Origin of the sequence: Calothrix sp. NIES-2098 (assembly GCF_963875125.1) — a bacterium.
Lineage (GTDB): Bacteria > Cyanobacteriota > Cyanobacteriia > Cyanobacteriales > Nostocaceae > Aulosira.
In genome coordinates this window covers 1,105,343-1,336,028 of sequence record NZ_CAWNKJ010000001.1, presented here as the reverse complement: position 1 = coordinate 1,336,028, position 230,686 = coordinate 1,105,343, and the positions used below count along the sequence as shown (strand labels likewise).

The 230,686-nt window shown below is 40.7% G+C and carries 197 protein-coding genes, 2 tRNA genes and 1 pseudogene (2 of these 200 cut by a window edge); 110 read left to right on the top strand and 90 right to left on the bottom strand.

All coding sequences use genetic code 11. The features are described from left to right. From AACU33_RS05580 to AACU33_RS05570, 3 genes are all read left to right on the top strand, one after another. Positions 1-584 carry the 3' portion of a M48 family metalloprotease gene (locus AACU33_RS05580; RefSeq protein ID WP_096587419.1) on the top strand. Its footprint begins 1,108 nt before the window's first position, so only the last 584 of its 1,692 coding nucleotides appear in the window; the start codon falls outside the window, past its left edge; the stop codon is at positions 582-584. Positions 585-653: 69 nt separating this feature from the next. Then, positions 654-1,448 carry a COP23 domain-containing protein gene (locus tag AACU33_RS05575; RefSeq protein ID WP_096587418.1) on the top strand — a complete coding sequence of 265 codons (795 nt, stop codon included), beginning with the start codon at positions 654-656 and terminating at the stop codon, positions 1,446-1,448. Positions 1,449-2,040: 592 nt separating this feature from the next. After that, positions 2,041-4,299 (top strand): HAD family hydrolase, encoded by a 2,259-nt coding sequence (locus AACU33_RS05570; RefSeq protein ID WP_096587417.1) that lies wholly within the window; start codon positions 2,041-2,043, stop codon positions 4,297-4,299. A 14-nt stretch (positions 4,300-4,313) separates the two neighbouring features. Here the strand turns inward: AACU33_RS05570 and AACU33_RS05565 are convergent, their stop codons facing one another. Continuing rightward, complete coding sequence (locus tag AACU33_RS05565; protein ID WP_339375783.1) at positions 4,314-5,177, bottom strand: SWIM zinc finger family protein; 864 nt, start codon at positions 5,175-5,177, stop codon at positions 4,314-4,316. A gap of 192 nt (positions 5,178-5,369) precedes the next feature. Here AACU33_RS05565 and AACU33_RS05560 point away from each other — a divergent pair, with 192 nt between their 5' ends. The 11 genes from AACU33_RS05560 (at position 5,370) to AACU33_RS05510 (ending at position 24,798) form a co-directional block, all read left to right on the top strand. Then, a complete protein-coding gene (locus AACU33_RS05560) occupies positions 5,370-5,600 on the top strand; it encodes a DUF2281 domain-containing protein (protein WP_096587415.1) in 231 nt (76 codons plus the stop codon). Then, a complete protein-coding gene (locus tag AACU33_RS05555) occupies positions 5,597-5,986 on the top strand; it encodes a type II toxin-antitoxin system VapC family toxin (protein ID WP_096587414.1) in 390 nt (129 codons plus the stop codon). The genes AACU33_RS05560 and AACU33_RS05555 overlap by 4 nt, the downstream gene beginning before the upstream one ends. Before the next feature lie 75 nt (positions 5,987-6,061). Further along, positions 6,062-6,268, top strand: coding sequence for a hypothetical protein (locus AACU33_RS05550; protein ID WP_339375782.1), 207 nt, complete (start codon positions 6,062-6,064; stop codon positions 6,266-6,268). 419 nt (positions 6,269-6,687) lie between these two features. Continuing rightward, positions 6,688-12,150 (top strand): phytase, encoded by a 5,463-nt coding sequence (locus tag AACU33_RS05545; RefSeq protein WP_096587413.1) that lies wholly within the window; start codon positions 6,688-6,690, stop codon positions 12,148-12,150. A gap of 637 nt (positions 12,151-12,787) precedes the next feature. Then, positions 12,788-17,548, top strand: coding sequence for an esterase-like activity of phytase family protein (locus tag AACU33_RS05540; RefSeq protein WP_096587412.1), 4,761 nt, complete (start codon positions 12,788-12,790; stop codon positions 17,546-17,548). 740 nt (positions 17,549-18,288) lie between these two features. Further along, positions 18,289-19,494: an HlyD family efflux transporter periplasmic adaptor subunit gene (locus tag AACU33_RS05535; protein WP_096595150.1), complete on the top strand. Its 1,206-nt coding sequence runs from the start codon at positions 18,289-18,291 to the stop codon at positions 19,492-19,494. A gap of 176 nt (positions 19,495-19,670) precedes the next feature. Then, entirely contained in the window at positions 19,671-20,843 is a 1,173-nt protein-coding gene (devC, locus tag AACU33_RS05530; RefSeq protein WP_339376491.1) for an ABC transporter permease DevC, read from the top strand. A gap of 44 nt (positions 20,844-20,887) precedes the next feature. After that, positions 20,888-21,586, top strand: a complete 699-nt coding sequence (locus AACU33_RS05525; protein ID WP_096587411.1) for a DevA family ABC transporter ATP-binding protein — start codon at positions 20,888-20,890, stop codon at positions 21,584-21,586. 332 nt (positions 21,587-21,918) lie between these two features. Further along, complete coding sequence (locus tag AACU33_RS05520; protein ID WP_096587410.1) at positions 21,919-22,905, top strand: AEC family transporter; 987 nt, start codon at positions 21,919-21,921, stop codon at positions 22,903-22,905. A 293-nt stretch (positions 22,906-23,198) separates the two neighbouring features. After that, the gene (locus tag AACU33_RS05515; protein WP_096587409.1) at positions 23,199-24,134 is read left to right on the top strand and encodes a M23 family metallopeptidase; all 936 of its coding nucleotides are present in this window, start codon (positions 23,199-23,201) and stop codon (positions 24,132-24,134) included. A 121-nt stretch (positions 24,135-24,255) separates the two neighbouring features. Next, positions 24,256-24,798, top strand: a complete 543-nt coding sequence (locus AACU33_RS05510) for a late competence development ComFB family protein (protein WP_096595148.1) — start codon at positions 24,256-24,258, stop codon at positions 24,796-24,798. 80 nt (positions 24,799-24,878) lie between these two features. On the opposite strand, the gene AACU33_RS05505 is transcribed toward AACU33_RS05510, so the two are convergent. Further along, positions 24,879-25,691 carry a L,D-transpeptidase gene (locus tag AACU33_RS05505; RefSeq protein ID WP_339375781.1) on the bottom strand — a complete coding sequence of 271 codons (813 nt, stop codon included), beginning with the start codon at positions 25,689-25,691 and terminating at the stop codon, positions 24,879-24,881. A 237-nt stretch (positions 25,692-25,928) separates the two neighbouring features. Between AACU33_RS05505 and AACU33_RS05500 the strand changes: the two genes are divergently transcribed. The 3 genes from AACU33_RS05500 (at position 25,929) to AACU33_RS05490 (ending at position 27,954) form a co-directional block, all read left to right on the top strand. After that, on the top strand, positions 25,929-26,081 hold the full coding sequence (locus tag AACU33_RS05500) for a hypothetical protein (RefSeq protein WP_339375780.1): 153 nt from the start codon (positions 25,929-25,931) through the stop codon (positions 26,079-26,081). Positions 26,082-26,505: 424 nt separating this feature from the next. After that, complete coding sequence (locus AACU33_RS05495) at positions 26,506-27,162, top strand: sigma-70 family RNA polymerase sigma factor (protein WP_096587407.1); 657 nt, start codon at positions 26,506-26,508, stop codon at positions 27,160-27,162. A gap of 171 nt (positions 27,163-27,333) precedes the next feature. Next, positions 27,334-27,954 (top strand): anti-sigma factor family protein, encoded by a 621-nt coding sequence (locus AACU33_RS05490; protein WP_096587406.1) that lies wholly within the window; start codon positions 27,334-27,336, stop codon positions 27,952-27,954. A gap of 5 nt (positions 27,955-27,959) precedes the next feature. Here AACU33_RS05490 and AACU33_RS05485 read toward each other — a convergent pair whose 3' ends face one another. Continuing rightward, on the bottom strand, positions 27,960-28,415 hold the full coding sequence (locus tag AACU33_RS05485) for a gamma-glutamylcyclotransferase family protein (RefSeq protein WP_096587405.1): 456 nt from the start codon (positions 28,413-28,415) through the stop codon (positions 27,960-27,962). A gap of 44 nt (positions 28,416-28,459) precedes the next feature. Between AACU33_RS05485 and leuS the strand changes: the two genes are divergently transcribed. The 5 genes from leuS (at position 28,460) to AACU33_RS05460 (ending at position 37,309) form a co-directional block, all read left to right on the top strand. Beyond that, positions 28,460-31,132 (top strand): leucine--tRNA ligase, encoded by a 2,673-nt coding sequence (gene leuS / locus AACU33_RS05480; RefSeq protein ID WP_096587404.1) that lies wholly within the window; start codon positions 28,460-28,462, stop codon positions 31,130-31,132. 670 nt (positions 31,133-31,802) lie between these two features. Then, a complete protein-coding gene (locus AACU33_RS05475) occupies positions 31,803-32,114 on the top strand; it encodes a hypothetical protein (protein ID WP_096587403.1) in 312 nt (103 codons plus the stop codon). Positions 32,115-32,224: 110 nt separating this feature from the next. After that, complete coding sequence (locus AACU33_RS05470; RefSeq protein WP_096587402.1) at positions 32,225-32,536, top strand: hypothetical protein; 312 nt, start codon at positions 32,225-32,227, stop codon at positions 32,534-32,536. A gap of 217 nt (positions 32,537-32,753) precedes the next feature. After that, entirely contained in the window at positions 32,754-35,609 is a 2,856-nt protein-coding gene (locus AACU33_RS05465) for a tetratricopeptide repeat protein (protein ID WP_096587401.1), read from the top strand. A 125-nt stretch (positions 35,610-35,734) separates the two neighbouring features. Further along, on the top strand, positions 35,735-37,309 hold the full coding sequence (locus tag AACU33_RS05460; protein ID WP_096587400.1) for a tetratricopeptide repeat protein: 1,575 nt from the start codon (positions 35,735-35,737) through the stop codon (positions 37,307-37,309). A gap of 344 nt (positions 37,310-37,653) precedes the next feature. On the opposite strand, the gene AACU33_RS05455 is transcribed toward AACU33_RS05460, so the two are convergent. Further along, a complete protein-coding gene (locus AACU33_RS05455; protein ID WP_096587399.1) occupies positions 37,654-41,013 on the bottom strand; it encodes a beta strand repeat-containing protein in 3,360 nt (1,119 codons plus the stop codon). Positions 41,014-43,053: 2,040 nt separating this feature from the next. Here AACU33_RS05455 and AACU33_RS05450 point away from each other — a divergent pair. From AACU33_RS05450 to AACU33_RS05415, 8 genes are all read left to right on the top strand, one after another. Continuing rightward, complete coding sequence (locus AACU33_RS05450) at positions 43,054-44,082, top strand: NAD-dependent epimerase/dehydratase family protein (protein WP_096587398.1); 1,029 nt, start codon at positions 43,054-43,056, stop codon at positions 44,080-44,082. Between the two features lie 84 nt (positions 44,083-44,166). Then, positions 44,167-45,432 (top strand): class I SAM-dependent methyltransferase, encoded by a 1,266-nt coding sequence (locus AACU33_RS05445; RefSeq protein WP_096587397.1) that lies wholly within the window; start codon positions 44,167-44,169, stop codon positions 45,430-45,432. A 90-nt stretch (positions 45,433-45,522) separates the two neighbouring features. Next, the gene (locus tag AACU33_RS05440) at positions 45,523-46,320 is read left to right on the top strand and encodes a sugar phosphate nucleotidyltransferase (protein WP_096587396.1); all 798 of its coding nucleotides are present in this window, start codon (positions 45,523-45,525) and stop codon (positions 46,318-46,320) included. After that, complete coding sequence (locus AACU33_RS05435; RefSeq protein ID WP_096587395.1) at positions 46,317-46,970, top strand: PIG-L deacetylase family protein; 654 nt, start codon at positions 46,317-46,319, stop codon at positions 46,968-46,970. The genes AACU33_RS05440 and AACU33_RS05435 overlap by 4 nt, the downstream gene beginning before the upstream one ends. A 15-nt stretch (positions 46,971-46,985) precedes the next feature. Beyond that, positions 46,986-47,543: a dTDP-4-dehydrorhamnose 3,5-epimerase gene (gene rfbC / locus AACU33_RS05430; protein ID WP_096587394.1), complete on the top strand. Its 558-nt coding sequence runs from the start codon at positions 46,986-46,988 to the stop codon at positions 47,541-47,543. Between the two features lie 89 nt (positions 47,544-47,632). Then, the gene (locus AACU33_RS05425; protein WP_096587393.1) at positions 47,633-48,562 is read left to right on the top strand and encodes a hypothetical protein; all 930 of its coding nucleotides are present in this window, start codon (positions 47,633-47,635) and stop codon (positions 48,560-48,562) included. Positions 48,563-48,585: 23 nt separating this feature from the next. After that, the gene (locus AACU33_RS05420; RefSeq protein ID WP_096587392.1) at positions 48,586-49,926 is read left to right on the top strand and encodes a glutamate-1-semialdehyde 2,1-aminomutase; all 1,341 of its coding nucleotides are present in this window, start codon (positions 48,586-48,588) and stop codon (positions 49,924-49,926) included. Positions 49,927-49,945: 19 nt separating this feature from the next. After that, the gene (locus AACU33_RS05415; RefSeq protein ID WP_096587391.1) at positions 49,946-51,241 is read left to right on the top strand and encodes a DUF4910 domain-containing protein; all 1,296 of its coding nucleotides are present in this window, start codon (positions 49,946-49,948) and stop codon (positions 51,239-51,241) included. A 19-nt stretch (positions 51,242-51,260) separates the two neighbouring features. On the opposite strand, the gene AACU33_RS05410 is transcribed toward AACU33_RS05415, so the two are convergent. From AACU33_RS05410 to AACU33_RS05400, 3 genes are all read right to left on the bottom strand, one after another. After that, a complete protein-coding gene (locus tag AACU33_RS05410; RefSeq protein WP_096587390.1) occupies positions 51,261-52,454 on the bottom strand; it encodes a calcium-binding protein in 1,194 nt (397 codons plus the stop codon). A gap of 407 nt (positions 52,455-52,861) precedes the next feature. Continuing rightward, positions 52,862-54,052 (bottom strand): calcium-binding protein, encoded by a 1,191-nt coding sequence (locus AACU33_RS05405; protein WP_096587389.1) that lies wholly within the window; start codon positions 54,050-54,052, stop codon positions 52,862-52,864. Positions 54,053-54,584: 532 nt separating this feature from the next. Next, a complete protein-coding gene (locus tag AACU33_RS05400) occupies positions 54,585-55,604 on the bottom strand; it encodes a S66 peptidase family protein (protein WP_096587388.1) in 1,020 nt (339 codons plus the stop codon). A 328-nt stretch (positions 55,605-55,932) separates the two neighbouring features. Between AACU33_RS05400 and AACU33_RS05395 the strand changes: the two genes are divergently transcribed. Both AACU33_RS05395 and AACU33_RS05390 read left to right on the top strand, forming a co-directional pair. Further along, entirely contained in the window at positions 55,933-56,304 is a 372-nt protein-coding gene (locus tag AACU33_RS05395; protein ID WP_096595146.1) for a Lin0512 family protein, read from the top strand. A gap of 33 nt (positions 56,305-56,337) precedes the next feature. Then, positions 56,338-57,135, top strand: coding sequence for a DUF3598 family protein (locus AACU33_RS05390; protein WP_096587387.1), 798 nt, complete (start codon positions 56,338-56,340; stop codon positions 57,133-57,135). Between the two features lie 43 nt (positions 57,136-57,178). Here AACU33_RS05390 and AACU33_RS05385 read toward each other — a convergent pair whose 3' ends face one another. Continuing rightward, positions 57,179-58,171 carry a metal ABC transporter solute-binding protein, Zn/Mn family gene (locus tag AACU33_RS05385; protein ID WP_096587386.1) on the bottom strand — a complete coding sequence of 331 codons (993 nt, stop codon included), beginning with the start codon at positions 58,169-58,171 and terminating at the stop codon, positions 57,179-57,181. Between the two features lie 957 nt (positions 58,172-59,128). Between AACU33_RS05385 and AACU33_RS05380 the strand changes: the two genes are divergently transcribed. Both AACU33_RS05380 and AACU33_RS05375 read left to right on the top strand, forming a co-directional pair. Further along, complete coding sequence (locus AACU33_RS05380; protein ID WP_096587385.1) at positions 59,129-60,322, top strand: MFS transporter; 1,194 nt, start codon at positions 59,129-59,131, stop codon at positions 60,320-60,322. A 410-nt stretch (positions 60,323-60,732) separates the two neighbouring features. Continuing rightward, complete coding sequence (locus AACU33_RS05375; protein WP_339375779.1) at positions 60,733-60,993, top strand: hypothetical protein; 261 nt, start codon at positions 60,733-60,735, stop codon at positions 60,991-60,993. A gap of 317 nt (positions 60,994-61,310) precedes the next feature. Here the strand turns inward: AACU33_RS05375 and bchE are convergent, their stop codons facing one another. The 3 genes from bchE to AACU33_RS05360 form a co-directional block, all read right to left on the bottom strand. After that, positions 61,311-62,933, bottom strand: a complete 1,623-nt coding sequence (gene bchE / locus AACU33_RS05370; protein WP_096587384.1) for a magnesium-protoporphyrin IX monomethyl ester anaerobic oxidative cyclase — start codon at positions 62,931-62,933, stop codon at positions 61,311-61,313. Positions 62,934-63,040: 107 nt separating this feature from the next. Continuing rightward, complete coding sequence (gene hemN / locus AACU33_RS05365) at positions 63,041-64,438, bottom strand: oxygen-independent coproporphyrinogen III oxidase (protein WP_096587383.1); 1,398 nt, start codon at positions 64,436-64,438, stop codon at positions 63,041-63,043. Between the two features lie 272 nt (positions 64,439-64,710). Continuing rightward, positions 64,711-65,463: a biliverdin-producing heme oxygenase gene (locus AACU33_RS05360; RefSeq protein ID WP_096587382.1), complete on the bottom strand. Its 753-nt coding sequence runs from the start codon at positions 65,461-65,463 to the stop codon at positions 64,711-64,713. A 425-nt stretch (positions 65,464-65,888) separates the two neighbouring features. On the opposite strand from AACU33_RS05360, the gene AACU33_RS37540 reads away from it, so the two are divergent. From AACU33_RS37540 to AACU33_RS05350, 3 genes are all read left to right on the top strand, one after another. Continuing rightward, positions 65,889-66,143 (top strand): VOC family protein, encoded by a 255-nt coding sequence (locus tag AACU33_RS37540; protein ID WP_096587381.1) that lies wholly within the window; start codon positions 65,889-65,891, stop codon positions 66,141-66,143. A 138-nt stretch (positions 66,144-66,281) separates the two neighbouring features. Beyond that, positions 66,282-67,295, top strand: coding sequence for an IS701 family transposase (locus tag AACU33_RS05355; protein ID WP_096586986.1), 1,014 nt, complete (start codon positions 66,282-66,284; stop codon positions 67,293-67,295). Between the two features lie 49 nt (positions 67,296-67,344). Continuing rightward, the gene (locus AACU33_RS05350; RefSeq protein ID WP_339375778.1) at positions 67,345-67,524 is read left to right on the top strand and encodes a VOC family protein; all 180 of its coding nucleotides are present in this window, start codon (positions 67,345-67,347) and stop codon (positions 67,522-67,524) included. 33 nt (positions 67,525-67,557) lie between these two features. Here AACU33_RS05350 and hpsJ-A read toward each other — a convergent pair whose 3' ends face one another. Together hpsJ-A and AACU33_RS05340 are read right to left on the bottom strand one after the other, a co-directional pair. Then, positions 67,558-68,250 carry an HpsJ-like protein, cyanoexosortase A-associated gene (gene hpsJ-A, locus AACU33_RS05345; protein WP_096587380.1) on the bottom strand — a complete coding sequence of 231 codons (693 nt, stop codon included), beginning with the start codon at positions 68,248-68,250 and terminating at the stop codon, positions 67,558-67,560. A gap of 716 nt (positions 68,251-68,966) precedes the next feature. Beyond that, positions 68,967-69,362, bottom strand: coding sequence for a DUF6335 family protein (locus tag AACU33_RS05340; RefSeq protein ID WP_096587379.1), 396 nt, complete (start codon positions 69,360-69,362; stop codon positions 68,967-68,969). 357 nt (positions 69,363-69,719) lie between these two features. On the opposite strand from AACU33_RS05340, the gene AACU33_RS05335 reads away from it, so the two are divergent. The 10 genes from AACU33_RS05335 (at position 69,720) to AACU33_RS05290 (ending at position 81,043) form a co-directional block, all read left to right on the top strand. Next, entirely contained in the window at positions 69,720-70,121 is a 402-nt protein-coding gene (locus AACU33_RS05335; protein ID WP_096587378.1) for a DUF2267 domain-containing protein, read from the top strand. 118 nt (positions 70,122-70,239) lie between these two features. After that, positions 70,240-71,337 (top strand): DJ-1/PfpI/YhbO family deglycase/protease, encoded by a 1,098-nt coding sequence (locus tag AACU33_RS05330; RefSeq protein WP_096587377.1) that lies wholly within the window; start codon positions 70,240-70,242, stop codon positions 71,335-71,337. A 142-nt stretch (positions 71,338-71,479) separates the two neighbouring features. Beyond that, complete coding sequence (locus tag AACU33_RS05325; RefSeq protein ID WP_096587376.1) at positions 71,480-72,178, top strand: SRPBCC family protein; 699 nt, start codon at positions 71,480-71,482, stop codon at positions 72,176-72,178. A 95-nt stretch (positions 72,179-72,273) separates the two neighbouring features. After that, positions 72,274-73,443 (top strand): alcohol dehydrogenase catalytic domain-containing protein, encoded by a 1,170-nt coding sequence (locus tag AACU33_RS05320; RefSeq protein ID WP_096595144.1) that lies wholly within the window; start codon positions 72,274-72,276, stop codon positions 73,441-73,443. A gap of 54 nt (positions 73,444-73,497) precedes the next feature. After that, on the top strand, positions 73,498-74,043 hold the full coding sequence (locus tag AACU33_RS05315) for a hypothetical protein (protein WP_096587375.1): 546 nt from the start codon (positions 73,498-73,500) through the stop codon (positions 74,041-74,043). 158 nt (positions 74,044-74,201) lie between these two features. After that, a complete protein-coding gene (locus tag AACU33_RS05310) occupies positions 74,202-75,371 on the top strand; it encodes a zinc-dependent alcohol dehydrogenase (RefSeq protein WP_096587374.1) in 1,170 nt (389 codons plus the stop codon). Next, positions 75,368-75,709, top strand: coding sequence for a cupin domain-containing protein (locus tag AACU33_RS05305; RefSeq protein WP_096587373.1), 342 nt, complete (start codon positions 75,368-75,370; stop codon positions 75,707-75,709). The genes AACU33_RS05310 and AACU33_RS05305 overlap by 4 nt, the downstream gene beginning before the upstream one ends. Positions 75,710-76,929: 1,220 nt before the next feature. Continuing rightward, entirely contained in the window at positions 76,930-79,569 is a 2,640-nt protein-coding gene (locus AACU33_RS05300) for an EAL domain-containing protein (protein ID WP_096587372.1), read from the top strand. Between the two features lie 80 nt (positions 79,570-79,649). After that, positions 79,650-80,204, top strand: a complete 555-nt coding sequence (locus tag AACU33_RS05295; RefSeq protein ID WP_096587371.1) for a protein-tyrosine phosphatase family protein — start codon at positions 79,650-79,652, stop codon at positions 80,202-80,204. A gap of 158 nt (positions 80,205-80,362) precedes the next feature. Continuing rightward, on the top strand, positions 80,363-81,043 hold the full coding sequence (locus tag AACU33_RS05290; RefSeq protein ID WP_096587370.1) for an SAM-dependent methyltransferase: 681 nt from the start codon (positions 80,363-80,365) through the stop codon (positions 81,041-81,043). Positions 81,044-81,080: 37 nt separating this feature from the next. On the opposite strand, the gene AACU33_RS05285 is transcribed toward AACU33_RS05290, so the two are convergent. The 8 genes from AACU33_RS05285 to AACU33_RS05250 form a co-directional block, all read right to left on the bottom strand. Beyond that, positions 81,081-82,181 carry an AI-2E family transporter gene (locus tag AACU33_RS05285; RefSeq protein WP_096587369.1) on the bottom strand — a complete coding sequence of 367 codons (1,101 nt, stop codon included), beginning with the start codon at positions 82,179-82,181 and terminating at the stop codon, positions 81,081-81,083. A 140-nt stretch (positions 82,182-82,321) separates the two neighbouring features. Beyond that, entirely contained in the window at positions 82,322-83,755 is a 1,434-nt protein-coding gene (locus AACU33_RS05280; protein ID WP_096587368.1) for a bifunctional orotidine-5'-phosphate decarboxylase/orotate phosphoribosyltransferase, read from the bottom strand. Positions 83,756-83,897: 142 nt separating this feature from the next. Next, the gene (locus tag AACU33_RS05275) at positions 83,898-84,620 is read right to left on the bottom strand and encodes a molybdopterin-dependent oxidoreductase (RefSeq protein WP_096587367.1); all 723 of its coding nucleotides are present in this window, start codon (positions 84,618-84,620) and stop codon (positions 83,898-83,900) included. 41 nt (positions 84,621-84,661) lie between these two features. Beyond that, complete coding sequence (locus AACU33_RS05270; protein WP_096587366.1) at positions 84,662-85,261, bottom strand: cytochrome b/b6 domain-containing protein; 600 nt, start codon at positions 85,259-85,261, stop codon at positions 84,662-84,664. Positions 85,262-85,308: 47 nt separating this feature from the next. Beyond that, entirely contained in the window at positions 85,309-86,043 is a 735-nt protein-coding gene (locus AACU33_RS05265; protein ID WP_096587365.1) for an amino acid ABC transporter ATP-binding protein, read from the bottom strand. Continuing rightward, entirely contained in the window at positions 86,036-87,526 is a 1,491-nt protein-coding gene (locus AACU33_RS05260; protein WP_096587364.1) for an ABC transporter permease subunit, read from the bottom strand. The genes AACU33_RS05265 and AACU33_RS05260 overlap by 8 nt, the downstream gene beginning before the upstream one ends. Before the next feature lie 210 nt (positions 87,527-87,736). Continuing rightward, on the bottom strand, positions 87,737-88,324 hold the full coding sequence (locus AACU33_RS05255; protein ID WP_096595143.1) for a Crp/Fnr family transcriptional regulator: 588 nt from the start codon (positions 88,322-88,324) through the stop codon (positions 87,737-87,739). Between the two features lie 186 nt (positions 88,325-88,510). Then, positions 88,511-89,053 (bottom strand): adenylate kinase, encoded by a 543-nt coding sequence (locus tag AACU33_RS05250; RefSeq protein WP_096587363.1) that lies wholly within the window; start codon positions 89,051-89,053, stop codon positions 88,511-88,513. 441 nt (positions 89,054-89,494) lie between these two features. Between AACU33_RS05250 and AACU33_RS05245 the strand changes: the two genes are divergently transcribed. Further along, the gene (locus AACU33_RS05245) at positions 89,495-89,707 is read left to right on the top strand and encodes a hypothetical protein (RefSeq protein WP_096587362.1); all 213 of its coding nucleotides are present in this window, start codon (positions 89,495-89,497) and stop codon (positions 89,705-89,707) included. A 365-nt stretch (positions 89,708-90,072) separates the two neighbouring features. Continuing rightward, positions 90,073-94,026, top strand: a complete 3,954-nt coding sequence (locus AACU33_RS05240; protein ID WP_096587361.1) for a DUF2157 domain-containing protein — start codon at positions 90,073-90,075, stop codon at positions 94,024-94,026. A 256-nt stretch (positions 94,027-94,282) separates the two neighbouring features. Here the strand turns inward: AACU33_RS05240 and AACU33_RS05235 are convergent, their stop codons facing one another. Next, positions 94,283-95,437, bottom strand: a complete 1,155-nt coding sequence (locus tag AACU33_RS05235) for a cysteine desulfurase family protein (protein WP_096587360.1) — start codon at positions 95,435-95,437, stop codon at positions 94,283-94,285. A gap of 216 nt (positions 95,438-95,653) precedes the next feature. Between AACU33_RS05235 and AACU33_RS05230 the strand changes: the two genes are divergently transcribed. The 3 genes from AACU33_RS05230 to AACU33_RS05220 all read left to right on the top strand — a co-directional run bounded on the left by AACU33_RS05230 (position 95,654) and on the right by AACU33_RS05220 (position 98,538). Further along, positions 95,654-97,282, top strand: a complete 1,629-nt coding sequence (locus AACU33_RS05230; RefSeq protein WP_096587359.1) for a DUF655 domain-containing protein — start codon at positions 95,654-95,656, stop codon at positions 97,280-97,282. Positions 97,283-97,500: 218 nt separating this feature from the next. Then, positions 97,501-98,178 carry a DUF1345 domain-containing protein gene (locus AACU33_RS05225; RefSeq protein ID WP_339375777.1) on the top strand — a complete coding sequence of 226 codons (678 nt, stop codon included), beginning with the start codon at positions 97,501-97,503 and terminating at the stop codon, positions 98,176-98,178. Positions 98,179-98,292: 114 nt separating this feature from the next. Continuing rightward, complete coding sequence (locus AACU33_RS05220; RefSeq protein ID WP_096587358.1) at positions 98,293-98,538, top strand: ChaB family protein; 246 nt, start codon at positions 98,293-98,295, stop codon at positions 98,536-98,538. 281 nt (positions 98,539-98,819) lie between these two features. Here the strand turns inward: AACU33_RS05220 and AACU33_RS05215 are convergent, their stop codons facing one another. Then, positions 98,820-99,212 (bottom strand): response regulator, encoded by a 393-nt coding sequence (locus AACU33_RS05215; protein WP_096587357.1) that lies wholly within the window; start codon positions 99,210-99,212, stop codon positions 98,820-98,822. A gap of 303 nt (positions 99,213-99,515) precedes the next feature. Beyond that, positions 99,516-101,201, bottom strand: coding sequence for a GAF domain-containing sensor histidine kinase (locus tag AACU33_RS05210; RefSeq protein ID WP_096587356.1), 1,686 nt, complete (start codon positions 101,199-101,201; stop codon positions 99,516-99,518). A 275-nt stretch (positions 101,202-101,476) separates the two neighbouring features. On the opposite strand from AACU33_RS05210, the gene AACU33_RS05205 reads away from it, so the two are divergent. The 4 genes from AACU33_RS05205 to AACU33_RS05190 all read left to right on the top strand — a co-directional run bounded on the left by AACU33_RS05205 (position 101,477) and on the right by AACU33_RS05190 (position 104,988). After that, entirely contained in the window at positions 101,477-102,670 is a 1,194-nt protein-coding gene (locus tag AACU33_RS05205) for an NAD(P)/FAD-dependent oxidoreductase (protein ID WP_096587355.1), read from the top strand. A gap of 83 nt (positions 102,671-102,753) precedes the next feature. Continuing rightward, the gene (locus tag AACU33_RS05200) at positions 102,754-103,428 is read left to right on the top strand and encodes an HAD-IA family hydrolase (protein ID WP_096587354.1); all 675 of its coding nucleotides are present in this window, start codon (positions 102,754-102,756) and stop codon (positions 103,426-103,428) included. Positions 103,429-103,616: 188 nt separating this feature from the next. Further along, a complete protein-coding gene (locus AACU33_RS05195) occupies positions 103,617-104,378 on the top strand; it encodes an alpha/beta fold hydrolase (protein WP_339375776.1) in 762 nt (253 codons plus the stop codon). 346 nt (positions 104,379-104,724) lie between these two features. After that, positions 104,725-104,988, top strand: a complete 264-nt coding sequence (locus tag AACU33_RS05190; RefSeq protein ID WP_339376490.1) for a sensor histidine kinase — start codon at positions 104,725-104,727, stop codon at positions 104,986-104,988. Positions 104,989-105,011: 23 nt separating this feature from the next. Here the strand turns inward: AACU33_RS05190 and AACU33_RS05185 are convergent, their stop codons facing one another. After that, positions 105,012-106,250 (bottom strand): molybdopterin molybdotransferase MoeA, encoded by a 1,239-nt coding sequence (locus tag AACU33_RS05185; protein ID WP_096587353.1) that lies wholly within the window; start codon positions 106,248-106,250, stop codon positions 105,012-105,014. A gap of 28 nt (positions 106,251-106,278) precedes the next feature. Then, positions 106,279-106,524 carry a hypothetical protein gene (locus AACU33_RS05180; RefSeq protein WP_096587352.1) on the bottom strand — a complete coding sequence of 82 codons (246 nt, stop codon included), beginning with the start codon at positions 106,522-106,524 and terminating at the stop codon, positions 106,279-106,281. A gap of 932 nt (positions 106,525-107,456) precedes the next feature. On the opposite strand from AACU33_RS05180, the gene AACU33_RS05175 reads away from it, so the two are divergent. The 5 genes from AACU33_RS05175 (at position 107,457) to AACU33_RS05155 (ending at position 113,698) form a co-directional block, all read left to right on the top strand. Further along, on the top strand, positions 107,457-110,264 hold the full coding sequence (locus tag AACU33_RS05175) for a multicopper oxidase domain-containing protein (RefSeq protein WP_339375775.1): 2,808 nt from the start codon (positions 107,457-107,459) through the stop codon (positions 110,262-110,264). A gap of 149 nt (positions 110,265-110,413) precedes the next feature. Next, positions 110,414-110,971, top strand: coding sequence for an RDD family protein (locus tag AACU33_RS05170; protein WP_096587351.1), 558 nt, complete (start codon positions 110,414-110,416; stop codon positions 110,969-110,971). A 43-nt stretch (positions 110,972-111,014) separates the two neighbouring features. Further along, positions 111,015-111,209 carry a 50S ribosomal protein L33 gene (gene rpmG / locus AACU33_RS05165; RefSeq protein WP_086683484.1) on the top strand — a complete coding sequence of 65 codons (195 nt, stop codon included), beginning with the start codon at positions 111,015-111,017 and terminating at the stop codon, positions 111,207-111,209. 2 nt (positions 111,210-111,211) lie between these two features. Then, positions 111,212-111,427, top strand: coding sequence for a 30S ribosomal protein S18 (gene rpsR / locus AACU33_RS05160; RefSeq protein WP_045870620.1), 216 nt, complete (start codon positions 111,212-111,214; stop codon positions 111,425-111,427). Positions 111,428-111,646: 219 nt separating this feature from the next. Beyond that, positions 111,647-113,698, top strand: a complete 2,052-nt coding sequence (locus AACU33_RS05155; protein WP_096587350.1) for a ribonuclease catalytic domain-containing protein — start codon at positions 111,647-111,649, stop codon at positions 113,696-113,698. 127 nt (positions 113,699-113,825) lie between these two features. On the opposite strand, the gene AACU33_RS05150 is transcribed toward AACU33_RS05155, so the two are convergent. Continuing rightward, positions 113,826-115,718 carry a prolyl oligopeptidase family serine peptidase gene (locus tag AACU33_RS05150; protein ID WP_096595140.1) on the bottom strand — a complete coding sequence of 631 codons (1,893 nt, stop codon included), beginning with the start codon at positions 115,716-115,718 and terminating at the stop codon, positions 113,826-113,828. 171 nt (positions 115,719-115,889) lie between these two features. Beyond that, a complete protein-coding gene (locus tag AACU33_RS05145; protein ID WP_096587349.1) occupies positions 115,890-117,158 on the bottom strand; it encodes a tetratricopeptide repeat protein in 1,269 nt (422 codons plus the stop codon). Positions 117,159-117,383: 225 nt separating this feature from the next. Between AACU33_RS05145 and AACU33_RS05140 the strand changes: the two genes are divergently transcribed. Beyond that, positions 117,384-118,532 (top strand): DUF711 family protein, encoded by a 1,149-nt coding sequence (locus AACU33_RS05140; protein ID WP_096587348.1) that lies wholly within the window; start codon positions 117,384-117,386, stop codon positions 118,530-118,532. Between the two features lie 79 nt (positions 118,533-118,611). Here AACU33_RS05140 and AACU33_RS05135 read toward each other — a convergent pair whose 3' ends face one another. Beyond that, positions 118,612-119,280 (bottom strand): 2OG-Fe dioxygenase family protein, encoded by a 669-nt coding sequence (locus tag AACU33_RS05135; protein WP_096587347.1) that lies wholly within the window; start codon positions 119,278-119,280, stop codon positions 118,612-118,614. Positions 119,281-119,722: 442 nt separating this feature from the next. Continuing rightward, complete coding sequence (locus AACU33_RS05130) at positions 119,723-120,391, bottom strand: 2OG-Fe dioxygenase family protein (RefSeq protein WP_096587346.1); 669 nt, start codon at positions 120,389-120,391, stop codon at positions 119,723-119,725. Positions 120,392-120,636: 245 nt separating this feature from the next. On the opposite strand from AACU33_RS05130, the gene sfsA reads away from it, so the two are divergent. Continuing rightward, positions 120,637-121,362, top strand: coding sequence for a DNA/RNA nuclease SfsA (gene sfsA / locus AACU33_RS05125; protein ID WP_096595139.1), 726 nt, complete (start codon positions 120,637-120,639; stop codon positions 121,360-121,362). A 65-nt stretch (positions 121,363-121,427) separates the two neighbouring features. Here the strand turns inward: sfsA and AACU33_RS05120 are convergent, their stop codons facing one another. The 6 genes from AACU33_RS05120 to nifH form a co-directional block, all read right to left on the bottom strand. Continuing rightward, entirely contained in the window at positions 121,428-122,951 is a 1,524-nt protein-coding gene (locus AACU33_RS05120) for an SPFH domain-containing protein (RefSeq protein ID WP_096595138.1), read from the bottom strand. Positions 122,952-123,011: 60 nt separating this feature from the next. Continuing rightward, a complete protein-coding gene (locus tag AACU33_RS05115) occupies positions 123,012-123,593 on the bottom strand; it encodes a YdeI/OmpD-associated family protein (protein WP_096587345.1) in 582 nt (193 codons plus the stop codon). Positions 123,594-123,879: 286 nt separating this feature from the next. Continuing rightward, positions 123,880-125,844, bottom strand: a complete 1,965-nt coding sequence (locus tag AACU33_RS05110) for a sensor histidine kinase (RefSeq protein WP_096587344.1) — start codon at positions 125,842-125,844, stop codon at positions 123,880-123,882. A 678-nt stretch (positions 125,845-126,522) separates the two neighbouring features. Continuing rightward, a tRNA-Met gene (locus AACU33_RS05105) sits at positions 126,523-126,597 on the bottom strand. 2 nt (positions 126,598-126,599) lie between these two features. Next, a tRNA-Arg gene (locus AACU33_RS05100) sits at positions 126,600-126,669 on the bottom strand. A 342-nt stretch (positions 126,670-127,011) separates the two neighbouring features. Beyond that, positions 127,012-127,905, bottom strand: a complete 894-nt coding sequence (gene nifH, locus AACU33_RS05095; protein ID WP_096587343.1) for a nitrogenase iron protein — start codon at positions 127,903-127,905, stop codon at positions 127,012-127,014. Between the two features lie 1,541 nt (positions 127,906-129,446). On the opposite strand from nifH, the gene AACU33_RS05090 reads away from it, so the two are divergent. From AACU33_RS05090 to AACU33_RS05080, 3 genes are all read left to right on the top strand, one after another. Beyond that, positions 129,447-129,746, top strand: coding sequence for an RNA recognition motif domain-containing protein (locus AACU33_RS05090; protein WP_096587342.1), 300 nt, complete (start codon positions 129,447-129,449; stop codon positions 129,744-129,746). Positions 129,747-129,868: 122 nt separating this feature from the next. Continuing rightward, complete coding sequence (gene rpsU, locus AACU33_RS05085) at positions 129,869-130,057, top strand: 30S ribosomal protein S21 (RefSeq protein WP_096587341.1); 189 nt, start codon at positions 129,869-129,871, stop codon at positions 130,055-130,057. Positions 130,058-130,253: 196 nt separating this feature from the next. Then, entirely contained in the window at positions 130,254-130,670 is a 417-nt protein-coding gene (locus tag AACU33_RS05080) for a hypothetical protein (RefSeq protein ID WP_096587340.1), read from the top strand. 29 nt (positions 130,671-130,699) lie between these two features. Here AACU33_RS05080 and AACU33_RS05075 read toward each other — a convergent pair whose 3' ends face one another. From AACU33_RS05075 to AACU33_RS05050, 6 genes are all read right to left on the bottom strand, one after another. Further along, complete coding sequence (locus tag AACU33_RS05075; protein ID WP_096587339.1) at positions 130,700-131,209, bottom strand: hypothetical protein; 510 nt, start codon at positions 131,207-131,209, stop codon at positions 130,700-130,702. Between the two features lie 117 nt (positions 131,210-131,326). Continuing rightward, positions 131,327-131,659 (bottom strand): thioredoxin, encoded by a 333-nt coding sequence (trxA, locus tag AACU33_RS05070; protein ID WP_096587338.1) that lies wholly within the window; start codon positions 131,657-131,659, stop codon positions 131,327-131,329. 243 nt (positions 131,660-131,902) lie between these two features. Beyond that, positions 131,903-132,208: an RNA recognition motif domain-containing protein gene (locus AACU33_RS05065; RefSeq protein ID WP_096587337.1), complete on the bottom strand. Its 306-nt coding sequence runs from the start codon at positions 132,206-132,208 to the stop codon at positions 131,903-131,905. 528 nt (positions 132,209-132,736) lie between these two features. Continuing rightward, positions 132,737-132,991 carry an RNA recognition motif domain-containing protein gene (locus AACU33_RS05060; RefSeq protein WP_096587335.1) on the bottom strand — a complete coding sequence of 85 codons (255 nt, stop codon included), beginning with the start codon at positions 132,989-132,991 and terminating at the stop codon, positions 132,737-132,739. Positions 132,992-133,310: 319 nt separating this feature from the next. Then, positions 133,311-133,508, bottom strand: coding sequence for a hypothetical protein (locus AACU33_RS05055; RefSeq protein WP_096587334.1), 198 nt, complete (start codon positions 133,506-133,508; stop codon positions 133,311-133,313). A 453-nt stretch (positions 133,509-133,961) separates the two neighbouring features. After that, positions 133,962-134,858 (bottom strand): phosphotransferase enzyme family protein, encoded by an 897-nt coding sequence (locus AACU33_RS05050; RefSeq protein WP_096587333.1) that lies wholly within the window; start codon positions 134,856-134,858, stop codon positions 133,962-133,964. Between the two features lie 225 nt (positions 134,859-135,083). Between AACU33_RS05050 and psbA the strand changes: the two genes are divergently transcribed. The 4 genes from psbA (at position 135,084) to AACU33_RS05030 (ending at position 141,338) form a co-directional block, all read left to right on the top strand. Beyond that, entirely contained in the window at positions 135,084-136,166 is a 1,083-nt protein-coding gene (gene psbA, locus AACU33_RS05045) for a photosystem II q(b) protein (RefSeq protein WP_096587332.1), read from the top strand. 281 nt (positions 136,167-136,447) lie between these two features. After that, positions 136,448-138,280, top strand: coding sequence for an aspartate kinase (locus AACU33_RS05040; RefSeq protein WP_096587331.1), 1,833 nt, complete (start codon positions 136,448-136,450; stop codon positions 138,278-138,280). 238 nt (positions 138,281-138,518) lie between these two features. After that, positions 138,519-139,121, top strand: a complete 603-nt coding sequence (locus AACU33_RS05035) for a TetR/AcrR family transcriptional regulator (RefSeq protein WP_096587330.1) — start codon at positions 138,519-138,521, stop codon at positions 139,119-139,121. Between the two features lie 213 nt (positions 139,122-139,334). After that, positions 139,335-141,338: a serine/threonine-protein kinase gene (locus AACU33_RS05030; RefSeq protein ID WP_096587329.1), complete on the top strand. Its 2,004-nt coding sequence runs from the start codon at positions 139,335-139,337 to the stop codon at positions 141,336-141,338. A gap of 10 nt (positions 141,339-141,348) precedes the next feature. Here AACU33_RS05030 and AACU33_RS05025 read toward each other — a convergent pair whose 3' ends face one another. Next, entirely contained in the window at positions 141,349-141,993 is a 645-nt protein-coding gene (locus tag AACU33_RS05025; RefSeq protein ID WP_339375774.1) for a response regulator, read from the bottom strand. A 226-nt stretch (positions 141,994-142,219) separates the two neighbouring features. On the opposite strand from AACU33_RS05025, the gene AACU33_RS05020 reads away from it, so the two are divergent. Further along, positions 142,220-142,666, top strand: a complete 447-nt coding sequence (locus tag AACU33_RS05020; RefSeq protein WP_096587327.1) for a hypothetical protein — start codon at positions 142,220-142,222, stop codon at positions 142,664-142,666. A 7-nt stretch (positions 142,667-142,673) separates the two neighbouring features. On the opposite strand, the gene AACU33_RS05015 is transcribed toward AACU33_RS05020, so the two are convergent. After that, complete coding sequence (locus AACU33_RS05015) at positions 142,674-143,882, bottom strand: NupC/NupG family nucleoside CNT transporter (protein WP_096587326.1); 1,209 nt, start codon at positions 143,880-143,882, stop codon at positions 142,674-142,676. A gap of 113 nt (positions 143,883-143,995) precedes the next feature. On the opposite strand from AACU33_RS05015, the gene AACU33_RS05010 reads away from it, so the two are divergent. Beyond that, entirely contained in the window at positions 143,996-144,271 is a 276-nt protein-coding gene (locus AACU33_RS05010; RefSeq protein WP_096587325.1) for a peptidase, read from the top strand. 414 nt (positions 144,272-144,685) lie between these two features. Here AACU33_RS05010 and AACU33_RS05005 read toward each other — a convergent pair whose 3' ends face one another. Together AACU33_RS05005 and AACU33_RS05000 are read right to left on the bottom strand one after the other, a co-directional pair. Beyond that, positions 144,686-145,699, bottom strand: a complete 1,014-nt coding sequence (locus AACU33_RS05005) for an SDR family oxidoreductase (RefSeq protein WP_096587324.1) — start codon at positions 145,697-145,699, stop codon at positions 144,686-144,688. A gap of 153 nt (positions 145,700-145,852) precedes the next feature. Beyond that, on the bottom strand, positions 145,853-146,560 hold the full coding sequence (locus tag AACU33_RS05000; RefSeq protein ID WP_096587323.1) for an ROK family protein: 708 nt from the start codon (positions 146,558-146,560) through the stop codon (positions 145,853-145,855). Positions 146,561-147,286: 726 nt separating this feature from the next. Here AACU33_RS05000 and AACU33_RS04995 point away from each other — a divergent pair. Next, on the top strand, positions 147,287-147,544 hold the full coding sequence (locus AACU33_RS04995; protein WP_339376489.1) for an EF-hand domain-containing protein: 258 nt from the start codon (positions 147,287-147,289) through the stop codon (positions 147,542-147,544). A 117-nt stretch (positions 147,545-147,661) separates the two neighbouring features. Here the strand turns inward: AACU33_RS04995 and AACU33_RS04990 are convergent, their stop codons facing one another. Then, complete coding sequence (locus AACU33_RS04990; RefSeq protein WP_096587322.1) at positions 147,662-149,251, bottom strand: DHA2 family efflux MFS transporter permease subunit; 1,590 nt, start codon at positions 149,249-149,251, stop codon at positions 147,662-147,664. Then, positions 149,235-150,644 carry an HlyD family secretion protein gene (locus AACU33_RS04985; RefSeq protein ID WP_096587321.1) on the bottom strand — a complete coding sequence of 470 codons (1,410 nt, stop codon included), beginning with the start codon at positions 150,642-150,644 and terminating at the stop codon, positions 149,235-149,237. Before AACU33_RS04985 ends, AACU33_RS04990 begins: the two co-directional genes overlap by 17 nt. A gap of 207 nt (positions 150,645-150,851) precedes the next feature. Here AACU33_RS04985 and AACU33_RS04980 point away from each other — a divergent pair, with 207 nt between their 5' ends. Continuing rightward, positions 150,852-151,445, top strand: coding sequence for a TetR/AcrR family transcriptional regulator (locus AACU33_RS04980; RefSeq protein WP_096587320.1), 594 nt, complete (start codon positions 150,852-150,854; stop codon positions 151,443-151,445). 319 nt (positions 151,446-151,764) lie between these two features. Here AACU33_RS04980 and patD read toward each other — a convergent pair whose 3' ends face one another. After that, positions 151,765-152,124 carry a heterocyst frequency control protein PatD gene (gene patD, locus AACU33_RS04975; protein WP_096587319.1) on the bottom strand — a complete coding sequence of 120 codons (360 nt, stop codon included), beginning with the start codon at positions 152,122-152,124 and terminating at the stop codon, positions 151,765-151,767. A gap of 296 nt (positions 152,125-152,420) precedes the next feature. On the opposite strand from patD, the gene AACU33_RS04970 reads away from it, so the two are divergent. Further along, the gene (locus AACU33_RS04970; RefSeq protein WP_096587318.1) at positions 152,421-154,688 is read left to right on the top strand and encodes a RelA/SpoT family protein; all 2,268 of its coding nucleotides are present in this window, start codon (positions 152,421-152,423) and stop codon (positions 154,686-154,688) included. A gap of 73 nt (positions 154,689-154,761) precedes the next feature. Here the strand turns inward: AACU33_RS04970 and AACU33_RS04965 are convergent, their stop codons facing one another. After that, a complete protein-coding gene (locus tag AACU33_RS04965; protein WP_096587317.1) occupies positions 154,762-155,331 on the bottom strand; it encodes a hypothetical protein in 570 nt (189 codons plus the stop codon). A gap of 114 nt (positions 155,332-155,445) precedes the next feature. Between AACU33_RS04965 and AACU33_RS04960 the strand changes: the two genes are divergently transcribed. From AACU33_RS04960 to AACU33_RS04935, 7 genes are all read left to right on the top strand, one after another. Beyond that, on the top strand, positions 155,446-157,545 hold the full coding sequence (locus tag AACU33_RS04960) for a hydantoinase/oxoprolinase family protein (protein ID WP_096587316.1): 2,100 nt from the start codon (positions 155,446-155,448) through the stop codon (positions 157,543-157,545). A 129-nt stretch (positions 157,546-157,674) separates the two neighbouring features. Further along, positions 157,675-157,842: a DUF7689 domain-containing protein gene (locus AACU33_RS37535; RefSeq protein WP_445291780.1), complete on the top strand. Its 168-nt coding sequence runs from the start codon at positions 157,675-157,677 to the stop codon at positions 157,840-157,842. A gap of 196 nt (positions 157,843-158,038) precedes the next feature. Beyond that, a complete protein-coding gene (locus AACU33_RS04955; RefSeq protein WP_096587315.1) occupies positions 158,039-158,875 on the top strand; it encodes a TrmH family RNA methyltransferase in 837 nt (278 codons plus the stop codon). A gap of 76 nt (positions 158,876-158,951) precedes the next feature. After that, entirely contained in the window at positions 158,952-160,499 is a 1,548-nt protein-coding gene (locus AACU33_RS04950) for a hydantoinase B/oxoprolinase family protein (protein ID WP_096587314.1), read from the top strand. Between the two features lie 228 nt (positions 160,500-160,727). Next, positions 160,728-161,453, top strand: a complete 726-nt coding sequence (locus AACU33_RS04945) for a class I SAM-dependent methyltransferase (protein WP_096587313.1) — start codon at positions 160,728-160,730, stop codon at positions 161,451-161,453. Between the two features lie 368 nt (positions 161,454-161,821). After that, positions 161,822-162,904: a M4 family metallopeptidase gene (locus tag AACU33_RS04940; protein WP_096587312.1), complete on the top strand. Its 1,083-nt coding sequence runs from the start codon at positions 161,822-161,824 to the stop codon at positions 162,902-162,904. A gap of 157 nt (positions 162,905-163,061) precedes the next feature. Then, entirely contained in the window at positions 163,062-163,364 is a 303-nt protein-coding gene (locus AACU33_RS04935) for a protealysin inhibitor emfourin (RefSeq protein ID WP_096587311.1), read from the top strand. A gap of 77 nt (positions 163,365-163,441) precedes the next feature. On the opposite strand, the gene AACU33_RS04930 is transcribed toward AACU33_RS04935, so the two are convergent. After that, complete coding sequence (locus AACU33_RS04930; protein ID WP_096587310.1) at positions 163,442-164,401, bottom strand: cobalamin-binding protein; 960 nt, start codon at positions 164,399-164,401, stop codon at positions 163,442-163,444. Positions 164,402-164,591: 190 nt separating this feature from the next. After that, positions 164,592-164,816, bottom strand: coding sequence for a hypothetical protein (locus AACU33_RS04925; protein WP_339375773.1), 225 nt, complete (start codon positions 164,814-164,816; stop codon positions 164,592-164,594). Here AACU33_RS04925 and AACU33_RS04920 point away from each other — a divergent pair. The 4 genes from AACU33_RS04920 (at position 164,794) to AACU33_RS04905 (ending at position 171,667) form a co-directional block, all read left to right on the top strand. Continuing rightward, positions 164,794-167,361 carry a PAS domain S-box protein gene (locus AACU33_RS04920; RefSeq protein WP_339375772.1) on the top strand — a complete coding sequence of 856 codons (2,568 nt, stop codon included), beginning with the start codon at positions 164,794-164,796 and terminating at the stop codon, positions 167,359-167,361. The genes AACU33_RS04925 and AACU33_RS04920 overlap by 23 nt on opposite strands. A gap of 521 nt (positions 167,362-167,882) precedes the next feature. After that, the gene (locus AACU33_RS04915) at positions 167,883-168,917 is read left to right on the top strand and encodes a hypothetical protein (protein ID WP_339375771.1); all 1,035 of its coding nucleotides are present in this window, start codon (positions 167,883-167,885) and stop codon (positions 168,915-168,917) included. Positions 168,918-169,004: 87 nt separating this feature from the next. After that, complete coding sequence (locus AACU33_RS04910; RefSeq protein ID WP_096587307.1) at positions 169,005-170,231, top strand: TRAFAC clade GTPase domain-containing protein; 1,227 nt, start codon at positions 169,005-169,007, stop codon at positions 170,229-170,231. Further along, positions 170,228-171,667 (top strand): WD40 repeat domain-containing protein, encoded by a 1,440-nt coding sequence (locus tag AACU33_RS04905; protein WP_096587306.1) that lies wholly within the window; start codon positions 170,228-170,230, stop codon positions 171,665-171,667. Before AACU33_RS04910 ends, AACU33_RS04905 begins: the two co-directional genes overlap by 4 nt. Before the next feature lie 115 nt (positions 171,668-171,782). On the opposite strand, the gene AACU33_RS04900 is transcribed toward AACU33_RS04905, so the two are convergent. The 7 genes from AACU33_RS04900 to AACU33_RS04870 all read right to left on the bottom strand — a co-directional run bounded on the left by AACU33_RS04900 (position 171,783) and on the right by AACU33_RS04870 (position 178,325). Beyond that, complete coding sequence (locus tag AACU33_RS04900) at positions 171,783-172,223, bottom strand: GNAT family N-acetyltransferase (RefSeq protein WP_096587305.1); 441 nt, start codon at positions 172,221-172,223, stop codon at positions 171,783-171,785. A gap of 122 nt (positions 172,224-172,345) precedes the next feature. Continuing rightward, entirely contained in the window at positions 172,346-175,375 is a 3,030-nt protein-coding gene (gene pruA / locus AACU33_RS04895; protein ID WP_096587304.1) for an L-glutamate gamma-semialdehyde dehydrogenase, read from the bottom strand. Positions 175,376-175,672: 297 nt separating this feature from the next. Next, on the bottom strand, positions 175,673-176,002 hold the full coding sequence (locus AACU33_RS04890; protein WP_339375770.1) for a hypothetical protein: 330 nt from the start codon (positions 176,000-176,002) through the stop codon (positions 175,673-175,675). Beyond that, entirely contained in the window at positions 175,983-176,384 is a 402-nt protein-coding gene (locus tag AACU33_RS04885; protein ID WP_096587302.1) for a type II toxin-antitoxin system PemK/MazF family toxin, read from the bottom strand. Before AACU33_RS04885 ends, AACU33_RS04890 begins: the two co-directional genes overlap by 20 nt. Beyond that, positions 176,369-176,647 (bottom strand): hypothetical protein, encoded by a 279-nt coding sequence (locus AACU33_RS04880; RefSeq protein ID WP_096587301.1) that lies wholly within the window; start codon positions 176,645-176,647, stop codon positions 176,369-176,371. Before AACU33_RS04880 ends, AACU33_RS04885 begins: the two co-directional genes overlap by 16 nt. Positions 176,648-176,758: 111 nt before the next feature. Next, complete coding sequence (locus AACU33_RS04875) at positions 176,759-177,004, bottom strand: type II toxin-antitoxin system Phd/YefM family antitoxin (protein ID WP_339375769.1); 246 nt, start codon at positions 177,002-177,004, stop codon at positions 176,759-176,761. Between the two features lie 106 nt (positions 177,005-177,110). Next, entirely contained in the window at positions 177,111-178,325 is a 1,215-nt protein-coding gene (locus tag AACU33_RS04870; protein ID WP_096587299.1) for an HhoA/HhoB/HtrA family serine endopeptidase, read from the bottom strand. Between the two features lie 407 nt (positions 178,326-178,732). Here AACU33_RS04870 and AACU33_RS04865 point away from each other — a divergent pair, with 407 nt between their 5' ends. Both AACU33_RS04865 and menH read left to right on the top strand, forming a co-directional pair. Then, positions 178,733-179,131, top strand: coding sequence for a metal-sensing transcriptional repressor (locus tag AACU33_RS04865; RefSeq protein ID WP_096587298.1), 399 nt, complete (start codon positions 178,733-178,735; stop codon positions 179,129-179,131). 71 nt (positions 179,132-179,202) lie between these two features. Then, positions 179,203-180,012: a 2-succinyl-6-hydroxy-2,4-cyclohexadiene-1-carboxylate synthase gene (gene menH / locus AACU33_RS04860; protein ID WP_096587297.1), complete on the top strand. Its 810-nt coding sequence runs from the start codon at positions 179,203-179,205 to the stop codon at positions 180,010-180,012. 82 nt (positions 180,013-180,094) lie between these two features. Here the strand turns inward: menH and AACU33_RS04855 are convergent, their stop codons facing one another. The 4 genes from AACU33_RS04855 to AACU33_RS04840 all read right to left on the bottom strand — a co-directional run bounded on the left by AACU33_RS04855 (position 180,095) and on the right by AACU33_RS04840 (position 182,756). Next, positions 180,095-180,544, bottom strand: coding sequence for an SRPBCC family protein (locus AACU33_RS04855; protein ID WP_096587296.1), 450 nt, complete (start codon positions 180,542-180,544; stop codon positions 180,095-180,097). Between the two features lie 19 nt (positions 180,545-180,563). Then, a complete protein-coding gene (locus tag AACU33_RS04850) occupies positions 180,564-180,752 on the bottom strand; it encodes a CPXCG motif-containing cysteine-rich protein (RefSeq protein ID WP_096587295.1) in 189 nt (62 codons plus the stop codon). Between the two features lie 11 nt (positions 180,753-180,763). Then, positions 180,764-182,410, bottom strand: a complete 1,647-nt coding sequence (locus AACU33_RS04845; protein WP_096587294.1) for a B12-binding domain-containing radical SAM protein — start codon at positions 182,408-182,410, stop codon at positions 180,764-180,766. 91 nt (positions 182,411-182,501) lie between these two features. After that, positions 182,502-182,756 carry a SemiSWEET transporter gene (locus AACU33_RS04840; protein ID WP_096587293.1) on the bottom strand — a complete coding sequence of 85 codons (255 nt, stop codon included), beginning with the start codon at positions 182,754-182,756 and terminating at the stop codon, positions 182,502-182,504. Positions 182,757-183,039: 283 nt separating this feature from the next. Between AACU33_RS04840 and AACU33_RS04835 the strand changes: the two genes are divergently transcribed. Next, a complete protein-coding gene (locus AACU33_RS04835) occupies positions 183,040-183,792 on the top strand; it encodes a Swt1 family HEPN domain-containing protein (RefSeq protein WP_096587292.1) in 753 nt (250 codons plus the stop codon). Between the two features lie 57 nt (positions 183,793-183,849). On the opposite strand, the gene aroC is transcribed toward AACU33_RS04835, so the two are convergent. Continuing rightward, positions 183,850-184,938: a chorismate synthase gene (gene aroC, locus AACU33_RS04830; protein WP_096587291.1), complete on the bottom strand. Its 1,089-nt coding sequence runs from the start codon at positions 184,936-184,938 to the stop codon at positions 183,850-183,852. A gap of 501 nt (positions 184,939-185,439) precedes the next feature. Here aroC and AACU33_RS04825 point away from each other — a divergent pair. After that, positions 185,440-185,979, top strand: coding sequence for a GAF domain-containing protein (locus AACU33_RS04825; protein WP_096587290.1), 540 nt, complete (start codon positions 185,440-185,442; stop codon positions 185,977-185,979). 24 nt (positions 185,980-186,003) lie between these two features. Beyond that, positions 186,004-186,390, top strand: a complete 387-nt coding sequence (locus AACU33_RS04820) for a VOC family protein (RefSeq protein ID WP_096587289.1) — start codon at positions 186,004-186,006, stop codon at positions 186,388-186,390. A 23-nt stretch (positions 186,391-186,413) separates the two neighbouring features. On the opposite strand, the gene AACU33_RS04815 is transcribed toward AACU33_RS04820, so the two are convergent. Next, positions 186,414-186,836, bottom strand: a complete 423-nt coding sequence (locus AACU33_RS04815) for an EamA family transporter (protein WP_339375768.1) — start codon at positions 186,834-186,836, stop codon at positions 186,414-186,416. Positions 186,837-187,025: 189 nt separating this feature from the next. Here AACU33_RS04815 and AACU33_RS04810 point away from each other — a divergent pair, with 189 nt between their 5' ends. The 3 genes from AACU33_RS04810 to AACU33_RS04800 all read left to right on the top strand — a co-directional run bounded on the left by AACU33_RS04810 (position 187,026) and on the right by AACU33_RS04800 (position 190,288). Beyond that, the gene (locus AACU33_RS04810; RefSeq protein WP_096587288.1) at positions 187,026-188,249 is read left to right on the top strand and encodes a class I SAM-dependent methyltransferase; all 1,224 of its coding nucleotides are present in this window, start codon (positions 187,026-187,028) and stop codon (positions 188,247-188,249) included. Positions 188,250-188,594: 345 nt separating this feature from the next. Continuing rightward, positions 188,595-189,473, top strand: a complete 879-nt coding sequence (locus AACU33_RS04805) for an NAD(P)-dependent oxidoreductase (RefSeq protein ID WP_096587287.1) — start codon at positions 188,595-188,597, stop codon at positions 189,471-189,473. A gap of 95 nt (positions 189,474-189,568) precedes the next feature. Then, positions 189,569-190,288 (top strand): Uma2 family endonuclease, encoded by a 720-nt coding sequence (locus AACU33_RS04800; protein ID WP_096587286.1) that lies wholly within the window; start codon positions 189,569-189,571, stop codon positions 190,286-190,288. Between the two features lie 34 nt (positions 190,289-190,322). Here AACU33_RS04800 and AACU33_RS04795 read toward each other — a convergent pair whose 3' ends face one another. After that, a complete protein-coding gene (locus AACU33_RS04795; RefSeq protein WP_096587285.1) occupies positions 190,323-191,795 on the bottom strand; it encodes an NACHT domain-containing protein in 1,473 nt (490 codons plus the stop codon). A gap of 204 nt (positions 191,796-191,999) precedes the next feature. Here AACU33_RS04795 and AACU33_RS04790 point away from each other — a divergent pair, with 204 nt between their 5' ends. The 3 genes from AACU33_RS04790 to AACU33_RS04780 all read left to right on the top strand — a co-directional run bounded on the left by AACU33_RS04790 (position 192,000) and on the right by AACU33_RS04780 (position 194,747). Continuing rightward, positions 192,000-192,617 carry an antitoxin Xre/MbcA/ParS toxin-binding domain-containing protein gene (locus AACU33_RS04790; RefSeq protein ID WP_096587284.1) on the top strand — a complete coding sequence of 206 codons (618 nt, stop codon included), beginning with the start codon at positions 192,000-192,002 and terminating at the stop codon, positions 192,615-192,617. A 452-nt stretch (positions 192,618-193,069) separates the two neighbouring features. Further along, positions 193,070-193,732 carry an RES family NAD+ phosphorylase gene (locus AACU33_RS04785; RefSeq protein ID WP_096587283.1) on the top strand — a complete coding sequence of 221 codons (663 nt, stop codon included), beginning with the start codon at positions 193,070-193,072 and terminating at the stop codon, positions 193,730-193,732. Between the two features lie 97 nt (positions 193,733-193,829). Then, positions 193,830-194,747, top strand: coding sequence for a hypothetical protein (locus tag AACU33_RS04780; RefSeq protein ID WP_096587282.1), 918 nt, complete (start codon positions 193,830-193,832; stop codon positions 194,745-194,747). Between the two features lie 290 nt (positions 194,748-195,037). On the opposite strand, the gene AACU33_RS04775 is transcribed toward AACU33_RS04780, so the two are convergent. Next, on the bottom strand, positions 195,038-195,406 hold the full coding sequence (locus AACU33_RS04775) for a hypothetical protein (protein WP_096587281.1): 369 nt from the start codon (positions 195,404-195,406) through the stop codon (positions 195,038-195,040). Between the two features lie 90 nt (positions 195,407-195,496). Then, entirely contained in the window at positions 195,497-196,882 is a 1,386-nt protein-coding gene (locus AACU33_RS04770; protein WP_096587280.1) for a cytochrome P450, read from the bottom strand. A gap of 29 nt (positions 196,883-196,911) precedes the next feature. On the opposite strand from AACU33_RS04770, the gene AACU33_RS04765 reads away from it, so the two are divergent. From AACU33_RS04765 to AACU33_RS04750, 4 genes are all read left to right on the top strand, one after another. Then, entirely contained in the window at positions 196,912-197,034 is a 123-nt protein-coding gene (locus AACU33_RS04765; RefSeq protein ID WP_339375767.1) for a hypothetical protein, read from the top strand. A 138-nt stretch (positions 197,035-197,172) separates the two neighbouring features. Then, a complete protein-coding gene (locus AACU33_RS04760) occupies positions 197,173-198,483 on the top strand; it encodes an OmpP1/FadL family transporter (protein ID WP_096587279.1) in 1,311 nt (436 codons plus the stop codon). 88 nt (positions 198,484-198,571) lie between these two features. Next, on the top strand, positions 198,572-200,038 hold the full coding sequence (xylB, locus tag AACU33_RS04755; protein WP_096587278.1) for a xylulokinase: 1,467 nt from the start codon (positions 198,572-198,574) through the stop codon (positions 200,036-200,038). Between the two features lie 263 nt (positions 200,039-200,301). Continuing rightward, on the top strand, positions 200,302-200,976 hold the full coding sequence (locus AACU33_RS04750; RefSeq protein WP_096587277.1) for a helix-turn-helix domain-containing protein: 675 nt from the start codon (positions 200,302-200,304) through the stop codon (positions 200,974-200,976). A gap of 301 nt (positions 200,977-201,277) precedes the next feature. Here the strand turns inward: AACU33_RS04750 and AACU33_RS04745 are convergent, their stop codons facing one another. The 14 genes and pseudogenes from AACU33_RS04745 to AACU33_RS04680 all read right to left on the bottom strand — a co-directional run bounded on the left by AACU33_RS04745 (position 201,278) and on the right by AACU33_RS04680 (position 213,028). Then, a complete protein-coding gene (locus AACU33_RS04745; protein WP_096587276.1) occupies positions 201,278-201,820 on the bottom strand; it encodes an alpha-ketoglutarate-dependent dioxygenase AlkB in 543 nt (180 codons plus the stop codon). Positions 201,821-202,046: 226 nt separating this feature from the next. After that, positions 202,047-202,649: a hypothetical protein gene (locus tag AACU33_RS04740; protein WP_096587275.1), complete on the bottom strand. Its 603-nt coding sequence runs from the start codon at positions 202,647-202,649 to the stop codon at positions 202,047-202,049. Positions 202,650-202,809: 160 nt separating this feature from the next. Further along, positions 202,810-203,862, bottom strand: coding sequence for a glucokinase (locus AACU33_RS04735; RefSeq protein ID WP_096587274.1), 1,053 nt, complete (start codon positions 203,860-203,862; stop codon positions 202,810-202,812). A gap of 89 nt (positions 203,863-203,951) precedes the next feature. Further along, on the bottom strand, positions 203,952-204,599 hold the full coding sequence (locus AACU33_RS04730) for a histidine phosphatase family protein (protein WP_096587273.1): 648 nt from the start codon (positions 204,597-204,599) through the stop codon (positions 203,952-203,954). Positions 204,600-204,733: 134 nt separating this feature from the next. Next, complete coding sequence (locus tag AACU33_RS04725; protein WP_096587272.1) at positions 204,734-206,119, bottom strand: aromatic ring-hydroxylating dioxygenase subunit alpha; 1,386 nt, start codon at positions 206,117-206,119, stop codon at positions 204,734-204,736. 211 nt (positions 206,120-206,330) lie between these two features. Continuing rightward, the gene (locus AACU33_RS04720; protein WP_096587271.1) at positions 206,331-206,762 is read right to left on the bottom strand and encodes a DUF2262 domain-containing protein; all 432 of its coding nucleotides are present in this window, start codon (positions 206,760-206,762) and stop codon (positions 206,331-206,333) included. A 17-nt stretch (positions 206,763-206,779) separates the two neighbouring features. Further along, a pseudogene (locus tag AACU33_RS04715) lies at positions 206,780-207,343 on the bottom strand (Uma2 family endonuclease). A gap of 21 nt (positions 207,344-207,364) precedes the next feature. Then, complete coding sequence (locus AACU33_RS04710; RefSeq protein WP_096587270.1) at positions 207,365-207,700, bottom strand: hypothetical protein; 336 nt, start codon at positions 207,698-207,700, stop codon at positions 207,365-207,367. Positions 207,701-207,768: 68 nt separating this feature from the next. After that, the gene (locus AACU33_RS04705; protein ID WP_096587269.1) at positions 207,769-208,518 is read right to left on the bottom strand and encodes an ABC transporter ATP-binding protein; all 750 of its coding nucleotides are present in this window, start codon (positions 208,516-208,518) and stop codon (positions 207,769-207,771) included. Positions 208,519-208,533: 15 nt separating this feature from the next. Then, positions 208,534-209,319, bottom strand: a complete 786-nt coding sequence (locus AACU33_RS04700) for an ABC transporter ATP-binding protein (RefSeq protein WP_096587268.1) — start codon at positions 209,317-209,319, stop codon at positions 208,534-208,536. Between the two features lie 3 nt (positions 209,320-209,322). After that, a complete protein-coding gene (locus AACU33_RS04695; RefSeq protein ID WP_096587267.1) occupies positions 209,323-209,835 on the bottom strand; it encodes a hypothetical protein in 513 nt (170 codons plus the stop codon). Next, positions 209,832-210,764 carry a branched-chain amino acid ABC transporter permease gene (locus tag AACU33_RS04690; RefSeq protein WP_096587266.1) on the bottom strand — a complete coding sequence of 311 codons (933 nt, stop codon included), beginning with the start codon at positions 210,762-210,764 and terminating at the stop codon, positions 209,832-209,834. The genes AACU33_RS04695 and AACU33_RS04690 overlap by 4 nt, the downstream gene beginning before the upstream one ends. A gap of 82 nt (positions 210,765-210,846) precedes the next feature. Beyond that, on the bottom strand, positions 210,847-211,797 hold the full coding sequence (locus AACU33_RS04685; protein ID WP_096587265.1) for a branched-chain amino acid ABC transporter permease: 951 nt from the start codon (positions 211,795-211,797) through the stop codon (positions 210,847-210,849). A 7-nt stretch (positions 211,798-211,804) separates the two neighbouring features. After that, positions 211,805-213,028, bottom strand: a complete 1,224-nt coding sequence (locus tag AACU33_RS04680; RefSeq protein ID WP_096587264.1) for an ABC transporter substrate-binding protein — start codon at positions 213,026-213,028, stop codon at positions 211,805-211,807. 261 nt (positions 213,029-213,289) lie between these two features. Here AACU33_RS04680 and AACU33_RS04675 point away from each other — a divergent pair, with 261 nt between their 5' ends. Beyond that, complete coding sequence (locus AACU33_RS04675) at positions 213,290-213,469, top strand: hypothetical protein (RefSeq protein WP_339375766.1); 180 nt, start codon at positions 213,290-213,292, stop codon at positions 213,467-213,469. A 281-nt stretch (positions 213,470-213,750) separates the two neighbouring features. Here the strand turns inward: AACU33_RS04675 and AACU33_RS04670 are convergent, their stop codons facing one another. The 5 genes from AACU33_RS04670 to AACU33_RS04650 form a co-directional block, all read right to left on the bottom strand. Further along, positions 213,751-215,250, bottom strand: coding sequence for a mannitol dehydrogenase family protein (locus AACU33_RS04670; protein WP_096587262.1), 1,500 nt, complete (start codon positions 215,248-215,250; stop codon positions 213,751-213,753). Continuing rightward, entirely contained in the window at positions 215,207-216,364 is a 1,158-nt protein-coding gene (locus AACU33_RS04665; protein WP_096587261.1) for an ABC transporter ATP-binding protein, read from the bottom strand. The genes AACU33_RS04670 and AACU33_RS04665 overlap by 44 nt, the downstream gene beginning before the upstream one ends. Positions 216,365-216,464: 100 nt before the next feature. Then, complete coding sequence (locus AACU33_RS04660) at positions 216,465-217,286, bottom strand: carbohydrate ABC transporter permease (RefSeq protein WP_096587260.1); 822 nt, start codon at positions 217,284-217,286, stop codon at positions 216,465-216,467. A 1-nt stretch (position 217,287) separates the two neighbouring features. Beyond that, positions 217,288-218,211, bottom strand: a complete 924-nt coding sequence (locus AACU33_RS04655) for a carbohydrate ABC transporter permease (RefSeq protein WP_096587259.1) — start codon at positions 218,209-218,211, stop codon at positions 217,288-217,290. A gap of 145 nt (positions 218,212-218,356) precedes the next feature. Next, entirely contained in the window at positions 218,357-219,703 is a 1,347-nt protein-coding gene (locus AACU33_RS04650) for an ABC transporter substrate-binding protein (protein WP_096587258.1), read from the bottom strand. 148 nt (positions 219,704-219,851) lie between these two features. Between AACU33_RS04650 and AACU33_RS04645 the strand changes: the two genes are divergently transcribed. The 6 genes from AACU33_RS04645 to AACU33_RS04620 all read left to right on the top strand — a co-directional run bounded on the left by AACU33_RS04645 (position 219,852) and on the right by AACU33_RS04620 (position 225,061). Further along, the gene (locus AACU33_RS04645) at positions 219,852-220,655 is read left to right on the top strand and encodes an SDR family NAD(P)-dependent oxidoreductase (protein ID WP_096587257.1); all 804 of its coding nucleotides are present in this window, start codon (positions 219,852-219,854) and stop codon (positions 220,653-220,655) included. Between the two features lie 97 nt (positions 220,656-220,752). Continuing rightward, a complete protein-coding gene (locus AACU33_RS04640) occupies positions 220,753-221,724 on the top strand; it encodes a sugar-binding transcriptional regulator (protein ID WP_096587256.1) in 972 nt (323 codons plus the stop codon). Positions 221,725-221,895: 171 nt separating this feature from the next. Continuing rightward, positions 221,896-222,471, top strand: coding sequence for a globin domain-containing protein (locus AACU33_RS04635; RefSeq protein WP_096587255.1), 576 nt, complete (start codon positions 221,896-221,898; stop codon positions 222,469-222,471). Positions 222,472-222,773: 302 nt separating this feature from the next. Beyond that, entirely contained in the window at positions 222,774-223,592 is an 819-nt protein-coding gene (locus AACU33_RS04630) for a hypothetical protein (protein WP_096587254.1), read from the top strand. Positions 223,593-223,642: 50 nt separating this feature from the next. Then, entirely contained in the window at positions 223,643-224,527 is an 885-nt protein-coding gene (locus tag AACU33_RS04625; protein ID WP_339375765.1) for an alpha/beta fold hydrolase, read from the top strand. A gap of 69 nt (positions 224,528-224,596) precedes the next feature. Continuing rightward, entirely contained in the window at positions 224,597-225,061 is a 465-nt protein-coding gene (locus tag AACU33_RS04620; protein ID WP_096587252.1) for a hypothetical protein, read from the top strand. On the opposite strand, the gene AACU33_RS04615 is transcribed toward AACU33_RS04620, so the two are convergent. From AACU33_RS04615 to AACU33_RS04605, 3 genes are all read right to left on the bottom strand, one after another. Further along, a complete protein-coding gene (locus tag AACU33_RS04615; protein ID WP_096587251.1) occupies positions 225,058-225,453 on the bottom strand; it encodes a nuclear transport factor 2 family protein in 396 nt (131 codons plus the stop codon). The two genes, AACU33_RS04620 and AACU33_RS04615, sit on opposite strands and share 4 nt — an antisense overlap. A gap of 31 nt (positions 225,454-225,484) precedes the next feature. Then, positions 225,485-225,865, bottom strand: coding sequence for a hypothetical protein (locus tag AACU33_RS04610; protein WP_096587250.1), 381 nt, complete (start codon positions 225,863-225,865; stop codon positions 225,485-225,487). Positions 225,866-226,396: 531 nt separating this feature from the next. Next, positions 226,397-226,531, bottom strand: coding sequence for a hypothetical protein (locus AACU33_RS04605; RefSeq protein WP_339375764.1), 135 nt, complete (start codon positions 226,529-226,531; stop codon positions 226,397-226,399). Positions 226,532-227,000: 469 nt separating this feature from the next. Here AACU33_RS04605 and AACU33_RS04600 point away from each other — a divergent pair, with 469 nt between their 5' ends. Together AACU33_RS04600 and AACU33_RS04595 are read left to right on the top strand one after the other, a co-directional pair. Continuing rightward, positions 227,001-230,198: a glycoside hydrolase family 15 protein gene (locus tag AACU33_RS04600; RefSeq protein WP_445291748.1), complete on the top strand. Its 3,198-nt coding sequence runs from the start codon at positions 227,001-227,003 to the stop codon at positions 230,196-230,198. Between the two features lie 165 nt (positions 230,199-230,363). After that, on the top strand, positions 230,364-230,686 hold the 5' portion of the coding sequence (locus AACU33_RS04595) for a hypothetical protein (RefSeq protein ID WP_096587249.1). 76 nt of this gene lie beyond the right edge of the window; the window shows 323 of its 399 coding nt (coding positions 1-323); it begins with the start codon at positions 230,364-230,366; the stop codon falls past the right edge of the window.

Genomic DNA, 230,686 nt, shown 5'->3' with positions numbered 1-230,686 from the left:
CAGGACGGAATGAGTTTAAATACGAATTTTTTGTAGTTCCCCAAGAAGATCTCAACGCTTTTGCCCTACCTGGGGGGAAAATCTTTATTAATGCAGGTGCGATCGCTAAAACAAATTCAGAAGCAGAATTAGCTGGATTAATCGGCCACGAACTATCCCATGTAGTTTTATCTCATGGTTTTCAACTAGTTACCCAAGGCAACCTTGTTTCTAACGTTACCCAGTATATCCCTTATGGTGGGATTATCGGTCAGCTTTCCACACTTAGTTATAGCCGCGATATGGAACGTCAAGCAGATACCCTTGGTACTCGCCTAATTGTTGCTACTGGTTATGCTGCTGATGGCTTGCGTAACTTAATGGTGACACTAGAAAAACAACAAAAAAATGCTCCTCCCAGTTGGTTATCTTCTCACCCTGGAGGTAGTGAGCGAGTTAGTTATTTGGAAAATATGATTACCAATAGCAGCTACAACCGCTACGCTTACGAAGGAGTAGAACGTCACGCGCAAATTAGAGCCAAGGTAAAACAGCTACTTAAAGAGAAAAAAGACCAAGAAGAAAAAAAACGGCGTTCTCGATGAACTAAAAACAAAATTTTTCGTCACTAAAGCTATCAATAATCCCTACCTATTTCCCATTGAGGATGATTTATGTCATCGCCAACCCTGAAGTTTATTTTGTTGAGTAGTTTGGGTTTAGCTTGTTTCCTCGGCAATTCTGTAGCATTTGCCCAAGTTGATAGTTCTGATGGCGTTGTCGTCCCAACAACATCATCAGGCACGTCAACACCCACAGGTACACCCATACCAACAGGTACACAAACCAGCACAACAACCTATCCTACCCCTGATGGTGCAAATCGCTTTAGTTGCCAGTTGTATAACGGTCAATATACCGTGATGTATCAGCCGCAAAGCCAAGCAGGTCAATACTTTGCTTGGGCTGCACCTGCAACTTTGGGTGGTGGCTGGGATGCACAAAAGCGCTGCGTCACAATTGCCCAACGCTTAGAATTGTATCGTCCAGATGGCTTACAAGAACTCCAAATAGCCAGAGAAAATAACGAGAATATTGTCTGCGTCACAACTGAGGCTAATTCAGCTTGTCGAATTGTACTTACAGTGCCACGTGATAAAGACCCCTATAATGTCCGCAATAGCATCTTCCAAAACTTAACCACTGCTGACAGCGGACAGCAGACTATCGCCGTCAATACTTATCGCAACAATCAAAGCGGAGTAGGCGATTTATACAACCTAGGTCGCACACTTTTGGGTGGTAATCGAGTTTCTACTTCAAGAAGCGGTATCAATCTCAAACCTTTCCTCGATCGCAAAGATGGCGGTAATGCTAGCGGACTGAAAAATGGTGTAGCACTTCGTAATCGTTCCAATAGCCAGCAATCTAATAGCGTTCGCCTTGACCCCAATAGATTCCGCCGTTAACTTATTGGCAATGTTTTTCTATTCAAACGCGCTGCAAAGGATCTGCTAGCGCGTTTTTATATTGTGTTGTGCTTTTGACAAATGCTACGTATAGTAACAGTATTTAAGATTTAGGCGATCGCGTCTGATTAAACTACTACTACTTTTAACAGATTGAATCATTTTTCGTATTGTGCTATTAGGCAGACTATCCTAGAAATAGCAAACAATATTAATAGATATTCTACTAAAACATATCTCTTGCTGAAGTCAAGGCTTGGTATATCAAGCCACAGATAAATATAGACTCACATAGATAAAACTCAGTAGTTATTGTTAAGCTAGATGCGGATATTTGCAAGCAGTCTGTAGATTTGTGCCTACGCCTATAGATTATCCCAGTAAAAACCACTGTATATTTTTAATTGTGGTTTGAGAATTTTGCCTAGCAGTAATAGCTTGCTTTTGAATGAATATATGTCTTTGCTGCCAGAAAATCTGTTTTATAATCTGCAAAGGTTTAAAAAATTATTTATTTCCCTGTAGCGGTTAACAGTCATCTCGATCGGATGCTGTAGCTAGGCTGTCATGCAGTCGCGTTGAGGAATGCACAATGTCAAATAGCTCAGGCCTGTATATTCTACTAGTCAGCGTTCACGGATTAATTCGGGGTCACAATTTAGAACTAGGACGAGATGCGGATACAGGCGGACAAATAAAATATGTGCTAGAACTCGCTCAAGCCTTAGCCGCAAACCCACAAGTAGAACGTGTAGACCTAGTTACCCGTTTAGTTAACGATCCCAAAGTTAGTCCTGACTACGCCCAACCTGTAGAAGTTATTTCCGACAAAGCTCAAATTATTCGCCTCAACTGCGGCCCCCGTCGTTATCTGCGCAAAGAAGTTCTCTGGCCGCATTTGGATAACTTTGCTGATGAGTTACTCAGACACCTGCGGCAAATTGGTAAGTTACCACATGTAATACATACCCACTACGCTGATGCTGGATATGTGGGTTGTCGGGTTGCGGCTTGGTTAGGTATCCCACTTGTGCATACGGGTCATTCTCTCGGACGCGTGAAACAACAACGATTGTTAGAACAGGGAACTAAACCGGAAGTTATTGAAAATTACTTTCACATCAATACCAGAATTGAAGCAGAAGAAACCACACTAGCCAGCGCAGCCTTAATCATTGCTAGTACTAATCAAGAAGTATCGCAGCAGTATGGCATTTACGACCACTATCAACCGCAACGGATGGTTGTAATTCCGCCAGGGGTAGCGCTGGAACAGTTCTATCCAGTTCCAAAAAATTGGCAGGAACCGCCTATATATCAGGATTTGCAGCGATTTCTTAAAGAGCCGCAAAAGCCGATGATTATGGCGCTTTCGCGACCGGCGATTCGGAAAAATGTGGGAACTTTAGTCAAAGCTTATGGCGAAGATCCGCAGTTACGTCACCTAGCAAACCTAGTCCTCGTATTAGGAAACCGAGATGACATCACGACGATGGAATCAGGGCCGCGCCAGGTACTTACAGAAATTTTCCAGTTAATCGACCGCTACGACCTATACGGTTACATCGCCTATCCCAAACATCACACTGCTGACGAAGTGCCAGAACTCTATCGATTGCTGGCAAAAACGCGAGGAGTATTTATCAATCCAGCATTAACCGAGCCGTTTGGTCTGACCTTAATTGAAGCTACAGCTTGCGGTGTGCCTATTATTGCTACATCTGATGGCGGGCCGCGAGATATCTTGGCAGCTTGCGACAATGGTCTACTCATCGATCCCCTCGATATTAAGCAAATTCAGGAAGCTTTGCGAACAGCGCTGACTGATACCGAAAAGTGGCAGGGTTGGTCAAGTAACGGTTTAAGTAGAGTCCGAGACAATTTCTCTTGGGAGACCCACGTAGAAAAATATCTCGAATACGTGCGTCAACTACCACAACGACGAGTCCAATCTCTGCTCAGTCCTTTGCGACAAGGGCCAGCAAGCAACATAACTGATTGGAACATACCTGAAAAAAACCGCTTACCAACCGCAGATCGTTTCCTCGTGTGTGAAATCGATAACACCCTCTTAGGTGATGCGGATGCACTGCAACAATTAATTGAGCGATTGCATAACGAAGGCCACACCACTGGAGTGGGAATTGCTACCGGACGCAACTTAGATAGCGCTTTAGAGATGTTAGAAGAATATCGCTTCCCCATGCCAGATTTGCTGATTGTGTCAACAGGTAGCGAAATTTACTATGGTCCGCAAGTAATTCCAGATATGAACTGGCAAAGACACATCAGCTATCGTTGGCAACCAGACGCAATTCGCCAAGCAATGGCAGAACTACCAGGAGTAGATTTGCAACCTCCAGAAGGTCAGGGTAAGTTCAAGATTAGCTACTTTATTGATGAAGAAAAATCTGTGAGTTATCGGGAAATTATGCGTCATTTGCGACGGCATAATCTCCATGTCAAAGGTGTCTATAGCCACAATATGTATCTGGACTTATTACCAATTCGCGCTTCTAAAGGAGATGCAATTCGTTATTGTGCTTTGAAGTGGGGATTACCAATCAAACGGTTTTTAGTTGCAGGTGCATCGGGTAATGATGAAACGATGCTAGCTGGTAATACCCTAGGTGTGGTTGTGGGTAACTACAGCCAAGAACTTGACAAGTTGCGTAGCTATCCTCAGGTTTACTTTGCTCAAGGTAATTATGGGTGGGGAATTTTAGAAGCACTCGATTACTACGACTTTTTTGGTACTTTATCACATACAGAAATTGAAGTTAATGGACACGGGGATATGGGGACACAAAAACGCGCAGAAGTAATGATGGAGGAAGCTTTACCTTCTTGAAATGCAAGATAATCTCAAGCTTGGTGCAATGATGCGATCGCTAAACTAAAATCAGCATCCCATTCATCTTGCCAAGTCTCCAAATTAATCTGAATATCCGTGCGTTCTTCAGGAGTCAATTCTGCACTGTAAATGGCTTCACACCAAGCATTGTCTAGTACGGGAACAATATCTTCGTTTTCTTGACCATATTCAGCGACTTCATCCCAGCTTTGGACGCAAGCATCGGTAATTGCTTCCAGCATTGCCAAAGCGTTGTGTGCGTCATCTTTTGCGCACAAATCAACTGCTTCTTGAATTAAGCTTTGCAATTCTTCTGTAATGGGATCTTCTTCATAACCGTCTTCCAAGTAGCGTGCGCCATCGCGTAAAATCTGGCGTACTGATGCTTTAATTTGTTTGGTGTTGATGGTTATTTGACGTGCAGGTTGTCGCTTTTGGGTTAGTTTTACAGGTTTTGCAATAGCTTTTACATACCCATCAATTTCATCGATTAGTTCGGGATGCTCCTCAACTAATTCTTGCACCAAGCGTTGTGTTTGCACGTGGTCGAGTCTATCTAAAAGCTGTGGAAGAGAAGGACGTTTTTCTATGATGTCCGGTTGACGGGTGTAAGTCAAAGCTGTAGCGACAATATGCTTGCACCATCCGTCATAATCATAGGGACAAGTACAAATTGCAGTCAATTCATCATTATTAAATCTGATAGTCACGCGGTAAGGTTCTTCTTCGCTTCCTTCTACTTCAGCTTGAATTTGGTTTTTGCGTTGAGTAACAGATAGCACTGAACCCATCCGGTAATAATCCTCACCGCGTTGAAAAGATTTGGCGTTAGCGTTATGGCGAATAATTGATTCGCTAAGATTTACGTCTGACATAGCATCCCCCAAAAATGCTTGCATCCCAAGAATAGAATGATGTTAGGTAGAGTATGACTATTGCTTTAAGAAATGCAAGAATCGTTTGTAGTTGTTTTCTGTAAGTCTAAATACTCTCAGTCAAGCCTAATATTTTGTGAATTGTGTAGTTACAACTAATATAGAGTAAGACTTTCAAGAGGAGAAGCTAAGATGACTTCCCCAGTTGTAGATATCACCTCAAAATTAATTGCCAAACTACAAAATCTAGCGCCCGAACAGCAACAGCAGGTTTTAGATTTTGTGGAATTTTTAGCACAAAAATATCCTCAACCTCAAGAACTACCGCAGAGACGAGTATTAGGTTTGAATCAAGGTGAGATTTGGATGAGTAATGATTTTAATGACCCCTTACCAGATGAATTTTGGTTAGGTGAAGGATGAAACTGTTATTAGATACTCATGTACTGATTTGGTCAGCAGGAAATCCAGAAAAACTTTCTCAGAAAGTTAGAAACTTATTAATTGATACTAACAACCTTTGGTTTGCTAGCATCGCTAGTTTTTGGGAATTACAAATCAAATCTCAGCTTGGTAAGCTAAATTTAAGCTCACCGCTTCCTAATTTTATCGAAACTCAACAGCGAGTTAATAATTTACAAATATTACCAATTGAATTGTCTCACATTTATGCACTAGAAAGTTTACCAAATCACCACCGCGACCCTTTTGATCGAATTTTAATAGCTCAGGCAACTCTTGAAAAGATGCCTTTGTTAAGTATAGATGTAATTTTTGATGCATATCCAGTTCAAAGGATATGGGAGTGAAAATACAGATTTCATAAGCTGAGATTGCGATCGCATTTACAACAGTATGCGCCAAATGATTTGTGGGAAAGGGTGATGGCTTATTGGAAAGCGAATTTGTACAAATTTGTACCCAAACCAGAAATGGCTCAAAATTCAGATTATACCCACCATGCAGAATGGATGGCTGCAATGAACGAATTAGCACCACAAGACTACCAAACGTTACTTCAACAGTGGAAAGTTACACATCAGCGACGGCGTAATCTGTGGAAAGCTATGGCTAATTTGGGATTGGGGTAATTTGGTGTTCACGTCAGTTTGGTTAACCTCAGAGATACATTTGTCGAAAGTATTACAATTGCGATCGCTTCCACACTTGAGTATTTTTATACATTTATCATACTTTCTACTTCACAAAAAGCTTTTCCAAACTCGGTGAGCTAAGATAATTCTATTTTTTTTAACCGATTGCTAGCTATTTCTTAACGTTACCAAGATAACTTGGGTAACTGGATAAAGATTAATTAATAGTAATTCTTTATTATTTACGTAAAAACAATCGTCTTAATAAGGTTGAGAATACCCATTCCACGGTATATCAGAAAGCTGATAAGAAAAAGATATAATTTTATAAAAAATTACTTATTACATAAAATCAAATTTTATAAGTTATTGCTTTAAAATGATGTTTTTTATTCTTTAAACCTCAAAAATAATCTATGTCAAATACCAACACAATCCGCTTTTCTCAATTCAATGCTTCCTTAAATCGCAATGCAGAAGGTGATTTAATTACAGATTTATCTACACCTAATAATGCTCAGGCGAAAGCTGTTGCAGAAATTATTCAACGTAACAATCCTGATGTACTGTTAATCAACGAGTTCGATTACGTCCAAGCAAATCCTTTAAAGGCGGTTCAATTATTCCAAGAAAATTATCTTGCTGTTAGTCAAAATGGTGCAGATCCTGTTAATTATCCATATTTTTATATTGCTCCAAGTAATACAGGAATTGCCTCAGGATTCGACTTGAATAACGACAGTAAAGTTGTCACCACTCCAGGCGCATCAGGATACGGTGATGATGCTTTTGGATTTGGTAATTTCCCTGGTCAATATGGGATGTTGCTACTTTCCAAATATCCTATTGATACTGCTAATGTCCGTACATTCCAAAATTTTCTTTGGAAGGATATGTCAGAATCTTTACTTTCTACTATCTCAATTCCTGGTTCTAATAATTCTTGGTATTCGCCAGAAGAACAAAACGCTTTACGCCTTTCTTCTAAAAGTCATTGGGATGTACCGATTCAAGTTAACGGCGAGACAATTCATGCCCTTGTCAGCCATCCTACACCACCCACGTTTGATGGAACTGAAGACCGCAACGGTAAGCGCAACCATGACGAGATTCGCTTTTGGGCAGATTATATAACTCCTGGTAAAGGCGATTACATCTATGATGATGCAGGTAAAAAAGGTGGGATTAATGCTGGTTCGCAGTTTGTGATTATGGGCGACCAAAATGCTGACCCTATAGATGGTGATAGTTATGGCAATGCAATTCGCCAATTGTTACTGAATCCTGGTATCAATACTAATGTTATCCCTACCAGTCCAGGCGCAGCACAACAGGCTGTGTTACAGGGCGGTGCAAACGTTAGCCAAAAAAGTAATGCTTATTTTGATACCGCAGACTTTGCAGATACTGCTCCCGGTAATCTGCGGACTGACTATGTATTACCCTCGGCTGATTTGAATATTAGCAATTCCGCAGTGTTTTGGCCTGTAAATGACGATCCCACGTTTCCTTTGGTAGGTACTTTTCCTTTCCCTAGTTCCGACCATCGTTTGGTATATGCAGATGTGGAAGTGAGTGCAACCACAGCAGGGAAAACGATTCCAGATGTAGAATTTTTGGGACAGACTATCTTACCTACAGGCTTTGTTCCTCCTGGTGCGGCGGGAACGGTAAATGGTGTACAAACGCCCTTGGGTGGTTTATCTGGGGTCGCCTATGATGCACCTAAAAACCAGTTTTACGCTATTTCTGACGATCGCTCTCAATTCGCTCCCGCCCGCTTTTATACTTTTACTACTGACCCTGCGAAAATTGCCACAACTGGAGCGACTTTTACCAATGTTACGCCGCTAAAAGATGCTAATGGTAATTTCTTTGCAGTTAATAGCCTTGACCCAGAAGGTATTGCTTTAACTAACAATGGCACAGTTTTTATCTCCTCTGAGGGTGAGGTGAATCCTGGTGCAGGTCGTGTTACTAATCCCTTCATTAAAGAATTTTCTCTCACTACGGGGCAAGAAGTGCGATCGCTTTCTGTCCCCAAGAAGTTTTTACCAGTCGTTGAAGATACTAACGCTAATGGTGTTGTAGATGCAGGCGATACCCAAACCGCAGGCGTTTACAATAACTTGGCGTTTGAAAGCCTCACCATTACCCCTGACCAAAAAACTCTCTTCACCGCCACAGAAAACGCTTTATTCCAAGATGGAGCAAAAACATCTACTACTAGTGGTAGCCGATCGCGGATTTTACAATACAATTTGGTAACGGGACAGCCAGAAAAAGAATATCTCTACATTACAGATGCATCTGTCACCCCAAACCCAGCGACAGGCTTTAGTGATAACGGCTTGGTGGATTTATTAGCTATTGATAATCGCGGTACATTACTGGCGTTAGAACGTTCTTTTGCACAGGGTGTAGGGAACACAATTAAAATCTACGAAATTTCCCTACAAGGTGCAACTGATATTAGTAGTATCGATTCACTCAGCAGTTTAAGCGTAACTCAATTAGCTGCTATTCAACCAGCCCAAAAGCGTCTAGTTTTGAATTTAAATGACCTAAATCTGCCAACTGGTACAGATAATATCGAGGGTATAGCTTTCGGGCCGAAATTAGCTGACGGTCGTCAATCAATTGTATTGGTAAGTGACAACAACTTTAGTGCAACTCAATTTACGCAAATCCTAACTTTGGATGCAGAGTTAGTACCTACCGCCGCGCCGAGAGTAGAAACTCGTCCTGACCTATTTGATGATGAAACATTACCTACAGACCAACGTGCTGATGCTGATGACCCAGCTATCTATATTAATGCCAACAACGCGGCTGATAGCTTAGTTCTGACTTCAGTGAAAAATGCTGGACTGCGGGTATATGACTTGTCTGGTAAACTGTTGCAGGAAGTGAATCCTGGGGGTATTCGCTACAACAATATTGATTTGCAATATGGTTTTAAATTGGGTAATGAAAAAATAGATATTGCCGTAGCGAGCGATGCCTTCGGCAACCCCTCCGGGGAACGCGGTAACGATAAACTAGCAATATTCAAAATCAACCCTAATCCCACCACGCCCGGTAAGTATCTGGAAAATATTACCGATAGCAGTCTTGCTACTATCTTCCAAGCACCACCATTTCTGGCTCCTTATTCCTCATCTTCTCGCAGTTCTTACGGACTAGCTTTATATCGTAGTCCCATCACCAATGATTACTACGTCTTTACCAGTCGCCGGGAAACTGGAGATATAGCGCAATTCAAGCTGATTGATAAAGGTAACGGTAAAATAGGCGCTGAACGGGTACGAGAGTTCACCATTCCTTCCCCCTCCGATCCCGAACGTTCAGCCCAAACAGAGGGTATGGTTGTAGACCAGGAAACAGGCTTCCTCTACATTGGTCAAGAAGATGTGGGTATTTGGAAGTTCCAAGCCGAACCTAACGGTAGTAACACAGGTAAGCTAATTGATACAGTTAAAGCTTTGGGTGGTACTTACCTTAGTGATGATGTAGAAGGATTGACTATCTACTACGGTAAAAATGGTACAGGTTATCTGTTAGCTTCCAGTCAAGGTGATAACACCTTTGTTGCTTACACCCGTGAAGGAAACAACGATTATTTGGGTAACTTTGCAGTTGGTAGCAATGGAGCAATTGATAGCGTCCAAGAATCTGATGGTGCGGATGTTGTTAACGTACCCCTTGGTTCTAACTTCCCCTACGGTTTATTTGTGACTCAAGATGGTTCTAATGAACCAGCCAAAATCGTCCAAGATGAAGACGAATTTGAAAATATCAACTCCAACTTCAAACTAGTACCTTGGGAAAATATCGCAAACGCTTTCTCCACCCCTTTAAATATTGACACTACCAGCTACAATCCTCGCAATCCAGTTGCGCAACCCAAGTTAACTATCTATGACTTTGAAAACTTACCAAAGTTAGGTACAACCTCCAAAGGTCAAGATATTTTCTTAGGTGGTTTTTCTGGGTTGTATTTCCAAGGAACTGCACCCAACGGTAATCTGAGATTTGTTACCCACACAGACAGAGGCCCGAATGGCGAACCTGTGGGTGCGAATCGACCATTTCTATTACCTGACTTCCAACCAGAAATAGTCAGCTTTGAACTCAACCGCGCCACAGGCGAGATTACGATTACCAAGCGCACAGGCTTATTCCGCCAAGATGGTAAAACTCCGTTAACAGGACTACCCAATCTGCAAGCTGGGGCGAATGGTACTGCTTATACTGATGAGATTGGTGTGGATTTAGACAATAATCCTCTATCTAACGATCCTTTAGGTGCAGATTTAGAGGGTATTGTTGTTGCTAAAAACGGCGATTATTGGATGGTGGATGAGTACCGTCCAGCGATTTACCACTTTGATAGTAATGGTAAATTAATCGATCGCTTTATCCCCAAAGGAACTGCAACTGCACCCAATCAAGATCGAGATACGGGAACTTTTGGTACTGAAGTATTACCAGAAGTTTACGCCCAGCGCCGCAACAACCGGGGATTTGAAGCCGTGGCGCTGGAAGGTTCTAAGCTATACGCCTTTATTCAAAGCCCAATTGATAACCCCGATCTTGCCAATGACGGAACTTCTAAAGCTTCTCTCAACCTCAGAATTTTAGAGTTTGATATTAACAGTAAACAGGTGACAGGAGAGTATCTATACATTCTAGAAGGTCTACCTGGAACTGACAAAATTGGCGATGCAGTTTCCCTTGGTAAGGGTAAATTTGCAGTTGTAGAACGAGATGATAACGCTACATCTGCTGGCAACAAATTAATCTTCCAAATTGATTTAAACGGTGCAACAAATATCCATAATCCTGCTACATTTAACTTGCCAGATGGTAAGACCATTGAACAACTAAATCCGGCTGAATTAGCAACTGCTAAAATTACCACTGTGAGCAAAAGCCTAATAGCTAACGCTGCACAATTGGGTTACACCGGGGTAGAAAAGTTGGAGGGTTTAGCATTAGTTTCACCCAACACTTTGGCTTTAATTAATGACAATGATTTCAACATTACTGGTAAGACTCCTGCTGAAAGATTGGGAATTTTGGAATTACCTAACAACCTGACGGTTGCTCAATCTAACATTCAATTTGGTTCTAGCAACAGCGATAATATTAACGTCCAGCCGAATCAAACTTTATTTACAGGTGATGGCGCAGATATAGTAGAGTCTACAGAAGGTAACGCGATCGCAACAGGCAATGGCGATGATACAGTGTTTGCGGGTAGTAACTCTTCGGTATCCACAGGTGAAGGTAGCGATCGCATTTTTGTTGGCTCTAATAACCCTGCTAAAAATACCACTGTGAATGGTGGCGCAGGTAACGACGAACTTACCATAGTAGAAGCCAATGGTAGTAATAATTTGTTTGGCGAAGCAGGTAATGACACGCTACAAGTAATTGAAGGTTCTCGTCAAAACCTCTATGGTGGTTCAGGTGACGACACCCTCATCAGTAGCGGTAGCAATAACCGTCTTTATGGTGGTTCTGGAGATGACAAACTTTTCTCTAATTCCAATGACTCCCTATTTGGTGGTGATGGTGATGATGTACTATTTGCTGGCGATCGAGGAAATAACCGCTTGACTGGTGGTAATGGCGCTGACTCTTTCTGGATTGTAAATGCTAGCCTCCCCACGAGTCAGAATATTGTCACCGACTTTACCCCAGGAATTGATGCGATCGCTATTGGTGGTATTGGCGTACTTCAGTTTAGCGATTTGACGCTATTGCAACAGGGTGATAATACTTTAGTAAAAATCGGAAATGCAGAGTTAGCTTCCCTACTGGGAATTACTGCAAATACCCTCACTAACAATGACTTCACTTTTATAGCTTGAGCGTTTCAGCTTAATTCAAAAATAGGCCTCTTGCATCAATTTATTTTTTAAATATCTACCCAAAGATGGACGCAGATAAATATCAGTGTCCATCTGCTTTTATTTATCTAGGAAAGTTATTTTTTTCATCAATCACAAAACAGAACTATATGCAAACATCTAAATTTAACCAAACGATAACTATATTTAAACCTGCTAAAACTTAATTACCAAACACAATAGATAAAAACAATATACAAGCCTAACTTTTTGGTAATAAACCATTTCTTAACCATCTCACAATTTTTTCAAAACTTTTGCAATGTATTTTAATTTATACGTTGTGACTTTTGATACTTGAATGCTATAGCAAAATCTTAATTATAGTGATGGTTGATAGTTTATGGTTGAGCATTAATTACTTGAATATAAGGCAGCACTTAATTAAACAAAAGAAATACTAGCCGCATATTCGTCATTTGTTATTGATTTATGTTGATGATAAATGATAGAAATTTCACCGAATCAAGAGTGAAGTAGCTTAAAAGTAAATTACATACTTAAACCAGAACTTTTATTTTTACCATCCCTAGATTAAGTTTTTGATGCTACTGAGCGAAAACTATCTAGACAATTAAACACACGGAGATTCTCTTTCATGGCTAAGAACGTCATCATTATGATTGGGGATGGTATGGGCTGGGAAATGGCTCGTGCTGCATCCATATATAAAGAGATTCAAAATGGTAAAACAGGTGCTAATCTCAGCGATTTTTATACAGAAGGTAAGGGTCAAGGATTAAACTTTCAAACGCTCCAAGGTTATGGTTTAGTAACTACCTATGGCACAACGATCGCAGATAGCAAAGGAGTGTTTAGTACTGGTAACTCAGCTCTAGATGGTACTAATCCAATCACTGGTGAGAGTCCGGTTCGTCCTGGTTTCAAATTTGACCCAACTTTTAACCCAGGTAATACCCCAACAGGTGGTGCAAAAGTTAGTGATGGTGCTGTTGGTAACCTAGTAGGTTACGACCCAGCTAAAGGTGGCGTTAATCCTTGGACTCCCGGTAGCGACCCGGAATATATAAAATACAGCTATCCCGACTCTGCAAACACCGCTACTACTCTCTACACTGGAGTCAAAAGCTACAACAACGCTATTGGCGTTGATATTTTTGAAGATCCTCTGGAAACAATTCTCAAAACTGCGAACAGTGTCGGTAAATCCACTGGTTTGGTCAGTTCGGTTCCCATAGACCATGCAACACCTGGTGCTGCGGCGGCTAATGTTAACCGTCGCAGCAAGTATGATGGCGAATATCCAGGATTAGACAACATTCTGCAACAGGAACTCCGAGTTTATCAACCCACAGTCTTACTTGGTGGCGGTCATCCACTCTCTGCACCTGGAGACTTATTACCCTCAGGAGTTGAGCCGAATACCAGCAATGAATTTATCAGTAAATCTACTTATACAGAACTCAGCACTAAACCCACTAATAACCTCTACGGTTACACCTTTTTAGAAAGAGGTCAGGATGCAGCTAAGAAATTAGCGGAAACGGCGGCGAAACTCGATCCCGAAAAAGGCGATCGCCTCCTGGGTTTGTACGGTGCGCGCGGTCAAAATGGTAACTTGCCTGTCAGTTCTGCTAACGGTGATTACAGCACCACTGGATTAGATATGTTTAGCGTTTTCGCTAATCAAGGTGATGACGCCAAAGTGGATAAAAAGCGTCCCCTACTTCCAGGTGAGACCGATGCATCTTTTATTGCCAAAGAGGTTAACGAAAACCCCACTCTCAACGATCTAACAAAGGCTGCATTAAATGTATTACAGAAAGACCCCGACGGTTTTTGGTTAATGGTTGAGGGTGGCGATATTGACTGGTCAGCCCATGATGACAACATAGACAACCTGATCGGTACTATGTTGGACTTCGACAAAGCAGTCGGCTCAACAATTGACTGGATCGACAAAAATGGCGGTTGGGAAAACAACCTCCTCATCGTTACTGCTGACCACGATCACTACCTGACTCTCAACGGTGATTTTCCCACTCTAGTAACAAATAAAGGTGCTGAAGCTTTAACCGATTTGGATAAGCCAGCAGAAGTGGGACATTATTGGGGTTCCGATCCCAATGTTAAATATGGTTGGGGAAGTCACACTAACCGTCCAGTTCCCGTTTACTACCAAGGTGCTGGTTCGGAAGTTCTCACTAGCCTGGCGGGTAAAGGGTATGAAGCCTATGGTTATCAGATTCCGGGAATTGCGGGTTTAAACGATCAAACCCACATTTACCAAACTATGTTTGCTTCAATAGTACCTAAAGTTGAGTTAGTCGGTTTTGCTTCTCTCCCGGCGGATACTTTTAGTGAAGGGACTGCTTCTGGTAGCAAGATTTCTGCCAACGGTAGAACCGGGCCTTTCCCAGGACAGCCAGTACAAGGCTTAAGTGGCGTACAATTCGCTAACAGTAATTCCTTCTACTTCCTCTCAGACAACGGTTACGGTGCTAAAGACAACAGTGCAGACTTTTTGCTACGTATCCAACGTCTAGACCCGAATTTTAAGGGAACAGAAAATGGCGATGGTAGTGTCAAGTTTTTAGACTACATCCAACTATCCGATCCAGATAAAAAGGTTCCTTTCAAAATTACTAATGAGGGAACTAGTGAAAGATGGCTAACTGGTGCTGACTTTGATGTTGAATCATTGATCGTTGATAAAGACGGTAGCTTCTGGATTGGTGATGAGTTTGGCCCCTACCTGCTACATTTTGATAGTACTGGTAAGTTATTAGAAGCTCCCATTGCGACACCCGATGAATTTAAGACTTTAGACGGTAAAGCACCGAAAGTTCTGGGTCATAGAGGCGCAAGCGGCTTTCGTCCAGAGCATACCCTTGAATCATATAAACTGGCAATTGAGCAAGGTGCAGACTTTATTGAGCCAGACTTGGTAGTTACCAAAGATGGTGTGCTAATTGCTCGTCATGAACCAGCTTTAGCGGTTTTAAATGCTGATGGCACTTTAAATACCAGCAATACCACCACCAATGTGGCTGAAATCGCTAAATTTGCCGATCGCAAGAAAACTGTAAATTTAGATGGAACCCAAATTACAGGTTGGTTTGCTGAAGATTTCACCTTAGCTGAAATCAAAGAATTAAAAGCAATTGAGCGTCTATCTTTCCGCGATCGATCCTACAACGGTCAATTTGAAATTCCTACTTTAAAGGAAATCATTGACCTAGTTAAGGATGTGGAAGCTAAAACTGGTAAAAAGATTGGCATTTACCCAGAAACCAAACATCCAACTTACACTGCCAAAGAAGCTACCTATGTAGGCACAGACACCAAAATTAACCGGAATTTGGGTCAGATACTCATCGATACGCTCAAAGCAGAGAACTTCACCGATCCTAGCCGTATTTTCATTCAGTCCTTTGAAGTCGGCAACCTCAAAGAACTGCATGATGTCATCATGCCTAAAGCTGGGGTAGATATCCCACTTGTCCAACTTCTCGATGCCAAAGACATTGACATCAACGGTAAGCTGATTGAAAGTCAGCCTTACGATCTAAAAGTTAGTGGTGACAAACGCACCTATGGCGATTTGCGAACTCCAGAAGGCTTGGCAGAAATTGCCAAATATGCTGATGGTATTGGGCCTTGGAAACGGATGATTGTCAGCGTCAAAGGGACTGATGCTGATGGCGATGGTAAGGCAGATGATGTCAATAAGGATGGGGTAGTAAATGATGCTGATAAAACAACTTTACCACCGACAACCTTAGTCCAAGACGCTCATGCAGCAGGTTTGCAGGTTCACCCCTACACTTTCCGCAATGAAAGTCAGTATCTAGCAGCAGATTACAAAGGTAATCCTGAACTAGAGTTTCAGCAATTCATTCAACTGGGTGTTGATGCTTTCTTTACAGACTTCCCAATTACCGGAGATAAAGTTAGGGATTTACTGAACGATCCTCAGAACAATTTAGTGCGATCGCCACAAAATCCTGATGTTCTCTCAGGAAAAGCTTTTGCTAACTTAGGAGGCTCCAAAGGTTTTGAAGGCGGCACAATCAACGCCAGCAAAACCAAGCTCTATATGCTGTTAGAGGGAACAGTTCAGGGCGATCCGACTGGTGCTTTACGGATTAACGAATTTGACATTGCTAGCCGCAAATACACAGAGAAAGAACTCTACTACAAACTGGATAATCCAGCAAATGCGATCGGGGATTTCACAGTTATTAATGACAATGAATACCTAGTCATTGAACGGGATAATAACCAGGGAGCAGCAGCTAAATTCAAGCGGATCTATAAAGTAGACTTGTCTAAGACTGATGCCAATGGCTATGTCCAAAAACAAGAAGTTGCAGACCTGTTAAATATCCAAGACCCCAACGACCTCAATGGAGATGGTAAGAAAACCTTTGACTTCCCATTCCAAACTATTGAAGATGTCTTGGTGATTGACAAAAATACCATTTTGGTAGCCAATGACAACAACTATCCCTTCTCTACAGGTCGTCCTGGGAACGATCCTAAAAATCCCATCATCGACAATAACGAAATTCTACTGCTGAAGTTGGAGAAGCCGCTTAACCTTGCTCCTGGTGTAGGTCAGCCCTCCGCACTAGATCTCAATTTTGGTTCTCCGAATAGCGATGATGTGACTCTCAAGCCCGGACAAGTATTAATTACGGCTGAAGGAGCAGATAATATTGAAGCTACCAGTAGTAATTTAATTAACGCTGGCGGTGGTAATGACACGGTACAGGTAGGAAGTAACTCTTCTGTGCTGGGTGGTGACGGCGATGATAATATCGTCGTTGGTCAAAACGGCCCTGCCAGTGGTACTGGTGTTGACGGGGGTAATGGTAAAGATACCCTCGTCGTGGCTGAAGCCAAGGGTCGCAATAATCTATTTGGTGGGGCTGGTGCTGACACTCTTGTAGTTATCGAGGGTTCAGGACAATTACAATTCGGCGGTTCCGGTAACGATACCATTACTAGTGGCGGTAGCAATAATCGTCTTTATGGTGGTTCCGGTGATGACATACTCAACTCCAATACTAAAGACTCCCTGTTTGGTGGTGATGGAGATGATGTATTATTTGCTGGTTTTGGAGGTGGTAATCGCCTGACTGGTGGTGCTGGTGCTGACCAATTGTGGATTGTCAATGCTAGCCTCCCAACTAGCAAGAATATTGTCACCGACTTTACCCCAGGAATTGACGTAATTGGTATTGGCGGTATTGCTGGCGTGAGTAAATTTAGTGACTTGACGCTGTTGCAGCAAGGCAATGATACTTTGGTGAAAGCCGCAAATACAGAATTAGCTTCATTGTTGGGAATTACATCAACTAATCTCACTGCAAATAACTTTGCTTTTGCATAATGCAGTGATTTTTACGACAACTATTTACAGCTATAAATCAACGCTGGAAATTAGTTAGAATTTGTTTAGGCTGTACTAATTTTTCTTATTGAGGGAGTTTTACTCCCTCATCTTTTATCTATTATTAATTACATCTTAATCTTGAATGCAAAAGCCGTTTAAAAAGAAGCTCAATACAAGTTATTTACCATCTATTTAGCTTCAAGCATATACTTTATTATTACCTCAAGCCGTAGACTACAACTATCGGCTAATCTGTGAAATCTATTTACAATCTAGTTGATTTTGGTTGATTTTTGGCGCTTATTTGTAAATTTCCATCATCATTGAGTTAAACAATTAGCTTTGTATGTTTACACAGAAAACTGTATCGAAAACTACCCTTAGTCAGCAATTTATTAAATTATAAAAGTCATGAAATTTAGTTATTTAACTGTGATTGTTGGCGCTGTTACAACCTTAATAATTTAAAACATCTAATATACATCAAGATTTCAGTAAACAAATAAGTCATTTATTATTGAGAGATGCTGGTTTTTGTTTTACCTTGCAACCTCAATATGTAATGTAGTTAATTACTCAATAATTTTGAAATTTGTTATGGAGTCGGAATAGAGAAAAAATTAATCAATTTTGGAGCAATAAAAATAGCTACTTCATTGTTCTTAATTTCAAGTGTCAAAACATTAGTTGTTTGCAAAACTTAGATTTTCTGCGCCACCAGTAAGAGGTAATATATGGTGCAAAATTCAAAACTAGGGTACAGATTGTCCCCTAAGTCTATTCTGCGTCCATCCATTTTGATCGGTATAATTGCATCTTTATTGGTTGGCGGTATCAGCTTTTATACAGTAAAACGTTTGCAAGATTCTAGCAACTTAGACACACAAGTAGCAGCTAAAAAATTACCTGAAATTAAAACGGTAACAGCTTTGGGAAGATTAGAACCAAAGGGAGAGATTATTAAACTTTCTGCTACTGTCTCTGTGCAAGGGAGCCGAGTAGAGCAGTTATTCGTCAAGGAAGGAAATAGAGTTAAAAAAAATCAGGTAATTGCCATTTTAGACAGTCGCGATCGCCTCCAAGCAGCTTTAAAAGAAGTCCAAGAACAAGTAAAAGTAGCTCAAGCAAATCTGGCTAAAACGCAAGCAGGAGCCAAACGCGGTGAAATCTTCGCTCAAAAAGCCGCGATCGCGCGTTTAGCCGCAGAACGCAAAGGCAATATCGAGGCGCAAACAGCTACAGTCGCCCGCTTGCAAGCCCAAGTGGAAAACGCCGCAGCCGAAGACCGCCGCTATCAGCAGTTGTATCACCAAGGAGCAATTTCTGCTTCTCAAAAAGATAGCAAACGCCTGACTTTAGAAAGCGCCCGTAAAAATCTTCAAGAAGCCCAAGCACAATTACAACAAATTCAATCGGCTAGCCAACAACAACTTAAAGAAGCCACAGCCAATCTAGATCGAATTAGTGAAGTTCGCAGTGTCGATGTTGCAGCCGCTAAAGCAGAAGTAGATCGTGCCGAAGCCGCCATGAGTTTAGCAAAAGCAAATTTACAACAAGCTTACGTGCGATCGCCCCAAGATGGACAAGTATTTGAGATCCACAGCCGTCCGGGAGAAATCATCTCAGATGATGGTATCGCCAATATTGGGCAAACCAACCAGATGTACGCTGTAGCTGAGGTTTATGAAAGCGATATCAGCAAAGTACATCCAGGTCAGCGAGTACGAGTAATTAATGAATTTCTCCCTGATGAATTGCAGGGAACGGTAGATTGGGTAGGCTTACAAGTGCGACGGCAAAATGTCATCAATACAGACCCTTCTAGCAATATTGATGGCCGAATTATTGAAGTTCATATACGCCTAGATCGAGCCTCCAGCCAAAAAGCTGCCAAATTTACTAATATGCAAGTCAAAGTAGTAATCCAAACACAGCAATCCTAAATTTTTCTCGAACATCTTCTCTTTTTTCTTACTTCGTGTACTTTGCGGTTCGTTTTCATTACTCATAGCCAGTTGCGATTTATCTGTCATTGCGACCGGAATGCAGTATAGGGAAGCAATCTTATTAATCTCAAACTACGACAAAAGATAACAATTTAGTATCAGCACCTTTAATGATGGGAATCATCCAACAACTGCGACGGCGAACACCTCTAGGATGGTTACAACTGAGTCATGAAAAAAGTCGCCTGCTGGTAGCACTGTCAGGTATTGCTTTTGCTGATGTCCTGATGTTCATGCAATTTGGCTTTCAGAGTGCTTTGTATGACAGTAACACCAGACTACATCGCAGTTTGCTCTCAGATGTCGTACTTATCGGTTCCCAAACTCGTAACTTACAAAGAATATCTACCTTTTCACGGCGACGACTTTACCAAGCTATGGATATACCTGGGGTGAAGTCAGCAGAGGCAATTTATATCGGCACAATGATTTGGAAGAATCCGCAAACACGAAGCGACACAGAGATTCTCGTAATTGGGTTTAATCCAGATAAGCCCACATTTGATCTACCAGAAGTTAATCAACAGTTGCAGGCGATTAAACAACCATACACAGTCTTATTCGACCGTGGTGCTAGAGGAGAATATCAAAAAACAATTGCCCAACTCGAACGGGGTAAGGCCGTCAAGACCGAAATTCAACACCGAACGGTAACTATTAGTGGTTTATTTAAAGTCGGGGCTTCCTTTGGGGCTGATGGCACTTTGATGACTAGCGATGAGAACTTTCTGCGGCTATTTCCCCAACAGCTAGCTGGTAATGTCAGTGTCGGTTTGATTCGGTTGCAACCAGATAGCGATCGCCAGCAGGTAGCAGCAGCATTAAAATCTCATTTAGGAAATGAGGTCAAAGTGCTGACTCATGAAGAATTTATTGAGTTTGAGAATGATTTTTGGCGCAGAAACTCTCCGATTGGATTTATTTTTAATCTGGGTGTGTCGATGGGTTTTTCTGTAGGAGTGATTCTTGTGTATCAAGTCCTCTCTACAGATGTGAATGCTCATGTCAGAGAATATGCCACTTTTAAAGCGATGGGTTATCGCAATTTATACTTGCTTGGTGTAGTCTTTGAAGAAGCCGTAATTTTAGCTATTTTAGGCTTTATACCTGGAACAGCAGTCTCTTTGGTACTTTATTATCTCACTTGTAATGCGACAAATTTACCAATGTACATGACTGCTACTAGAGCTTTATGCGTGCTAATTCTGACAATTATTATGTGTGCAATTTCAGGGGCGATCGCTACTCGTAAATTACAGTCTACAGACCCCGCAGATATGTTTTAAATGTCATTTCTCCCCACACTCCCCACACTTCCTTGTCCTTGCTAATGTCTAGCAAACCAGTAATCTCAATCCGCAATCTCGACCACTATTTTGGTCATGGTCAACTCCGCAAGCAAGTTTTATTTAATATCAATTTAGAGATAAATAGTGGTGAAATTATCATCATGACTGGGCCGTCTGGTTCGGGTAAAACGACACTTCTCACCTTGGTGGGTGGATTGCGTTCTGCCCAGTCTGGTAGTTTGCGAGTATTAGGACGAGAACTTTGCGGTGCAAGTACTCAAGAATTGGTAGAAGCTAGACGCCGTAACGGTTATATTTTCCAAGCGGATAATTTGCATGGTAGTTTGACGGCACTGCAAAACGTCAAAATGGGCTTGGAATTGCATCAGCCTCTTGAATTAGCCGAAATGCGCAGTCGCGCAGCCCAAATACTAGAACAAGTAGGATTGGGACATCGCCTACATTACTATCCAGATCGCTTATCGGGAGGACAAAAACAACGAGTAGCGATCGCCCGTGCTTTAGTCAGTTATCCGCAAATTGTCTTAGCTGATGAACCTACTGCTGCTCTTGATAGTCAATCGGGCCGCGATGTCGTCAACTTGATGCAAAAGTTAGCTAAAGAACAAGGCTGTACTATCCTCATGGTTACTCATGACAACCGTATCCTCGATATTGCCGATCGCATTGTGCATCTCGAAGATGGAAACTTAAAATCAAAAGTTACAATTGTCAACTAAAAATATAAAATTAATAATAATTCTTTATTTTTACTAATTCCCTATTGTGGCAAAAAATATTTGTAGGTGCTAAAAAGCCTTGCGATCTCCAGTTTCTCTCAAAAAGGCTAACACTAGTTTTCTACAATTCAGCAATAGCGCCAAACTCAGAAACCCTTTTGAAATCTGGCTTGGCTAATTTTGAATTTTGAAAGTGTTTCCTAAGTAACAGTCAAACTTTCTTTGATAGAGTACTAAGGAGCCTCAACAATTTAGCAATAATTAAAGAACTTATGCAGTTCTGTGGACAACAGCAATCCTTCTGACACCGAAACAAAGGTGCCAAATGTACGATGATTGAAAACCTGTTCAATGCTTATACTCCTCTGTTAACCTGGATTGGCTTAGGGCTAGTACTGTCTCGGTTTATCCCTGAGAGTTTTCTTAAATTACTCGGCTATGGGCTTTACTGGGTAGGAGTCCCCCTGCAACTTTTCGTACTAGCACGTCATACAGATTTATCTCATGGTGGACTAATACCTGCGATCGCAGTAGTTATCTTAGTACTGAGTCTTGTTCTCGCATTGCTAATTTGGTGGGGGTTGCAATCCTTAGCAAATCGAAAAGTACCATCAGAACCAATCGGTTTAGATTTGCCCGAAACTTCCTTATCTAGTATTGACTCCTTAGCACGGGCAAGTTTAGGCAGTTTTATTTTGGCGACAATTTTAGGCAATACAGGCTTTGTCGGCTTGACGTTGGCACAGGTGCTAACTGGCCCGGCAAATATGGACTGGGCAGTATTATTCAGCGTTACTAACAATGTTGTGGGTACATACGGCATTGCTGTTTTAATTGCTAGCTATTTTGGTAGAAGAGAAACCAAAAATCATTGGTGGATTCAGTTGCGGGATTTGCTAACTGTTCCCAGCTTGTGGGCATTCTTTATAGGTTTAAATACTCAATTTATTAAATTCCCCACAGTAGTTGAGTCAGGGTTAGAACAAGCTGTCTGGGTAGTAATCGCTTTTGCTTTATTGCTGGTTGGTTTGCGGATGAAAGCAATTAAGGGGTGGAAAAGCCTAAAAATGGCTGTAGCTGCCAGTATGTTAAAAGTTGTGATTGTGCCTATGCTGGTAGGATTAAGTGCTACCTATTTAGGTGTAATTGGTGAAGCTCGTTTAGTACTGGTACTGATGTCAGGAACACCCACAGGGCTTTCCGTATTAATTCTGGCAGAAGTTTACGACCTAGATCGGAATTTATTGGCGAGCAGTATTGCCTTGACTTTTGTCGGATTACTTTTAGCACTTCCACTATGGCTGTCCTGGTTTAGCTAAAATTTGTAACAGTATAAAAATAATTCCTAGGAGCGATAGATTAAACTAAATAAACAGTTAAACTAAGCATTGTTCCCTGGATAGCTTTGCCTCAGGCTACCTCTTGTCTGTCTCAACAGCTATTAAAGCTACATTAATTATCGTTCCCGATTCTTGACAACACGGCAATTAGAGTTTAGTCTCTGGACAATTTAAGGAGATTTATCTTTTTCCAGAACATTTACTTTCATGAGGAAACACGAGTAGTAGTAAGCTAGTCTGTTGTCCACAGAAGTAAAGTTTTTTGTGGCTCTATGACTATCAAGGATCGTACTAATAAATTTCAAAAAAACTTGTTTGGTTTTAATATCAAAGGTTTGACAGCCAATCGCTGTACAGCAAATTTGTTTATGGGAATGTTTGCTGCTTTCCCAATCGCTTTGGCATTGCCTGTAGATGCATTGCAGGTACAAGTAAATCCTAATAATCCTCAGTTGGGAGACACTCTCTCAGTCAGGATTAATTTAGATAATCCTGAGAATGCTAACAACCCCACAGTGGTTAGTGGCGACAAGACCTATCCTGCCTTTGAAATTGCACCTAATCAATATCGGGCTTTTATCCCCACAACACCCCTAGAAAAAGCTGGAACTAGAACACTCCGCATTTCTGGGGATGGTCAGGTGCAAAACCTCTCTGTACAGGTGGGAAATCGTAAATTTCCCGTACAACGAATTAATTTACCGCCTGGAAAAGCTGGATTAGAAGCCACAGAGTTAGAACTCAAACGCGTGGCTGCTTTCAAAGCTCTACAAACTCCCGAAAAGTATTGGAATGGCAAGTTTTTGCCGCCCAATAGCGGGCGAGTGAGTACAATTTATGGCGTACGCCGCTACTATAATGGTAAATTTGCCAATGATTATTACCATCGTGGTGTTGACTACGCTGGTGCAGCGGGTTCACCCGTGGTTGCTCCTGCTGCGGGAAAAGTAGCTTTAGTTGGCAAAGTATCTCAAGGATTCCGGGTTCATGGTAATGTCATTGGCATCGATCACGGTCAAGGAGTAACCAGTATTTTCATGCATCTAAGTCGCATTAACGTCAAAGAAGGCGATGTTGTCAAAGCTGGTCAGCTAATCGGCGCAGTAGGTTCAACAGGTGCTGCAACTGGGCCTCATTTACACTGGGGTCTGTATGTCAATGGACAATGTGTCGATCCAACTCCTTGGCGCACTAAGGGTGTAGAGTAGCAGAGAAAAGATCGATCTCAACTGTACATCATTTGTATATTATTTTGCCTATAATTAGGCAAAATAAACTAGATTGGTACCGTCCCTACCTTGCTGCGGTGGCTTAAAGATGATTAGTGTTATGAGTATTGAAAAAATTGTAGAACAAGCTCTCCAAGATGGTTATCTGACACCAGCAATGGAAGCAGAAGTTGGGCGCATCTGTGATAACGCCTCGGAACTCTCAATAGAAGAGTATATGGCCCTGGATCGGCTCATGGGGGCACTCCTGACTGGTGAGGTTGTGGCGGTACCTCGCAAACAATTCATTAACGTCATGGAAGAGTTGGTACTAACAGAAGCGATCGCTCGCGTAGCAGAAATTGAAGCTACTAGCGAAAGCTCGTTAGATGTTGGCGATATCGCGGCTTATGCTCTCAACCGCCTTCCTCCCCTATACGCCACAACAGAAGAAGGTGCTAACTACCAGCGCCAAAGAGCTAAGGCAGAACTTCAAGAATTAATTTCTCAACAAATAGGTGAAGCGATTGGTCGAAACCTCGACCAACCCAATGACAACAGAACGCCTGTTGTGGGCAAAAGCACTGGTAACGAAGTGTTACGCCAAGTTAGCAACTTGCTTCAAGTTTACGCACCTGCTTTTGAGCAAAAATCGTCAACTTGAGAGTCAAGAGTCCATAGTCAAGAGTCAAGAGTCCATAGGGAGATGACCCTTGACCCTTGACCTTTGACCTTTCACAAAAATCATTCGCGTACTATAACTGGTGTCCCCACACTCACCTGCGTGTAAAGTAATCGGACATCGGGATTTCGCATTCTCAGACAACCGTGAGAAATCGCAGTTCCCATCACGTTGGTATCTGGCGTACCGTGAAAGCCAATTTCGTTGTGTCCATCTGACCAGAAACCAATCCATCGATCGCCCAGAGGGCTATCTTTACCTGCGGCAAATACTTTATCAGTGATTGGATGACGCCATACAGGATCGTGCTGCATATGCATGACTTGAAAAGTACCTGTAGGCGTTTCCCAACCTTTCTTACCCACAGCAATGGGGTAGCTGGCTATCACCACATCTTTTCGGTAAACATAGGCGCGGCGATCGCTTAAATCCACCACCACTTGCCTTTTACCGTCTGTCAGCTTCCCAGGATTCAAAAATTTTTGTTGAGCCAAAGCTTGAGGTAACAAAGACTGCGGCAGAAACGACACAGTAGAGTTATGTTGTTGTTCTGGCGAGACTAGTCTGGTCTTTTGCAACTCACCCGTTGCTAAAACTACATTTTCGCTGCTTGTTTCCGACTTAGTATTGTGAAGCTTTGTTGCCGGAGACTTAGATGGAGCTATCTTTTGTGTGCGTGCGCTAGGGGGTACAGATGCGCCCAAAGCACTTGCTCCTAGGACTCTCTTAGATGACTGTTGGCTGGGCTTTGTGGATGCTAGCTGCTCAAACTGCTTTCCTGTTGCGATCCCACGCCAATAGACAAGCAAAGATAAGATTGCTGTCCCAAAACAGAGCCACATAATTATCCGCGTTACAGATTCATTTCTTACCATTGCCACCACCTTTTGTTGATCCCTGACATATTCGGTTGGCTAATCCGATTTCTTTACCGTCAACTCATCAAAAATTTATCAATACTTATTAGTTTCCTTATGAATCTATTAATACCTGTGGGCACACTAGGGCTATGCAGAAGTCCTAGCAAGAATAGCTCTAAATAAGAGACTTTATTACTTGGAACTCTTGAGGTGCAGCAATCAATCATTAATGGTGTGGGTGGGAGTGAGACCATGTTTGAAAAACTATTGCTAGCAGTCACGATTACATTTTCCCTTAATTTCTTTTTGCAAGTTCGCGTACCTCATCAAGATCAGACTGGTGCTAATTATCAGCAGCACACAGAAACATCAGCAACAATTTTAGTCACAAGACCAGATAAATAAAAGTCCTAGCAGTTACAGCAACCTAAATTTCAGCAATTGGAGCTTTCTCAATAAAATGTTGAGTATCTCAAAACTTTGTATATTTTTCTAGTTTGGGGGAAAATCATCAATTTCTTTTTAACCGAATTGTTAAATTTCCCGTTCTGCTGTAACTATTTTTATCATTTTTGTCAAGCGTATAGTGCCAGATGTCAGAGACAGCACAAATATACGTAACATTGCTGTAAAGCTAGCGGCTGCTTGATTTGGATTCAAAAGCTTGCTGTGCAATAGTTATATTCACAAAAAGGTTTACTGGATTGCCTGAGATTTACTCGAACTTATATACCTGATTGTTCCAGTCATAAATCCGTCCCTAATTGCGGAACTTCTTGCCAAGTACCAGGTCTAATAGTAAGGGATGATTTAAAAGCCAGTACGATCTATGAGTCAATCGATTACTGTATCCTGGTCAACGGTTGATGCGAGGTGTCCGGAAGCATCAGTGCAAGTTGACAAACTCTCTAATCACGATTTAATTCTGCGCTGTCAAGCTGGACTGCGTCCCGATCGTGCTGCGTTTGCAGAATTATTGCGCCGTTATCAAAGTCAGGTCGATCGGGTGTTATACCACTTAGCACCAGATTGGGCTGATAGAGCTGATTTGGCTCAAGAAGTTTGGATTCGAGTGTATCGGAATATTAACCGATTACAAGAGCCAGCTAAATTTCGGGGTTGGTTAAGCCGCATTGCTACCAACTTGTTCTATGACGAGTTACGCAAGCGCAAGCGGGTTGTTAGCCCCTTATCGCTGGACGCTCCCCGCTCGGTAGATGATGGTGAAATGGATTGGGAAATTGCTGGAGATACTCCCGGGCCAGAGGAAGAACTGACAACTAGAGAATTTTACGAGCAATTGCGAGAAGCGATCGCCGATTTACCAGAGGTGTTCCGCACGACAATTGTTCTCAGAGAAATCGAAGGTATGGCATACGAAGAAATTGCCGAAATTACTGGAGTTTCTTTAGGAACTGTCAAGTCGAGAATCGCCAGAGCTAGATCCAGATTGCAAGCCCAGCTGCAAAATTATCTAGATTCATAATCTATCTAGGGTATCTTTCCTCTGCCCTAGGGCAGAATTTAAGCATTATTTAATAATAGTTAATCATTGTCTAGAAAGCTTAAATATAGTCCGCGATGGGGAACAGAATTGATGAATTTCTCAAAAATATTCACTGTCTTTACCCGTGTATGAATTGGTAATAATGTTAAGATGACTACTGATTCTCAGTTTTACGACCGTTCTCACTCGCAAATTCCTCAAGATTTAGCAGATGGAATGGATAAGCATACCAATGAATCAACGGGTGCTATGGATGATATGGTGAAGCGCGATCGCTTCGAGTTATTAAGTGCTTACCTCGATGGAGAGGTGACAGCTGCCGAACGCAGACAAGTAGAAGAATGGCTGGCAAACGATGCCTCCGTTAAGTGCTTGTATGCTCGATTGTTAAAGCTACGGCAAGGCTTGCAAACTATGCCAGTGCCAGCCACCGAACAGCCTCTAGAAAAAACAGTCCAGCAGGTTATGGCACGTTTACATCTCCGTACCCAGTTAGCTTGGGCATTTGGAGGTGCAGCAGTTGCTGCTTGCGTCATTGGCTCGTTAGCCGGGATTATCCCTGGTGGCGATACCAGGACGTTGCAATTGGCGCAAAACAGAATCGAACCAACACAAACCATGCCAGAACCTGCTGCTGTTCCTGCATCACCGCTGATGGTTGCCTTAAATAATCCAGTGATCGAAATTCCTAAAGCAGCAGTGGTATCTCCCACAAAACCAAGGCATCATCAACAGCCTAAACAGGGAGAGATTGAACAGAATTTTAACTAAATTGTTCATAAATCCCACACTTCGCTGGCTTTTAAACCGCAGCCACTCCACCAGCCATCAGCTTGAGGGATACCTCTCAGCTGGCTGACTCTTTCAGGCGACATAAAGTAAACCCAAGCAAAACCCAAGGATAGCCCTTGCAAATTGCGAATCTCTATTTGCTGACGATTATAGAGATTTTCTGATGGATGTCGATCGGGCTGGTAATCTTCCAGATCATCCAGCTGACTTAAAATTTCTACATCGGCAAATGAGAGTAAATATCCTTGGACTTGGCTATTCTCCAGTGTCATGGCTGGATAACCCATTGGCAGGGCAAACAGTTTACCCGTAGCTATAGCTCTTTTGCTATCTAGAACTTTACTAGCACAATATCTTTTATAATTAACTTCGCCTGGTTTGAGGGTGCCGTAGACAAAAATACGCACTCTATCAGAAAATTTTATTTTTAATTCGGTCATAGTTCAATTTAACCAACTGAATTTGTTTGCCTACCATCTACAATATGGAGGCAGACACAGACGAGATTGCAGTAGGAGCATTTTTGGTGGATTCTTCCCGTTATAACCCAGCAGCGATTGAGGAAAAATGGCAAAAAACATGGGCAGAACTTGGCTTAGATAAAACACTGACAGATAGCAACAAGCCAAAATTCTACGCTTTATCCATGTTCCCTTACCCATCGGGCAGCCTACACATGGGTCACGTTCGTAATTATACAATTACTGATGTGATCGCTCGTCTCAAGCGAATGCAAGGTTATCGGGTATTGCACCCAATGGGTTGGGATGCTTTTGGCTTACCAGCAGAGAACGCCGCCATTGACCGTGGTGTACCGCCAGCCAAGTGGACTTATCAAAATATTGCCCAGATGCGGCAGCAATTGCAGCGTCTTGGCTTATCTATTGATTGGAATAGCGAATTAGCTACATGCTCGCCAGACTATTACAAATGGACACAATGGATTTTCTTGCAATTTTTGCAAGCAGGTTTAGCTTACCAAAAAGAAGCCGCAGTTAACTGGGATCCCATCGATCAAACCGTATTGGCAAACGAGCAAGTTGATAACGAAGGACGTTCCTGGCGTAGTGGAGCAAAAGTTGAACGTAAACTCTTACGACAATGGTTTTTCAAGATTACTGATTACGCCGAAGAATTACTCAATGACCTAGATAAATTGACAGGTTGGCCAGAACGTGTCAAGTTGATGCAGGCCAACTGGATTGGCAAATCAACGGGTGCGTACCTGGAATTTCCTATTGTTGGCTTGGACGAAAAAATCAGCGTCTACACTACACGCCCAGATACGGTTTATGGCGTTAGCTACTTAGTATTAGCGCCAGAACATCCCTTAACAAAGCGGGTTACAAAAAAAGAACAGCAAGCATCTGTAGAAGCTTTTGTTCAAGAAGTTGCCAATCAAAGTGAGTTAGAACGGACTGCGGAAGACAAACCGAAGCGAGGTATTCCCACAGGCGGTAAGGCAATTAACCCGTTTACTGGTGAAGAACTACCCATTTGGATCGCTGACTATGTACTGTATGAATATGGTACTGGGGCAGTGATGGGTGTGCCTGCTCATGATGCGCGAGATTTCAAGTTTGCCAATAAATATAATCTGCCGATTGAGTTTGTGATTGTCGAACCAGAGGCAGTCGCAGATAAAGATTTAAGTGCAACAATACCTGATGAAGATGGTGAAGTCTCGAACATCATTCAGGTTGAATACAACGAGGCATATACAGAACCAGGAATTTTAATTAATTCTGGCCCTTTTAGTGGCATGGCATCCACAGAGGCCAAACAAGCAATAGTAGAATATGCCGAACAACAAGGTTTTGGCAAAGCGCGGGTGCAATATCGATTACGAGATTGGTTGATTTCACGGCAACGGTATTGGGGTGCGCCCATACCCGTGATTCACTGCCCTAACTGTGGGATAGTGCCAGTTCCAGACAAGGATTTACCCGTAGAGTTACCAGAAGAAGTCCAATTTACCGGACGCGGTGGTTCGCCTTTAACTCAGTTAGAAAGCTGGGTAAATGTGCCCTGTCCAACTTGCGGTACGCCAGCGAAGCGGGAAACTGACACGATGGATACCTTTATCGATTCCTCGTGGTATTTCTTGCGGTTTACTGATGCCAAGAACGAACAGCAGGTGTTCGATTCTCATCAAACCAATGACTGGATGCCAGTCGATCAGTATGTGGGTGGTATTGAACACGCGATTTTGCATTTGTTATATTCGCGATTCTTTACTAAGGTGCTGCGAGATAGAGGCTTGTTGAACTTTGACGAACCTTTTCAACGTCTGTTGACTCAAGGTATGGTGCAGGGTTTAACTTACATGAATCCCAACAAGGGTGGTAAAGATAAATGGATTCCTTCCCATTTAGTAGACCCAGCTAACCCCCGCGATCCCCAAACAGGCGAACCGTTGCAACGTTTGTATGCCACCATGTCCAAATCTAAAGGTAATGGTGTCGCACCAGAAGACGTAATTAGCAAATACGGTATAGACACAGCGCGGATGTTCATCTTATTCAAAGCGCCACCAGAAAAAGACCTGGAATGGGATGAAGCTGATGTCGAAGGACAATTCCGCTTTTTAAACCGGGTTTGGCGCTTGGTAACAGATTATATTGCTGCTGGGGTATTCCAAAAGCAAGCCGATATCTCAAACTTGAGTAAACCAGAAAAAGAATTGCGACGGGCAATTCATACTGCTATCCAAGCAGTTACAGAAGATGTGGAAGACGAATATCAATTCAACACAGCTATTTCGGAATTGATGAAGTTGAGTAACGCCTTGACTGATGCTAGCTGCAAGGATTCACCAATTTATGCTGAAGGGATTCGGACTTTAGTAGTCTTACTAGCCCCCTTTGCACCACACATTGCTGATGAATTGTGGCATTTATTGGGTAATAGCGATTCTGTCCACACTCAAACTTGGCCGTCGTTTGATCCTGCTGCCTTGGTAGCTGATGAAATTACTTTAGTAATTCAGATTATGGGCAAAACTCGCGGTGCAATTCAAGTGCCATCGCAAGCTGATAAAGCTGCCTTAGAAAAATATGCCAGAGAATCAGAAGTTGCCCAGCGTTATATTGAGGGTAAAGAAATTAAAAAGGTGATTGTGGTGCCTGGGAAGTTGGTAAATTTTGTGATCGGCTAAGAGTAGTAAAAATACTTTGAGGATTTGCGAGGAATTCAGATTCCCAACTTTTTAGAAAAGTTGGGAATCTTGCGTTTCAGCAAAATTGATGCGTTAGATCAATAGGTATTGCCATTCTGTTTCCATACAGGTCAGTGAAGAATAATCATAGCTTGGGGTTTACCGTGTGATATAGCTATAGCCATCAAGTTTAGGACGTAGACTATAAGAGTTGCCATTGCATCTAGGACATTTTAACGTCCTAACGAAAATGGCTACGGCTATACTTCAGCAAAGCACGAAAAATTTTGAGTTTTGCACAGCCTCAACACAAGCTACAAAGATGTTTACTTTTTTAGAGTAATAAAAGAGTCTTAGAAGCATTAGGGAAAACCCCCAAAATCGAAGTACCAATGCTTCTATGTTGTTGCCGCTACCCTAGCATCATAGTGATACTTCTGTAAGCTATACATTTGAAGGTTTTGACGCGAACTCAACGCTATTGCGCCATATCTAGGTTTTGACTGGTAATGCCCCCCAAAACCTAGATTTTGGAGAAAACAAAATCTTAGCCAAAATGGCTGGAAACATTAGATACTCAGCCAATTTGGCGATACAAGCAAAATTTGATTGCCTATATTAATATCAACAACTCAAACAGAGTTGCTGAGAAAAACCAAGGAGAAATTCAATGATTATTTCCGATCTGTCTTACATGGAAGCTATTGAAGCAACTGTTGTTGGTGGTTTTGGTTGGGGCGAACCTTCCTACGGTGGCGATTTCGAGGTTGAAAAGGACGTTGACATCGACGTTAACATTGATGAAGATCTGAACATCGACAAAGATGTAACCGTGACCCTCGATATCACAGGCAACCTAGCTACAGCAGAAGCTAGTGCTACAGCTTACGGCAACAACACTGTAGCTGAAGCCTTCGGTTTCACCTACACCGATGACTACAGCTCTGTTGCTAACGCTTTCTCCGTTTCTGGAACCTACTAATAAAAACATACCCGCAGTGAATGTGAAACCCTGCGAGTAGGTGTGGCTTTAAAGCCAAGATTGCTTATAAATTCAAACAGAATTGCCGAGAAAAACCAAGGAGAAATTCAATGATTATTTCCGATCTGTCTTACATGGAAGCTATTGAAGCAACTGTTGTTGGTGGTTTTGGTTGGGGCGAACCTTCCTACGGTGGCGATTTCGAGGTTGAAAAGGACGTTAACATCGACGTTAACATTGATGAAGATCTGAACATCGACAAAGATGTAACCGTGACCGTCGATATCACAGGCAACCTAGCTACAGCAGAAGCTAGTGCTACAGCTTACGGTAACAACACCATCGCTGAAGCCTTCGGTTTCACCTACACCGATGACAACAGCTCTGTTGCTAACGCTTTCTCCGTTTCTGGAACCTACTAATAAAAACATACCCGCAGCGAATGTGAAACCCTGCGAGTAGGTGTGGCTTTAAAGCCAAGCTTATTTGTGAATTGCTGAAGGCTTTTTTTAGCTTTCGGCAATTTAACCATTATTATACTTACTACTACTTTTAATGTCAAGCTAGTTATCAAAAAAAATTGCGATCGCCGTAAAATTCCGGAATTTATCAAAAACCTATATAAATAAGAAATTTGATATGTCAACTTTGCAACCGCAGTCAGCAGCAGTATACAACAACCTGGGCTACACTCTGCAACAACAAGGCAAGTTGGATGAGGCTGTAGCCTGCTATCAAAGAGCTTTAGAGATTCAGCCAAAATACACTGAAGCTGAGGTCAATTTAGGCAATATTCTCCACCGCCAAGGGAAGCTGACAACAGAGCAACAAGCGTATTATGCTGCTTTGAATCATCGCTTGGGTATAGCTTGCAAAAAAGCAGGGGATTTAAAGACTGCTGTAACTTACTACCAACAAGCGATCGCTCTGCAACCCGATCTAGCAGAAGCCCATTATAATTTGGGCGATGTCCTGCAACAACAAGGACAGGTAGATGCTGCTCAAAAGTCTTATCTGCAAGCGATTAAATATAACCCTGACAATGCTTATGCATACAACAACCTGGGAGCGATTTTGGAGCAAAAGGGTCAGTTAGCGAAAGCAGTAAAGTCTTATCAACAGGCTTTAAAACTGAAGCCTAATTTGGCTATCATACATAATAATTTAGGAAATGTGCTGAAAAGTCTAGGCAGATTTGAAGCAGCAGTAGAATCCTATCAACAAGCTTTAAAACTCAACCAATATCTTGCTCAGGTTCATTACAATTTGGCAAACACTTTCAAAAAACTGAATAAATTAGAAGCAGCAGCAGCATCTTACAAACAAGCGTTAAAAATTAAACCTGACTTCGATTATGCCAAATTTGGTCTAGTGATGAGTCAGATTCCAATTATCTATACAAGTTCTGAAGAAATTCAAGTTAAGCGAAATCTTTATCAACAAGCACTGCAAAATTTAGCGGCTAAATATCAAGCAGATAATCAAAAAAAACGAGCCAATGCTGCTACGGCTATTGGTTCTTTACAACCGTTTTATTTAGCATATCAAGGCTTAAACGATCGAGATTTGCAGTGCATCTATGGGGAAATGATTTGTCAGATTATGTCAAGTCGTTATCCTCAATGGAGCCAGCCGATTGAGCTTCCTAAATTAAAAGTAAATGAAAAAATTCGGATTGGTTTTGTTTCGGGATTTTTCTCTAATCATTCCAATTGGAAAATCCCAATAAAGGGTTGGGTGGAAAACCTAGATAAGAGTGAATTTGAGTTATTCGGATATCACACCGGTGCAAAACACGATCGTGAAACGAAAATCGCAGCCAAAGCATTTGATAAATTTACTCAAGGGCCATTGGTATTTGAAAAATGGTGTGAATTAATTCAACAAGATAAATTACACATCCTAATTTTTCCAGAATTTGGCATGGACCCGATAACTATGAAGTTGGGCTGTTTAAAACTGGCTCCAATTCAAATGACGTCTTGGGGACATCCTAATACTAGTGGGCTACCAACAATTGACTACTATTTAAGTAGTGATTTGATGGAACCGGAAAATGGTCAAGAGTATTACACTGAGAAATTAGTTAGATTACCAAATTTATCTATTTATTACACGCCTTTAGCAATTCAACCTAAGACGGTAACTAAAAAAGATATCGGCATTGAAGATAATGAAATTATGTTCTGGTGCTGTCAATCTTTATACAAATATTTACCTCAACATGATGATATTTTTCCGAGAATTGCTCAGAATTTAAAAAATTGCAAGTTTGTATTTATTAAACATGAAAGTCAGTATGTCAATGAAGTCTTTAGTCAGCGATTAAATAGTGCTTTTGCTGAATTAGGACTCCACTATCAAGACTATTGCATCTTTTTGCCGCGCCTGAATGCCGCGACTTTTGCTGGCACAGCAGCTATGGCGGATGTTTTTTTAGATAGTATGGGTTGGTCAGGATGTAATTCCAGTTTAGAAGCGATCGCTCATAATATTCCCACCCTCACATTACCTGGGGATTCGATGCGGGGACGACATACCCTAGCAATCTTGAAAATGATGGGTGTAGAAGAGACAATAGCGACGAATAAAGAAGAATATGTGAACATAGCTGTTCGTCTCGGTCAAGATGCAGAATATCGTCAACACATCTCTCAGCAAGTTGCCCAGAACAAGCATAAGTTATATGACGACGTAAAACTTATGAGAGCGTTGGAAGATTTCTTGTTTCAGGTAGTCAACAAACCCAGAAGATTTGCGCAAAGAGAAATTGCGGAGATTTTCCAATTAGCGGTGCAGCATCAACGGGCTAATCGCTTCGCTGAGGCGGAAAATCTATATCGGCAGATATTAGAAAAGCAACCGGAACACGCAGAAGCACTATACGGACTGGGGATGTTAGCGCAGCAGATGGGACAACTCCAAACTGCGGAACAATGCTTAAGTACAGCAACGCAAGTCCAGCCTGATTCTGTGAAGATATGGTTCAGTTTGGGCAATTTACATCAAGCACAAGGACAATTAACAGCAGCAGAGGTAGCTTATCAATGCGCGATCGCCTTGCGACCAGATGCAGTCCCGATTTATAACAACCTGGGGTACACTTTAGAACAACAAGGTAAGTTTGACGAGGCTGTAGCTTGCTATCAAAAAGCTTTAGAAATTCAGCCCAACTGTGTGGAAGCCGAAGCAAATTTGGGTAACACGCTGTATGCCCAAAAAAAGCTGTCTGTGGAACAACAACTATATTACTCTGTACTCAACCGCAGGCTAGGTATGAGCCGCCAAAAAGTCGGTGATTTAAAAACGGCGCTTGCTTATTATCGTCAGGCGATCGCCTTACATCCTGATTTGGCAGATACTAACTATAACTTGGATGAAGGCAATTTAGAAGAGGCGATCGCTGATTATCAAAAAGTCCTAGAAATCAATACCCATGACAGAGAATCGGGACTTAATTTAGGCAAAATTCATCAACAGCAGGTTTCAATTTAGCTGAAATAACAATTAATTCATTTGTAACGACTGTAAAAACCAGGAAAAAAGGGGAAGAATTACTAATAATTTCCCCTTTTAACATGACCAATTATCAATTTTCATGAGTTGAAAACCTAAAAGCCATGACAGTTATTCAAGTTGAACATCCAACTATCGATCCATCATCCTTTGAGTCACACAACCGACAAGATGGTGTTAGTGGTCTGCTGTATGTCCATAATGAAGGTGAATTTCTAGCTCAGGTAATTGAAACTTGGATTAATGCTTTAGATGAATTAATTATTATTTTTAATGGATGTACAGACAATTCTCCGCAAATTATAGAAGAATATGAACAAAAGTACTATCCAAAAATCCGAGCTTTTAATTACTTACCCCATGTATATTCACCAAATACAAAAGAGCAATTAGAATTAGATACCAGTAATATTCATTCTTTCTGCTTTTATTGTAATTTTGGACTTAGCCAAACAAAATATAAAATATGTGTGGAAATTAATGGAGATCATGTTGGTATCCCCGAACATTTAAATAAAATTTATGATTTTTTAAAAGAGCATCCTCTCAAAAAGACCGCCTTGTTTATTTCAGGCATTAATCTTTGGAAACAACCTGACGATCTCCGGTATTACGTAAATGTAAAAGAAGTTGCCAACGGTGATGGAGACCTTGCATATTGGACTGTTTCACCTCAGCACATTTTTGTAAAACATCCTAGAAATCCGCTGTTGAATATATTACGACATGATGACCTTGAACGCTATTATTTAGGTTTTATTTTTTGGCACACACGGTTTTTAAAACAAGACTATGGACTAAGCAACTATGGTCAATATTCAGAAGGCATCATCCGCTTTTTGGAAAAGAAAAGTAACAATGCCAAACTAGTGTTATTGTCGCCAGAATTTAGGCAAAAACACAAGGATTTTCAAAATATTAAGTTGCCGCGTTTCCCATTGTATTTTGGTTTTGGTTCTTTACCTGAGGTTAAGGGTGTTGACAAAAGCACCGAAATTTTGCAACAAGCTGTTCAACATTATCAAGCTAATCGCTTACTTGAAGCTGAACAGGCTTATCATCAAGTTTTAAAAATTCACCCAGATCACCCTGAAGCATTTTATGGATTAGGTATGCTTTCCCAAAAAATAGGGAATATTCAGGCATCTGAAAAATTTTTGAATCAAGCCTCACAATTCAATCCATATTCAGTGAAAATTTGGTTTGCTTTGGGAAATTTACAGCAATCACAAGGAAAACTCACCGCAGCTACAGATGCATATCGTCAAGCACTGAAACTATATCCAAATTCTGCAACAATTTACAACAACCTGGGCTATACCTTACAACAACAAAGCCAATTGGATGAGGCTGTAACCTGTTATCAAAAGGCTTTAGAACTAAAACCTGAATTTATGGAAGCTGATGTCAGTTTGGGGAATGTTCTCAATGTACAAGGAAAACTTTCGCCTGAACAGCAAGCTCACTATGCAAAATTAAACTACCAATTAGGCGAAAAACGCAGAAGAATGGGCGATTGGCAGACCGCGATCGCTTATTATCGTCAGGCGATCGCTCTTCAGCCTGATTTAGTAGATGATGATTATAACTTGGGCGTTGTGCTGGAAGAACAAGGGGAATTAAAAGAGGCGATCGCTTGTTATCAAAAAGTTCTGGATGGCAAGCTGTTACACGCATAATTTGTATATTAGAGCAGCAGATATACAAGGGAGAAAGACAGGTTAATAAACGAATAGGTAGGGTGGACAAATACTTGTCCACTTTACTACTTTCTGTATTTCGTCAATATTGTTAATCGAGATGCATTTAAATACCCTACTTTCAGTATCCCAATAGCAATATTGATTTTGGATATGGCATGGAGTGATTTTATCTCCATTGTGGTTTGAGACAAGGGTAAAACAAGACTATCCTCAGCCATTAAAAAGAGCCCACAGATACGCGGACTTTCCTTTTAAAAGCCTGTCCCAGCAAGCTGTTATTATGCAGCCGCAGGTCTAAACCTGTCGGCTGGGATTGACTTTTAGCGATAATACTGGATACCTGTACCTTGGGCAACTAATTGGAGATTTAAGCCATTCTGATCTCGTAAACTAGCTCCAACGTCGCTAAAGGTTGTTCCGACTACAATCGCCATGACATCAAGGAAAGTTGCTCCGCTAGTAGCGTTAGTCCCGAAAATAAAGGTATCTACACCTACTTGCTGGACTCTATACAAGAAGTTCGAGGTTAAGCCTTTCTGCACTTGAATCAAATCAATTCCGGTATCAAAGTCTCTGGCAAATACTCCAGGCGTAGCACTTTCCTGACCGATAATAGCAAAGTCGCTATTTGGAGCAGTACTAGTACCGCTACCTATATAGTAAAATTCGCCATTGCTTCCAAGGACAAATCTATCGCCTCCAGATCCTCCTGCTAAAACGTCAACCTCTTGGATTCCTCTGAGTGGAAATGGTGTACCACTCAGAGTAAGCGTACCAGTTCTGCTACCAGTCCCAACACCAACAAGGACATCATTACCAGCACCGCCAATCAGGACATCATTGCCACCATTACCAACTAAGAGGTTATTGCTAGCCTCGCCAATTATCCTATCTACAAAGGTAGTACCAATAACGTTTTCAATGTTGCTCAGTGTATCCGTACTACCCAGTCCATCGCTAGCAGTACCGGCAAATAAATCAACTACAACCCCTGCTGTACTGGATAAATAATCGGCTGTATCAATCCCATCACCGCCGTTGAGAACGTCATTGCCAGCGCTGCCAATCACAGTGTCATTACCAGCAGCGCCATCAATGGTGTCATTGCCAGCACCCCCGTTCAAGAGGTTATTGATGGCATCACCGATGAGACTATCGTTAAAAATCGAACCTGTGACTTGTTCAATGCTAATCAGTGTATCGTTACCACCAATGCCATCATTGGCAATGCCAGTACCCGCCACTAAGTCAACAGTCACTGCTGACAAACTGGCAGAATAATCTGCTCGGTCAATACCATCACCGCCATTCAAAGTATCGTTACTCGCACCACCTGCGAGAGTATCATTGCCAGCACCTCCATCTAAGCTGTCATCACCAGAGCCGCCACTGAGGTAGTTATTGCCTGTGTTACCAGTCAGGGTATCGTTATAATTAGAACCTTCGACTTCTTCAATACTAATCAGCGTGTCGGTATTACCGAACCCGTCTTGAGCTGTACCTGCAACTAGATCGACCACAACGCCAGCGTTCCCAACACCTGCTGGACTAGTAGAATAATCAGCGCGATCGCTACCATCACCGCCATTCAGGGTGTCACTGCCAGCACCTCCAAGAAGGGTATCATTGCCAGCGCCACCGCTGAGAGAATTCCCAACGGTATTGCCAGTTAAGCTATCGTTGAAATTAGAACCAATGATGTTTTCAATGCTAATCAGTGTATCTGTATTGTCAAATCCATCTTCACTGGCAGTACCAGTAGCCAGATTAACGGTGACTGCCCCTGGACTGGTCGAATAATCAACGGTATCGTTACCAGTACCGCCATTAAGCGTGTCATTACCAGCACTACCAATTAAGAGGTTATCGGCGGTGTTTCCAGTGATACTATCGTTGAAACTAGAACCAACAACTTCTTCGATGTTGCTTAGTGTATGCGTACCACCAAAGCCAGTGGCAGTTCCGTTTGTCAAATTAACGGTGACTGCGGCTGTGCTGAAAGAATAATCAACGCGATCGCTACCATCGCCACCATCAATAGTGTCATTGCCAGGGCCGCCTACAAAGAGGTTATTATCAGCATTTCCAGTGATACTATCGTTGAATGCAGAACCAATAACTTCTTCAATACTTGTTAGCGTATCGATGCCGCCTAATCCATCGTCAGTGGTAGTACCCGTTGCCAAATTGACAACAACCCCAGCTGTACTGCCAGAATAATCAACGCGATCGATACCAGCACCCCCATTAATAGAGTCATTGCCAGCCCCGCCAACAAAGGTGTTATTGCCCGCGTTACCCGTTAAGTTGTCGTTGAAACTGGAGCCTACAATGTCTTCAATATTGACTAAGATATCGGTGCCACTGCCACCTAACCCATCACTGGCAGTTCCCGTTGTGGCGTTAATTGATGCCAGGTTAACGACAACTCCAGCTGTGCTAGTGGAATAATCAACGCGATCTGTACCAGCACCCCCATCAATGGAGTCATTGCCAGCTCCACCAATAAAGAAGTTATTGCTCGTATTGCCAATCAGGAGGTCGCTGAAATTAGAACCAACGATTTGTTCAATGTTGCTTAGAGTATCATTCCCGATAGCTGTACCAGTGGCTGTACCTGTTGTTAGATTCACACTAACCCCAGCAGTACTAGAAGAATAATCTACCCTGTCAAAACCAGAACCACCATCAATGGTGTCATTACCAGCACCGCCAATTAGAGTGTCATTACCAGCGTTGCCAAGCAGACTGTCATTACCATCACCTCCGTTGAGCGTGTCATTACCAGCGTTGCCATCTATAGTGTCATTACCACCATTGCCGATAAGCAGGTTATTTACACTACTGCCTGTTATCGTGTCGTTGAAATTAGAACCAGCAACATTTTCAACAGCAAGCAACGTATCGGTAGTTCCAAAGCCATCGCTAGCTGTACCCGTTTCTAGATTAACGTTAACTCCAGTTGTACCGGATGGATTGGATGAATAATCAATAAGATCGGTACCACTGTTGCCATTAAGAGTGTCACTGCCAGCCCCACCAACTAGAGTGTCATTCCCGATGTTGCCATCAAGGGAGTCATCCCCAATACCGCCATCGAGAAAGTCATTATCTCCACCGCCATCCAGTTTGTCATTGCCATCGTCCCCATAGAGCTGGTCATTCTGCCCATTGCCGAGGATGGTATCGTTTCCTGCACCGCCACGGAGGGTGTCTACTCCTCCTCCAAGAAAATCACTACCACCAGCGCCTTGGATATTGTCATCGCCAGTACCGCCATCAATGAAATTATTACCACTGACTCCTAAGATGACATCATTACCTCCTCCACCAAGAAGAGTATCGTTACCTTGTCCACCTTGAATGGTATCATTGCCATCGCCACCATCTAAGCTATCATCACCGCCACCACCTTCTAAGAAGTCATCACCTAAACCACCGAATATGGTGTCGTTACCGTTATCAATACCCCCAAAAAGGCGATCGTTGCCATCACCGCCATCAATGGAGTCACTACCTTGGTCTCCATTGATGTAGTCATCGCCGCCTAATCCTAATAGGGTATCGTTACCAAAACCACCATAAATTTGATCGGCAAGGTTTGTACTCCTAAGCGATACTGGGGTAGAAGTAGAACCATTAACTAACTCGTTTCCATTAGTTCCTCGTATGAAGGCCATTAGTTTATCTCCTTTATTTCAATAATTAATTAAGATTGATTTAGAGTTCAATTCTCATCATCTGTAATTCATTGATTACAAGTAATTGCAGAATCACTGGCCACAAGCATTGCGAAGAGTATCAGCTAGGGGCAGAAAATTATTCAAATATTCTGGCGTGCGGTAATTACTAACCTTGTATCTGCATTTGGCGATCGCATTATTTATGCTTGGCAGTAAAAACAAAGTTTATAGATGATAAAGAAGTTGGCAATCAAGAAAAATATTCCGATGGCAGAGTAAATTATGTGCCTTTAAAAGGCTAGTTTTACAAAAAGCTAAACCAAATGATTGAATAAATAGACTGTCTCATTCATAAAATTTACTGTAAATAATTATCGATAAGTTTTATAACCAAGTTTCCATTATCCCAATTATGGCTAGATCGAGAAATTGTCTTTGGTAGAATCAAATGATTTGTTTCGAGATGTTAGCTTACTCACTATGATTGCAAAAAAGTTTGCAACTAATTTTTATAACAATAATCAGAACTGAGATTTGATATATTTCAGTACGTGAATATTAGGCTTTTATGTGTATTTTGTTTAAATTTAGTTGAAAACCAAACTTTGACAAAATTCTTTAAACCTATAAATCTTCAAGTTCTGACAATAGATAACCTTCATTTTGTTCGGAGTATTGTTATACATGCTTCTTGTAAAAAGCATAAAACACTTCTGAATCAATTCCCGCCAAAATGGCTAAAATTATTTATAAATTTCTTATCAAGAAATCATAAAGATTCCTTCAACAAAAACCAAAATATCTATCAAATAAGGATTTGAGCAGGTCGCCAAATTTTCCTACTAAGTATGAATTGAGACATTTCAAAATTCTTTAAGCTTGCACCAACTGTATTAGGAGCTACAATTGCACTGCTACGGCATCTTTTGCGATCGCCTGTGCCTTAGAAAACTTTTATATTTCATAACCGAGAGAATATTTTTTTATTTATACACGAAAAAGCACTTGAGATTTTTGCTCTCTCAAGCGCTTCCCCGTATAACTTTATACCAATTCACTTGTTTGATGCAACATCTGAAATCCGCAAACACCCCTGAAGGATAGGGCTGGGAGGATAACTAGTAACAAACATGCGGTGAAGTGGTATCACTCCTTGCACTAATTAAGAATACCGCTTCTGCAATCATACTGGAAATCTGTTGAGTGACAGTTTATCAACTGACACTAGTTAAAATCGATTCATGAGGTATGGTGTCTATCAAGACCAAGCAAGATCGTAGAGAACTTAAGTATAGAGTATGAAATTTAACATAAAATCTCAAACACTAGCAAACCATTGCCAACAGAGTAGTGCGCGCGTTGCAGAAAGTGGTAGCATCAATTGTTCATGTGATATCAGCAAATGCACCACAGACTCTTAGCGTTGTAAAGTTACATAATCAATCTTTATCAATCCGATGCAAAAACGCCGAAAGGCAAATTTTGAATGAAAGTCAGCGTTGGGTCATATGTCCAGCTAAATGCTTGTTATTACTTAGGTGAAGCAGTTGTCGTCAGTCAGGATACGCACCGATAGCAGAGTGGCCGTTGCAGAATAGTGGGATGAATTGAGGCACAGGAGGACAGTTGCATCTGTCGCCAGACTTGAGGAGGCAGTGCGTTGGGGAGACATTGCCTTGAACGGGTTTCCCGACTTGCTTGCCGTAGGATATGAGCATTGGAAACATTTTCCCTATGCTCAAAAACTTCATGGACAAAATTAAAGCCAAATTGGCTAGGAAATTTTGATTTCTAGCCAATTTGACTATACAAGCGTAATTTACTTAGCTAATAGTATTAGTAGACCATTTATTACACCCAAAATAAGTGTGAAAAACTTTCTAGGCTTGTGCATAGATAGTTGTCAGATTTTGTGAGTGCCAACGATCCTTGCACAAGCAGCGATCGCTTATCATCGAGCTTTAATTTTGCAATAAGTAGCATGTGAAAGTATAAGCCTCATTCTACTTACCTAAACATAAAAAACTGAATTTATATATGAAAGTACTTGTAACTGGCACAGAAGGTTATATCGGCTCGTTGTTAGCACCGCTTTTAATACAACAAGGTTACGAAGTAATTGCTGTAGATACAGGCTTTTATAAAGTAGGCTGGTTGTACAACGGCACCGAGTTAACTGCCAAAACCTTAAACAAAGATATCCGCAACATTCAACCTTCCGACCTCGAAGGAGTTGAAGCAGTAGTTCACATGGCAGAACTCTCCAACGATCCCTTAGGTCAGTTAGCTCCCAATATTACCTACGATATCAACCATAAAGGTTCAGTCAATTTGGCAAAGCTGGCGAAAGCAGCAGGAGTGCGACGCTTTATCTATACTTCTTCATGCAGCGTTTATGGCTTTGCGACTGAAGATTACGTTAACGAAGAGTCTGCTATCAATCCTCAAACTGCTTATGCCAAATGCAAAGCGCTGGTAGAACAAGACGTAAAACTTCTGGCTGATGACGGTTTTTCTCCTACCTTTTTGCGGAACGCCACAGCTTATGGAGCTTCCCCCAGAATGCGTTTTGATATTGTCTTGAACAATCTCGCCGGTTGGGCATGGACAATTAAAGAAATCAAGATGAATAGTGATGGTACACCTTGGCGACCCTTGGTACATCTTTTAGATATTTGTAAGGCAATCATCTGTACTTTAGAAGCGCCACGTGATGTCATTCACAACCAAATTTTTAATGTGGGCGATACAAATAGCAACTATCAAGTCAAACAAATTGCTCACATAGTTGCTGATGTCTTTACAGATTGTCAGTTGAGCTTTGGCAAACACGATCCTGATAATCGCAGCTATCGAGTTTCCTTCGAGAAAATCAATCAAAATTTACCAGGATTTAAATGTGATTGGGATGCTCAAAGTGGTGCCCAACAACTTTTTAATGTCTTCAAGCAAATTGACATGAGTAAAGAAACTTTTGAGTTTCGTGGTTTTACACGTCTCAAACAACTTGAATATCTCATTCGCACCCAACAGCTCGATCGAGATTTCTTCTGGCGTACTCTTTAAATATTGAAATACAAGTAACACTTTGATTAAGACTGGCGTACTCTTTAAATCTGCATTTTGATTTTTGTAAACCAAATACTAGTTATGAATAACCAAAAAATTGCCGATCGTCAACAAACAATAGGTAAATGTTTGTTTTGTGGAACGGGGTTACACCATACTTTTGTAGATTTAGGTATGTCACCGCCCTGCGAAAGTTATCGCAGTCCCAAACAACTTAATGAAATGGAGCCTTTTTATCCACTCCATGCCTATGTTTGTGAAAAATGTTTTTTAGTGCAACTCCAAGAATATATTACTCCTGAAAATATTTTTAGTGACTACGCTTATTTTTCTTCCTATTCTGATAGCTGGTTGCGACACGCCAAGAACTATGTTGATATGGCAGTGAAGCGTTTCCAATTAACCGAGCAAAGCCAGGTAATAGAAATTGCCAGTAATGATGGTTACTTACTACAATACTTTGTTGCCAAAGGTATTCCGGCATTGGGAATAGAGCCAGCGGCAAATATTGCTGAGGTAGCAATTAAAAAAGGTATTCCCACAGTTGTCAAGTTTTTTGGAGTGGAGACAGCCCAAGAACAAGTTACTAAAGGAAAACGGGCAGATTTATTACTAGGAAATAATGTTCTTGCGCATACCCCTTATCTCAATGATTTTGTCAAAGGGATGAAAATTATCCTCAAACCGCAAGGTGTAATTACAATGGAATTTCCTCACCTGATGCGGTTAATCGAGGAGAATCAGTTTGATACAATTTACCACGAGCATTTCTCTTATTTTTCTTTCATCACTGTCGAAAATATTTTTGCTCACCACGGTTTGAAAATTTTTGATGTAGAAGAATTATCTACTCATGGTGGTTCTTTAAGAATTTATGCTCGTCATACTGAAGACTATTCTAAACCTGTAAGTCAGCAAGTAGTAGAACTAAAAGCTAGAGAAGAAGTAGCTGGTTTTACACAGTTAGAATATTATTTTTCTTTTGGCGAAAAAGTTAAAGAAACCAAACGTAAGTTATTAGATTTCTTAATTAAAGTAAAGCGAGAAGGTAAGTCGATTGTCGGTTATGGTGCGCCTGGAAAAGGCAATACTCTGCTTAACTATTGTGGTATTCGTACAGATTTTTTGGACTATACAGTAGACCGTAGCCCCTACAAACAAGGTCTATTTTTACCAGGAACTCACATCCCTATTTTTCATCCTGACAAGATTCAAGAAACTCAACCAGACTATGTACTGATTTTACCCTGGAATCTTCAGGATGAAATTATGGCACAAATGTCTTACATTCGCGATTGGGGTGGTAAGTTTGTTGTCCCAATTCCTGAAGTTAAGGTCTACTCTTAGATATTTGATTGCTGGTTGCAAAAGGTATAAAAGCAAAAATTGAGTTTAATTTAAAATCTCCAATTTGGTATTCTAAAAACGAGGTACAAGATGAAAGTAGTTTTATTCTGTGGTGGTTTAGGCACGAGAATGAGAGATTATTCCGAATCTATTCCTAAACCAATGGTGAATATTGGATATAGACCGATATTATGGCATGTGATGAAATATTATGCCCATTATGGACATAAAGATTTTATCTTATGTTTGGGTTATAAAGCAGACTTAATTAAGAGCTATTTCTTAAATTATAATGAATGGCTTTCTAATAACTTTACTTTATCTAGTGGTAGCAAGATTCAATTATTTAACCACGATATTCAAGACTGGAATATCACTTTTGTAGATACCGGATTAACTGCTAATATTGGTCAAAGATTTAAGGCAGTCGAAGAGTATCTAGATGGAGAAGAAGTATTTCTTGCTAATTACAGTGATGGACTGACAGATTTACATTTACCAACGTATATAGAGCATTTCTATCAGCGTGATAAAATAGGTAGCTTTTTGTGTGTTAGACCAAGCCAAAGCTTTCATTTAGTAGATATAGATGATAATGGTCTGGTACGGGATCTCAAAGATGTGAAGCAACGTGATATCTGGATTAATGGAGGATATTTCATCTTTAAGAAGGACATATTTAAATATATTAATCATGGTGAAGAACTTGTATTAGAACCTTTTCAAAGGTTGATGGCAAGAGAAGAACTTCTTGCTTATAAATACAGTGGCTTTTTTGGTGTAATGGATACCTTTAAAGAAAAGCAACAGTTAGATGATATGTATACTCAAGGTGTTAGGCCTTGGGAAGTGTGGAGAGACAGAAAACTAGAAATATCTCATGTATGATTGAGTTTAGGTTGAATAAAACAGATGAATCGGAATATAAAATTCTCTGTCTAGGCGCTCATTGCGATGATATCGAAATTGGCTGCGGAGGCACAATACTTAAGCTGATTGAGAAGTACAAGAATGTCAGCATCTATTGGGTAGTTTTTAGTTCCAATGAGGAGAGAGCAAAAGAAGCAACTGCAAGCGCTAATATCTTTTTAAAGGAAGTACAGACAAAGAAAGTCATCATTAAAAATTTTCGAGATGGCTTTCTACCTTTTCAAGGGATAGAGATAAAAGAGTGCTTTGAAGAGTTAAAGCAAGAGTTTTCTCCAGATATTATTTTGACGCATTACCGAGACGATCGCCATCAAGATCATCGTTTAATTTCAGAATTAACTTGGAATACATTTAGAAATCATTTGATTCTAGAGTATGAAATTCCTAAGTATGATGGAGATTTGGGGATTCCTAATTTCTTTATGCATCTAGATGACGCTATTTGCTGTCGAAAAATTCAATATATTCTTGATGCATTTGCAACTCAGAATCACAAGCAATGGTTTACAGAAGAAACTTTCCGTTCAATCCTGCGAATTCGGGGGATTGAATCTAATTCTCCTGGTAATTACGCTGAAGCTTTTTATTGTCGAAAAATATTTTTTTAAATCAGATTGATCGTTATGCTCTTCACCGAAACTGAACTACAAGGTGCTTTTATTATAGATTTAAATTTGCATCAAGATCATCGAGGCTTCTTCTCTCGGTCTTTTTGCATAAATGAATTTGCAGAACATGGTTTAAATTCCAAAATTGTGCAATGCAATTTATCTTTTAACCATAAAAAAGGAACGCTGCGAGGAATGCATTATCAAATACCTCCTTCGCAGGAAAGTAAATTAGTTCGTTGCATTCACGGGGCTATCTATGATGTAATTATTGATTTACGCCCAGAATCTCCGACTTATTTATCTTATATTGGTGTAGAGTTAACTGCTGAAAATCGTCGTGCGCTTTACATTCCAGATAGATTTGCTCACGGTTTTCAAACTTTGAGCGATGACGCTGAGGTGATGTATCAAATGGGTGATTTCTATGCACCAGAATATGCTAGTGGGTATCGCTACGACGATCCAGCTTTTGGGATTGAATGGCCTTTACCTGTGACTGAAATTTCGGAAAAAGATAGGGCTTGGAGTTTATTTGAACAGGCAAAAATTGTCACGCCTGCGGGGATGTAAGACTTTTAATAAGTATTGAAAAATATCTAATTGCTGATGAGTAAAATTGTCAATTAGTATCGCACAGAGGCGCAGAGGAGGAGGGGGAAATGAATACAATTTATTTCGATGCAAATTTCAGTGACGATATTAGACGCAAGCATCTCTACAATGGACAAATATTTGTCTATTCTCCTTGCGCTAGTGCGATCGCTCTATGTAACTTCGCGCGTGGGATGATTGAAGAAGCCTTCGCCCCTCTAGATCCCAGAGAAGCGCAACATAGCCTACCTGTAGAGAGATACGTTGAAATTTTGGCGCAACTCAAGCCAGCGTTTATCCATCATCCTGAATCCAAAAAACTCATTCAAGACATCTTGAAGGAAAGTGGATGCGACTTGAGAAAAACCTATTTCGATGTACCCCGCCTCAGAACAGCAACCAGTGATGGCTATCTGACAGCTGGTATTGCTTACGCCTTCCATCCTCATCGCGATACTTGGTACTCTGCTCCTCCCTGCCAAATCAACTGGTGGCTTCCTGTCTACAATATTACCTCCGAGAATGCGATGGCATTCCATCCCCGCTACTGGAGTCAGCCTGTTAAGAATAGCTCAAGAGATTATAACTACGCTCGGTGGAATCAAGAGAGCCGTAAAAATGCGGCACAGCACATTAAAACAGATACGCGCAAACAACCCCGTGCAGAAGAAACTTTAGAAATTGAGCCGCAATTGCGGTTGATTACCCAAGTCGGGGGGATGATTCTGTTCTCAGCAGCGCAAATGCACTCAACTGTACCTAACACCTCAGGCTATACCCGCTTCAGTATTGATTTTAGAACTGTACATCTTGATGATGCGATCGCTCAAAAGGGTGCCAAAAATATTGATTCAGCTTGTACGGGAACTTCTTTAGGCGACTTCTTACGGGGTACGGACTGCCATTTGATACCAGAATATTTAGTAGATCTCTATAACGACCCCTTATCAATAGAGAATGTAACCTCTTTATCTCCTGCGATCGCACATTCAAGTTAAATCTTCATCAAGGAGACAACCCCATGACTTTAGCTCATTTTAAGATCTCAAAGAAACAGTCTTTTGCACAATCCAAAGCTTTACAACAAAAAAGTCATTCTCTGATTCCTGGTGGTTGCCATACTTACGCTAAAGGTGATGACCAATTCCCAGAAAACGCACCTGGCTTTATTACCAGAGGTGAAGGTTGTCATGTGTGGGATGTGGATGGCAATGAATTTATTGAATACGGAATGGGGCTGCGTGCTATCACCTTGGGACACGCTTATCCAGCTGTGGTAGAAGCAGCTTATCAGCAAATGCTGCTGGGCAATAACTTCACCCGTCCAGCAAATATTGAAGTCGAATGTGCTGAGACACTCCTGAGTTGGGTTCCCGGTGCAGACATGGTGAAATTTGCCAAGGATGGCTCAACGGTAACTACCGCCGCGATTACCCTGGCGAGGGCTTACACGGGGCGAGATATGGTTGCTATTTGTGGCGATCATCCTTTCTTTTCTTACAATGACTGGTTTATTAGCAGTACTCCTATGTCTGCGGGGATTCCCCAAGTAATTCAAGATTTAACTGTGAAATTTAATTACAACGATCTTGAAAGTGTAAAAGCCTTGTTTGCCAAGCATCCGGGAAAAATTGCTTGCGTGATTTTAGAACCAGCTAAATACGAAGATCCAGCCAACAGTTTTCTCCATCAGGTACAAAAACTTTGTCAAGAAAATGGCGTAGTTTTTATCTTAGATGAGATGATTACTGGATTCCGTTGGTCTGGTGGGAACGCCCAAACTTACTACGGTGTTGTTCCCGATTTATCAGCCTTTGGCAAAAGTATGGGAAATGGTTTCGCTATTTCTGCACTGGTTGGTAAACGAGAACTTATGGAGTTAGGCGGAATCTACCACGATAAAGAGCGTGTATTTCTGCTTTCTACTACTCACGGCGCAGAAAACCATGCTTTAGCAGCTGCGATCGCTACTATGAATATTTTCCGCGAAGAAGGCGTCATCGAGCATCTGTATCAACAAGGTGAAAGATTGCGCCAGAGAATTAATCAAGCGATTATTGCTAATAAACTCCAAGGTTATTTTGAGGTTGTTGGCAAACCTTGCAATTTAGTTTATGCAACCCGCGACCAAAACCAGCAAGCATCACAGGAATTTAGAACTCTATTTATGCAGGAAACAATCAAACGAGGTTTAATTCTGCCTTCTTTGGTTGTCAGCTATTCTCATAAAAATGAGGAGATTGATACAACTATAGATGCTATAAATGAAGCTCTCAAAGTTTACCGCAAAGCTTTAGAATATGGAATCGATAAATATCTAATTGGTCGTCCAGTCAAACCCGTGTTTAGAAAATATTGTTAGCAATCAAAAGTAACCGGAAATGGAAAACAGAGCATTTCATGATATTGCTCAAGAGATATATCAACTAATAGCAGAACTATATCCTATCTGTCGCAGTATTACAGGTAATGGGTTGAGAAAAACGCTGAAAACTCTCCAACAGCATATTCCCTTGTCAGTTCATGAAGTGCCAACGGGAACTGAAGTTTTTGATTGGACAGTTCCTAAAGAATGGAATATTCAGGATGCTTGTATTAAAAACTCGCAAGGTGAAAAGATTGTAGATTTTGCTAATTCTAATCTGCACGTTGTTAACTATAGCGTTCCCGTACATCAAAAATTATCGCTTGCAGAACTCAAACCGCATCTTTTTACCCTTCCCGATCGCCCTGATTGGATTCCCTACCGAACTTCTTATTATAAAGAAACTTGGGGTTTTTGCCTGACTCACGAGCAGTATTTGCAACTAGAAGATGATGAATACGAAGTGTTTATTGATTCCTCTCTGGAACCTGGTCATTTAACTTACGGTGAGTATTTTATTCCGGGAAAAATTCAGGATGAAGTCTTAATTTCTTGTCACGCCTGTCATCCGTCGCTGTGTAATGATAATCTTTCGGGAATTGCGATCGCAGTTTTTCTCGCTAAACATTTGAGCCAAATTACACCGTACTATTCTTACCGATTTTTGTTTATCCCTGGAACTATTGGTTCAATTACTTGGCTGGCTTTGAATGAGGCGAAGGTTGCTCAAATTAAACATGGTTTAGTCTTAACTTGTTTGGGAGATGCGGGTAACTTTACTTATAAAAAAAGCCGCAGAGGTAATACTGAAATAGATGAGATTGTCAGTTATGTGCTGAAAAACTCGGCTCAGGATTATAAAATTATCGACTTCTTTCCCTATGGCTATGATGAGCGACAATACTGTTCGCCTGGATTTAATTTAGCAGTAGGTTGTTTTATGCGATCGCCTCATGGCAGTTTTCCTGAATATCACACGTCAGCCGATAATTTAAACTTTGTGCAACCCGCATATCTTGCTGATTCATTCGCTAAATGTACCTCTATATTACATATACTTGACAATAATCAAACTTACTTAAATAAAAATCCCAAGTGCGAACCGCAATTGGGAAAAAGAGGATTATATAGGTCGGTAGGCGGTCAGAAAGATAGCGGACTAAATGAAATGGCTATTTTGTGGGTTTTGAATTTATCAGATGGTAACTATACTTTATTAGATATTGCTCAAAGGTCAGGTATGACATTTGATGAAATTAAAACTGCTGCGGATAAATTATTGGCACATGATTTGTTAGAACTCAAATTTTAAGCAAGACCAGAAAGAATAATTATGAAAACAGAAAGTCAGCAGGATTGAGTTGACTGATATTTAACCCTTCTAACAAAAGTTTTCCACCTGGATTCAAAGTTAATAAAGTACCATCTTGGGTATCAACCATCTTAGCTATACTGTTCCAACCCAGAAACTGAATTTTATCAATGCCAACTTCAAAATCTTTAATGATATCGTACTCGCCAGCTAGTAAGCTATCCCCTTTTTCAAAAACAAAGGTGTCTTCGCCATCGCCACCCACTAAAATATCGTTACCACGACCGCCAATTAAGACATCATCGTCCCAACTGCCATAGAGTTTATCGTTACCTTGTCCCCCGTTTAAAGTATCGTTACCTTGGCCGCCTTCGAGGATATCATCACCTTTTTTTCCTTGGATGCGATCTTTCCCTAGACTGCCATAAATTTTGTCTGCGCGATCGCTTCCTGAAAGATTATCATTGCAGATCGTGCCGTAGGTGACATCTTTACCTAAATTTCCAATTAAAGTATCACCTTTAAATTGAACGGAACTTTCATTAATTTCTACTATCGCGATTTTCTTATCTTGTAAGAACTTCCGTTGATAAGTTCCATTAGCAGTCCCGATAACAGAGTCTGTGCCATTATCGCCATCAATATCAATAATGCGATCGCAATTGTCAATAGTAATTTTGCGGCTACTATGTAACTTGAGATCGCCAATTTCTTTTGAAGAAATCAAGTTACCTCGCATACCAAAAAAGTCTAAGACTTTAGGTTGATTGACATTTGAGACATCTAATACTAAAAAAGCAGTTTTCGACTTAGCCTGGTTGTATTCAGCTTGAGGATTTTCAATTTCTTTAGCTGTTAATGCTGTATCTGCTGCAAAATTGAAAGAAAAGGTTTGATTAGCACTAACATCAAAACTCGCAACCACTTTGGTTGTACTTTTACCGCTTCCTTGATAAGTGCCATCTAAACCAATACCATCAACACTACTAAAGATATAAGAAAAAGCTGGGTCATTGAGAAAGAGGGCTTGAGCTTCCGCAATAGCCGCACTTACACCATTGTTGACTAAAGTATTTGTTTCAGCATAAGTCAAAAAATCTGAAGCATTTTGACTGTAGCTAAAGAAAGAAATTCCTCCAGTGGCTTGAGCAAAGTTAGGATTGGAACTAGATGTTGAGCCAGTTGGTTGTAAAAATTGAGTATCTGATAGCATAAAATTCTCACTTGGGAAGGTGGATTAAATAAAATATGAATCTTCAATCTTCTAAAGTCCTAATATGCCAAAGCTAGACATAATTTTTATAGCTGAGATTGAAGATATCAGACCCAACTAATTTCTATTTTGTCGTTGGGTTCCGTTGCGATCGCGTTGATTATTGGCAAAATATTACTTATTACTTATATTTATTTAAAATTAGATATTTCAATCAAATATTCCGGTGATAGCATTCTATGCATTATTGCAATAGATAAAATTTATCTAATTTTTAGAATATTGTCGCAATCAGTTATATTTTGCCAACAATAGTTATTTTGTAAAATAAACTGTAATACATAAATATGGAGGATAATTTCGGCTGCAAAAATAGGAGTAAACTTCTTTACTGCTAAAAGTTGGGTTTACGCAAATTCAAAATTAGATGCATTAAGTTGGTCAACAAATACACCTTCAAAGAGAACTTTTGTATTATTTAAAGTTAATAACGCACCATTTTGGGTATCAACTAACTGATTAGTAAGTATCAAGCCCAAGAATTTGACTTTATCAACATTGACTTGAAAATCTTTAATAACATTATTATCGGTGGATAAAAAGCTATCTAATTGTTGGAAAACAAACGTGTCTGCGCCATCGCCACCGACTAAGACATCGTTACCACGACCACCAATTAAGATATCATTGCCCAATCCTCCAGAAATTTTGTCAATACCATCGCCGCCATTTAAAAGATCGTTTCCTCGACCTCCTTCTATAGTGTCATTACCTCCGTTTCCAAAAACTACATCATCCCCTAAGCTGGCATAAATTTTATTCGCATTGCTGTCTCCTACGAGAGTATCATTCCAGATAGTGCCGTAGGTAACATCTTGGCCTAAGTTACCAATTAAAGTGTCTCCCTTGATTGCGGTGGTGCTATCATTAATTTCTACTATAGTTATCTTGCTATCATGATTAAAAGTCCGTTGATAACTGCCATTAGCCAAACCATTAGCAAAATCTTGTCCATTATTACCATCAATATCGTAGCTGCGATCGCTACCAGTAATGCTAACTCTATTACTAGGTAGAAATCTCACATTGCCAATTTTCTCAGATGATATTAAATTACCTTTTGCGCCAAAAAAATCAATTATCTTTGGTCTATTAATATCTGATGTATCTAATACAAGAAAACCGATTTTTGAATTAGCAAAGTTAAATTCAGTATTACGATTTTCAATTTCTTTAACATCCAGTGCTAAACTTGCTGAGAACTCAAAAGAGAAGTTTTCATTAGCACCAACTGTAAAATCAGCAACTATTTTTGTCTTACTTTGAGAACTTAATTCATAAGTACCATCTAAAGCTACGTTATAACTATCGGTAAACAGATCTGTAAAGGTAGGATCGTTGATAAAAGTGGTTCTAGCTTCAGCAATAGCAAGAGATACACCACCATTAACTAAAGTCTCGCTCTCTGCACTACTTAATGAAGATTCAGAAGCGTGACTATAGTTGTAGTATGTAGCGCTCCCTATGGCATGAGCATAGTTTTGAACGTAATTTGTGCTAGAGGAGGTAGGATTTAAAAAGAAGATTTCTGCTGACATAAGACTATTGATTTTCTAAATTTGGCAAAATAAGTTTTTGAAGACGCAAGTATTGCATCCTCAAAGTCGGTTAGAAAATGATTTTTTGAAAACAGATTTTTTAAGTTTTTATGGCAGGGTAGAAAAGACTTCTACCGAGAGATTAGATTCATTGGTAATAACTTGAAGGAGCAATATTAGACTTTTAAAACATTCTTTGTGATTTGAGTATTATATTGAGCAGTTACTTCATGTCCAAAATATTGAACTAATAAAATATGGTTTATGTATTGCAGCAGTCTTTCGATATGGCTATTTAACCATAAATATTTAGATAGCTACAGTCTAGAATCCCTAATCAAAGGATAAAACATAACTTACGTAAGCAGCAGCCAGAATGGCTAGTTTTTTCACAATCTACTCAGAAGCTGAAAATCACTAGTTTTGAATGATGAAGATGAAAATTTGGTAAAGCTATTCACACTTCAAATACCTAAATTTTATATTTTCCTTATTTAAATCGCGCTTATTTGTGTAAGTGAATAACTTAATATCAACTGACAGCTGGCTCTAACAATTGTATTATCCCGGTATTGGCATCGATTTCTACTTGTACGCCCACTGGCAAGGTGAATTTATCTTTAATATGACCGATCGCAGAACCGTACCAGGCGGGAATGTTTAAGGGGAGTATATGATCTTGCAATACTTGCGTTAAAGTAAAATTTGGTGCATCGCCTAAGCTACAATTCGTGCATTGTCCAAAAATCAAGCCAGCAATGCGATTCAGTATCCCTGCATTTTTTAACTGAGTCAACATCCGGTCTACACGATACACATCTTCGCCGATTTCTTCTATAAATAGAATGCTTTGATTCCATGCAGGTAGATAAGGCGAACCTACCATTGCTGTTAATACTGATAAGTTACCACCCACAAGTTTACCTCTAGCTTTCCCCGGTGCAATGGTGGAGATTTGCACTTCTTGAGTGGGAGGATTTTGCATTGTCACCGCTTCTCCAGCAAATAGGATGCGCTTAACGTAATCGACTGTAAACTGATTCCAAGTAGAAGTAGCAACCGGGCCGTGAAAAGTAATTAATCGGCTGCGGGCGTTGATTGCTAATAATAGAGAAGTAATATCGCTGTACCCGATCAAGATTTTGGGATGAGCGCGAATACGAGGGTAGTTGAGTAAAGGTAAGATACGATTACAGCCCCAGCCACCGCGCATGGCAATAATTGCTTTCACAGATCGATCTGCAAACATCGCGTTTAAGTCCGCAGCGCGATCGCTATCTTTCCCCGCTAAATAGCCATAACGATTTAAAATATGTTTCCCTAATTTGACTTTTAAACCTAAATCTGCAAAGTTACGCTGGGCGGCTGCGATATCTTCAGGATCGACGATGCCGGCAGGCGCAATTAATCCAACAGTATCCCCTATTTGCAAGCGAGGTGGCTTCAGAATAGTTTGGGGCGATAATTGACCTTGGGCAATCAATGGTTGTAACTGAGTGGCTAAGGTAGCTAGTCCAAAGCTGGTAAGAAATTTGCGGCGATTGATTGTCATTGGTTATTGGTCATTGGTTTGAAAGTTCTGTCAACTTCTGGTTAGCAGTGGATGCAAATGTTCTTGAATGCGATTGCATCGGGTGACAATGCGATTGTATCCGGTAACAATTGAATTGCATCGCCCGACAATTAAATTGCATCGCCTAACAATTGAATTGCATCGCCCGACAATTGAGTTGCATCGCCTGACAATTGAATTGCATCGCCTGACAATTGAGTTGTATCGCCCGACAATTGAATTGCATCGACCTGCAATTGAGTTGCATCGACCTGCAACAATTAATCCAAGGGAAATAACAAATGAGCAAAATCTCCCAGAGGTGGCTGTGGCGCTAAAACGTTTGATTATCGAGATGGGAATGGGAATCGATCAGCACGGACAGGAACCGACAGTAGCAGCAGCTAGGGCGGTACGTAATGCGATCGCTAACAACGCTTTACCTGGTGTTTGGGAAGTAGCTGGTTTAAGTGACCCCAATGAGATGATTGTGGAAGTCCAGGTAGCAGTACCATACCCAGAACAAGTACGTCATGAGGAAGTCTTAGCTGTACTGCCTTTTGGTCGCAAAACTCTCAAAGTCGAGTCTGGTGGGATGATAGTTCAAGGACGGGCAATTGCTTCACTCAACGATAAAAATGACGAAATGTTGATTGCAGTTGCTGCCGTTACTGTTTTGATTGAAACTGAAACTGAGTAACTGTGACTGTGATTTGCAGATTTAGTTAATAAAATGTCGCATCTACAAGAGCAACATTGGCAAAAACTATTTGGATTTGTAACTACAGAGGGCAGTTCTATGTATGGTACATGGACTGTCTACTCTCCTACAAAAGAAGTTATTAAATCATCACAAGGTATCAGGAATTTGCGGGCAAACGCCGATCGAACAGTAATTACTCACACCAATCAATTTCCTTCGCCTGATGGAACTACTCTAGAAAAGCAATGGCTGATTGATAAGCAAACTTGTAACCTGCCTGATGGATTATTACATCCAGCTAACCCATCTAAAAGAGCAGTTGTGCTTGTAGATTACGGTGCTAATGCTTGGTTTTATAAAAAGCTAGAAACGGGATGCAGTTTCTCCGTTGAATTATTTCTGAAGCATGAAGATTGGAATACCAGCATTGGAAGTATTTATACGGAAACTGGCGATTTAGAGAGAATTTTATATATACTCGAAAATTCAGTTAGGTTTCCAGAAATGCCTGCGATGGGCACAGAGATAGAAACTTTAGCAGGAAATTGGATTGGTACAAAACAAGCGATCGCACCTAATTTAAACATTTCCCAACCTGAAGAAATTCACGAACTTTTATTAGACCCAACCGTAGGTAAAAACAAGACATTCTTTTTACCTGGTGGTGTTGTTGTGAATATTCCCGAAAAACTGAAATTGGGAGAAGCATTTGAGATTATAGCTGGTAAATTCTTTCCTCCCAACAAATATAAACGCCTCACTGCTAAATATGATAATTCGGGAACTTTTGAGCAACTAATATCCGAAATATTTGACTTACAAGATTAGACAAATAATCGCGAACAACTACAAAATCTTTAGCCTGCTAGCACTAATTTGAAGTTTTCGGTTCAAATATCAGGTAAGTTCCTCCCAAACCTTCGACAATTGTGCGCGTATTAGCTGCCATCATTTTTCGATAGGTTTCTCCCGCGCTTCCCGCTTCTCCTAACCCATCAGTGTAAAGCCTTCTTTCAGAAACTTTGACTGTAGTTTCTCCAGCTACAGCCTGAAAAACATCAGAGTTAATTGCTGTCTCAGGAAAAACTGTCGGGACTTTGGTTTTTTGAATGCTTTTCGCCAAATTTTTTACTTGAGTACTTGTTGGTCTTTCTTTGGTGCTGACACCTTCTAAAGTTCCTACTAATGAAAGACCGTAAGCTTGAGTGTAATAGCTCATACCATTATGAGGGGTGACTAATGTGCGTTTATTAGTCGGAATACTAGCGATTCTGGACTCAATCCAGCGATTTAGTTGGGTGAGTTCGTTGTTAATTTTTATCTGATTGCTGCTATAAGTTTGGGCATTGCTGGAATCTAACTTGCTCAAGTTGCTGCTAATTACTTTCACCATTGCGATCGCATTCTTGACATTGTGCCAGATGTGAGGGTCGGTGACTATATTGCCATCTTCCCGAAATTTTTGAGGTTTGGGTACTGCAAGTGGCGCAACCGCAATTTTAGGCGCAGTGCTTTTAGTGGCTTTAATTAGCCTAATTAATCCTGGTTCCAAATTATAGCCGTTATAAAGAATCAGATTAGCTTGTTCTATAGCTTTGCGATCTTCTGGCTTTGGCTGATAAAGATGGGGGTCTACACCTGGAGGAATCAAGCAGGTAAGGTTAACTGTATTCTGAGCAATTTGTTTAGCAAAGTCACATATTATACTTGTTGTAGCAACGACTCGCGGAAGATTATAATTAACTCTAGTAGTGGTTTGAGTAAATGAAGTGCTTGAAGCTTGGTTGACACACCCTACAGTTCCCATCGCCAGTACGAGTGAAACAACAGGCACTAAATTAATATTTAGTATGTTTTTTGACATTGCCTCCTCCTGTTGAATGGATAATAAAGATAATTATGATAGTGAGTTAATCAGTAAAATACTCAAAATTCCTAACTTACTGCCAAATGTTAAGGCGTTGACACTTTATAGTCTGATAACTTGATGGGTGCAACAGTAGGTAGCAAAAATCATAGTCATGTAAAGTTGGCTAGCGCTCATCCAAGTAGCATAATAGCGTTACGAGGCATTCAAACAGCTTGTATTATAGACTTTCGGACTGTTTTGTAGATGCAGCGGGTATGTTGATTTGCGCGATCTCCGAAGATTGTAGCTAACTGGTATTTCCCTCAAGTTTGGTAAATTAGCAAATTCAACAACAGTCGATGCTAGTTTAGCAAGTTATGTGACTGCTAACCGTCTCATAGCAAACTGAAACATCACTGTAATGTTGCTGGAAGCAGAAATAACTGACATCAAGCAATAAATACATATTCATACTTATCTACTTAAACTGTTTAAAACTAGCAGCAAATCCCTAAAAGTTATGGTTGAGAAAAAGCTGCTAGTCGAATTAATAAATACTGATAACTTAAAAATTTATACTCGAATTTGCTGAATATTTATACTTGGTAAATGGGGATAAACCCTCAGGTGGATCGGCTACACGGATTATAAGATATAAAGATATCAGTTTTTTAATAATAGGAAAATTTTACCAATGGCTGCTATGTGGTGAAAGTGTTATCAACAACATCTCAAGTGAAACTACTACTTTTTCATCAGCAAAAGAGAATGGCTTATCAGATGAGTTGTTTGTGCGTTATTAGCAAACGATAGGTTTTTAGTTTGGGGAGTGCATATTTCCTCAAAGCTCAAGCTAAGTAGTAATTAATCTGTGGTTTGCGACCTCTGCATTATGCAATTGTTCGTGCCATTTTTTGAGCAGAGTTGCGATCAATCGCACCACTAATGCAAGCAAGTAAGGCAAAGTTATGTATGGTTAACTCTTTCGATTCCCGTCCGGGGATTTTATGGCGACAAGTTTGGGGATTAGCTGCTTTAGAGGCTGGAATTATCTTTAGTTGGATGGCTTATAGTTTCTATCAACCAAAAATTTTACAAAAGCTGGAATTTGTAGAATTAGCAGGTTGGTTGGGAATAATGCAAGGGTTACTTGCTACAGTTATCGAACCCTTCATTGGGCAATTTTCCGATCGCATTCAACAGCGTTTCGGTAATCGCTTACCCATGATTAGTGTCGGGGTAACGCTTGCAGGTACGATTTTTGTAATTGTCTCTCTGTTAGTAGAACAGAATTTAACAGGAGGCATCCGTTGGTTAGTACCCGCGCTAATGACTATGTGGGTAATAGCCATCATTATTTTTCGCGCCCCAGCGATCGCATTATTAACCCAGTTCGTACCTGTAACCGAATTACCTCAAGCAAATGCTGTTTTAGTATTTGTATTTGCATTCATCGGAGCCATTGCTCCTGTATTGAATATTTTTATCAAAAATATTGGTGCATCCATGACTTTCTTGTTGGGAGCGATCGCCTTGATTATGGGAGGATATATTTTGCGATCGTTAACTCCCTTTCATACCTTAAAGCCTTATCCTCTCAATGATGAGATTCCAGCTAATACTCCTACGTTATTATTAATTTTAATTTTTGTAGTTGGTTTGGGAACAGGATTAGAAATAAATCTATTAATGTCTTTATTTCCTCAAGAATTACAACTTCAATTTCCTGGTATTAGATTAGAATTTATTACCTCTGGCATACTTATAGTAGCAGCGATCGCTTCTATGATTTTAGGAGAATGGACAGCACAAATAGGCGCTAATAAAGCAATGCTACTTGGCTTAGGCACAATGACAGGCTTAATGGGGCTAGCATTGTTAAACGATATCGACTCATTCGTTGTAGGTTTTATCGTAGCTTTTGGCGTGAGTTTTGGCTTCATTTTTGTGAGTATGATTCCCTTCTGCTTAGGAAAAGTACTCTATCATCAAGCGGGTTTAGCTACTGGCTTATATTTTAGCGGCATTGCTGGAGCTACTGCTTTAGTATCAATTTTAATCAAACAGTCAATCATCACATCATTAGGAGCATTTCTCTTAGCGGAGTTTGCTTTTTTTGTAGTAGCTGGTTGTATTGCAATTACTAAAAAAATTTCCCTTACTTAATCATCCGCTATTAGCATAAGAATTTATTCCTATGTGGGTGAGGAAGCCAAGCGTCAAGCTATTTTTAGCTTAAATTGACACGTATGGTTGATATCATGTCTGTTTAAAAACTTGTCATTGCGACCGGAGGGTAGCAATCGCAAAGGTTTTGGGATTGCGTCGTTCTACCGCGTTCCACTCGCGGCGGACATGAGATGAGCGATCGCTTCACTATTTTCGCTAATTAAAAAATAAAATTACTTTTCGACTGTTGAAATCATCAGCTTAATATCAGGTTGATAATGGCTTAAATTCCCAAAAAGCGGACACAACAAAAAAATATTACAAATCTCAGTTTTTATACGGATGGGCAATGTTTTAGCAAGTATATCTGGGATGAAGCGATATGAAATATTAGTCTACGAGGTGGCATGATGAAATATGTTTCTTGGAATACTCTTACTAGGACTGCCTTACGTGGTTTCTACGCACATGGAAGAGGTGCTGTGTACTTCTCTAAGGATGGAAACGTCCACTATTGCTGGGAAGGTCAGATATCCTTAGCAGTTTTATTTTACGACCCAGAGACTGAGTTTGTACTCGTAAAAGAATGGGTTAACCCCGATACCCAAACCACACATTTTGCTACCGCTATTATGCCTTTAGAGTCAAATGTTGTTTTACAGTTTTAACACAAGTAAAGCTTGCTCTTTCTGGGTATGACATCCAGCAAAGCTGCTAGGAGAATTTTGAGAAATTGATGCGCGACGAAAAAATATCATTGCAACCTCTAATATTCTTTGTGTAAACTATCCCAGGTTTTGTAGATAGCGTGTGTTTTCCTCAAAATACAAAGCCACGAATAATTTTCACAAAGCACAACTAAAAGCCTTGCGAAATAAGAATCCCACACCTTTAGTTACAGGTGTGGGAGAATCAAAGTAATTCGTCATTAATTAGCTCTTGCTCTATCCCTAATAATTACGAATTAGTAATTATTTCTCATTTCTTATATTTTCATGCTGGGCACATCTTGTTCTTCACCTTGATACTCTGGTAGATCGTTGGGTGCGCCACAAGCAGAAATATCGCCAATATTGCCAGTAAAATTCACATCCGCTGACAATTCTGGATGTTGTTCTTTGCGTTTAGCAATTTCTTCACGAGTGAGAATCTTAGACTCATCAAAACCTAACTCGATTTCGGTGTGTAACCCTTTATATTTCACCCGTTTCAGGTTGTAGAAGCGTTTGTTGAGGGTAGTTTGAGCAAAAGCTTTCAAGCAGCCTAAAAGATATTTCCGCTTAAAGGGATCTTTAACAAACCAATATTCAATAGTCTTACGCAAATAGAAACGGGCGTAGTTCCGCAACACGCCTTTGAGAACATCTTCCCGTTCCATTGCTTCTGGCTTCATGATGGGCGTCACAAAGTTATATTGAGAATAATCTCGTACTTCGACGCGATCGCCTAATTCCTGAAATAATTCCGAAAATGGCCAAGGGGTAAACATATTCCAGTTCACCATGTCTGGTTTCCAATCTAGCGCCATTTTATAGGTTTGTTCGATTGTCTCTGGGGTTTCGTTTTCTAAACCCATAATAAATTGCGCTTCGGCAATCATCCCATTTTGCTTTAACAGTTGAATTGCCCGTTTGTTTTGTTCAATTGTGGTTTCTTTGCGGAACAAATTTAACTTTAATTGGGCTGCGGCTTCTGTACCTAAAGAAACGTGAACTAGTCCGGCTTTGCGGTAAAGCGGTAGTTCTTTTTCATCGCGCAAAATATCTGTGACTCTGGTATTAATTCCCCAATAAACACCCAAATTGCGCTCGATTAATTCATTACATAACGCAATAAATTTCGGTTTATTGATTGTTGGTTCTTCGTCAGCAAGAATGAAAAAGCCTACCTTGTGTTTTTTCACCAAAATTTCAATTTCATCCACAAAGCGCTTAGGAGAACCAGAACGATATTTGCGCCAGAATTTCCATTGAGAGCAAAAACGACAGGTAAATGGGCATCCTCTAGCATAATTGGGCACAGCTACCCGCACATTCAGAGGCGTGTAAATATATTTCTGCCAATCTAAGAGATCCCAATCTGGAGTGAGGGTATCTAGGTCAGCAATTGGCGGATGGGCTGGTGTAGCGACTACTTTACCATCTTCGAGGAAGGCAATACCTAAAATATTCCGGCGATCGCTCTCAACAGTACCATTAGCGATCGCCCGTAGTAAATTAACTGTAATCTCTTCGCCTTCACCGCGAATAATATAATCTACCCAAGGTGCTTCGTTCAGCACTTCATTGTACATATAGGTAGGGTGAACCCCACCCATAATTGTCTTGGCGTTGGGGCAAACTTGTTTAACAATTTGTAATGTTATTTGCGATTGATAAATCATCGGCGTAATCGCCGTTGCTAACACCACATCCGGTTGATATTTAGCGATAATTTCTGCTAACACATCATCAGGAATATAGTCTGTCATCGCATCAACAAAGCGGATATTGGTAAAGCCAGCCTGTTTTAATGCTCCACCAACATAAGGAACCCAACTGGGCGGCCAATTACCTGCAATTTCCGCACCACCAGAATGATAGTTGGGTTGAATCATCATGATACGCATAGTTTTCTTCCTGCTGCTTGAAAGAGGACGAAGGAAGGATGAAGGATAAAGGATAAAGGATGAATTTCTTGACTTCATACTTTATCTTTCAAACTTCATCCTTCAAATCAAATTGCTTTAGAAAAAGCTGCATTTTTTCGCTGTCTGGTATGAGCATCAAAAATTGATGCAATGTTGCGGATCAGTAATCTGCCACTCGGTGTCACCTCAATACCATTGGGTATCATCCGAATTAATCCATCAGCTTCTAGCAATTTCAACTCAGATAATTCTCTAGCAAAATATTCGTTAAAATCCGTATCAAAAGCTATATGATATTTTTCTTCGACATCATTAATTGATAGCTGGAATTGACACATCAATTCCATAATTACAGTCCGACGCAGAATATCGTCTCGATTTAGACTGACGCCTTTTTCAATTGGTATCTTGCCAGTATCAATTGCTTGATAATAACTTTTTAGCTGCTTAAGATTTTGTACGTAAACATCATGCAGCATACTAATCGAAGTAATGCCAAAGCCAAATAAATCCGATTCTGGTTTTGTTGTGTATCCCTGGAAATTTCTGTGGAGTTGTCCTTGTTTTTGGGCGATAGTCAGTTCATCGTTAGGTTTGGCAAAGTGATCCATACCAATAAACCAATAACCATTCGCCGTTAATTCTTCAATAGTCATCTGAAGAATATCTAATTTTTCTGAAGCTTGAGGTAATGCTGACTGCGGAATCTTTTTTTGTACGGGCTTCATCCAAGGTACGTAAGCAAAGTTAAAAACCGCAATGCGATCGGGATCGAGTTTTATAGTTTTGGCAATTGTGTTTTTAAATGTATCGAGGCTTTGATAAGGTAAACCATAAATTAAATCAACATTAACGCTTTCAAATCCTGCATCCCGAATCCATTCCATCACATCAAAAAGCATAGCTTCCGGTTGGACGCGGTTAATAGCGGCTTGCACTTGGTGGTTAAAGTCTTGAATGCCAAAGCTAATGCGGTTAAAGCCTAAGTTCTTCAAGAAAAAGATATAGTTTTTATCAACATATCTAGGATTAATCTCAATGGAAACTTCTGCTTGTGGATCTAAATTGAATTGGCTATTAATAGTATTCCAGAGAAAATCCATCTGCTGCTTAGTTAAATAATTAGGCGTCCCCCCGCCAAAATGTAATTGATGTACTTGGCGCTTTGAGGAAATTAGCCCAGAAAGTTGTCGGATGTTACGCACCACATAATTTAAATATGGATCTACTATTTCTTTCTTTTTGGTAATAATTGTATTGCAACCGCAAAAATAGCAGGCAGTTTCACAAAAAGGTATATGAAAATAGAGAGAGAGAGGAATATTTTTATAATTACCAACTGCAATGCCCGATCGCAAATCCAACTCGCCAAAATTTTCTTTTAACTCTGTTGCTGGTGGATAACTTGTATATCGAGGCAAAGCTTGGTCGTATTTTTTGAGTAACTCCGAGTTGAATTGAACTGTTTGCGTTGCAAGTTTCATGATGCTAATAACCTTGAATGTCTTAATCCGGTGTTAGTGGCTATAGGGGAATTTAAAATTACTCTTGTGAGTATGATTCACCAAAAGCTTTTACGATGGCAAATTAAAGTCCTGATACCAATTGATGAAAGATGGATTGCTAAAAGTTGAGTTACTAACTATTTCAAAATCCAAAATCTCAAATGGTATGCATTTTCATCAGTGCAGGTATCCAGTTTGGAGAGAAAAGATACCTACACTCGTTCCTTCAATTTCACTTTGGATGTTGATGCTTATTCAGCTGCAACTAGTTCTACTGAAGTATGACCGGGTGAGCGTTCTGTGCTACCAGGTAAATCTTGGCGCGTAATCAAATCAAAAACGCGATCGCCAATTGCAGTTTTCACATCAGCTTCTAACTCATGGACAACATTACGATTGAGTTCAAAAGCATAATTTGCTTCTGCAACAATTTTTTCAGCTAAAGCATCATCTACTGGTAATGCATTTAAAGCATCACGATACTGTCCTTTAAATGCTCTGATAGCTTCAATTGTAGGTAGTTGCTCAAATTCATGCAGTCCAGTTCCTTTATCTGCTGGTAATTCCAGTGCTGAACGGACAATTTTTTTCAAACTCTGTCCCCCTGATAAATCCCCCATGTAGCGAACATACGCATGAGCAACTAATAATGCAGGTTCGCTGTTGGCTACTTCATTGATGCGATCCACATAAACTTTACCAGCTTCCAGCGCCGCTATTTGTTCGCGCCAATCTTCACCGTAGTAAAAAGCGAGGTCTTTCTCTAAATTTGTCTTGCGGTTCAACAGCGGAAAATAAATCCGACTGACTACAGGATGAGTGCTATAACGCTGAAGCTGTTCTTCCAACGAACTGTAAACCAAATACAAGTTCGCTATCAGTTTCCGAAACGGCTCTTTTTCCACAATCCCTTTCAGGAAACATTTCATGAACGCCGTATTTTCCGCCATTGTATGGGAGTGTTTTGTTCCTTCCCGTAACTTGGTTGCTAAATCGCTACTCATACCCAATTCCTAATTTTTTAATTTCTATATAACTCTATGGCTATATAGATAAGCAAGGAAACTAAACTTTTCAAAAATTAACCTGAGGTGGGCAAAGTTTTCAAAGCCTGCTCAGAGTTTAGTAGGAGTAAGGATTACGCAAGACAAGCAGGATAATTAGCAGATGACAAAACAGGGGATACTGATTACATTCTCATCAACCCGATCTCTTTTCTGCGCTATCTTGTGAAATAACCCCACTGAAGTCAGTCTTGAGGAGAACTACACCGCCAAAGTCGGCATAACTGAGGTCTGCTCCACATTAGCCAGCTTCTTTGAGATCGGTAAATCAATTATCCTGTGAGATTCCCAAACTTAAATTCGCTCTCAACAGAAAAGCTAAACTGAGTTTAGCATAGCTCAAATTTGTACCATTAATCTATCCAATGTGCGATCGCCCGCCAATTGATCGACAAATTACCTTTTTATATACCCAAGATCTTGAAGCTTCAACCCGGTTCTATGAAGACCAGCTTGGTTTTCAGTTATGGCTCGACCAAGGTACCTGCCGGATTTATACTGTTACCGGTTCTGGGTACTTGGGGTTATGCCAAAAAAGTGGAGAGTCTATTACAAAAACTAATGTTGAACCATCCAGTATTATTTCAGGACTTACGCAACTGGCACAATGCGATCGTTAGTTCATAGTACATATGTATTAATTAAATCTGATTTTGAAAGCTTTGCCTTCGTAATAGAAGTCGCTGTCTTGGAAGTACTATCGAAATATTCGTGAGAAAATAGGTAGAGGTTATATTAGATAAATTTCGCTAAGGGTAATGAGATTTACTAAGCTTAATTACTGCCAATATTTATTAAGTAGTCAAATTAATTATACAATTACCAATTTGGCAGAGCATTTAGAGAGTATTAGTCATGACGCAATTAACTATTATTTGAAAACCGAAAAATTAACACCTCGTTTACTATGGGATAACGTGAAAGAGGTCGTTGAGTCTGATGAAAATGGTTACATCATATTTGATGATAGCGTTTTAGATAAAAAGTATTCTGAAGAAATAGAAATAGTCAGAAGACAATATAGTGGTAATGAGCATGGTGTCCTGAAAGGCATTGGTGTAGTTAGCTGCGTGTATGTCAACCCTACACTTCAAAGATTTTGGGTCATAGATTATCGAATTTTTAATCCTGATGTCGATGGGAAAACCAAGATAGACCATGTGAAAGATATGCTCCAAAACCTTGTGTATCATAAGCTTTTACCATTTGATACTGTTTTGATGGATACATGGTATGCGGTACACAGTTTAATGCTATATATTGATAGCTTAGACAAAATTTATTATTGCCCTTTAAAAAATAATCGTTTAGTTGATGATACATTTGGTCAAGAAAAATATAAACGGATTGAATTATTAGAATGGAACCAAGAAGAATTAGACTGTGGTAAAATCATAAAAATTAAAGGATTCCCAGCTAATAAAAAAGTGAAACTATTCCGGGTTACTGTTTCTACCAACAGAACGGATTATGTCGCCACTAACGATTTATCTCAAAGTTCCACGGATGTTGTACAACAGGTGTGTAAAATTCGTTGGAAAATAGAGGAGTTTCACAGGGAAATTAAACAACTAACTGGCATTGAATCTTGCCAGTGTCGGAAAGCTAGACTCCAAAGAAATCATATTGCTTGTGCAATGTTGGTTTGGGTTAGGTTAAAGAATTTAGCCTATAGAACTGGCAAAACTATCTATCAAATCAAGCATAACTTGCTTTCTAATTATTTAATTCAGCAACTGAAGCGCCCAAGTATTTTTATGTACTTGGTTTGATTTATATTGTCGCGTGTCAGGGCTGTGCCCTGCCTGCTATTTGTGCCAATTGCGTAAGTCCTATATTTTTACCTTGGTAACTCAACAAGTAGATGAATGGTTTGAGTACCTACAAAAGCGTGGTGTTGAATTTGAAAAACCACCGACATTTAATGAAAAGTACCAGATTTATCATTGTTTTTTACGCGATCCTGATGGTTATCTAATTGAGATCCAAAGATTTGCCTGAGAAAGTTAGCATGAAAAATCAATAGTTTAACAATCAACTTAATTCTCTCGCCCAGACAGTTTTTTGCCAAATTTTAATAAATAAAACAGCAGAAACTAAAGCTCCTAGATTCCATTTCACCGAATTCTTAATTAACTTGATTCCAGAATATTGCTGTAACTCTAGTTCTTGCCGATCGGAATTAAATTCTAAGATTACTGGACTGTTGCTGGCTTGAAAACTGTTTTCATCGGATGAGCGACTTGGAAATTCTCTTGATGTTGCTTGGCTAACTTGATGTTCAAATTGATTGCTAGGAAATACCTGTTGATTATATCCGTTATTGAATTGTTGAAGATTAGCATTGTACAAACTTACACTACTACTAATCCCTAAAGGAATTAGTAATATATACAATAATCCAACTAATAAAGTTAATCTAGATAATAGCCCCAAGATAACAATTTCCCATTTCAAGCGCTTTTCTAACTTACCAGCAAATACTAGCAAGATAGCAATTAATGGTATAGTAACCTGTTCCACTAGCGCTCCCGTCGTTTGCAATTCCCAAACATGATTCCTAAATTGTAGAGGAAACAATATATCGACTAAATCTAAAAATGCTAATAGCAATAAACTATAGCCTACCAAACGGAAAAGGCTGATTATTCCTATTAACGAATTCAGGGATTTGCTCAGTTTATATACTTCTGTGTCAATTAATTGATAGACGTTTAAATCTGACATCAGTTTTAGACTAATTCTAGAATTTGTATTAGACAACTAAGATTCGGGAAAGTGAAGCAGCTTAACTTAAGGTGAAGAATTCCCGAACCCAATTTGTTTATTTTGTTTAATGGTAGCGAACCCCAGACCTAATGAGAGTTTTGTATCTCAACTCAATTTGTTAGGTTTTGGTTAGTTTTGCTCGGATAAAAAGACAGTTAATTATCAATACTCTGTGACTCAAATTAGCTAGAAAACAAGAGATTCGTTTTTACTTCTAGCTAAGAGCTATACAGAAAAATTGATATGAGTATACAAACAATCAAACTGCAAAGCCGATTGCAGTTAAAAGTAAACCTACACTAGCCAAAAGACACATTTTACCAAACTGTACCACTATCCTACTTTTTGGCTATTTTTTTGAGAGAAGTCTGCCAATCAAAAATTTTGTAGTTTCAGTACAAACTCGGAAATTAGCTTTTAGCTGGAATCACGTTTTATTTAAATGCGTAAAATTTAGAATGTCTATCAGTAATTATACTTAATTTCCAGCCATTAATCAAATAGCTCAGAAAATCAGCTTGGTAATCATAATTTAACTGTTCTCAGTTAGTCGATAGAAGCTTATATATTTATATTAGAGTATAATCACTTACAGTAAAAACACTCTATCTATACTTAATGCCAAGATAGAGTGAGATTGGCAATAGACTCTGAACCTTTTACAGAAGACAGAGCTATTTGCGTTCTTGATAATCTTCAGAAGACATCGGATCTAACTCCCAACGGCGATCGTCACGCTCTTCTAAAATATCATTAGTGCGGAGAAAAGAGCGATCGTCCATTTCTAGCCCAACGGCTGCTTCTAATTCCTCAGTGACATTTTGATCGGGAGTCGCGACAGTACCACCAACTGCTTCATCTCCAACTGCATCTGCATCTTCCCAATAAGCGTCAACATCGCCGCCAGTGAGTTCTGGGCTAGTTTCTGTATACTCGCGTCGTTCTGCTTGCATAGAACGCCCACCAATATTATATCCTGGTAGGTCTTTTACTCCAGTGCCGTAAGATTCTGTTATTGCTTGAGGCAAATCATCAGGGTTTATTTCTTCATTACGATTTTTTTCTGCCATAATTCTCGCCATTTCTGCATCTTTACCATAACCTTTTCCTCACATAAGCTTGTCTAACTAAGGATGTATTACTTTAGAAATAAAAGAATCTATCCCTTGGGAACGACGTTAATTTAGTGTTTGAACCATACTCTGGTAAATATGAATTCATGGTCAAACCCCGTGTAGTTGAAGTTATTAGTTATGAGTAATAAGTTAATAAACATAAAAGTTTTACTTATTTGCTTATTGCTTATAACTAATTTTTATTCAAAAACTCTCAGGATTTATCAAATCAATATTTTTTGAATTTTATTTGTGCTTTCAGCTATTTGAATGCTAAACCATAGCATTTATCGGGAGAACCGGAGGTACACAGTGGAATACAACGAGTTTATTACCCATGTACAAAGCCTAGCTCAATCGAATTCTCGTGCAGAAGCAGAACGAGCTACCCGTGCCACATTAGAAACAATTAAAGAAAGGATTGGATCTGATGAAGCCAATGAATTAGCTGCCCAGTTACCTGATGAACTGAGAAATTATTTAGCAACAAATCAGGGAGAATCGGAACAATCTTTCAATTTACAAGAATTTATTGCTCGTACAAGTCAAAAGGAAGATATTGACCCAGTAACTGCTGTAACTCATGTACGTGCTGTATTTGCAGTCTTAGAAAATGCAGTTACACCAGAAAAATTTACTGCTTTTCACACCCATTTCTCGCACGATTACGAAGAACTGTTTACTACCGCACCGACTAGCGAGGTTCCCTCATAATTGACAATTCAAAATTGATGAAGATGCGCTCAAAAATCAGCCTTTTTGATGAAGCGAATTACCAAATTAGTTGACTATTTTAGTTAGTTGAATTATACAGTGACATAGGAAAAATCAGATGGTGAACCATAACAACCATTCCGGTAAGAAAAAAGTTGCAATCCTCATTGAAAATGGAGTCGAGGATGCAGAATTTACTGTGCCTTATAATGGCTTAAAACAAGCAGGAATGGAGGTAGTCATCCTCGGTTCTCGCATGAATGAGAAATATAAGGGTAAACAAGGTAAACTTAGTACCCAAGCTGATGCAACTACCACAGAGGCGATCGCAGCGGAATATGATGCAGTAGTAATTCCTGGCGGTATGGCTCCCGATAAAATGCGGCGCAATCCCAACACAGTACGCTTTGTACAAGAAGCTGTACAACAAGGAAAATGGGTGGCTGCGGTTTGTCACGGCCCGCAACTGTTGATTGAAGGCGATTTGCTCAAAGGTAAACGCATTACTGGTTTTAGTGCGATTCGCAAAGACATCATCAATGCTGGTGCAAACTTTATCGATGAGCCGCTAGTAGTTGATGGCAATTTAATTACTTCTCGCGAACCAGGAGATTTAGCAATCTTTACCACAGGAATTTTGAGCCGTTTAGGTTACGGTGGCAAAGATGCGGCCTTACCAACCGAAACCGATACATCTGCTGAATGGTGGAAATTAGCTGATGCTTGGGGTGGTTCCACTAAAGGAGATGTTGTTAAAGGTGTGAATACTGCTTTGGCGGGCGAGCGTTATTCTTTAGAAGCCTTAGAGAAGTACCTCGAAAAAGAATCCAACACTGAAGCCAGATCCATTTTTCAAGAACTGATTGGTACAAAACAGCGCCATATTCAGACACTGGAAACATACCTCGACAGATTGGGAGAGAAACCCTCCTTAGCTGCAAATATCTCCGAACAATATGCCAAAGTCAAAACTGCCTTCACAGGTAGCGATGACGTCTATCAAATACGCTGCGCTTTGGGCGATTTGCAAACCGGAATTGGCGATATTGGCAATTTGTGTGCCCAGTTTACCGATCCGGTTGCCACTGCTATTTTCAAACAAATTTACCAAGATTTATTGGCATACGAACAGCGTTTAGTAGAACTGTATCGCACAAGTGTAGGCGCAGAGGTTAAGCCTCCCAAGCCTACTACAGGAGCAGCTACAGCTATGTAATTAGTTTGTGAACCACAGAAGAGGACACTTCCATGCAGGAATTTTCCCAAAGTGGAAAGTGTCCGTTACGCAAAGAACACAGAGAGAGAGGAGAGTCTTTGCGTCTTCAAGTGGTCATTTTACTGTACCCAGGAGAAAAAAAGTGACTGCGACACCAGGAGATAGAACAAATACAAATCAGGGTGAAGCCAGTGAAGCTGAACGTTGGGCTTCTTTAATCGGTGGCGGCGCTATGGTGCTGATGGGTTTAAGACAAGGCTCTTTGCGAGGCGCGTTAACGGCTTTAGCTGGCGGCGGTCTGATATATCAAGGTGTAACTAAGCAAAGCACGATTCAGCAAGCACAGGAAGCAATTGGCATGAATAAACCAATCAAAGTTGAAAAGACGGTGACAATTAATCGACCTGTAGACGAACTGTACCGTTTTTGGCACAACTTTGAGAATCTGCCGACATTTATGAAGCATCTCAAATCTGTGAAGGTGTACAACGAGACACGTTCTCATTGGATTGCCAATGCACCTTTAGGTAATAGTGTGGAATGGGATGCAGATATTCTAGAAGATCGGGAAAATCAATTTATCTCTTGGGCTTCGGTAGCGAACGCAGATGTAGATAATTCTGGTTTTGTGCGCTTTCAAAAAGCACCAGGCGATCGCGGTACGGAAGTCAAGGTAGTTCTAGAATATAACCCTCCTGGCGGGCAATTGGGAGCTGCGATCGCTAAACTTTTCGGTGAAGAACCAGAACAGCAAATTGGCGACGATTTGCGCCGCTTCAAAATGCTCATGGAAGCCGGAGAAATTGCTACCACTGAAGGTCAACCCTCTGGACGCCAGTAGTCATTAGTAGTTTGTCATTTGTCATTTGTAGGAAAAACCAATGACCAATGACTAATGACCAATGACTAATGACCAATGACTATGGACTAATCAATATGAAAGCAGTTTGCTGGCATGGAGCCAACGATGTCCGGGTAGAGACGGTGCCAGATCCGAAAATTCTCAACCCACGCGACGCTATTATCAAAATTACTTCCACAGCCATATGTGGCTCAGATCTACATATCTACGGTGATTATATTCCCACAGTGCAACAAGGTGACATTATCGGTCACGAATTTATGGGGGAAGTGGTAGAAGTAGGTAGGGGAGTCCACAATTTAAAAATAGGCGATCGCGTCGTTGTTCCCTCCACAATTGGCTGTGGTCACTGCAATTATTGTCAGCGCGATATGTGGTCGCTGTGCGATAATTCCAATCCCAAAGGTTGGATGGAAGAAAAATTATATGGCAATATCACCTCAGCAATTTACGGCTACTCTCACCTATTAGGTGGTTACGCAGGCGCACAAGCAGAATATGTGCGCGTACCCTTTGCAGATGTAGGCGTGCTGAAGGTTCCTCGCGACATACCGGATGAGATGTTGCTATTTATCTCTGACGCCATTCCTACCGGTTATATGGGAGCCGAATTCTGCGATATTCAACCCGGTGATACCGTAGCTGTTTGGGGTTGCGGTGCTGTCGGACAGTTTGCCATGATTAGCGCCTATATGATGGGTGCAGAGAGGGTAATCGCGATCGATCGCTTTCCCGAACGTCTAGAAATGGCCAGAAAGTTTGCCAAAGCAGAAACAATCAACTACGAAGAAGTTGATGCTGGCGAAGCGTTGAAAGAGATGACTGGTGGCCGTGGCCCCGATGCTTGCATTGATGCAGTGGGTTTAGAAGCACATGGTGTCGGTCTTGAAGACTTCTACGATCAGACAAAACAAAAGCTGAAATTAGAAACTGACCGTCCCCACGTACTACGACAAATGATGGTGGCTGCACGTAAAGGTGGCACTCTTTCCATTATGGGTGTTTACGGTGGCTTTGTAGATAAAATGCCCTTCGGTGCTGCTATTAACAAAGCTCTAACCTTCAGGATGGGACAAATGCACGGGCAGAAATATATGCATTTGTTAATACAGCTCGTTTTGGATGGAAAACTCGATCCATCTTTTGTTGTCACCCACAAATTACCGCTAGAACAAGCAGCCCACGGCTATCACATTTTTCAACAGAAAAAAGACAACTGTATCAAAGTTGTTCTTAAACCCTGAAATAGCTTTATAGCTATTAAAAATAAACTCATTGTAATGCAAAGGAGCATGTCTATGACACGTGTATTTTCTTGGATACAAAATGTAATTGTGCGCCGAATTATGGTAGTTTTCCTTATGGGTTTGGCGTTTTTGGGAATGCAAAGTTTCGGCTACAGTAATCGAATGGTTGCACAAGCCGACGTGAAAACACCAGAAGGTATCTATTACAAAGGCACACCCGATAACGTTAGCAATAGCGGCAATGACAAGAACCTGTTGAATAAAGCTATAGATACATTAAAACCAAACTCTGGTGATAATGTCAGACGCAATTTTAATGATGACCAAGGCTATTACAGCAATAGAAGCTACTCTGACAATACTGCCAACAGAAGCAATATTGGCGATACCGTAAAAACACCAGAAGGTATCTACTACAAAGGCACTCCAGACAATAACCCGATCGAGAATAGCCAAAACAAACTCGGCAAAGCTGCTAGTAATATTCGCGAAAAGCTCAACTTAGATGAAGACACTCCTCGATCCACAAAAGAGTTTGTGAATTCAGCAAAAAACAAAGTAGGAGAAGTCTTGAATTCAGGTTCTCGGAATAATTAAAACCTTTTGTAGGGTGGGCAATGCCCACCTCGCAATATATTGTCAGCAATTTCTTAATTAATTTTAGAGACGCGATTTATCGTGTCTCTCAATTGAAATTAATCCAGATAGTAATTCTGACAACCCAAAAAAAGTTTAAAGCCTAAGGATTAATAAATATGAAAGCAGTTTGCTGGCATGGAGCCAATGATGTGCGGGTGGACACAGTTCCTGACCCCAAACTGATCAACCCACGTGATGCCATTATCAAAATTACCTCCACGGCAATTTGTGGTTCCGATTTGCATCTTTACAATGGCTACATCCCCACAATGCAAAAAGGCGATATCCTTGGGCATGAATTTATGGGGGAAGTCGTTGAATTGGGCCCTGCTGTTAAACATGTAAAAGTAGGCGATCGCGTCGTTGTTCCCTTCACTATTTCTTGTGGTTCTTGTTTCTTCTGTCAGCGCGATTTGTGGTCTTTATGTGATAACTCTAACCCTAATGCTTGGTTAGCAGAAAAGCAAATGGGCTATTCACCATCCGGTCTATTTGGCTACTCTCATTTATTGGGTGGTTACGCTGGCGGGCAAGCAGAATACGCCAGAGTACCTTTTGCCGATGTCGGCTTGTTCAAAATTCCCGATGGTTTAACGGACGAACAAGTACTATTTTTAACCGACGTTTTCCCTACAGGCTACATGGCAGCTGAGAACTGCAACATCAAACCTGGTGATATCGTCGCTGTATGGGGTTGTGGCCCTGTCGGACAATTTGCCATCAGAAGCGCATTCATGTTAGGTGCAGAACGAGTTATCGCCATTGACCGCATCCCCGAACGCCTCCAAATGGCTAAAGACTATGGTAAAGCCGAAATTCTTAACTACGAAGAGATAGATGTAGGCGAAGCACTCAAAGAAATGACCGGAGGCCGCGGCCCTGACTCTTGTATTGATGCTGTGGGTATGGAAGCACATGGTACGGATGCTATGGCGGTGTACGACAAGGTAAAGCAAGCAGTACGTCTAGAAACAGACCGCCCAACAGCCTTACGACAAGCAATTGTAGCTTGTGGCAAAGGCGGACACCTATCTATTCCCGGAGTCTACGGCGGCTTTTTGGACAAAATACCTATGGGTGCTGCTATGAACAAGGGTCTAACTTTCAAAATGGGACAGACCCACGTCCACAGGTATGTCAAACCATTGCTAGAACACATTCAAAACGGTGATATCGATCCCTCATTTATCATCACTCACCGCCTACCTCTAGAACAAGCACCTCACGGCTACGAAATCTTCAAGCACAAAAAAGATAACTGTATCAAAGTTGTACTAAAACCATGAGTGACACCAGCGTTAAGAAAGTAGACTCTAGCCATTCTCCTAAAGGTAAACTCGGTCAGAAGTATCTTGCATCTGGCAAGACTGTGGCAATGCGTCTTTGGGAAAATGAACAACCAAGCGAAGACAAACCGCCAACTTCTCGCGACTATGAAACAGTCGGTTATGTAATTAACGGTCGTGCCGAATTACATATTGAAGGACAAAAAATTCTGTTAGAACCAGGGGATTCGTGGGTGGTTCCTCAAGGGTCAAACCACACATATAAAATTCTCGAACCGTTTACCGCAGTTGAGGCAACTAGTCCGCCTGCGCAAGTGCATGGGCGTGATGAAAATTAAAGTTTAAATTTCTACTTCTTTCAATAATAAATCAAGACAGTGCTACACCGATAAATCTAGTCAATTTATCGGTGTTTATTTGTGTGTATCTATTGTTTTAAATAGCTGGAATTTTTGAACTTTTTTGATCAAGCTAGAGACTGATGGAGTTATAACAAGTCTCTAAAATTACGCCCTAGATTCAAAGTTTAAAAGTTATATTCTTTGTTAATTACGAATTGGGATTATTAGTAACGCGATCGCCCAAGAAAACTACAAAAATTTGTATACTTAAAACAACAACACCCAATCTTCTACTAGCTTAGTTATTTCCTCTCTTTTGTTTATACTATCTAGGGTTGTACCGATCGAGTTTACACTCAATATGAGTTAAACAATCAGTCAAATTTCCCTCTTTTCAGTACTAGTTTGAGGAAATGTCAGCGTTAGATTTGGGTGTTGCTGTTAGTTGACGAGACAGATATTGAAACAGCGTTTTTACCTCTTTACTTAATTTAACTATGGGACTTTGGCTGTTGGATCTGCCAGGAAGCTTATGAGCTTCTGATTAATAAGTTATCACTCTTAGCTTGGGGTGAATTACTATTGCAATTAAACTTTACTTTTTCCAGAAATGTTGTATTGATATAACTCATCAGCGATGGGACTGACTAATTTTCGAGGACAAGTGCGATCGCTGGAGTAAATCTTTGGGAATATTCTCAATCAACTACAAAAAATCAGGCTATTACAACTAGTGTTGGATTTTTCACACCCCTGGCGATCGCCAAATTTTCCACCCTACTATTTCGCTCCCCTAAAAACCTCGCTTCAGAGCTAATTTCCTCTTTTGCATTTCCTATTCCTTAATCTTTTGACTTCAAAGGACAGGTTTTATATCAAAAAATCCGCAAATATACCATACATCTTTAGAGGTATTTGAATTTATTCTGGGGAGTGAATACAAAAAAACTCGAGAGATGTGACCATCAGGCCAAATTTTCCGATCGTTCTAGTGAGTTGATCGAACACCTAGGATTCCTCTGGGAAAAACTGGCTAGATAATTAGGCATATCGTTCTAAATAGCCAGATCCTGGGATCGCGGCCAGGCAATCCTCTCATAAATAGCAAGCAAATTTATTGAGTAGCTTTATCCAACAATGGAAGCTCAAAGTTAGGACTTATTGGACGAGTATTTTTCCAAAGAAGACCCCAAGATATGAGGATGTGAGGAAAAGGCATGGCAGCAAATGAACGGGACAAAATACGCCACATTTTGGTTGTCAAAGATTTGCAAGGACAAAGAACTATTCCGCTTCAAGAGGCTACTTATTCTCTGGGAAGGGATTCGAGAAATGCTATTGTCCTGCGATCGCGCTCTGTCTCGCGACAACATGCCATTTTATTAAGGGTGACAATTCCCGAAACCGATCAATATGGTTTTCGGATTATTGACGGGGACTTCAAAGGAAAAAAAAGTACGAATGGCGTATATGTTAATGGTACTAAATGCTTTTCTCACAACCTGCAACATGGAGATGTGATTGCATTTGGTAATAACCAAGTAAGTGCGAAATACTATGCTATTTCCAATCTCTCAGAAAAAGCTTTTTCTGAATCTTTTACAGTTGAAGATATATCTAGCTTCTTATCGGAACAAGCTAATCCTGCCAATCCTTTTGAAACCCTAATCGCTCCTGATTCTAACTTTGAAGGAGCTAGTGAAACAGTAATAGCTCGCCTAGCATCCTTCCCGGAACTGATCCCTAATCCGATTATCGAAATGGATACAGAGGGAACAGTCATCTATCTCAATCCTGCCGCATCTGTTAAGTTCCCTGGATTGCGAGAAGCCGGGGAGCATCACCCAGTCTTAGTAGGACTGTTAAGTGCAATTCAAAATCGAGAGGTAAATTCTTTTGTTCGTGAGGTAGAAGTTGGTACAGAAGTGTTTGAACAATCGATTCATTATCTTCCTGAGAGTGATTTAATTAGAACTTTTATTATTAGGGATATTACAGAGCAAAAACGAGTCGCAGCCGAACTTCGCCAGCGAGATCGTCTACTACAGGCAGTTGCGGAAGCCGCTAATTATCTACTAGTAGAGATGAACTACGAAAGCGGTGTTGAAAAAGCTTTGGCTATGCTGGGTGAAGCTGCCGAAGTAGACCGCGCCTATCTCTTTAGAAACCATCTTCACCCAGTTACCAAGGAGATGGCAGTAAGTTTAAGGTTTGAGTGGACGCGATCGCCTATTGAGCCGTCACGCGATCGCTGGCAGAATCAGCCCTATAATTCTACTGGACTGGCTCGTTGGTACACTGCACTCTCACAGGGACAATCGATTATTGGACTTACCCGTGATTTTCCCATCGCCGAACAAAAAATTCTGATCGAAGAGAAGATTCAATCTATATTCTTAGTACCTCTGTGTTTAGAAGACAAGTTTTGGGGTTACTTGGGCTTGGCAGACTGTTCGCAAGAACGTCAGTGGTCAAGACATGAAGAGTCAACACTATTAACTATGGCAGCTAGTATCAGCGGTGCTTGGCAGCGTCAGCAAGTAGAAGAAAGAATTCGCTACCAAGCTCTTCACGATTTGCTCACAGGTTTACCCAACCGTCTACTCTTTAATGAGCTGATTGATAAAGCTTTACCTAATGCAGCTCGCAATCAAGACAGTCTAGCTGTCATGTTTCTCGATCTAGATCGTTTCAAAGTGATCAATGACACTCTAGGACATACCCTCGGAGACATTCTGTTAAAATCCGTAGCTCAAAGATTGAAAGACTGCCTCAGAAGTGGAGATACCGTTGCCCGTTGGGGAGGTGACGAATTTACTATCTTACTGCCCCAAGTTAATTATCTTGAAGAGGTCAAACAAGTAGCTCAGAGAATTCTCCAAGCTTTAGAGAATCCTTTTGAAATCGAAGGGCACGAACTCTATGTGAGCGCTAGCTTGGGGATCGCTCTGTTCAACGAACATAGCCCTGATGCTGAAACCTTAATCCAACATGCGGATGCGGCTTTGTATTACGCAAAGGATGCCGGGAGAAATAATTACCAGTTCTATACCACATCTCTCAGTACTAAAACGCCTGAACTCCTGACATTAGAGAAAAGTTTGCGCTATGCCTTAGAAAGGAATGAATTCATGCTGTATTACCAGCCGCGGGTGAATATTGCCACGGGAGCGATTACTGGTATGGAAGCTTTGTTACGCTGGCAGCATCCGGAAATGGGGCTAGTAGCGCCTAATGTTTTTATTCCCCTTGCCGAGGAAAGTGGATTGATTGTCCCCATTGGGGAATGGGCAATCAAGACAGCTTGTAGACAAAATAAAGCTTGGCAAGACGCAGGCTTACCTCCAATTACTATTGCTGTCAATCTTTCCCTGAAACAGTTCCGCCAACCGAATCTTGTAGAGACATTGGCTAGCATCTTACAAGAGACAGGCTTAGATCCAAACTTTTTAGAGTTAGAAATTACAGAGTCAACCGCTATTGAAGATTTAGAATTTACGAGAAAGGTGCTACAAGAGTTAAAGCAGATGGGAGTTTACCTTTCTATTGATGACTTTGGTACAGGTCATTCTTCGCTATCGCGCTTACAGCTTTTGCCGTTGCACCATTTGAAAATTGATAAGTCTTTTATTCAAGAGTTGACAACCGATCAAAAAGTTGCTCATATTGTCAAAGCGATCGTAGTACTAGGGCAAAGTTTAGGGTTAAGGCTTACCGCTGAAGGTGTAGAAAAGCAAGAAGAACTAGAATTTTTGAAATCTATCAATTGTGAGGATGTGCAGGGTTATCTATTCTACCGACCGCTTTGTGCCCAGAAAATCACAGAAATACTGCAAAAAGAACAATTAAAGCAGTGATTGGGCAATAGGTATTAGGCAACAGTCAAGCATTAACTGAAAGTTAAAATTAGAGAATGCAGATTTTTAAATAGTGAAAAATGTACAAATTTGCTCCTGCCGGGGAGAATGAGTCAATAGTATATGGTGCAGCAAGACCTGGGTATTTAACTGAGAAAGTGCATGATTGGATTGACTTCATGAAGCAGCATGATATCAAGCGAGTTTGTTGCTTGCTAGAGGAAAAACAATTAATTAAATATTCTGCTAATCTTCTCCAGATATATGAACGAGAATTTGGTAATCTACAAGTTTGTTGGGCACCAATTGAAGACTTTCATCTATGCGATCTAAAAACACTCACAACACAAATACTTCCTTTTTTAATAGCAGCTGACAAACAAAACGAGAAAGTAGTTGTACATTGTGCTGGTGGGATTGGGCGTACTGGTCATGTACTAGCTGCATGGTTAGTCAGCGTTCGGGGATTATCGAATCAAAGTGCTATAAGAGTCGTAAAGAATACTGGCAGAAATCCTTATGAAGCCGTACTAGCATCTGTATTTATCGGCAGAAATCCCTTTAAAGTTATGAAAGAACTTGACTTACTGTTGAATAATTGCCGGATCGCGATACGTACAGATGAGTTTACCTAGCTGCGAGAAATATCAGCCTGCGATCGCTGTTGTATTCACCTCGATAAATCTATATAATTTACGTTTTGTAAAATGTAGATATTAACTTAATATATCTTGAGGAAAATATTCTGAATATCGCGCTCATCCCGTGCGGATATACTCATGAGGTGAATGATATGGTAATGGTTCTTGAGCAAGTCGTTCCTTTTGGGAGGTCAATGGATGAATATATCAAAATTTTCAATTTAACCGACACAGATTTAAATAAAAAGATTATTGGTATTGGAGATGGTCCAGCTAGTTTTAATGCTGAAATGACAAGTCAAGGTAAAAGTGTGGTTTCGGTCGATCCACTTTACCAATTTTCCGGTGATGAAATTTTGCAACGATTTAATCAAGTCGTTGATAACATTATTAACCAGGTTAAAGCAACACCTAATGATTGGGTATGGAGATATCATAAATCTCCAGATGATTTACGTTCTAATCGAGTAAAAGTGATTCAAAAATTTATTGCTGATTATGAAGTTGGCAAGAAAAACAATAGATACCAAGTTGGGGAATTACCAAAGTTAGCTTATCCAAACCAAGTATTTGATTTAGCGCTTTGTTCGCACTTTTTATTTTTATATTCAGATCATTTTACTTATAATTTTCACCTCAACTCTATTGAGGAGATGTTACGTATCGCTAAGGAAATTAGAATATTTCCTTTAATCACTCTGATGTTGAAACCTTCTCCACATCTAGATGCAATAGTGAAGCATTATACTGCCAAAGGTTACAATGTAGAGATTGAAAAAGTTGAATATGAATTACAGATTGGTGGAAATCAGATGTTAAAAATTGCTTCTTAATTAGTAATTTGCATTGCTATGACGAAATATTGCTCAATTAAGAAGTTGATTTTTCTGTTAAGATTTCCGATATTTCTTCACCCTCGATCGCATTCTTAGAGTCATCAACTCCAGACACAAAACCATCCGCTGCATCTTTAATAAAACCAGCTACAGGTACAGCAATTAGCAAACCTAATAAGCCACCGATATAAGTTCCGACTAGCAAAGAGATTATTACCCATATAGGTCTTAGACCTGTAAAACGCCCTAGAAGACGAGGTGCGATCGCTTGGTCGATTAACTGATCGATAATAATAGCTACAGCAAAAATCTTCGCTGCTAGCCAAACATTATGTGAGGCAATAATTAAAATAATTATAATCAAACTGATGACATCACCAAAGGGAATTAAGCTTAAAAGCCCCACTCCCAAACCAAAGAGTAAAGCAAACTGGACTTGAAAAGCTAAAAATAATAAAGTTTCCGCAACTCCCATTAGTAAAGCTAAACTTACTTGACCAATCAAGTAATTTTGAAAATTTAGTTGCAGAGATTCTCTTATCTGCTGCGCCAAGCCCCAAGGTATCTTCTTAAAGATTCCCTCCCAAATTCGTTTACCATCTATTAATAAATAAAAGGTTAATACGACTGTTACTATTGCCTCTGAAACACTATCTATAGTATCTCTAACAATAGTTAGCAAATGATTAAATAAATATTCTAATTCATCAGGTATGCGATTAGTAACCTGAGTTAATATTTCTCCTAAATTAAATTTCAATTTTTGGTTTAATTCTGAGTTACTTAAATTTTGTAGTTTGGCTTCATTAGCATCGATCCATTGTGGCAGCAATTTCACCATTTCATTAAATTGCTCTAATACAATAGGTAATAAAATAATGCCTAAAGTAATAAAAATAATTAAAGCTGAGATAAAAACTAATCCTATGGCATACTTACGTTTAATTCCACGTTCTTGAAGAATTGAAACCGGATAGTTTAAAATGAAAGCCAGCAAACCTGCTAGTACCAAAATTGTCACTATTGGTTGAAAGTATTTGAAAAATTGAAATACTAGCCACCCATTGAGAAACACTAAAGGAAATAACAGAGTTAAAATTAATATTTTTATAAGTTGGTTTAGGGAAACATTCATCATTATTTAGACAAGCAGAATAAATATTCCTGAACTATGAGCCTGACAATTGGTTTTCTTCTAGGATAAATGCTTAAGATATAACAAAATAGCAAATAACCTAGAAAAAACTTTTAATTTTTCAATTCTATGTAGCAGTTCTAACTTTCTTTAAAAGCCAAAAATTGCTCTTCATTAATGCGTCCGGCTTGATACAGCGTTTCTGTAATTTCTGATATAGTTAAGACTGCATAACTGTCGTAACCATTTTCTTTTAATTTATTTTTGACTCCTTGTTCGTGGTCGATAAATACCACAATATCATTAACCTTTAGCCCAGCAGATTTTAATTTTTCTGCACCTTCCATTACACTTTTGCCACTAATCAGAATATCATCAACAACCACAACCGTTTCACCAGGATGGAAGTTACCCTCAATTACCTTGCGTGTTCCGTGCGCTTTTACCTCTTTACGTGGAAAGATCATTGGGTAATGAAGGCGCAAAGCTAAACCTGTCGCCGTGGGTAAGGAACCGTAGGGAATACCTGCTATCCTATCAAAATTCAGGTTTTGCAAAATCTGCTCATAAGCACTCAGAACTTGATTAAAGACTTGAGGATTTGAAATAATTTTACGCAAGTCTATGTAATATGGAAACGTTGCACCGGATGCTTGCACAAAGTTACCAAACATGATGCAGCCAATATCATACAGTTGTAAAATTAAATCTTGCTGTGGGTGTTTATTCAAAAAACACACATCTGCTACCCACAAAGAACAGGTAGAATTATCCTGGCTAATGTTAGTTTTTACTTGATTAATTTCTGTCCGTAAAGATTGAATTTCTTGAGATAATTGTGAGCTTGTTAACATATCTTGTGGTACAGGAATCAGTAATCCATCACCGTTATGATTTAAGCCTGCGGCTAAAATTTGATTGAGATTGCTACCTTCTGCCCAGATACTACGAGCCATCATAATTCTTTCTGGTGCAACTTCTCGAATCAATCCCAAAACATCAGGATTTGTAGTTCCTACTTCTAACCCTAATTGTTCTGGAGTTCCCCAATTTTTGGATTCTTTTACTACCTGTAAATATAAAGGCGCTTCGTTTGTAGGATATTGCTGTAAACTTTCTGCACCTGGATTAGATGTACAACACAAAATAAATACAGCCTTATCAGGATAAACCAAAAATGGTGCTACATGATCTTGTCCGGTGTAAGGGCTGAGGGTAATAGCGTCTACCTGCCATTGTGTAAACACAGTACGCGCAAAAATAGTACTAGTATTCAAGTCACTGTGTTTCGCATCTAAAATAATTGGGATGTGGCTGGGAATTGCTGTTAAAGTTTTTTGCAATAGTTCTAAACCGGGAATACCTAACGCTTCATAGAAGCCGAGTGTTGGCTTATAAGCACAGACAAAATCAGCAGTTTCAGTAATAATAAATTGCAACCAATCCCATAAGCCAGCTACGATATCTTGAGATTCATAGCGATTCGGCATCATTTCAGGATTGGGATCGAGTCCGGCAAATAGTAAGCTTTGATTGCGGGCAATATTATCGTGCAGTTTATCAAAAAAGTTCATATTTATTAATCAGTATTTGATAATTTAAGTATTTGTATATAAGGGTTTTGGTGGGCATTGCCCAACGCCACTTGCTTTAAGCCGGGAAACCCATCCAACGCAGTGGCTCCCCTACTTATATTTCAAAGATTAATTATTAATTTTACAACCCAGCAAACCATTCATAACCTTGGTCTTCCCAGTAACCTTTAAAAGGTGATAAATAGCTCGTTAATGTAATCTGAGTTACCCATTTACTCTGTTTGTAACCTAGTTTAATAGGTGAAGCTAAACGCAAAGGTGCGCCATTATCAATCGGTAAAGGTTCACCATTTTTTTGATAAGCTAATAAAGTTTGGGGATGCAACACCGATGCTATATCCCAACTCTCATAGTAGCCATCAGCCGATTTAAAATAAGCATACTTGATATTAGCTTTTGGTTGAGCAAGCTTAATAATTTCCTTTAAACGTATACCACCCCACTGAACGATCGCAGCCCAACCTTCTACACAAACATGGCGAATAATCGTGGAAGTGAAAGGTAAAGCCTGAATTTCTTTCATACTCAGACTGATGGGATTATTGACTTCGCCATCCACAATTAAGCGATACTTATCTTGGTCAATAATGGGAGTATTTCTAAATGTATTAACTATTAAGGCTTCAGGTTCAATTTCACTAGCTGAAAATTCCGGGACTGGCTTTTGCGGATTAAATATTAATGTTTCTACTTTTTGATTTAGTGGTTCGGAAAGTTTACCGACTAAATCTTCAAAACCCGTTGTTCCACAGCCACCAAGCAGCAAACTAATACCAGATAATCCAGAAATTTGGAAAAATTGACGGCGTGTGAATTGAAGATGATTACGATGCAGAAAATCCATATTTAAATATCTCAAATTCCTTGGTAGCAAAAACAGCGAGTTTACCAAAACATAGATTCTGTAAGTTGCTCGCCTCCGGCTTTACGCCCTAATAGAGAATGAGCGATCGCAAATATAATTACTATTGGCACTGTGGCAAAGTGAACAATCCGCAATGCTTGCCAACTTCCAAATATATTGATAATCCAGGAAAACTGTGCAGGCTTATACATTCCGATGCCAGTAAATAATGCTAGGAGCAAAATCGGAATAATCGCTGTATAAACAATACGATGCCAAGCATAAATTAGTCGTTGGGAATTGTGGCTTTTTTGTAATGCGTTGAAGTCATTAGCACCGACAAATCGATGTTGCCAACGTCGGGTAATTAAAACGTAAACTCCATACCATAATAAATTTAGAGAAAATAACCACATGGCGAAAAAATGCCAGTGTCTACCTCCAGCTAGCCAACCTCCTAATGTAAATAGCGGGAAAATATGTAAACCTGCACGCCCACCAAACACGGGATTGGCATTATAAATTTGCAGTCCACTGGTAAGCATGAGAAATAAACTAATAATATTACCAGTATGGAAAATCTTAGCTCCTATTGCTTGAGTTGGTAACTTCCGAAGTTTAGAGGGAGTGGTCGGACTCATAGATAATTTCTGAGATTAGATAATTTGTGAGGTTTTTTAATTCCGCACTACAGCATTTTCTCTAAAAATTGCTTGGCGCGATCGCATTGCGGATTTTGAAAAAACTGGCTGGGTGTGGTATCTTCTGCCAAAATTCCGCGATCGAGAAACATAATTCGACTGGCGACTTCTCTCGCAAATCCCATTTCATGGGTGACAATCGCCATTGTGATTCCCGTGTGTGCCAAAGCTTGCATTACTTCCAGTACATCTTTCACCATTTCTGGATCTAAAGCGGAGGTAGGTTCATCAAATAAAATCATCTCTGGTTCCATCGCCAAAGCGCGGGCGATCGCTACCCTTTGTTTCTGTCCTCCTGATAGCCTGGATGGGTAGACATCTGCTTTTTCTGCTAACCCTACCTTTGTTAGTAACTCCATCCCTTTACTTTCAGCTAGCTGTCGATTTACACCTTTAACTTTTATCGGCGCATAGGTGACATTTTGCATGACTGTCATGTGAGGAAATAAATTAAAGTGTTGAAACACCATCACTAATTGTTGCCGAACCTGAGCGATATTTACCTTAGAATTAGTAATTTCTTGCTTGTGAAAATAAATTCTGCCTCTAGTTGGGCGTTCCAACAAATTTAAGCATCTCAGAAAAGTAGACTTACCAGAACCAGAAGGGCCAAGAATCGCCACAACTTCACCTTGCTGAATCTCGGTAGAAATATCTTTGAGTACATCAAGTTTGCCAAAGGATTTGCTCAAAAATTCTGTCCGAATTACAGTTTTATTCACTTTGTCGCAACCTCCTTTCCAAAACAGATGCACTCCAAGTTAGAGCCATAACTAAAACATAGTAGATGAACCCAGCAAACAGCAGTGGTTCAAAGTAAATATATTTATTTGCACCAACAATTTGGGCACTGCGTAATATTTCTACTACACCAATTGTTGAGACTAAAGCCGAATCTTTCAATAGTCCAATAGTTTCATTTACTAATGCTGGCAGAATATTCTTTAATGCTTGGGGCAAAATAATATCCCACATCATCAATCGGTAAGGAACGCCCATAGACATCGCCGCTTCAGTTTGTCCTTTATCTACGGCTTGGATTCCCCCCCGGATTGTTTCTGACATATAAGCCCCAGAGTTGAGGGTAAAAGTTAGCACCCCTGCTTGTAAAGCCGAGATATCATAGCCTGTCAGCTGCGGTGTGGCATAGTAAACCAAAGCCAACTGTAACAGTAGAGGTGTGCCGCGAAATACAGAGGTGTAAGCATTAGCCAGCCAGGTAAGGGGCTTGATTCCAGTAATTTTGCATAAAGAGAGAACTGTACCCCAAATTAACCCCAGAAATACAGAAAACAGGGTGAACAATAACGTTAGTGGAATGCCTTTGAGGATAAAGGGAATATCTGGGAGAATTCTGCTAAAATCTAGATTCAGCCCGCCTTTAGCAGCAGGTGAAGATAAAGTGGGGGCTGAGGTATTTTGCGTAAACCATTTGGTAACTAATTTTTCGAGTTCGCCTTTGTCCTTCATTTGTTGCAAACCTCGATTAAAAGGTTGTACAAAAGCCGAACCCTTAGGAAATGCGATCGCCGATCCACTCGCTTCTTCTGAAGGAATCACGTTAAACTCTAATTCTGGGTTAGCTTGGGCAAATCCTCTAGCAACAGTATCCTCAACAATTGCCGCATCAATTCGCCCTGATTTGATTTCTTGAATAATTTCCGGTACTTTATTCAGTTGCTTGAGTTGAATACCTGTAACTTTTTGAGCAATTTTTTTAGCATTTTGCTCTTGAATAGTTCCCAATTGTATGCCAACTTTTTTTCCAGCTAAATCTTGAGGCTGTTTGAGGTTGCTATTTTTAGGAGCGACAATAGTATCTTTTGCTTCGTAATAAATAGTAGAAAAATCGACATTTTTTTGACGTTCTGGGGTAGGAGTCATCCCCGCCATGACAAAATCAGCCCGATTTGCTTGGAGTGCTGGAATTAATCCATTAAAATCAGATTCCATCACCTTGAGTTTAAACCCCAGTTTTTGAGCAAGGTTCTTGGCAATATCTACATCAAAGCCAACAATTTGCCTTTCACCGCCTTGAGTATCATAAAACTCGTAAGGTGGATAATCTGGGGAAGTAATCATAGTCAGCGTATCCTTACCCAAAGATGAGGCGGCTTTGAGAGAATGGCTATGACCTGCAATCGTGCTGATTACTAGCATTGCTGTAAACAGCATTGTTAACACCCTGAGTTTTCTTTTCTGCATCAGAATTTCTCCGAGAAATCCCCATCACCAAGGGGAGCATCCCATTTGCCAAATTCGATGCTCCCTCGCCAACTAACATAAACCCTGTTAAGCTGCTTTTCTTAACTTTAAACGTTAATTGGTATTACTCTGTTGGCAAAATCTCTCAGACTCTGATTTCTATCCTACTATCGCCCACCTTTGGGCGTTTACTTGTCCTTTGTGTTCGCGTCAAATCTCGTAATACCAAATCTCTTCTTCTCGCAGCACAATGCGATGCAAAGAGAGACGGTCTATCAAGCCCTCCTGCTCAAATTGTCCCAAAATACGAGTAATGGTCACGCGAGTAGAACCTAATATTTCTGCAAGGTCTTCATGAGTTAGACGCATATCTATCAAACGTCCTTTCTCAACTTCTAAACCAAATTTTTTGGATAACCATGCTAATAATTTGATGAGCATGGTGTCTACCTTTTTATAGCTACGAATGACCATCAATTCTTCAGCTCGTTGAATGTGAGTCAGCAAAGTCTCTGTAGGTCGTTCCCATTCCTCTAGTAGTAAGATTCTGGCCTCAACTTTAGTTAAGCACTCCATCTGGTATGGTTCTAACCTAGATAAACTTTTACCAATGATGTCTCCTGGCCCCCACAATCCTAAAGCTACTGTCGTGCCATCTTCTAAATATGTAAAAGTTCGCACAAAGCCTGATTCAATTTTCCACAGCAGGCTTTGATGCTCTGGTAAGAATGACCTGCGTGTAAAAATCTGATTAGTATTTTTACTTGCTTGATTGGTAACAACCGGGTATAAAGCCATCACTTTAAATAATACTATTTCTCGATAAACTAATCGTAGTATACCCAGATTAGGTTCCAAGAGGATATGGGTATTCCACCCGGCAATGTTTCCTCACAATTTGGTTCTTCAGTTGGGAATGGGTGCATAACAATCCCAATCCGCTGACTCTTGAAAGGTTATATCCTGAGCGAGCGATTCGTAACGTTAGGCTGATGCACTATCTTTAAAGTTAGGCTGATTTTCCATTGATGCAAAAAATTGCGAAATCTGTTGAGTTGAGCGAATGTGATAAACACTTTTGAGGCTCTGACTCTGGATATAATCGCGATATTTTGGAGTTAAATATTTGTGACATAACCAAAGCGCGCGGTAGCTACTAAGCGAACTCTTCAAGATTGGGCTATTTTCTGGCCAGCCTTGTGGCGGATTAAAGTAACCTGTAATTAATCGTTTAGTTACCCACCAGCAATGCACATATAGCGGTAGATCTATAAAAATCAGAGTATCCGCCTCGTCCAGTCGCGGCCAGAGGGTTTCCATACTACCAAACCCGTCAATAATCCAGCGATCGCTCTCTAAAATTTGCTGATGGGTGCGCTTATAATCTTCATCTGGAACCTCAGCGCCTCCTGGTTGAAATTTAATCTTGTCCAAAACGTACAGTGGCAAACCAGTAATTTGCGATAATCTGCTGCTGAGAGTTGATTTACCGCCTCCAGCATTGCCAAACACTGCTACTTTTTTCATCGCCACTCTCCTTTTAGTGTAATCAAGTCACTTCTTAGACAAGATTGAGCGATCGCACCCAACAATCCCACACTTGCATCAGATGAGTGCTGGTTGAATTTATATTTTATCTATCACTTCCACAGTAGGCTTTTATTCAGATGTATCAATTCTGGTTTAGGAAAACAGTTTTGGCTGCAACTGTTTGAGACTGGGTGAGAGTCGAAACAATTTATGCTCGTGTTTGGCAGCTGGGCGATCTTGCCATTATGACAGCAATTTTACTGAATTATTATGTAATTTATAAACTAATATGCTAGTAAAATTTTTTCTGGTTAAATAATTAAATTTTCTATAAAGATAATTATTCTGCTGAATGCTTCTAGGCTTATAGAAGCTATTGTTTGTTCAATAGCTAACAATCGTCAAGTCTAAAAAATAAAAAGCTAGAGGCAAAAGCTTGTGAAAGTTAACGATAACATTTCTAAAACAGAGATAAACAAGGATTTTGTTAACGAAAAAGCTAGTACTCAATCAATCGAAACTAGCGAAAGAGAAACAGTTGATATAGACAAACTCGATCGGAAACATCCAATACTAAGGTTTTGGAAAAGTTTGCAGGAAGTAAAAGCATTAATCAAATTTATCGATGAGGAAGACCCAGAAAGATACTAAAGAAGAATTTAGCATTCAGAATACAGGAAGCAGAATAAATTAGTGTGGTAAAGCAGCAGACTAATTAAATAGTACTCAATCGTCAATTATTGGAGATATTCAACCCTTGTATTCATTCGCAACAAGGCGATCGCTAGAAAAATTACACAAGATTTATTAGTTTTATTTATAAGCAATTATTCCTTGATGGTACAGAGCCAGCAAATTTATCCGTGGAATTAATCCAAAATCTAAAATTGCCTTACCTAATTTATTATTAAGAACTTAAACTTTTGGATTGGTCGGCTAGATAAGTGGCACAGATAAAGCCACAATATACTTTAAGCAATATTTGATTAAAGTATATAGTTATACAACTGCGGCTTATGTTACCCGATCGCCCGCTAAAAATTGACATCAGGTTGCCATCTTCCCATCCTCAACTATTAGAAGGGCTGGATCTATGGTTGCGTATGGGTTTGATATCGGATGCGCAAGTTAGGCAGATTTGTCAGGAGTTTCTTGTATGTCAAGTAAGTTTGCAACCTCAGGTAGCTAAAGCAACTGCCGATCCAGTAAAACAATTACCTGTAGAGATGTTGCAAACAACGTCTTTAGAATCTCGTAGCCGCAAACTACCACCAGCAGAACCCGCAAAACCCAACTTGATAACCACAATGTTGCAGTCGTTGGGGGCGGAATTGAGCGTCCGTTGGCTGCTGTTTTTAGGCGTATTTTTGGTGGTGGTATCCTCTGGGGTACTTGCTGCAAGTCAGTGGGAGAAGTTTCCCGCCTCTGGACAATATGGGGTTTTATTTGCTTATACCTTAAGTTTTTGGGGTTTTGGCTTTTGGGCTGCTAGACAAAACAACCTGAGATTAACGGCGCAAACATTGCTGCTTGTAACGCTGTTGTTAGTGCCAGTAAACTTTTGGGCAATGGACAGCTTTAAATTGTGGCACAATCCTTTAGATTGGATTGCAGTGGCGATCGCCGCTCCTACATTAACAGCTATAACTGTTTTACTCTTCAGTAATCGACTATTTTCTATTAATTTACGCACTGATAAATTACTGCTGGTAAATATTCTGGGGCTATCTTTCCTGCATTGGGGTTGGAAATTACCAAGCTTTCCCTTAATTGCTGTGTATTTGGCAACAATCGGCACAACTATCATTACTATTTATCACCATCGCTATCATCGGCAAAAAACCCCAGAAGCTTCACCTAGTGAAAGTAGTAGCCGGATTAGTGTAGGGATTAACTTACCAGCAGCCGTAATTATTTATGCTTTGGTAGTGCTATTAGTGCGGGCAATTTTTATTGCCAAGGTAGAAGTCACTCAGCTAGGGTTAGCGATTGGTATTTGCGGCTGGTTGATGACTTGGTTAGCACAGCGAGAGATGAGGGAGCAGGGGAGCAGAGGAAGCAGGGAGGCAGAGGAAGCAACTTCTCCTTCATCTCCCGCATCTTTCCTCATTTGGGAAAGGTTTGGTAGCGTTCTCCTATTCTTAGGTTGGTTGGTTGCAGTTATAAATTATCCTTGGCAAGCCATTGCTGTAAGTGGGTTGAGTTTGCAGTTTGTAGGAAGCCGATTGCAGAGGTATAGTTTACAGACTGATTTAGCAGCAGTTTTTGCGATTGGCTTACAGACAATTTGCTTAGGTTGGCGATTACTACCTGCAAGCGTTCAACAAGGAGCGATCGCTTTTGGTACTCAACTTACGCAGTCGCAAAACGAACCTTGGGCTTTGCTGAGTGTTGCTTTATTTCCTTACATTATTTTCATGGTGGCGCTGACGGATCGCTTTTATCGTGCCCAAAAGCGAGATTTGGGGCAGTTTGGCGATTCGCTAACGCTGATACTGGGAACTGTCTTAACAACGATCGCCTTAGTAAATCCCACATTGCGATCGCTAAATTTGTTATTTTCTACCATCACCCTTGCAATCGTTACCAAACGCCGCTTTGACAGAGAACAGCAAAGACAAAGAGAATCTTCGCCTTTGCTTTACCTCACTCACGTTATGGGAGTGCTGACACTTTGCTCAATCGTGGATTGGCTATTACCAAGTCTGAGTAGAGAAGTCTGGGCAAGTATTTTGTTAGTTTTGATGGTGGTGGAATGGGGATTGAGCCTCAGTAATAGAATCTGGCGACTGAGTGCATGGCATATTGGTTTAGCATTAGCCTTTGTGAGTTTTGTGCTGTTTTGGGTAAATGCTGAAACCTCATGGTTTGGCGTTGTTCGCAGTTACCATCATTGGGGAATTCTTTGGCTAGTTACACCTTTGACGCTTACAGGTATAGCCAGCCGCACAACTACAGAACGTCGCACTCTTAGTAGTACCTTGAGTGTTGTAGCTTTAGGGCTTGCTCAGTCACTAACTATACAGCTACCAGGAACTAGATTAATTGGTTTGGTTGTAGCTGCAATTTTGATGTTTGCCAATACACGCTATTTGCGTTACCAAATAACCGCGGGAATCACACTCGGATTTGGTTTAAGTTTCATAGGTGTTCTGCTGTGGGAAGGTATACCAGGATTACCCAAATTAAGCCTAGCAGGTTGGTTTATTGTCGGTGCGATCGCTACTTTGAGTTTATGGTTAGGGCGTACAATCTTAAACCGTCAAGGTAACGAACTCGCAACTATATATGCAGCCGCCAGCGATAAATGGGCGATCGCTTTGTGTAGCTTGGAGTTATTCTTGCTGACAGTGCATTCTCTAGTTGTGTATGAGAGAATTGCTGCACCAGGATTTTTCTATTTAACTGCGATTGCCATAACTTTGGTAGCGATTATCTATCGCAGTTGGGGACAACCAAGCAATTGGGCATTTTATGGCATTGGTTGGTGTTTGGAATTGTTGATAGCCGAATTGCTGGGATTTTGGGGTCGTTCAGTGGTGAATATGGCAATCGCCAATATCGCCTTAGGTTTGAGTGCCCAAATTTTGGGAGAATGGTGGCGAAGACGCTATCAAACAGAAAGACTCAAGAGTAGCCTGCACATTCTACCGCTAATATATGCTGCCTTAAGTGTAGTACTACGCTTGCAGACATTTGACGACTGGACAGGTTTATGTTCTTTAGGTGTAGCTTTGATTGTGATTGGTGTCGGGCGACGCCAAGAAAGCTTCAAACCCCTGTTGTACTTAGGAATCATTGGCGTATCGATTTCTGCCTATGAACTCTTGTTCTACCAAATGTCACAGGCTAAAGGCGGTGCATATGGCGATGGCTTAATTGCAATGGCTGCTCTGGGTACTAGTATTATGTACGCCTATCGCATTTTAACGCCTTGGCTGTTAGATTACTTACGCCTAACTCGTCAAGAATTGAAAAGCATTGCTCATTTTCATTGGGTTTGGAGTAGTTTTTTATTACTAGCTGCGATTAGCGCCCCCATTCAAGTTAATCGCCTGTTAGGGTTGGGTACAGGAATTGTTTTGATTCAGTATGCAATCTTTCAAGGTAGGAATGTATCTGCATCTTCCCGAATTCTGGGCAGCATCACAATAGCAGAGATGTGGGTTTACCTTGGTTTATTACAGGTAGCGGCGATCAGAATTTATTGGCGTGAAACTATAGTAGGGCATTTGATAACAGGGCCATTAATTCCTTGGAATGGTGCGATCGCTTGTGTAGTTGCTTACTTTCTCTACATCTTACCTTGGGAAAATTGGGGCTGGCCGAAAAGACCTTGGCAATGGGCAGCATACATTATTCCCTTGGTAATTTTAGCGGAAACCAGCCTGAAAGTTTACCCAATTACTTTAGCGATCGCTGCTTGTTACTATATATTCCTCGCCAAGGTTGGTAACAACATTCGGTTTACATATATCAGCGTCGTATTAATTGATTGGGCACTATTTCGCTGGTTCTCTGACTTACGCCTAACTGATAGTTTGTGGTACGTCACAGTCATTGGTTTATCGCTTTTATATATTGCCCAAATAGATCCCCTACTGAGACTACCAGAATCTAAATCTGCTCGTCACAGCTTACGAATGCTGGGCAGTGGATTAATTTGTGGCTGGGCAATTATTTTCAATCAAGATACAGCCTTGATACCAGGAATTCTCAGTCTCATCGCCATTTTTGCTGGATTAGCATTGCGGATACGAGCATTTCTTTACATTGGCACAGCGGCTTTTTTAATTACTAGTATTTACCAATTAGTAATTTTTAGCTTGCGTTATCCTTTCTTAAAATGGGTGGTTGGTTTATTCGTGGGAATTGTACTAATTTCAATTGCTGCTAACTTTGAGACTCGTCGGGCACAAATTAGTTCTCTATTACGTAATACCAATGATGAATTTGATCGCTGGGAATAATCAATCGGTGCAAATAATCATCGCTTGTTTGTAGTCGCGCTTTAGCGCTGTGTCTATAGCGCTAAAGCGCGACTACGAGCCAAATACAGAATTTTCACTTTTCTTTACATAGTTTGGTTTTTCTCGCCGACTTAATTACATCGGTCTGGGATGCCAAAACATCGGCTTGTTATATTAATGCATCGACCTGTTATAGCAAAACATCGGCTCGTTATATTAATGCATCGACCTGTGATGCCAAAACATTGGCTTGTTCTCAAATTACAGGTGTCAACCTCTGCAAAACCTGCTGCAAAACCATTGCTGTCCAATCGATGTCAGCCTCACTAGTCTCTCGCCCTAAAGTCATGCGTATTCCACCTAAAGCAGCTTGTTCGGAATAACCCATTGCCAGCAAGATGGGGCTAGGGCTAAGTTTACCACTATGACAAGCTGCACCAGCACTGATACCAATTCCTGCCAAATTTAATTGCCGTACTAAAGTTTTACCGCTAAGTTTTTCCCCGTCGGCGTATTCCAAGCAAAAACTAATATGATGGGGTAAGCGATGCTCAAGGTCGCCTGTGGGAATTAAACCAGGAACATCAGCTAACTGAGCAAATAAGCGATCGCGTAATTGAATTAAACGCGGTGTTTCTGTAGACATTTCTTGGGCTGCGAGTTCAGCCGCTACACCAAAGCCAGCAATTACAGCTGTAGCTTGAGTTCCAGAACGTAGTCCTCTTTCTTGTCCACCACCAGCAAATAGCGGTACTAACTCTACACCAGGACGCACATACAACGCCCCTGCGCCTTGCGGCCCATATATTTTATGACTAGAAAGGCTAAGTAAATCTACAGGCAATACTTCTACATCAATAGGTAAGCGTCCGACAGCTTGCACTGCATCTGTGTGAAATAATACCCCATGCTCGCGGGCAATACTTCCCAGTTCTGCGATCGCTTGTACTGTTCCAACTTCACTTTGACCGTAAATCACAGACACCAATACTGTATTATCTCGTAATGCTGCTTGCAAATCTGAAGGATTAACTCTACCTTTACGATCTACCGGAAGGCGAGTCACTTCCCAACCCCACATTTCCAGCAATCGCGCCGTTTCCGTAATTGCGGAATGCTCAACGCTAGATATAATCAAGTGTTGCGGTACATTGTACAATCGAGCCACACCCATCAGTGCCAGATTATCAGCTTCCGTCCCCCCAGAAGTAAATACAATCGACTCTGGATGAGCAGCGTTAATTAATCCCGCCACTTGGATTCTCGCTACTTCTAAAATTGTTGCTGCCCGTTGTCCCCACTCATGTAAGCTAGAAGCATTGCCCCACTGTTGAGCGAGAACTTTTTGCACAGATGCGATCGCTTCTGGGCGAGTGGGAGTAGTAGCACTGTAATCTAGATATATTTGCATATCACCAATCAATAAGTGAAGACATACGCTGACAACGGTTTGCTTATATTTTCAGCATATACAGTTAAGTTACTTAATCCTAAAAAAGCTCTAAAGAATTTTGCATAATGTATACTTTCTGCCCTACTTGTAAAGCTATTTTTCTACTTAATGGGCATACTCTATTTTGGGAATAATATGATGTGTTAACTCTCAACCTACTTTTATCAGATTACCGTGCAACTTTTTTCCCGTCTCAAGTATTATTTTATATTTTTGCTAATATTTACTATTGCATCTTGCCAAAAAGTCCAGTCTCAGGATAAACATCCAGCACCTCTACCACAAGATCCATTTGTTCAAGTTTACTTTAACCATTCCCAGTCCTCAGAATTCACAGAACCTTACCGCAAGCAAACTCGTCTGGGAGATAATTTAGAACAGCAGATTGTCAATGCAATTTCTCAAGCTAAATCGACAGTAGACGTAGCCGTTCAAGAATTACGTTTACCGAAAGTCGCCCAAGCACTAGCAGACAAACACAAAGCCGGAGTAAAGGTTAGATTAATTTTAGAAAATACCTATAGCCGTCCTTGGACTAGCTTCACAACTGATGAAATTAGTAAGCTAGAAAAAAGGGAACAGGAACGCTACAACGAATTTCGGAAATTTGTAGACATTAATCAAGACAACAAACTCAGCCAAGCAGAAATTAATCAAAGAGATGCTTTAGCGATTGTACAAAATACCAAAGTTCCTTGGATAGACGATCGCGCCGATGGTTCAGCAGGTAGCAATTTGATGCATCATAAATTTGTAATTGTAGACAATCGCATCGTAATAGTAACTTCTGCCAACTTTACTTTAAGCGATGTATTTGGAGACTTTACAAATCCCAATAGTTTAGGTAACGCCAATAACTTCTTAAAAATTGACAGTCCAGAATTAGCCGCGTTATTTACAGAAGAGTTTAACGCCATGTGGGGTGACGGCCCCGGAGGAAAACCAGATAGTTTATTTGGTGTAAAAAAGCCAGCGCGTTTACCAAAAACTATTACATTAGGTCAAACTAAAATTACCGTACAGTTTTCTCCAAATTCCCCAACTCAACCTTGGAGTCAAAGTACTAATGGTTTAATTGGCAAAACTTTAGAATCAGCAAGCAAATCGGTCGATCTAGCATTATTTGTATTTTCCGAACAGCAGCTTGCCAATATTCTAGAAAATCGACATCAACAAAGCGTACAAATTCGCACTTTGATAGAACCACAATTTGCTTATCGTTCTTATAGCGAAGCATTAGATATGATGGGGTTAGCTCTCAGTGAAGAATGTAAATATGAAGTAGATAATAAACCTTGGCAAAATCCCATTACTAGCGTTGGCGTTCCAACCTTACCCAAAGGCGATTTATTGCATCACAAATTTGCTGTTATTGATGGAAGAATAGTAATTACAGGTTCTCATAATTGGTCTGAAGCAGCCAATAATGGTAACGATGAAACCCTAATTGTGGTTGAAAGTCCGACAGTTGCAGCCCATTATGTACGAGAGTTTGCCCGTCTTTATACCAATGTCAAACTTGGTTTACCGCCTACAATTCAACAAAAAATAACAGCCGAAGCTAAACAATGTCCTCAGATTACAACTCCTACATCAATTCCTAATTCAGTAATTAAAAAAGTAAATATTAATACTGCTACTTTGGAAGAATTAGTAACTCTACCCGGTGTTGGTAAAAAGTTAGCACAGCGAATAATTATCGCTCGCCAACAGCAAAAGTTTACATCTTTACAAGATTTAGAAAGAGTTCCAGGTATTAGTAATAAGATGCTCTACAAATTGCAAGACACTGTGATTTGGTAGTATCTAGTAGTAGTGTAGGGTGGGCATTGCCCACCATAATCAACGATATTTTTAACTTCGATAAAATTTTCTATAGTTATCAGTTGTTGCTGATTATATATACCAAAATATTTTTGTCTCATCACATAAATTTTGTAGATAAATTTCCTAAAAATTCTTTATATTTAAATTAATACGTTGATTGAGAAACACCGTTAATCAATTTGAACATTTTTAAAGTGCCTATTAGAATTAATATATTTAAAGACTTCGATCCTCGACCTAGACTAATCGCAGCTATTGTGATTGCTGCCATAGTTTCACTATTGCTTCCCCATTGGCTACACTTACCTACCCGTATTCTCTGCGCTTGGAACTCAAGCGCTGACTTTTTTCTAGTCATAACTTGGTGGAAGATGGTCAAAGCTACGCCAGAAAAGACTCGTCGTTATGCTGAGAGTGAATACGAAGGCCGTTTGGCTATCTTCATGCTAGTAATTGCTGCGGCTTGTGCTAGTGTGTTAGCGATCGGATTCTTACTTACTGATAAAAAAGGTGTATCTGTACTTTTATTAACCTTACACCTCGTACTTTCGATTATGACAATTATAGGGTCTTGGTTACTGGTGCATACAATGTTTGCACTGCAATATGCACACACCTATTATCAACATCAGATTTCTACTAATACTAGCGGAGAAATCAATAGAGGGTTAGATTTTCCTCATAATGACTATCCCGACTATTGGGAATTCCTCTATTATTCTTTTGTTATTGGTATGACTAGTCAAGTTTCTGATGTACAGACAACATCTCGCGCAATGAGACGCTTAACTTTACTTCACAGCATATTATCTTTCTTTTTTAACACTACCATTCTAGCAATCACCATCAACATCATTGCTGGGCTGATTTGAAAATTGTTTTACTCAGCCAAAAGTATGGTGTTTGTATATCTCTACTTGCAGAGGAAATCTATTTTTTCATTTTTTAGCATAAACCTAACTAAGTTGAGACATCGGAGTAGGTTTATGCCTTATAACCAAATCAGTGAATTGCCTCAAGACATTCAAAATCAACTTCCTGAACACGCCCAACAAATTTTCTTTGCAGCTTTCAATGCAGCCCAAGACAACGGTATGGGTGAAGAAGCGGCGCGTGATATCGCTTGGAATAGCGTGAAGAATGAATATGAACCAGGTAATGGGGGTCAATGGCATAGAAAACCTGAAGATCCCCCAATCCACAATAAAGCTATCACCACCGGTGGTAACTAATTGCCTTTAGTTAGTTTTTAAGTTTAAGGCGGTTTTAAATCGGCAGACCGTCTTAAACTTTAATTGTCATTGATGTTGCCTTTGTTAATTTAGGAAAAGAGAAATTCTGGATGTACAGCAAATTAATGAATAAAAAGTGCGCTACTTTACCACACTAATTGATTCTGAATTCTTCTTCAAATTGATAAATAAGAAATTTAAAACCTAATAATTATTCAAAATGCATTCTTAAGCCTTTCTAAGCTAAGGATTATACAAATTAAACATATAAGCGCTATAGGCTATTCACAAACAGCCGACAAACCAAGTACCTCGCGAGAAATGTCTAGAACATTTTTGGCACGGAAAGGCTTAGTCATATATAAATTTGCGCCTGCTTCAGACCCTTGTTGTTTATCAACTTCTTGCCCATTAGCCGTGAGCATAATAATGTAAACATCTGACATTTCTAATTTATTTTTAACCATATTGCAAACTTCTATGCCAGTCATTTTTGGCATGATGACATCCAAAAAAACAAGCTTGGGTTTTTCTGTCTGAATAATTTTTAATGCATCTTCACCATTTTTAGCTATTAAAATTTCTACTTCGTCTGCTTCTAAACTTTCAAGAGCCTCTTCGAGTAAAAGACGCACGCTAGTTTCATCATCAACAATTAATACTTTTCTATTCATTTCAAATTATCCTATGTATGTATTTATAATAAAAATCTCTAGATGATAGATTTTTCTATATTTCTTAAGCAATAGCTATTTGTGTTTCAAGACAATCGGCATTATTTCCTCATAAAATCGAGATTATTTGTTGGCTTGTTGGATAAATATTGATTTTTAGATGTTGCAATAATATTGTATACCTGTGTCGGTGATATGTCTGTCAGTATTTTTAAGGTTGAAGAGTTTTTATTGACTACTACAACATTTATCGGATGATACTGGCTAGAGAATTATCTCTGGTATTTTCTAACTACATATTCTTTATATTTTTTGTACAACCGGAATTTCAATAGAGAAAATAGTTCCCTCTCCAGGCTGAGATAAACAACGCAGCAATCCCCCATGCTTCTCAACAATTTGAGAGCTGATTGATAGCCCTAATCCCGTACCTTTTCCAGTAGGCTTAGTGGTGAAAAATGGCTCAAATAATCGCTGTTGCAAACTGTCTGGGATACCCGGGCCATTGTCAGAAATTTGAATTTTCAGCCAATTGGAATCAATTATCTCGGTAGAAATGCGAATTTGCAATTTATCACTACTTTTTTGTGAGATCATGGGCCATTGGCAACTGATCGTAGACTCCTCTAAAGCATCGATGGCATTCGCAATCAAGTTCATAAATACTTGGTTTAGCTGATTCGCATAACCTTCAACCAAGGGAATATCACCGTACTCTTTGATTACCTGAATACCTAAATTTCTTTCTTTCGGCTTGAGTCGGCTTTGCAGAATCAGCAATGTGCTATCAATTCCTTCATGAATATCAACTGGCTTCATCTCTACTTGATCTAAGCGGGAGAAGTTTCTTAAAGACAAAGCCAGTTGACGCATTCGCCCAACACCTAAAATCATGGATGACAGGGTTTTAGTCAAGTCTTCAATCAAAAACTCTAAATCGGTACGATCGAGGAAGTTTTGAATTTCTGCAACAGGCTGCGAATAGTGTTGTTGATAAAGTTGCAACAAATTGAGAAGTTCTTGCGTATATTGTTGAATATGGCTGAGGTTCCCACTCACATAGTTAATTGGATTGTTCATGTCGTGGGCAACTTCTGCAACTAAATTACCCAATGAAGACATTTTTTCGCTTTGAATCAACTTAGTTTGTGTTTGCTGGAGTTCAAAAAGGGTGCGCTGGAGTTGCTGTGCTTGTTCTTGGGCGACTTGTGCAGCCGTGCAACTTTGCTCATAAAGTAGAGCTTTTTCGATCGCGCCTGCGGTTTGCAATGCCAAAATACTCAGCAGTTTCCAGTCTTTAGTAGAGTATGTAGTTGGAGTCTCGCTGCATATAACAATTGCCCCTATCAGCTGGTTTTTAGACTTTAGAGGTACGCAAATCAGAGAATTAATTTGCGTCTGAAACTCCATAAATCTTGGATCGGCAGATGTATCATTAACTATCTCACCGTTACCTGACTCCAGAATTTTACCAACTATGCCTTGACCTAACTTCAGAGGTTCTGCTAGCGTGCCAATCTGACCATCTTCCCAAATAATTTTCAGCCAACCAGTTTTGCCATCTAACAATAAAATTGCACCACTGGTAGAGTTAATTGAATTTCTAGCTTCTTTAATGACCAATCTGGCAATTTCTTGAACATCTAAACTGGCTGTAATTTGTGTAGAAAGGTCTTGAAATAGATCGATTTCTTCATACTTATCTAGCAATTCTCTAACTACTTCTTTCTTTTCTTGTTGCTGTTGTGCTAGGTAAGAAACTAAAGCCGCAATAGCAGCAATTTTTTGCTCTCCAATTACCCAACCGATAATTTCTTCTGACAGCTTCACTGGATATTTATCAGAGTTGACATCATGATTAATACCGATTAGTGGTTTGCCATCGATATCTTCAATGCAGATAGTAGTGCCCATCTCCTTTTCTAGGTGGTTGAGGATGGTCAGGAATTCTGTTTGGGTAACTAGCTTTCTGAAATTGATTCGGGTCATCTAAGTTTGGCACTACCAGTCCACAAGATTGTTGTTAAACTCAGCAGGAAATATTGCCTTAATAGGCTCACCTGTATTGTTCCCATCCAAAGTACATAGAGTAACAAATGTACTCGTAAAACCTCATGGCTAAATATCTGGGAACTAAATGCGATCGCAAACTAAGCTTTTAGGTAATTATTCACTCTAGATTTGGGAATCATGGCCAGAGATATAAATTAATCATTACACTGAAAGTTAGTTGCCTAGCTGGGATTGACGTTCCCTCACAAAAGATGACTCAACCAACTCATAGAATTGTAATCCTTGGTGGAGGCTTTGGTGGCCTCTATACTGCTTTGCGCTTGAGCCAGTTACCTTGGGAATCTACGCAAAAACCGGAAATTGTCCTGATCGATCAAAGCGATCGCTTCCTATTTTCTCCTCTACTGTACGAATTACTCACTGGCGAACTGCAAACTTGGGAAATTGCCCCACCTTTCGCAGAACTTTTACAAGGCACTGGTGTACGTTTTTACCAAGCTGTTGTTGCAGGCATTGATATCGACCAGCAACGAGTACATTTACAAAACGGGCCGGAACTCTCCTACGACCGCTTAGTACTAGCCTTGGGCGGAGAAACTCCTCTAGATTTGGTTCCCGGTGCGACCTCCTACGCCTACCCATTCCGCACAATTGCTGATGCTTATCGGCTAGAAGAACGCTTGCGGGTTTTGGAAGAATCCGATGCAGATAAAATTCGCGTAGCAATTGTTGGGGCTGGTTACAGCGGTGTAGAGTTAGCTTGTAAGCTAGCAGACCGACTCGGAGAAAAAGGACGCTTCCGCCTCATCGAAGTTACCGATCAAATTTTACGCACTTCGCCAGAATTTAACCGCGAAGCCGCAAAAAAAGCTTTAGAAGCACGGGGCGTATTTATTGATTTAGAAACCAATGTAGATTCTATTGGCAAAGATACTATTTCTCTAGAGTATAAAAATCAAGTAGACACAATTCCTGTAGATTTAGCGATCTGGACTGTAGGAACGCGGGTGAGTCCGGTAGTGAAATCCTTACCTCTCAAACACAATCAGCGCGGTCAAATCACTACTACACCAACTTTGCAAGTTTTAGAACATCCAGAAATCTTTGCCTTGGGCGATTTAGCCGACTGTGTTGATGCTAAAGGTCAGCAAATCCCCGCTACTGCGCAAGCTGCCTTTCAGCAAGCCGATTATACAGCTTGGAATCTCTGGGCTTCCCTCACAAATCGTCCCTTACTGCCTTTCCAATATCAAAAATTCGGAGAAATATTGTCATTGGGTGTAGATAATGCTACTCTCACAGGCTTAGGAATCAAATTAGACGGTTCATTAGCATACGTAGCCCGGCGTCTGGCTTATCTGTATCGATTGCCAACTTTAGACCATCAGCTCAGAGTTGGTTTTAATTGGCTAGTCCGTCCTATTATAGAAACGCTTTCTCAGTAGCAAATAGTGCGTAAATATAACTATGCACTGAAGCTGCGATCGAGCACAATTTAAAATCCAGGACTCAAAAGCATAACATTTTGATGGAACGACCGAAAGTTATTTTTTTAGATGCTGTAGGCACACTCATTGGGGTTAAGGGTAGTGTGGGCGAAGTTTATCGTCAGATAGCCCAGGAATTTGATGTAGAGGTTTCCGCTGATACATTGAATAAAGCATTCATCGATAGCTTTAAAGCATCACCACCACCAATATTTCTCGATGCAGACTCACAAGATATACTCCAGCGCGAATTTGATTGGTGGCGGATAATTGCCCTCAATACTTTTGAAAGTGCAGGTGTTCTCAAGCAGTTTGCTGACTTTTCGGCTTTTTTTAGCGAACTTTACATCCACTTTGGCACTGCTGAACCTTGGTTTGTCTATCCTGATGTATTACCAGCTTTGGTAAATTGGCGACGGATGGGAATTGAGTTAGGAGTGATTTCTAATTTTGATTCCCGCATTTACTCGGTTTTGCAAAGTTTGGGATTGAGAGACTTTTTCGCCTCCATTACCATTTCTACTCAAGCACGTGCGGCTAAACCCGATCCCCAAATTTTCACTATTGCTTTAGAAAAACATGGCTGTTCACCAGAAGCAGCATGGCATATTGGCGACAGTGTAGAAGAAGATTATAACGGTGCTAAAGCCGCCGGGTTGAGAGGTATTTTAATCAACCGCGAGCAAAAGTCAGCACTCGCTAGTCAGTCGTTGTAATAGGTTGTTCAGTTAGCTTAATCGATCTATCAAATACTCCCTTCACCCTCCCTTAAACAGGAGGGCTATTTTTCTATGACTTTTTATTGACTGAATGGTCAGTTATAAACTATATTAGCAGTAGTGGTAGCGTTCACCAAAACATCTATCGTTACCGTCAAGGACTGGCGGTTGAAAGGAGGATGGATATGACAATAGATTTGCATTATGAAATTCAAGGTACTGGGGAAGCGATCGCATTAATTCACAGTGGTGGTGCAGATTTACGCGATTGGCAATCGATCGCCCCACTGTTAGCCAAGAAATATCAGGTAATTACCTTCGACGGACGCGGTGCGGGACAGTCACCACCACCTTTGGAACCAGCTAATTATGTTGAAGATTTAACCAGGTTGCTTGACCATATCGGTATTGAGAAAGCTACCCTTGTGGGACATTCCATCGGCGGACAAATCGCTACTGATTTCGCCCTCACCTATCCCGAAAGAGTGTCTAAGTTGGTGCTAGTGGCTCCTGGACTCTCAGGTTATCAATTCTCACCAGAAATGGAACAGTGGTTTGCGGAAGTCATGGCGGCGGCTCCGGATGTGGAGAAAATGGTCAAGCTGATGTTAGAAAGGCCCATATACAGCACGATTATGAATAGTCCCCAGAGCGAGCTAATGTATGAGATGACCAAGCACAATACCCAGAGATACTTTGATTGGCAGAGTTCTGAGCAGATATGGCCGCAGCCACCTGCGATCGCTCGATTACACGAACTTCAGACACAAACCCTGTTCATCATTGGGACAAAGGATAGTAACGACCTCTTCCGCATCGCTGAGTTGTTTAAGCAGGTTCCTGATATTCGCTTTGCCAAAATTGATGGTGCGGATCATATGCCAACCTTAACTCACTCAGTAGAGGTTTACAGCTCGATCTGCGATTTTCTGAGCGATCAACATTGAGATGTGTATTGGATTTTGTGACAGTGTTAATTGCTGCCTCTGAGACTCGTGCGGATGGTTTGGCTTTGGCTTGGTGAATCGCTATACTTTGAGTGCGATCGCACTCAAGGTTAAACTGTGGATCAATATTTTGCAACCAATAAACAGTTGTGGAATAAATTAACAGATATAAATATCGGCTCCAAATTTTACGATGTTGATGGGTTTGAAGCAGGTAAATTATCCTGAATGCTATGTTGGGCAGATGAATCAAGTATTTATGAACATTCTGGTTAATTCTATCGATGCTTAGGAAAACCAAGAAAAAGAACGTTCTCTAGAAGGAGTTAAAAGTTCTCCTAGGAATATTAATATTCGTACTGAAATTAGAGAAAAATCGCAAGCGAGAATCAGTATTAAAGATAATGGATTGGGAATTCCTCAGAGTGTTCAATCGCGAATATTTGACCCTTTTTTCACTACTAAACCTATAGGTCAAGTTATAGGGTTAGGATTATCTATTAGCTATCAGATCGTAGTAGAAAAACATAAGGGCAAGCTGAGTTGTATATCAGAACCAGGAGTAGGAACGGAGTTTCAGATTGAAATTCCGATAAATCAAAAGTTGTAGTTATTGAATAGGGGGCATTATCGCTACAATAATGTTTGTAAAACTTGCACTTCTTCACCCGGAGAAATTAAAGTTTGGCCCACAGGAATCACAGCTAAAGCATTAGTTTGAGCTAAGTTAATTAAATTGCCGGAACTATGACTACCCCCAGCTTTGTGAAATTCATAAACACCATCAGTTAACTGTACTTTACCCCAAATATAAGTTTCGCGCTTGCCATCCGATCGCAATTCGTGATGCGATCGCACTTTCACAAACCCTATTTCCCAACCCTCAGCCAACCCAGAGAGTTTTTTAATCGCTGGCTGCACAAACCTTAAAAACGTTACCAACACAGCAGCCGGATTTCCTGGTAAACCAAAGTAGATTGTTGAGTTTTGAGGGGGGAAGGTAGCCACAGTCAAGGGTTTTCCTGGCCGCATAGCTACAGCACGAATATGAATTTTCGCTTCTAGCTTTTCGAGAATTTGGTCAACATAGTCATAATCCCCTACTGAAACCCCACCAGAAGAGATAACTATATCGGCATTCGCCATAGCGTGCGTAATAGTTTCCTCCAGGGCTATTGGATTGTCCTTCACAATCCCTAACATTAACGGTTCTGCACCACTTTGTCTTACCAAAGCCGCCAGCGCATACCCATTAGAATCAACAATTTGTCCTGGGGCTAGGGGTCGATCGAGGGTGACTAATTCATCACCTGTAGAAAAAATTGCTACACGAGGACGACGGTAAACCCTAACTTGGGGACACTGGGCGGCTGCTAACACAGAAATTTCTGCCGCATTTAATCTAATTCCTGCTGGTAATAATGGTGTCCCAGCTTGGTAAAAAGATGCTTTGTGCCTGACAAATTCTTGTGGTTGGGGTGCAGCGAGGATATAAATGTGGTTATCCTCTCGCCTTGTCCTCTCTTGCATGACTACAGTATCCGCACCCTTTGGCATTACCGCACCTGTAAAAATTCGGGCGGCTTGACCCTGTTGAATTGTAGACTGAGGCTGATATCCGGCGGGAATTTGCTCGACAATTTGCAAAACTGCTGGCTGTTCGGCGCTACAGTGTTGCACATCTAGATAACGCACTGCATAGCCATCCATTGCCGAATTATCCCAATGGGGAAAGTCGAGTTTGCTGGTAACAGGTGTAGCGAGAATGCGATCGCCTGCTGTGAGTAAATCTACAACTTCTGTATCACCCTGGTTATCTAGTGGTTGTACTAAATTTAAAATAACTGCTGCTGTATCGCTGACTGATAACATAGCGATCGCCTAGTATAAAAGCCATTCTCTACATTGTGACACTCGCTGTTTCCTTAGTACACCAAGCTTGCAGCAACCATCTATTAGATTCCTGATCTAGTGCAGGTAAGACACGACAATTAAACACATCTTGCCAGACTTCAACCCCATACTGGTTAATCAAGGTTGTTTGCAATTCCTGAAACCGCGGATAATCGCGATCGTTAATGGCAGTTAGTATGCAAATTATTGTACTCACGGGGATTTGTACAGCTTTTGTGTGGATGAATTTCATTTTAGGTAATCCTCTAGAATATAGATAATTGAGGCTAGTGATGATTTTAACCAACCACTTTCTTTAACTTTTAGCACGTGATTCACAGACTGATTCTATATTTGCTTACCAGATATCATATGTAATTATGGTCTATCTGGTTGGTTTTCGTTATTTATTTCGTTTTTTGCACGGGGAGCCAGCATCTCAACGCTCACTTCAATATCAAACATAAAGGCAATAATTTATCCTCTATACCTAAATAAATATACTTAATTTATTGTATACTTCTTGTAAGCCTTCCCCAGCAACACTATCCTAATATTCATAAGTGCGTAATGCACTATGAACCTGGTAATAAATTTACACAGTACTCGATCGCAGAATCATAGTATGTAGGGCGATCGCCCTTCTTATACAAGTTGAGATTTTGCGGAAAGTTGAGTCAGTGCGTTGGTGTTAGCGTAGGGATCAATAGACGTAGGATAGCCTGACAACCCAAGCCGATCGCACGCTCCTTCCAATCGAAATATTAAAAACTGATAAGCGATCGCATATTTACAGTTTGATGCCCTGATATTTGCTTAAGGAGTAAGGTTTTTGATTGATATTTAACAAATTAAATTTTAATCAATAAAGTTATTTATTTTAATTTGACAATATTCTATTAATTAAAAAATCTAAATCCTGGAAAATCATTTAGTAGTAAATCATGCCTTATTGATTTTGAAGTTAGTTTATGATTACTGCATTGACAAAATTTATTACTCCTGAGAGTATAACCTAGCAATAGGGCTAATCTCGGAGTTTTCAATTGATGCTTCTACCAAGATTGTTTTTTTAAATAAATACTAATACCTTAAATAATCAGGACAACATGAGGTTAAAAAGAGAAAACACAAAGCACAATAATCTTCATAACATATAAATTTTATATAAAGATTTGCGAAATTATGATTAATAATTTACTAGATCCAGACAATCAACCAAAATTTCTCAACTTGCTGCCGACTCCAATTAGAATAGATGCGACAAAAGGTGGCAAATTTACAATTCAAATGCGAGAAACCGAGCAATGGCTTGGACTATACGCAGGACCAGGTGCTGATGGTGTATACGGCACCCCTGATGATGTACGTCTTAATACCAATGTTTGGGGATATAGCTATGAAGGTAAAAATCAAAATATTTTTCCTGGTCCCACATTTGTAGCGCAAACAGATGTTCCCATAAAAGTTCGGTGGGAAAACGATCTACCCAAAAACGGACACTTACTACCAATAGATCGGAGTCTCCATATTGCACAACCTGTTCAAGCTACCTTGGAAAAGGGGTATGTTCCTACCGTGACCCACTTACATGGTGGTCACAGCGAAGCAGCTAGCGATGGAGCGCCTGAGGCTTGGTTCACACAAGATTTTTCGGAAACAGGGCCGCAGTGGGTTAAGAAGAACTATTCTTATGACAACGACCAAGAGGCCTCAACTCTTTGGTATCACGATCATGCACTAGGACTGACGCGCCTTAACGTCTATGCAGGTTTAGCAGGCTTTTATCTTCTGCGCGATCAAAATGAGAATAGTCTGATTCATCAAGGCGTTTTGCCTAGCGGTTCTTACGAGCGAGAAATCCTCATTCAAGATCGGATGTTCACTGCGGATGCACAGCTGTACTTTCCATCCACCGATCCACCAGTAGAGCCAGATCCTCTAGTAGACCCAAACCCGCCTACACCACCTAATCCTAGCGCCATCCCCGAGTTCTTCGGCAACTTCATTATGGTGAACGGGATGGCATGGCCCAAAATGGAGGTTGAACCTAGGAAATATCGCCTCCGGTTAGCGAATGGTTCTGACTCGCGATTTTATATCCTCAAGTTTAACGATCCTCAAGAAAAGTTTTACCAAATTGGGACAGAGCAAGGCTTTTTTAAAACACCAATTGCATTAGATAAGTTGGTAATTGCACCTGGCGAACGTGCTGATGTGATTGTTGACTTCACTGGCGATGCAGGAAAAGAGTTTATCTTACAAAATTTGGGGCCAGATGAACCATTCATGGGACTCAATGAGCATCCAGATGAAGAACCAAATTTGGCCGATCCCAATACAACAGGCCAGATCCTGAAAATCGAGGTGAATCAGCCCCTTAGTTCTATCCCGAACGCTAAAGTTGATACTGACGCAACCGATGGATTGACAACAGAGTTACGTTCTGACGAAATAGAACCCCTCACTCAAACCGGACCTACAAGACAACTCGTTCTATTTGAAGGTAGAGACAAGTTTGGCCGGATCAGACCAGAATTGGGAACAATGGCAGATGGCTCATTACTATGGGATGACCCAATTACAGAGCAACCAAAGTTGGGTACTACTGAAGTCTGGGAATTCTACAACACTACCGAGGATGCACACCCAATTCACCTGCACTTGACGAACTTCCAGATTCTCAACCGCGAGAAATTTAATGGTGATGTAGTCACTGTGGGCAAAGATGCTATGGAAGGGACTAAGCAAAGGTTGGAGAATGTCACTCTCAGCGGCGATGTAGAGGCTCCATTACCATCTGAAAGAGGTTGGAAAGACACTGTTATTGCCAATCCCGGTGAAGTTGTTCGCATCATTGCCAAATTTGATAAACCAGGGGATTATGTTTGGCACTGCCACATCCTTTCACATGAAGATAATGAGATGATGCGACCCTTTAAAGTGGTTGCAGAAAATAAGCAAACCCATCTGACAAATCCTAGTCATGATATTTTTCACATCACCAGTGACAGTGCCAAAGCAACCCTGCAATTTACGCTGACAGGACATAATTCTCAGCAAGTAAATGAAATTGGCGTGTTTACCGTTGACGATAGTACCGGCAGAATTGGCGATCTAGCACCAGGAAACGCTGGTTATACCCAGCTAGCTTTAGCTAGATCCAAGGTAATTTTCTCTACTATTGCTAATGTTCCTAATGGCTTTAGAACCGACAATCTCACAAAATTACTAGAAGTAGATTCTGATGCTAATTTAAGATTTTATTTAGTACAAAATAGTACAACTGATGCTGTGCAAACTGGAGTCGCCCCGATCGGCAATGTGCTATTTTCTGATGTCTCAACGCAAAAGATTACAGATTTAGGGAATGAAGCATACTCCTTAGCCTGGAAAGATATTCGTGGTCATAGCACTGATGAGTTCAAGGATTTAGTGGTGAAAGTGCAACCCACAAATCAAGCCTTACCTTTGGGTACAAATTTACAAGGAAAGCTACAGGGAGAACTGATTAATTTACAAGGTGTGACACAACTGGTAAAAGCCGATTTTATTGTCAATAGAGAAGCAGCTTTCAAAAATTTTGTTAGTTTTTATCAGGTTGCTGATGAGAATGGAGGTATTGATGTCGATGGTAATGGTACAGTTGATTTACGTATTGGGGACTCAGGCTATACTCAAGCAGCAGTTCGTGGGCGCGTTGTGGGTATGGATTTGACAGTTAATAACCAAGGTACGGCAACTTATACAGGAACTTTCCAGCCAGGCGCTATTTTCGCACCATTTATGATTGCTAATGGTAGACCAGAAGCAATTTTAGATGGCAATCCCAGTAACGATCCCGCAATTTACTTCCCATTTTTGGGAGCTAACGCAGATCGGATGGATCATATTAACCTGTTAGGTAGTAATATCTTTGGCTTTGAGGATTTAGCAAATATTGGTGACAAAGACTTCAACGATATGATTGTGCAAGTAAATTTGACTACTTAAGAGCACTGCAACCAATTTGGTCATAGTAAGCGATTCAGTAGCTAGAAAAAACTGAAAACTTACTATAGCCAAATGTTAATTCGCTTAAGATTGGGTTAGAGGAAAAGCACAATACCAAACTTTAATCCCCAGATAAATGCTGAGTTTGTATGACCATTGAACGAGTACCTCAAAAACACTATCCCAAGGCTGAAATTGGACGACGCGGTATGGCGTTGGGGCTAGATTTTCTTGGTGTTTGGTTAATTAGTTCCCTCTTGGGCAGCAACCGTTCGGGTATTCAAATTGTACAAATTCTAGTGTTCGCGATCGCTTGGCTAGTTTTACGGGTGCTAGTAGTATATAACAATCAAGGACAAAGTTTAGGGCGTTGGGCATTTGACCTCAAAGTGCTGGAAGTCGAAGCTGGGCAAGTAATGGGTAGAATTCCAGAGTTGCTGGCACTGCTCAAAAGAGAAGCAATAATTGGTGTAGGTGCGCTTTTGGTTTCCATTGCTTTAGGCAATATTATTGCCAATCCCACTGCTATACTGCTAGTACTTCCCCTGGCGATTGACTGTGGTACAGCCTTGTATGATACCCAGATGCGTCAGGCTTTGCATGACCGCTATGCAGGAACTATCATAGTTTCGTCGCGTCGTGGCTACTCGCTCGATATCAAAGTCAAGCGATTAGTTGAAAATCTGCGACGAAATGTGAGAAGATAGTCATTTGTGTTAATTCTCTCCAGGCTTTACGGTTTGTAAGATTATGGCTAAGAGTAAAGGTGTCCGCATAATAGTGACACTAGAATGTACCGAATGTCGCACTAACGCTAACAAGCGTTCTCCTGGTGTTTCCCGGTATACCACTACGAAGAATCGGCGTAACACCACCAACCGATTAGAACTGAAAAAGTTCTGCTCCCATTGCAATACCCACACAGTCCACAAGGAAATTAAGTAAAGATGAGCTACTATCGTCGTCGTCTATCTCCGATTAAGCCGGGAGAACCTATTGATTATAAAGATGTTGATTTGTTGCGGAAGTTTGTCACCGAACGAGGTAAGATACTGCCACGTCGGATCACTGGGCTGACATCTCAGCAACAGCGAGACTTGACATTAGCAATTAAACGTGCTCGAATTGTTGCCTTGTTGCCGTTTATCAACGCCGAAGGCTAATTCGAGTTGAAAGCGAGAATTTTAGGTTATGGATTATCTCTAGCAGCTGCATTTATGGTGTATGTGGCTGCAAATTTTCTGAGTCCACAATCTAAAATCTCATTAAGTCAGTGTAGAATCATCTTCTGCATATAAAAAATCATGAGATTTTGGATTCAGTAGTCAATATTCAATCCAAAATCTAAAATTTATTAGTTAACCAAATTAAGTGCGAGAGTTGTGGAGAAGGGGACGCTAGTTGAATTTAGGGTTCAAGGCGATCGCCGTCTGGGAGTAGTAGATCGCCCAGACGGAAAAACCCGTTGGTTTGTGGTAGATGAACGCGGTCAATCCCACAGCCTCGCGCCTAGACAAATTACCTATACAGTTAACGGACAAACCTACAAGCCTGCGGATATTGGCAGCTTTTTAGAACAAGTCAAGCCATATTTAGATCCATCTAGCTTGGAAGTAGCCTGGGAATTGCTGGTTGAAGATGGGGAAACAGTTACCCCACCCGAAATGGCGAATCTGTTGTTTTCGGAATCAGAAGGGCCTCATTGTTACGCCGCCCATTGCTTGTTGTCAGACGACAAACTCTATTTCAAGCAAAAGGGAGACGCCTATGAGCCGAGGACGACAGCTCAAGTAGCAGAACGCAAACACCAGCTAGAAGTAGAAGCCCAAAAAGCTAAGGGACAGCAAGAATTTTTGGCGCGTGTCGAACAAGCTTTAGCGGGTGAAACCGTAGAATGGCAACGCCACGATCGCCAACGCCTAGAAGCCTTAGAAAAATACGCAGCCCTAGTAGCAGATGTTGTGCGTATGGGGGTAAATTATGACTCATTACCTAGGGCTTACCCTCCCCCAGGCCCAGTATTGGAAACGATGACCATGCTGGGACGCCCCGCAACGCCCCAAGGAGCATTTCAACTACTAGTTGACTTGGGTTGGTGGAGTCCCAACGAAAACTTGTTTTTGCGTCGTTCAGCTATTCCGGTTCAATTTCCTAGCAAGGTATTAGAAGTGGCGCAACAGCGTTTGGATTCCCCACCCTCAGATCTAGATACAGACCGTCTCGATCTGACTCACTTAAAGGTATACACAATTGATGATGAAAGTACCACAGAAATCGACGATGGTCTGAGTTGGGAATCACTCCCAGATGGACGGGAACGCCTGTGGGTACATATTGCTGACCCTACCCGGTTGTTAGTACCAGAAGATGACCTAGATTTAGAAGCTAGAAAGCGGGGTAGTACAGTTTACTTGCCTACAGGCATGATTCCCATGTTCCCTGAGGTCTTAGCTACTGGCCCCATGAGTTTGGTACAGGGACGAGTTTGTTGCGCCCTCAGCTTTGGGATTATTTTAGATCCAACTGGGCAAGTAGAAGATTACAGTATTCATCCCAGCTTTATTAAGCCCACTTACCGCCTCACCTACGAAGATGTAGATGAGATGCTGCAATTAGGAGTACAAGCAGAACCAGAAATTGCCGCGATCGCTATGTGGGCACAGCGACGTAAAGCTTGGCGATACGCTCAAGGTGCCATCAGCATCAATATGCCAGAGGCAGCAATTAAAGTCAAAGGTGACGAGATCAGCATTGATATTTTAGATGACTCCCTATCACGGCAACTAGTAGCAGAAATGATGATTTTAGCTGGCGAAGTCGCAGCCCGCTACGGTCAAACTCATAAAATTCCCCTACCGTTTCGCGGTCAGCCACAGCCAGAATTACCCCCAGAAGAAGAATTACTTCAGCTACCAGCCGGATTCGTTCGCGCCTGTGCTATGCGCCGCTGTATGCCCAAAAGCGAAATGAGTATTACTCCAGTGCGTCACGCTGGCTTAGGTTTGGATACCTACACTCAAGCGACTTCTCCCATCCGCCGCTACAGCGATTTGCTTACCCACTTTCAACTCAAAGCCCATTTGCGTGGCGAAGTTCTACCCTTCTCAGCAGAACAACTCAAAGAGGTGATGATGACTGTTACCAGCATCACCCAAGAAGTGACAATGGTAGAACGCCAAACTAACAGATACTATGCTTTAGAGTATTTGCGGCGTTATCCCGATCAAGTTTGGCAAGTGACAGTTTTAATGTGGCTGCGGGAAGACAGCAATTTAGCGTTAATTCTCTTAGAAGACTTAGGCTTACAATTGCCTATGTCTTTTAGACGTTCTGTGAGTTTGGGCGAACATTTATTAGTTAAAGTTAGCCTTGCCGACCCGCAAAAAGATATGATTCAGTTTCAAGAAATAATTTATCAAGAAGCTTTGAATTAACTCAAGCTCTCAGATAAATTACAAAAGCGCAAATAACATTGTGCTGATATCATAAATCAAAAAAATAAAAAATACAGAAATAATATGTAGGATGGGCATTGCCCACCCTACAAATACTAGATATTGACTACTTCAATAAAAATTCTTTGACAAACATAACCGTTGCATAGAATTGGAAGTCAATATTTTTCTTCTTACTAAAACCATGCCCTTCATCCTTCGCCATCAAATACCAAACTGGTACTTGATTATTTTTCACTGTCGCTACAATTTGTTCGGCTTCATTGAGAGGAACGCGGGGATCATTTTTGCCGTGAATCACAAATAGCGGTTTTTTAATGCTACTGGCATTATTTAAAGGTGAAATTTTCAGCAAGAATTCTCGCATTTTTGGGTCGCGTTCGTCCCCGTATTCTACTCTGCGTAAATCGCGCCGATAACTTTCGGTTTTTTCTAAGAAAGTGACGAAGTTAGAAATACCGACCAGATCAATGGAAGCACGAATTCTGTCACCATATTTAGTTGCAACTGCTAAGGACATATAGCCACCATAGCTTCCTCCTGTGACTAAAATCCGGTTTTTATCTAAGTCTGGTTGAGTTGCAATCCAGTCTAATAATGCACCGATATCCTTAACTGAGTCTTCCCGTTGATAGCCATTGTCTAACTTTAAGAAGGTTTTACCGTAACCACTTGAACCCCTGACATTGGGAAAAAGTATCGCAACTCCCAATTCGTTCAAGTAATAGTTACCCCGTCCCAAAAATGAAGGACGAGACTGACTTTCCGGGCCTCCATGAATATCAATAATTACTGGGCGCTTACCTTTAAATTTAGCGGGGGGAAAATACAAAAAGCCGGAGATGGTTCGATTGTCGAAACTTTTCCAGCGTACTAGTTGGGCTTCGGGGAAATTCTCTGTATCTAAGCCGCCTGTTTCGCTTTCTGTCCAGCGTTCAATTCTATTGCTAAGGATATTTAAGGAGTAAACATCAGCAGTTGTTCGCGCAGAAACTAAGGTAAAGCCTAAATCTTGATTGTTGCGATGCCAACTAACACCATATATATCTCCTACAGGTAACTTTGGCAGTGGCTTTTCCTTACCTGTGGCTGTTTCTAAAAGATGCAACACGCTAGCCCCGTCTTCATTAGTGACGAAAGCAATCTGTTTACCATCATAGGAAAGGTCAAAATCTTCTACATCCCAAGGAATGTTGCTGGTGAGATAGGTGTGCTGTAATGTTGCTAAGTCAATGTACGCCAACCGAGAAAATTCAAAGTCGCGGTCAGTAATTACATACAAACCCTTACCATCTTTACTAAATGCGCCGCCATAATAGGCAACTTTTTCCTTACCTCCCTTGGGCGTGACTAATTTTTTCTCACCCGACTGAGTATCCATCAGCCAAAGATAGCTTTCATTAGCAGAGATGTATTCCTGTGCTAAAAATTGCGCGTCATCTGGCGACCAATCTAAACCACCCCAACCGCCGCCTTCAACCTGGGTTAACAGGCGATCGCTTTTCGGATTTTTCGGATCGATAATGTAAAAATCATAATCTTTACCAGTGCGGCGGGTGGAAGTGTAAATCATTCTATCTCCCCGATTCGACCACACGCCCCGGCTATTTTTTGACTTCCCATCAGTAAGAAGTGTAATTTCTCCTGTCGCTAATTCATAACGGTAATTTTGGTTAAATTCATTACCACCAGTATCTTTACTAAATACAAAATACTTGCCTTCTGTGGGTTGAAAAGTTCCCCCATTCACTCGTTCTGAAAAGAAAGTCAACTGCTTGCGACTCCCTAAAGGAAATTTGACTAAGTGTACTTGGGGCACATCGCCAAAGCGGGTTGAAATCAGCATTTCACGGCGATGAGGATGCCAACTAGCAAGACCAGCCGATCGAAATTGGGTGTAGCGGTCTACTGTTTCTGTCAGCGATGCAGGTATCGTTGGGATACCCTCAGTTACAAGGTTTTCTCCTGGGTTGACCGTGGGATTTTGGGCAGAAACCATGAGAATAGGCAGTAGTAATACTGCAATGAAAGTAGTAAAAAACTTAGTAAAAAATCGCATCTGCTGATTATCGCAAATTTTTGCAGCAAAATTATACCTGCAATCCCTGATAAATTTATCTGCGTTTATCCTCTTGTATCTGATTCTCACTAATTCAGAAATCTCTATATATTAATTACCGCGATCGCGTTCTAATTCTGTAATCACTTTTTGCATATACCACTCTTCTGGCATTTGCGGAAAGTAATCTTTTTTTTGCTGAATTAATCTTTGAGCAATTTCCCACTGACCGCCAACTAAGCGTAACAATCGCTGACGCAGAAGATTATATTTATGGTTTTTGGTTTCAGGAAGAGATTTATGAATTTTGTTGAGGCTATTTAAAACTTGTTGATAATTTTCCCAGTCTTCTTTTTCGAGAAAAATACTTGCTGCTTTTTGATAATCTTCACTTGCCTGTTGCATTTCTTCTAAAAGCGTATGAGCAATACCGCGATTATAATAAGCTTGAGCATCTTCAGGATTAATTTGTAGTGCTTGGGAATAATCTTGAATGGCACCCAGATAATTGCTCATTGCTCGATAAGCATTACCTCTGGCAACATATACTAAAGCATCCTGGGGTTGAATTTGCAGTGCAGTGTTAAAATCTGCGATCGCACCTTGATAATCACCTAACAAATAACGGGCTTTACCTCGGTTGCGATAGACAATAGCATCTTGAAAATTCAATTTTAGTGCTTGATTAAAATCTGCGATCGCACTTTGATAGTCGCCCATTTTACAACGCACCACCCCACGACAGCAATAAGCTTGTGCATCTTGGGGATCGGCTTTTAATACCCAGTTTAAATCTTCAATTGCCTCGCGGGTATCTCCCTTTTCTGCTTTATCTAATAGTTGCGTAAAATATTCTTTCTCAGATTTGATGGTGACAGTGGGTGAATTTGATTGCTGAACAGTCGGTTTATCCGGTGGTTGTAGCTGTTTAATTCTTTCCAAACACAGACGACAATTTTCCTTATCCTTTTGCGCTAGATATAATTCTGCTGCTTTTTTAAAATTAGCGATCGCATCATGAATATACCCCTGTTTGCGTCGCACTATCCCTCGAAGGCTGTAAGCTGCGGCATAATTAGAATTAAGGCGAATAGCGCGTTCCACATCTTCCAACGCACCCGGTAGATTTTTCAACGCCACCCTAGCTAAGGCGCGAGAATAGTAAGCTTCCATACTTTCGGGATTCAGCTTCAGAGCTTCGGTATAATCGGAAACAGCCTGGATAATTTCCCCTGAGTCATAATATGCCAACCCTCTTTGAAAATAAGCTTCGGGAAAGTAAGGTGTCACCTGCAAAGCACGATTAAATTCCTCAATGGCTCCAGCGTAGTCTTTTTGTTTAGCTTTTTCCAGCCCACGATTATAGAACTCATCACTCATGGCTTTTATTAGTTATGGCTATATAAGTATTCACCGTGACTCTAGCTTATTTCCTATGTTAATGACATTGAACTAAACGATAAGTATAAATTTATCAAGTTCACGCAAAAACGCGGAGTCGCACAGACTAACTTCCTCTTCCTTGGCATACTTGGCGTACTTGGCGATTCGTTTTTTTCTTTCAGTATATTTTCTTGAAGAATTTTTACCAATTATTTTTTAACCATGAAAATCAGAACTATCACCACAGGAATTTCTCTGCAATCTCCTCAAGATACAGAAAAAATTAGACAAGCTGCTGAATTTAATCAACAAGTAAAGGAAATATTTACCCAACAAGGCTACGAAGTGCAAACAACTAGAATAGCCACAAATTCCTGGGAAGAATATCTTCAAGGATTATCCAACATTGAAATTTTAAATCAAATTCAAAACCTAGAACAAATCTGCCTTAATTTAAATCTTAGCTTCTTCAATATTGGCTATGCCAGTAAGCTATCAACTATAGCCTTAATTCCAGAAATTAATCAACAAACTTCAGTTATTTACTGTTCGAGTAAAATTGGTGATTTTGTAGATGGCATTAACTTAGAAAATGCTTTAGCATCAGCCAAAGCCATTAAACGCATTTCTCAAGAAAGTGAAAATGGCTATGGCAACTTTCGTTTTTGTGCATGGGCAAACTGTCAGCCTGGAATCCCATTTTTTCCAACATCATACCATCAAGGTGATACAGGATTTGCTATCGGTTTAGAATGCTGTGACTTAGTAACAGCAGCATTCTCCCAAGCCGGGAATATCCAAACAGCAGAACAAAAACTGCATAAACTCTTAGAACAAGAGTTAAATAAAATTGCCGCTATTGCAGAAATCATCTCCGATAAATTTGCTATTGCATATCACGGAATTGATACCTCTCTTTCGCCATCTCTAGATAAAAATAACAGTATTGCTTTTGCTTATGAAAAGTTAATGAATGGTAAGTTTGGTCAACCTGGAACTTTAGCAATTTCAGGAATGCTAACTCGTGCTTTAAAAAGTGTCTCAGTTAAAATCTGTGGGTACTCTGGTTTAATGCTTCCGGTTTGTGAAGATATCGGACTAGCTGCAAGAGCTAACGAGCAAACCTATAATATTACTAATTTATTGCTTTATTCGGCAGTTTGTGGCTGTGGACTCGATACAGTTCCAATTCCAGGCGATATTTCAATTGAAAAAATTGCGGCTATATTAATTGACATGGCGACTTTAGCAATTAAGTTGGATAAACCGCTGTCAGCCAGATTATTTCCCATCCCAAATAAAAAAGCTGGGGAAATGACCGCATTCAATTCCCCATATCTTGTAGATTGTCAAATATTTCAAGTAGATTGAATATTTTGCAATTTTAGTGTTTTAAACGAATGACTAAATTGTAGGAGAGGCGAAACCTCAGCTTGGAAACTAAATAGTATTAATCAGAAAGCAAACTAGGAGAAGTTAGCACAAAAACATCTCGTGTTCCCGGAGCGTCTATCTCTGGTTTAATCGGAGTAGTAAAGTGCAGAAATTCATGGTCATTGACTAACAAAAGTTCTCCGGGATTGAGAATTTTACTAAAAATTGGTTCTTCCTGATTGTCTTTATACAAGTGTGTTTCTGCACCTTGAATATTGTCTCTTGCAACAGAGAAAATCCCGATAAAATCCGTACCATCTCTATGGATACCTTCAGGTGCAGGATTACCTAAATTATCAGGCGAACAGCTAATCCTAATTTGATGAACTCCGATTTCTGCCTCTGGATGAAGTTTACAAGAATCAGTAAATGCTAAAATAAGCTCTTTAAATATGTCAAGTTCGAGCATCGCATCATCTAATTCTGCAAACTCTCTTTTAATATCTCCTAATAGTGGATTGTAATCTTTGCTTTGATAGAAATAACCGTGAGGTAGTTTAATCAACCGATCCCCAACAACAGTAAATCGAGATAATCGACGAGAGCGATAATTACCTTTAATGTAAGGGTCAACAGGCAGATTGTTAAAAAATGGTTTAAAACCTTCTAAGTTTATAGAATTTACTTTTCTTAAGGTAAATAGAAAGGCATATTCTAATTCAGTTAATCCTCGAACTGTTTGCATAGGATTTACCTACTTGCAGATTGCAATCCTCCTAAGTTTTTTCTTTTAGGAGGCTGATAATATCTATTATATGATACTTTTTATTAAAACGTTGTGTAAGAAACCGCAAAAAATGCCAAACTATGGTAAAGAAGATTTGTAGTAATAAAGCACGAGCAGCTTGTAGGATAGCAGTGCGATTGCATACTTGCTTTTTCATTTCATGCAATATTTATTACATCTATATTTCCGTAAGCAGATAACCGCTATCAATAAGATGATTTCCCATCCCAAATAAAAAAGCTGGGGAAATGACTGCATTCAATTCCCCATATCTTATAGATTGAATTATGTACAAATACAGATAACTACTAATAGCTTATCTGGCTTGAAAAATCTGGTTGAGAAAGCCTTTGCCCGAACTTTCTGCTGTGTTTATCTGTAGTTTTACTTTTAAATAGAATTAATCGGTAATCAAACTAGGAGAAGTGAGTACAAAAACATCCCTTGTTCCCGGAGCGTTGATCTCTGGTTTAATTGGAGTAGTAAAGTGCAGAAATTCATGGTCGTTGACTAACAAAAGTTCTCCTGAATTTAAAACTTTACTAAAAATAGGCTTTTCCTTTCTACCAGAATATAGATGTGTTTCTCCGCCTTGAATATTGTCTCGGTCGACAGAGAAAATTCCGATAAAATCCGTACCATCTCTATGGATACCTTCAGGCGCAGGATTACCCAAATTATCAGGCGAACAGCTAGTTCTAATCTGATGAACTCCGATTTCTGCCTCTGGATGCAGTTTGCAAGAATCAGTAAATGCTAAAATTAGCTCTCTAAATATATCAAGTTCGACCATCGCATTATCTAATTCGGCAAATTCTCTTTTAACATCTCCTAATAATGGATTGTAATCTTTGCTTTGGTAAAGATAACCGTGAGGTAGTTTAATTAATCTATCCCCATCAACGGTAAATCGAGATAATCGACGAGAACGATAATTACCTTTGATGTAAGGGTCAACAGGCAGATTATTAAAAAACGGTTTAAAACCTTCTAAGTTGATAGAATTTACCTTTCTTAGGGTAAATAGAAAGGCATATTCTAATTCCTTTACTCCCCAAACTGTGTGCATCGGATTTACCTACTTGCAGATTGCAATCCTCCTAACTTTTTTTCTTTTAGGAGGCTGATAAGATCTATATGTATGCTACTTTTTATTAAAACGTTGTAAAAATAACTACAAAACTTGCCACACTATGGTAAAGAGGTTTTGTTTTGCTAATGATACGCACAGCGCAGTAAAAATGGTAATCCTTTAGAGTTAAACTTGTTTAGCTCTCAATAATCTCCTTACTTTATATGAAGGAGAGTTTCAAAATTATGGATTGGCTTTATCGCTACCCAACTTTATATCCTGGAATTCTACTCAAGCGCTACAAGCGCTTTTTTGCTGATGTGCAACTAACGAATGGTGAAATAGTGACAGCACACTGTCCCAATACAGGGCCGATGACTGGAGTATCTACTGCTGGTAGTGCGGTACAGCTATCTAAAAGTGCCAATCCTAACCGCAAACTAGCTTACACATTAGAACTGATTCAGGTAGATGATAATTATCCAACATGGGTAGGCGTGAATACTGCTTTGCCAAATCAGATAGTAAAGCTAGCTTTAGCAAGATATTTGTTCCCAGAGTTGGGTGAATATAGCCACATTAAGGGTGAAGTGGTTTATGGGCAAGATAAAAAAAGTCGCGTAGATTTTTTCTTAACAGGAAATGATGAAGATCGCCCAATTTATTTAGAAGTAAAAAATACTACTTGGTGCGAAGGTAAGTTAGCACTATTTCCCGACACAGAAACCACAAGAGGACAAAAACACTTGCGCGAACTCATGGCGTTGCTACCTAAAAGTCGCGCAGTCATGCTGTATTTTATCAATCGAGGTGATTGTACAGAGTTTGCCCCAGGAGATAGTAAAGACCCTATATATGGTAAGTTGTTGCGGGATGCGATCGCACTTGGTTTAGAAGTATTACCCTGCCGTTTTGACATCTCTCCAGAAGGGATACGTTACTTAGGTTTAGCAAAACTCGCAATCTGAATCAGACTAAAACAACAGATGCACAAAGATAAACGCTGCTTTTTATCTGTGTGCATCTCTGTTTACTAGCGATTTATCCGAATCAACTCCGTCAAAATGCTATCCAAGCTCCCATTAACTTGAATTTTTTCAATCTTCTCTGCAATTCGCTCTAATACTTCCAACTCCTTCAAACGCAACGCGACAGGGTTGTCCTCCATCACCTTGGCAGTATTTAACATACTGCGAGTAGCAGCAGTTTCTTCACGACGACGGACTACGTTCGCTTGGGCGGCTTTTTCCGCTTCCACTACCTTGCTTAAAATAGTCTTGATTTCACCAGGGAGAATAATATCTTTCACCCCAACCGAATCTACTTCAATTCCGTAGTCTGCGATTTTTTGGCGAATGTAGTCAGAGATACTTCTATCAATTGCGCCTTTATCCTCCAGTAAGGCATCTAAAGTTCTTTCGCCAACTGCACCGCGCAAAGCAAACTGTAACTCTTTGTATAAATACCCAGCAATATCCGATAAACCGTTTTTCGCTCTTACGGGGTCAAGGATGCGGAAGCCAGCAGTTAAATTTAAGCGCAAAGGCACTTTATCCTTAGAGAGAATATCTTGACCAGATACTTCCATAGTTTGCTGACGCAAATCGAAGACTTCCGTTTGCAAAGAACGTCCAAACGCCCACCATGCGTGTTTTCCTGGCTGGAGTTGTGTTTGAAATTCTTGATTGATGTATAGCAAGCCAACGTGTTGTGCTGGTACTTCGCAAATATGCAGGCTATTGCGGCTGAGAGTATAAGCCTCTGGTAAGCCCGAAACTAACTCAGCAACTAAGCGAGATGACAACTTAGCATCAATGCTGATGTCAATTGCCTCTACCTCAACGCCTTGCCAGAACAGCTTGCGACTACATGGTGCTAAGATAGAAATCACTTTACCTTGATAGCGCACAATTGCTACTTGCTGATTCTGTAATTGTACTATTTCACAGTAAGCAGCTACAAATTCCGGATGTCTCTCAATTAAAACATCTTCCAAGGGAAAGTTGGGATTGGGTAAAATTCGGCTGAGAGTCTGAACAGCAACATCCCTATTCACAGACCAGAAAGCGTACTCACCTGGTTCTAGGGGGCGCACAAAGTTACCTTGCACGTATAGCAAGCCAATTTCATACTCAGAAATTTGAAACTTTTTGATACCATTTAAGGCAATTCCTCGTAGTTGTTGCACAAACTCAGCAGGTAGTTCTAAGCTTTCTTCTAAGTTGAAAAGATGAGTTTCTACCTCAATAAAACCACGCCAAAAAGCGCGTAATTGATTTGGCGCAATACTAATCCAAGTTTGACCCAAGCGCACTAAAGCCGCTTGATTGAATCCTGTGCGGACAACTACGAGGTATTGCTGTAACTCGGAAGTGCGATCGCGCAGCAACAATTCTAAGTTCTCAATCTTAGCTTCTGGTTGGTTAAGGTCATAAGTTTTTACTTGCCAATACCGACCAAAATAAGTATAAGTACCAGGCTGCAAGATTTTTTTAAAATCGCTGCGATGATATAAAATTCCAATTTCATTAGGTTTGATATAGAAAGTTTTCCACATAGAAATTTGCATAAATAATTGAGGCATTTGTAGCCGAAACATCAGATTTAATAAAGACATTTATAACCTAGGATTTTTGTTCTGTGCTGCTGAATTTACAGTTTGCTCAATTCGCTTTAATCTGGTTTCTGGACGTTTAGCACTTTCAATCCAAAAAATAATATTCTTTTTGACTGAATTGCTGAATGCTTGAAAATATTTATTTGCAGTTTCATTCGCAACTAAAGCTTGCTGTAAATCATCAGGAATAATTAATGCTTCTATCGCGTCTAATGTAGTCCACGAACCATTATGTTTTGCTGCTGCAATTTTGTTTAAACCAGCCTCAGTCATTAAACCTTGTGCAATAAGTTCTTCAATATACTGCTTATTTAACTTTGACCAAACACTCTTCGGTTTGCGAGGAGTAAATATTTGCATATAACGATGCTCATCTAAGGTTTTGACTTTACTGTCAATCCAACCAAAGCATAGCGCCTCCTTGACTGCTTCACTATATTGAATGCTTGGCTGACCACTTTTTACTTTGTAATAAATTAGCCATACACCAATAGAATTATGGTGATTTTTCTCTAACCATTCCCGCCATGCTTGGCGATTTGGAGCATGAAAGGTTTTGAGTTGGTTGTCAAAGCTTGGCATAGCAGAAACTGATTAGTAAAGAAGTGAGTAGCCTTTTACTAGAGTTTGTAATACAAATACTACAATATATTTTTAAACTCTGCAAATGTCGGCGATCGCATATTTCAAACTGCATCAAGCTCGCTACTTCTGTCTGAACTACCCTAGGGTAATTGAGAAATGTGCTGAACCTACAGGAGTTGGAATCTTAGCGATCGCTCTTTGAGAGAGTTCACGTTCAAAGTATACGCTCAATCCAAAGCTTGGCGTATCCGTTGGGCATACAGAACCCGTAAATTATAAATTATTAGGCAGCAATCTGCTGTTGCTGGCTTATTGGAATTGACATGAGAAATTCTGTTCCTGCACCAAAAGTAGAATTACACTGCAATTTACCCTGATGTTTTTCAGTAACAATCTGATAACTAATAGATAAACCCAAGCCTGTGCCTTTCCCAACAGGTTTAGTAGTAAAAAAGGGATTAAATAATTGTTTTTGCAAAGTCTCAGGAATTCCCACTCCATTATCAACAATGCGAATAATTATTTGTCGATCGGCAGCCAGTTCAGTTTGAATGCGAATTTTACCTTGACGCTTTATCAATGATTTAGCGTTACTTTCTTCATCTTTAGGTGTGAGAGGATGAAGGGCGAATGTCTCTTCTATGGCATCAATTGCGTTTGTGAGAAGATTTATAAATACCTGATTGAGTTCTCCAGCGTAGCATTCCACTAGTGGTAGTTCGGCATATTCTTTAATAATTTTAATTGCTGGACGCTCTGGTGTATCCTTGAGGCGACTTTCTAAAAATATGAGTGTACTATCAATACCTTCGTGGATATTTACTAACTTCATGTCTGCCTCATCTAAACGTGAGAAGTTTCTGAGAGATAGCACAATTTGTTTAATTCTCTCAGCACCAACTTTGATAGAATTCAGCAACTTCGGCAAGTCTTGCATTAAGAAATTCAATTCAATTGCTTCTGCCTCATCTTCAATTTCTGCTACTGGCTGGGGATAGTGATATTGATAAAGTTGTAGTAATCTGAGCAAATCATCAATATATTCATTGGCGGGAGTAATATTACTATAAATAAAACTGACTGGATTGTTGATTTCGTGTGCTACTCCTGCTACTAACTGACTTAAGCTAGACATTTTTTCAGTTTGAATCAACTGAGCTTGAGTTTGTTGTAATTGCCTTAAAGCTTGCTCCAATTCTTGCGCTTGCTGTTGTAATTTTTCTTGTTGTTGACTAAGCAGCACAACCTGCAATTTAGCTCTTTGAGATAGTTGTATTTGTCGCCAAGCGATAATTGCTGCAACTCCTAGCAGTCCGCCCAATATAGAAGCAAGTAAGTTGAGCGCTTGTAGTTGAGATTCGATGTTTTCACGCGGTATAACCAGAGCTATTGACCAATTCGCTTGTTTGAGATGAACATAAGCAACATATTTGTTGATTCCATCAATGGGAATAAGTTCTATTCCTCGTTCTTGTTTTACCATCCGACTAGCAAGCGCTGCTAAATTAGAGTCTGTTGAATCTAGAAAACTAGGAGCAGGTTTTTCTTCCGTTGACATCAACGCTGGATTGGGATGAATAATTGGTTCTCCCTTAGAGTTAAGTGCAAATGCATAACTACCATTACCGTAGTGCAGTCTGTTGACTACTTGAGTAATTCGATCTACCTTCAAGCTACCGTTCACAACTCCAATGGGACGACTGGTAAGGTCGTAACTTTGACGAATCGGAGCCGCGATCGCTACAGAAGGAATTCCAGTAGTTCGACTAATGAATGGATCTGATATATTGACTTGTCCTGCCATTGCTTTTTGAATAAAATCCCGATCCTTATTATTGGCATTGGTTTTGCCTATCTCAGTGTTGTAATAGGAACCGTTAGGCAGCGATAGTGCGATTTTGTAAAATTCATTAGTTCGCTGAATTTCTGCGTTTAAATATGGTTGAATAACTGCCCAATTTAAAGAACGCGCTACATCTGTATTAGCAATAGTTTGAATTTCAATAGAGCAAATTGCTAACCATTGATCGATTTCATCCGTTCCTTGACGAACCTGAAGCAATGCTTTGTCTTGAAGTTGTTCAATAATTAGCTTTTTGGCTACCAAGTAGCTAGTAATGCCAACCACACCTATTGCTAAGGTAGAACCAATCAAAATTAGTGGTGTTCTTAGATTAGGCAGTTTATTTTGCGGCGCAGATTTGTCTTGCCTAACTTTGAACAAATTACGCAATAGTTGATAGGGCATGATAGACTTTACTGTGAAATTTTAGGTATACTTATTACCTATAGTTCCCATCCCATCAACTTTCAGAACATAATTCTCATTAACTGCGATCGCGCGTTGGTAATTGCAGGATTTGTTGGCGAATCTTGAAGAAGCGGGCTTTGCTTGAGTTTAACTTGATGTTGATTTTTCCAATCTATTGAAACATCCTAATTAAAATATTTATCAACTTGCGATCGCTAAGTCCATTTTAAAACTCTGCAAATGCAGGTGTTGGCAGTTCAGTTGCGGACAAATACATCTCCAGAACTGGATTAAGATTGCTAATTCTTCCCCAATTACCCCAGTTAGGGCAATTTAAAGAAAGAAAATAACACTCAGATATGCCGTTCGCTTTGCCATTTCCAGAAAACCGGATATGTCAAAGGAAGGGACATACTCAAGTTAGGGAGCCATGCATTTGCGCTAGCTTCTTTACTGTTACTACTGAAATCGCATTGCGATCGCAGTAGTAAGCACCTACATCACAGAGTTTTGATGAAAGTTAAATTGGCTACTGTGACAGAGTAGTGTCTTTTGACCCGGACAGGGTTTGTGGTGACAGAAAGTGGATTTGAACCACTGACATTTGGATTCTCAGTCCAACGAGCTACCAGGCTGCTCTATTCTGCGAATTTGCCTTTTTCCCTAGACAAATGTTGGTCGAAAGTACAGGAATCGAACCTGTAACCAATCGATTATGAGTCGATCGCTCTACCAATGAGCTAACTTCCGGGAGTTTGATGTAGGACTCGAACCTACGTCCAACCGATCGCTTCGGCTGCTCTTCCACTGAGCTAATCAAACGATGGAGTAGTGATGCATTGCTCGGCGGTATACGCTCAATCCAGCGGTTGGCGCACCAGTCGGGTATACTGAACCCAAACCATAGCTTGGCTTATGTATTACTATTCCACTACTTAATGTAACATATGCATATGTCAGGCGGTAGTGGATAATTACTTATTTCCCAGATTTAGCCAACAACCATCAATGATTATGGCTGATGATACGTAGAAGTTTTAATCAGCTGTTATTGCGGAAATTAGAATATGTTAATTGCTACCCATCAATAGGTAGCAAACTCTGGTGTTCTACACCTGACACAAATTAAGGAAGGGTGAGAAGTAACCCACCCTATCACATTATTTACTTTGTAGTGCTTTGGGCAGGCTGACCAATCATTTTCGCCGCATTTTCTTCGCTTTCGAGAATACCGAATTCAATCAATAACTCTTCTAGTTCTTCCATTTCAATTGGTGTAGGAATTTGAAGATTTTGGTTGTTGATAATCTTGTTAGCTAATATGCGGTATTCGTTAGATTGGTTGCTATCTGGTGCGTACTCATTAACAGTCATCCGGCGCAACTCAGCGTGTTGAACAATATTGTCGCGAGGTACGTAGTGAATCATTTGGGTGTTCAAGCGTTTTGCCAGAGTTTCGATCAATTCGATTTCTCTGTCAACGTTCCGGCTATTACAAATCAAACCACCCAAACGTACACCACCAGTGTGTGCATATTTCAAAATACCGCGAGCGATGTTGTTAGCAGCATACATCGCCATCATTTCGCCAGAGGTAACGATGTAAATTTCTTGTGCTTTGTTTTCACGGATAGGCATAGCAAAACCACCGCAAACAACGTCACCTAATACGTCGTAAGATACAAAGTCAACATCTTGGTAAGCGCCGTTTTCTTCTAAGAAGTTAATGGCGGTGATGATACCGCGACCAGCACAACCTACACCTGGTTCTGGGCCACCAGACTCTACGCACTTAACACCGCGGAAGCCAGTCAGCATGACTTCTTCTAATTCTAAATCTTCTACTGCACCACGTTCAGCAGCCAAGTGCAAAACGGTGGTTTGAGCTTTACTGTGCAACATTAAACGAGTCGAGTCAGCTTTAGGATCGCAACCAACAATTAGGATGCGTTGACCCATTTCTGCCATAGCTGCCAGAGTATTTTGAGAGGTAGTAGACTTACCAATACCACCTTTACCGTAGAAAGCTATTTGTCTGATTTTGCTATCGATAGACATGGTTTGTGTTTCCTAGAATTAATTGGTCGATGGAAGTGAAGGTTTACCTGAAACTTAACTCTTGATAGTGTTGGTACATGGAGTTTGCCAACAAACACACCTGGCAGAAACAGTAAAAGGTTGCATAGACGAGGATTTGATTTGTGTTTGCTGAAATATTGCAAAGATGACTCTCCCAAGCTTTCCATTGGATAGGTTTGCTGGGATTTGATATTAGGAGAAATATCTGTCTGCTGTTGCTAACTGAAGCTTGAAAAACTTTGGTATAAGCATTGTAGGTTGTTGTAACTAAATCCCCATCGGTTGCTCAAGCCTTTAGAGTTTTTACAGTAGCAATTTCAACCTGTACAGGATTTTTGTCCTGCGCCCAACCAACCAAAATTGCAATTTACTCTTAATGGTTACTACAACTTTCCTATGTTGCTTACGCCATAGTTAACCCAAACTTTGATATTTGGAAATACCGCGCGATCGCTTTTTAGGATTTCTGCCAGTTATTTCTCAACAACACTTCATCCTATCGCTCTTAATGCAGCGAAATCAGCCCTTAATTACAAGATAAATCTCTGCATTTACAACCTTTAACACTATGGTTTAGGCAGTATATTAGTGAATTTTGACAACCTAGTTAAATTCCTTAATTTTGCGGAACAGTATCTACTCTGCTGAAAGTTTTCATTTCCACAGTAAGCAGTCGCCAGAACATAGAGAGAGCAATGAAAAAGAGTTAATATTGCTTCTACCAAGTTCAGTAACCGTTCTAATTTATTTCGGATTGCCAGGATGTACTAAGAGTCTTTCTCCTTAGACTCTAAGAGTAATTACTTCTGGTGGTTTAACTAACTAGTATAGCCAAACATTACTTGGCTATTACCTAAGCAAGTTATGATTGACTTCAAGCTCTTACTGAGGTGTTTATCTTACCGATCTGGCTTTTGTTTATCGTTACTAAAAAGTATAACGATATTGAAGCGGACTTACCAGAGCAAAAGGACTTTATCGAGTTTACCTCAATATTGTCTTGAAGTCTTTTTGCATTCATACTTTTGATTCCTGTTTTTAGATTAGCACAGATTTATTAATTTATTTTCCCCAGTCAAATTATTTTTTGATTTGTCATAATATTATTTTTCAATTTTAGAATTATTGCTTACATCTAACTTATTTATTTTTTATTAAGATTGTTTCAATAAATAAGGTAGGAATTAAGGCAATTTTTATGAGTGAAATGCTTTAACATCGCCCTCATCCAACAAGAAAGCCTCACAAATACTTTATGCGTACATAAGCGATATAGCGAAGTTTCACTATATTTCGTCTAAAATTAAGGGATGAATACAAAAATATCCTTGTACAATCTGCCACTCAGACCTTAGAAAGATATTCTGTAGAGTGACTGAATATCGTGTTAAGGTTGAAGATGAGAATAAAAATCGGACACAAATTTTGTTTTTATTATTAACAGGCTTTTACTCTTTGTTATTGACAGGCTTGTTTCCGAAATTTAAATCTCCACACAATTTTAATTTTGGAAACAATTTATGTCGCTTTACGTAGGCAACCTCTCATATGAAGTTACACAAGAGACTCTAAATACTGTTTTTGCAAAATATGGTTCTGTAAAGCAGGTTTCACTACCCACTGACCGTGAAACAGGCCGGGTGCGTGGCTTTGCTTTTGTAGAAATGGGTACAGATTCAGAAGAAAATGCTGCCATTGAAGCTCTTGATGGTGCTGAGTGGATGGGACGTAATTTGAAAGTGAACAAAGCTAGGCCTAGAGAAGATAGAGGCTCATTTGGCGGGAACCGAAATAACTCTGGCTTTCGGAACCGCTACTAAACTTTGAACTTCAGAAATTTAAACTCTAACGTCTTCAGGGCAGAGAATGAGTCTGTCCTTTTTTTCTCAAATTTACTAGATGGCTTCACACTAAGCAATACTACTTATAGTAAGGACATAGAATGACTCAAATAATAGTAGACGATCGTGAAGGAATTGAATCAGCCTTGCGTCGTTTTAAGCGAAAAGTTTCCCAGGCTGGTATTTTTCCAGATATGAAGAAAAATCGTCATTTTGAAACGCCAGAGCAAAAACGTAAGCGTAAAGAAGTTGCAAGACACAGACAAAGTAAAAGACGTTTCCGCAAATAAGTCTAAGCTGTTGCAGCATCTCTTTATCCTGATAACTACTCCAGAATTAGATGAGAAATTGCAACTTTAAGATGATAATACTCACAAATCCCCTACACCAGCAATGTGGGGGTATAAGGTTATAGTTGGAGCGCTTAACCAAAAAATCCTACAAATTCAACATTATTTTGAGTTAATCATGTGATGTCATATATTTATGGAATCTAAAAAATACAAAATTGAATATAAGTTTCATTCCATTCACATTGAAGAGGAATTACTAAGCAGAAAGGCTTATTACTATAAAATTTTTGGTGAGTTATGTCATAATGGCGGGTTTGTCAATTCAATTGCTGAGGCAGAACAAGAAGCAAAAGCGAAGATTGACGAAAAATTTAATCTCATAGACAAGAAATCTGCATTACACAGATATTGTGTGATGCGTGATTTTGAAAGCTTTGTTGAATTGTTAACTCAAAACCAAGAAATCTCGAAAGAGGTAGCCTATCAAGTAGCTTCTCAACTAGCTTTAGCTTCAACTTTAAAGTATTTTACAAAAGAAGCACTAAGTGTTGATACAAATGGCTCAGTAGATGTTAATAGAGATGTCAGCACAGAAAACTTGCAGCAATAATCAGTTTTGTTTGTTTTTGAGAAAATTAACTAAAATACTGGCTGCATGATTTTTGTAAGTAGGCAAGCTTCAAGAGTCCATACGTTATTATATAATCCGCTTGCTGGTACTTTTAATTCAAATGGATGGGGTGGCGACTGTAATAGCGAGGGAGAAACGCGATCGCGTGCTTCAACTAAGCTAACTATCCAAGGAAGAAAATCTAAAATTTCTCTTGGCAATACAGTTAACTCGAAGTTCCATCTCACATTAAGTTCTTGGGATTTTTGCAACTTTTTTCCCATCATAAATTGAAGAGCGCTTTTGTTAATAGCTAACCGCAGAATGAATGGGCGCAATGGGTTAAATTCGTCGGGTGCTGTATAAGCGTATATATTTACATAATTCAGTTTTTGTCTATTATCTATCCAAGATGCAATAGGAGAATTACTACTATAGCATGTACTACTTATGCTCACTGGCGTCTTCATTGCAGCAGCGAACAGAGAGTAAAATTCACGCCTGAGTTCGCTAACAATGTGTTTGGCTTCTGGGTTCATGGTTACTACACCTAGTATTGTGTAGATATGTGTGTGGAAGAGAATTTTCAGGTGTAATGAAATTATGCTTAATAACTCCCAAAAGAATGGGAGAATTAGGAATCTTTTAAAAACAAGCTAAAGAAGCTTAGAAACAGCACTGCTGAATTGCTCGTAAGGAGAAACTCCGACGATAGTTTCTACTAACTCAGCATCTTTGAAAATTAAAACTGCTGGAATACTGCGAAGACCAAATTTTTTGAACATCGGTTTGTTGTTATCCACATCTACCTTAACAACTTTGGCACGATTTTTGTATTCTTGAGCAAGTTGATCCATTAATGGAGCAATCAGGCGACAAGGGCCACACCAAGTAGCAGTAAAGTCAACTACAACAACTTTTTCTTCACTTAAAAGAGTCTCAAATTCACTTTCTTGAATATATGAAACTAGCTCGGTATTTGTAGACATTTTTGAATTCCTCAGTATTAAACTAAAATTCCCAAAAAAAGGATTTTTGGAGACATTATAACCACCGAATATTTAATATTTTACCTACAAATCAATCCAAAAAGTTACCTTAATCAAAGGTGTAAAATTATTGGAGTCAAAATTTTTTAGCAAAAAGGCTCAAGCAGAAATGCCTGAGCCGCTAATATATTAAGTGAATTAATTGATCTAACGGGTTAGGTCAATTACCTAAATTGGTGGAGCTTAGTAACGGTTACGTCCACCGTAATTGCTACGATTACCACCACCAAATGAACCACCTCTATCTTCCTTGGGTTTAGCCTTATTTACTTTAAGGTCTCGTCCCATCCACTCTGCACCATCAAGAGCTTCAATAGCAGCAGTTTCTTCAGCATCCGTACCCATTTCTACAAAACCAAAGCCGCGCATACGACCTGTTTCCCGATCGGTAGGTAGTTGAACCCGCTTAACAGAACCGTATTCTGCAAACACTGCATTTAGACTATCTTCTGTAACTTCGTAAGAAAGATTGCCTATATAAACTGACATAGATTGTCTCCGAAATTGTAAATGTGTAGAGATTTAGATTTCGGAGAAAAGTTTGTAAATACCAAAAACAAAAAGCCTGTCAATACTAAAAACAAAAGCTGTTAACCGAATTAATTCTCATCTTCTATTATGGCATAGAAATCAACTTTCAGGTGAATAATAGGAAAAATAATATATATTTAGCTTACTAATTCAACTAAAGCGTCCCCTTGGAACCTGACTACGCATGAGACTAAGCAGCCCCGATAATGCTCAGTTGTGAATACTGAGAGCGTGACATTAGTCTGACCTAGATCTAAAATTTGTTTCACCTTACAAATTTGCCGTTTATTTTTGCAGTATGCAACGATGCGATCGCCTGCTTTGACATCCAACGCTTTAATTTTCAATTTCTCCTCACTGCTAGATTTATTGATCTCAACTATCTTAATCTATTAGGATCGGGTTCTCACCTTCTTTTTTTAGGCATCTCTTTTGGGTTGTATGTAACCACAACGATCATTCAAATGCTTCAGTATAAGCTATACACTAAGCCACGTCTACTATGGTCTTAGCTCTATTAACTTTCAGACTATAACCCATCCATTCAGTACCTCTTAATCCATTAATTGCGGCTACTTCTTCGGTATCGTTTTCCATTTCTACAACTGCAAATCCCCGTTTTTCACCTGATTTTTGCTTTGTAGATACTAAAATTTTCCTAACAGCCCCATACATTAAGAAGACTTGTCTGATATCCTCATCTTCAATTTCATGGGATAGATTACCAATATAAACTGACATAATAGAATATCTCCGAATTAATAAAATGTAGAGATTTAGATTTGGAGAGGCGTCTATATAGTCAGTCACTTGACCAAAAATATTTCTCAATAATTTAATAATAACATAATTTTTAAATTTCAGCCTTACTTAAATATGTGTAAGTTTCAAGCAGTTTGTGTTTCCAGCTTCAACCTCGATCAAAAGTACAAAAAAGTCTAATCCACACAAATAATTAAGACATATTTGTGCCAAAAATCAACAACTAATATTCATTAAACCTAGAGAAATTTAAAATTTCTCTAATTGTTGTGCAAAAATATATTTTTGAATTTGAAATTTAACTAGAAACAGCAGCAATTTGTAGTTGAACCCACAACTCTTGTTTCCACTTCATGGTTAAAATTTGTGGGTCTTTAATTCCCAAAGCTTTTAAGCAATTAGTTATGTCCTTTTTGCTTAATGAGTTTGGTTCTAGCTCTGACGCAACAAAGCGAGCAAAGTTAGGTGAGATAAATGTAGGTATTTGTAAATTCATTTAATCCTCCCGAATCAAATACAGTGTAGAGATTTAGATCCGGAGAGGTGTCACGGGCTTATTCACATAGCCGAAAATATTTCTCGTTACTCTCAACATAACATTTGAACACACAATGAGATTTGTGAAAGTCTACAGGTCGTTATCGGCACAAGTACATATCTTGGTAAGCTTTGCTGTTAACTGATTGTGGCTTCTGATTCAACCCAAAAAAGTTAATTCTTATATCGGGCAGCTTCACCCTTATCCCTAAAACGTAATACAAATTTAACGCATGATTAGGATTTGATTCATATTACAAATACTACCAAAAATTTTCTTCTTGATATATCTTTGTATTTCTTTATATATTTCCTTGATATTTGTCATTGATTTTGGTTGCCAGACAATCAAAGAATCCTAGGAAGCCTTTAATTTATATTCATTCTAATTTCGGTGCAGATATATTGTTAATTAGTTTGCATAACGTTCGCGAAACCATTGCAAACGCGCCTCAAACCGTTGCAAACTGTCAGGATGTTGCTGTCCAATAATATAGTTCCAGAGAACTGTTTGAAATGTACGTGCTTCAATAAATAAATCTAAGACTTCATCATCAATCTTCACACCATAACCATTGAGTGTTGCATTGGCTTGCTCTACATCTTTGCCAAAGACGCGAGATGAAGCAACAAAACAAGCAATGTCCCAAACGATAGGAGCAATAAATGTATCTTCCCAGTCAGCCCATAATACCCCGCGTGTCGTATTCAATACATTTGATGGGTTTGAGTCGCCATGAATTGGCTGCATGGGTAACTCTAACTGCTGAAACTTAGTTGTTAATCGTTCGTTCACTTGTTGCAGCATATCTGCGTCGACGGGGCTGAATACTCCCTTGCTGCGGAGTTGGGAAAAAATCTCCTGAGACTCCGACAATGCATCAAGGACAGGAAGTTCGCCAGCGAAATCTACCAGTGCTTCGTGACATTCACGCAAAGCTTTTCCGGCAATGGTTGGGTCTACTGGCTCGTCTAATTCTTGCACAAATTCCCAAAAGCTTAATACCAAACCGTTATGGTGATAGGGTCCAGGTAAAACTAGTGTACTAGGCGGGATAACAGGTGCGCCTGCTGCTGCTAGATGATTTGCAACTGCAATTTCTCGTTTTAACCAAGCATCGCCTTTGCGGACTGTTCCGGTTGTCGTCGCTACCCGCGCAACCACTGGAGTTGGATGCAGATGTACGAGTAAATTGCTATGGTCTGCAAGAACAATTGCTCGATCGAATTTAATTGATTGCTGTTTAGCAACCTCACATACGGTACGCACCGCAGTTTGCACGCGAAATTCATTACTCGTTTCAGTCATTGCCCACCAGGATCTAGCAAGTGCGATCGCTACATTGTAAATACAAATGAGCGCTCGAAAATCGCAGTACTACTGTCTAGCTTAAAAATAAGTAAAACTCATCACAAGTATTAATTTTACTAAAGTAATATTACTTGATAAACTTTTGTAAAGCATTGTAAAGTAATTTTACAGGCGACACACAACGTTGTCTGATTCATAAATCACAAACGCATTCATAAAACAATGACAGCAACCTTACAACAGCGCTCCAGCGCCAACGTATGGGATCGCTTCTGCGAATGGATCACCAGCACCAGCAACCGTCTCTACATCGGTTGGTTCGGCGTCCTGATGATCCCAACCCTACTAGCCGCAACCACCTGCTTCGTAATTGCCTTCATCGCTGCACCACCAGTAGACATTGATGGTATCCGCGAACCAGTAGCAGGTTCACTACTTTACGGAAACAACATCATCTCTGGTGCAGTTGTTCCTTCCTCCAACGCTATCGGTTTACACTTCTACCCGATTTGGGAAGCAGCTTCTCTGGATGAGTGGTTGTACAACGGCGGCCCTTACCAGTTGGTAATTTTCCACTTCTTACTCGGCGTATTCTGCTACCTGGGTCGTGAGTGGGAACTGTCTTACCGCTTGGGTATGCGTCCTTGGATCTGCCTAGCATTCTCTGCACCAGTAGCAGCAGCAACCGCAGTATTCTTGATTTACCCCATCGGTCAAGGTTCATTCTCCGATGGTATGCCCTTGGGAATCTCTGGAACCTTCAACTTCATGATTGTGTTCCAAGCAGAGCACAACATCCTGATGCACCCCTTCCACATGTTAGGTGTAGCTGGTGTCTTCGGCGGTTCTCTGTTCAGTGCAATGCACGGTTCTCTAGTAACCTCCTCTTTGGTTCGTGAAACCACCGAGAACGAATCTCAAAACTACGGTTACAAGTTCGGTCAAGAGGAAGAAACCTACAACATCGTAGCGGCTCACGGTTACTTCGGTCGCTTGATCTTCCAATACGCTTCTTTTAACAACAGCCGTTCGCTACACTTCTTCTTGGCTGCATGGCCTGTAGTCGGTATCTGGTTTACCGCGCTGGGTGTAAGCACAATGGCGTTCAACTTGAACGGTTTCAACTTCAACCAGTCTGTAATTGATTCTACTGGTCGTGTTGTGAACACCTGGGCTGACATCATCAACCGCGCTAACCTGGGTATGGAAGTTATGCACGAGCGTAACGCTCACAACTTCCCTCTCGATTTGGCTGCTGGCGAGCAAGCTCCTGTAGCTCTGACTGCTCCTGCTATCAACGGCTAATCTTTTGAGCAATAAGTCATAGCTTTTCTGTGAATCGAAAGCGCTCTCCCAAGTGGGAGGGCGCTTTTTCATGTTTCCCAAAATTTGACCATATCCTTGACGGGATTTAGTCTGTTTAATGCAAACCAAATTTAAAGAAAATTGTTATTAATCGATAACATATATCACAGGGTCTATCAGACTGAGCGCGATATTCTGTAAACTAAATAACTGACAATGCATGGCAAGCTTCCCAAATTGGCGGCGTTGAAGAAAGCAGCAAAATTGATTGAAGAAAATTTATGTCGCTCATAGTTCAGAAATACGGTGGTACCTCTGTTGGTTCAGTCGAACGGATTCAAGCAGTTGCCCAACGAGTTTATAAGACTGTTCAAGCTGGAAATTCGCTTGTAGTTGTGGTTTCCGCGATGGGTAAAACCACTGATGGACTTGTCAAGCTAGCTAATGCTATCTCTACAAATCCTAGCCGCCGCGAAATGGATATGCTGCTTTCTACTGGCGAACAGGTAACTATTGCCTTATTGAGTATGGCATTACAGGAAATTGGACAGCCAGCAATTTCGATGACTGGCGCTCAAGTAGGAATTGTTACCGAAGCCGAACATACCCGCGCACGGATTTTGCACATTGAAACCGAACGCATGGAGCGTCAACTGCGTCAAGGTAAAGTGGTTGTCGTAGCTGGATTTCAAGGCATATCCAGCATGGAAGAATTAGAAATCACGACTTTAGGGCGTGGCGGTTCTGATACATCAGCGGTGGCATTGGCAGCGGCATTAAGAGCAAATTTTTGTGAAATTTATACAGATGTACCAGGGATTTTGACTACAGATCCGCGTTTAGTACCCGAAGCTCAACTGATGGCAGAAATCACCAGTGATGAGATGTTAGAACTAGCAAGCTTGGGTGCAAAAGTGCTACATCCCCGTGCGGTAGAAATTGCTCGGAACTATGGCGTACCGCTAGTAGTTAGGTCTAGCTGGACTGATGACCCCGGTACTTGGGTGACATCACCTAAACCTCAAGGGCGATCGCTCGTCAATTTGGAAATTGCTAAGGCAGTAGATGGTGTAGAGTTTGATACAGACCAAGCAAGGGTAGCTCTGTTGCGCGTACCCGATAAACCAGGGGTTGCAGCCCGGTTATTTGGAGAAATCGCTCGCCAAAATGTAGACGTGGATTTAATTATCCAATCAATTCACGAAGGTAATAGTAACGACATCGCTTTTACAGTGACAACACCAATATTAAAGCGGGCAGAAGCAGTAGCAGAAGCGATCGCTCCCGCATTAAGAAGCCATCACGCCAAAGACGACGAAGCTGAGGTGATGATCGAGCAAAATATTGCCAAAGTCAGCATCTCCGGAGCAGGAATGATTGGGCGTCCCGGCGTTGCAGCCCAGATGTTTGCGACTTTGTCCGAAGCAGGCGTCAACATCCACATGATTTCTACAAGCGAAGTCAAAGTCAGCTGTGTAGTTGCGGCTGAAGAATGCGATCGCGCTGTTGCTGCACTCCGCGCAACTTTTGAAATTGAAGCCAAGGATGAGGAAGCAAGGAAACAAGGAAGAAATATTGAAGAAACTTCTCCCTTGTCCCCAACTTCCCCCCCCGTCCGTGGCGTGGCCTTGGATATGAATCAAGTGCGTCTGGCGATTCGCCAAGTACCAGATCGTCCGGGGATGGCGGCGAAACTATTTGGATTATTGGCAGAACACAATATCAGCGTGGATATGATTATTCAATCCCAACGCTGTCGGGTGGTTGATGGAATTCCGCGCAGAGATATTGCCTTTACTGTCGCCCGCATTGATGGGGAAAATGCTCAAAAGATGCTTACTCAAGCAGCTACAGAATTAGGCTGGGGTGAAGTAGTGCTCGATCGCGCGATCGCCAAAGTCAGTATCGTGGGTTCTGGTATGGTAGGACACCCAGGTGTGGCTGCGAAAATGTTTGAAGCCCTAGCTCACAACCAAATCAATATTCAAATGATTGCTACCTCAGAAATCAAAATTAGCTGTGTTGTCGCCCAAGACGAAGGTAGTAAGGCTTTGCAAGTAATTCATGCTGCTTTTGGTTTGGCTGGTAGCGAAAAATTTGTTGTACCCGCGTAGATGCTTTGCATTAAGAAACAATTGAGCAGTTAGGAGTAGAACAGGCTGGACTTTGGGAGTCTGTCGCAGCAAAGGTTTGTTAAATTTTCGTTGACTAACTATTCAGCCATAAAGTAGACTACTTTTGTTGATTGACCATCCTCTCAAAGAAATCCTAGGGCTGTCTGATAATGATTATGGGCGTTTCCCCGTTCCCTTTTAACTATCTCATGATTGATTGTTTTCACGAGTAACGAGAATGCCACGAACTCCAGCAGAAAATGAACGGATTCGTCGCGCTACTCGCGAACAGATCCTCAAAACCACAAGGGAGCTATTCTTCACCAAAGGCTATCACGCCACGTCAATTGACGATGTTGCTAAAGAAGCTCAAATATCGAAGGGGTTGCTGTATCACTACTTCAAAGGGAAAGAGGAGCTTTTAGCAGCTTTGGTCGATTCTCGCATTGAAGATTTGTTATTTGTCATGAATGCGGCGGTAGCCAAGGAAACTCCGATGGAGCAAATTCGCCACATCATTGAAGGTGCGCTGGAAGATGTGCTGCGACAGCCAGAAGCTTTCCGTTTTGAACTCAACCTACTCACCCAACCAAAACACGATCCGGTTGCGGCGAAATACAGCCAAAAGCTAATGGATGAGCGAGCAAAGCAGTTCCAGTTTCAAACTGAGATGTTCAAAAATCTGGGAGTTCCAAACCCACGACAGCGATCGCTCTATTTTTCATCCACGCTTCAAGGTATCACGCTGATGTTTGCGACCTATCCAGAAAGTTTTCCTTTAGAGGAAATTAAAGCTCAGATGATTGTGGAGTTTTGTGGGGAGTCTGCGGCTCCAAACTGAGCAAGTTTAACAGGGGGTATGATTGAATGCGGACACTCTGTTGTTTTGTGAGTTTGGCCACTTAAGTATTTAGGCTTGAATTTTTGAGGAATACCCTGTATTAATCGATTAACACTAGGGTATTTGAGGTTTTTATCTATACAAATAATTTTTGCTCAGTAATAATACGCAAGCTATAATCAAATAATTCCGGATAAAACTATATTTATTTACATGCATAGTCACCTTCTGGATACACGTTATCGAATCTTGGCAATCTTGAATGCTGACGAATTGGCACAAACCTATTTGGTTGAAGATACTAATCTTCCTGACAGCCAATTTGTCTTAAAACAACTGCATCCTGCTAATAAAAATCCTCAAGATTTGAATATACTAGGTCGTTTGTTTACAGGTGAGGCAGAAACCTTAGAAAAACTAGGTCAGGAAGACGATCGCATCCAGAAGCTAGTTAGTTATTTTCAAGAAAATGAAGAATTTTATTTAGTTCAAGAATTCATTCCTGGTAGTTCTTTAGCTGAAGAAATTTTACTAGGAACGCCAACAGAAGAAGAGCAAGTCATTGATATTTTATCAGATTTATTAGAAATTTTAGTATTTGTACATAGTCACGAGGTAATTCATCAGGATATTAAACCTACAAATATTATTCGCCGCGAGTCAGACAACAAGTTAGTTTTGGTTGACTTTGGTTCTATTAAAGAAATTGTTACTACTATTGTTGGCAATCTCGAATATATACCTGTAGAGCAATTGCATGGTGACACGCAATATAACAGCGATATCTATGCTTTAGGGATAGTAGCGATCGCAGCACTCATCGGTTTAACAGCAAATGAAGTAGCTGTATTACCAAGCCAAAAAAATATACTGACAGGTGAAATTGTTTGGCGTTCCAAAAATCCCCAAGTTAATCGGGAATTAGCAAAAATTATCGATAAAATGGTGCGCTTTGATTACCGTAAGCGTTATCAGTCTGCTACTGAGGTTTTAAATGACCTGAAGCAACTCAAGAATCTTGGTGACGAGCAGCATAAGTATGAAAATAAAAAACCTTGGTTAATTTTGGCAGGAATAGCTAGTTGTATTACTGTTGGCGTAGCAGCCTGGTTTTTCCTCATCCCAAAACCTGCGAGCGACCCCAAAGTTTTATATCTACAAGGCGTAGAAAAGTATGAAGTAGAAAAGTATCAAGAAGCCGTAAGAGATTTCACGCAAGTTATTGAAATTAATCCTAAAAATGCTCTCGCTTATAATCGGCGTGCTGATGCTTTTTATCGATTAGGGGATTATCAAAAAGCTCAATTAGACTCAAGCAAAGCTATTGAGTTAAATCCTCAAGATGCCAATGCTTACTACGATCGCGGCTTTTCTAATTATGAATTAGGAAAATATCAAGAAGCGATCGCAGACTATACCAGAGCAATTAAACTCAATGCCAAAAATCCATATAGTTACTATGGGCGAGGTTTGGCGCGTGCAAAACTTAAAGATTATCAAGGCGCAATGGCAGATTTTAATCGAGCGATCGCCCTCAAATCCAAGTATACTGAAGCCTACTTGCAACGAGGTATTCTCTACCGTCGTTTGCACAATAAGCAAGCAGCAATTCGAGATTTTGATACAGCCCTAGAAATAAATTCTCATGATGCTCAAGCTTACTACCAAAGAGGTTTAACTCAATTTACCTATAACCAAAATCAAGCAGCAATTCAGGATTATAGCAGGGCGATTGATTTAGATCCTAAATATATCGAAGCGTATCTCAATCGAGGAGATGCTTATAGTGACATGGGTAAAAATCTAGAAGCTACTGAAGATTATAATCTGGTTTTACAGCTTAATCCCAAATTAGCTATAGCTTACATTCATAGAGGTATGCATCGCTTTTCTGTAGGTGATTATCAAGGAGCAATAGCAGATTATACAGAAGCAATTAAGCTAGAGCCAAAAAATGCGGTGGCTTATAATAACCGAGGTAATGCTCACTTGGAACGGGGAAATAAAAAAGCCGCAATTGCAGATTACTCTCAGGCGATCGCAGTTAATTCTAGCTATGCTTTAGCTTACTACAACCGAGGTTTGATCCGAGCAAAACAAGGTGAGAAAAAAGAAGCGATCGCAGATTTTCAAGCCGCAGCTAAACTATTTCAAAAGAAAGGTCAAAAAAATAGTTATCAAGATGCACAAAGGGAAATTAAAACTCTGCAAAAGTAGTAAGTATTCTTTAATAAGAAGACTGTACTTGATGCCAAAGCTGTTGAGTTTTTTGACTAGCTAGCTGAACTTTCTCTACAATCTGTCGTGCTTCCTCCATAGCCTGTTGAGCTTGCTCCTGAAGATATTGGGTCTTTTTCCTGGCTTGTTGGACTTGTTCAGCAAGCTGCTGAGATTCTATTCTTAATAGCAGGCTTTGTTCAACAAACTTAGACTGTTCCTGTTTAACAATTCGTTGTGCATTACTTTTTTGTACAAGTTTTGCGATAGTTGCAATTAGCCCATCGGGGTGAAACGGTTTACTAATAACTTCCTCAAACCCAGCATCAATAGCTTTAATACGATATTCTGGATATACATAACCTGTAAGGGCGATGGCAGGAAGAAACCCTCCTTGTTTTGCTTCTTGGTTTCTAATCCAGTTAATCAGAGAATAACCATCCTTACCAGGCATACTGATATCGCTAATGAGAACATCTGGTTTCCAATCTTGAATGATTTCAATAGCTTCATCCACAGTTCTTGCTGTTTGGACTTGTACTTGATACTCCTTAAGAATAAAAGTAACTAAACTCCGAGCATCGTCATTGTCATCAACAACAAGTAACCGCAATCCATCAATAGATAGCAATGTTCTTTGGGGCTTTCGCTTCAAAGATACTATATTTTTGCGAGATGAGTTAGCAATTTTAATTTTCAAAACTGGTTACATATTATACTATTTATGAATAGAAATTAGCAGTGTTAGCACATGGTGTCTAGCAGCTGCTAATAAACATTTTTATAGCATTTATCTTTAGTAATCGAGTTACACCTTTCTCAAGCTGTGCGATCGCAACTCGCTAGAATATAACCGAAAAAGTTAGTATTGGATCGAATACGTGCGCAAATATCAGTTAATTTTTATACTTTTATCACTGACATTATTTGGCATCCTTGGCTGTTATTATTTCAACAAGCGATCGCACATTACAAGATGCAGCCCATCCCAATTTATCAGCGCCCAAGATAAACAATATTTGTCTGCAAAGAAAATAGTAATTCAGCCTTGGCGCGGTCAACATCATGTCTATGCTATATTTTCCGTTGCCAATGAATATAAAACTGACAAATTCATCCAGGTTACAATACCAAATCACGGTGCCATATGCGGAATTGTCTATCATATCGATAACTCCTATCATGGCGGTGCTTATGCTCAACCTGGACATTATCTACTCAAAGCTTATTTAAATACCAGAGTTGCGCTTTGGCTAATTATTCAAGGTAAAGGAAATCAATTAGAACAAGCCGAGAACTGGAAATTGGGTTATATCAAAAAAGAGTAAAGGTGAGTCAGACCAGCATTCCAGCAATACAAGCAGTGATAAAGCCAGCTAGTAAGCCGCCAATCATCGATTTTACACCCATACGAGCTAAATCGTGTTGGCGATCGGGTGCCATACCAGCAATACCACCAATCGTAATTCCAATTGAGCCAATATTCGCAAAATTACATAATGCATAAGTTGCAATAATTACTGCTCTTTGAGAAATTTTCCCGCTAGCAATTAATGCTTTTAAATCTAGGAAAGCGATAAACTCATTAAGAATTGTCTTTGTACCTAATAGCGCCCCTACTTGGCGACAATCAGCCCAAGGTACGCCCATCAGCCAGGCGATAGGAGCCATAATAAAAGACAAAATCCACTGTAATGACAACTGCGGTAAATTCACCAATCCCCCCAACCACCCCAACAAAGCATTGAAAGCAGCCAGTAACCCCAAAAAGGCAATAATCATTACCCCGACGTTAACTGCTAACTTCACACCATCAATTGCCCCTGCCGTAGTAGCATCGATCGCGTTAACGTAATTTGTTTCTATATCAAGCTTGGCAGAACCAGCAGTCTTAGATACTTCCGTTTCTGGATAAAGTAATTTTGATACCACTAAAGAAGTGGGAGCAGTCATAAAGAAAGCGGCTATAAGATGCTCTGCTGGGATACCAAATGATAAATAAGCCCCTAATACTCCTCCCGCAATTGTGGCAAAACCACCTGTCATCACAGCATGAAGTTCGGATTGAGTCATAGTTGCTACATAGGGTTTAACCATTAGCGCTGACTCAGTTGGCCCTAAAAATATGTTACCTGCACAAGATAAAGACTCAGAACCTGATGTTTTCATCGTCTTCATCATCACCCAAGCCATGCCACTCACAACTCGCTGCAAAATGCCGTAGTAATACAAGACACTAATAAATGCCGAGAAAAAGATAATTGTGGGTAACACTTGAAAAGCAAATAAATGGTCTTTGAAATTTTCGCCAAAGACAAATTTAGCACCAACATCAGAGAAGGCTAAAAAATTACTCACCACATCTCCTAGAGCCTTAAATGCAACCAAACCTCCAGGAGTTTTGAGAATCAGCAGTGCAAATGTAAATTCTAAACCTAAGCCCCAGGCCACAGTTCGCCAACGCACAGCACTGCGATTAACCGAGAGAGCATAGGATATACCTATGAAAACTAAGATTCCTAGGGCGGAAATGGCGCGTTCCATGTTGACTCCGAAAAATGCACTGCTCAGAAACTTGGTCACAAAGCATACATAAAAATATGCCCTCTATGACAAATGAGTTTGATAACCTAAAGTTACTTAACTAGAAAATACTTATGAACCGAGCGTTTCGCAAATATCATCGCCAAATTGCCATCATCTTATGTCTGCCCTTGTTTTTGTCTGTGCTAACAGGTATGAGTTTTACCATTGCCCATGAATGGTTGCACCAAGACGAATTAGGCGAATTTCTGCTGCATATTCATACGCTAGAAATCTTCCATTTAGAAAAAATTTACCCACTTTTAAATGGTTTGGGATTAATTGGCTTGTTGATTACTGGTTTGAGTATGACAGGTTTATTTCGTAAACGCTCAGATTCACATAGCTAAGGGCAAGCAGGGAGGGTGGGGAGTGTGGGAAGTGTGGGGAGAAATAATTAATTGACTTTTGACTTTGGACTCTTGACAAATGACTATTGACCCGCGAAGCGCATTCAAAAAAAGACCCCCGGTAGTTAGCCGAGGGATTCTGCAAGTCGGTATTGTCGCACAAAGACATTCGCGAACTTCAAGATACCAACTTGAGAATTGAAATACCTGCCAAAATGCCAAATCGATATACCTACAGGAGTCCAATTAAAAAGTGTTAAGTATCGAGTGCTGAGTGAACAGACCGAATTGTAGAGGCACAATATTGTTCATGGGTGTGCCCCTACAAACGTATCTGTATCATGATTAACGTGAAATGATATGACTACCAAACTATCAAAATTAATGCGATAGATCGCTCATTGGAGATTTTACTTAGATATCATTCCTACCCCATACACCCAAAAGTGCGGCAATGCCCAAGGCAGCAAATGCTAATGCACCCCATTTCAAGGGCGGATTTTTATCCAAATTATCTAAGAAACTTGGTATGGATAAGTTTCTAAAGTCACCTTCAACTTTGTCATAGCCCTCAATTGGCGCAAAAACATTGTTGGGCGCATCTTCTGATTTTGGTTCATTCGTGCGCTGTCCTTGAAAAGCGATCGCTAATAACAAAGAATCAGCTAAGGGTGGTGAAATACGTTGCACGAAATCTAATATCTTGCCCGCATCCCCAACCACAAAATCGCGGGTGGGATGTTCAGCCGCATAGAGAATGGCATCTGCAACCAAACTAGGTTGATAATATGGCGGTACTCCTGTAGGCTTTACCCCCAATTTAGAGCCAACTTTATTGTAGAAAGGTGTGTTGATTGTCGCAGGTAGGATTGAGGTAACGCTAATCGGCCATTTCTCGTGTTGTAACTCAACACGCAAAGCATCGAGGAATCCTTCCAAACCATGCTTGGCAGCAGAGTAAGGGCTTTGTAAAGGCAGACTGCGCCTACCTTCCATTGAAGAAATATGAATTAACGCCCCCCGCCCCTCTTGTTTGAGATAAGGTAGTGCTGCCATTGCCCCATATACCTGTCCCATCAAGGTGACATCAACAACTCTGGCAAACTCCTCTGGTGTAATTTTCTCGAAAGGACTAATTACACCTGTAGCCGCAGCGTGAACCCAGGTATCGATTCTGCCGTATTCTGCTACAGTTTTATCTGCGATCGCCTTTACTTGCTGAAAATCACTCACATCTGCAACTACATAAGTTGCAGTACCGCCCAAATTGTGAATCTCATCTACCAAAGACTGAAGCCCTGGTTCGCTACGTGCAGAAACTACAACCTTCGCACCACGTTCGGCAAACTTTACTGCTGCGTCACGCCCGATCCCACTGGAAGCCCCGACGATAGCTACCACTTGCTGATTAATTGGTTTTAATTGCATAGTTAATCATACTTAATCTTCCCTTTCAATCAATAGGTTTGATTTATGCTGGCTGCATCCCTCAGTAGGCTTACGCCAGTGGGGGGTGTGGGGAGGAGTGTGGGGAGTGTGGGGAGTGTGGGAGGACAAGGGAGAATAATTTTGGACAAATGACTAACTTCGCCACAAAGCAATTCCACCCAATAAACCAGTGATGTTAGGGATGAGTTTGACATTTAAGGGTAGCTGAAGGTTGACGCGAACAGCTTCACCACCGCCAATGTATAGGCAATCATAATTGAATAGATGTTGCAAAGATGCGATCGCCTTTTCTAAACGCCTATTCCATTTTTTCTCACCAATTTTTTCTAAAGCTACTCGTCCCAGCTGTTCTTCGTAAGTCTCACCTTTACGAAACTGATGATGACCCATTTCCATATTCGGCACCAGCTTACCATCGATGAATAAAGCCGAACCAAATCCCGTACCCAAAGTAATAACTAATTCCAAACCTTTACCAGATATAGCCCCAAGCCCCTGCATATCTGCATCATTAATTACCCGTACAGGCTTGTTTAATTGCTTTGCTAAAGCTGTTTGTAAATCAAAACCGATCCATTCCTTGTCTAAGTTGACTGCTGTTTCTGTCACTCCATAGCGCACTACACCAGGAAAGCCTACCGACACGCGATGAAATTCACCTTGAGAAGCAGCTAAGACTACAATCGCATTGATCACCGTCTCTGGTTTAGCAGGTTGGGGTGTATCTAAACGCGCTCTTTCGGTTAAAGGATGTCCGGTGATATCCAATACCATAACTTTGACACCGCTACCACCAATATCAACCGAGAGAGTGCGAATTGAGCCATTATCTTCAACCATTGGTTTTTCTCCTCGCCAATGTGCGCTACATCGTTATTATGCTCTGCCAGATCTACTTCAGGTGCAGATGTTTTGAGAGTCTTCACAAGTTCAAAAATTCTGGGTGAGGAGTGACCAGAAGAGGCACGGGAGCAGGGAGCAGGGGGTAGGGTCTTCTTCCTTGACCTACTAGAGCTACTTTAAATTGCTGAGGAGACAAAGTTTTTATAGTGCAGCATGAAAGTTAAAAACTGATTCACGGAGCAAAAAGCCTGGTTAACGGAGTTCAAAGCCTGGTTAACGGAGTTCAAAGCCTGGTTAACGGAGTTCAGAGCCTGGTTAACGGAGTTCAGAGCCTGGTTAACGGAGTTCAGAGCCTGGTTAACGGAGTTCAAAGCCTGGTTAACGGAGTTCAGAGCCTGGTTAACGGAGTTCAGAGCCTGGTTAAGAACTTCCAGAAAATAAATTATCCAATTTACATACAGATAATATTTTTCTTTTTCCCCCTGCTCCCTGCCCCTTGCTGCCTATGTGTATCAATCTTAAAGTGAAACGGTATTAGTTGAACTGTGCTGTGGCAGAGCATAGTCTTTTGCCTTCAAGAATCATCCCAAGGCGGTGAAATTTTTGCGTTGATAGGCAGAAGGCAGCAACGATTTTAAGATTTAAACTAAACTTTGGGTGTGAGTAAGAAGATTAGACATTTTTCTTGCTAACAACATTACTAAATACGCCCTTTTCTCTCATATTTTAGTTACTTTGAGCAAAAAAATTATGGCAACCGAACAAGAGCTTAAATCTCTTTTTAATACCTTGGATACAGATCGAGATGGCAAAGTTTCCATAAACGAGCTTTTTTTAAGCCCAGGCTTAAGTGCAATCATCTCAGCAGAAACAGGCGTCAGTAGCCCCCAGGAGTTGTTAGCTATGCATGGTGATAAAGACGGTAGTATCACCTTTGAACAGTTAAAGAAAGTTGTTGAGTCAGCTGGAAATTTGAATTAACAGTCAAAAACAAGGGTATCCTTCCCCACTCCATTCCTATCACCAAACAATCGCGCCCTATCCCCATATAGAAGGCGCGGTTTTTGGTTTATTGGGTTATCAACTGAACCGTATTGGCTAATGACCCACTGGTGCTTTTGCTCCTGCTCCACCTTTACCCAAAAATAGCAACAAAGGCAACGAGCAAAGAAACGCTACTCCCACCACACGAAATATATCTGCAAAAGACAAAACAGCTGCTTGGACATCTACTGTTTGGCTCAGTAAAGCCAGTGCTTGCTGATGTGCTGTGGCTGCATCCATACCTTGGCTTTGCATCGCCCCAGTTAGTAAATCAAGACGCTGATTCGTTTCTGGGCTATAAGGGGTAAGGTTTGCTAACAACATGGCTCGATGAAAAGCTTCGCGTTTATCCAGTAGCGTAGTGAGAATCGCAATACCAACGCTACCACCGAGTTGTCGGGTGAGGTTGTAAAAGCCCGATCCTGCTGATACATCTTTTTTGGGAAGCGGCCCTAAAGTTGCCAAACTTAAAGGCAAAAACATGAGTACCGTAAAAGCCCCACGCCATACCAAAGGCCAAAATAAATCATCGGCTCCAGTTTGGGAGGTGAGCTTTGACAAATCAAACATCACCATAGCTGTGCCCACACCGCCGATCGCAATTAAAATTCTGGCATCGATTTTGGTAGATAATTTACCTAACATCACCATGACAATCGCTGAAGCTAAAGCACCAGGAGCCAATAAAAGTCCTGTCTGAGTAGCGGTAAATTGCAGAATACTCTGAGCAAAAATCGGCACAGCAAATAGTGCACCATACAATCCCATTCCTACAACCGCAGATAAAACACTCCCCGCTGCTAAGGAACGGTGATGTAGCACTCTTAAATCTACAGCAGGATGAGGCGTTCTGAGTTCTTGCCAAATAAATAGTGCCAATCCCACAACGCTGGTAATAGCCAAGCTGGTGATGAAGCCGGAGGAAAACCAGTCATCACTCTCTCCTTCTTCTAAGAAGGTTTGTAAACAGCCAATCGCAAGTACTAAAAACCCGATCCCCAACCAATCGACGGCTTGGCTTTGTGCCTGACTTTTATCTTTATCCTTGGGTAAAAACATCCAACACATCACCACAGCCAAGATGCCAAAAGGAATATTCACAAAGAAAATCCAGCGCCAACCTAAACCATCGGTGAGGTAGCCTCCTAAAGTCGGGCCAATGGCTGGGCCAGAAATCACTCCTACCCCAAAGACTGCTTGGGCTAAACCTTGTTCAGCGGGAGGAAATGTTTCAAATAAGATAGCTTGGGCTTTTGCTAGCAATCCCCCACCAAATAATCCTTGGGCAATCCGGGAGACAACCAGCATGGGGAGATTAATCGCTAGCCCACAGACAACTGAGGCGATGGTGAAGCCAATCAGCGAAAAAATAAAGTAGTTTTTTTTGCCAAAGTAATCTCCCAACCAAGCAGATAAGGGAATCATGACGACGTTGGCGATCGCATATCCGCTGACTACCCAGCCAATTTCACTCACAGTTGCCCCGAGGCTGGCTTGCATTGAGGTCAGAGCCACGTTGACAATGCTGGTATCAATCACTTCTAGAATTGCACCAAGGGCAGCAGAAAAGGCGATCGCCCACTTCAGAGGCCCCTGAACATAACCAGCTTGGTTGACATTGGAACGATTAATGTTTGTAGCCATATTTAGCTGGGGTAGTATTTACAGTCACCTTGACACTTAGCCCTGCCCGCAACTTATGTTGGGGATCGGCATCGGGATGAAAATTTAAACGTACTGGTAGCCACTGCACTACTTTGTTGTAGTTACCTGTGGCATTATCTGGCGGTAGCAGAGCGAAACTCGATCCTGTAGCTGGGCTAATTCCCACAACCGTTGCCCGAAAAACTTCACCAGGATAGGCATCAACTTCAATTTCTGCTGGCTCTCCGATATATAAGTTTTTCAGGGTTGTCTCTCTAAAATTAGCCTCTACATAAATTTGCTCGGTGTCTAACGGCACTATCGAGAGTAAAGGTTGGCCGATATCAACTTTTTGCCCAACTTGCGCCGTCAGCTTTCCCACATAACCACTTAGAGGAGCTTGAATAACCGTGTATTTAATTTGCTGCCGAGCTAGCGCCAAGGCGGCAGCAGCTTGTGCCACCTGTGCTTGCGCCTGCTTGGTTTGGCTCTTTTGCACTACAACTTTCTGCCCAGAAATCCGAGTTTCTGCTACCTGCCCTCTAGCGGCTTCAGCTTGAGCTAAGGCTTTTTGTAACTGAGCTTGAGCATTATTCACCTGAGCTTGGGCTTGAGCGACAGTTTGCTTGGCGGCGGTAAGATTTGCTAAGGCATTTTCCCATGCTGCTCTTGCTGTATCGCGTTGCTGGGCGGCAATCGCACCTTCTCTATATAGGGTTTTATAGCGACGGAAATCAGCTTGGGTTTTATTTACCTCAGTTTGCGCTTGCGCCACCTTTGCTCGATTGGCATCTACTACTGCTTGAGCTTGGCTAACTTCCGCTTTGGCTGCGATCGCTGCCGACTCACTGGCAGCTAAGTTCGCTTGCGCTTGCTGTAATTGAGCGATATTTGTTTGGCTAGTTAAAGGTACAGTATCTGCGGCGCTTTGCAATTGGGCTTGGGCTGCGGCGAAATTCGCTTCTGCCTGTTGCACATTCAGATTTAAGTCTTGGTTTTCAAGGATAATTAGCGGTTGTCCGGCTTTGACACGATCGCCTTCCTTTACCTGAATTTTCTGCACGGTGGCAGAGATTTTAGGGGCAATGGGAGAAACATGACCTTGAATCTGAGCATTATCTGTACTGATATGAGTGTGTTGGAATTGCCACCACCGCCAGCCAAAGACTGTGGCTACTGCTAGGGTAATGGCTCCCAGCACGAGCAACCAGATGCGTCGTTTGCGCACGCGAGAATTCGGCACGGAATCTGCAACGGATGGCAGGGGATCGAGCGCAACATCAGGCTCAAACGCCGAGTTTTGGGTATTGTCTTGCTCTATATAGATATCGTTGACAGCATCAGTAGGGGCATTGAGATCGACATCAAGTTTGGCGGATTGAGACTTATTCATTAATATTTATGCCGTCCTTTATCTATTCGCTATCTATTCCCAGGAGGTAGCTTTCGCCATCAGGACATCAGAGCGATCGCTAGATTTAAAGTATTTTTTTATCTATACGCTACGGTAGCGTATCGTATATAATTGGTCAAGGGAGCTGGAGATTGAGAAAATTTGCGCTAAATTGCCAAGATGTCCTAGCTTAGGGATGATGTGTTCATGAGCAAGCAGATTAATACCCCTACAGGACGCCCGCGTAGTACCCATGCCGACCAAGCTATTATCCAAGCGACCTTGGATCTACTAGCTGAGGTGGGATATCAAAGCATGAGCATAGAAGCGATCGCATCCCGTGCTGGAGTCGGGAAAACTACCATCTATCGGCGTTACAGTTCCAAAGAAGAACTAGTTGCCGATGCAATTGAAAGTTTGCGGGCAGATTTAACAATTCCCGATACAGGTAGTTTCTGGGGAGATATGGATATTGCGATTAAAAATGCGGCAAAAAAAATCCTCAGTCCCTTGGGGCGTCAGACACTCGCCTTAATTATCAGTACTGCATCGAGCAATCCTCAATTTGCCCAAGTCTATTGGACAAAATACACTATGCCGCGCCGCGAAGCTTTTGCCAAAGTTCTGCAACGGGCAAAGGCTAGAGGTGAAATCGACAAAGATGCCGATGTCGATCTGATCTTCGATCTACTGAGTGGATCGCTATATTACGCCATCATCTTTAAACCCACAGCCGAGCCTGTAGAAACTTATATGCGCCGGATTGTCAATATTTTGCTTCAAGGTATTGGTACTGACTAGTTGACCAAATTTAACGAACCTGAACTTTACATTATCATTCTTATATATCTTTCTTTAGAGAAAAATATTAGATGCACTGGTAAGTTTTTGCCAGCAAGGCTTTGGCTTTGTTTAAACCTTTATAGATAAGAATTTCGGATTTTTAACATCAGAAAATGATATGACAGGGATCAACAATTTCTTGCCTTTTTCCTAAGTTTTAGCGATCGCTAAAACTACTGCTCAGTCTGGAGATCAATTCAATTGGAGAACTTGTTGCCAAAATAGCTGTCAACAATAAGTTTTAGGTGGGATGATAAAGTAACAGAGAAAAAGGAGATTAATAATTTTTTTCTCCGGTATCTTCTGGTCGCAGGATAGCATCACAATATCGGATGAGCGTGGTCAAGCGATCGCGAATTGTTTGCAGCCTTGCTTGTGCAGTAGATTCTTGCCGCGCGCCTTGGAAAAAGGTAATGTCCATTTCCAACAGGCGTAGCTGCTTGCTTATCTCTGTGCGATAAGACTGCTCTCGCGAGTCTTGCTCTGTCAAAGGCACAATCTGCTGCACAAAAAATTGCTTTAAGGAGGCTAAACGCTGTCTTAGTTCGGTTGTAGCTAGTTGGGTATTAGCGATCTCAGAGCGAAATTGCTCTAGCAAGCTCACCAATGCCTGATAACGATCTTTATTTAGAGACATCCAGTGCTAGTTAAGATAGTATTAATGTCAAGTAATTTTTCTTCTACAATAAACTTTCTTAAGCTCTTTTTAGAACTAGAAGCCTCAAATTATGCTTTGAGGCTTTGTTTGCCAGCAATATATTTTCGGGATGATGAAGCTTGAAATTCACACTGGATGATTACCATAAAAAATTAAGGAATCATCCTCACATGACTTTATCTAACGGTCTTTGGGCATCAGCATTTTCTATCGGCGATGCTGTTAGTTTTTCCCATATCTGAACTTATCCACAGATCACCTCTAGTCCCCATTGTATGAGCACCATAGTTCTCAATTCCACAGTTGATGTTCCGCTTCCAGAATGGCTCAAGAAATGCATCATCCATTCATCAGGAAGTGGTGGCAATTCAGAAAACGATCGAAGGTATAATGATGCAAATTTAATCTGTCGAGCATTTGAATTTGCTTATAAACTGCATCAGGGACAATACCGAAAATCTGGCGAACCATACATTTGTCATCCCGTCGCTGTAGCAGGATTACTGCGCGACTTAGGGGGTAGTCCTGCTATGATAGCAGCTGGATTTCTCCATGATGTAGTCGAGGATACAGATGTCACAATTGAGCAAATAGAAGAGTTTTTTGGCGCAGAAGTCAGGCAATTAGTCGAAGGTGTCACCAAACTTTCTAAAATAAATTTCAAAAGCAAAACTGAAAGTCAAGCAGAAAACTTCCGGCGGATGTTTTTGGCAATGGCTAAGGATATTAGAGTCATTGTGGTGAAGTTGGCAGACCGTCTACATAATATGCGAACTTTACAAGTAATGCCAGATGAAAAACGTCGCCGCATTGCCCAAGAAACACGAGATATTTTTGCTCCTTTAGCTAATCGTTTGGGGATCTGGCATTTTAAATGGGAATTAGAAGATTTATCGTTTAAATATTTAGAGCCAGAGGCTTTCCGGCAAATTCAACAATATGTTTCCGAAAAACGTACATCACGAGAAGAAAAATTAGCAAAAGCTACGGCAATTTTGCGCGATCGCTTGCAACAAGCGGGCATAAAATGCCTCGATATTAGCGGTCGTCCCAAGCATCTTTATAGTATTTACCAGAAGATGCAACGACAGCAAAAAGAATTTCATGAAATTTATGATTTAGCAGCGTTACGGATTATTGTTGAGACCAATGAGGAATGCTATCGTGCTTTAGCGATAGTTCATGATGCCTTTCGTCCTATTCCTGGGAGATTTAAAGATTATATTGGTTTACCAAAACCGAACCGTTACCAGTCATTACATACTGGGGTAATTGGATTAACTGGTCGTCCTTTAGAAGTGCAAATCCGCACAATGGAAATGCACCATATCGCTGAGTACGGAATTGCTGCTCATTGGAAATATAAAGAAACTGGCAGTTCTAATACTAGCCATTTAACAGCAACAGATGAAAAATTTACTTGGTTACGGCAACTACTAGAATGGCAAAGCGATTTAAAAGATGCTCAAGAGTATCTTGATAGCGTCAAAGATAATTTATTTGAAGATGATGTTTATGTTTTCACCCCTAAGGGTGATGTTGTGCCTTTAAGTCCCGGTTCTACTAGTATAGATTTTGCTTATCACATTCATACAGAAGTAGGAAACCACTGTGCAGGGGCTAAGGTGAATGGGCGCATGGTTCCACTATCAACGCGGTTACACAACGGCGATATTGTGGAAATTATGACCCAAAAGAATAGCCATCCTAGTTTGGATTGGTTGAACTTTGCCAGAACTTCCGCCGCTAAATATCGGATTAAACAATGGTACAAGCGATCGCGCCGCGAAGAAAATATTGCTCGTGGTCGAGAATTATTAGAAAAAGAACTTGGTAAAACTGGTTTTGACAGCCTGCTGAAATCGGATGCAATGCAGAGTGTATCCGAAAAGTGTAATTATCACAGCGTGGAAGATTTACTCGCTGGTTTGGGTTACGGTGAAATCACGCTCAATCTCGTACTGAATCGTTGGCGAGAAGTAGTCAAAGCCCAACAACCTATGGTAGACGCACCGCCATTTCTACCAAAAGAATCCGCCACAGCAAAAGCTTTACGAGATGCGCCGACAACTGCACGCTTCACAGATTCACCAATTCTTGGGGTAGAAGGTTTGGTGTATCATCTGGCTGGGTGTTGTACGCCAATTCCAGGCGAACCAATTATTGGCGTAGTTACACGCGGTAAGGGAATTTCCATTCATCGCCAAGGCTGCCATAATCTCGAAAACGTGGAGTACGAACGCTTAGTACCAGTTAGCTGGAATGGAGCAGCAGAACATAGCTCTCGTCCTCATTCTTACCCAGTGAATATTCAAATTGAAGCACTTGACCGCGTGGGCGTTTTAAAAGATATTTTGTCTCGTCTGAGCGACCAGGGGATCAACGTCCGCTATGCTCAGGTAAAAACTGCCATTGGACAACCAGCTTTAATGGACTTGGGTATAGATATACGCGATCGCCCCCAACTAGAACAAGTGTTCACCCAAATTAAAAAAATGAGCGACATTCTCAATATACGTCGCGTCGGTCAGATTGACGAGTAATAGGGGCGCTGAAGCCCCTATATTATTCAGTGGGTGCGTTATCCGAGATTAGCGCACCAACTTAAATGTTTGATTAGGAGCGTGATTTAGCTGACGCCTGTAGCAATTCAATATCTCTAATCTGGAGAATGCCGCTACTTTCAAATTGCACGCTAATTTGAAACTTAGCAGAATCCGTTTCTTTTTTAAAATGCGCACGTACTTCGTAAGGCTGAAAATCTTCATTTGAAGAAATGCCTGTAGACCAATATCTTGTGTTTGTACCCCACTGTCCTTTCCTGCTGATTCCTAAACTTAATTGAATTGACTTTTCTGTATTTAACACTTTCGCATAACATCGACAAGCAAGCACGCATTCTGGCAAATTTGGTTCGTTAACTTCAAATAAGATGACATTTCGTAGAGGATCTGCACGCGTAATCAGGCGTTGAGTACGATCGTCGTAGGCTTCAATTTGCCAGCTATCTTCGATAATTGCAATACCTCCTTTTGTGACTGTTGAATCGCTAGTACTAAATCTGCGAATCAGCACAAATGGTTCTGCGGGTTCGGGAACCCCAAAGCGTTTTTCAAGTTCCTCACCTACTTCCTGAACTTTGGAACTGACAAAATCTTTGAGATTGTTCAGTAGATCGTCGAACATAACAAATGATGCCAAATTATCATACTTCTAGTATTCCCACTAAAAGATACTGGAAGCAAAAATATTTGCAATTCTCTTGTTATGCTACTTCTAAATTGTAAAATAAACAAAGCAATGTTAAAATTTTTTGCAGACAGAGGCGGAACATTCACAGATATTGTTGCTATTACTAACGATCGGGCAATTATAGAAAAACTTGTAAATCATCCCGAACGTTTTTTAATTGTGACCCTGCCTAATCATGAATGGATTATAGTCTATAAATTACTTTCAGAAAAACCCGAACAATATCAAGATGCTGCTATCCAAGGTATTCGCGATATTATCGGTATTAACAGCAATAAACCTATCCCTACTGAAGTCATAGAAGTAATGAAAATGGGAACAACAGTAGCTACAAATGCACTGTTAGAAAGAAAAGGGGATAGAGTAGCGCTGTTCATTACCAAAGGCTTTAAAGATGCATTAAGAATTGGCTACCAAAATCGTCCTGATATCTTTGCTCGTCATATCGTTTTACCCACGATGCTTTATGAGCAGGTGATTGAAGTAGACGAACGCTATGATGCTTACGGACAAGAATTAATTCCTGTAAATATTGCACAAGTTAAAAAAGATTTACAAGCAGTTTACAACGCAGAAATTCGGAGTTGCGCGATTGTATTTATGCACAGCGATCGCTATCATTACCACGAACAACAAGTCGAACAAATTGCTCAGGAAATTGGATTCACTCAAATATCAGTATCTCACAAAGTTAGCCCATTAATGAAATTAGTGAGCCGAGGAGATACAACAGTTGTAGATGCTTATTTAACTCCGATTTTGCGGCGCTACGTCAACCAAGTAGCTAGTCAATTACCTGGAATCAGATTGATGTTTATGAAATCTGACGGCGGTTTAGTAGCAGCCGAACAATTTCAAGGTAAAGATAGCATTTTAAGCGGCCCGGCTGGGGGAATTGTTGGTGCAGTTCAAACTAGTAAAAGAGCAGGGTTCGAGTTAGTAATTACCTTTGATATGGGTGGAACCAGTACAGATGTTGCCCATTTTAAAGGCGAGTATGAACGACAATTAGAATCAGAAATTGCTGGCGCTAGGATGCGAGTTCCCGTATTAGCAATAAATACTATTGCGGCTGGTGGCGGTTCAATTTTATTTTTTGATGGTTCTAGTTATCGCGTCGGGCCAGAATCGGCTGGTTCAAATCCCGGCCCTGCTTGTTATCGACGTGGTGGCCCTTTAGCGGTGACTGATGCTAATGTTATGTTAGGCAAAATTCATCCGCAATATTTCCCTTCAGTCTTTGGTATTGATGGCAATTTACCCTTAGATAAAAATATTGTTGTTCAGAAATTTACCCAATTAGCTCAAGAAATTGCCACAACAACAGGAAACACTAGTACCCCCGAACAAGTAGCCGCAGGATTTATTACCATTGCTGTAGAGAATATGGCTAATGCCATTAAAAAAATCAGCTTACAACGGGGCTATGATGTTAGTAAATATGTGCTTTGTTGTTTTGGCGGTGCAGGCGGACAAGTGGCTTGTTTAATTGCTAATACTCTAGGGATGAAAACTATATTTTTACATCCTTATGCAGGAGTTCTCTCTGCTTACGGAATGGGATTAGCTGATGTCAGAGCAATTAGAGAAAAAGGAGTAGAACAACCTTTAACACCAGCATTAATTCCACAATTACAACAGTTAATGGAGAATTTGATAACTCAGGCGAGAAGTGAACTCAGCGAATATGAAGATAGTAGCCAACAAGAATTAGTGCAAAAATTAAATTTAAAATATGAAGTTACTAACTCTACATTAACCGTGGATTTTGCTTCAGATGTGAAAGTGATGCAAGGAGAGTTTGAGGCTGAACATAAATCTCGTTACGGTTTTATTCAATTAGAAAAATCTTTAATTGTTGAATCTGTTTCAGTAGAGGTCATTCAGAAAATGGATACTCCTGAAGAATCCTTAATTAGTCGTACACGTCCTTTAGATGAACTTCCTAAAGCTGTTGAAATAGTTAGGATGTTTGCTGCCGATCAATGGCATGATACACCAGTTTATCGCCGGGAAGATTTACAACCAGAAGATAGTATTAATGGCCCGGCAGTTATTGCAGAAAAAATTAGTACGATTGTAGTTGAGCCTAACTGGACAGCAAGATTAAATGAGCGTAACCATTTAATTTTACAGCTTAAAAATTAATTAACTTATAAGATTTCATCTGTATTGAGAAGATAATTATCAATGTCAGTCTTCTTTAAGAAACTTAAATCATGTCACCTTACATTTACCCGGTTATTCAAACAGTAGAAATAGAAACTACATTTAGCAATATATGCTACAGAGGATGGTGAACCAACTCACGCTGCTAGGCAATTACCAAATGGGAAATGGACAATTAAACTTGGGCGTTGGGAAGATATAGAACACGAACTTGAAGGTTTGACAGGCGATATGTATGGTTCTGTAAAGCAAATTTTAAAACGTCCAATCTCTTAAAATGTTAGGCCAATTAACAAGAAGATCTACAAAAACCAGGATGGTATGAAATAGAGACAACTAAGTCTGCCAATCTAGAGCGATCGCGTGCTAATATTGATGACAATGAATTTGATGTCTGCGGCACAGCGACCGCAATATCTCATGCTAATTCAAGTTTTTCATGTAGCAGGCCAGGTAGCTCTGCACAAGGAGGATGGCTGGTGTTAAGAGTTCCAGCCACGAACGGTTAGATGTTGAGGCTACGCTAACCGAGGTTGAAAAGCTCCAATTTGACCGCGCATATCGTCACGCCTCAGGATTATTTTATATTGAGGGTGTGCGTAACTTTGTAAAAGCAATTGACAACGGTTTCGATATTTCCGCGATCGTGTTTAGCGAGAAACTGCTCACAGCACCTCTAGCAAGGAAGCTAGTTCGCAGATCGCGCCGCGCTGGTGTTCCTTGTATTAACGTTACGCCAGAACAATTTCGCCATGTCTCCCATACTGAAAGAGCTTCTGGTATTGGTGCGATCGCGCGTCAACGTTGGTTTAATTTAGATAATATCTCATCGCAAACTGGCTTGTGCTGGGTAGCTTTGCAAACTGTTCGTTCGCCAGGAAACCTGGGAACCTTGATTCGCACATCCGAAGCGGTGGGTGGTGCGGGGTTTATCTTCATTGGCGCAAGTATAGATCCTTTTGATCCCGATGTTGTTCGCGCATCCATGAGTTCGCTGTTTAATCAGAAATTTGTCCGTACAAACTTGTCAGCATTACGTCATTGGATACGCGATCGCAAAATTTCTACTATTGGTGCTTCACCTGATGGAATGAATGACTTTCATCAATTTAATTATCCGTCATCAACTCTTGTTTTCCTCGGTGAAGAGCGTCAAGGACTGACTCCACAACAGCGAGACTTATGTCAACATCTAGTGCGAATTCCGATGGTAGGTGCAGTTGATTCCCTCAATCTGGCTGTCGCCGGAAGCTTGTTGATGTACGAGATTTATAAGTCGAAAACATCTTGTATTCCAATACAATCGTGAGTGCAACCTAACCCTTTAGAGACGTTATATGCAACGTCTCTACAACCCAGTAAAATTACAATCATAATCATCAAAAATGTACTCAACATCTAAACCAGACCCCGTTCGTTTAGAAATATTTAAAAATCTCTATCAATTTATCGCTGAACAAATGGGGATTGTTTTGCAAAACACAGCAGCATCAGTAAATATCAAAGAACGTTTAGATTTCTCCTGTGCTATCTTCGATGCTTCAGGATTATTAGTTGCTAATGCCCCTCACATTCCCGTACATTTAGGCTCAATGAGTGAAAGTGTCCGCAGTTTAATTAACGATAAAAGCGACACTATAAAATCGGGAAATGTATATTTATCTAATAATCCCTATAATGGCGGAACCCATCTTCCCGATGTCACAGCTATTACACCCGTTTTTGACGAACAAGAAAACCAAATTATTTTCTACGTTGCTTCTCGCGGACATCAAGCCGATATTGGAGGTATCACTCCCGGTTCTATGCCTCCTCACAGTACTACAGTAGAAGAAGAAGGAATTTTATTTGATAATTTTCTCTTAGTTGAACAGGGAAATTTTCGAGAAGTAGCAGTAAGAGATATACTACTCAATCATTCATACCCGGCGCGTAATCCCAATCAAAACATTGCTGACTTCAAAGCACAAATTGCTGCTAATGAAAGAGGAGTACAAGAACTCCGGAAAATGGTTGAGCAATACGGACTCGATATAGTTCAAGCTTACATGAAATTTGTCCAAGATAATGCTGAGGAGTCAGTTAGGAGGGCGATTAAAGTTCTCAAAGATGGTGCATTTATTTATGAAATGGATAGCGGTGCTAAAATCCAAGTAAAAGTAAGTATTAACCGAGAAAATCGCAGTGCCATTATTGATTTTACTGGCACATCTGGGCAATTAAACAGTAATTTTAATGCTCCCAAAGCTGTGACCCAAGCAGCAGTATTATATGTCTTTCGGACTTTAGTTGATGATAATATTCCCCTGAATGCTGGCTGTCTGAAACCTTTAGCAATTATCATTCCTGAAGGTTGTATGCTGAACCCAACTCATCCAGCAGCAGTAGTAGCGGGTAATGTCGAGACATCCCAAACGATAGTTGATGCTTTATATGGTGCCTTAGGTGCGATCGCAGCTTCTCAAGGAACCATGAATAATTTTACTTTCGGCGATCGGCGCTATCAATATTATGAAACGATCTGCGGCGGTTCGGGTGCAGGGGTTAACTTTCATGGTACTGATGCAGTTCACACCCACATGACCAACTCTCGCTTGACCGACCCAGAAGTTTTAGAAACCCGCTATCCTGTAATGGTAGAAAGCTTTAGTTTGCGTCCCGATAGCGGTGGTAAAGGAAAATATGTCGGCGGTAACGGGGTGATTCGCCGCATCAAGTTTCTGGAACCGATGACAGCGAATATTCTGTCTAATCATCGCCGTGTCCCTCCCTTTGGATTAAATGGTGGCGAAGCGGGACAAGTCGGACGCAACTGGATACAGCGTCAAGATGGAACCCAAGATAATTTAGATAGTACTGCAACTGTAGAGATGCAACCTGGAGATATTTTTGTCATAGAAACACCTGGCGGTGGAGGTTTTGGTCAAAGATGAGTGCAAATTTAAATTTAGGATATTGCACACAATAGATCTGAAATAACGAACCGCAAAGACGCGTTCGGCGTTCGCCGGAGGCTTTCTCACAGAGTAGCCGTTCCCGTTCGCGTAGCGTCTCCGTCAGGAGAAGGGTAGAACACAAAGAAGAGTTTTGATAAAGAGATTCTTTAACAGGTCATGATGCTCTAAGATTTATGGATGGATGTAAGACCTCATAGCAGCAATATGCAACAACTATTTCCCGGTGAAGTATTTGCCAACACTGCTGATTTCGACACGGGGATTCGCCAGCTATTACCTCGATATGATGAGATGCTGGAGGTAATTACCCGTTGTCTGCCTTCCACAACTCATCGCATTTTAGAATTAGGCTGTGGCACAGGGGAATTGAGTCTCAAAATACTCCAGCGTTGTCCAGATGCGCAAGTAATTGCCTTAGATTACTCGCCGCGAATGTTGCAATTTGCTCAAAGTAAAATAACCGCAGCGGGCTATGAAAATCGCTGGAGTTGTATCGAAGCAGATTTTGGCGACTGGGCAAATAATCCGGAAAAATTGGGTATAGGCAGGGAATTTGATGCTTGTGTGTCATCTTTGGCAATTCACCATCTCCAAGATGAGATGAAATTCAAATTATTTCAACAAATTGCTACCAGCATCAATCCTCATGGCTGTTTTTGGAATGCCGACCCCATCCTGCCGGAATCACCTGTATTAGTGGAAGTATACAAAGCCGCGCGAGAACAATGGGCAGTCGAACAGAGGATAACGCTGGCAGAAGTTCGTGCTAAGGTGGGCACAAGTTTTACACAAGGTTACTCAAGCCAAGACCAGCTAGCTACTTTAGATGCCCATTTACAAATGCTGGCAAAAGCTGGTTTTGCAACAGTAGCAGTACCTTGGAAATATTACGGGATGGCGGTTTTCGGGGGCTGGCTGTGCAAATTTTAGCTGAGGAATTGGGAAAGACAAAAACTCTAAATAAGTAGATTTTTTCTAATTTCTATTAAAAAATAAGTAATAAATTACACAGTTTATCTTGACAAGACCTATTATATAAAGCCGTTGGGTCTCTAAAGGAGATTTTGCGCCACCAGACAAAGATTTTAGCTAATTTGCGGAATCTGAATTTGTCTTGTGTTTCTATGTCATGTCCCAACCTCAACATAACTTCAGAGGGTACTCACCTCTCTTAACAGACCTGTAATCAAATATCGAGTAGAAACAACGCGCCACTGACATTAGTTTTTCTGCTCCTTTGAACAGTGGAGTTAAAACCACTGTTTGCCATCACTTAGTTTAAAAAGGAGAAATCTAGGATGGCTCGAAATAAGAAAAAATCAATTGGTTTGAACTGTGAACATCCACAGTACTCTAGATGCCCTATCTGTTGTATTATTCCACCACATATATTGCAAAACGTCGCTGTCAATGGCACGCCGGAACAGCGTAGTTGGGCTTTTCAAACATTAAATGTTTCGGCACAACTAAGGGGAAGACGGAATATAGTAGGATCTGTCTCTTTTGCGCCATCTCCAGGTGTGAAGCGGCGTACTATCTACGATGCTAAAAATTCTGAAAGTCTACCCGGTACGCTAGTGCGTGGTGAGGGAGATCCTCCAAGCACTGATGAAGCTGTGAATGAAGCCTATGATTCGGCTGGGGCTACTTATGACTTATTTTATGAGATATTCGATCGCAACTCGATTGATGACAAGGGTCTGCGTTTAGACTCTACCGTGCATTATGGTGTCAAATACGATAATGCTTTCTGGAATGGCGACCAGATGGTTTATGGTGACGGTGATGGCGAATTGTTTCAACGCTTCACCAAATCTATTGATGTGATTGCTCATGAATTAACTCATGGAGTGACTCAGTATGAGGCTGGTCTACAGTATTACGGCGAACCAGGTGCGCTAAATGAGTCATTTTCGGATGTTTTCGGTGCTTTAGTAAAACAAAAAAGCAAAAATCAAACAGTAGACCAAGCAGATTGGATCATTGGTGAAGGTCTTTTAGCTCCGACTGTTAAAGGTGTTGGTATCCGTTCTCTCAAAGCACCAGGAACAGCATACGACGATCCAGTGATGGGTCAAGATCCGCAACCAGCCTTGATGAAAGATAAATATACTGGTTTTGAAGATAACGCTGGGGTGCATATAAACTCAGGCATTCCCAACTATGCTTTTTATTTAGCAGCAATAGAGATTGGCGGCTATGCTTGGGAAAAATCTGGCAAAATCTGGTATGTAACTTTGCGCGATCGCCTGCGTGCTAATGCTAATTTTAAAACAGCCGCCAATGCAACTATCAAAGTAGCTGGCGAACTCTACGGTGACAATAGTCAAGAACAAAAAGCTGTACAAAACGCTTGGCAAAAAGTAGGTGTACTTAAATAGTGAATGGTGAATCATGAAAAAGTAAAATTTTCATAATTTATCATTCGTCATTCAGAATTTATACTAGGTTGTCCTTTGTTGTTACACTGGGAGATGAGAGTCAAAATCTTCCAGTCTTTTTCTTTTTCCCCCTAGACAGGACAACGGAGAGTAAAAAATGCGCATCTCCTTTGAACGCACAGGCGGCTTTGCTGGAATTAGTAAGAAAACAACCGTTGATACAGCTAATTTGCCACCCAACGAAGCCAACGAACTACCCCGACTGGTGGCCGCTGCCGATTTATTTAATTTACCTGAAAAAATTACTGCCCCTAATCCCCAAGTCGATCGCTTTCAATATAAGTTAACCGTGGAAGACCAGGGCAAACAACATACCGTGACAGTGAGTGAGGCCGCATTACCAGGAACCTTAAGACCCCTAATTGAATGGCTCAATCAAGTAGCACGGCGTCCCGCTTAAAACAGCCCTATTTCCTAAAACACCATCACAAATACCGACGATAAAATCTCCGCGCTCCTCTGCCTTTAATTACCTTACTAACTCACAGGCACAGAAATTACTTCATCAGCCGATAAAGCTTGCCAAGCAGTTCCTTTATAACCATAATCAAAAATCTCAGGATGCAACATTTCTGCCAAAATTTCCAAGGAATCTACTAGCCTTGGCCCTGGACGATTGAAATAGGAATTGCCATCAGTAATATAGACTCTACCAGTTTGAACGGCATGAAGTTTTTGCCATTCTGAACGTTGAGTAAATTGTTGTGCTTCTTGGCGAGTGCGATATAAATCCCAACCGCAAGGCATAAAGATAATTACATCTGGGTTACTAGCTATGAGTGTGTCCCACTCTAACGTAGAAGATGGTTTACCTGCGGAGCTAAATAGAGTTTGTCCTCCTACCAAATTGACTAACTCCGGAATCCAGTTAGCGGCTACCATCAACGGATCTGTCCATTCGATACAGGCGACAGAAGGTAATTCTGTTAAAGAAAGTCCTTGGATTTTTTGCTGACAAATTTTGACACGCGCTTCTAAGTCTTCTAGCAACTTCACTGAGTCAACAGCAAAAATATTCCCCACTCGCTCAATATCGTTCCAAACATCTTGGAGTAAATTGGGTTGTAAAGAAATAATTTGAGGTGAAGTGTCGATGAGATTAGCAACGGCCTTTTCTACATCTTGTAGGCTGACTGCACAAACATCACACTGGTCTTGAGTCACAATATGGGTAGGCTGTAATTCCTCTAGAATCTCAGTGTTGATTTCATAGATACTCAGAGCAGATTGCAATAAATTGTTAACCTCATTGTGAATTGCGCTACTTGCTCCATTGCTATCTAAGCGTGCTTTGGTACAAATAGGGCGATTTTGAATTTCTGGAGGGTAGTCACATTCATGCGATCGCCCTACAATTGCGTCAGCTAAACCCAGTGCCGCTAAAATCTCTGTTCCACTAGGAATTAGTGAGACAATTCTTAGACTGTTATCTTTCATTGCTCTACCTCTGCAACACCTGCTCTTAGTTTAATTGTCGCAAAAGTTATGAGGTAGCGTATCTCTATCTAAAGGAATACACGGGTTTTTTTCGTCAAGATTTAGCAATAAATTAGATTTTGCGATCGCTCTTGAGAAAAATTTCTCAGTCAAGCAGCAAGAAAATTTAATAGAATAATCTTTCAGAACATTAATGTTTTTTGCTCGTCCGCCCGCCATGCAATTTTAAATGTTCCACGGCTTGAGACTCATCAATTTTGCTACTGAGTATTGATTGGTTTGCATATAATGCTAATTTACGCTGATGGGCGAATATTGTATTTTTGGAAGGTGCATCTCCAGCAGCTTTTGCCGTCGCCCCGATTGATGAAGCTGCTCCACTGGTAACAAGCATGACTTGCGAACGAATCAACATTCTGCTGTTTTGTGGAACTCATTTAGAAGTTGGCGCGAAAAAAGCATCTGACAATGTCAGGAGCAATGCTAGCTTGGTGTTTTCCATACTCTCAGATCTAAGTAGGAAAAACCCTATAAACCAACCTAGGTTTGAGTTGATTCAGGCTCAGGAATTTTTACAGGGGATACATACTTTACAAACTCAAGCAATTGATGTTGCAGTCTTGAACTTGTCTGTGAAGGATGCTAGAGATTTAAAAATCATCTCTGATGTGCGATCGCTAGCTCCCAAGGTGGCGATAATTGCGATCGGGGATGTAGATGATGAGGTTCGCAGCTTGCAAGCTCTAAGTTTAGGCGCGCAAGACTATTTAATCGCTAGTGAGATCGCTCCTCCACTTTTACGGCGGCGATTGCTCTACGCGATCGAACAACAACGGCGTCAACTTAGAGAACAAGCGATCGCGGTTTCCATCCAAAACGCAAGTCAAACAGAGCAATTATTATCCTTATCTAGCTTAACTGAGTACCAAACACAATGGCGTTTTTTGTCAGAGGCAACTTTTGAAGGCACAATTATACATAAAAGGGGAGTGATTGTAAATGCTAATCATGTCCTGGCAAAAATGACAGGTTATGAAGTTGCAGAACTCATTGGCAAGAATAGCTGGGAACTCCTAACAGCAGAATCACAAGAGTTGATGATAAAAAATATACTTTCCGGTTCGGAAAAAGCTTGTGAAGTAATTGTAGTTAGGAAAGATGGCTCTACTTTTTTTGTAGAACTCCAAGGCAAAATTATTTCTTACGCAGGTCAAAAAATGCATGTGGTGGCAGCTAGAGATATTACAGAGCGCAAGCAGTCCCAAGAGACCTTGCAAATTAGAGAACATGCTCGCAGAAAACAAAGCCAAACGCTGGTGCAACTAGCAAGAAGTAAAAGATTTCAACAAGGTAATCTCAATGCGGCCTTCCAAGAGATTACAGAAGCGGCTGCACGCACTCTTTCAGTGCAGCGAGTTGGTGTATGGTTATATACCGAAGACCACTCAACGTTGGAATGTGTCGATTTGTATGATGTGAGGACAAAAGAACATAGCTCTGGCTTGTCACTATCGAAAGCGAATTGTCCTGATTATTTCCAAGCCTTGGAAGAAGAACGTAGCATTGCTGCCCATGATGCCATCAACGACACCAGAACTCAAGAATTATCCCAGTCTTACCTTTCTGTGTTAGGAATTACCTCACTGTTGAATGCACCAATTTGGCTGGGAGGTCGGTTAGTAGGTGTCGTATCTCACGAACACTTTGGTGAAGTACGCCAATGGACATTGGAAGAAGAGAATTTTGCCGGATCGATTGCAGATTTTGTCACCTTAGCCATAGAAGCCAGCGAACGTAACGCCGCAGAAGCAGCACTACGCCAAAGCGAGGCCCAATTTCGCGCAATTTTTGAGTGTTCTTCTATCGGTATCGGACTGATAGACATGAAAGCACAAATAGTTGATGCTAATCCAGCCCTATGTCAAATGCTAGGTTACAGCCGAGAAGAGCTATGTAGCAAGCGTTTTACAGATTATGTTTCTCCACAAAAAGGGGATTTAGATCTGCTGAGACAACTGCTTTCTGGTATTCGCTCCGATCCGGAACAGCTTGTCGAAAGACACCGAATTGAGATGGAAAAGTTGTTCTTACATAAAGAAGGACGGTTAGTTTGGACTCACCTATCAGTTTCAGTCATTCCAGATAGTAATGGGAACCCAGAATTTTTCTTAACTATTCTTGAGGACATTACAGAACGCAAGCAAACAGAATTGAAATTGCGTGCTTCTCAAGCAGCGGCTGAAGCTGGTAGCCGTGCCAAAAGCGAATTTTTAGCCACTATGAGCCACGAACTGCGGACACCACTAAATGCGATTATGGGTTTATCGCAATTGCTGCAACAAGAAATGGTTGGGCAGCTCAATGAAAAGCAAAAGGAATATATTAGTTGTGTATATAGTAGTGGCGAACATCTATTAGCACTAATCAACGATATTCTTGACCTGTCGAAAGTAGAAGCAGGTAAAGAAGAACTTTTGCTTTTACCTTTACTAGTTACAGATGTATGTAATTCTGTAATCTCAACAGTTTCCGATCAAACTCTAGAAAAAGGATTGCAACTTACCAGCAAGATCGATCCACAAGCTGATATTTGTGTAGCTGATGAACGGCGAATTAAGCAAATGCTACTCAATCTTCTGACTAACGCGATTAAATTCACTCCAGCCGGTCAAGTATCTTTAGAAGTCAAAAAAGTCAGTAACGGCATCACATTTACAGTTGCAGATACTGGTATTGGTATTGATGCTAATCAATTTCAATTTCTATTTGAACCCTTTAAACAGCTTGACAGCCGATTAAATCGCCAATATGAAGGTACTGGTTTAGGTTTAGCTTTGACACGCAAATTAGCGCGTTTGCATGGTGGAGATGTGACAGTAGAATCGACTTTAGGAGAAGGTAGTAAGTTTACCCTGTTTCTTCCCGAACAACCCTATTTGGCAGAGGATGAAAGTAGATAATTCTGCTTGCCATTTTAGGTAAATTAACCAAACCCAAAATTTTATAAATTATGGTTAATTGAGAATTATATCTACTAATTCTTATTCCTTATAAATTACTAAATTTTTCTCAAAAAAAAGCGATGACATTACCTTAATGGTTAAATCTTAAAATTTTAAACGTTTTGTTAGCACAGTAATAAAAATACAGTCCAAAAAATTTTTTTAATAATTTATAATTAAGAAATCAATTATTTCATAAAATCCAAGTAACATCTGTAATTTTTCTGATAATAAAGGTATTCCAAAAAGAATTTACCAGTATTTTTCCTGAAGGCATTTGCTGTTCACAAAGACTAGGTTGTAGCTGAAGATATATTTGAAGCTACAATCACCAGCTTGAGTATTTTCAAGCTGATAAGTAATTTGTCTCTATGAAAAAGTACCAAATTCTAACATTGGGTTCTGCGGGTTCGGGTAAGACAGTATTCCTTGCTAGTTTATTTAAGGAATTATCAACTCAAGGAAAGTATGGTTTTTATTTGGATGTAGAAGATTTAGAGAGAAGAAAAAAACTCAATCATATCTATAGCCAAATTATTACTGGAGACGTATGGCCACCTGGTACTAGATATAGTGAAGTTTCCCAATGGACATTTACCTGTTGTGTCAAAACAGGTCAGCTTACAGACTATCCTGTTTGCCAATTTACTTATTATGATTACTGTGGAGGAAGGCTTACTGACGATGTGGAAGATGCAGAATTTGAAGCGCTTCTTAAACAAGCAGATACTCTTTTAGGGTTATTAGATGGTCAAAAGATTTATGGATTATTAACTGGTAGTCAGGAATTTACTGTTACCTCCTTTTTAAATCGAGATTTACCAAGCATCCTCAAAAGAATGCAAAGTTCTCGAGTACCCATTCACTTTGTTATTAGTAAATGGGATATACTTCAAAAAGAATTTTCTCTACAACAAATACGCGATCGCCTGTTGCAAATTCCAGAATTCGCTGAGGTTGTTCAATCTAGAAATAATATAGGTGCTCCTATTCGCTTAATTCCTATAAGTTCTGTTGGGTCAAAATTTGCTAGGCTCCAACCTGATGGAAGTATGAAAAAACTACCTAGTGCCATTCCTGCTCCTTTTCTCACAGAAGTTCCATTAGCTTGCGTCTTTCCCGATGGATTTACAGCTCGAATCCATCAATTAAAACAAGAGCAGAAATCATTAGAAAAAGTTAATGACAATCCCCTCGATAATTTTTTCAATATAGTTGGATTTGCCAAGCCTATTCTCGGCGTTACCTATCAATTATTACTACATTTTTTGCCTCCACAATATAAACTAGCTAAACCTTTATTAGAAAGATTAGGCCAGGCATTAGATGAGACTATTCAAAAAGGACAAACAGAAGCAATTAAGCGTTCAGATAAACTTCTTAAAGAACAAGAAGCTTCTCTAAAACTAGTCAAAGATGAAGAAACAGCACTAAAACATGCAGTTGATAGTTTTCTCTATATCCAAAGCTATCTCACTAGAGACTTTCCCGAATCTGATTTTAGCTTACTTTGAATTACTATAGCCAAAATCATAATTTACTAAGAATTTCATGCCTTCAGATTTCATCAACTTTAACTGAACATTCAAGTTTATGTGATTATGAAAAAATATAATATTATTACTTTAGGTTCGAGTGGCTCTGGAAAAACAGTATTTCTTGCGAGCTTATTTAAGCAGCTATCGACGCAAGGAGAATACGGATTTTTTCTTGAAGTTGAAAATCATGAACAACGCAATCTTTTAAATACATTTTACACAGAAATTATTACCGGGGATTCCTGGCCAACTGCAACCAGGGGAATCACCGATTGGGTTTTTACTTGCTGTGTCAAGACTGAGGATTTATCTGTTCATCAGGCGTGTAAATTTATTTATAAAGATTATCCAGGTGCATTACTCTCAGATATAGCAGCAGACGAATCTGCGGACTTAAATATTGATTGGCAACGTGAAGTTCAAGAAGCTGATGCAATTTTAGCTATTCTAGATGGACAACAAATTATCAATTTATTAAGAGGAAGTGAAGATAAGCTACATCAAAAATGGTTATTAACACAATTACCATCTGTACTGCAATTAATACAGCGATGCCACAAAAAAATTCCTATTCATTTTATTATTACTAAGTGGGATTTAGTTGCTAATCAAGGCGGCTTTGATCTAGCAGATGTTAGATATCGGCTTTTAAAAATAAGCTCAGAATTTAAAAATATTGTTAAACAAAGAAATGATGCGAAATGCCCAGTTAGGTTAATCCCTGTTAGTTCTGTTGGTATGGATTTTGCCATCTTCCAAGATGGAGTTATGAAAAAGCTTTCTGGGTCAGTTCCTCAACCTTTTCAGGTGGAAGTACCGCTTTCATGTGTTTTGATAGATGGTCTACAAATAGAAATCAACTATATCAAACAAAAACACCGGGAAATTTTGCAAAAAAAGACTGAGGTACTACCTAAGTTCAGTTTTTTAGAACAAGTAAATCAATTTGTATCTGACACAGTTCTTTCTCTAGCAGCTACAACAGCACGCAATTTATTACCTGAGAAGTACAAATTTGATAACGAAACTTTAGATAAGCTACTCAAAATTACAGAAAAAGGTATTCAACAAGTCGAAGAAAAAGTTCACAAAACTCAGCAAGAAGTTGCTAAAGCAAAAGCCGAGGCTGCTAAAGAAACGGAAAAGCTACGTCGTCAACAACAAGACTCTCTCAAACAAGTCAAAGATGAGGAAACAGCTTTAAAGCATATTATTGATAGTTTTATCCAAATTCGCCAAAATTTGGATAAAGACTACCGAGAATCTAATCTAGGAGAAGCAGGAATATGAGTTTTAAAGCTTGGCCTTTCTTAGTTAGTCGTAATCTGTATCTAGATTATCGCACAGTCGTCGCGCCAGATTTTATTTGTAACGCCCAAATATCTAATTTACTAGCTAGAGCAACTGATGGTGATTTAACTGATGCTGGTACAGCTATTTGTCGTAAAATTACTGGGTCTAGTGTTGGAGATTTAACTTTAATATTTCAAATTATTAAGGGTACAAAAGCAGATATTCAGTGTGCTGATGAGACTACTATTTTGAAAGATCCATTTGGACGTGAAATCTATTTAATAGAGGGTTTAGTATTTCACGAAATTTTAGATAATGTAGCCATCAATCACCAGGCTATATCAGCAGCACATAATCAAGTTAGAGAAGCGTATAGTGAATTTTGGGAAATCACTGATCCTTCGCCAGCTAAAGCTTCAACGGCCTTTGATTTAAATGATTTCATTGTTTCTGAACAGCCTTTAATTCTTAAAACAGTAGAGCCATTTCAAGTAAAACAATCTTTACAACATTCGGCGAATTATGGACAGCTATCAATAAAGGATAGTCTCAAAACTGAATTTCCTATTAGCTCAATTGCGTTTAGTCCAGATGGTAAATGTTTAGTCAGTAGATTTGACAATCAAACAATACAGCAATGGGATTTAGATAATTTGAATAAACCTGAACTGTTACAAAAAACTTCATCTCACTCCTTTGCAAGTAACGTTGTTTTTAGTCCCGATGGTAACTTTATCGCTAGTGGTACTTATTTAAATAACCGCAACTCTGTCTGGCTTTGGAATAATTCACAAAATAAACAACAAAAGCCTCTTAATGAACGAGCATACTTCGAGTCTGACATGGAACCAGGAACGGTTCTAGCATTAGTTTTTAGCCCAGATGGACAGACGCTTGTTGCTGGTAGCAAGTATAAAAGGCTGATCGTTTGGGATATGTTGTCTTATAAAAAAACTATCCTGGCTGAGAATTTAAGTGAAGTCACAACAATTGCTTTTAGCCCTAATGGAGAAGTTTTATTTAGTGGTGAAAAAGACGGCATTGTAAAAATTTGGTATCCTAAAAAGCGGATAGAAGGTCGGACACTTGTTGATAATCTGTCGCCAATTAACTCTATTGCTTGTAGTCCTGATGGTAAACTTTTAGCAATTGGCTGTGATAAAAGTTTAGAAGTTTGGGACTTGACACATGAGACTAATATCTATTCTTCAACAGAGCTTGGTAGTATTAACTCAGTTGCCTTTAGCCCTGATAGTCAAGTTATAGCTATTGGTAGTAAAGACGGAAAAGTTAGCATTTGGGATATAAAAAAACAGCGAAATATATTTAATTTTAATCAGGAAAGTGAAATTAGAACAATAGTTTTTAGCTCTAAAAACAATCTATTAGGTAGTTGTAGCCAGGATGGAATAATTAAAATTTGGCAATATTAATTATTACAAATATCCGAAAAAATTAGGGATTACACAACAGCAGTGGAGCGAAGCGATCGCAGAATTTTTGTGATTGCTTTGCTGATATTAGATAAGTGTTTCCCATTTTAGAGAATCATAATTTATTCTTCATTTTTACATGAGAAATATCTGCTTCTATAAAGATTTCTCCTTCTTGTACAAAACCCATTTTTTCATATAAAGCTTTTACATATTCTTGGGCATGAATGACAACTTCTGGAATATTTTTACTAGCAATAATTTTTAAAGCTTTTTCCATGAGTTGCTGACCGATTCCGTTTCCCCTAGCTCTAGATAAAACAGCTAGTCTTTCTACTTTTGCAGTTTGATTATCTAAATATCTAATTCTGGCAGTACCGACAGCTTCTTGATTTAAATAAGCAATTAAATGTTGAGAAATTTCATCTTTACCATCAAATTCTAAAGCAGGTTCTACCCCTTGTTCTTCCTGGAATACGGCTATTCTAATTGCTTTAATTGCAGCAAATTCTTCAGGAGATTCAACAGTTTTAATAATAAAATTTTTGCTGACCATTTCTTTGCATTCTCTGCACGAAGGACACTTTCCTCAACGGAGGGAACCCCCGCACGGAAGTGTCCTCCTCTGCGGTTAGATGTAACTTTTAAGGTGGGCATTGCCCACCCTACTTGTATAATTTAATCTGCACCTTCAATTGGTGCGAAACCTTGGCGCTGAATATTTTCTGTGATTGTGCGCGGTTCTAGGAATTGTAGCAGGTAATCGGGGCCGCCTGCTTTGGAACCAACACCAGAAAGATTGAATCCACCAAAGGGTTGACGGGCAACGATCGCTCCTGTAATTGTACGGTTAATGTATAAATTCCCGACTTCAAAGTCTTGTTGTGCTTGCTGGATGTGAGATGGTGTTCTTGAGTAAAGTCCTCCAGTTAAAGCGAAGTTAGTACCGTTAGCAACGGCTAATGCTTCCTGAAAATCTTTTACTTTAATTACTGCTAGTACGGGGCCAAAAATTTCTTGTTGGGCAATTATCCCATTGGGTGATACTTCGCTAAAGATGACTGGCCCAATAAAATAGCCTTGTTCTGGTGCTGGTAACTCTAGCGCTAATTTTGCTTCTACCTTACCTTTTTCAATATACTCGCGAATGCGATCGCGGGCATTAGCATCAATTACCGGGCCGACTTGGGTACTGGGTAACTCTGCTTCCCCAATATTCAGGGATTTTGTGGCTTCTACTAACCGCTGCACAAAGGTATCGTAAATCGATTGCTGCACAATCACTCTGGAACAGGCAGAACATTTTTGTCCGCTATAGCCAAATGCTGATTGCACTACCCCAACGACAGCCTGGTCTAAATCAGCACTTTCATCTACAATAATGCCATTCTTCCCACCCATCTCTGCAATTACTCGCTTCATATGCCTTTGCAAAGGTTTGAGTGTAGATGCTTCTGCGTAAATCTTACATCCCACTTCCTGAGAACCGGTAAAAGCAATCACATGAGTATCTGGATGACTCACCAAGTAAGCACCGACTTGGGAACCCTTACCAGGTACATATTGGAAGACACCTTGAGGAATTCCAGCTTCTACCAAAATTTCTGTAAGTTTGGCGGTAATTACAGAAGATGTTTCCGCAGGTTTGAGCAGAGTACAATTGCCAGTGACTAACGCTGCTACAGTCATACCACAAGCGATCGCTAAAGGAAAATTCCAAGGCGAAATGACTACAGCAATTCCTCGTGGTTGGTAAAGATAACGGTTTGTCTCTCCCGAAACGTCATAATTGACACCTTTATCTAGCCGTTCCATTTCATCGGCGTAGTAGCGACAGAAGTCTATCGCCTCCGAAACCTCCGCATCTGCTTCCTTAACTGGCTTCCCAACTTCCAAAACTATCCAAGCGGAAAGTTCAGCGCGGCGCTGTTCCATCAAATCAGCAGCTTTCCGCAAAATATCAGCGCGTTGCTTCACTGGCGTTTTCCGCCAACCAGGAAAAGCCGCCTTCGCCGCTTTCATCGCTTGTTCAGCTTGTTCAACACTGATAAGTCCAACCTTACCAATTACCTGACTGAAATTAGAAGGATTGAGAGAATCAATCGCTTCCTGGGTATTCACATACTCACCATTAATTAGTGGTAAATAAGTTCTCCCCAATTGCTGATGAACAGCCTGAAACGCCTCCGCCGATTTCCTTCTTTCTTCCTCCTCCGCATAATCAGTATCCGCCGCACCCAAAAACCCTACTTTTTCTTCTTTGCGCGCCAGTTGCTTCAAGTCGGCAGAGCCGCCCAACGCACTGGCTTGGCTTTGCGCTTTTGCGTGAGACAAATCTATATTGGGAGGTGCTATCAACTCCTCAATCGGCCTATTCTCCAAATTTTGCCGTAAAAACGAACTATTAGCCGTATTTTCCAACAAGCGCCGAATTAAATAAGCCATCCCTGGCAATAATTCACCATAGGGACAATAAACTCTTACCCGATAACCCTTATCAACCAAAGCCTTCGCCAGTTTATCCCCCATCCCGTAGAGAACTTGCATTTCAAAACAACGGCGGGGAACCTTTAAACTTTCTGCGATCGCTATTGCTCTAGCTTGCGATCGCACGTTATGACTACCAATGGCAGCATATACATATTGATGATTCTCTAGCAATAACTGAGTGATGGCTTCAAAATTCGCATCGCTGGCGGCTTTGTCATTGTAAACAGGCTGGGGCCAATGTTTCTGCGCTGCTTTGATAGTTTCCTGATCCCAATATGCGCCTTTGACTAAACGGATGGTTAAAGGATAACCACGCTGTTTCAACCAAGCAATTACATCTTTGGCATCTTGCTCGCTGTCACGCAGATATGCTTGGATTGTGATGCCAATATCTGTACGTTGCCTAAACTCTTCTTCCGTCAATAATTTTTTGAGAATATTCAGAGTTATATCTTTATAGGCATACTGTTCCATATCAAAATGCACAGCTGCGCCTAATTCTTTAGCATGACGCAGTAGAGTGCGAATGCGATCGCTTACTCTCGCCTCGCTACCCTCAGCATCTAAGGGGTCAAATTGCGAATAAAACGCCGTTAACTTTACAGAAACTTGCACTTTTGGTAGCTGTTCGCCATCTGCTTCATCAATAGCACCAATCGCTTTCCAATTCTTCGATGCTGCTACCAATTGTGCGATTAATTCTAAATAGCGTTCTAAGTAAGATTTTGCTTCTGTTTCTGTAATTACCGCTTCACCAAGTAAGTCAATGGTGAAAGCCATTTTTTCTTTACGTAAGCGTTCAACTGTTTTGATAACTTGTGTAATATTTTCCCCAGCAATATATTTATGAGCGAGAGTTTCAACGGCTGTCGCTACAGTTGTCGCCGCCACTTGTCCCGGCATAGAATCAGGGTTAGCAAAATTGAGCATCCCTTTTAAAGCCGCAGGTAATTCTACAGATTCATCTCCTAAATATTCTTGTAAATGTGCAGCAATTTCTGGTTTGCTGCGTAAAGCAGGTAATGTATCGATAAAGCGAAATAATTGCACCCGTAACCCAGGATTGCTCATCGCCCAAGCTAGTAATTTATCATCCCAACGCATTTGATCGCGAAGCGAGGCAAAAAACGAGCGATTTTCTTGGGTTGCTTCTAGAAGTTGTTTAGCAATTTCTTGGGTTTTAGGTTCGTAGGTGCTGGTTTGTACTTGTAATACCACTGATAGTAAACTCCTAATTCCAGGTAAGACTGCGATCGCTAGCCTCTATCTTCTATTTTGACTCTTTCATTTGGCTACCACCACATTGAAGTTACGCTTCAGGTTCCTCTGAATAGTATGCAGTGAGGCTTATGTAAGCGTTTTGCAGATGTAAAAATGTGCCAAAGCACTGCTTTAGAGACAGTAGTTGAGGAAATCAAATAAAAGTTCACCCGTAAGTAAGGGAAAGTCAAGCTTCAAAAAGCAGCGTTAGAGAAAGTAGCTCAGTAATTCCACTTCTAAAGTACAACGTTGAGGTTAAAAACTCGGATATTGGAGTAAATTGCTCGGCGTTCCGAGTTCTGAACTTGAAGCTTCGCCTTCCGAACACGGAATTTCGAGATGAGAACAGCAACGTCCGAGATCCAAAGGTGAATGATGGTGAAAAAAAGGCGATCGCTTTCCTTTTGAACTCGGATGTTGGAGTAAATTACTCGACGTTCCGAGTTCAGAACACGGAATTTCGAGATGAGAACAGCAACGTCCAAGATCCAAAGGTGAATGATGGAGAGTAAAGAGCGATCGCTCGTGCTTTGAACCGCAACAGCCGAGATCCGGACAAAGTTGATTATTTTGGGTTTTTACCACGTTCTAAAGCTTTGGATGTTGATGGTGGAGGTTGCGACGGCTTTTGAAGTATTTCAATAATTACAGAAATAACTTCATTGAGTTTTTCATCTTTCAACTTTCCGATTTGGCGAATAACATTACTTTTATCCACCGTAGCGATAATGTTAGGGCGAATATAGCAAGGACTTAAGTTTAGTTTCCCAACTCTGAAGTCTTGGTCTTCTAACTTAATTGCATAGTCTCTGCCGGGTTTACTGGTAATAGGACAGATTATGATATTGTGACTATCCGATTCTGCTATTACTAAAGCAGGTCTTCTTTTAGTGGCAGATGCATCAGAAAATGGGAAAGGCACAGAGATGATATCGCCTTTGATCGGATTTTTTATAGATCCTTCCAAGCTTCGTCTTCCTCTGGATCGATCCAAATTTTGCTCAGTGATGACTCACTCAGTTCGACAAAATCTTTTATCAGTAATTGCGAATCATCTACCTCGTTAGTTCGCAAATTCTGAACTATTTTAAGTGGTAGCCCAGTGAGTTTTGCTACTAGAGCTAAATCAATTCCCTCGCGCATCATATTCTGTGCAACTTGGGTTAACGCCTGTTGCCAACCTTGCTCCCATGCTTCGCGTAATGATTGAGATGTAATTGCTTTTGTCATGCATCATTACCAATTGCAGGCGCTTCAATGATACCTCGAATATAGCTCTTATAATTTTGAACTGATGAATAATATGAGTAAAATGCGATCGCTCTCCATTACTGCCATCACTCACCAATCCAACTCCTCATCACATTCTTGGATTGGTGTTGCTAATCCTTCTTTGATAGATTCTCGCATCCCAGGTATAGATAGCAAGTAAAGAGTCTCCTGAATTGCAGCCCAGTCTTTTTCAGCCAGCAGAATTGCATTACTGCGTTCACCTTGAATAAGCACAGGTTTACCCTGCTCTGCAACTCGATCTATCAGCTGTTGTAAATTATGTTGAGCGTCGTTGACGGGAAGCGAAGACATCATGCTTTTTTAGCTCAGAATAACTTTACTTTAGCAGCGATCGCCAAAAATAAAGGGTATGCACAGACATACCCCCGATATCATAAATTAACTCAATACTCAGCGCTGATTACGAAGCGTTTTGCAATTCAGCCGTGCGTACCGATAGCTGCTGTGTTTGATTACCTCGTTGTACCTTCACCTGCAATACTTGACCGAGGCGACTATTTTCTACAGCATTCTGTAACTGTTCTGCTGTGGTAATTGCTTGTCCATCAATTTGGACAATTACATCCCCGCGTCGGATACCCGCAGATGCAGCTGGCGAATTAGGTATAACTCGCATCACCAAAACACCGTTAACTTCCGGTATTTGAATGGGAGAGTTGGGATCTGTGTTGTTCTGCTTGGCTAGCTGGGGAGTTAAAGTTACCATTTGCACGCCTAAATAGGGGTGAGCAACTTTACCTTCGCGTTGCAGTTGTGTGGCGATCGCTTTTGCTTTATCAATGGGGATAGCAAATCCAATTCCCATTGCGTCAGCACGAATGGCAGTATTAATCCCAATCACTTCACCTTGACCATTTAATAACGGCCCCCCAGAGTTACCGGGGTTAATAGCGGCGTCAGTTTGAATAAACTCTAAGCGTTTATCTGTAATCCCCACTTGGGCTGAAGAACGCTTGAGGGTGCTGACAATACCCAAAGTTACGGTATTATCAAATCCTAAAGGATTACCAACTGCGATCGCCCAGTCTCCTACCTGCACGCTACCAGAAGAACCTAAGGGTGCAACTGGTAAATCATTCCCAGCGTTAATCTTAACTACTGCTAAATCTGTAACTTCATCAATACCTTGAACTTTACCGTCAAAGGTGCGGCCATCTTTCAGCCGGACTGTTACTCTATCAGCTTTATCAACTACGTGAGCATTGGTGAGAACTACCCCACTCTTATCAATAATGAATCCAGAACCCAGACCGCGCAATTGCTCTCTAGATGGCTGTTGCGGGAAACTGTCACCAAAAAACTGGCGGAAAAATGGGTCTTCAAGAAATGGATCGTTACGACGAGTAATTGTACGCTCTGTATCAATCCGTACTACTGCTGGGCCAACACGATTGACTGCTGCTGTCACAAAGCTACTGCTACCTATTGCAGCCGAAGCTGGTGATTGGCGTTGAGCCAGCAATTCTGGCGTATTTGCAGTAGCCGACTTTGGTGCTGGTTCTGCTTGGGATGGTAACACCCGCAGACTGGTAAAAGTTAGCACAACTCCTAGAAATATAGCTAAAAAGTGGGAACTGAGTTGGCGTATAGACCTGGGTAATTTGGTAAATTTCATAATCACAACCTAAATCTAGAAGCGTAATTTTTACTTAGTCGTGACGCATCTAATCTAAATTTATTTTTACAGAATCTCAGAGAATACCTGCGTATTGACGCTTGTACTCTACTTCAGGTTTCACCGCCTCCCCTGAGTTATGTTCTCAGATAGCTACTAAGATTAAAGGGAGTTGGCAACCTTCTTCACTCAATTAATATCTGTGAGAAAAACTCAGTATTAGTTAAGGCAGAGCGTGAACTACCTATAATCAAATTAATTGTATATTTAGCTCAAAAGCTATTATGGACATTCCCCATAGCAAGGTTCGGATTTCACACCATAATTAATATTTGTCATTTGTCATTAGTTATTTCTTCCTTTCCCTCTAGGCTAGTATCTTAGTTAGACCAGCACTTTGAGAAACCATGAACGGATTAAACCGATCTCCTGAAGAATCCTTAACTACATCCAAGCAAGCAGAACACTCTCACGATCGCACCTCAGATCACGAACATCCAGATAGTTCTGTACATGGAGACTCGGTTCATCCTCACGTCCATAGTGAAGAGTCTTTACGGCGAATTGTCAATAGGCTTGCACGTATAGAAGGACACATTCGCGGTATTAAGACAATGGTGCAGCAAAATAGCCCTTGTCCTGATGTTTTACTGCAAATTGCCGCAGTCAGGGGTGCATTAGATCGGGTAGCGCGAATTGTGTTGGATGAACATTTAACTGAGTGTATAGCCAGAGCTGCACAAGAAGGAAATATTGATACTGAAATTGCACAACTTAAGGCAGCTTTAGATCGGTTTTTACCTTAAAACATAACTAAAGTATAAACAATCAACCCTGGTGATTTCTGTTCCTCAGGGTTGTTGAAGATGAATAGAATATGTCTCTGGCTAACTATAAATTTAATTACTCTTTAATTAGCAATCCCAATAAACCACTAATTCTTTTTTTGCACGGCTTCATGGGTAACATTGATGAATTTAATGAAGCCATACAACTCTTATCTGATGAATTTTCTTATTTAACTATTGACCTTCCCGGACATGGCAAAACTCAAGTTTTGGGTAGTGATGACTGCTATACAATGCCAAACACTGCTCAGGCTTTAATTAACTTATTAAATGAGTTGCAAATTAATAAATGCTTTTTAGTTGGTTATTCAATGGGAGGTAGATTAGCCTTGTACCTCACTTTGCATTTTCCGGAGCGTTTTTCTAAAGTTGTATTAGAATCAGCTTCCCCAGGTTTAGCAACTGAAGCAGAACGATTAGAAAGAATTAAACGTGATTCTCAAATAGGTAGAAAATTAATTAGAAGCGTTGAAAAAAGTGATTTTGCAGCTTTTCTAGCAAATTGGTATGATCAACCAATTTTTGGCGATATCAAAAATCATCCACAATACAACTTTATGGTAGAGAGTAGGTTACAAAATCAACCTATAGAATTAGATAAATCTTTACGTTTTATGGGTATTGGAACTCAACCTTCTTTGTGGGAGAAACTGCCAGAAAATAAGATTCCTTTGCTGCTACTTGCTGGAGAATACGATCGAAAATTTATAGAGATTAATCAAAAAATGGCAGATATATGTGAATTTGCCCAGTTAGAAATAATTCAGAATGCTGCACATAATATTCACTTTGAAAAAACACAAGAATTTGTACGTAATGTCAGAATATTTTTAGATTAAAATGCAATTTATTTTTAACTTTCAGTGTTAAATTGTAGGGTGCGTTACGCTAAAGCGATAACACACCCTACAATTTAATTCCCTATAAATTTTCGCACTCTCTTTTTGTTACATAATGACGATAGCGAAACATAGCTTCTAGTTGTGCTTGCACTAACCAACCACTGAAAAATTCAACTGTTTCTCCACCAGGCAAAGAAAAGGAAATATCATCAATCAGTCTAGTTTTACCATTTTCAGGTTCTAATTCATGCCTGTGTATCCAAGACTCAAAAGGCCCTGATATTTGTTCATCAACAAACAAGCGATTTTTTTCACATTGAGTATGGCGTGCTAACCAAGTCAAAGGTAAGGGGCCAAGAAAAAGCCGAAATTCTGTAATAGCACCGACCTCCAACCCTCCCTCACGGCGCATAACTTTGACTGGTTGCCAAGGTGGAGTTAGCATTTGTAAAATATCTGTTCTTTCGTGAAATCTCCACACTACTTCTGGTGGTGCATTAATTACAGAGGTATGTTTAAAGTGCAGCATGGAAGCAAAAACCTAAAATTCAGCCTTCGTATTCGGTATCAATTTCAATATCTAGAGTGTCTTCATCCACCCTTACATACAAAATATTTGGGTTACAGCAAACTTGACAATCTTCAACATAAGATTGCTGTCCGCCAGCACTCAAATCAACAAAGGTTAAGTTTGGTTCACCGCAATAAGCGCAGTAATACTCAGCTGTTGTTTGCATTAATTTGTACGCTATGAATTTAATGGCTGAAGTTCTTTTACGGATGAGTCAAAATTACTCGTAGCATCAGCCAAGTGTTTCAGTAGTGTAGACTGTGGTAGAGGCCCTTGCAAGTGATTCCAAGGTAATATTTGCTCTGTTGACCAATTAGCATGGACGTAGAAATCTAAGTCAGGGATTTGACCTTTTAGCTGTTTAAAAGCACGTTTGTAACTGCCTAAGGAATCGCCAAAGTTACGGGTAAGTTCTAGCAGGTGAGATAGTCTGCGATCGCCTCTTGATAACAAAGCTTGAATGATAGACCAATTATAGCTTTCTGGGCGAAATTCTATCCCTTGGGGTTTTAGCTGTTTTTGTAACATCTGCAACCGCTTTTCAGACTGCTTATTCACACCAAAATATTGAAATGGTGTGTGTGCTTTAGGTACAAAGGTGCTACATCCTAGCGTTAACCGCAGTCCAGACGCAGCTTTTTTGACGCTACGCATCATTGCTACAGTTTGTTCTAAATCTTCTGGTTCCTCGCCAGGAATTCCCACCATTCCGTAGAGTTTCAAACTTGTTAAGCCACCAGCTTTGGCGTTAACTGCGGCTTGGATGATTTCGTCATTATGCAGCTTTTTGTTGATGATGCGGCGTAATTTTTCAGAACCACTTTCTACCGCAATAGTAAGCGATCGCGTGTCTCGTTTCGCTAAAGTTTGTGCTAGCTGCACTGTAACTGTATTGGTGCGAACTGAAGCAATGCTGAGACGGACATCATCATATTGCGGCTGACTAATATAATCCAGCAGCGCCTCAAACTCTGGATGCTGAGTTACGGAAGCACCTAATAACCCTAATCGCTTTGTAACTTGTAAGCCTCTTTCAATAGCAGGAATTAACGAACCTTCCAGACTTGCGGTTCTAAATGGCAATGTGAGATAACTAGCCAAACAGAAGCGACACATTTCTGGACAACTGCGCACCACTTCCACCATGTAGATATTTTCCCATGCTGCCTTTTCGGTAACGACGGTGGATGCAGAGAGGATATTTCCCCGATAAGTCTGTTTTTGCACTATTGCGGGAATTTCTGAGGAAATTGGTTGAATTGACTTGACAGCACCATCTAACGCCTCATATTCCACTTCATACAAACTGGGAACATAAATTCCTGGTACTTGTGCAAGTGCTTGAAGTTGAGTTTGTCGAGAAGCGTTCCTAACTTCTTTATACTTCTCGATGAAATCTCCTAGCAGGTTTTCTCCATCCCCTAGCAAAATGACATCAAAAAAATCTGCGAAAGGTTCGGGGTTAGCGGTGAGAACCGGGCCACCACCAAAAATTATTGGATGATTATCTTTGCGGAAAGATGCGCGAATGGGAATTTCTAAAGATTCCAGCAAATTTAAGATATTCACATAATCTAGTTCCCAAGAAATCGAAAATCCCACAATTTCTGGCTTTCTCGGAAGCGGTTCGTGAATATCAGTGAACAGGCGGCTTACCTGCACATCATCTCGCATTGCCAAATTTGCCCACACCACCTGATATCCCAGGCTAGTGATTCCCACGCTGTACTCATTGGGAAAGGCGAAAATCACCGGGATAGCGTCGGTGTTGGGGGTAGTGGGGGTGAATAACAGGCGTTCAGCAGAAAATACAGATGATGTCACAGGCGATCGCTTGGGGGTGTTTATAATAATGCGGGTAAATAGAATTGGCGTAGGCTGACTTTGTTTGTTTAGCCAAGGCAGTGTGGCAGGGTTATCTATATTTAATTTTAAGCGATAGAATTATCAGGTTAAAAAATAATGACACGCTATTAGCAAGAATAATGGGTAAAGCTTGCAGATAAATGCCATATATTAACCATAAAAATAAACCACTACTAAATGTAATCAGCATGACATAAGAAACATCCTTAGCTGACTTTGTTCGCCATGTTTGAAACATTTGTGGTAAGAAGGCAATGGTGGTTAAGGTAGCTGCTATTAGTCCTAAGATTGTAATAAAATCCATGTTTATTTAGATTAAGTTGCATATCATAATATATAGCCATTCTATCTGAGTTTTGGAAATTACTTTTTTAAAAAAAGAACTAACCCAAATTATAAGATAATCAAATCTCACGGCTAAACAAGTATTTCCATCCGTTGAATAGTGACTAATATAAAATTTAATTTTATAGTAATGAAAAAATTAAATTTTATTCTAGATCCATAACATCCTTTTACTTGGTAAAAATATTTACATCTTGTTTATATAGATAATATAATATTAATTATCCATTTGCTTAAGGCTTATGAAATATAAACGAGAAATTATAGAAGCATTATTGTCTGGTTTATCTAGCATGGAGGAGTTTTATGACTCTCCAGATGTTATTTATCGGCACTTTTCAAATTGGATAAACAGTGTTAGAGAAATACTTACTGGTGCTGACATGAATGATGAATTAAATAGTTGGAATAAAGCATTAAATGGTACAAATTATTCAGATGATGGCTCTTTGTGGGTAGCCATGTCAATTGCAAAAGCTACGCTTATAGGTATTCTTAATAAACTAGAAACTACTGAAATATTCAATACACCTTATATTAATAATGAAGATGTATTAAGTGCCTATAGAATGTCTAATTTATATGTAATTCTCCATTGCTACGAAAATTCGGTTCGTTGCTTTATTGAAAAAATACTCTCAAAGGAACTTGGAGATAATTGGTGGAAAATAGTTGCAAATACAAAAATGTTAGAGAAAGTAGAAAGAGTCAAAAATAAAGAAATAAAAAACAAATGGGTTTCCCCAAGAGGAGGTAGTTCACCTCTTTATTGTATTGATTGGGGCGATTTGGCGACATTGATTAGAAATAATCGAGAATTATTCCTACCTTATATTGGAGACATTCATTTTATTGACAATAGATTTGCACAACTAGAGGATTTGCGAAATATTGTTGCTCACCACGGAATTTTACCATCTGAAGATGATTTTCAAAGAGTGTTTATTTCTTTCAGAGATTGGTGCCGTCAAATAGGACAGCATAAAAATTTGTAAGAAGATGCCTAAAAAATCAAAATGTTATGATGAACATAATAATAGTAAATAGACATCCTACAACACTTTACACTGCCCATGATTCCGTAATAAATGGTCGCACAACACCAAAGCAACCATCGCCTCAACCATCGGAACAGCACGGGGTAACACACAAGGATCGTGTCTTCCTTTGGCTGCTAATAGGGTTTCTTCACCTTCACGAGTTACGGTTTTTTGCTCTTTTCTAATCGTCGCTGTCGGCTTAAACGCAACTCGTAAAATAATATTTTCGCCGTTAGAAATTCCTCCTTGAATCCCACCTGAACGGTTAGTTACAGTGCGAATTTCGCCTTGTTCATCAATATAAAATTCGTCGTTATGTTCAATTCCTGTTAATAGCGTCCCCGCAAAACCTGAACCAATTTCAAAACCTTTGCTAGCAGGGAGAGACATTACAGCTTTAGCAATATCTGCTTCCAATTTATCGAATACTGGTTCGCCTAAACCCTTGGGTACATTCCGCGCTACGCATTCGACTACGCCGCCAATAGAGTCACCTTGTCTACCAATTTGCTCAATTAATTCAATCATACGTTCTGCCGATTCCGCATCGGGACAGCGAACGATGTTGCTTTCAACTTGTTCTAGGGTGACAGTGTTGGGATCGATAACGCCTTCTAGGTCTTTGATGCGCTTGACGTAACCAATAATTTCCACATTGGCGACTTGACGAAGAATTTTTTTGGCGATCGCACCTGCTGCTACTCGTCCAATTGTCTCACGTGCAGAGGATCTACCTCCACCTTGCCAATTGCGAATGCCATATTTAGCATCGTAAGTGGCGTCAGCGTGCGATGGACGATACTTCTGCGCCATTTCGTCGTAATCTTGGGGACGGGTGTCTTTGTTCCGTACCAAAATTGCGATTGGTGTTCCTAAAGTTTTGCCTTCAAAGACTCCAGATAATATCTCGCAGGTATCAGCTTCTTTGCGAGGTGTCGTAATCTTACTTTGTCCTGGCCGCCTTCTATCTAGTTCTACTTGAATTTCCTCAGCAGAAATTTCCAGTCGCGGCGGACAACCATCAATCACAACTCCCACGCCACCGCCGTGAGATTCTCCAAAAGTAGTAATACGAAATAGATGACCAAAAGTGTTGCCCATGATGTTGAGGAAATAGACCAGGCTTATGTATTTTACCTGCTGGTGTGACAAAAGGCCGAGCCAAACACCGTAAATCTCGTTTGTGGCGGTGTAGGCGTAGCCTGTTGTAGAAATCGCTTGAGCAATAACTCAACGCATCTCCAGAATACCGATTTCCTCTAAGCAGTTTCCGCAACCTAGGAACTGGGGTAGAAATTCATTTTGTACATATTATTTTACAAAAATTTATATATTGTTATTTAACTATTTAAAATTTATTTCCTTGAAACTTAGGCATCAGCGATCTCTGACTTGACTGAAGATATTTATTGATAAAAAATAAATTTATTCAAAGAAAAAGCCAAAACTTTTAATTTTTACTTTGGGATTGACTTCAAGCTGGAAATATTATTCTTATCAATCAAAATCCAAATCTAAATTCAGTATCTTTTTTTAGTAGTAGAAGTTTGATAAGTTACTATAGAAAACTGAAAGTATTTACCCAGTTGTCATTTTAGACCTGTGCAAATTCATTCCTATTCCGAATATGACCCCAGCGCACAAAGCAATTATCAGATGGGTTTACAGAGGGTACTTGACCGTCTGTCCATCACCATGCGCCGGAATACATTAGTTCGACAAACGATCGACCACCTTAGAGAGTCACTTCAAGTCGATCGCGTAGTTTTATATTACTTTTACGGAGAATGGGAGGGGCAAGTAACCTTTGAATCTGTAATCTCTAGTGAATACTCAATCTTTGGTTCTACGGGGGCTGATAATTGTTTTAACCAAGAGTATGCCAGTTTGTATTTAGCAGGAAGAGTAAGAGCGATCGCGGATATTGAATCAGAACCTATACACGATTGTCATCGTGAATTTCTCCGCAGTTTGCAGGTTCGCGCCAATCTAGTAGTACCGGTTGTCATACCTAGGGGATTATGGGGATTGTTAATAGCTCATCAGTGCCAAGCACCTCACTTCTGGTCGCCATCAGATATTGAACAGATGCAAACAGGGGCGAAAACGATGGCTACAGCCCCTTGTATTCTAGATAGTTAACTAAAGTCAAGTTGAGCAAAAGCTATGAAATTTGGTTATACAATTATCTGGGTAGATGATGTTGTTAAGACCGTTGAGTTTTACGAAAAAGCATTTGGCCTTGTTCGTCGTACAATCCGAGAGCAAAATCAAATTGTCTGGGCAGAAATGGAAACTGGAGACACTACCTTAGCTTTTTCCTCTACTAATGAAGCGCAAACATTATTTCCTAGTGGTTTCCATGCTAACGATCCCATACAACCACCTTCATTAATTCAAATATCATTTATTACACCTGATGTTGCTACTGCCTACATGAAAGCATTAGGTGCAGGGGCAAAAACGTTAGATGCGCCAAAACGTCAGCCTTGGGGACAGATGATTGCTCGTGTCCGCGATATTAATGGTGTGTTGGTATCATTAGTGAGTTAGTAGGTTTTATTGCTAAGAAATTACTACTCCCAGGAACATAGTAACAACGCTGCGATCGCTAATAAAATACCAATACCTTGTCTCAAAGTTATCGGCTCTTTAAGAATTACAAATGCTAAGAGGACTGTGATAGCTGGATATAAGGAAGTTAGAGGTATGACAATTGTTGCAGAAGCTTGACTGATAGCCACGAAAAAACATAGTGTGGCTAAAGTTCCACTAATACCAACTAGAACTGCGTATAAGATACCACGAATATTTCCTTGCCATTGAAAGCCATTAGTCGAAATTAATAATAGGCTCACGAGGATAGCACCGCTGACTTCGTAGACTAAAGCAAGTTTTGGGTCAATATAGTTTGTGGCCAGTTTGCTGAATAATCCCCACAAACCATATAAAAATAATGAAAATATTGTGTGCAGGAGCCAATTTGTTACTGAAATCATTTTGACTTTTGAAGTGCTGATTTAATGATACATGTTCACACTCATCTAAACTTTCTCAAAATTAAGTATTAAAAATTTGCTAATTAATTTAAACAAGGGTATTTAGATATCGATAAAACAAAGCAGACTGTACTCTAACCCGGTTTTTAATTATGAATACAGAATTAGTAATTAAATTGATAATTATTTATGGATTCTAATCCAGTGTTGTATAAACTCATAACCGATCGCATTGCTACAAGTCCCCAACAGCGCATCACTTTTGCTGAATATATGGACATGGTTTTATATCACCCCGAACATGGTTACTATTCCAGCAATGCAGTCAAGCTTGGGTTTGAAGGTGGTGATTTTTTTACATCTGTTCACCTTGGAGATGACTTTGGTGAATTACTAGCAGAACAGTTTTTTCAGATGTGGGAGATTTTAGGAAAACCTGTGAAGTTTTCTTTGGTAGAAATGGGAGCAGGTCAAGGACTGTTAGCATCTTATATCCTCAAGTACTGTCAGCAGCACTACCCAGATTTTTTTGCTGTTTTAGAATATCTAATTGTTGAGAAATCCCCATCTCTGAGACAAGAACAGCAGCAACGCTTACAAGATTTTCCGGTGCGTTGGTGCAGTCTAGAGGAAATACCATCCAATTCCATTACAGGTTGTTTTTTTTCTAATGAATTGGTGGATGCTTTGCCAGTACATCAGTTTATTTTAGAAGCAGGGGAAGTGCAAGAGATTTATGTGACAACGGGAGATGTGGGAGACAAGGAGGACAAGGGAGACAAGGGGGACAAGGAGGAATCTCTCCCCACACCTGTGCCAGCATTTGTAGAAGTTACAGGAGAACTTTCTAACCCTAGGTTGGCTGAATATTTTGATTTAGTGGAAATTGATTTTTCCCAAAATGGTTATACAGATGGCTACCGTAGTGAAATTAATTTAGCTGCTCTAGACTGGTTGAGTATAGTGACAGACCGCTTGCAGCGTGGCTACGTGTTAACAATTGATTATGGCTACCCTGCCAGTCGTTACTATAACCCCAGGCGATCGCAAGGAACCTTGAAATGCTATTATCACCATCGCCATCATGACAACCCTTATGTCAACATCGGCAAGCAAGATATTACAGCCCATGTGGATTTTACTGCTTTAGAACGATGGGGCGATCGCTGCGGTTTAGATAAAGTAGGTTTTACCCAGCAGGGATTATTTTTGATGGCCTTGGGCTTGGGAAGTCGCATTGCAGCCCTTTCCTACCAAGAACAATCAATTTCGCAACTATTGCGGCGACGAGAGTCACTACACGAACTGATTAACCCTTTAGGGCTAGGCGGCTTTGGCGTTTTAGTTCAAAGCAAAGGCTTAAAGGAAAAAGAACTGTCTCAACCGCTAAAAGGCTTAACTGTGCCAGAGTAAAAGTAGGCGAAAAGTTAAAACTCTATTAATGCTGCATTAGTCTCAGTTGACTAAGGTAATACTGTTACAGCGATCGCAAAAACATCAGGAAACGAAAAATTATGAGTACCCACGACCTATTAGTACTAGTTACCCTACTCACCCCAGGTATTTTACTGTCAGTTGTAATCTTGGCAACTTTTGCCGCAGGTGGCTAATTACCACCCCCGCAAACCAGTATTTGAGTTACCAGTTAACAGCCATCACTGTTAACTGGTAACTGTTGACTGATAACTATTAACTGATAATAGAAACGCGATGTCTACAATAAGGCCTCGCCTACGCTGTACCAAAGGAACGTAAACAATGAAGGTGGCATTTCTGGGAACTGGACTGATGGGACTACCAATGGCGCAAAGGCTATTGGCAGCAAACATAGAGTTAGTTGCCTACAACCGCACCCCAGAAAAATTAGCACCACTACAAGCAGCTGGTGCAGAAATCGCAACGCATCCCCGCTATGCAATTCGCGCTGCTGATTGCATCATCCTCATGCTGACAAATGCTGCGGCTATTTATAGCGTGTTGCTTTCAGATACTTCCTGGCGAACTCTCTCAGGACGCACCGTTATCCAAATGGGGACAATTACCCCCACAGAAAGCCAAGAAATTCGAGATGCAGTAGCAGCTGCTGGTGGGGAGTATCTAGAAGCACCAGTTTTAGGGAGTATTCCTGAAGCACAAACTGGCAAACTAATTGTCATGGTAGGCGCTCGCGAAGATCAATTTCAGCGCTACTTTAATTTACTTCAAAATTTTGGCCCAGAACCTCGATTAATCGGGCCTGTAGGTGCGGCAGCTTCCGTCAAGCTAGCACTTAATCAACTCATAGCTTCTCTAACCACTAGCTTTGCTCTCAGTCTGGCTTTTGTTCAGCGTCAGGGTATTGACGTAGAAGCATTTATGGAAATTCTGCGTGAAAGTGTACTTTACGCCCCTACCTTTGATAAAAAGCTATCACGAATGTTGGATGGCAATTTTGCAAATCCGAATTTTCCCACCAAGCACTTATTGAAAGATACAGACTTATTTATCAATGAAGCGAAAGCGGCTGATTTAGATGTTAGCAGTATCAAAGGTGTCAGGCAAATCTTGCAATCAGCGATCAAGATGTCCTTCGCTAATGATGATTACTCATCAGTATTTTATGCCATTAAAGCTTGGGAAGAAGGACGATGGGAATAAAGTTAATAAAGTTAAATGCGTAGGAGCTTCTGCTTATTGTCGGCAGACATTGCCTAAAATCAAACTATTGGGCAAATGACCATAATTAACGATCTATGGTAAAGTCTAAACCCTATCAAGCTCTACCAACCAGTGCTGAACTACCCTGTTCAGACGATACACCTGTGGATAACGTAGACCAAAGGGCTTGGCGAAGCCTAGATCAGAATTTTATTCCCAACTTATTGCTGTTTATCTTAGAGTCGATTTGGGCAAACAGAAATGACTGGTTTTTCGGCGTAGATATGGGTATTTACCATACAACAGGAATCAGTCATCTAGTACCAGTAGTTCCTGATGGTTTTTTGAGTTTAGGAGTGCAACGACGTAAAGCAGATAAATCACGCTTCAGTTATGTGGTGTGGAAAGAAGAAAACATTGTACCCAAGTTTGTTTTGGAAGTAGTTTCTAAAACTCCTGGTGATGAATATGATACTAAGCTGAATATCTATGCTAAATTGGGTGTCCTCTACTACGTTATCTACAATCCGCAGTATTGGCGACGAGACCAACATCAACCATTTGAAGTGTATCAGTTGATTAATGGAGAATATCAACTACAAATAGGCGAACCATTTTGGATGTCAGAAATTGGATTGGGAATTGGGCGATCGCGCTACACATCTGGCACAATTCAACGTAAGGTACTGTATTGGTATGATGAAAATGGTACTGGCTACTCAACCTCTGACGAAGTTGCTCAAACTGAACGCCAACAAAAAGAACGATTAGCAGCCAAGGTTAGAGAATTGGGAATCGATCCAGATAATATTTGATGATAGTGCCGCTTAAAGTAAAGGCAGAAGGAAATTAAAACTCTATTTTGTGTTTACCAGCCAAGTATTCCTGAAAAGTAATATGAGCAAAAGAGTAAATACCTTTTGTTCTCTCTACCAGTAACCCAGTTTGAACTTGAATACACTTGAGAATTGCTTCACTATCTATTTCTAAATTTTTATTGCTTTTATGTAAGCTCATAATGTATTGGCTAATCTGGCTTTCAATAGCTTTTTGCTGGAATAAATACTCACCTCGCTGCCAATATTTTCTGGCAATTTCACTCAGTAATTCTTCTATTTGTTGCTGAGAAAGTTGCTGATAAATTCCATATCGTTGAATCTGAAGCTGGTCGATAAAGATATCCAATGCTTGTTGATAAATTTCTGATTTCCAATCAAAATCTGCTATTTGTTCAAATACTAAACATAAAAATGTCACCAATAAAGGATTAGTAACGAATTCTTGTAACGATTGATTTTCTTCTAATTTCCGTAAAAAATCTTCTGCTTTGTTCGCTTCTCGATCCTGAAACCACTTGCTTACAAATTCAGTAATCTGTTGAGTATCAAAATCGGCAATTTCTACTTCTGTGAATTGTTCAAAAATATAATTCTGTGCCGCAACTCGGCAGGTAATCACAAAGGAATTGGCATAAAATCGGGTTGTAAACCAGTTAATTTCCTGCAAAATTCGGACAAAATCAGCTTCCCTGACTTGATCTAACCCATCTAATAACACTATTGTTTGTCCTTGACTGAGCAGGGTGAGTGCTGCATTTGGCACAACCCCACAATCTTCAAATTGTTGTGTAATATACTCTAGTAGGTTTGGTTGCTCTCTAGCCTCTGCAAAGTCCTTGAGATTAAGAAAAATCGGGACGCGATCGCTTCTATACTCACCTAAATTACACTGAATCGCTAACCACTTTAAAAATATAGTCTTGCCTGTTCCTGGTCTGCCTAAAATTATCAATTTGTCGCAATCTTCTACGGCTTCCAAGGCGGGATAACGCGGTTGTTGAAGAATACCCAAGTTAAAACAGTTCCACTTGTTAGGGTCAAAATCCCGTACTATCTCCTCAATATCCAGTCGCCTGCGTCCAGCTACCCGTTCCCAAATATGGACGTGAGTGTAGATAGTATCCAGCCTTCTTGGCCGTTCCATATCTAGCACCCGCATCACGCCACAACGCCTTTGAATGCTGTCGTGGACTTGTTCGCGGACACTCTGCACTAAACTCGGAATTTGGCTAACGCTAGCTGGCTGTTCCACCTCCGGAAAGGATGAGGAGACGATAATCTCTTCCCAATTCAGGTTGAGCTTTTCGCAAATAGTCACGAAAATGTAGCGGTCAACTGGTTTGCCTTGAAAAAACTTAGTAACAGGCTGACGACTAATACCGAGTTCTCCAGCTAACCCCTGCTGTGTCAAGGAATTACGGATTAAGGCCGCTTCGGCTTTACTAATTCCCTTGGCTGATGCTTGAAGCGATCGCCTAGTCATTACCTCTATCTAAAATTATTTTGTAATTTATATAGCTACTTTAGCAAAAACTCATACATATCTCATGCAAAAGTCATACCCAAATCACTCCCAAGAATGATTGTAAAACATACATGAGAGTGCGAATCTAGAGATCTAGATATTTGACATCTCTTACATTACTTGAGTAAATTATTATGTTAGGTGGTCGGTTTAGGAGGGATTATGAGCGAAATTAACGTCTCGATTGATGCTCCTTCCGGAAAATATGTTATGAAACAAGCACTAGAGCGCATCGCACTAGAATTTCAGGATTATCTCAATTCTCTACAACCTGAGGAGATTAAATGCTTAGCAGAAAGGTTGGCTCCTACTCATACTAAGCCAAAGTATTCCCAAGCTGAACTTGACTTCGCTGCCAAACTTGGTGCCGATCAAATCAGTGATGAAGAGCATAGTAAATTAGAACTTGCTGCGCTAACGAGAAATTTTAGGTGGAGACAAGAATTACTTAAATCTTCATTAACAGCACCGCAAGTAGCCGATTTATTGAATACAACCCGTCAGACACCACACGATCGCTTAAAAAAGAATAGCTTAATTGCTGTTCAAGATAACGGAGTCTGGAAATTTCCCATCTGGCAATTCGATCCTGAGGGGCCAGATGGTGTAGTAGCTGGGCTACCAGATGTTTTAAAAGCTCTGAATGTTCCTGCTTTTTCAAAAATAAGTTGGCTGACTCGACCAAACAATGCTTTAAACGGGTTAACCCCCATAGAAGCCTTAAAGTTTGGGCAAATAGATGACGTAATTGCCGAAGCCAGGACTGTGGGAGTTTTGTAGAAGTCTGTTAGACAACTAATGATCCAGAAGAATCAATGCGAGGACGCGGGGAAATTTTCATTCTCCGCGTCCCCTTGTCTTCTTTACAATTATCTCAGTATAAATCCTGGCAACAAATCTACTGATTGATTGACAAAAGTTACAAGAGCTACACTTTTGTAGATAAAAATGTCCGGAAACACGTAGCTAACTCTTGAATTTTGCTGTAGATATAGTTTTTATGTACTAGTACAGCAAGGCGAAAATCAAGCTACTATTCAAAAATATCCGAAAAGCTGACGCAATTAGCTTTTTACAGTTGACGAAAAGTTTTAAAGAAGGTTAACTCAATCTAACAAACTTTTCCAGACGATTTTGAATTCCGTACACCAGCACTTGTTGACAGACACCGTAAAAGTCTGGAACATCAAGTATTCCTATTTTGTCAGTCAACCAGATCAGGAGTGATAAAGGTGGTCAAACTAATTGTCCCGCCACCTCGCTTTGGCAGGCCAAAACCAAAATTTTATAGCTTGAAAAAGGGGACGGAACTTTTCAGAATTTTCCGGACAGACTTTGGTACTACTGCCTTGACTTTTCGAGGGTGGGGCCCGCTTTATCGCTTCGATCATCATCGCGGCAACTTTCCCAGCTTTTCCTACGAGCCAAAGGATTATCAACCAGCCCATGACCAAGAACGCGGTATATACTACCTTGCACCAAAACTTTCCAGTTGTCTAGTAGAAGTTTTTGGTGATGTCGGTTGTATAGAAATTACCGACCAACAAATTGCGATTGTGACTGTCACGAGAGATTTAAAATTATTAGATCTCCGGGGTACGGGGGCGATGCGGGCTGGTGCGAATGAAGCCACCCTAGCCAAGACAGAAAAGCGTTCTCTTAGCCAAGCTTGGTCGCGCTATTTTTACGAGCAGCCAGGGATTTACACTCAAATTCATGGGTTAATTTATTGCAATGCTCATAATAACGAAGATGCGATCGCAATTTACGAGCGTGCGGAACATTTCTTCACCTGTAAACCAGAAAATGTATTGCCGCTAAAACACGAATTGTTACAAGGCCCAATTTTAAAAGCGGCGGATGAGAATAATTTAGAAGTAATTCCCTATTGGTAATTCTGGTTAACGCGCATTCCCGTAGGGGTGGGGTTTCCCCACCCTTAATTTACGAAAATTCATATACCGCATAATTTATTGAATCGTTATAAAAATTATGATAAACAAACCAAATCAAGAGCCTGGTAGCAACCAGATTTCTAGAGAAGCAGTAGATTGGCTACTGAGAAAAATTATTCACATTCCCAAAAACTGGTTAATTATTAGTAGTATTTTTATCCTTCTTAGTATCTTTCAAATAACTGGTGGTGAAAAAATCACCTTTAAATTTGAAGTAACCAACACCACAGCCGTTTTTGTAGCATTAATTTGGCTACCATCTCTACTAAAAATAATTGCCTTAACAGGAGGAGCAATCAAGACTCCAGTAGGGGAAATTACTGGCTCAAGTATGATGCCGATGCTACAGTCATTAACAGGTGATACTCTCGGATTTTTGATTGAGCAGACTAAGCTAGCAGAAGAGATTGCACCACCACAACAGCAGCTAGAAATGCGACAAATGCGCCATGAATGGCAGAAAGCTTATGCCTCAAGAGTTCCTTCATCGGAAGCACGAAAACAAATTGAAAGCTTAAGTCAACGCTATAAAGAACTGAGAAATTCCTTACCAGCAGGAGCAAAACGTACATTTGAAATGGAGTCTATTGCTGGGAGAATGCGCGCGCTGGCTTCAGAAGTAAATTTTTCTGAACAAGAGGTAAATAATCTGCTCAAATCTAACGACCAAGGTAAGCGATTGCTAGGACTTTCTGTAACAGAATGGTCTGGAGATCCGACTTACTTTTATGCAGTGCTGAACACGATTAATAATTCAGAAACAGCCTTTGAACAGACTTGTGCATTACGCGCAGCAGAAAAGATGGTAGTTAGGCTAAATACTCAGCAGAAACAAGACTTGCATTCAGTACTGCTACATCAACGCAATTTTAATGAAGCAGAAAAATGTTGGATTAGACCTAATTCTAATCGTTGGGCATTGAGCGATCGCATTTTAACAGCCTTAGAAGAATAGCGATACTGAATATTTCACAAAACCCGCCCCTACTGAGCTTTGTGTTTAGTCTGCGGGCGTTCTTTTCTTGCAGCGATCGCACTGCTAAACTATTTTCAGTATGTGTAAATAAAGCTAACTTATAGTTAACACAATTCAAGATTGCTGCAAACATTACCAATGACAAAGCGCAAATGACAGCCCTCACTAGTTAACTTTATTTGTCCCGACCTAACTTAAATAAACAATATTGCGGTATTACTGGGTATGGCTGCACTTCGCTGGAGACAACAACTTGCCTCCCCGTCACCTCAACGCTTTTTGGAAATAGGCGCTTGATTCGGGTCAAGTTTACGCAAAGTCTCGCCTTTGGCTACACCGTAGCTTTGCCAACCGCCATAACCCAGGACAAAATCACCCACAGAGAAATTAGGATGCTGAGATTTAATCACTTGGCTAACAGTACTACCAACCATTACAGATCCTAACTCCGCAGGCGCAGCATAGGACTCGCGATCGCTCATGCGTCCACGCATATAAGGGTCGAGAGATAGATAAATAGTGCGGTTGCAAACTTCGCCTTCTCCGGGTTCTGGAATTGGAGTTTTCACAACAGCAAAATCACTTTCTTTCGGTTCCCCCACCGGGCGGCTTTTCAGTAAGACTTGTTTATTTTTCATTGGTCATTTGTCATTTGTTATTGGGTATGGTGCATTTCTTCTTCTGCTCACTTGTGCCCCTTGTCTCCCCACACTCCCCACACCTCCTTATCAGCGCGTTACTGGTACTTGTTGTTGCTCGGATGTAGAAGCCCGATCCGCAATCTGCTTAATTTGTACCTTAAGACCGTACTCTGGGCGCAGGGTAATTGAAGGTTGCGGTACAATGGGGAATCCTGGTACTAATTCTATCTGGAAGCGTTGGGCGATGGTCGCCAGTAATAAAGCTGCTTCCATTTGTGCAAAGCCTTTACCAATACAAATTCGCGGGCCATCGCCAAAAGGAAAATATACGCCTTTGGGTAGTTGCTTCTCAAACTCGGCTGTCCAGCGTTCTGGTTGGAAGGTTTCGGGATCGGTAAAATATTTGGGATGGCGATGCATGACCCACTGGCTAATCATTATCGTTGTGCCTTGGGGAATTTCATAATCGCCAATTGTGGTATCTTGCGCAGCTTCTCGCCCTAAGAGCGATACTGGAGGATACAACCGCATTGATTCTTTAATTACTTCCTGAGTATAAGGTAAGCGGGAAAGGTCTTGGATTGTGGGTAACTTTCCTTGTAAAACTTGATTTAACTCGGCAGAGAGTTTCTCTTGAACTTCTGGATGTTGCGATAATAGCATCCATGTCCAAGATAAAGTATTGGCAGTAGTTTCATGACCAGCCAGCATCAAGGTTGCTACTTCATCTCGCAACAGTTTATCGTCCATTTGTTGCTGAGTTTCTTCGTCCCGTGCCTCCATCAGCATCGAGAGTAAATCGTTGGTTTTTTCACCACTATGACGGCGATCGCTTATTAATTTATAAATAGCTGCATCCATTTCCTCTACAGCATGACGATACCTGACGTTTTCCGGACTGGGGAACCATTCCCACACTAAAAAATTCTGCCGCCGCTTACTTTCAAACCAGTGCATTGTCACATCTAAGGCATTAGCAACAACTTTGGCTTCGCCTGCATCCACATCGGCGTTAAAAATGCACTTCATCACGATCGCCAAAGTGAGGCGCATCATATCTGCATGAATATCATGGATTTCACCATCATGCCAGGTTTGCATCATTCGGTTGGTGTACTCTACCATTGTTTCACCATATTCATTAATTCGCCTTTGGTGAAACACAGGTTGAGCTAGGCGACGTTGCCATAACCAAGATTCTCCTTCTGCGGTTAACAACCCTTCACCTAGTAGAGTTTTTAAAACACGGAAGCCTCGGCTTTTGATAAAAGTTTCGCGATTTTTGAGAACTTCTTCAATATATTCAGGATTAGTCAGCAAACAAGAAGGGGTTAATCCTAAGCGTAACGGGACAATATCACCATAGTCACGACAACGAGTAAGAAAACCTAGCGGATCTTCCCCCAGATCGACCAAATGCCCGACGATAGAGTTAATTGGTGGTGCTGGTAACTCGAATATATCTTGAGCCATTGCAGAAATTCTCCACGCTGATTGCCTTTTTGAAGGTTAATTTTCTGCGCAATGAAATTCCTCATCAAAAAGAAAGATTTATTCACAGCGATCGCATTGCCTACTCTATTGGCACTGTTTTCCTAGAGCGAGTAAAGCTAACACAGCAATAGCTACACACAACAAGTTGTAAAAAAATGACTGTAAATTTATCCCATTGCTCAATAATCAATCTAATCAGCGATCGCTTTGCTTTGAGAGCTAAAAAGCGATCGCCAATTTAAAACAGTTTAAATTCTAAAAACATCAATATGAAACAGTTACAAGTGAACTTATTGCTAGTACCAATCTTTGTGGTACTTACAGCAAACTCTGCATTAGCAGGCGGATTTGCCCTCAACGAACAGAGTGTTAAAAATCTCGGAAATGGCTTTGCTGGTAGTGCAGCTAGCGCTGAGGATGCTAGTACTATTTTCTCTAATCCTGCTGGATTAACTCGCTTAGAAGGCAATTCTGTAGTTGGGTCTACCTTTGTGATTTTCCCAACAATCCAGTTTCAAAACCAAGGTTCTCGCGTAGTTACAGGTGTGCCATTAACAGGTGGTAATAGTGGCGATGCTGGTGTGGATGTTGTAGTACCAAATCTTTATGCTGCTTGGAGTCTGTCGGATCGGGTCAAGCTAGGGCTGGGAATTAACGTTCCGTTTGGGCTAATTACTAAATATGACAATAACTGGGTTGGGCGTTACCAAGCAGTTGAATCTAAATTTACCACCTATAACATTAATCCCACGATTGCCGCCAAGGTGAGCGATAACTTTTCTGTAGGCGCAGGTCTGAATATTCAGTATGCTGAAGCCACACTTTCAAATGCGATCGATTTTGGTTTAGTCGGGCGGAGTGTTGGTTTACCTACCTTACCCCAACAAGCAGACGGCTTTGTGAAAGTTACTGGTTCCGACTGGAGTGTGGGCTATAACTTGGGGGTAATGTATGAACCAAGTAAAAGCACGCGCATTGGTTTAAGTTATCGTTCTCCGATTACGCAAAAAATTCGGGGTAATGCAGATTTCACCGTACCAGACAATTTAAGAATCCTCACAGCTAGGGGACAGTTCACAGACACAGGAGCCAGCGCTATTGTGAACCTACCCGATACATTGTCCCTTGCTGTTTACCAAGAACTTAGTCCCCGTGTATCAGTTGTGGGCGATGTTACTTGGACACAGTGGAGCCGCTTCCGAGAATTGCGTGTTAAGTTTGATAACCCCGCTCAAGCCGATAGCGTACAACCAGAGAACTGGAACGATACCTACCGTGTAGGCGTTGGCTTAAACTATGCACTCAACGATCGCCTAACTCTGCGAACTGGTGTGACTTACGATCCTAGTCCGATTAGCGAGGAATATAATACTCCGCGACTACCTGGAGGCGATCGCACAATCGTTGGATTCGGTGCTACCTATAAGCCTTCCAAATCTTTCAACGTAGACATTGGCTATACTCATGTGTTCTCTGACGATAGCTCGATTAACCAATCAAGTACTACAGCAGGTACACTAACAGGGAAATTTGCCAGCGAAGTGGATGTTATTGGTTTACAACTAAACTGGCAGTTTTAGTTAATTTCCAATAATTACACCTCAGTAGGGGCACAACAATGTTGTGCCCTTGGTAATTTAAGAATATATTCCATGAAAAGCAAATGACATGAGTAATGTCGTAGTTGGCTTAGATTTGGGTACAGGAGGAGTAAGAGCGATCGCGGTTGACCTGCAAGGGCAAATAATCGCTCAGACTACGAGAAGCTATCCCTTGTTAACTCCTCATCCTGGTTGGACGGAACAGAATTCATCGGATTGGGTGGAAGCAAGTTTAGCTGCACTTTCTGATGTGGCTCAACAGCTAGATGGATACCAAGCCATAGCTCTCGGTTTATCTGGACAAATGCATGGTATGGTTCCTCTTGATGCTGAGGGCAAAGCAATTAGATCGGCAATTTTATGGAACGATCAACGTACAGGTAAAGCTGTTGCGGAAATTGAAGCCGCTATTCCTCGCCAGGAGTTGATTCAGCGTACTGGGAATCCCGCAATTACTGGATTTCAACTGCCGAAGCTTGTCTGGTTGCGGACTGAAGAACCAGATGCTTATGCTCAGTTATGGCAAATTCTTTTACCAAAAGATTATTTAGGGTATGTACTAACTGGCGAATTATTCACAGAACCGTCTGATGCGTCTGGTATCGGCTGTTTGAACTTAGCGAATCGACACTGGGATACAGATATTCTGAATGCTCTGAATCTTAATCCCGCATTGTTTCCCCCAGTAGTCGAATCTACTGCGATCGCCGGACGGTTGAAATCAGGAATTGCTACCCGTGTCGAGCTACCCGTCGGATTACCAGTAATTGCAGGCGGTGGCGATAATGCAGCAGCAGCAATTGGTTTGGGTATTTCCTCCAGCAATCTCAACCGGGGTAGTTTAAGTATTGGCACATCGGGAGTGATTTTTGCACCATGCGATCGCCCAATTCCCGATCCCCAAGGACGAGTGCATTTATTCTGTCATGTCGATGGTGGCTATCATCTTTTGGGAGTGACGCTAGCAGCAGGCGGATCTCTGCGGTGGTATCGAGATACCTTGACATCGCAGATATCCTACACCGCGTTGATGGATATGGCAGAGCGATCGCTTCCTGGTGCGCGTGGCGTTCTCTTTCTCCCCCACCTCGCAGGCGAACGCAGCCCCCACCTCGATCCAGATACGCGTGGTGCTTTAGTCAATCTGTCATTAGCTCATACCCAAGCAGATATAACTCGTGCTGTACTGGAAGGCGTTGCATTTAGCTTGCGGGAAGCCTTGGAAGTAATTAGTGCGATCGCTCCAGTGCATCAACTCTTAGCCACAGGCGGAGGCGCAAAATCTACAATTTGGTTACAAATTCTGGCAGATATCTTGCAAACAGAACTGATTGCACCCAAAGCCGAAGAAGGAGCCGCTTACGGAGCAGCAATTTTAGCAATGGTAGGAGTTGGTGCTTACCCCAATTTAGAAGCTGCATTCAAGATTTTGCCACAGGATAGCAAGGTGGTACAGCCGCAAGTAAATCCTGTATATGAAGCAGGGTTTGAGCGATATAAACTACTTTACGAAGCCTTGAAAGCCGTTCGTTGAGATGAATTTTAGCGTTTTTGAGAAAAGAGCGATCGCTAAACAATAAAGACTATAAACAGTGAGGCGTATACTTCAAATAGTTGCAAATTCTTGGGTCTTTTCAACTCACAATCTCAGGACATCATCAAACAGTAATGATGTATCACTTACCATGTGGAGTCTCAACCTCTGATTGCGCAGAATAACTGCTCATTTCGCCAGTGTAGCTTTTCGCTTTTGATAAATTAAATAAAAATTAGCCTTGTAACCGAGCGAGAATAGCTATGGATGGTTTACCAAATGATAGGTTAACAAAGAAAGCCTATGGACGCATCTTAAAAAATGCACGAAATCTCAAAAATTACTCACAAGAGAAGCTAGCACAGGAGTCTCACGTTTCTAGAAGAACTATAGTAGACATTGAAACTGGAAATGTTGCTCCTAACCAAGCATATCGAAAAAGCTTTGCTAAAAGTTTAGATAATCCTATACTTGAATACTTTCCGCAATATTCTATTGAACAATTTCCACATCGACTAAAAATCAGATTTCAACATGAGAAGGAAGCAGGAAAACATTTCTTGAATGGATTAAAACAGCAAGAATTAAATAGTTTTAAAGAGGTTTTCCGTCTTTATGAAATGGCGTCAAAACAACAAGATGGTGTATTAATGCTGCTCTTGGATGAATATCTGCACACGCGGATAATGAATGCTCATCCTGACGAACTAACAAGAAATTTAGTTGGGCGATATAGACAAGATTATATAGAATTCTTCAAAAGTTGGATTCCGCAACTCAATTTTAATATATCACTTGGACAACATACAATTCATTTGAATATGTTTCAAGCGATTCTTGAGCAAAATCAAGACAAGCTAAACCAAGCTATTCACTTACACTTAGTTAACTCTCTCAACGATGTTACAAGAATTATCAATATGCTAGAAAATGATTGATAAGTTATATCGAGTGATTGCACTACATCTATAAGATTTGCGCGGATTGTCTTCTCATATTATTACTTTCAAGATGTGACTGTTTAGAATCAAAAAAGTCAATCTTATCAAGACTTATCATGAAAAATAACAATTCGCCGGAAGATTGGAACAAAAAAATGCAATATTTTTTAGTGTTGATGCAAATTATTTTTTACTTAGTAGCAACAGCTAATTATGGTTTACAGATTAAAAGCACTATGGAAAGCAATAGTTATATGAGAATACAGTCTCAGAAAGTATTTTAACTCTAAAATTAAATTTAGGTATGAGATTTGACAATCGATCGAAACGTCAGGCTGATTCGTTCTCCAACCCCAGGTGCTTTTGGTATTGCGTGTAACCACTCTGACTGAATATGCTTTGGCATATACAACAGAGCGCCATTTTTCAGATTAAATGAAAACTTAATTGAGCTATCTAATTTGCTGCGAAAAACGATCGTGCGTTCAGCGCCTAAGGATACAATCGCCACTCCAGTTCCTTCGCTCAACTCTTCACTTGAGTCTGAGTGGAAACCCATTGATGATAACCCGTCCGGGTAATAATTGAGGAGACAATTGTTCGGGTAGAAATTAAGCTTTTCGTAAATCCGCTGACAGATCGGGATAAGTTCAGCAAGCATTTCAACCTGGGGATATATCATACCTGAGTAGTCATAAGAAACGCCAAAGCTAGCCGTCTTTCGCGCTCGCAAACGCTCATCCCACTCAACCTTATCCCGCAGAATAGCAAAGAGTATTTCCGGATGAGTAACAAAGGATTCAGTTATGTGGATATTTGGTAGTGAATTGATTTCTGGCATAAATTTTGTAAGTCAACCCAACAATATACTCTTTTAAGTATTCATCATTTTATTCAACAGCAGAATTCGCCTTTAAATTGTGGAAGAGCGATATATTTTAGACATTTTATATACTGTGTTGAATAAAGCAAATATTTTCATATACTTTCAGAGTCGGGGTAAAAAAATTCGTAGCCAGGATAAACTTGCTGACTACGAATTTATATATCAAGTATGTTTATAATCCTCAAGCTTTTAAAACCACATGGAAAGAATTTAAATAACCATTGATGGTTTTAGCTAAAGTGTAACGCTGTTTTTTTGTAGTGATAGCCATAACTTGATACAAGCGCCCTTGAGCAAAATACATCCTACTTTTAGTGAATTTGCCACCAGCGTTGACGTACTCAATTTCTTTGCCAGGATGACCATTGGTACTGCGAATATCTCGCTGTCTAATTAAATTGCTTTTCGTAGTCTTTAAAGCTATATCCCTAGCATTATTAAGTACTGTTTGCGGGTTTGCCATCTTACCGTAACTGTAGGGAAAGTCATTGTAAGCAACTACATAAGCAACTTCCTGTTTTGGCGGTTGAGCTATAAATAGTTCTAAATTGATTTCCCCCATATAGGTTTTTTGAGCCTGGCTATCTCTTTTGGGCATTCCTGGCATCAAAACGCTAAAGCGTCCATCAGGGCCAGTGAACAACTTCCATTGTGGCTGTACTGGTTGAGTCACCTTTGGTTTAGCTGGAGTTACCTTTGGTTTGGGTTGACGTGCCTCAACCAGTAAAGATCCGCTGCATACAAGTGTGGCAGTAAGTAGGGACAATAAAACTTTGATTGTCATAGATTTTGCTTTTAATGGTGCTGATATCACCGATGCTGCTAGTACAGCACAGCGGAAATAAATATTCGATTCAAAACATACGCAAAGCTTACTAGATAAGCTTTTTGAATGTTGAATTTTGAACGAGTCAATTTTAATTTCCGCAAAGCGGTACTAGCTGTTATAACCTAGCAGCATACAAAGCAGCACCAATTAGCCCTACTTGTTGATTGAGAATAATATACACCGGTATTTCTTCGAGGAGGGAACGCATCCTACCTTTTTGGGTGAAGTTGAATAAAAAGCGACCCTCTTGCATTAAAGGCAGTATTTTAGGAGCAATACCACCAGCTATATATAATCCACCGTAAGGTAGAAGTTTGATGGCAAGATTGCCAGCTTCTGCACCATAAAGTTCTACAAACAGGTGCATGGTTTGTTCGCAGAGGCGATCGCGTCCTTGTAGTGCAGCCGTACCAATCATTGCACCTGGATCGACACTTTTTTCTGGTTTTCCTGCCTCTTGTTCCCAAATTCTGACGATGTGGGCAATATCTGGTGATTCGACGGCAATTTTTTGATCGCGCAAGAATTGGTAAATAGATACAATTCCCATCCCAGAAACTACTCGTTCTACAGAAACACGCTGGATATCATGTTTATCCATCAGGTATTTCATCAGCCGAAATTCTAACTCGGTACGCGGCGCAAAGTCGGCGTGTCCACCTTCGGAAGGAAATACTTTGTAGTGTTCTGCTTGCTTGATTAAAAAACCTTGTCCTAAACCAGTACCCGCACCAATAACCGCAATGGGTGCTTCTGGTCTAGGTTTTCCAGCTTGTAAAGTCAGCAAATTTTTGTTGTTTAAGCCGAAAATGCCGTAGCCAACGGCAGTAAAGTCGTTGATTAGAGAAACAGAAGCAATCCCCAAATCTTGTTGCAAACGTTCGCTATCTAAATACCAAGCTAAGTTGGTCAGCTTGGCAGTATTGTTCACTACTGGGCCTGCGATCGCAAAGCAGGCTTTTTGTGGTGTTGCTGACTTAGCTTTGGCGAGAAACTGCTGAACTATCGGCACTAAATCGGGAAAGTCTTGACTGTGAAAACTCTCCTCATAAATATTGCGTAACAGATGTGCGTCTGAGGTTTCATGAAATCCTGGTGAGTCAGTGGTTTCAGCTAACCGCAGAATGGTTTTCGTACCGCCGATGTCTCCTGCTAGTAATAATGTCATAAAACTTATCAGTAATAGAGTGACTTTCTCAGTACATGGCAATGTATATAGATTAGCGGAAGCCAGGATTCAAAATCTCTATCTAGGATTTAAACAAATCGAATTATTTCCTCTACCTCCACTAGATGAGAAGTATCTCCCTTAAGTTCTAATAACCATTCTGAGTCTTGCAGCACTACTTTGACTAAAGAACATAAAGAAGCCTTCACTTCCATTTTGGCAATTTCCCCTACTAATCCCATAGCTGCCCCTAGTACAGAAGCACCATGCCCTACTAACAGGATATTTTTTGGGTAGTATTCAGTCGCTAAACATCTAGCCGTTTGTCCAGAACGGGCGCGTACTTTTTCTTGTGTTTCGGGATATGTTGCAGCAATGTGGGGAGTATAGCTCAGATCGATTCTGGGAAATAATTCTGCTAGCGTGAGAGTTGAGAGTCTTTCTGGTTCTTCTGTCATCCAAGCCGGATTTAGCCATTCGCTCAAACCAGTTTCTAATTTAATTGGTAAATCTAGTACTTCTGCAACTGCATTCGCCGTTTGCACTGTTCGCAGGAATGGGGAAGCAAAGATATGACTGATTTTCTCTTTCTTCAGGCGATTAGCTAGCTGTTTTGCTTGAATGAAACCATCCTCCGATAAAGGTGGATCGTAGCGACGTTCAGCAGTGAGAAACCAATCGGGGTTAACAAAGTCTAGGCGGTTGGCGTGTCTTGCGATCCAGATGATTTGACTCATGGGTTTGATTGTTCAGGCGAATACAATTCGCAACAGAGATAGACACCCAAAAACTGGGTTACAAATCTAAATATATTATAAATATTGTAATGTTTTGTAAAAAATTAATTAACTTCGAGAAATATCATTTGATGTTAATTTTTATATAATTCAACCACAGGTAGACCTTTTTTAGGAATACTGCTAAGAAAGCGTTCTCGAATTGAATCTAATTTATCGGAACAAATTAAGCTTAATATACCAAGTAAAACTGGGATAATAGCTATGTTTATAGGTAGCTGAATTCCAATTAGTAACAAAGATAAAATTGTCAATCCTACCGTCAAATTTTGGCAAAAGTTTTTGACTTTATCTAACAAAACTAGAGATTGCCGACAACTAGGGCAATGCTTTGTATGTCTGTGCCAGATCTCGTATAGTTGCTCATCGCTAAATTCTTGAAAAGGTGCTTCTCCTATTCCTTGCCATGCAGGTTTACCACCAGCAAACTCATCTAACCATTTCCGAAAAGTCACGATGCCAACGTCAGCTACTGAAGGCATAAAATATGATTTTTGCCAAGTTCTATTTCCCAGAGCTTCATTAACAGCTTGGGAGTGCATCATTGATAAATCTTGGTTACTCAACTTATAACTAGATGAATGTTGTAATCCAGTTTGTAAATACTTAGGAAGCAGCTCAAACCAAAAATTACGTTTTTGTGGAGGAACATCAATGATAAACTTAACAATTTGTTTACAATAACCTGGTTTTGTAGGCACAAAATATAACTGAATTAAAGTAGATTTCCCGTTAGAATATTTGTAAATTGTTGTATTAGAACAGGGTGGAGTAAATTTACGAGTCGCATCCATATCTTTGTTAAAGATATTGTAACCAGAATGCTTTAAAGTAAAACCATCTTCAGCAGATATTTCTCCCAATACTTCAAAATGTTCTATAGGGATAGCTCTTTCCGGAGAAAATCCAGCAATGTCTCGATGTAAAAATTGGGCATGAGAAGGATCAAAACTACTTTCAAAAGAGACAGTATAACCAACAGGAACTTCTGACATAAACCAATCGCTCAACGAACTATCAAGCTGAGATTCTGGCATCAATGCAGGTTGCTTTGAAGTACTATCTTCAAAAGCAGTAGGATTATTATCTGCCCAAATCCACAGTAATCCTTGTAGCACTTGAGTAGGATATGTTGTTACTTGCGATCGCTCGCTATTACAAGCAGTTTTTAAAGCATTTTCATCACTCAACATGGGAATATTTGTACATTTTCCCGACCCATCAAAACACCAACCATGATGACGACACATTAGGTGTCTATTTTCATTAATTGTTCCTAAAGATAACTGAGCTAATTTATGGGGACAAGTATCATCCATTGCTACCCATTTTTGATGTTTGTCTTTCCAGATTACTAGCTTTTTTCCAAGCAAAGTTATCGGGGTTGCATGAGAGGGTTCCAGATAGCTGAGAGGAGTTATTGGATACCACTGTTTAGTCCAAGAAAAGTTAGTTGTCATACAATTAATTAATGTATTAAAATAAAATTTGTGAAAATTTTAAAGTTGATTTTTTTTTGCTAGCAGACATAACAATGGTTGCGATAGCTCGCGTAATGAAGAATCCACATTACAGCCCTTAATCTAGTCTAAAGGATAAACTGGCCGCACCAATCCACCTGGAATGCTTATTTTTCCGTTGTACACAAATTTTAATTTTCACGTAGCGCTATTAGCCTGCAATTCTGGCGTCTTCAAAAGCTCCGTGGCAATCAATCGATACAATAATTATGTGCCCACAAAATAGATCGCCATCATCATAGTAAAGGTTGGCGCTACCATTAGAATTAAAGGCGATCTCATCTAGTTTGATCATTTTCATGAAAGTTTGACAGTCAATTTCATTGCCATTATTCCAACTCCGATTGTACAGGTCGAGAAGTTGGTTAGCTGCACAACGTCGAAAGTTGACTTCCTGTGCTTGAATTCGGATGAAAGAATGACAAGCAAGTTCGATAACAGCAAGTGTTTCTGCATCATCACTATCAACACTTACATTGATAATATTGCCAGGAGTAATTTCAACTTTACTAGACCACCAATCGAGGTCGCTATCCCAAATTAATTCACCTAAAATTTCATTTTTAATTATTTTTTCGGGCATTACTACTTTTAATTAGCTTATAATTTTAACCAGTTAAATAACTGCCCTACAGTCAATTGTAGGTTACTAACTAAATCGGGGACTGGTAATATTTACTGTTCTGCTTGTAAAAGTTCTGGCTGCTGTTTTTGAGGATAGACTAAAACAGATTTTTCCTCTGGATCGATCAGCCAACCTAAGCTAGTACCATACTTGAGACAATGCAAAATATTTCCAGTTATTTTAGTTTGACTTTGATCGGGTGAGAGAATTTCAATTGTCCAGTCTGGATGGGTTTCAAAGACATTTGCCACGTCTCCATTTGCATCTACAGGAATTCTTTCCCAAGCAAACACAGCGACATCTGGAACAATTGAACGTCCGCCAAATGTACAGCGCAGTTCTGGAAAGGCTAGGGCAATTTTTTGAGGCTTTACTAAAGCATTGATATAACTAAATAATTCACCTCTAATCCTACTATGTTTTCCTTGAGGCATAGGTTTTTGAATAATTTGCCCATTAATATATTCACTAGCTGGCTTGGTTTCCGGTAGTTTTAAAAATTCTTCTAAAGTTATGAAAATAGTAGGTGACTCTAGCATATACTTGCACCGCCTAAACTTTTATACAGATGTAATTTCTTGCCGAAACTCATCCCAAAACTCAAAGAATCTATCGAATGCTTCTGTTTCAGATTTAGTTTCAGTTATGACGAATATATACCAATCTATAGCATTACCCATAGAATACTTTTTGCGTAACCAATTATTAAATTCTTTTTCCAACTTCCGATTAAATTGTTCTGATTCAGGAATATTATGTTCAATAACCGCCATTTCATAACCTAGCAGCAAAGACCATAAAGCAGATAAGGATTTTCTACCAAGAATCAAACCTGGTCGCGAACGTACTATTTCAAGTAAACTTTCAAATGTTGAATACTTGAACAAAGTAGACACAATTATAATTACCTCAGGGGTTGCATTTAAACAAATTGATTACAAATAAATTGGTAAAAAATATGATATTAACCCAAATAAGCTTTTTTAACTCGCTCATCGGTAATTAATTCGGATGCTGCACCTGTTAAAGTAATAGAACCAGCTTCTAAAACATATCCTCTATCGGCAATTTGTAAAGCTAAATTAGCATTTTGTTCAACTAATAAAATAGTCACGCCTGTAGCTCGTAAATTTTCAATAATTGTAAAGATTTCTCGGACGATCGCAGGTGCTAAACCCAAGCTAGGCTCATCTAATAGCAATAGTTGTGGTCTACTCATTAAAGCACGAGCGATCGCTAACATTTGTTGTTCGCCACCGCTAAGAGTTCCTGCTAGTTGATTGCGTCTTTGGGCTAAACGCGGAAATAGCTCATATTGATGTTCAATATCTGCTTTAATTTCTTTTTGATCGTTGCGAATATAAGCACCTAACAGTAAATTATCTAAAACTGTTTGCCTTGCTAATACTCTCCGCCCTTCCGGACAATGGGCGATGCCAAATTTAACCACCTCATAAGCTTGACGGCGAGTAATATTCCGTCCGCTATAGATAATTTGTCCGCTTTTAGGACTTATTATTTTAGATATAGCCCGGAGAGTAGTAGTTTTACCCGCACCATTAGCACCAATTAAAGTAACTACCTCACCTTTTTTAATGATTAAATTAATCTTTTTGAGAGCTTGAATGCCGCCATAATTAACATCAAGGTCTTGAACCTCTAAAATCGTAAAATCTTCTTTCTCAGCTAAATATCGGCGTTCATCGGCGTTCATCGGCGGTTACAATCCTCATCCACTACCCAAATAAGCTGCAATTACGGCTGGGTCATTCCTCACAACAGAAGGTTTACCCAAAGCGATTAATTGACCAAAATCTAAAACCGCAATGCGATCGCACAATCCCATAACTAAGGGTACATGATGCTCAATGAGTACGATCGTTAAATTGAAGCGCTCCCTGAGACTGCGGATAAATTCGCTGAGTTGCTGTTTTTCGCTGGGGTTCATTCCCGCTGCTGGTTCATCGAGGAGTAAAATTTGCGGTTCCAAAGCTAAAGCGCGGGCGATTTCTAAGCGACGCTGATCGCCATACGCAAAATTTTTGGCTTTTTCTTCAGTGCGATCGCGCAATCCCACTAGTTCTAATAATTCTAGAGCTTTCTTTCTACTTTTAGATTCTTCACGAGGCGCTGGTGGTAATCCTAGAACTCCTTTAAACATACCACTTTTTGTATGCAAATGTCCGCCGATGATGACATTTTCTAGTGCTGATAATTCCCCAAATAACCGAATATTTTGAAAAGTTCTAGCAATACCTAAACGCGCAATTTTATAAGGACGTAATTGTGAAATATCTCTACTTTGATAAATTAATTGTCCACCAGAAGGCGGAATTAAAGCTGTGATTAAGTTAAATAAAGTTGTTTTCCCCGCACCATTAGGCCCAATCAATCCAAAAATCTCATGTTGTTTTACTGCAAAAGATACATTGTTCACCGCTACTAGTCCACCAAAGCGGCGAGTTAGTGATTTTGCTTCTAAGACAATATTATTTTCTGTAATATTTTCAGACATTGTTTAGTTTAATTGTAATTCACAAGTTGCAGGTAGTGCATCAACTAACCAATTTCCAACGCGGAATTTAGGACTATCAACTCCAGTTTTAATTAGAACAATTCTTGATGACTGCGGACACTTCCAGCTTTGAGACTCAGGTGTTGCTGAGTACAGATATTCATAAAGTTTGACGTCAAAGGCATATCTGTTATTTGATAGCTTTTTACCAGAATTAATTTCAAAAGCTGCATGACTGGGGCTGGATGTACCAGAAATATAAATAGTTAGTTCATCCTCAGACATTTTCTTTTTCAGTGCAGGCGAAACTAGAGGTATTCCTTCTTGTACATTTCTCGTTTTCCAAGCATATAAAAATTTATCTGCTGTGAATAATGCCCTGACATAATCGGGATTGACCGATGTATTGGTGATAGGTTTAACTGGTAGCGCTTGAGTTGTGGTACATAAAAATAGTAAGGCGATCGCAGCCATTAATAATGCTTTTAATTTATGGGCTTTTTTGAATATTCTCATATTTGCTTATTTTTAACTTTGCGTTTTTTTAAGATATCTGGTGTCACCAGACCTTGAGGGAAAAAGATTGTTCCCACAACAATTAATAAGCCAAAAATAATTAATCTTCCATCTCGTAAAAATTGTGCTAACCAATTAGGTAATCCGCCTGTATCGGCTAGGCTGCGTAAAACTTCTGGTAAGGCTGTAAATACCATCCCTCCTACTATCGAACCTAAAAAAGTTCGAGAACCGCCAATTAACACGAAAGTTAGGTAGATAATACTAGCATCAAAAGTACCTTGACGGGCATTCCAAGTATTGAGAAAGTGGGCGCTAATTGCACCAACTACACCTGCAAGAATTGCTCCTAATGTAAATGCTAAAACTTTGTAGTAGGTGGGGTTAATTCCCATCGCACCTGCGGCTAATTCATCTTCACGAATAGCAGTAAAAGCCCTACCTACTTTAATGCGTTCTAGACGGTAAAATAAAACCATCGCAATTAAGAGTAATGGCAAAGCAATCCATAAATATTCGATTTGAGTTTGGAACGGTTGAGGAATGCCAAAAATCCCCACAGCACTGCCTGTAATTTCCAAATTGAGGGAGAGAACACGCAGAACTTCTACAAAAGCAATAGTAGCGATCGCTAAATAAATTCCTCGTAATCGTAATGTGGGAATTCCTATGACTACACCTAATAAACCGGAAATTACACCAGCAATTACCATCTCAATTAATAACAGCGGAATTGGAAATAGATCGCTGGTAGACGTAAAAACTTTGGTAGATAAAATTGCGGCAGTATAACCACCTAAAGCATAAAATCCAGGGCTTGCTAAAGATAGTTGTCCAGTCATTAATGGTAAGTAAAGCGATAGCCCAAGTAACGCCCCCAATACCATAGAGACAATTAGTGAACCGTAAGTAGAAAAAAATTCAGACATTTTTAATTGGTGGGCGAAATAAAGTTAATTAGTGAGGGTTGTCATTTGTCATTAGTTCATCTCACATTGGCGAATCTACTAATTAAACCTTCTGAATAAACCGCCGTCCTAGCAAACCTTGGGGTCTAACTATTAGCATGACAAATAAAATTGCAAATGCTACAGCGTCTTTATAGCCAGAATATTCACCTGGTACAAATGCTTCCACTAAACCAATGACTAAACCTCCTAGCACTGCACCAGGAATACTACCCAAACCACCCAAAACAATCACTGCTAAACCCCTTAAACCAAAGGCGATACCAAAATACGGCCCAGCAATACTGACGCTAGAAGCAACTAAAGTTCCCGCTAATCCTGCTAAGAAACTACTGATAAAAAATGTCAGCACAATAAAGCCATCGGTGTTAATTCCTAACAAACTGGCGGTGGTTGGATCTTCTGCGATCGCCTGCATTGCCTTTCCATATTTAGTACTATTGATAAAATAGGTAAGAATTGCAACAAAGACAACAGAAACAACAAAAATTACTATCTGCACGCTACGAATGGGGATAGGATTCTCTGGGCTACCAAAGTTAATCGAAGCTGGTAAACTCCCGTAAGCGCCTGCGGGATAGGTATAACTTTCTGCACCAACTAAATATTGGATGAGGTTCACAATTACCACCGCGACACCCAAGCTGGAAACTACTGTTAATAAAGGGTCAGATCCTTTACGGCGTAGAGGTTGGAAAGCAATGCGTTCCATCGCTACCCCCACCAACCCAGCCAGGCTACTACCTAAAATTAAGGCGATCGCAAATGGTAATTTTACAGGTAGCGTGGCATTAGCTAGCAAGCCATTAAATCCAAAAGTTCCACCCATGAGTGCATAAGTGAAATATGCACCCAGAGTAAACACTGCCCCATGAGCTAAATTAATAATCCCCAAAATGGAATAAACTAGCGTGTATCCCAAAGCAAAAATTGCATAAACGCTGCCAATAGATAGCCCGTTTAAAAATTGTTGCAGAAACAGATTTATATCCATATAGCAACTATTTTAAAAATGCGAATTTACCTTGACTGCCATCTTTGTCCATTTTGATTTGAGCTACATAAAAATCTTTTTGGACAACTTCACCGACAGGAGTAAAGGCAATTTCACCCAACGGCGTATTATATTTTCCTGCTAGTATCTGTTTGTTTAAGTCATTCCTTAATTGAGGTAAAGCTAATTTGTTAACTTTGGTCTTTTTATCTAAAGCTTGGAGCGCTTCTACATAAACTTGAACTGCGGCAAAAGCTTGGGCGCTAAATTGGGGCGGTTCTTTCTTAAATTGATCGCTATAAGCTTTCCGAAATGCCGAGTTAATTTCACCAGGATGTTCTGGACTGTAAGCTTGAGCAATGAGTACGCCATCACACAATGCTTTACATACTGGCAAAATATTGGAAGTATTCAGTCCATTACCACCAACGATTAAGCCTTTATAACCGAGTTCCCGCAATTGTCTAACTAAGTTCCCACCATCAGCTGCTAAACCAGAGATAATTACCAAATCTGGTTTCAGGTTAATTGCATTTGTGGCTTGGCTTTGAAAATCTGTATCGCTAGTTTGGAATTTTTGTACTGTCACCAATTCCAAACCTTGATCCTTTACAGTTTTTTGAAAAATCTCGGTTTCTGATTTACTAAATGCATCGTTTTGGGCAAAGAAAACTGCAACTTTTTTAATGTTGGGATTTTGCTTAAGTGCTGCTTTCACGGAATTAGGCGCGACAATAGAAACTGGTGCAGAAACGCGCGCTACATAATCACCAATTTCTGGAATTTTATTAGCAGTATTAGATGCGCCCAGTACTGGTACTTTAGCGCGATCGGCAACAGGGTCAGCACTAAAAGCTTGTTGTGACAAAGTAGGCCCCACAATACCGACAACTTTATCTTTATTAATTAAAGTTTGAAAGGCGTTAATTGCTCCATTTTCATCGCCGCTAGTGTCTTGAAACACCAATTTAATTGGAGTACCGTTAACACCACCTTTATCGTTAAAATACTTCTCAGCGATTTTAGCTCCAGCTACTTGTTCTTGACCAAGCAAAGCTACGTTACTAGTTTGGGCAAAAGCAATACCAATAGGAATTGCACCAGATGTATTTGCACTCTGAGTTTGGGAATTACTACCTGTATTTGTACTATTGCTAGCTCCACCACAGCCTGTTAGCAGTATAGTCAAACTGGTAATCAATGTAGTTGTCAGCGCAGTGGATTTTTTCATGGAGATAAAGTAACTATTTCTGGAATCATCTTTATTTGACCACAGGCTGGCAAAGGTTCCAAGAGTAGTAGGTCACTTTTGCAAATATCACTTCCTCCCGCAGGCTAGTAATATCGTATCTGGGGAAATATTTATGCTTGCCAAGAAGTAGGAATCCATACATCAGTCGGTAACTGGGTTTGAGTTTCACTCATTGTCTAACCCTCATGCCAGTAAGCTATATCTCTTTTAACTCACATTCCGAGTTTTTTGCTCGATAGTTTGACATCTGAAGTCCAACATCCGAGTTCGGAAGGGGAAGTTTCGGGTTTTGAAGTGGAAATTTGGAGTTCAGAGGCTCAACGTTGGTGTTCTCAAGGTGAAACTTGGAGTTCGGAAGGCGAAGTTCCAACCTTTTTACTCGGCCGTTCGAGTTCGGAAGGCGAAACTTCGAGCTTTTGACTCCAAAAATCAAGCTCAGAACTGGAAATGTCGAGCTTTTTACTCCAACATCCAACTTCTGAGCTTCAACATTGCACTTCAAAAGCGCGATCGCGGAGTTATTTTCTGCAATGCTAGCTTTTGAGACTTTATCTTGCGAGATTTACGGGCGAAACGTGGCTATTTGTGCGCCTACGCTTGTTTAATTAGGTTAGTGTTGTGCGATCGCATAAACAATCAAATTATTTAACGAACCGCAAAGGACGCAAAGAACGCGAAGGGAAGAATGAAAGGGTCGTGTTTCAATGTACCAAGGAGAATCGCGCTAGGGTTTCTTTCGCTCCCAACTCATACAATCGGCGTAAATGGTTGGTAACTGCATCGACAAAAGGCGCTGACTGAGATAAATCGCCAAAAATCTCGGTGAGGTTGAGTAATGGTTTGGGGTCTGAACCACTGTCACGAGCAAGTTGCGTTAAAGTACCTGCTATGGGGTCATCAATGGGGATGGAGTTACCTTTATCGTCCAGCCCGTTGAGGTAACGGAACCAAGCTGCTACTGTGAGGCTCATGTATTCAATTGCTCCTTTTTGGCGCAGGGCGTCACGGACTGAGCCTAAAACAAATTTTGGCATTTTGGCGGAGCTATTGAGGCAAAGGCGGGGGAGTTGATCGCGAATCTTGGGATTGGCAAAGCGTTCTATTAAGGTTTGTTTGTAATTATCTAAGTCAATTCCCGGTACGGGTTGGAGTGTGGGCGTAACTTCTGCCATTAAATTTTCGACGGCTTGCCTAATCATGGGGTCGGCCATCACTTCATGAACGTAGGTGTAGCCCGCTAATGTGCCGAGATAGCCAATTAACAGGTGACTGGCGTTGAGTAGCCGGATTTTCATCATCTCATAGGGATGAACATCGTTGGTCATCTGCACGCCCACGTCTTCCCAATCAGGTCTACCCGCACAAAATTCGTCTTCGACTACCCACTGAAGAAATGGTTCAGCCACAACAGGAAAGGCATCATCAATTTTAAACTGTTCTGCCACCATTTTGATATCGTCTGGAGTTGTGGCGGGAGTAATGCGATCGACCATGCAGTTGGGGAAGGTCACATGTTCAGCAATCCAACGTCGCAACTCTGGATCGCGCATTTCTGCATAAGCGGTCAACATTTCGTGGGCAATGTTGCCGTTACCTTGCAAATTGTCGCAGGATAATACGGTAAACGGTGCTATTCCCCGTTGACGGCGACGAGCTAAGGCGGCTGTCAAAAAGCCATATACGCCAATTGGCTGGTCGGGATTCTGTAAATCGTACTGAATTGTTGGATGATTAGCATCAAATTCACCGCTACCTTCAATATAGTAGTAGCCGCCTTCGGTAATAGTGAGGGTGACGATGCGGCATTTGGGATCTGCTAAGGTGTTAATGACGGCTTGGCGGTTATCTGGGGCAAAGAGATATTTTGTAATTGCACCAATGACACGAGCTTTGTCACCTTCGGGGGAACGTTCAACTAAGGTATACAAACAATCTTGATAGTTCAGTGCATCCCGCATTCGTTTGTCGAATTCTAGTAGCCCCACCCCGGTGATTCCCCAATCGCTGCCGGGATGCTGATGAAAGTAGTTATCGAGATATAATGCCTGGTGTGCCCGATGGAACCCGCCCACACCGATATGGACAATGCCGTTAGTAATTTGGTGGCGATCGTACTGGGGTACGCGGACGTTATTGCCTAAACGAGATAGGGAAGCTTCATTCAGCTTGATTGCTGAGTCTGCGCTGATATTGCTGTTCATGGGATTCATTCATGGTTAGGTGATGACGACGAGCTTTGGGAATGGCTTCACCGCTGCGATCGAACAAATGGCAAAGTTCGCCTTTAATGGATATAGGAACGAAATCGTGTAATTGGGCAGGCTCGTCTCCATCTGTTTGTACAATGATGGTTTCACCACCCGTAATCCTGACGTAGAGATAGGTTTCCCCACCCAGTCGTTCTACCACTAGTACTTCACCATTGATGCTGGGGTTATTAGCATCCAGCCGCAAATGTTCGGGACGAATTCCTAATGTGGCGCGATCGCCAGCCGACAAAGTTTTAGGCATCACCGGAATCATCACAGTTGCGTCACCAGGAAGTCTTACCGTTGTCCCAGAGTCAGTGACGGATGATACTGTCACCGGGATAAAGTTCATTTTGGGCGAACCAATAAATCCGGCAACAAAAAGATTGCGGGGATGGTGGTAAAGTTCTAGGGGAGAACCAACTTGTTCGATGATACCGCCTTGCAATACCACAATTTTATCGGCAAGGGTCATGGCTTCGACTTGGTCGTGGGTGACGTAAATCATCGTGGCTTGCAAGCTGTCGTGTAAACTGGCAAGTTCAATCCGCATCTGCACCCGCAAAGCTGCATCTAGGTTAGATAACGGCTCATCAAACAAAAATACTTTGGGATTGCGCACCAACGCCCGACCAATTGCTACCCGTTGGCGTTGTCCTCCGGATAGTTCTTTGGGTTTGCGGTTTAACAGCGGTTCTAGTTGCAGGATACGGGCGACTTCCCGCGCCCTTTCAATCCGTTGGGCTTTGGGCATACCCGCCAGCCGCAGGCTAAAAGCCATGTTCTCTGCGACTGTCATGTGGGGATATAAGGCGTAGGTTTGAAACACCATTGCCAAACCGCGTTTATCGGGGGGTACATCGTTGACTTTCTGCCCATCGATCAGCAAATCGCCAGCGGAAATTTCTTCTAATCCAGCAATCATGCGGAGTAGAGTGGATTTACCGCAGCCGGAGGGGCCGACGAAGACCACAAATTCGCGATCGTTAATGTCGAGATCTACGCCTTTGATGATTTCTGTGTCGGCGTAGGTTTTATGGATATCTCTTAAAGCAACTGTTGACATAAAATGTTTCGGTTAAGGGGGTTGAAGAAAAGAAATTCTCACGCAAAGGCGCAAAGACGCAAAGAAGAATACAAGAGTTTGTTCTAATTCCTTCTGCCTTCTACTTCACTGCACCGAATGTCAGGCCTCGGACTAGTTGGCGTTGACTTAGCCAACCGAAGATGAGGATGGGTGCGATCGCTAGTGTTGATGCTGCGGAAAGTTTTGCCCAAAATAATCCTTGAGGGCTGGAAAATGAAGCAATAAAAGCTGTGAGTGGGGCGGCATCTGCTGTTGTTAAGTTGAGGCTCCAAAATGCTTCGTTCCAGGACAAGATAATTGAGAGTAAGGCAGTGGAGGCAATTCCGGGCAATGCTAGTGGTAGCAAGACGTGAAGGAGTTCTTGCTGTGTGGTTGCGCCATCCATGCGATCGGCTTCGAGAATATCTTTGGGAACTTCTTTAAAGAAGCTGTAAATCATCCAAACGACAATCGGCAAGTTAATCAAGGTATAAATGATAATCAAACCGATGCGGGTATCTAGTAACCCAGCATTGCGACACAAAATGTAGATGGGGACTAGTACGCCGACAGGTGGCAGCATTTTCGTAGACAGCATCCACAGCAGAGTTCCCTTGGTGCGTTTCGTGGGGAAGAATGCCATCGCGTAAGCAGCAGGTACGGCAAGCAGTAATGCAAGTATGGTGGCTCCAAGGGAAACGGCTACGCTGTTAAATGCATAATTGAAATAATTTGCCCGGTCTTGGATAGCAACATAGTTTTCTAATGTCGGGCGGAAAAATAACTGCGGGGGTGTGGAAACTGCCGCGACTTCGGTTTTGAAACTGGTGATAAACATCCAGAAGATGGGGAAAAATAATAGAACAGCAACCAGCCACCCCAGTAATGTCCATAGCCAAAGCTTCGAGTTTTTACGTGCCATGTTAGGTATCCAAATTACGAGCAACACTACGCATCAAGAAGATTGCCACGACGTTGGCAAGGATGACGGCGATTAATCCACCTGCTGAGGCACCACCAACATCGAATTCCAGCAAGGCTTTAAGGAAGATGTAATAGGCGAGGTTGGTGGTTGCAAGTCCGGGGCCGCCGCCTGTGGTAACAAAGATTTCTGCAAAGATGGTGAGGAAAAAAATCGTCTCGATCATGGCGACCACAGAAATGGCGCGGCTGAGATGGGGTAGCATAACGAAACGAAAAAGAGCGATCGCATTTGCCCCATCCATTCGCGCTGCTTCTAACTGATCGCGATCGAGTGACTGAATGGCTGTTAGTAAAATTAGCAAAGCAAAAGGCAGCCATTCCCAAGAAACAATAATAATGATTGCCAGCAGAGGGACACTAGCAAACCAATCAATTGCCCCTAAACCCAAACCTGTAGTGATTTGCGCGAACAGCCCATTTACTGGATGCATCAGCATATTTTTCCAGATCAGGGCGCTAACTGTAGGCATCACAAAAAACGGCGAGATTGCTAACACCCTCGCCACTCCACGCCCATAAAAATCTTGGTCAAATAGCACTGCTAGTAATGTACCCAGCCCGATTGTAATTACTAGAACCGAAACAACCAAAATAATTGTGATGGCGATCGATGTCCATAAAGCTGAGTCAGTCAGGATGAACGTAAAATTTTCAATCCCGATGAATCTACGTGCCTGTGGATTCAGCAAGTTATACCGCTGAAAAGAAAACCATAAAGTCATCACCAGAGGCACAATCATCCACAGCAACAGGACAACGACCGAAGGCGCAACTAGAGGTAAGGTTGAAGCTTGCCGCTTGGTTCTTGGCCTCGCGGGTGGTGGCGTTTCCTGTTGAGGTTTTACCGCTAATGAAGAAGACATAATTTCAATTCAAAATTCAAAATTCAAAATGGCAGCACTTGCGCAAAATCTCTCTAAAACTTTCTTTCCTTCGTGTCCTTCGTGTCTTCGTGGTTCGTTTTTCCTTTTTCACCACAGAGACACAGAGGCACAGAGAAAACTTTTGTCACTCGATATAACCCGTGTGTTTCATGAAGCGTTCAGTCGATCTCTGCGATTGCTGCAACGCTTGGTCTACCGAAGTACGATTAGTTAATGCCGCTGCCAAAGTTTGCCCAACCGAAGACCCGATCGCCTGAAATTCTGGAATATCCACATATTGCACTCCCTTATACGGAGTTGGTTCTGCGGATGGATGGGTAATATCGGCAGATTGAATTGCTCTTAGCACGATATCCGCAAAGGGTGCAGCTTTGCGATAGTTGGGATTTTCATAGGTGGAAGTCCGAGTACCTGGTGGGACAGCAACCCAGCTATTTTCTTTTGCAACTAGTTGGATATATTCTTTTGATGTTGCCCAAGCAACGAATTTTTGTGCAGCTTCCGGTGATTTTGATGTTTTAGGAACTGCTAACGCCCATGCCCAAAGCCAATTTGAACCGTTGGGATATTTTTCAATTGGCGCACGGGCAAAGCCAACTTTGTCATAAACTCGCGATTCTTTGGGATTAGATAACAAGCCGGCAGCGACAGTTGCATCTACCCACATCCCGCATTTACCTGTGGAGAATAATGCTAGATTTTCATTGAAACCATTGGAACTGGCTCCTGGCGGCCCGTATTTTTGCAGCAAATCAACATAAAAAGCGATCGCTTCTTTCCAAGCTGGAGTATTGATCGTCGGTTGCCACTTCATGTCAAACCATCGTCCGCCATAAGTATTGACCAATGTGGAAACAAATGCCATGTTTTCACCCCAACCGGGTTTTCCCCGCAAGCAAACTCCGTAAACTCCATTGGCTGGATTATGGATTTTGCTTGCCCATTCTCTCATTTGAGGATAGGTTGGCTGTTCGGGAACCGTAATCCCAGCTTTATCAAACAAATCTTTGCGATAGTACAGCATAGAACTTTCCCCATAGAATGGCACGGCATAGAGTTTGCCATTGTTGGAAAGTCCTTGACGGATGGGTTTGAGCAGATCGTTTACGTCGTAGTCTGCGCCTAGATCCAAAGGTCTTAACCAATCCCGCCTAGCCCAAATCGGTGTTTCATAAGAACCAATTGTTAGGACATCGAATTGACCGCCTTGGCTGGCAACATCTGTGGTTGTGCGTTGGCGCAAGACATTTTCTTCTAGCACCACCCACCGCAATTGAATATTACGGTTAGCTTCCTCGAACTTGCGGGAAAGCCCCTGCATAACTACCATGTCGCCGTTATTCACAGTAGCGATCGTCAGCGTAGTTTTCTCTGCGGCTTGGGAGCGAGGCGCACAAGCGTGTAGCAATTGCGCCAGCATCACTCCTGCGAGAAATGCCACCAATACTTTAGCGAAGCGGGGGATACGCATCGCATTACTCCTTTGATGTAAAATATCGAACGGAGAAAATTTTTGATTTTATGCTCTAACTTTGAGTAAAAGCTCAATAATAGAATCATACCAACCACACTTCAATGACGAACATTTGCAACAATTCTTCAATAAAGAGGTTGAAACTATGGCAGCGAAAGCAACCTATGAATTTGCAGGTAAAACTATCCTAATTACAGGCGGTGCAGGCGATATTGGTAAGGCAACTGCACGCCGTTTTGCCGCTAATGGTGCAAGTGTCGCTCTGCTGGATTTGAATGAATCGAAGATGGCGGAGGTAGCTGAGGAATTGAAAAGTTACAACGTTCCCGTCGGCACATTTCGCTGTGATGTTACATCTGCTGATGATGTTGCCAAAGCTTTTACTAGTGCAGTGAAACAGCTTGGGCAGATTGACTATATATTTAATAACGCTGGTTATCAAGGAGCATTTGCCAAAACAGACGAATATCCTGAAGATGACTTTCAAAAGGTAATCAATATTAATGTTGTCGGCGTTTTCCACCTTCTCAAAGCAGCAGCACAGTATTTGCGTGATACGGGTGGAGGTGCGATCGTGAATATGGCAAGTTATGCAGGCGTTGTCGGCCCGCCAAATATGCTAGCTTATGGTGCTTCTAAGTTTGCCGTAATTGGCATGACTCAGACAGCAGCGAAAGATTTAGCACCTTATAATATCCGGGTAAATGCGCTTTCTCCTGCGCTGATTGGCCCTGGTTTTATGTGGACTCGGCAAACAGAATTGCAAGCCGCAGTAGGTTCTCAGTACTTTGATTCTGACCCCAAGGTGGTTGAGCAACAGATGATTAATTCAGTGCCAATGCGGCGTTTGGGAAGCTTAGAAGAAGTGGCGAATGGGGTAGCATTTCTTATGAGCGATGAGGCAAGCTACATTACTGGATTTAACTTGGAGGTAACAGGTGGTCAATAGATATTTCCAGTTATTGAGCAAAAGTTATATCTTTGGGCATATACTCAAAAAGATGCGATCGCTCCTTTGGTAGTGACATAGTTTTTAAAGGTGGGATATGGGAGAAGCTTTCTTGGATCGAAGAGATCGCAAGTTGGATTTAGCTGCTCATGCTGCTTGGCTGTATTACATCGCCGGTAATACACAAGAGGAAATTGCAGCCAAGCTTAATGTATCCCGGCAGGCTGCACAACGCTTAGTTGCACTGGCGGTCAGTGAAAAATTAATCAAATTCCGGCTCGATCATCCTTTGAGCGAATGCATTGCGCTGGCTGAGTCCTTACGCGATCGCTTTGATCTGTCGCTGTGTGAAGTCGTGCCAACTGATGCAGGCAGCAGCGATACACTCAATGGAATTGGTGTATGTGCTGCGACCCACCTAGAAGCTTACCTGATGGCGAAAACTCCAACCATACTGGCTTTATCTTCTGGTCGCACATTACGAGCAATGGTGGAGCAAATTCCCTCAATGAACCAACCCCAACATAAAATTGTGTCAATTATTGGGAATATGTCCCACTATGGACGTGCAGGTCGCCACGAAGTTGTGATGCATTTATCCGATCGCGTTGGTTCCCAAGCTTACCCAGTACCGACTCCGGTTGTGGCGACTAGCATTGAAGAACGCGAACTTTTGCAGACACAGCGCTCTTTTATCGTAGTCAAAACTCTGGCAGAGCAAGCTAAAGCAACCTTTGTGGGAATTAGCCATATTGCTTGGAATGCTCCGTTACATCAAGATGGCTTTATCAATGACGATGAAGTAGCTGAATTAATTGAACTAGGCGCAGTAGGAGAAATTGCAGGTTGGGCTTACGATGCTCAGGGTGTGTTGTTACAAAAGGGAACAAATAACCGAGTTGCTAGTGTTCCACTCGAACAACCTGCGCAACGATTGATTATTGGAGTAGCAGCAGGTGTAAAAAAGGTAGAGGCGATGCTGGCGGCGCTGCGTGGTAAATTAATTACCGGACTGATTACTGATGAAGCTGCTGCTCAGGGGATTCTGGCTAAAATTGCGTCAAGCTAGAAAAACTCAAATAAGTGTACTTGGTAGTTAAAAATATCAATATAACCAAGTTTTAGCTGCTATTTTTGCAAGCATATAAAAGTTTACCAAGCTCTGCTTTTATTTTCGAGGAGAGGTTTATAAAATCAGTATACAAACAAATACTGTTGCCTAAGTTTGGGTAACTTAAAAATGTCTACAGAGCATTTTGATACCACCAAATACTACCCATCCTATGTCAATCCAAATCCTCAATTGACACCTGGACAATTTCGTCAAATCCAGAATTCTTGGAAGCTAGTTAAAGATGGTGAATTTGATGATTTTAAACAGCAGGAATTGATTTCCGACTCATTAGGTTTTTGGGGATTAGAGTTTTACGACACACTATTTGAACTAGATCCAGCCCTGAAACCTCTGTTCAAAAACAAGTTTAATCAAAGCCGAATGCTGACGCAAATGGTTGATGCGGCCTTGGGTCTGTTACCGGGTACTATAGACCCAGTTTTAGGTGAAGAGAAGACAGAAATAGATCCTCAACTCATACCTATACTAGTAGACTTGGCATCAAAGCACGTTTCCTATAACGTAAAGGCAGGTCATTATGAGACTGTAGGTTTGGCACTCGTCAGTACTTTACAGAAAACATTAGGAAGCAATTTTGATGTGGAAACTAAAGCTGCGTGGGTAGAGCTTTGGTCTTTGATTTGTACGGTGATGATTCCTGAACATATAAAGAAAGCTCAGGAATTAGGCGTAGATGTATAAATTACAGTTCCTAAGAATTCAATGTTTTAAGAATGTATAGGTTTCAAGTTTGATTATTAAAAGAATCCGTAGGGGAGCTACTGTATTGGACGGGTTTCCAAGGTAGCCGCTTGCGGGGGTTCCCCCCGTTGTGCGGACTGCCGTCGGCTTAAAGCAAGTGGCGTTGGGCATTGCCCACTCTACAGATACTTAAATTTTTTCAAAAATCAAATACGATTCCTATATATCCCAGATTTGGCATTATGGATTAAAAAATACTGCGATCGCACTAGCGAATTAAGCAGTTCTCTAGTTGATAAATAATGCATATCTCCCAAGCACCATATCGCGAACTATTTGATGCGATTCTGAGTTATCAAGGAACCGATCTCTATTCCGAGATATTACTTCCCTGGTCTAAAAATGCCAAGGCAATCAAGGCTTGGTTAAAGAATTTTGCAGCCAGAAGCGGTTCTCCAATACCAGAAGCATCAATTGAGGATTTGTGGCAACTTTATGCGCTTTCCCGTGTCAACGATTTATTAATCCAGCATCTTTGCGATCGCAATACCGAAATTGCAACTTCAGAAGCAGAAATTACCAACAGTAATTATTTGGAATTTATGCGATCGCTAGGTTTCGAGGTAGTAAAAGCCAAAGAATTTTCGCCGTTCTATCATGAAATTGTTCGAGCGATCCAAGATGAAGAACCTCATGCAGAAATAACTGTTGTTAGTACATTGTGGGATTCTTTGGTACTAGGTGACATGATGTTTTCTCGTGCTGGTACTTGTGTCGCTGGTGGTAGAGCAAACATTAATAAATCAATTGCTGAAGAGTCAACGCTTTACTGGACTTATCGTAGAAAGACACGAAAATGCCAAGACCTTTCCTATGGTTGGGGAAGCAATTCTCAGTGGCGAACAAGTTTTCGCCGAGATTACAAGATTAATAATCTTATTTACTACAATGTTGACGGCAAAAACGATCTAAATTTGGGTGAGTGCGATCGCACTGAACTTGATGATTTAGAATTGCAAGAGCGAATTGAATTAGTCAAGCATCGGTGTTTTGTTACGGTCAATAAACCTCATGAAGATTTGTTTCCCTATAACGATCGCTATTGCGAAATTCAACAATAAACTAATTGACGGGAGCGATACTGAACTAGAACAGAGCATAAGTTTATAGTATGAATAATCTTGTGACACCACCGCAAAGACGAGCAAGAATGCAACTGCAAGATGGTCGTATCCTCGCTTGGTCGGAATGGGGAGATGTTGACGGAGTTCCAGTTTTATTTTGTCCTGGCGCAGGAATGAGTGGATGGCTTGGTTTTGGCGCGCAAGATTTGCCAGATCTGGGTTTGAAACTGCTCGCCATTGACCGCCCTGGCTTAGGTTTATCCGATGCGCATCCTCACAAAACTTTGTCTTCTTGGGTGGATGACACGCGCGAGTTGATTCAGTGCCATAATCTCGATAATGTTCTGGCTGTTGGTTTCTCTCAAGGCGCACCCTTCGCTTTTGCTCTCGCAGGAGAGAGCTTGGTGAAGGCGATCGCAATTGTGTCGGGACAGGACGAACTTATCCATCCGCATATAAAACCATTGTTACATCCAGATGTGGCAGGGATGATTGCGGCCGTTCAACAAGATCCTGTGGAGTTCGAGCAGCAGTTTTCGCAGATGGCTACGCCGGAAGGGCTATGGCGGTTAATTATTGGGATGAGTGGGGAATGCGATCGCAGATTATATGATAGTGAAACTTTCGGCAAAGCATATCAGCAAGCGTTGCAGGAGGGTTTCTCCCAAGGCGCACAGGGATACGTGCGAGACCTTGTAAATACCTTCAGTTCATGGCCTGTGAAGTTAGAGAATATTACCGTTCCTGTAGATCTCTGGTATGGTGGTGCAGATACTAGCACGGTTCACTCCCCAGATTTTGGCGCAACTCTGGCTTCACGCTTACCGAACGCTTCCCATACTGTCGATCCAGAAGCAGGCGGTTCGATTCTCTGGACGCGATCGCGGGATATCCTCACAAAATTGAAATCTTATATCAATAAACTCCCTTAGTCCATCAGCCCTAATTCCAGCCCTGCAAGTGATAGGATGTTGGAGTAGCTGCTTGACTCCTTGCCATCGATGACTAAACCATTGGATGAAGCGCTTTCGGTTGAAATTTCTCAACGCATCAAAAGTAAAGCCAAAAAAACCTTTGATAATGCTTACAAAGCAGCACTGGCGACTGAGAAAGCAAAGTACGTCCAGGGATTTTTAGTGTTTCCTGGTAAGCCATACCAACCCATAGAACACGCTTGGATTGAATTAGACGAGTCGATTGTCGATCCCAACCTACCACATCTGCAACAGAATCCCCAGCAGCTTTTCTACTATCCGGCGGAAAGCTTCACTGTCAAAAGACTAAAAGCAATTATCGAAGAATCTCAAGAAGATTATCCCGAAGATGACCCCCTACCGATCTATGGCGACCCACCTTATGAATATTATGGTGATGTGATGTTGGGCGGTCAAAATTATTTGACTGCATATCAAGCCGCAGAGGTTAAAAGCAAAGAAATTAATCAACCAAATCTAGACAATAATTAAGGTTTGCCATCGCTACCAAAGTATTCTCGATAGCTGCAAATTTTATCATCACGCACGCTAAAGGAAACTGCTACTCGATTTTGATAAGGTTGTCCTAGTAAGAGTCCTTCATCTTGAAACTCAAACACCACGGTCGTTTGATTACTGGTAACGCGGTCTAGGGAAGTCAACGTGATACCGGGATGAAAACACGCAGTTACATACTGAAAAAACTCTTCAGCTCGTTCTTTCCCTTGATTCCAACCTTGAAATTTACCTATGGGAAACCAAAAGGTAAAATCTTCGGTCAGCATATCGAGAAAATTTTGCCATTCGCCTGTTGCTAGACCGCGTGTAAAATGTTCAAATGCTTGCTGGGCAACTTTTAAAGTATTTTCGGAATCTTGGCTCATCATTTTCTCCAAGCACAACTGATGCCAAGATTTATTCTAAAACTGGCGATCGCTCCTGCACAAACCATTCGTGGTATAAAATTGCTACAAAGAAATCTTCACCCATAACGCGATCGCAAACTGCCACAAAACCTGAAAAAAAAGGGTCATCGTCAAAAGTTGTGTCCTTAAGAAATAAAGTTAAGGACTTACCATCAATACTAAAAATTGCCCGGAGAATTGTAATATTAGCGTGATGGGACTTGCCTACAGGTAAAAGCACAGGATGCCCTTCCACCATCATAAACTCTGGCTTTGAGCATCGCAAAACTGCCGCCCAATCTTCTGGCCCTTCGTGTTTTGCGATGGTTCTATCCCATCGTACAGACTGAATTTTCTCTAAGGTTTCCTGGGATAAATCCACCAGTCTCATTTTTAGTTACGGTGTCTCAGCAAGTATAAAAGCGTATTCTCTAGTTTAAACCCATATCTATGCTTATATCAGATTTTTCAAATAGATGTATCTTTGCTCACCTATAGATAAGCTTTCATAGTAGCTCATTGTTGCAAAAATCATATTGAGTGAAATCTGGAGTTTTTCGATAATGTAAAAACTCCAGATTTCAAATTGCTACAGATAGGTAGTATGGAATCAGGAATAATAATTTTTACCTGTGATTTAAGGAATTAGTATTAATAGATAATTTAGTAGTCCGATTAAATACATTCCTTGGCGATTAGCAGTTGTGGTTGATTTTACACGCATACTAATCCCACAGGATAAAGTTTTGAAATTCAGCGTTTATATTAGTATGCACCCATACACGTGATATAGAAGAGTATTTTTTTAAGAACTTCAAAACCAATTGAGATTGTATACTAGCGAATCTAATTCGCTAAAGAATTGCAAAATATTACCTAATTCCCCTATTTAATACCTAATCGTCGCCATAAATATTAAATTTCATCCTGTAACGCGCTTCAGCGAACCATCAGCATATAGTTCTAATGGTACTAGCTCAATTTTGCCGTTAACTTTAACTTGAGAGTAAACTACTTTGACTAATGGAGCATGATTTTGGTTATAACGTACAGACATAATTACTTACCCTCTCTATGAATCTTTGTTGTTCAGAGGTTCTTTTACTCATAATCTACTCAATTTTTTCTAGAGTAGGTTTGCTTCTTTTGAATGATTATTTATCCTACTTTAGAATTATTGAAAACATTTTAAAGTTAGATGTTCCCTGGACTGTTTAAGATAAAGATTACAACAAATTTTAATCTCGGATATTAAGTAGAAAAACGGAAGTAAATGTAGTTTCTGTAAAGACATCTGAGCTTGACTTATACTCTCTGCTGTCTTATATCTCCGAATTTCTTGACGCCAATCTACTTAGTTCATTAATAATTCTGCAACTAGGAGACTAAGAACAAGAGATAATAATAAACCTATACCGCCCTCAGCTGTTATACCATTGCCGCTAACAGAAGATGTTCTGGCTTGGCTTACATCTTTAACTTCACAGCTACAGGGTCAATTTCCGCAAGTTGCAGCCAATAAAATCATGGACACTACCAAATTGTATGCTCGCTTAGAGACTTACTATCAGCAAATCAAGACAATTATTCTGAGTCGTCAGAATCCGATTACTGGTTTGTTACCTGCGAGTACGGCTATAACGGCTCACGGTGATTATACAGATGCTTGGGTAAGAGACAACGTTTATAGCATTTTGGCAGTTTGGGGTTTAGCACTTGCATACCGCAAAATTGATGAGAATAAAGGTTACACCTATGAATTAGAACATAGCGCGATCAAGCTGATGCGTGGATTGCTATTTGCAATGATGCGACAGGCTAATAAAGTAGAACAATTTAAACATACTCAGTCACCATTAGATGGGTTACACGCTAAATACAACACGGCTACTGGTGATATTGTCGTAGGTGATGATGAATGGGGTCATTTACAACTAGATGCTACATCAATATTTTTGTTGATGCTGGCACAAATGACCGCTTCGGGATTGCAAATAATTTATACACTTGATGAAGTAAATTTCGTCCAAAATTTGGTTTATTACATTGGACGAGCTTATCGTACACCAGATTACGGTATTTGGGAACGCGGTAACAAGATTAATCGCGGTAGTGCTGAGTTAAATGCAAGTTCTGTAGGGATGGCGAAAGCAGCTTTAGAAGCCATCAACGGACTAGATTTATTTGGGGTGCGTGGAAGTCAAGCATCAGTGATTCACGTGTTACCCGATGAAATTGCCCGCGCTCGGATTACATTAGAATCTTTATTACCGAGAGAATCTGGCTCGAAAGAAATAGATGCAGCGTTATTGAGTATTATTAGCTTTCCAGCCTTTGCTGTAGAAGATGAGAAACTGCGATCGCGCACTTTTAACGATATCATTAACAAACTCCAAGGCAAATACGGCTGTAAACGCTTCCTCCGCGATGGACACCAAACTGTTTTAGAAGATACCCAACGCTTACACTACGAACCTTGGGAATTAAAGCAGTTTGAGCATATTGAATGTGAATGGCCTTTATTTTTCACTTATTTGGTACTAGATGGATTGTTCCGCAATGACAAAGCACAAGCTCAACATTACCAAGAACTTTTAGAATCATTACTCGTAGAACGCGATGGCTTGCAGCTATTACCAGAACTTTATTATGTTGCAGAAGAGAACATTGAAGCCGAAAAGTTAGCACCCCAAAGTCAACCTCGTTTACCTAATGAAAATGTTCCTCTAGTGTGGGCGCAAAGTTTATATTTTCTCGGACAAATGTTAAGTGAAGGTTTGCTAGCAGTTGGCGACATTGACCCTTTAGGCAGACACTTGCGTATAGGAAAAAATCGGGAATCTATCGTACAAATTGCCTTAATAGCAGAAGATGAAGATTTACAAGAAAAACTCGAAGTTCACGGAATTGAAACCCAAACACCCAAGCAATTAGAACCGATTCAAGTCAGGAAAGCTGGTGAGCTTTCAGCTATTTATACTCAAATTGGCCGCAACGATAAACTCGGTTTAACAGGGCGTCCAGTGCGGCGGTTGCGGAGTTTGACGACATCGCGCATCTTTAAGATTCGCGAGCAAACAGTAATATTTTTACCTTCCTTTTTGGATTCTCAGCAATTTTATTTAACTCTTGATTATCATTTTTTGCTGGATCAAATTAGAGGCGAACTTGCTTACATTCAAAAGTATTGGAGCGATCTAGGTCGTCCTACCCTGACTTTAATGTTGACTAATACCATGTTAGAAATTGGTTCTGAGACATTATTAGGATTAATGCAAGAACTGAAAGCTGGTGTTTGTAATGGCGTACAGGTAAAATTAGGGCGATTAAACCAATTAATGCTGACAGCTGCAATCCAAAGAATTGATTTTCTCCAAGATGACGAATTTTCCCAACCATCAGTTAAAGATGCGGCACTACATTGTTATTATTTGGCATATCATCCAGGGAAAAACTGGGCATTAGAGCATACCCAAGAATTCCAAATGGAATGTGAAACTAACTTGGGATTATTGCTATCTTCCTTACGAGCATCAGAGAATATTTACGAGCAAATTGAGTTATTGCAGACTTTGACGCGTTTGCAAGGATTAGAGTTTGATACAGGTTTTGGCGGGCCGAAATCTGCTGTGACAGTAGACGATTTACTCAACGAAGTATATACCAAAGCCGGAGATTCAGGTCTTTGGGCAATAGTCCGCCGTGCTGCGGGGTTGCGACAAATGGTGGACATTAGTTTGTCAGATGTCGTCACCAGTATTATAGTCAGGGGTAAGCAAATTTCTGTAGGTAAAGCTTACAGCGAAGATTCGTTAATAGCTGTGCCGATGTCTCACAATGAAATTGCTGAGAAAATCAACCATTTTTGTCGTGAAGATATCCGCGATCGCGTCCTCACTCAAGAAATTATTATCTACTTGGGTGTGCTGATCAGATCGGAACCGGAATTATTTCGAGGACTGCTGACACTAAAAGTCGGCTATCTCATCTTGTTAATTACCAGCAAACTAGCCAGAGAATTACGGGTGACTCAAGATGAAGCCTACGAATACTTAATGCAACTTTCGCCCTTTGAAGTCAAAACACGATTGCAAAATGTATTAACTGAATACGCAGGTATGAGTAACCTGTTGCGTCAGCAAGAATCACTTCATGTCAAGCAAAAAGAAAGCGACATTGATTGGGTAGTCGCGCTACCAATGGAAAGTGAAATCGAAGTTCCCGCAGGCGGTTGGCGAAGATTCCGTCAAGCAGGAGGCGCAACCGGACGCGTACCCAAGGACTTTTTTCAACAAGTTTGGCAATTAATGAAGCATTGCAAAGGCCTAGTGATTGGCGATAAGCTAGAACGCCGCAATCGCTTGGATAGTGAATTGATGTTGTCAGAAATGACACCAGGCGAAAGGAATTTTGCTTTATTAGTCGAGCATCTGCTGAATAAAATTGAAGCTCCAGAATATCGACAAGTCAATATTGAAGCCTTGATTGAATTATCTGCGATCGCCGTCAATAACCCTACCCTGCAAATTGAGGAATATATCGTCTTGGATGTCTTAATTGGTCATGCAGTCAGACTAGCATGGTTAGATGCCCATCCCGAACGCGGCGATCGCTATGATGAAGATAAAGCGAATGCATGGCGATCGTTTTACAACACCTCGCCTAGAGATTGCGCTAGTTATATCCTCAAGGCTGTCAGGTTCTTGACCGAATTTGTCAAATAGTTATAACCTACTCGCGACACGAATAATTTGGTGCATTGACAAACATCCTTATTATCCACCTTAATCGGCGGTTAATTTCATCTAAATCAATGCACTATTTTAGCTGTGTCACGCTACTACATTGCTGTTGTGAGTTAGCTGATTCAAGATTTAGGGTGAACTACCATGCAGACAAAACTTTTCTGGTTCATGCTGGGAATATTACTCTGGGTAGGCTTTGGAGCCTTAATCGGCGGATTAGGGGCGATGATTGTCAGATATACCTGGGTTCTCTCGGTTGTGGGTTACGGTGCTGCAATTGGGGCGATGTCAGGATTCATCGTCACTTCGCTGGGATTGGCGATCGCTGCCAGAGTGCGATCGCCAGATGTGATAGTGTGGATACTGCTTGGCTCGATTGTGGGCGCAGGTATTGGATTTAAAAGTGTAGTTTTCTTTGGTCATTATCCTCATGGAAGCCAAGCCGATTTATCTTTTCTAAGGTTTGC

Coding starts and splice junctions, on each gene's coding strand:
- AACU33_RS05575 (WP_096587418.1), top strand. CDS start 654: ATGTCATCGCCAACCCTGAAGTTTATTTTGTTGAGTAGTTTGGGTTTA.
- AACU33_RS05570 (WP_096587417.1), top strand. CDS start 2,041: ATGTCAAATAGCTCAGGCCTGTATATTCTACTAGTCAGCGTTCACGGA.
- AACU33_RS05565 (WP_339375783.1), bottom strand. CDS start 5,177: ATGTCAGACGTAAATCTTAGCGAATCAATTATTCGCCATAACGCTAAC.
- AACU33_RS05560 (WP_096587415.1), top strand. CDS start 5,370: ATGACTTCCCCAGTTGTAGATATCACCTCAAAATTAATTGCCAAACTA.
- AACU33_RS05555 (WP_096587414.1), top strand. CDS start 5,597: ATGAAACTGTTATTAGATACTCATGTACTGATTTGGTCAGCAGGAAAT.
- AACU33_RS05550 (WP_339375782.1), top strand. CDS start 6,062: ATGGCTTATTGGAAAGCGAATTTGTACAAATTTGTACCCAAACCAGAA.
- AACU33_RS05545 (WP_096587413.1), top strand. CDS start 6,688: ATGTCAAATACCAACACAATCCGCTTTTCTCAATTCAATGCTTCCTTA.
- AACU33_RS05540 (WP_096587412.1), top strand. CDS start 12,788: ATGGCTAAGAACGTCATCATTATGATTGGGGATGGTATGGGCTGGGAA.
- devC (WP_339376491.1), top strand. CDS start 19,671: ATGGGAATCATCCAACAACTGCGACGGCGAACACCTCTAGGATGGTTA.
- AACU33_RS05525 (WP_096587411.1), top strand. CDS start 20,888: ATGTCTAGCAAACCAGTAATCTCAATCCGCAATCTCGACCACTATTTT.
- AACU33_RS05520 (WP_096587410.1), top strand. CDS start 21,919: ATGATTGAAAACCTGTTCAATGCTTATACTCCTCTGTTAACCTGGATT.
- AACU33_RS05515 (WP_096587409.1), top strand. CDS start 23,199: ATGACTATCAAGGATCGTACTAATAAATTTCAAAAAAACTTGTTTGGT.
- AACU33_RS05510 (WP_096595148.1), top strand. CDS start 24,256: ATGAGTATTGAAAAAATTGTAGAACAAGCTCTCCAAGATGGTTATCTG.
- AACU33_RS05505 (WP_339375781.1), bottom strand. CDS start 25,691: ATGGTAAGAAATGAATCTGTAACGCGGATAATTATGTGGCTCTGTTTT.
- AACU33_RS05500 (WP_339375780.1), top strand. CDS start 25,929: ATGTTTGAAAAACTATTGCTAGCAGTCACGATTACATTTTCCCTTAAT.
- AACU33_RS05495 (WP_096587407.1), top strand. CDS start 26,506: ATGAGTCAATCGATTACTGTATCCTGGTCAACGGTTGATGCGAGGTGT.
- AACU33_RS05490 (WP_096587406.1), top strand. CDS start 27,334: ATGACTACTGATTCTCAGTTTTACGACCGTTCTCACTCGCAAATTCCT.
- AACU33_RS05485 (WP_096587405.1), bottom strand. CDS start 28,415: ATGACCGAATTAAAAATAAAATTTTCTGATAGAGTGCGTATTTTTGTC.
- leuS (WP_096587404.1), top strand. CDS start 28,460: ATGGAGGCAGACACAGACGAGATTGCAGTAGGAGCATTTTTGGTGGAT.
- AACU33_RS05475 (WP_096587403.1), top strand. CDS start 31,803: ATGATTATTTCCGATCTGTCTTACATGGAAGCTATTGAAGCAACTGTT.
- AACU33_RS05470 (WP_096587402.1), top strand. CDS start 32,225: ATGATTATTTCCGATCTGTCTTACATGGAAGCTATTGAAGCAACTGTT.
- AACU33_RS05465 (WP_096587401.1), top strand. CDS start 32,754: ATGTCAACTTTGCAACCGCAGTCAGCAGCAGTATACAACAACCTGGGC.
- AACU33_RS05460 (WP_096587400.1), top strand. CDS start 35,735: ATGACAGTTATTCAAGTTGAACATCCAACTATCGATCCATCATCCTTT.
- AACU33_RS05455 (WP_096587399.1), bottom strand. CDS start 41,013: ATGGCCTTCATACGAGGAACTAATGGAAACGAGTTAGTTAATGGTTCT.
- AACU33_RS05450 (WP_096587398.1), top strand. CDS start 43,054: ATGAAAGTACTTGTAACTGGCACAGAAGGTTATATCGGCTCGTTGTTA.
- AACU33_RS05445 (WP_096587397.1), top strand. CDS start 44,167: ATGAATAACCAAAAAATTGCCGATCGTCAACAAACAATAGGTAAATGT.
- AACU33_RS05440 (WP_096587396.1), top strand. CDS start 45,523: ATGAAAGTAGTTTTATTCTGTGGTGGTTTAGGCACGAGAATGAGAGAT.
- AACU33_RS05435 (WP_096587395.1), top strand. CDS start 46,317: ATGATTGAGTTTAGGTTGAATAAAACAGATGAATCGGAATATAAAATT.
- rfbC (WP_096587394.1), top strand. CDS start 46,986: ATGCTCTTCACCGAAACTGAACTACAAGGTGCTTTTATTATAGATTTA.
- AACU33_RS05425 (WP_096587393.1), top strand. CDS start 47,633: ATGAATACAATTTATTTCGATGCAAATTTCAGTGACGATATTAGACGC.
- AACU33_RS05420 (WP_096587392.1), top strand. CDS start 48,586: ATGACTTTAGCTCATTTTAAGATCTCAAAGAAACAGTCTTTTGCACAA.
- AACU33_RS05415 (WP_096587391.1), top strand. CDS start 49,946: ATGGAAAACAGAGCATTTCATGATATTGCTCAAGAGATATATCAACTA.
- AACU33_RS05410 (WP_096587390.1), bottom strand. CDS start 52,454: ATGCTATCAGATACTCAATTTTTACAACCAACTGGCTCAACATCTAGT.
- AACU33_RS05405 (WP_096587389.1), bottom strand. CDS start 54,052: ATGTCAGCAGAAATCTTCTTTTTAAATCCTACCTCCTCTAGCACAAAT.
- AACU33_RS05400 (WP_096587388.1), bottom strand. CDS start 55,604: ATGACAATCAATCGCCGCAAATTTCTTACCAGCTTTGGACTAGCTACC.
- AACU33_RS05390 (WP_096587387.1), top strand. CDS start 56,338: ATGTCGCATCTACAAGAGCAACATTGGCAAAAACTATTTGGATTTGTA.
- AACU33_RS05385 (WP_096587386.1), bottom strand. CDS start 58,171: ATGTCAAAAAACATACTAAATATTAATTTAGTGCCTGTTGTTTCACTC.
- AACU33_RS05380 (WP_096587385.1), top strand. CDS start 59,129: ATGGTTAACTCTTTCGATTCCCGTCCGGGGATTTTATGGCGACAAGTT.
- AACU33_RS05375 (WP_339375779.1), top strand. CDS start 60,733: ATGATGAAATATGTTTCTTGGAATACTCTTACTAGGACTGCCTTACGT.
- bchE (WP_096587384.1), bottom strand. CDS start 62,933: ATGCGTATCATGATGATTCAACCCAACTATCATTCTGGTGGTGCGGAA.
- hemN (WP_096587383.1), bottom strand. CDS start 64,438: ATGAAACTTGCAACGCAAACAGTTCAATTCAACTCGGAGTTACTCAAA.
- AACU33_RS05360 (WP_096587382.1), bottom strand. CDS start 65,463: ATGAGTAGCGATTTAGCAACCAAGTTACGGGAAGGAACAAAACACTCC.
- AACU33_RS37540 (WP_096587381.1), top strand. CDS start 65,889: ATGTGCGATCGCCCGCCAATTGATCGACAAATTACCTTTTTATATACC.
- AACU33_RS05355 (WP_096586986.1), top strand. CDS start 66,282: ATGAGATTTACTAAGCTTAATTACTGCCAATATTTATTAAGTAGTCAA.
- hpsJ-A (WP_096587380.1), bottom strand. CDS start 68,250: ATGTCAGATTTAAACGTCTATCAATTAATTGACACAGAAGTATATAAA.
- AACU33_RS05340 (WP_096587379.1), bottom strand. CDS start 69,362: ATGGCAGAAAAAAATCGTAATGAAGAAATAAACCCTGATGATTTGCCT.
- AACU33_RS05330 (WP_096587377.1), top strand. CDS start 70,240: ATGGTGAACCATAACAACCATTCCGGTAAGAAAAAAGTTGCAATCCTC.
- AACU33_RS05320 (WP_096595144.1), top strand. CDS start 72,274: ATGAAAGCAGTTTGCTGGCATGGAGCCAACGATGTCCGGGTAGAGACG.
- AACU33_RS05315 (WP_096587375.1), top strand. CDS start 73,498: ATGACACGTGTATTTTCTTGGATACAAAATGTAATTGTGCGCCGAATT.
- AACU33_RS05310 (WP_096587374.1), top strand. CDS start 74,202: ATGAAAGCAGTTTGCTGGCATGGAGCCAATGATGTGCGGGTGGACACA.
- AACU33_RS05305 (WP_096587373.1), top strand. CDS start 75,368: ATGAGTGACACCAGCGTTAAGAAAGTAGACTCTAGCCATTCTCCTAAA.
- AACU33_RS05300 (WP_096587372.1), top strand. CDS start 76,930: ATGGCAGCAAATGAACGGGACAAAATACGCCACATTTTGGTTGTCAAA.
- AACU33_RS05295 (WP_096587371.1), top strand. CDS start 79,650: ATGTACAAATTTGCTCCTGCCGGGGAGAATGAGTCAATAGTATATGGT.
- AACU33_RS05290 (WP_096587370.1), top strand. CDS start 80,363: ATGGTAATGGTTCTTGAGCAAGTCGTTCCTTTTGGGAGGTCAATGGAT.
- AACU33_RS05285 (WP_096587369.1), bottom strand. CDS start 82,181: ATGAATGTTTCCCTAAACCAACTTATAAAAATATTAATTTTAACTCTG.
- AACU33_RS05280 (WP_096587368.1), bottom strand. CDS start 83,755: ATGAACTTTTTTGATAAACTGCACGATAATATTGCCCGCAATCAAAGC.
- AACU33_RS05275 (WP_096587367.1), bottom strand. CDS start 84,620: ATGGATTTTCTGCATCGTAATCATCTTCAATTCACACGCCGTCAATTT.
- AACU33_RS05270 (WP_096587366.1), bottom strand. CDS start 85,261: ATGAGTCCGACCACTCCCTCTAAACTTCGGAAGTTACCAACTCAAGCA.
- AACU33_RS05260 (WP_096587364.1), bottom strand. CDS start 87,526: ATGCAGAAAAGAAAACTCAGGGTGTTAACAATGCTGTTTACAGCAATG.
- AACU33_RS05255 (WP_096595143.1), bottom strand. CDS start 88,324: ATGGCTTTATACCCGGTTGTTACCAATCAAGCAAGTAAAAATACTAAT.
- AACU33_RS05250 (WP_096587363.1), bottom strand. CDS start 89,053: ATGAAAAAAGTAGCAGTGTTTGGCAATGCTGGAGGCGGTAAATCAACT.
- AACU33_RS05240 (WP_096587361.1), top strand. CDS start 90,073: ATGTTACCCGATCGCCCGCTAAAAATTGACATCAGGTTGCCATCTTCC.
- AACU33_RS05235 (WP_096587360.1), bottom strand. CDS start 95,437: ATGCAAATATATCTAGATTACAGTGCTACTACTCCCACTCGCCCAGAA.
- AACU33_RS05220 (WP_096587358.1), top strand. CDS start 98,293: ATGCCTTATAACCAAATCAGTGAATTGCCTCAAGACATTCAAAATCAA.
- AACU33_RS05215 (WP_096587357.1), bottom strand. CDS start 99,212: ATGAATAGAAAAGTATTAATTGTTGATGATGAAACTAGCGTGCGTCTT.
- AACU33_RS05210 (WP_096587356.1), bottom strand. CDS start 101,201: ATGACCCGAATCAATTTCAGAAAGCTAGTTACCCAAACAGAATTCCTG.
- AACU33_RS05205 (WP_096587355.1), top strand. CDS start 101,477: ATGACTCAACCAACTCATAGAATTGTAATCCTTGGTGGAGGCTTTGGT.
- AACU33_RS05200 (WP_096587354.1), top strand. CDS start 102,754: ATGGAACGACCGAAAGTTATTTTTTTAGATGCTGTAGGCACACTCATT.
- AACU33_RS05195 (WP_339375776.1), top strand. CDS start 103,617: ATGACAATAGATTTGCATTATGAAATTCAAGGTACTGGGGAAGCGATC.
- AACU33_RS05185 (WP_096587353.1), bottom strand. CDS start 106,250: ATGTTATCAGTCAGCGATACAGCAGCAGTTATTTTAAATTTAGTACAA.
- AACU33_RS05180 (WP_096587352.1), bottom strand. CDS start 106,524: ATGAAATTCATCCACACAAAAGCTGTACAAATCCCCGTGAGTACAATA.
- AACU33_RS05175 (WP_339375775.1), top strand. CDS start 107,457: ATGATTAATAATTTACTAGATCCAGACAATCAACCAAAATTTCTCAAC.
- AACU33_RS05170 (WP_096587351.1), top strand. CDS start 110,414: ATGACCATTGAACGAGTACCTCAAAAACACTATCCCAAGGCTGAAATT.
- rpmG (WP_086683484.1), top strand. CDS start 111,015: ATGGCTAAGAGTAAAGGTGTCCGCATAATAGTGACACTAGAATGTACC.
- rpsR (WP_045870620.1), top strand. CDS start 111,212: ATGAGCTACTATCGTCGTCGTCTATCTCCGATTAAGCCGGGAGAACCT.
- AACU33_RS05150 (WP_096595140.1), bottom strand. CDS start 115,718: ATGGTTTCTGCCCAAAATCCCACGGTCAACCCAGGAGAAAACCTTGTA.
- AACU33_RS05145 (WP_096587349.1), bottom strand. CDS start 117,158: ATGAGTGATGAGTTCTATAATCGTGGGCTGGAAAAAGCTAAACAAAAA.
- AACU33_RS05140 (WP_096587348.1), top strand. CDS start 117,384: ATGAAAATCAGAACTATCACCACAGGAATTTCTCTGCAATCTCCTCAA.
- AACU33_RS05135 (WP_096587347.1), bottom strand. CDS start 119,280: ATGCAAACAGTTCGAGGATTAACTGAATTAGAATATGCCTTTCTATTT.
- AACU33_RS05130 (WP_096587346.1), bottom strand. CDS start 120,391: ATGCACACAGTTTGGGGAGTAAAGGAATTAGAATATGCCTTTCTATTT.
- AACU33_RS05120 (WP_096595138.1), bottom strand. CDS start 122,951: ATGTGGAAAACTTTCTATATCAAACCTAATGAAATTGGAATTTTATAT.
- AACU33_RS05115 (WP_096587345.1), bottom strand. CDS start 123,593: ATGCCAAGCTTTGACAACCAACTCAAAACCTTTCATGCTCCAAATCGC.
- AACU33_RS05110 (WP_096587344.1), bottom strand. CDS start 125,844: ATGCCCTATCAACTATTGCGTAATTTGTTCAAAGTTAGGCAAGACAAA.
- nifH (WP_096587343.1), bottom strand. CDS start 127,905: ATGTCTATCGATAGCAAAATCAGACAAATAGCTTTCTACGGTAAAGGT.
- AACU33_RS05090 (WP_096587342.1), top strand. CDS start 129,447: ATGTCGCTTTACGTAGGCAACCTCTCATATGAAGTTACACAAGAGACT.
- rpsU (WP_096587341.1), top strand. CDS start 129,869: ATGACTCAAATAATAGTAGACGATCGTGAAGGAATTGAATCAGCCTTG.
- AACU33_RS05080 (WP_096587340.1), top strand. CDS start 130,254: ATGGAATCTAAAAAATACAAAATTGAATATAAGTTTCATTCCATTCAC.
- AACU33_RS05075 (WP_096587339.1), bottom strand. CDS start 131,209: ATGAACCCAGAAGCCAAACACATTGTTAGCGAACTCAGGCGTGAATTT.
- trxA (WP_096587338.1), bottom strand. CDS start 131,659: ATGTCTACAAATACCGAGCTAGTTTCATATATTCAAGAAAGTGAATTT.
- AACU33_RS05065 (WP_096587337.1), bottom strand. CDS start 132,208: ATGTCAGTTTATATAGGCAATCTTTCTTACGAAGTTACAGAAGATAGT.
- AACU33_RS05060 (WP_096587335.1), bottom strand. CDS start 132,991: ATGTCAGTTTATATTGGTAATCTATCCCATGAAATTGAAGATGAGGAT.
- AACU33_RS05055 (WP_096587334.1), bottom strand. CDS start 133,508: ATGAATTTACAAATACCTACATTTATCTCACCTAACTTTGCTCGCTTT.
- AACU33_RS05050 (WP_096587333.1), bottom strand. CDS start 134,858: ATGACTGAAACGAGTAATGAATTTCGCGTGCAAACTGCGGTGCGTACC.
- psbA (WP_096587332.1), top strand. CDS start 135,084: ATGACAGCAACCTTACAACAGCGCTCCAGCGCCAACGTATGGGATCGC.
- AACU33_RS05040 (WP_096587331.1), top strand. CDS start 136,448: ATGTCGCTCATAGTTCAGAAATACGGTGGTACCTCTGTTGGTTCAGTC.
- AACU33_RS05035 (WP_096587330.1), top strand. CDS start 138,519: ATGCCACGAACTCCAGCAGAAAATGAACGGATTCGTCGCGCTACTCGC.
- AACU33_RS05030 (WP_096587329.1), top strand. CDS start 139,335: ATGCATAGTCACCTTCTGGATACACGTTATCGAATCTTGGCAATCTTG.
- AACU33_RS05015 (WP_096587326.1), bottom strand. CDS start 143,882: ATGGAACGCGCCATTTCCGCCCTAGGAATCTTAGTTTTCATAGGTATA.
- AACU33_RS05010 (WP_096587325.1), top strand. CDS start 143,996: ATGAACCGAGCGTTTCGCAAATATCATCGCCAAATTGCCATCATCTTA.
- AACU33_RS05005 (WP_096587324.1), bottom strand. CDS start 145,699: ATGCAATTAAAACCAATTAATCAGCAAGTGGTAGCTATCGTCGGGGCT.
- AACU33_RS05000 (WP_096587323.1), bottom strand. CDS start 146,560: ATGGTTGAAGATAATGGCTCAATTCGCACTCTCTCGGTTGATATTGGT.
- AACU33_RS04990 (WP_096587322.1), bottom strand. CDS start 149,251: ATGGCTACAAACATTAATCGTTCCAATGTCAACCAAGCTGGTTATGTT.
- AACU33_RS04985 (WP_096587321.1), bottom strand. CDS start 150,644: ATGAATAAGTCTCAATCCGCCAAACTTGATGTCGATCTCAATGCCCCT.
- AACU33_RS04980 (WP_096587320.1), top strand. CDS start 150,852: ATGAGCAAGCAGATTAATACCCCTACAGGACGCCCGCGTAGTACCCAT.
- patD (WP_096587319.1), bottom strand. CDS start 152,124: ATGTCTCTAAATAAAGATCGTTATCAGGCATTGGTGAGCTTGCTAGAG.
- AACU33_RS04970 (WP_096587318.1), top strand. CDS start 152,421: ATGAGCACCATAGTTCTCAATTCCACAGTTGATGTTCCGCTTCCAGAA.
- AACU33_RS04965 (WP_096587317.1), bottom strand. CDS start 155,331: ATGTTCGACGATCTACTGAACAATCTCAAAGATTTTGTCAGTTCCAAA.
- AACU33_RS04960 (WP_096587316.1), top strand. CDS start 155,446: ATGTTAAAATTTTTTGCAGACAGAGGCGGAACATTCACAGATATTGTT.
- AACU33_RS04955 (WP_096587315.1), top strand. CDS start 158,039: ATGGCTGGTGTTAAGAGTTCCAGCCACGAACGGTTAGATGTTGAGGCT.
- AACU33_RS04950 (WP_096587314.1), top strand. CDS start 158,952: ATGTACTCAACATCTAAACCAGACCCCGTTCGTTTAGAAATATTTAAA.
- AACU33_RS04945 (WP_096587313.1), top strand. CDS start 160,728: ATGCAACAACTATTTCCCGGTGAAGTATTTGCCAACACTGCTGATTTC.
- AACU33_RS04940 (WP_096587312.1), top strand. CDS start 161,822: ATGGCTCGAAATAAGAAAAAATCAATTGGTTTGAACTGTGAACATCCA.
- AACU33_RS04935 (WP_096587311.1), top strand. CDS start 163,062: ATGCGCATCTCCTTTGAACGCACAGGCGGCTTTGCTGGAATTAGTAAG.
- AACU33_RS04930 (WP_096587310.1), bottom strand. CDS start 164,401: ATGAAAGATAACAGTCTAAGAATTGTCTCACTAATTCCTAGTGGAACA.
- AACU33_RS04920 (WP_339375772.1), top strand. CDS start 164,794: ATGACTTGCGAACGAATCAACATTCTGCTGTTTTGTGGAACTCATTTA.
- AACU33_RS04925 (WP_339375773.1), bottom strand. CDS start 164,816: ATGTTGATTCGTTCGCAAGTCATGCTTGTTACCAGTGGAGCAGCTTCA.
- AACU33_RS04910 (WP_096587307.1), top strand. CDS start 169,005: ATGAAAAAATATAATATTATTACTTTAGGTTCGAGTGGCTCTGGAAAA.
- AACU33_RS04905 (WP_096587306.1), top strand. CDS start 170,228: ATGAGTTTTAAAGCTTGGCCTTTCTTAGTTAGTCGTAATCTGTATCTA.
- AACU33_RS04900 (WP_096587305.1), bottom strand. CDS start 172,223: ATGGTCAGCAAAAATTTTATTATTAAAACTGTTGAATCTCCTGAAGAA.
- AACU33_RS04880 (WP_096587301.1), bottom strand. CDS start 176,647: ATGACAAAAGCAATTACATCTCAATCATTACGCGAAGCATGGGAGCAA.
- AACU33_RS04875 (WP_339375769.1), bottom strand. CDS start 177,004: ATGATGTCTTCGCTTCCCGTCAACGACGCTCAACATAATTTACAACAG.
- AACU33_RS04870 (WP_096587299.1), bottom strand. CDS start 178,325: ATGAAATTTACCAAATTACCCAGGTCTATACGCCAACTCAGTTCCCAC.
- AACU33_RS04865 (WP_096587298.1), top strand. CDS start 178,733: ATGAACGGATTAAACCGATCTCCTGAAGAATCCTTAACTACATCCAAG.
- menH (WP_096587297.1), top strand. CDS start 179,203: ATGTCTCTGGCTAACTATAAATTTAATTACTCTTTAATTAGCAATCCC.
- AACU33_RS04855 (WP_096587296.1), bottom strand. CDS start 180,544: ATGCTGCACTTTAAACATACCTCTGTAATTAATGCACCACCAGAAGTA.
- AACU33_RS04850 (WP_096587295.1), bottom strand. CDS start 180,752: ATGCAAACAACAGCTGAGTATTACTGCGCTTATTGCGGTGAACCAAAC.
- AACU33_RS04840 (WP_096587293.1), bottom strand. CDS start 182,756: ATGGATTTTATTACAATCTTAGGACTAATAGCAGCTACCTTAACCACC.
- AACU33_RS04835 (WP_096587292.1), top strand. CDS start 183,040: ATGAAATATAAACGAGAAATTATAGAAGCATTATTGTCTGGTTTATCT.
- aroC (WP_096587291.1), bottom strand. CDS start 184,938: ATGGGCAACACTTTTGGTCATCTATTTCGTATTACTACTTTTGGAGAA.
- AACU33_RS04820 (WP_096587289.1), top strand. CDS start 186,004: ATGAAATTTGGTTATACAATTATCTGGGTAGATGATGTTGTTAAGACC.
- AACU33_RS04815 (WP_339375768.1), bottom strand. CDS start 186,836: ATGATTTCAGTAACAAATTGGCTCCTGCACACAATATTTTCATTATTT.
- AACU33_RS04810 (WP_096587288.1), top strand. CDS start 187,026: ATGGATTCTAATCCAGTGTTGTATAAACTCATAACCGATCGCATTGCT.
- AACU33_RS04805 (WP_096587287.1), top strand. CDS start 188,595: ATGAAGGTGGCATTTCTGGGAACTGGACTGATGGGACTACCAATGGCG.
- AACU33_RS04800 (WP_096587286.1), top strand. CDS start 189,569: ATGGTAAAGTCTAAACCCTATCAAGCTCTACCAACCAGTGCTGAACTA.
- AACU33_RS04795 (WP_096587285.1), bottom strand. CDS start 191,795: ATGACTAGGCGATCGCTTCAAGCATCAGCCAAGGGAATTAGTAAAGCC.
- AACU33_RS04790 (WP_096587284.1), top strand. CDS start 192,000: ATGAGCGAAATTAACGTCTCGATTGATGCTCCTTCCGGAAAATATGTT.
- AACU33_RS04780 (WP_096587282.1), top strand. CDS start 193,830: ATGATAAACAAACCAAATCAAGAGCCTGGTAGCAACCAGATTTCTAGA.
- AACU33_RS04775 (WP_096587281.1), bottom strand. CDS start 195,406: ATGAAAAATAAACAAGTCTTACTGAAAAGCCGCCCGGTGGGGGAACCG.
- AACU33_RS04770 (WP_096587280.1), bottom strand. CDS start 196,882: ATGGCTCAAGATATATTCGAGTTACCAGCACCACCAATTAACTCTATC.
- AACU33_RS04760 (WP_096587279.1), top strand. CDS start 197,173: ATGAAACAGTTACAAGTGAACTTATTGCTAGTACCAATCTTTGTGGTA.
- xylB (WP_096587278.1), top strand. CDS start 198,572: ATGAGTAATGTCGTAGTTGGCTTAGATTTGGGTACAGGAGGAGTAAGA.
- AACU33_RS04750 (WP_096587277.1), top strand. CDS start 200,302: ATGGATGGTTTACCAAATGATAGGTTAACAAAGAAAGCCTATGGACGC.
- AACU33_RS04745 (WP_096587276.1), bottom strand. CDS start 201,820: ATGCCAGAAATCAATTCACTACCAAATATCCACATAACTGAATCCTTT.
- AACU33_RS04740 (WP_096587275.1), bottom strand. CDS start 202,649: ATGACAATCAAAGTTTTATTGTCCCTACTTACTGCCACACTTGTATGC.
- AACU33_RS04735 (WP_096587274.1), bottom strand. CDS start 203,862: ATGACATTATTACTAGCAGGAGACATCGGCGGTACGAAAACCATTCTG.
- AACU33_RS04730 (WP_096587273.1), bottom strand. CDS start 204,599: ATGAGTCAAATCATCTGGATCGCAAGACACGCCAACCGCCTAGACTTT.
- AACU33_RS04725 (WP_096587272.1), bottom strand. CDS start 206,119: ATGACAACTAACTTTTCTTGGACTAAACAGTGGTATCCAATAACTCCT.
- AACU33_RS04720 (WP_096587271.1), bottom strand. CDS start 206,762: ATGCCCGAAAAAATAATTAAAAATGAAATTTTAGGTGAATTAATTTGG.
- AACU33_RS04705 (WP_096587269.1), bottom strand. CDS start 208,518: ATGAACGCCGATGAACGCCGATATTTAGCTGAGAAAGAAGATTTTACG.
- AACU33_RS04700 (WP_096587268.1), bottom strand. CDS start 209,319: ATGTCTGAAAATATTACAGAAAATAATATTGTCTTAGAAGCAAAATCA.
- AACU33_RS04695 (WP_096587267.1), bottom strand. CDS start 209,835: ATGAGAATATTCAAAAAAGCCCATAAATTAAAAGCATTATTAATGGCT.
- AACU33_RS04690 (WP_096587266.1), bottom strand. CDS start 210,764: ATGTCTGAATTTTTTTCTACTTACGGTTCACTAATTGTCTCTATGGTA.
- AACU33_RS04685 (WP_096587265.1), bottom strand. CDS start 211,797: ATGGATATAAATCTGTTTCTGCAACAATTTTTAAACGGGCTATCTATT.
- AACU33_RS04680 (WP_096587264.1), bottom strand. CDS start 213,028: ATGAAAAAATCCACTGCGCTGACAACTACATTGATTACCAGTTTGACT.
- AACU33_RS04670 (WP_096587262.1), bottom strand. CDS start 215,250: ATGAACAGCAATATCAGCGCAGACTCAGCAATCAAGCTGAATGAAGCT.
- AACU33_RS04665 (WP_096587261.1), bottom strand. CDS start 216,364: ATGTCAACAGTTGCTTTAAGAGATATCCATAAAACCTACGCCGACACA.
- AACU33_RS04660 (WP_096587260.1), bottom strand. CDS start 217,286: ATGGCACGTAAAAACTCGAAGCTTTGGCTATGGACATTACTGGGGTGG.
- AACU33_RS04655 (WP_096587259.1), bottom strand. CDS start 218,211: ATGTCTTCTTCATTAGCGGTAAAACCTCAACAGGAAACGCCACCACCC.
- AACU33_RS04650 (WP_096587258.1), bottom strand. CDS start 219,703: ATGCGTATCCCCCGCTTCGCTAAAGTATTGGTGGCATTTCTCGCAGGA.
- AACU33_RS04645 (WP_096587257.1), top strand. CDS start 219,852: ATGGCAGCGAAAGCAACCTATGAATTTGCAGGTAAAACTATCCTAATT.
- AACU33_RS04640 (WP_096587256.1), top strand. CDS start 220,753: ATGGGAGAAGCTTTCTTGGATCGAAGAGATCGCAAGTTGGATTTAGCT.
- AACU33_RS04635 (WP_096587255.1), top strand. CDS start 221,896: ATGTCTACAGAGCATTTTGATACCACCAAATACTACCCATCCTATGTC.
- AACU33_RS04630 (WP_096587254.1), top strand. CDS start 222,774: ATGCATATCTCCCAAGCACCATATCGCGAACTATTTGATGCGATTCTG.
- AACU33_RS04625 (WP_339375765.1), top strand. CDS start 223,643: ATGAATAATCTTGTGACACCACCGCAAAGACGAGCAAGAATGCAACTG.
- AACU33_RS04620 (WP_096587252.1), top strand. CDS start 224,597: ATGACTAAACCATTGGATGAAGCGCTTTCGGTTGAAATTTCTCAACGC.
- AACU33_RS04615 (WP_096587251.1), bottom strand. CDS start 225,453: ATGAGCCAAGATTCCGAAAATACTTTAAAAGTTGCCCAGCAAGCATTT.
- AACU33_RS04610 (WP_096587250.1), bottom strand. CDS start 225,865: ATGAGACTGGTGGATTTATCCCAGGAAACCTTAGAGAAAATTCAGTCT.
- AACU33_RS04605 (WP_339375764.1), bottom strand. CDS start 226,531: ATGTCTGTACGTTATAACCAAAATCATGCTCCATTAGTCAAAGTAGTT.
- AACU33_RS04600 (WP_445291748.1), top strand. CDS start 227,001: ATGGACACTACCAAATTGTATGCTCGCTTAGAGACTTACTATCAGCAA.